This is a genomic window from Limnothrix sp. CMB-01 (assembly GCF_055193175.1).
Genome location: NZ_CM143720.1, coordinates 3748773 through 3979458, shown reverse-complemented (window position 1 = coordinate 3979458; position 230686 = coordinate 3748773). Strand labels below are relative to the sequence as shown.

At 55.3% G+C, this 230686-nt stretch carries 196 protein-coding genes, 4 tRNA genes, 2 other RNA genes, 7 pseudogenes and 1 CRISPR repeat array (2 of these 210 only partly in view); of the genes and pseudogenes, 92 read left to right on the top strand and 117 right to left on the bottom strand.

Translation table 11 applies throughout. From position 1 onward, the window contains the following. The 3 genes from ACZA91_RS16430 to ACZA91_RS16420 all read right to left on the bottom strand — a co-directional run. A protein-coding gene (locus tag ACZA91_RS16430) for a bifunctional folylpolyglutamate synthase/dihydrofolate synthase (RefSeq protein WP_463186464.1) crosses the window boundary here: on the bottom strand, positions 1-1193 show its 5' portion. Its footprint begins 31 nt before the window's first position; 1193 of the gene's 1224 nt are visible here — the first part of the coding sequence; the start codon lies at positions 1191-1193; its stop codon lies beyond the left edge, outside the window. A 375-nt stretch (positions 1194-1568) separates the two neighbouring features. Then, positions 1569-1682 (bottom strand): photosystem II protein Y, encoded by a 114-nt coding sequence (locus ACZA91_RS16425; protein WP_099533248.1) that lies wholly within the window; start codon positions 1680-1682, stop codon positions 1569-1571. 147 nt (positions 1683-1829) lie between these two features. Then, positions 1830-2384, bottom strand: a complete 555-nt coding sequence (locus ACZA91_RS16420) for a gamma carbonic anhydrase family protein (RefSeq protein ID WP_190355003.1) — start codon at positions 2382-2384, stop codon at positions 1830-1832. A 139-nt stretch (positions 2385-2523) separates the two neighbouring features. Here ACZA91_RS16420 and ACZA91_RS16415 point away from each other — a divergent pair, with 139 nt between their 5' ends. Both ACZA91_RS16415 and ACZA91_RS16410 read left to right on the top strand, forming a co-directional pair. Next, the gene (locus tag ACZA91_RS16415) at positions 2524-3030 is read left to right on the top strand and encodes a TIGR02652 family protein (RefSeq protein ID WP_099533247.1); all 507 of its coding nucleotides are present in this window, start codon (positions 2524-2526) and stop codon (positions 3028-3030) included. Between the two features lie 25 nt (positions 3031-3055). Beyond that, positions 3056-3511 (top strand): VOC family protein, encoded by a 456-nt coding sequence (locus tag ACZA91_RS16410; protein ID WP_463186463.1) that lies wholly within the window; start codon positions 3056-3058, stop codon positions 3509-3511. Between the two features lie 92 nt (positions 3512-3603). Here the strand turns inward: ACZA91_RS16410 and ACZA91_RS16405 are convergent, their stop codons facing one another. Then, entirely contained in the window at positions 3604-3975 is a 372-nt protein-coding gene (locus tag ACZA91_RS16405; protein ID WP_463183461.1) for a DUF1818 family protein, read from the bottom strand. Positions 3976-4153: 178 nt separating this feature from the next. Here ACZA91_RS16405 and ACZA91_RS16400 point away from each other — a divergent pair, with 178 nt between their 5' ends. The 3 genes from ACZA91_RS16400 to ACZA91_RS16390 all read left to right on the top strand — a co-directional run bounded on the left by ACZA91_RS16400 (position 4154) and on the right by ACZA91_RS16390 (position 7015). Continuing rightward, positions 4154-4798, top strand: a complete 645-nt coding sequence (locus ACZA91_RS16400; protein WP_099533244.1) for a histidine phosphatase family protein — start codon at positions 4154-4156, stop codon at positions 4796-4798. Between the two features lie 221 nt (positions 4799-5019). Beyond that, positions 5020-5991: a 2OG-Fe(II) oxygenase gene (locus ACZA91_RS16395; RefSeq protein WP_463183458.1), complete on the top strand. Its 972-nt coding sequence runs from the start codon at positions 5020-5022 to the stop codon at positions 5989-5991. Beyond that, positions 5969-7015: a hypothetical protein gene (locus ACZA91_RS16390; RefSeq protein ID WP_463183456.1), complete on the top strand. Its 1047-nt coding sequence runs from the start codon at positions 5969-5971 to the stop codon at positions 7013-7015. The genes ACZA91_RS16395 and ACZA91_RS16390 overlap by 23 nt, the downstream gene beginning before the upstream one ends. 78 nt (positions 7016-7093) lie before the next feature. On the opposite strand, the gene ruvX is transcribed toward ACZA91_RS16390, so the two are convergent. Then, positions 7094-7567, bottom strand: coding sequence for a Holliday junction resolvase RuvX (ruvX, locus tag ACZA91_RS16385; RefSeq protein ID WP_463183454.1), 474 nt, complete (start codon positions 7565-7567; stop codon positions 7094-7096). Positions 7568-7609: 42 nt separating this feature from the next. Beyond that, the gene (locus ACZA91_RS16380) at positions 7610-8386 is read right to left on the bottom strand and encodes a hypothetical protein (protein ID WP_190534131.1); all 777 of its coding nucleotides are present in this window, start codon (positions 8384-8386) and stop codon (positions 7610-7612) included. A 438-nt stretch (positions 8387-8824) separates the two neighbouring features. On the opposite strand from ACZA91_RS16380, the gene ACZA91_RS16375 reads away from it, so the two are divergent. Next, on the top strand, positions 8825-9196 hold the full coding sequence (locus ACZA91_RS16375; protein ID WP_099533239.1) for a hypothetical protein: 372 nt from the start codon (positions 8825-8827) through the stop codon (positions 9194-9196). A gap of 69 nt (positions 9197-9265) precedes the next feature. Here ACZA91_RS16375 and ACZA91_RS16370 read toward each other — a convergent pair whose 3' ends face one another. Further along, a complete protein-coding gene (locus tag ACZA91_RS16370) occupies positions 9266-9781 on the bottom strand; it encodes a hypothetical protein (protein ID WP_099533238.1) in 516 nt (171 codons plus the stop codon). Between the two features lie 151 nt (positions 9782-9932). On the opposite strand from ACZA91_RS16370, the gene ACZA91_RS16365 reads away from it, so the two are divergent. Together ACZA91_RS16365 and ACZA91_RS16360 are read left to right on the top strand one after the other, a co-directional pair. Further along, on the top strand, positions 9933-11174 hold the full coding sequence (locus ACZA91_RS16365; RefSeq protein ID WP_190355005.1) for an FtsX-like permease family protein: 1242 nt from the start codon (positions 9933-9935) through the stop codon (positions 11172-11174). Positions 11175-12139: 965 nt separating this feature from the next. Then, a complete protein-coding gene (locus ACZA91_RS16360; RefSeq protein WP_463186462.1) occupies positions 12140-12781 on the top strand; it encodes an ABC transporter ATP-binding protein in 642 nt (213 codons plus the stop codon). A gap of 75 nt (positions 12782-12856) precedes the next feature. Here the strand turns inward: ACZA91_RS16360 and ACZA91_RS16355 are convergent, their stop codons facing one another. The 3 genes from ACZA91_RS16355 to sipA all read right to left on the bottom strand — a co-directional run bounded on the left by ACZA91_RS16355 (position 12857) and on the right by sipA (position 14344). Further along, positions 12857-13552 carry an ATP synthase subunit B family protein gene (locus ACZA91_RS16355; protein WP_190534140.1) on the bottom strand — a complete coding sequence of 232 codons (696 nt, stop codon included), beginning with the start codon at positions 13550-13552 and terminating at the stop codon, positions 12857-12859. Next, positions 13510-14019, bottom strand: a complete 510-nt coding sequence (coaD, locus tag ACZA91_RS16350) for a pantetheine-phosphate adenylyltransferase (protein WP_099533235.1) — start codon at positions 14017-14019, stop codon at positions 13510-13512. Before coaD ends, ACZA91_RS16355 begins: the two co-directional genes overlap by 43 nt. Positions 14020-14098: 79 nt before the next feature. Beyond that, complete coding sequence (gene sipA / locus ACZA91_RS16345) at positions 14099-14344, bottom strand: regulatory protein SipA (RefSeq protein WP_099533234.1); 246 nt, start codon at positions 14342-14344, stop codon at positions 14099-14101. Between the two features lie 297 nt (positions 14345-14641). Here sipA and ACZA91_RS16340 point away from each other — a divergent pair, with 297 nt between their 5' ends. Further along, positions 14642-15838 (top strand): acyltransferase family protein, encoded by a 1197-nt coding sequence (locus ACZA91_RS16340; protein WP_199309266.1) that lies wholly within the window; start codon positions 14642-14644, stop codon positions 15836-15838. A gap of 293 nt (positions 15839-16131) precedes the next feature. Then, positions 16132-16593: a DM13 domain-containing protein gene (locus tag ACZA91_RS16335; protein ID WP_099533232.1), complete on the top strand. Its 462-nt coding sequence runs from the start codon at positions 16132-16134 to the stop codon at positions 16591-16593. Positions 16594-16683: 90 nt separating this feature from the next. Here ACZA91_RS16335 and ACZA91_RS16330 read toward each other — a convergent pair whose 3' ends face one another. After that, positions 16684-16773 (bottom strand): 4-Cys prefix domain-containing protein, encoded by a 90-nt coding sequence (locus ACZA91_RS16330; protein ID WP_463183447.1) that lies wholly within the window; start codon positions 16771-16773, stop codon positions 16684-16686. Continuing rightward, entirely contained in the window at positions 16770-18482 is a 1713-nt protein-coding gene (locus ACZA91_RS16325; RefSeq protein ID WP_463183445.1) for an adenylate/guanylate cyclase domain-containing protein, read from the bottom strand. Before ACZA91_RS16325 ends, ACZA91_RS16330 begins: the two co-directional genes overlap by 4 nt. A gap of 519 nt (positions 18483-19001) precedes the next feature. Here ACZA91_RS16325 and rplU point away from each other — a divergent pair. Next, on the top strand, positions 19002-19340 hold the full coding sequence (gene rplU / locus ACZA91_RS16320; protein WP_099533282.1) for a 50S ribosomal protein L21: 339 nt from the start codon (positions 19002-19004) through the stop codon (positions 19338-19340). Between the two features lie 124 nt (positions 19341-19464). After that, on the top strand, positions 19465-19737 hold the full coding sequence (gene rpmA / locus ACZA91_RS16315) for a 50S ribosomal protein L27 (protein ID WP_099533229.1): 273 nt from the start codon (positions 19465-19467) through the stop codon (positions 19735-19737). Positions 19738-19943: 206 nt separating this feature from the next. Here the strand turns inward: rpmA and ACZA91_RS16310 are convergent, their stop codons facing one another. The 4 genes and pseudogenes from ACZA91_RS16310 to ACZA91_RS16295 all read right to left on the bottom strand — a co-directional run. Next, positions 19944-21371, bottom strand: a complete 1428-nt coding sequence (locus ACZA91_RS16310) for a WGR domain-containing protein (RefSeq protein WP_463183441.1) — start codon at positions 21369-21371, stop codon at positions 19944-19946. Positions 21372-21552: 181 nt separating this feature from the next. After that, on the bottom strand, positions 21553-22182 hold the full coding sequence (gene ruvA / locus ACZA91_RS16305; RefSeq protein WP_463183439.1) for a Holliday junction branch migration protein RuvA: 630 nt from the start codon (positions 22180-22182) through the stop codon (positions 21553-21555). Between the two features lie 17 nt (positions 22183-22199). Beyond that, positions 22200-22445: a hypothetical protein gene (locus tag ACZA91_RS16300; RefSeq protein ID WP_190355013.1), complete on the bottom strand. Its 246-nt coding sequence runs from the start codon at positions 22443-22445 to the stop codon at positions 22200-22202. Between the two features lie 370 nt (positions 22446-22815). Continuing rightward, a pseudogene (locus ACZA91_RS16295) lies at positions 22816-23640 on the bottom strand (Npun_R2479 family HD domain-containing metalloprotein); the annotation flags it as partial. A 264-nt stretch (positions 23641-23904) separates the two neighbouring features. Between ACZA91_RS16295 and rnpB the strand changes: the two are divergent. Continuing rightward, an RNA gene (gene rnpB, locus ACZA91_RS16290) (RNase P RNA component class A) lies at positions 23905-24425 on the top strand. A 24-nt stretch (positions 24426-24449) separates the two neighbouring features. Beyond that, a complete protein-coding gene (gene rnc / locus ACZA91_RS16285) occupies positions 24450-25298 on the top strand; it encodes a ribonuclease III (protein ID WP_463183436.1) in 849 nt (282 codons plus the stop codon). Positions 25299-25307: 9 nt separating this feature from the next. Here the strand turns inward: rnc and ACZA91_RS16280 are convergent, their stop codons facing one another. Next, positions 25308-26342 (bottom strand): Npun_R2821/Npun_R2822 family protein, encoded by a 1035-nt coding sequence (locus ACZA91_RS16280; RefSeq protein WP_190355015.1) that lies wholly within the window; start codon positions 26340-26342, stop codon positions 25308-25310. Positions 26343-26855: 513 nt separating this feature from the next. Between ACZA91_RS16280 and ACZA91_RS16275 the strand changes: the two genes are divergently transcribed. Then, entirely contained in the window at positions 26856-27419 is a 564-nt protein-coding gene (locus ACZA91_RS16275) for a hypothetical protein (RefSeq protein WP_463183433.1), read from the top strand. A gap of 218 nt (positions 27420-27637) precedes the next feature. Next, positions 27638-28246: a hypothetical protein gene (locus ACZA91_RS16270; protein WP_463183431.1), complete on the top strand. Its 609-nt coding sequence runs from the start codon at positions 27638-27640 to the stop codon at positions 28244-28246. A 118-nt stretch (positions 28247-28364) separates the two neighbouring features. Here ACZA91_RS16270 and ACZA91_RS16265 read toward each other — a convergent pair whose 3' ends face one another. The 3 genes from ACZA91_RS16265 to ACZA91_RS16255 form a co-directional block, all read right to left on the bottom strand. Beyond that, complete coding sequence (locus ACZA91_RS16265) at positions 28365-28706, bottom strand: DUF5615 family PIN-like protein (protein WP_463183429.1); 342 nt, start codon at positions 28704-28706, stop codon at positions 28365-28367. Then, on the bottom strand, positions 28703-28927 hold the full coding sequence (locus tag ACZA91_RS16260; protein WP_190529402.1) for a DUF433 domain-containing protein: 225 nt from the start codon (positions 28925-28927) through the stop codon (positions 28703-28705). Before ACZA91_RS16260 ends, ACZA91_RS16265 begins: the two co-directional genes overlap by 4 nt. Positions 28928-29028: 101 nt before the next feature. Then, positions 29029-29328, bottom strand: a complete 300-nt coding sequence (locus tag ACZA91_RS16255; protein WP_463186489.1) for a hypothetical protein — start codon at positions 29326-29328, stop codon at positions 29029-29031. Between ACZA91_RS16255 and dnaG the strand changes: the two genes are divergently transcribed. From dnaG to ACZA91_RS16240, 3 genes are all read left to right on the top strand, one after another. Continuing rightward, a complete protein-coding gene (dnaG, locus tag ACZA91_RS16250) occupies positions 29314-31425 on the top strand; it encodes a DNA primase (RefSeq protein WP_463186461.1) in 2112 nt (703 codons plus the stop codon). The genes ACZA91_RS16255 and dnaG overlap by 15 nt on opposite strands. Positions 31426-31867: 442 nt before the next feature. Then, a complete protein-coding gene (locus tag ACZA91_RS16245; protein WP_255509001.1) occupies positions 31868-31999 on the top strand; it encodes a hypothetical protein in 132 nt (43 codons plus the stop codon). 33 nt (positions 32000-32032) lie between these two features. Next, entirely contained in the window at positions 32033-33649 is a 1617-nt protein-coding gene (locus ACZA91_RS16240) for an ATP-binding protein (RefSeq protein ID WP_199858137.1), read from the top strand. Between the two features lie 95 nt (positions 33650-33744). On the opposite strand, the gene ACZA91_RS16235 is transcribed toward ACZA91_RS16240, so the two are convergent. Next, a complete protein-coding gene (locus tag ACZA91_RS16235) occupies positions 33745-35952 on the bottom strand; it encodes a GAF domain-containing sensor histidine kinase (protein WP_463183425.1) in 2208 nt (735 codons plus the stop codon). An 829-nt stretch (positions 35953-36781) separates the two neighbouring features. Between ACZA91_RS16235 and ACZA91_RS16230 the strand changes: the two genes are divergently transcribed. Both ACZA91_RS16230 and ACZA91_RS16225 read left to right on the top strand, forming a co-directional pair. Further along, positions 36782-38083, top strand: a complete 1302-nt coding sequence (locus tag ACZA91_RS16230; RefSeq protein ID WP_463183423.1) for an AAA-like domain-containing protein — start codon at positions 36782-36784, stop codon at positions 38081-38083. Between the two features lies 1 nt (position 38084). Further along, on the top strand, positions 38085-41768 hold the full coding sequence (locus ACZA91_RS16225; protein ID WP_463183421.1) for a WD40 domain-containing protein: 3684 nt from the start codon (positions 38085-38087) through the stop codon (positions 41766-41768). A gap of 116 nt (positions 41769-41884) precedes the next feature. Here ACZA91_RS16225 and ACZA91_RS16220 read toward each other — a convergent pair whose 3' ends face one another. Together ACZA91_RS16220 and ACZA91_RS16215 are read right to left on the bottom strand one after the other, a co-directional pair. Further along, positions 41885-42883: a DUF2927 domain-containing protein gene (locus ACZA91_RS16220; RefSeq protein ID WP_463183419.1), complete on the bottom strand. Its 999-nt coding sequence runs from the start codon at positions 42881-42883 to the stop codon at positions 41885-41887. A 305-nt stretch (positions 42884-43188) separates the two neighbouring features. Next, positions 43189-43779 (bottom strand): thioredoxin family protein, encoded by a 591-nt coding sequence (locus tag ACZA91_RS16215; RefSeq protein WP_463183416.1) that lies wholly within the window; start codon positions 43777-43779, stop codon positions 43189-43191. A 229-nt stretch (positions 43780-44008) separates the two neighbouring features. On the opposite strand from ACZA91_RS16215, the gene ACZA91_RS16210 reads away from it, so the two are divergent. After that, on the top strand, positions 44009-46594 hold the full coding sequence (locus tag ACZA91_RS16210; protein ID WP_463183414.1) for a CHAT domain-containing protein: 2586 nt from the start codon (positions 44009-44011) through the stop codon (positions 46592-46594). Positions 46595-47016: 422 nt separating this feature from the next. Here the strand turns inward: ACZA91_RS16210 and ACZA91_RS16205 are convergent, their stop codons facing one another. Beyond that, positions 47017-47301 (bottom strand): DUF1816 domain-containing protein, encoded by a 285-nt coding sequence (locus ACZA91_RS16205; RefSeq protein WP_099533216.1) that lies wholly within the window; start codon positions 47299-47301, stop codon positions 47017-47019. Positions 47302-47818: 517 nt separating this feature from the next. Continuing rightward, on the bottom strand, positions 47819-49288 hold the full coding sequence (locus ACZA91_RS16200) for an isochorismate synthase (RefSeq protein WP_099533214.1): 1470 nt from the start codon (positions 49286-49288) through the stop codon (positions 47819-47821). A 289-nt stretch (positions 49289-49577) separates the two neighbouring features. Here ACZA91_RS16200 and menA point away from each other — a divergent pair, with 289 nt between their 5' ends. From menA to ACZA91_RS16180, 4 genes are all read left to right on the top strand, one after another. Beyond that, positions 49578-50516, top strand: a complete 939-nt coding sequence (gene menA / locus ACZA91_RS16195; protein WP_463183411.1) for a 2-carboxy-1,4-naphthoquinone phytyltransferase — start codon at positions 49578-49580, stop codon at positions 50514-50516. A gap of 36 nt (positions 50517-50552) precedes the next feature. After that, a complete protein-coding gene (locus ACZA91_RS16190) occupies positions 50553-51530 on the top strand; it encodes an o-succinylbenzoate synthase (protein ID WP_463183409.1) in 978 nt (325 codons plus the stop codon). Further along, positions 51512-52945 (top strand): AMP-binding protein, encoded by a 1434-nt coding sequence (locus ACZA91_RS16185; protein ID WP_463183408.1) that lies wholly within the window; start codon positions 51512-51514, stop codon positions 52943-52945. The genes ACZA91_RS16190 and ACZA91_RS16185 overlap by 19 nt, the downstream gene beginning before the upstream one ends. A gap of 118 nt (positions 52946-53063) precedes the next feature. Next, on the top strand, positions 53064-53843 hold the full coding sequence (locus ACZA91_RS16180; RefSeq protein ID WP_463183406.1) for a DUF928 domain-containing protein: 780 nt from the start codon (positions 53064-53066) through the stop codon (positions 53841-53843). Here ACZA91_RS16180 and ACZA91_RS16175 read toward each other — a convergent pair. The 7 genes from ACZA91_RS16175 to ACZA91_RS16145 form a co-directional block, all read right to left on the bottom strand. After that, the gene (locus tag ACZA91_RS16175; protein WP_463183405.1) at positions 53823-56426 is read right to left on the bottom strand and encodes a CHAT domain-containing protein; all 2604 of its coding nucleotides are present in this window, start codon (positions 56424-56426) and stop codon (positions 53823-53825) included. The two genes, ACZA91_RS16180 and ACZA91_RS16175, sit on opposite strands and share 21 nt — an antisense overlap. After that, positions 56423-59305 (bottom strand): two-partner secretion domain-containing protein, encoded by a 2883-nt coding sequence (locus ACZA91_RS16170; protein ID WP_463186458.1) that lies wholly within the window; start codon positions 59303-59305, stop codon positions 56423-56425. Before ACZA91_RS16170 ends, ACZA91_RS16175 begins: the two co-directional genes overlap by 4 nt. 121 nt (positions 59306-59426) lie before the next feature. Beyond that, positions 59427-60620, bottom strand: a complete 1194-nt coding sequence (locus tag ACZA91_RS16165) for a DUF1822 family protein (protein WP_463183403.1) — start codon at positions 60618-60620, stop codon at positions 59427-59429. Positions 60621-61039: 419 nt separating this feature from the next. Beyond that, a complete protein-coding gene (locus ACZA91_RS16160; protein WP_463183401.1) occupies positions 61040-61801 on the bottom strand; it encodes a hypothetical protein in 762 nt (253 codons plus the stop codon). A gap of 89 nt (positions 61802-61890) precedes the next feature. Then, the gene (locus ACZA91_RS16155; protein ID WP_190535084.1) at positions 61891-62826 is read right to left on the bottom strand and encodes an S-layer homology domain-containing protein; all 936 of its coding nucleotides are present in this window, start codon (positions 62824-62826) and stop codon (positions 61891-61893) included. Positions 62827-62911: 85 nt separating this feature from the next. After that, positions 62912-64012, bottom strand: coding sequence for a chorismate synthase (aroC, locus tag ACZA91_RS16150; RefSeq protein WP_190529435.1), 1101 nt, complete (start codon positions 64010-64012; stop codon positions 62912-62914). 353 nt (positions 64013-64365) lie between these two features. Continuing rightward, positions 64366-65238 carry an alpha/beta fold hydrolase gene (locus ACZA91_RS16145; protein WP_463183397.1) on the bottom strand — a complete coding sequence of 291 codons (873 nt, stop codon included), beginning with the start codon at positions 65236-65238 and terminating at the stop codon, positions 64366-64368. A gap of 192 nt (positions 65239-65430) precedes the next feature. On the opposite strand from ACZA91_RS16145, the gene ACZA91_RS16140 reads away from it, so the two are divergent. Next, a complete protein-coding gene (locus ACZA91_RS16140) occupies positions 65431-65946 on the top strand; it encodes a 2TM domain-containing protein (RefSeq protein ID WP_099535604.1) in 516 nt (171 codons plus the stop codon). A 60-nt stretch (positions 65947-66006) separates the two neighbouring features. Here the strand turns inward: ACZA91_RS16140 and ACZA91_RS16135 are convergent, their stop codons facing one another. Next, positions 66007-66846, bottom strand: coding sequence for an ABC transporter ATP-binding protein (locus ACZA91_RS16135; protein WP_463183394.1), 840 nt, complete (start codon positions 66844-66846; stop codon positions 66007-66009). A 186-nt stretch (positions 66847-67032) separates the two neighbouring features. After that, on the bottom strand, positions 67033-67203 hold the full coding sequence (locus ACZA91_RS16130; protein ID WP_190529439.1) for a hypothetical protein: 171 nt from the start codon (positions 67201-67203) through the stop codon (positions 67033-67035). A 272-nt stretch (positions 67204-67475) separates the two neighbouring features. Between ACZA91_RS16130 and ACZA91_RS16125 the strand changes: the two genes are divergently transcribed. The 3 genes from ACZA91_RS16125 (at position 67476) to ACZA91_RS16115 (ending at position 70988) form a co-directional block, all read left to right on the top strand. Beyond that, complete coding sequence (locus tag ACZA91_RS16125; protein WP_234406959.1) at positions 67476-68813, top strand: gluconeogenesis factor YvcK family protein; 1338 nt, start codon at positions 67476-67478, stop codon at positions 68811-68813. A gap of 6 nt (positions 68814-68819) precedes the next feature. Next, positions 68820-69014 carry a hypothetical protein gene (locus ACZA91_RS16120; RefSeq protein WP_463183392.1) on the top strand — a complete coding sequence of 65 codons (195 nt, stop codon included), beginning with the start codon at positions 68820-68822 and terminating at the stop codon, positions 69012-69014. Between the two features lie 306 nt (positions 69015-69320). Beyond that, positions 69321-70988: an iron uptake porin gene (locus ACZA91_RS16115; RefSeq protein ID WP_463183390.1), complete on the top strand. Its 1668-nt coding sequence runs from the start codon at positions 69321-69323 to the stop codon at positions 70986-70988. A gap of 587 nt (positions 70989-71575) precedes the next feature. Here the strand turns inward: ACZA91_RS16115 and ACZA91_RS16110 are convergent. From ACZA91_RS16110 to dapB, 3 genes are all read right to left on the bottom strand, one after another. Further along, the gene (locus ACZA91_RS16110) at positions 71576-73027 is read right to left on the bottom strand and encodes a tetratricopeptide repeat protein (protein ID WP_099533584.1); all 1452 of its coding nucleotides are present in this window, start codon (positions 73025-73027) and stop codon (positions 71576-71578) included. A 300-nt stretch (positions 73028-73327) separates the two neighbouring features. Then, positions 73328-74191, bottom strand: a complete 864-nt coding sequence (locus ACZA91_RS16105; protein ID WP_463183388.1) for a phosphate ABC transporter permease — start codon at positions 74189-74191, stop codon at positions 73328-73330. A gap of 181 nt (positions 74192-74372) precedes the next feature. After that, positions 74373-75200, bottom strand: coding sequence for a 4-hydroxy-tetrahydrodipicolinate reductase (dapB, locus tag ACZA91_RS16100; RefSeq protein ID WP_463183386.1), 828 nt, complete (start codon positions 75198-75200; stop codon positions 74373-74375). A gap of 515 nt (positions 75201-75715) precedes the next feature. Here dapB and ACZA91_RS16095 point away from each other — a divergent pair. The 6 genes from ACZA91_RS16095 to ACZA91_RS16070 all read left to right on the top strand — a co-directional run bounded on the left by ACZA91_RS16095 (position 75716) and on the right by ACZA91_RS16070 (position 85644). Further along, positions 75716-77971, top strand: a complete 2256-nt coding sequence (locus ACZA91_RS16095) for an adenylate/guanylate cyclase domain-containing protein (protein WP_463183384.1) — start codon at positions 75716-75718, stop codon at positions 77969-77971. Further along, on the top strand, positions 77958-79202 hold the full coding sequence (gene bioF / locus ACZA91_RS16090; RefSeq protein ID WP_463186457.1) for an 8-amino-7-oxononanoate synthase: 1245 nt from the start codon (positions 77958-77960) through the stop codon (positions 79200-79202). Before ACZA91_RS16095 ends, bioF begins: the two co-directional genes overlap by 14 nt. A gap of 227 nt (positions 79203-79429) precedes the next feature. Beyond that, positions 79430-81367, top strand: a complete 1938-nt coding sequence (gyrB, locus tag ACZA91_RS16085; RefSeq protein WP_463183382.1) for a DNA topoisomerase (ATP-hydrolyzing) subunit B — start codon at positions 79430-79432, stop codon at positions 81365-81367. 64 nt (positions 81368-81431) lie between these two features. Then, entirely contained in the window at positions 81432-81695 is a 264-nt protein-coding gene (locus tag ACZA91_RS16080) for a HepT-like ribonuclease domain-containing protein (protein WP_190535104.1), read from the top strand. 276 nt (positions 81696-81971) lie between these two features. Continuing rightward, positions 81972-83018: an ATP-binding protein gene (locus ACZA91_RS16075; protein ID WP_190535062.1), complete on the top strand. Its 1047-nt coding sequence runs from the start codon at positions 81972-81974 to the stop codon at positions 83016-83018. After that, a complete protein-coding gene (locus tag ACZA91_RS16070) occupies positions 83011-85644 on the top strand; it encodes a S8 family peptidase (RefSeq protein ID WP_190535060.1) in 2634 nt (877 codons plus the stop codon). The genes ACZA91_RS16075 and ACZA91_RS16070 overlap by 8 nt, the downstream gene beginning before the upstream one ends. A 214-nt stretch (positions 85645-85858) precedes the next feature. Here the strand turns inward: ACZA91_RS16070 and ACZA91_RS16065 are convergent. Next, a pseudogene (locus tag ACZA91_RS16065) lies at positions 85859-86008 on the bottom strand (IS982 family transposase); the annotation flags it as partial. Between the two features lie 221 nt (positions 86009-86229). Then, positions 86230-87060 (bottom strand): 5'/3'-nucleotidase SurE, encoded by an 831-nt coding sequence (gene surE / locus ACZA91_RS16060; RefSeq protein WP_099533571.1) that lies wholly within the window; start codon positions 87058-87060, stop codon positions 86230-86232. A gap of 229 nt (positions 87061-87289) precedes the next feature. On the opposite strand from surE, the gene ACZA91_RS16055 reads away from it, so the two are divergent. Further along, entirely contained in the window at positions 87290-87928 is a 639-nt protein-coding gene (locus ACZA91_RS16055) for a hypothetical protein (protein ID WP_190535055.1), read from the top strand. Here ACZA91_RS16055 and ACZA91_RS16050 read toward each other — a convergent pair. From ACZA91_RS16050 to ACZA91_RS16030, 5 genes and pseudogenes are all read right to left on the bottom strand, one after another. After that, complete coding sequence (locus ACZA91_RS16050; protein WP_190529780.1) at positions 87925-88368, bottom strand: L,D-transpeptidase; 444 nt, start codon at positions 88366-88368, stop codon at positions 87925-87927. The genes ACZA91_RS16055 and ACZA91_RS16050 overlap by 4 nt on opposite strands. A gap of 528 nt (positions 88369-88896) precedes the next feature. After that, positions 88897-89688: a bifunctional 4-hydroxy-2-oxoglutarate aldolase/2-dehydro-3-deoxy-phosphogluconate aldolase gene (locus tag ACZA91_RS16045; protein WP_347278353.1), complete on the bottom strand. Its 792-nt coding sequence runs from the start codon at positions 89686-89688 to the stop codon at positions 88897-88899. A 145-nt stretch (positions 89689-89833) separates the two neighbouring features. Continuing rightward, a pseudogene (gene minE, locus ACZA91_RS16040) lies at positions 89834-90091 on the bottom strand (cell division topological specificity factor MinE); the annotation flags it as partial. Positions 90092-90344: 253 nt separating this feature from the next. Next, positions 90345-91154 (bottom strand): septum site-determining protein MinD, encoded by an 810-nt coding sequence (minD, locus tag ACZA91_RS16035; RefSeq protein WP_099533566.1) that lies wholly within the window; start codon positions 91152-91154, stop codon positions 90345-90347. Between the two features lie 161 nt (positions 91155-91315). After that, positions 91316-93004: a septum site-determining protein MinC gene (locus ACZA91_RS16030; RefSeq protein WP_463183374.1), complete on the bottom strand. Its 1689-nt coding sequence runs from the start codon at positions 93002-93004 to the stop codon at positions 91316-91318. A gap of 61 nt (positions 93005-93065) precedes the next feature. On the opposite strand from ACZA91_RS16030, the gene tftA reads away from it, so the two are divergent. After that, positions 93066-94397: a hormogonium tapered terminus morphoprotein TftA gene (gene tftA, locus ACZA91_RS16025; RefSeq protein WP_463183370.1), complete on the top strand. Its 1332-nt coding sequence runs from the start codon at positions 93066-93068 to the stop codon at positions 94395-94397. A gap of 85 nt (positions 94398-94482) precedes the next feature. Here the strand turns inward: tftA and ACZA91_RS16020 are convergent, their stop codons facing one another. Next, positions 94483-95160, bottom strand: coding sequence for a Uma2 family endonuclease (locus ACZA91_RS16020; protein ID WP_463183369.1), 678 nt, complete (start codon positions 95158-95160; stop codon positions 94483-94485). Positions 95161-95425: 265 nt separating this feature from the next. Here ACZA91_RS16020 and lysS point away from each other — a divergent pair, with 265 nt between their 5' ends. The 5 genes from lysS (at position 95426) to ACZA91_RS15995 (ending at position 102361) form a co-directional block, all read left to right on the top strand. Further along, on the top strand, positions 95426-97039 hold the full coding sequence (gene lysS, locus ACZA91_RS16015) for a lysine--tRNA ligase (protein ID WP_463183366.1): 1614 nt from the start codon (positions 95426-95428) through the stop codon (positions 97037-97039). An 88-nt stretch (positions 97040-97127) separates the two neighbouring features. Further along, positions 97128-98198, top strand: a complete 1071-nt coding sequence (locus ACZA91_RS16010) for an RsmB/NOP family class I SAM-dependent RNA methyltransferase (RefSeq protein ID WP_463183363.1) — start codon at positions 97128-97130, stop codon at positions 98196-98198. 90 nt (positions 98199-98288) lie between these two features. Then, positions 98289-99038, top strand: a complete 750-nt coding sequence (locus ACZA91_RS16005; protein ID WP_190355941.1) for a hypothetical protein — start codon at positions 98289-98291, stop codon at positions 99036-99038. Positions 99039-99394: 356 nt separating this feature from the next. Beyond that, the gene (locus ACZA91_RS16000; protein WP_463183359.1) at positions 99395-101467 is read left to right on the top strand and encodes a HEAT repeat domain-containing protein; all 2073 of its coding nucleotides are present in this window, start codon (positions 99395-99397) and stop codon (positions 101465-101467) included. Positions 101468-101680: 213 nt separating this feature from the next. Continuing rightward, positions 101681-102361, top strand: coding sequence for a DUF1361 domain-containing protein (locus ACZA91_RS15995; protein WP_099532209.1), 681 nt, complete (start codon positions 101681-101683; stop codon positions 102359-102361). 24 nt (positions 102362-102385) lie between these two features. Here the strand turns inward: ACZA91_RS15995 and ACZA91_RS15990 are convergent, their stop codons facing one another. Next, positions 102386-102661: a YggT family protein gene (locus tag ACZA91_RS15990; protein WP_099532210.1), complete on the bottom strand. Its 276-nt coding sequence runs from the start codon at positions 102659-102661 to the stop codon at positions 102386-102388. A 326-nt stretch (positions 102662-102987) separates the two neighbouring features. On the opposite strand from ACZA91_RS15990, the gene ACZA91_RS15985 reads away from it, so the two are divergent. Beyond that, on the top strand, positions 102988-103608 hold the full coding sequence (locus tag ACZA91_RS15985) for a hypothetical protein (protein WP_463186488.1): 621 nt from the start codon (positions 102988-102990) through the stop codon (positions 103606-103608). Positions 103609-103645: 37 nt separating this feature from the next. On the opposite strand, the gene ACZA91_RS15980 is transcribed toward ACZA91_RS15985, so the two are convergent. From ACZA91_RS15980 to ACZA91_RS15970, 3 genes are all read right to left on the bottom strand, one after another. Next, the gene (locus ACZA91_RS15980; RefSeq protein ID WP_463183355.1) at positions 103646-104731 is read right to left on the bottom strand and encodes a pentapeptide repeat-containing protein; all 1086 of its coding nucleotides are present in this window, start codon (positions 104729-104731) and stop codon (positions 103646-103648) included. Positions 104732-104924: 193 nt separating this feature from the next. After that, on the bottom strand, positions 104925-106097 hold the full coding sequence (locus ACZA91_RS15975) for an AI-2E family transporter (protein ID WP_099532213.1): 1173 nt from the start codon (positions 106095-106097) through the stop codon (positions 104925-104927). Positions 106098-106262: 165 nt separating this feature from the next. Beyond that, positions 106263-106463, bottom strand: coding sequence for a hypothetical protein (locus ACZA91_RS15970; RefSeq protein WP_463183353.1), 201 nt, complete (start codon positions 106461-106463; stop codon positions 106263-106265). A 352-nt stretch (positions 106464-106815) separates the two neighbouring features. On the opposite strand from ACZA91_RS15970, the gene ACZA91_RS15965 reads away from it, so the two are divergent. Next, positions 106816-107748, top strand: coding sequence for a class I SAM-dependent methyltransferase (locus ACZA91_RS15965; protein WP_463183350.1), 933 nt, complete (start codon positions 106816-106818; stop codon positions 107746-107748). Here ACZA91_RS15965 and ACZA91_RS15960 read toward each other — a convergent pair. Continuing rightward, on the bottom strand, positions 107745-108935 hold the full coding sequence (locus tag ACZA91_RS15960) for a glycosyltransferase family 4 protein (RefSeq protein ID WP_463183348.1): 1191 nt from the start codon (positions 108933-108935) through the stop codon (positions 107745-107747). The genes ACZA91_RS15965 and ACZA91_RS15960 overlap by 4 nt on opposite strands. 194 nt (positions 108936-109129) lie before the next feature. Between ACZA91_RS15960 and ACZA91_RS15955 the strand changes: the two genes are divergently transcribed. Continuing rightward, a complete protein-coding gene (locus ACZA91_RS15955; RefSeq protein ID WP_158234344.1) occupies positions 109130-109543 on the top strand; it encodes a YbjN domain-containing protein in 414 nt (137 codons plus the stop codon). Between the two features lie 12 nt (positions 109544-109555). On the opposite strand, the gene ACZA91_RS15950 is transcribed toward ACZA91_RS15955, so the two are convergent. From ACZA91_RS15950 to ACZA91_RS15925, 6 genes are all read right to left on the bottom strand, one after another. Then, positions 109556-110278 (bottom strand): prepilin-type N-terminal cleavage/methylation domain-containing protein, encoded by a 723-nt coding sequence (locus tag ACZA91_RS15950; RefSeq protein ID WP_463183345.1) that lies wholly within the window; start codon positions 110276-110278, stop codon positions 109556-109558. Positions 110279-110342: 64 nt separating this feature from the next. After that, positions 110343-111083: a RibD family protein gene (locus ACZA91_RS15945; RefSeq protein WP_463183343.1), complete on the bottom strand. Its 741-nt coding sequence runs from the start codon at positions 111081-111083 to the stop codon at positions 110343-110345. 459 nt (positions 111084-111542) lie between these two features. Next, entirely contained in the window at positions 111543-113423 is a 1881-nt protein-coding gene (locus ACZA91_RS15940) for a glycosyltransferase family 2 protein (RefSeq protein ID WP_463183341.1), read from the bottom strand. 101 nt (positions 113424-113524) lie between these two features. Then, positions 113525-113905 carry a YccF domain-containing protein gene (locus ACZA91_RS15935; RefSeq protein WP_099532221.1) on the bottom strand — a complete coding sequence of 127 codons (381 nt, stop codon included), beginning with the start codon at positions 113903-113905 and terminating at the stop codon, positions 113525-113527. A gap of 86 nt (positions 113906-113991) precedes the next feature. Next, positions 113992-114195 carry a hypothetical protein gene (locus ACZA91_RS15930; protein WP_199291641.1) on the bottom strand — a complete coding sequence of 68 codons (204 nt, stop codon included), beginning with the start codon at positions 114193-114195 and terminating at the stop codon, positions 113992-113994. Positions 114196-114271: 76 nt separating this feature from the next. Next, positions 114272-118219 (bottom strand): glycosyltransferase, encoded by a 3948-nt coding sequence (locus tag ACZA91_RS15925; RefSeq protein ID WP_463183338.1) that lies wholly within the window; start codon positions 118217-118219, stop codon positions 114272-114274. A gap of 9 nt (positions 118220-118228) precedes the next feature. Between ACZA91_RS15925 and ACZA91_RS15920 the strand changes: the two genes are divergently transcribed. From ACZA91_RS15920 to ACZA91_RS15875, 10 genes are all read left to right on the top strand, one after another. Then, the gene (locus ACZA91_RS15920) at positions 118229-119323 is read left to right on the top strand and encodes an inositol monophosphatase family protein (protein ID WP_463183335.1); all 1095 of its coding nucleotides are present in this window, start codon (positions 118229-118231) and stop codon (positions 119321-119323) included. A 275-nt stretch (positions 119324-119598) separates the two neighbouring features. Continuing rightward, complete coding sequence (locus tag ACZA91_RS15915; RefSeq protein WP_099534531.1) at positions 119599-119976, top strand: STAS domain-containing protein; 378 nt, start codon at positions 119599-119601, stop codon at positions 119974-119976. 77 nt (positions 119977-120053) lie between these two features. After that, entirely contained in the window at positions 120054-120497 is a 444-nt protein-coding gene (locus ACZA91_RS15910; protein WP_199291639.1) for a Mini-ribonuclease 3, read from the top strand. Then, positions 120494-122257: a 23S rRNA (guanosine(2251)-2'-O)-methyltransferase RlmB gene (gene rlmB, locus ACZA91_RS15905; protein ID WP_190529722.1), complete on the top strand. Its 1764-nt coding sequence runs from the start codon at positions 120494-120496 to the stop codon at positions 122255-122257. Before ACZA91_RS15910 ends, rlmB begins: the two co-directional genes overlap by 4 nt. Before the next feature lie 179 nt (positions 122258-122436). Further along, on the top strand, positions 122437-123447 hold the full coding sequence (locus ACZA91_RS15900) for an S-layer homology domain-containing protein (protein WP_463183332.1): 1011 nt from the start codon (positions 122437-122439) through the stop codon (positions 123445-123447). 187 nt (positions 123448-123634) lie between these two features. Beyond that, positions 123635-124318, top strand: a complete 684-nt coding sequence (locus tag ACZA91_RS15895; protein WP_463183329.1) for a hypothetical protein — start codon at positions 123635-123637, stop codon at positions 124316-124318. A 271-nt stretch (positions 124319-124589) separates the two neighbouring features. Continuing rightward, positions 124590-125174: a vWA domain-containing protein gene (locus ACZA91_RS15890; RefSeq protein WP_463183327.1), complete on the top strand. Its 585-nt coding sequence runs from the start codon at positions 124590-124592 to the stop codon at positions 125172-125174. 163 nt (positions 125175-125337) lie between these two features. After that, positions 125338-125922 (top strand): vWA domain-containing protein, encoded by a 585-nt coding sequence (locus ACZA91_RS15885; protein ID WP_463183324.1) that lies wholly within the window; start codon positions 125338-125340, stop codon positions 125920-125922. Positions 125923-126017: 95 nt separating this feature from the next. Then, positions 126018-126377, top strand: a complete 360-nt coding sequence (locus ACZA91_RS15880) for a hypothetical protein (RefSeq protein WP_463183322.1) — start codon at positions 126018-126020, stop codon at positions 126375-126377. 197 nt (positions 126378-126574) lie between these two features. Further along, positions 126575-127180 (top strand): sugar O-acetyltransferase, encoded by a 606-nt coding sequence (locus ACZA91_RS15875; protein ID WP_463183320.1) that lies wholly within the window; start codon positions 126575-126577, stop codon positions 127178-127180. A gap of 121 nt (positions 127181-127301) precedes the next feature. On the opposite strand, the gene ACZA91_RS15870 is transcribed toward ACZA91_RS15875, so the two are convergent. Further along, entirely contained in the window at positions 127302-127751 is a 450-nt protein-coding gene (locus ACZA91_RS15870; protein ID WP_463183318.1) for a hypothetical protein, read from the bottom strand. Between the two features lie 63 nt (positions 127752-127814). Here ACZA91_RS15870 and ACZA91_RS15865 point away from each other — a divergent pair, with 63 nt between their 5' ends. Further along, positions 127815-128042: a hypothetical protein gene (locus ACZA91_RS15865; RefSeq protein ID WP_463183315.1), complete on the top strand. Its 228-nt coding sequence runs from the start codon at positions 127815-127817 to the stop codon at positions 128040-128042. Positions 128043-128160: 118 nt separating this feature from the next. Here ACZA91_RS15865 and ACZA91_RS15860 read toward each other — a convergent pair whose 3' ends face one another. The 3 genes and pseudogenes from ACZA91_RS15860 to ACZA91_RS15850 all read right to left on the bottom strand — a co-directional run. Further along, entirely contained in the window at positions 128161-128472 is a 312-nt protein-coding gene (locus ACZA91_RS15860) for a hypothetical protein (protein WP_463183314.1), read from the bottom strand. Between the two features lie 104 nt (positions 128473-128576). Next, positions 128577-129311: an alpha/beta fold hydrolase gene (locus ACZA91_RS15855; RefSeq protein ID WP_190530970.1), complete on the bottom strand. Its 735-nt coding sequence runs from the start codon at positions 129309-129311 to the stop codon at positions 128577-128579. Between the two features lie 109 nt (positions 129312-129420). After that, a pseudogene (locus ACZA91_RS15850) lies at positions 129421-129686 on the bottom strand (GNAT family N-acetyltransferase); the annotation flags it as partial. 21 nt (positions 129687-129707) lie between these two features. Between ACZA91_RS15850 and ACZA91_RS15845 the strand changes: the two are divergent. The 5 genes and pseudogenes from ACZA91_RS15845 to ACZA91_RS15825 form a co-directional block, all read left to right on the top strand. Further along, a pseudogene (locus ACZA91_RS15845) lies at positions 129708-130004 on the top strand (transposase); the annotation flags it as partial. Continuing rightward, positions 129997-130476, top strand: coding sequence for a Uma2 family endonuclease (locus ACZA91_RS15840; RefSeq protein WP_255512338.1), 480 nt, complete (start codon positions 129997-129999; stop codon positions 130474-130476). The pseudogene ACZA91_RS15845 and the gene ACZA91_RS15840, both read left to right, overlap by 8 nt. Before the next feature lie 27 nt (positions 130477-130503). Continuing rightward, positions 130504-131397, top strand: a complete 894-nt coding sequence (locus ACZA91_RS15835) for a PD-(D/E)XK nuclease family protein (protein ID WP_463183312.1) — start codon at positions 130504-130506, stop codon at positions 131395-131397. Between the two features lie 318 nt (positions 131398-131715). Continuing rightward, positions 131716-131838 carry a hypothetical protein gene (locus tag ACZA91_RS15830; protein ID WP_099533167.1) on the top strand — a complete coding sequence of 41 codons (123 nt, stop codon included), beginning with the start codon at positions 131716-131718 and terminating at the stop codon, positions 131836-131838. Between the two features lie 50 nt (positions 131839-131888). Further along, on the top strand, positions 131889-133589 hold the full coding sequence (locus ACZA91_RS15825; RefSeq protein WP_463183310.1) for an MBL fold metallo-hydrolase: 1701 nt from the start codon (positions 131889-131891) through the stop codon (positions 133587-133589). A 106-nt stretch (positions 133590-133695) separates the two neighbouring features. Here ACZA91_RS15825 and ACZA91_RS15820 read toward each other — a convergent pair. From ACZA91_RS15820 to ACZA91_RS15810, 3 genes and pseudogenes are all read right to left on the bottom strand, one after another. Next, positions 133696-133987: pseudogene (locus tag ACZA91_RS15820) on the bottom strand (transposase); the annotation flags it as partial. Between the two features lie 186 nt (positions 133988-134173). After that, a complete protein-coding gene (locus tag ACZA91_RS15815; RefSeq protein WP_190354753.1) occupies positions 134174-134932 on the bottom strand; it encodes a HEAT repeat domain-containing protein in 759 nt (252 codons plus the stop codon). 11 nt (positions 134933-134943) lie between these two features. Continuing rightward, the gene (locus tag ACZA91_RS15810; RefSeq protein ID WP_190528874.1) at positions 134944-135594 is read right to left on the bottom strand and encodes a thylakoid membrane photosystem I accumulation factor; all 651 of its coding nucleotides are present in this window, start codon (positions 135592-135594) and stop codon (positions 134944-134946) included. Between the two features lie 462 nt (positions 135595-136056). Between ACZA91_RS15810 and ACZA91_RS15805 the strand changes: the two genes are divergently transcribed. Continuing rightward, a complete protein-coding gene (locus ACZA91_RS15805; RefSeq protein ID WP_099532097.1) occupies positions 136057-137040 on the top strand; it encodes a GntR family transcriptional regulator in 984 nt (327 codons plus the stop codon). 83 nt (positions 137041-137123) lie between these two features. On the opposite strand, the gene ACZA91_RS15800 is transcribed toward ACZA91_RS15805, so the two are convergent. Continuing rightward, a complete protein-coding gene (locus ACZA91_RS15800; RefSeq protein WP_190530975.1) occupies positions 137124-137588 on the bottom strand; it encodes a thioredoxin domain-containing protein in 465 nt (154 codons plus the stop codon). A 211-nt stretch (positions 137589-137799) separates the two neighbouring features. Here ACZA91_RS15800 and psb28 point away from each other — a divergent pair, with 211 nt between their 5' ends. Together psb28 and ACZA91_RS15790 are read left to right on the top strand one after the other, a co-directional pair. Beyond that, entirely contained in the window at positions 137800-138141 is a 342-nt protein-coding gene (psb28, locus tag ACZA91_RS15795) for a photosystem II reaction center protein Psb28 (protein ID WP_099532117.1), read from the top strand. 99 nt (positions 138142-138240) lie between these two features. Next, entirely contained in the window at positions 138241-138759 is a 519-nt protein-coding gene (locus tag ACZA91_RS15790) for a MogA/MoaB family molybdenum cofactor biosynthesis protein (RefSeq protein WP_190354756.1), read from the top strand. A gap of 335 nt (positions 138760-139094) precedes the next feature. On the opposite strand, the gene ACZA91_RS15785 is transcribed toward ACZA91_RS15790, so the two are convergent. The 3 genes from ACZA91_RS15785 to murA form a co-directional block, all read right to left on the bottom strand. Further along, a tRNA-Leu gene (locus ACZA91_RS15785) sits at positions 139095-139175 on the bottom strand. A 14-nt stretch (positions 139176-139189) separates the two neighbouring features. Next, the gene (locus ACZA91_RS15780) at positions 139190-140053 is read right to left on the bottom strand and encodes a M48 family metallopeptidase (RefSeq protein ID WP_463183306.1); all 864 of its coding nucleotides are present in this window, start codon (positions 140051-140053) and stop codon (positions 139190-139192) included. Positions 140054-140112: 59 nt separating this feature from the next. Beyond that, positions 140113-141459, bottom strand: coding sequence for a UDP-N-acetylglucosamine 1-carboxyvinyltransferase (gene murA / locus ACZA91_RS15775; RefSeq protein WP_463186456.1), 1347 nt, complete (start codon positions 141457-141459; stop codon positions 140113-140115). A gap of 398 nt (positions 141460-141857) precedes the next feature. Here murA and ACZA91_RS15770 point away from each other — a divergent pair. Both ACZA91_RS15770 and ACZA91_RS15765 read left to right on the top strand, forming a co-directional pair. Beyond that, a tRNA-Leu gene (locus tag ACZA91_RS15770) sits at positions 141858-141941 on the top strand. Between the two features lie 14 nt (positions 141942-141955). Further along, positions 141956-142732: a TrmH family RNA methyltransferase gene (locus ACZA91_RS15765; RefSeq protein WP_463183303.1), complete on the top strand. Its 777-nt coding sequence runs from the start codon at positions 141956-141958 to the stop codon at positions 142730-142732. A 188-nt stretch (positions 142733-142920) separates the two neighbouring features. Here ACZA91_RS15765 and ACZA91_RS15760 read toward each other — a convergent pair whose 3' ends face one another. The 3 genes and pseudogenes from ACZA91_RS15760 to psbX form a co-directional block, all read right to left on the bottom strand. After that, positions 142921-143490 carry a TolB family protein gene (locus ACZA91_RS15760; RefSeq protein ID WP_463183300.1) on the bottom strand — a complete coding sequence of 190 codons (570 nt, stop codon included), beginning with the start codon at positions 143488-143490 and terminating at the stop codon, positions 142921-142923. A 646-nt stretch (positions 143491-144136) separates the two neighbouring features. Next, a pseudogene (locus tag ACZA91_RS15755) lies at positions 144137-144727 on the bottom strand (Ycf66 family protein); the annotation flags it as partial. Between the two features lie 136 nt (positions 144728-144863). Next, positions 144864-144986 carry a photosystem II reaction center X protein gene (psbX, locus tag ACZA91_RS15750; protein ID WP_099533165.1) on the bottom strand — a complete coding sequence of 41 codons (123 nt, stop codon included), beginning with the start codon at positions 144984-144986 and terminating at the stop codon, positions 144864-144866. Positions 144987-145244: 258 nt separating this feature from the next. Here psbX and ACZA91_RS15745 point away from each other — a divergent pair, with 258 nt between their 5' ends. Further along, positions 145245-145532: a YggT family protein gene (locus ACZA91_RS15745; RefSeq protein WP_099533166.1), complete on the top strand. Its 288-nt coding sequence runs from the start codon at positions 145245-145247 to the stop codon at positions 145530-145532. A 110-nt stretch (positions 145533-145642) separates the two neighbouring features. Further along, positions 145643-147784: direct repeats of the CRISPR family, unit length 37 nt; unit sequence GTTTCAATCCTCGCCCAGCCCGGGGGCCGGGCGCTGC. Positions 147785-147794: 10 nt separating this feature from the next. Here ACZA91_RS15745 and cas7c read toward each other — a convergent pair. The 5 genes from cas7c to ACZA91_RS15720 form a co-directional block, all read right to left on the bottom strand. After that, on the bottom strand, positions 147795-148946 hold the full coding sequence (gene cas7c / locus ACZA91_RS15740; protein WP_463183296.1) for a type I-C CRISPR-associated protein Cas7/Csd2: 1152 nt from the start codon (positions 148944-148946) through the stop codon (positions 147795-147797). A gap of 70 nt (positions 148947-149016) precedes the next feature. After that, complete coding sequence (cas8c, locus tag ACZA91_RS15735) at positions 149017-150831, bottom strand: type I-C CRISPR-associated protein Cas8c/Csd1 (protein WP_463183294.1); 1815 nt, start codon at positions 150829-150831, stop codon at positions 149017-149019. Positions 150832-150840: 9 nt separating this feature from the next. Then, positions 150841-151545, bottom strand: coding sequence for a type I-C CRISPR-associated protein Cas5c (gene cas5c, locus ACZA91_RS15730; protein WP_463183293.1), 705 nt, complete (start codon positions 151543-151545; stop codon positions 150841-150843). 87 nt (positions 151546-151632) lie between these two features. After that, a complete protein-coding gene (locus ACZA91_RS15725; protein WP_190528861.1) occupies positions 151633-151833 on the bottom strand; it encodes a hypothetical protein in 201 nt (66 codons plus the stop codon). 187 nt (positions 151834-152020) lie between these two features. Beyond that, positions 152021-154390: a CRISPR-associated endonuclease Cas3'' gene (locus tag ACZA91_RS15720; protein WP_463183290.1), complete on the bottom strand. Its 2370-nt coding sequence runs from the start codon at positions 154388-154390 to the stop codon at positions 152021-152023. A gap of 480 nt (positions 154391-154870) precedes the next feature. Between ACZA91_RS15720 and ACZA91_RS15715 the strand changes: the two genes are divergently transcribed. Then, a complete protein-coding gene (locus tag ACZA91_RS15715; RefSeq protein ID WP_190530218.1) occupies positions 154871-155836 on the top strand; it encodes a PRC-barrel domain-containing protein in 966 nt (321 codons plus the stop codon). Positions 155837-155994: 158 nt separating this feature from the next. Further along, entirely contained in the window at positions 155995-157830 is a 1836-nt protein-coding gene (locus ACZA91_RS15710; protein WP_463183288.1) for a hypothetical protein, read from the top strand. Here the strand turns inward: ACZA91_RS15710 and ACZA91_RS15705 are convergent. Next, positions 157793-158017: a hypothetical protein gene (locus ACZA91_RS15705; RefSeq protein ID WP_463183286.1), complete on the bottom strand. Its 225-nt coding sequence runs from the start codon at positions 158015-158017 to the stop codon at positions 157793-157795. The two genes, ACZA91_RS15710 and ACZA91_RS15705, sit on opposite strands and share 38 nt — an antisense overlap. On the opposite strand from ACZA91_RS15705, the gene ACZA91_RS15700 reads away from it, so the two are divergent. Continuing rightward, positions 158016-158351 carry a hypothetical protein gene (locus ACZA91_RS15700; RefSeq protein WP_463183285.1) on the top strand — a complete coding sequence of 112 codons (336 nt, stop codon included), beginning with the start codon at positions 158016-158018 and terminating at the stop codon, positions 158349-158351. The two genes, ACZA91_RS15705 and ACZA91_RS15700, sit on opposite strands and share 2 nt — an antisense overlap. Before the next feature lie 19 nt (positions 158352-158370). Beyond that, entirely contained in the window at positions 158371-158742 is a 372-nt protein-coding gene (locus ACZA91_RS15695) for a type II toxin-antitoxin system RelE family toxin (protein WP_463183283.1), read from the top strand. A 19-nt stretch (positions 158743-158761) separates the two neighbouring features. Here ACZA91_RS15695 and ACZA91_RS15690 read toward each other — a convergent pair whose 3' ends face one another. The 3 genes from ACZA91_RS15690 to ACZA91_RS15680 all read right to left on the bottom strand — a co-directional run bounded on the left by ACZA91_RS15690 (position 158762) and on the right by ACZA91_RS15680 (position 161225). Further along, complete coding sequence (locus tag ACZA91_RS15690) at positions 158762-158926, bottom strand: hypothetical protein (protein WP_463183282.1); 165 nt, start codon at positions 158924-158926, stop codon at positions 158762-158764. A 195-nt stretch (positions 158927-159121) separates the two neighbouring features. Continuing rightward, positions 159122-159327, bottom strand: a non-coding RNA gene (gene ssrS, locus ACZA91_RS15685) — 6S RNA. A gap of 95 nt (positions 159328-159422) precedes the next feature. Further along, positions 159423-161225, bottom strand: a complete 1803-nt coding sequence (locus tag ACZA91_RS15680; protein ID WP_234406733.1) for an adenylate/guanylate cyclase domain-containing protein — start codon at positions 161223-161225, stop codon at positions 159423-159425. A 1244-nt stretch (positions 161226-162469) separates the two neighbouring features. Between ACZA91_RS15680 and gndA the strand changes: the two genes are divergently transcribed. Next, entirely contained in the window at positions 162470-163891 is a 1422-nt protein-coding gene (gndA, locus tag ACZA91_RS15675) for an NADP-dependent phosphogluconate dehydrogenase (RefSeq protein ID WP_190530990.1), read from the top strand. A gap of 45 nt (positions 163892-163936) precedes the next feature. Here the strand turns inward: gndA and ACZA91_RS15670 are convergent, their stop codons facing one another. After that, positions 163937-164611 (bottom strand): Uma2 family endonuclease, encoded by a 675-nt coding sequence (locus ACZA91_RS15670; RefSeq protein ID WP_463183279.1) that lies wholly within the window; start codon positions 164609-164611, stop codon positions 163937-163939. Between the two features lie 353 nt (positions 164612-164964). On the opposite strand from ACZA91_RS15670, the gene ACZA91_RS15665 reads away from it, so the two are divergent. Both ACZA91_RS15665 and ACZA91_RS15660 read left to right on the top strand, forming a co-directional pair. After that, entirely contained in the window at positions 164965-165570 is a 606-nt protein-coding gene (locus tag ACZA91_RS15665) for a tetratricopeptide repeat protein (RefSeq protein WP_463183277.1), read from the top strand. Positions 165571-165708: 138 nt separating this feature from the next. Continuing rightward, complete coding sequence (locus ACZA91_RS15660; protein WP_463183274.1) at positions 165709-166077, top strand: hypothetical protein; 369 nt, start codon at positions 165709-165711, stop codon at positions 166075-166077. A 275-nt stretch (positions 166078-166352) separates the two neighbouring features. On the opposite strand, the gene ACZA91_RS15655 is transcribed toward ACZA91_RS15660, so the two are convergent. The 6 genes from ACZA91_RS15655 to ACZA91_RS15630 form a co-directional block, all read right to left on the bottom strand. Continuing rightward, complete coding sequence (locus tag ACZA91_RS15655) at positions 166353-167315, bottom strand: alpha-E domain-containing protein (protein WP_463183272.1); 963 nt, start codon at positions 167313-167315, stop codon at positions 166353-166355. Positions 167316-167497: 182 nt separating this feature from the next. Then, on the bottom strand, positions 167498-168895 hold the full coding sequence (locus tag ACZA91_RS15650) for a malic enzyme-like NAD(P)-binding protein (RefSeq protein WP_463183269.1): 1398 nt from the start codon (positions 168893-168895) through the stop codon (positions 167498-167500). 272 nt (positions 168896-169167) lie between these two features. After that, positions 169168-169518, bottom strand: a complete 351-nt coding sequence (locus ACZA91_RS15645; RefSeq protein ID WP_099532732.1) for a HepT-like ribonuclease domain-containing protein — start codon at positions 169516-169518, stop codon at positions 169168-169170. 21 nt (positions 169519-169539) lie between these two features. After that, the gene (locus ACZA91_RS15640) at positions 169540-169941 is read right to left on the bottom strand and encodes a nucleotidyltransferase family protein (protein ID WP_242030732.1); all 402 of its coding nucleotides are present in this window, start codon (positions 169939-169941) and stop codon (positions 169540-169542) included. A gap of 36 nt (positions 169942-169977) precedes the next feature. Continuing rightward, complete coding sequence (locus tag ACZA91_RS15635; protein ID WP_099532733.1) at positions 169978-170697, bottom strand: class I SAM-dependent methyltransferase; 720 nt, start codon at positions 170695-170697, stop codon at positions 169978-169980. A 57-nt stretch (positions 170698-170754) separates the two neighbouring features. Then, a complete protein-coding gene (locus ACZA91_RS15630; protein ID WP_099532734.1) occupies positions 170755-170934 on the bottom strand; it encodes a hypothetical protein in 180 nt (59 codons plus the stop codon). A gap of 187 nt (positions 170935-171121) precedes the next feature. Between ACZA91_RS15630 and ACZA91_RS15625 the strand changes: the two genes are divergently transcribed. Both ACZA91_RS15625 and ACZA91_RS15620 read left to right on the top strand, forming a co-directional pair. Continuing rightward, positions 171122-172627: a leucyl aminopeptidase gene (locus tag ACZA91_RS15625; protein WP_190808208.1), complete on the top strand. Its 1506-nt coding sequence runs from the start codon at positions 171122-171124 to the stop codon at positions 172625-172627. A gap of 381 nt (positions 172628-173008) precedes the next feature. After that, the gene (locus tag ACZA91_RS15620) at positions 173009-174082 is read left to right on the top strand and encodes a hypothetical protein (RefSeq protein WP_463183263.1); all 1074 of its coding nucleotides are present in this window, start codon (positions 173009-173011) and stop codon (positions 174080-174082) included. Positions 174083-174171: 89 nt separating this feature from the next. Here ACZA91_RS15620 and ACZA91_RS15615 read toward each other — a convergent pair whose 3' ends face one another. The 4 genes from ACZA91_RS15615 to ACZA91_RS15600 are packed head-to-tail and all read right to left on the bottom strand — an operon-like array spanning position 174172 to position 177328. After that, complete coding sequence (locus ACZA91_RS15615) at positions 174172-174978, bottom strand: hypothetical protein (RefSeq protein WP_463183262.1); 807 nt, start codon at positions 174976-174978, stop codon at positions 174172-174174. 58 nt (positions 174979-175036) lie between these two features. Then, on the bottom strand, positions 175037-175462 hold the full coding sequence (locus ACZA91_RS15610) for a DUF29 family protein (protein ID WP_463183260.1): 426 nt from the start codon (positions 175460-175462) through the stop codon (positions 175037-175039). Positions 175463-175467: 5 nt separating this feature from the next. Continuing rightward, the gene (locus ACZA91_RS15605) at positions 175468-175908 is read right to left on the bottom strand and encodes a DUF29 family protein (RefSeq protein WP_463183258.1); all 441 of its coding nucleotides are present in this window, start codon (positions 175906-175908) and stop codon (positions 175468-175470) included. A 7-nt stretch (positions 175909-175915) separates the two neighbouring features. Then, a complete protein-coding gene (locus tag ACZA91_RS15600) occupies positions 175916-177328 on the bottom strand; it encodes a hypothetical protein (protein WP_463183257.1) in 1413 nt (470 codons plus the stop codon). A gap of 18 nt (positions 177329-177346) precedes the next feature. Between ACZA91_RS15600 and acs the strand changes: the two genes are divergently transcribed. From acs to ACZA91_RS15585, 3 genes are all read left to right on the top strand, one after another. Then, positions 177347-179317 carry an acetate--CoA ligase gene (gene acs, locus ACZA91_RS15595; protein ID WP_463183256.1) on the top strand — a complete coding sequence of 657 codons (1971 nt, stop codon included), beginning with the start codon at positions 177347-177349 and terminating at the stop codon, positions 179315-179317. 85 nt (positions 179318-179402) lie between these two features. Continuing rightward, positions 179403-180002, top strand: coding sequence for a hypothetical protein (locus tag ACZA91_RS15590; protein WP_463183254.1), 600 nt, complete (start codon positions 179403-179405; stop codon positions 180000-180002). Between the two features lie 45 nt (positions 180003-180047). Beyond that, positions 180048-180536, top strand: coding sequence for a type II toxin-antitoxin system VapC family toxin (locus tag ACZA91_RS15585; RefSeq protein ID WP_190529912.1), 489 nt, complete (start codon positions 180048-180050; stop codon positions 180534-180536). A gap of 105 nt (positions 180537-180641) precedes the next feature. Here ACZA91_RS15585 and ACZA91_RS15580 read toward each other — a convergent pair whose 3' ends face one another. Beyond that, a complete protein-coding gene (locus tag ACZA91_RS15580; RefSeq protein WP_463183253.1) occupies positions 180642-181190 on the bottom strand; it encodes a DUF1003 domain-containing protein in 549 nt (182 codons plus the stop codon). A 193-nt stretch (positions 181191-181383) separates the two neighbouring features. Between ACZA91_RS15580 and ACZA91_RS15575 the strand changes: the two genes are divergently transcribed. Beyond that, a complete protein-coding gene (locus tag ACZA91_RS15575) occupies positions 181384-182658 on the top strand; it encodes an AmpG family muropeptide MFS transporter (RefSeq protein ID WP_463183252.1) in 1275 nt (424 codons plus the stop codon). Between the two features lie 47 nt (positions 182659-182705). On the opposite strand, the gene ACZA91_RS15570 is transcribed toward ACZA91_RS15575, so the two are convergent. The 4 genes from ACZA91_RS15570 to ACZA91_RS15555 all read right to left on the bottom strand — a co-directional run bounded on the left by ACZA91_RS15570 (position 182706) and on the right by ACZA91_RS15555 (position 186470). After that, positions 182706-184520 (bottom strand): M3 family oligoendopeptidase, encoded by a 1815-nt coding sequence (locus ACZA91_RS15570; RefSeq protein WP_463183250.1) that lies wholly within the window; start codon positions 184518-184520, stop codon positions 182706-182708. A gap of 32 nt (positions 184521-184552) precedes the next feature. After that, positions 184553-185731 (bottom strand): RNA-guided endonuclease InsQ/TnpB family protein, encoded by a 1179-nt coding sequence (locus tag ACZA91_RS15565; protein WP_463186455.1) that lies wholly within the window; start codon positions 185729-185731, stop codon positions 184553-184555. Further along, positions 185634-186209, bottom strand: coding sequence for an IS607 family transposase (locus tag ACZA91_RS15560; RefSeq protein WP_463183248.1), 576 nt, complete (start codon positions 186207-186209; stop codon positions 185634-185636). The genes ACZA91_RS15565 and ACZA91_RS15560 overlap by 98 nt, the downstream gene beginning before the upstream one ends. A gap of 188 nt (positions 186210-186397) precedes the next feature. Next, positions 186398-186470, bottom strand: a tRNA-Ile gene (locus ACZA91_RS15555). A gap of 211 nt (positions 186471-186681) precedes the next feature. Here ACZA91_RS15555 and ACZA91_RS15550 point away from each other — a divergent pair. Beyond that, positions 186682-187353: a hypothetical protein gene (locus tag ACZA91_RS15550; protein ID WP_463183247.1), complete on the top strand. Its 672-nt coding sequence runs from the start codon at positions 186682-186684 to the stop codon at positions 187351-187353. A gap of 212 nt (positions 187354-187565) precedes the next feature. Next, positions 187566-188876 carry a hemolysin family protein gene (locus ACZA91_RS15545; RefSeq protein WP_099534137.1) on the top strand — a complete coding sequence of 437 codons (1311 nt, stop codon included), beginning with the start codon at positions 187566-187568 and terminating at the stop codon, positions 188874-188876. A gap of 84 nt (positions 188877-188960) precedes the next feature. Here the strand turns inward: ACZA91_RS15545 and ACZA91_RS15540 are convergent, their stop codons facing one another. Continuing rightward, positions 188961-190145: a transaldolase gene (locus tag ACZA91_RS15540; RefSeq protein ID WP_099534136.1), complete on the bottom strand. Its 1185-nt coding sequence runs from the start codon at positions 190143-190145 to the stop codon at positions 188961-188963. A 292-nt stretch (positions 190146-190437) separates the two neighbouring features. Between ACZA91_RS15540 and ACZA91_RS15535 the strand changes: the two genes are divergently transcribed. Then, on the top strand, positions 190438-191331 hold the full coding sequence (locus tag ACZA91_RS15535) for a glutaminase (RefSeq protein ID WP_158234477.1): 894 nt from the start codon (positions 190438-190440) through the stop codon (positions 191329-191331). Positions 191332-191471: 140 nt separating this feature from the next. Here ACZA91_RS15535 and ACZA91_RS15530 read toward each other — a convergent pair whose 3' ends face one another. From ACZA91_RS15530 to ACZA91_RS15475, 12 genes are all read right to left on the bottom strand, one after another. After that, positions 191472-191642, bottom strand: a complete 171-nt coding sequence (locus ACZA91_RS15530) for a DUF2256 domain-containing protein (RefSeq protein ID WP_099534134.1) — start codon at positions 191640-191642, stop codon at positions 191472-191474. Positions 191643-191779: 137 nt separating this feature from the next. Then, positions 191780-192439: a Crp/Fnr family transcriptional regulator gene (locus ACZA91_RS15525; RefSeq protein ID WP_463183245.1), complete on the bottom strand. Its 660-nt coding sequence runs from the start codon at positions 192437-192439 to the stop codon at positions 191780-191782. Positions 192440-192922: 483 nt separating this feature from the next. Next, positions 192923-193762, bottom strand: a complete 840-nt coding sequence (locus ACZA91_RS15520) for a 3'(2'),5'-bisphosphate nucleotidase CysQ family protein (RefSeq protein ID WP_463183244.1) — start codon at positions 193760-193762, stop codon at positions 192923-192925. Between the two features lie 59 nt (positions 193763-193821). Next, positions 193822-194748 carry a glycerate kinase gene (locus ACZA91_RS15515; protein WP_463183242.1) on the bottom strand — a complete coding sequence of 309 codons (927 nt, stop codon included), beginning with the start codon at positions 194746-194748 and terminating at the stop codon, positions 193822-193824. 254 nt (positions 194749-195002) lie between these two features. Further along, positions 195003-196763, bottom strand: a complete 1761-nt coding sequence (locus ACZA91_RS15510; protein WP_463183241.1) for an ABC transporter ATP-binding protein — start codon at positions 196761-196763, stop codon at positions 195003-195005. 375 nt (positions 196764-197138) lie between these two features. Beyond that, positions 197139-197810, bottom strand: coding sequence for an RNA polymerase subunit sigma-70 (locus ACZA91_RS15505; protein ID WP_099534129.1), 672 nt, complete (start codon positions 197808-197810; stop codon positions 197139-197141). Between the two features lie 110 nt (positions 197811-197920). Then, complete coding sequence (locus ACZA91_RS15500) at positions 197921-198262, bottom strand: DUF760 domain-containing protein (RefSeq protein ID WP_099534128.1); 342 nt, start codon at positions 198260-198262, stop codon at positions 197921-197923. 386 nt (positions 198263-198648) lie between these two features. Further along, positions 198649-200010 carry an MDR family MFS transporter gene (locus ACZA91_RS15495; RefSeq protein ID WP_463183239.1) on the bottom strand — a complete coding sequence of 454 codons (1362 nt, stop codon included), beginning with the start codon at positions 200008-200010 and terminating at the stop codon, positions 198649-198651. Positions 200011-200034: 24 nt separating this feature from the next. Continuing rightward, positions 200035-202743: a DEAD/DEAH box helicase gene (locus tag ACZA91_RS15490; protein ID WP_463183237.1), complete on the bottom strand. Its 2709-nt coding sequence runs from the start codon at positions 202741-202743 to the stop codon at positions 200035-200037. Positions 202744-202893: 150 nt separating this feature from the next. Beyond that, positions 202894-204282, bottom strand: a complete 1389-nt coding sequence (locus ACZA91_RS15485) for a hypothetical protein (protein ID WP_099534125.1) — start codon at positions 204280-204282, stop codon at positions 202894-202896. A gap of 380 nt (positions 204283-204662) precedes the next feature. Next, complete coding sequence (locus ACZA91_RS15480) at positions 204663-205199, bottom strand: pentapeptide repeat-containing protein (RefSeq protein ID WP_463183236.1); 537 nt, start codon at positions 205197-205199, stop codon at positions 204663-204665. Between the two features lie 320 nt (positions 205200-205519). Then, positions 205520-207919: a glycosyltransferase family 2 protein gene (locus ACZA91_RS15475; RefSeq protein WP_190531007.1), complete on the bottom strand. Its 2400-nt coding sequence runs from the start codon at positions 207917-207919 to the stop codon at positions 205520-205522. Positions 207920-208453: 534 nt separating this feature from the next. Between ACZA91_RS15475 and ACZA91_RS15470 the strand changes: the two genes are divergently transcribed. Further along, entirely contained in the window at positions 208454-209176 is a 723-nt protein-coding gene (locus tag ACZA91_RS15470) for a DUF4079 domain-containing protein (RefSeq protein ID WP_190529928.1), read from the top strand. Positions 209177-209298: 122 nt separating this feature from the next. Here ACZA91_RS15470 and folB read toward each other — a convergent pair whose 3' ends face one another. Both folB and ACZA91_RS15460 read right to left on the bottom strand, forming a co-directional pair. Beyond that, entirely contained in the window at positions 209299-209658 is a 360-nt protein-coding gene (gene folB / locus ACZA91_RS15465) for a dihydroneopterin aldolase (RefSeq protein ID WP_099534150.1), read from the bottom strand. Between the two features lie 191 nt (positions 209659-209849). Beyond that, complete coding sequence (locus ACZA91_RS15460) at positions 209850-210233, bottom strand: histidine kinase (protein ID WP_190354795.1); 384 nt, start codon at positions 210231-210233, stop codon at positions 209850-209852. Between the two features lie 459 nt (positions 210234-210692). On the opposite strand from ACZA91_RS15460, the gene ACZA91_RS15455 reads away from it, so the two are divergent. Next, the gene (locus ACZA91_RS15455; RefSeq protein ID WP_463183234.1) at positions 210693-211847 is read left to right on the top strand and encodes a hypothetical protein; all 1155 of its coding nucleotides are present in this window, start codon (positions 210693-210695) and stop codon (positions 211845-211847) included. A 150-nt stretch (positions 211848-211997) separates the two neighbouring features. Here the strand turns inward: ACZA91_RS15455 and cobA are convergent, their stop codons facing one another. Further along, complete coding sequence (gene cobA / locus ACZA91_RS15450; protein ID WP_463183232.1) at positions 211998-213695, bottom strand: uroporphyrinogen-III C-methyltransferase; 1698 nt, start codon at positions 213693-213695, stop codon at positions 211998-212000. Between the two features lie 203 nt (positions 213696-213898). Here cobA and ACZA91_RS15445 point away from each other — a divergent pair, with 203 nt between their 5' ends. The 3 genes from ACZA91_RS15445 to ACZA91_RS15435 all read left to right on the top strand — a co-directional run bounded on the left by ACZA91_RS15445 (position 213899) and on the right by ACZA91_RS15435 (position 217502). Further along, positions 213899-215314 carry a hypothetical protein gene (locus ACZA91_RS15445; protein ID WP_190354792.1) on the top strand — a complete coding sequence of 472 codons (1416 nt, stop codon included), beginning with the start codon at positions 213899-213901 and terminating at the stop codon, positions 215312-215314. Positions 215315-215395: 81 nt separating this feature from the next. Further along, positions 215396-216487, top strand: coding sequence for a redox-regulated ATPase YchF (ychF, locus tag ACZA91_RS15440; RefSeq protein ID WP_463183230.1), 1092 nt, complete (start codon positions 215396-215398; stop codon positions 216485-216487). 100 nt (positions 216488-216587) lie between these two features. After that, the gene (locus ACZA91_RS15435) at positions 216588-217502 is read left to right on the top strand and encodes a branched-chain amino acid transaminase (protein ID WP_190354790.1); all 915 of its coding nucleotides are present in this window, start codon (positions 216588-216590) and stop codon (positions 217500-217502) included. A gap of 88 nt (positions 217503-217590) precedes the next feature. Here the strand turns inward: ACZA91_RS15435 and prfB are convergent. Then, a protein-coding gene (gene prfB, locus ACZA91_RS15430) for a peptide chain release factor 2 (protein ID WP_143473080.1) occupies positions 217591-218716 on the bottom strand; the annotation gives its coding sequence in 2 pieces (ribosomal slippage) (positions 217591-218640 and positions 218642-218716; 1125 coding nt in all). Positions 218717-219774: 1058 nt separating this feature from the next. Here prfB and ACZA91_RS15425 point away from each other — a divergent pair. After that, complete coding sequence (locus ACZA91_RS15425) at positions 219775-220881, top strand: tetratricopeptide repeat protein (protein WP_158234476.1); 1107 nt, start codon at positions 219775-219777, stop codon at positions 220879-220881. Positions 220882-221178: 297 nt separating this feature from the next. Here ACZA91_RS15425 and ACZA91_RS15420 read toward each other — a convergent pair whose 3' ends face one another. Further along, entirely contained in the window at positions 221179-221544 is a 366-nt protein-coding gene (locus tag ACZA91_RS15420) for an IS630 transposase-related protein (RefSeq protein ID WP_190526237.1), read from the bottom strand. Between the two features lie 39 nt (positions 221545-221583). Next, complete coding sequence (gene topA / locus ACZA91_RS15415) at positions 221584-224400, bottom strand: type I DNA topoisomerase (protein ID WP_463183226.1); 2817 nt, start codon at positions 224398-224400, stop codon at positions 221584-221586. A 468-nt stretch (positions 224401-224868) separates the two neighbouring features. Here topA and ACZA91_RS15410 point away from each other — a divergent pair, with 468 nt between their 5' ends. Continuing rightward, entirely contained in the window at positions 224869-225612 is a 744-nt protein-coding gene (locus tag ACZA91_RS15410) for a phosphoadenylyl-sulfate reductase (RefSeq protein WP_099532702.1), read from the top strand. 188 nt (positions 225613-225800) lie between these two features. On the opposite strand, the gene ACZA91_RS15405 is transcribed toward ACZA91_RS15410, so the two are convergent. After that, positions 225801-227522, bottom strand: a complete 1722-nt coding sequence (locus ACZA91_RS15405) for an ABC1 kinase family protein (RefSeq protein WP_099532741.1) — start codon at positions 227520-227522, stop codon at positions 225801-225803. Between the two features lie 513 nt (positions 227523-228035). On the opposite strand from ACZA91_RS15405, the gene ACZA91_RS15400 reads away from it, so the two are divergent. Further along, positions 228036-228107: transfer RNA gene (locus tag ACZA91_RS15400), tRNA-Val, on the top strand. 409 nt (positions 228108-228516) lie between these two features. On the opposite strand, the gene ACZA91_RS15395 is transcribed toward ACZA91_RS15400, so the two are convergent. Then, the gene (locus ACZA91_RS15395; RefSeq protein ID WP_190529944.1) at positions 228517-230145 is read right to left on the bottom strand and encodes an alpha-D-glucose phosphate-specific phosphoglucomutase; all 1629 of its coding nucleotides are present in this window, start codon (positions 230143-230145) and stop codon (positions 228517-228519) included. Between the two features lie 220 nt (positions 230146-230365). Next, positions 230366-230686, bottom strand: partial view of a DUF4330 domain-containing protein gene (locus ACZA91_RS15390; protein WP_099532700.1) — the 3' portion only. It continues 210 nt past the right edge of the window; only the last 321 of its 531 coding nucleotides appear in the window; its start codon lies beyond the right edge, outside the window — the gene reads right to left on this strand; the stop codon is at positions 230366-230368.

Sequence of the window (230686 nt, the reverse complement as noted above, 5' to 3'; positions counted from 1 at the left end):
GTGGGGGTGCTGATCCGGAAGAATTGCCCCAAAAGATACAGGGAACCACAGAGCACCACGGGCCGATCGCCCGCCAGGGCCGCCTCCAAAGCTGGCAACAGATCCGTAAAGGGGCGACCCTCTGCCAGGGCGATCGCCTCGGGAACCAGATGCACCAATGCTTCGGGGGCGATCGACTGGGGATCTGGAACAGGCACGGTGTAGAGCCGATCGCCCGATCTCAACAGGATCCGCAACACGGCGGCCGCGTCCTTGGTGCTCAACATACCCATCACCCAGGTCACGGGCCCCAAATTTTGCTGATCCACATAGTCCCGCAGCACTTGGGCCGAGTCATGGTTGTGGGCCCCATCCACCAGCAGCGATCGCCCTTGATGGGTTGTCCACTGCAACCGGCCCGGCCAGCGGGCGTTGGCCATGCCGGTTTGAATGGCTGGGTTGGAAATGGCCCAACCGGCCGCTCGCAACTGTTGCACCAGCCCGATCGCGACGGCCGCATTGGTGCGCTGAACAGTTCCGGCCAGGGGCAGCGGATAGGCTAAATTGCCCGATCGCACCCAAGGTAAGTGGGGCCAAGATTCGGCCGGCGGGGCGATCGGCTCGGCCGGCTCCACCCAATCGATCGGGCAGGCCAGTTGGGCCGCGCGATCGGCCACCACGGCCCGGGCTTCGGGCGGCAGGGGAGCCACCACCAGCGGCCGCCCCGGCTTCAGGATGCCGGCCTTTTCTCCGGCAATTTGTCCCAAGCTGTCGCCCAAAACCTGCCAATGATCCCGCCCGATCGAGGTGATGGCACAGGCGATCGGCCCGTCCACCACATTGGTCGCATCCAACCGCCCCCCTAGCCCCACTTCCATCACCGCCAAATCCACCCGCTGGCGCGCAAAATACAGCCAAGCGGCCACGGTCACCAGCTCAAATTGGGTCAGGGAAATGCCGGTTTGGGCGATCGCCTGTTCCCCTTCACGCAGCAACTCAGCCAGAACTTGCGGTTCGATCGGGACTTGATCCACCGTGATTCGCTCCGTCCAATCCACCAGGTGCGGTGAAGTGTAGCGCCCGGTGCGATAGCCCGCCGCCGTCAGAATGCTGGACAGGTAAGCACAAACGGAACCTTTGCCATTGGTTCCCGCCACATGGACGATCGACACCTGTTGCTGAGGATTCCCCAAAGCCGCCAGCACCCCTAGCATCCGCTCTAAACCCAACTGCACGCCGAAGGGTTGAAAACTGGCTAATTGCTGGTCTAGTTGGTCTACCTGATCTACCTGATCTACCTGATTGGTCTGATGATCCTGATTGGCGTGATTGCCCTGATGATCCTGGGTTACCGGGTGAGCTGCACTGACGGAATTTGCTGAATCTAGCGGCTCTGGGTTGGATGGTTCGATCGCCGGGGTCATGGTGTTGTTCCTTAGCCTATTGCGCCTTGCGGGAGCCTATTGCGCCTTGCGGGGGGCAAAAATGCCCAAAAACAAGTAGGAGCGCCATCAAAGCGCCCCTACTATTCTGCGATTGGGTATCGATTGTGGGCGATCGCGACAAAACCGCCAGAGTTTACTACGAACCTAGCTGTCTAGCTGACGACGCAATTGCTCGAGAGCTGCCTTACCAATGTTGAAAACAGCCCAGCCAGCAGCCAGCAGCAGCGGAGACACCACAACCAAAACGCGCCAATCCATATCTTGATCTCCCGTAACAGTTCTAAAAACAGGCGAGCCAATTTAATTAAATGCCATTGTCGGGCATTTGGGGCCTCCCGAACGCGACCAGTCGATCGGAATCCTGGGAACTGGGTCACTGGCGGGCATTGGGGTAGGCCGAGTTACCTAGTGCGCCCCGTGAAAACCCAGATCCGTGCCCTGGCCGCCATGCACCAGGGCCAACTTTACGTAGCGGGCCGCATGTTCAATTTGTTCCGCCACTTCCTGATCGCTGAGCGATCGGACGACCTTGCCCGGAATTCCCACCACGAGCGATCGGGGTGGTACCTCTTTGGTCACCACGGCCCCAGCCCCCACGATGCTACCCGCACCCACGCGCACGCCGTTGAGAATGATGGCTCCCATCCCGATCGTGCAGCCCCGTTCAATGTGAGCGGAGTGGATGATGGCCCGGTGGCCCACGGTCACATCGGCCTCAAGAATTGTGGGCTGGCCCGGGTCGCCATGGATCACTGCGCCATCTTGAACATTGGTGTTTTCGCCAATGTCAATTCGCTCCACATCCCCCCGCAGCACCGCGCCATACCAAATGTTGGCTCCGGCGGCCAGGGTGACCCGGCCGATAATGGTGGCGTTGGGAGCGACAAAGGCCGCAGCCGCGATGTCCGGTGTGCCCAAAATGGGATGGGCGATCGCCCCTGTTGCCTCTAGACGTGACATAAACGTGACAAATATTTCAAGAAGCGTTGGTTTTGCCCAGACCGCCAAAATGCCATCGCTATAATAGGGTAGCGAGGCGACGGCCCGCGATCGAACCCCCGCTCCCACCGCCGTCCTGCACGAGGTTTCGATCGAACCCATGCTGAATCCGACGTTGCAATATCCCATCTTTGGCCCAGAAATTTTGTGTCCCCATTGTCGGCAGCCGATCCCGGCCCTGACCCTTACGGACACGTACCTTTGCCCTCGGCATGGGGCCTTTGAAGCCGACCCCAACACTAAAGAACTGGTGCATTTGCAATCCAGTCGCCATTGGCGGCAGTGGGAAGGTGAATGGTATCGCCAGCACACGCACCCCGACGGCATTCGCTTTGAAATTCATGAAGCGCTCGATCGGCTCTATACCCAAGGCTTCCGGGCCACGAAGGTAACCGTTGCCCATCGTTACCAAACCCTCATTGCGTCCTATCTCGATCGGGCAAACCCGCGCAATCCCAGTTCCGACGGTCGGCCGCGGCTTTATGGCTTGCCGGTGGAGTTCAGCGCCACGGAAGCGGCGGATCCCTGTTGGGATGTGATTAATTTTGTGTTGGACAAGGAACCGGGTGTGCCGGTGCGCTATCCCTATTTCCGGCTGTTTGAGTAGCCCAAGGGGGGGCGGTAGCGGCGCAATGCACCATGTTTCCTTAAAAACGGCGGATATTCACCGGGCGATCGCGTTTTATGAGGCGATCGGGTTTGGGATGGTCGAACGGTTCACGGCGGGTATGACTCTGGCCTGTTGGATGGAAGGTTGGGGGGGACGGATTGAGCTGCTGCAAGTGCCGGAACCCCAATCGCCGCCCGATCCCTTTGGCAATGAGCATTATGTGGGCTACTACCATTTGTCGCTAGATTTGGCCCAATCGCCCGATCGCCCAGAAACGCTGCCAGATTGGTTGCGTCTGATGGGCGATCGCTTGGCTCCGCAGCCCTTGCCCCTGTTGTTGGCCCCTTGCCAGCAAATGATTGGCGATCAGGTCTATGAGGTGGCATTCATCGCAGATCCGGATGGAATGCCGATCGAACTGTTGCGCCTTCAATCTCAACTCCCGCCACCCAAGGGCGCGATCGACGCTGAACATTGAGCCACCGTTCAGCGTCGTGGCGTTCTGGTGAGGCATGATGCTCGGGAATCGCGTTGAGAGATGGCGTTGAGAGATAGCCTTGAGAAAGGGCGCTAAAACAGCCTGATCGTGCGGGCCGCCTGCACCAACCCATCCACCGCTTCCGGCGGCCATCCCCCTTCAGCGCCCCGCCCCGACAGCAACACAAACCGCACCCCAAAAGCATCTGCGTAGCCCTCGGCCCCCAGCCAGAGCCGATCGCTCTCCACCTCGCAAGCAATTTTTTCCTCGGGCATCAACTCATCGGCGATCGCCCGCACTGAATCCACCAGGCGATCGAGCAGTCGGCAAAAGTCGGTTAACTCCGGCTCCGTCAGCTCCACAGCCCAATCATCACTGCCCACCAATCCCGAAAATTTCGTGGCCGAAGGCTGCCAGCCCAATCGCCATCCTGGGCCAGACTTCAAGATTCGATCGTTAGCCATAGCGCTGTTGATTGGCCCTAAATTGCCGGATTTAGCTTATCTCCGGATTGAACTGCTCCGAGCAGATGTCTGACAAGTGCCTTCATGGAGACCGTCTAATTTTTCCACTACTCCTTTTCAGTCCTAGGATTGAATCTAGGATTGAACCATTGAAGCTCCATGTCGATCGAACTCCACCATGGCTCTTAAGCTCTTCTTCTTGCGTCATGCTCAGACGGCCTACAGTGCATCCGGTGGTTATTGCGGCACGCCTGAAAATGATCCCGGCCTCACGCCCGAGGGGCATGAAATGGCTGAGAAGTTCGCGATCGCCTATGCCTCCCTTGAGTGGACAGCCATCTACACCAGTCCGCTGCGCCGCGCGATCCAGACTGCAACGCCTCTGTGCGAAATGACGGGGCTGAATATGCAGTTGCGAGATGGGCTAAGGGAAATTGCCTACGGGAAGTGGGAAGGGTTGCACCCCCGCGAGGTCGATCGAATCTATCACGATGACTATGTGCGGTGGCTGACGGATCCGGCTTGGAATGCGCCCACGGGAGGCGAGCGGGGTGTGGACATTGCCCGCCGAGCTTCATTGGTCTTGGACGAAATTGAGCGTCGTCACCCCACAGGTTCAGTGCTGTTGGTGTCCCATAAGGCAACGATTCGGATTTTGCTTTGTGTGCTGATGGGCATTGATGTGGGTCGCTATCGCGATCGCTTCTCGTTGCCGGTGGCGGGGTTGAATGTGGTGGAAATGAGCGATCGGGGGCCCCTGTTTCACAGCGTGGCCGATCGTAGTTATTTGGATGAACGATTGCGGGCCCTTCCTTCTACTTAGGAGCATGGCGAGAAACCTGGGCCAGAAATCTGGCTAGAAATTTGGTTAGAAATTTGGACAAGATTGATCGTCAGGGCTTTTCCTCCAGGGAATCAAGATGGCCGCCGCAATCAGTTCTCAGATTCCCGATCGATCTGATAAGACGGAAGGAATCCACAGGAATCAACGCCGATGGTTGATTCCTGGATAAACCTCTGGCAACCTAACGCCCCCCATAAACGGTGACTCAATCAGACGAAATGCAGGGCCTGCTCGATCGAGCAGTGAGCACCCTCAATGAAGCGCTGGACTCTCCTGAACTGTCATTGCGCGATCGAACCTTGGTGGCCCTGCGTGTTTTGGAATTGGCCCATGGAACCGACCCGATCGAAGGTCTCAACACCAATGGTTGGGAATTGCCGCAACTGACCCAACGCCTGACGAACCCGGGCCCGGAATCGCGGTCAGCATCGCCACTGGACGCAAGATTGCGATCCGCTGCCAAGGGCCAGCCCGCCATCGGCCTCGATCGCCCCCATTCAGACAGCACCGCCACCACCCAATATCAGTCCCTGGCTTACCCCGTTGCGACTGCTCCTTCAGCGGCTCGCAATGACCAAATTTTGGAGCCAACGGTTTTAGAAATTGACAACTTTCTAAGTCATGAAGAGCATCAATTTGCCCTCAGCACGGCCTTGAATAAGGCCGATCAATTCGTTGGTTCCAAAACCACAACCAACGCCAGCGATTACCGTCGCTCCAGTATTTTGTATGCCACGCTCTATCCAGATCTCTACGAACTCTTGCGCCAACGGTTAATTGGTCTATTGCCAACGGTTGTGCAGCAATTGGGAATGCCTGGCTTTGAGCCGGGACAAGTTGAGATGCAGCTAACGGCTCACAATGATGGCTGTTTTTATAAAATTCACAACGATTCAGGCAGTCCAGAAACGGCCACGCGCGTCCTGACCTATGTTTACTATTTCTATCAGGAACCGAAGCGATTTTCGGGTGGTGAATTGCGAATGTATGAAACGGATATCAGCGGGCCCATGGTAACCGCGTCCGATCGCTTCGAGACCATTGAACCGCTGAATAATCGGATTGTCTTTTTTGATAGTCGCTGTAAACATGAAGTGCTGCCCGTTGTTTGTCCGTCGCGCCAATTTGACCATGGCCGGTTCACGCTCAATGGCTGGATTCGGCGGGCTTAGTCCTCGGCGGGGATCAGTCCGGCGGGTTTGGTTGGGTTGTCTGGGGGCGGGGTTGCTGTGGTTGGCGGCCGGGGCGGCCGGGGCGATCGAGCCATCCCAACCGGCCCGGCCGGCTCCCATTCCCTACGTGGCGTTTGATCGAACCGAGTTGCAGTTATATCCCTATCGCGGCCGCAATTTGGTGTGGCTGTTGCCGGAGGGAACTTGGGAGCCGGAACGATTGCAACCCCTGATTGAACTGGTTGATCGCGCCTATGATTTCTATGCCGAAGCCGTGGCCGGCAAACCCACCCCCTACAGCCCCACCATTCGCGATCAATTGGGAACGGTGGCCATTGTTCCCAAAACCTGTGGTGGTGGCTGTGGCTACATCTCCAGCACCGGCATTGAGGTGAAGGCTCCTTATTTCCAAGATCTTTACAGAAACTATCAGAAAACCGGCGAGTTTGAGACCCTGCCCATTTATGAATTGGGGCGCAATTTTTGGCTGAAATCCTATGCCAAAAAACTGGAATATCAGGGAGCTGATGCCAGCGTTACAGTACGCACCGGGTTTGCAGCTTTTATGCGTTTGGAAGTGTTGGACGTGCTGCAAATTGAGCCGGGATCGGTGTATGGCACGCCGTTTGAAATTTATCGTCAGGATTTGCGATCGCTCCTATGGCGCTATCAAGCCGATCGCACTTTGAATTGGCACAACACCCTGCGATCGGGTCAAGCTCCCAAAAACCCCCTCTGTTCCGAGCGGGGAATTTGCATTGGTGCGCCGGAATTGTGGGCGGCCATGCTGCTGGAAGTGCGCGATCGCTACAGTCCCAACGATCCCACCTTTGCTAAGCGGTTGTGGGCCGCCGTGCGCGATCGCCCCGATGCCACCAGCACCCAAGCAGCCGTGGACAACTGGATCATTGCCCTCAGCGAAACCACCCAGCACAATTTGGTTTGGCTCTTTGAAGATGTGTGGCGTTGGCCCGTGTCCGATCGCGCCAAGCGTGCCGTCCGACATCTGCCGCGCGGGATTTAGCCCAGAGCTTTGAGCAGGCTGAATGCACCCGGCGGAATTTCTCTGCGAAATTTTCTCTGTGAAATTTCTCTGCGAAATTCAGTTCTTGGGAGAGCTATTCGCTAAAAACCGCTCCACCAAAACGATTGCCGCAATATCATCCACCGGGCGGGGCGGCTGGCGCAGGCCCCGAGGCAGCAACTTTCGCCAACCCCGAGGCGGATAGAGTTCCCAGTAGCGATCGCGCGCGGCTAGGGTGCTGTAGCGTTCATCGACCCGTTGGATCGGGGGGGCATCGGGCCAACCCTGTTCCAGACGGCTGACCCAGGCCTTGGAAGTGGTTTGGTCACCCATAATGATGGCCGTGGCTTGGTATTGTTGCTGCCATTGGCGCAATTGCTCGATCGCCCTGTCCGATCGCACCACCTCATGGGCCAAAATCTCGCCACTCGATCGCAGCACCGCCAATCCACATTTGGCGCTGCCTGGATCAAACCCCAAATAAACCGCTCCCGATTCAACCGCCCTCAAATCAGCCGCCCTCAAATCAGCCGCCCCTAAATCAACCGCCATAGACTCTCATCGGTTGCGCAGAATCAAAATACAGCAACCCGCCTACTTAGCCGCACCGGCCGCACGCCGCGTCTTGAGGGTAACATTCATGCCCTCGCCGGACTGCTCCAACACCAGCAGCGGCGTGGGTTTGGCCTTTTGATCCCAACTGATGGTGACGATGCGCCCCTGGATCGTCGGTTGCCACCGATCGTCATCATCATCCGCCAAACTGAGGTAGCGCTCCAGGCAGTTGATGATTTCCTCGATCGTCCGAGAAGTGGGCTGGGTGGGCAATTTGGTGATGCGCACCTGCACTCGAAACAACACCCGCTTCACCCGCTTCACGCCGTCTGTGCAAGTTTCATACTCCACATCAAAGAGCTGATCCACTTGGCGGCCTTGGTTGGTCTGCGCGTTGTTTTGAGTGCCAGCCTGTTGTTGGGTCGGCCGCAGGGCCACGGACACCATGGTTTTGATCTTCATCTTGATCTGATTCACGATCGCGAAGTGGAAGATCTCCTCCTGCATCCGCATTCGCAAGTAATCCAAGTTGAACTCACGAGAATTCACAAGATCGGGATTTGCTTCCATCTTGTGAATGCTTTTGAGGGCTAAGTCAAGGCGTTTTTTGAGTTCACGAACTCGGAATTCTTCTGCACGAATTCTCTTTTGGAGCTTGTCTGTTTCTAGCTTGAAATAAACACCACCAGCGACCAGTAACACTGCCAAAGCGCCACTGCTCATGAGCCACAAATTATTAGCAGGAGCCGGGGTGGTTGGGGCCTGGGCCAGGGGCCCGGCGGGCAAGCTAATGACCGGAATAATGGAGGTCGTCATGACAGGCAATGTTGTCATTGAATGACTCATTGGGCAACTCACAGATACGAATCCTCACGGGCGATCGGTGAATTTGTTGAATTCGATGAATTTTTCGATGAATTTAGAAAATTTCCCGTTTCCCCCCTGTTAGTCAACGGTAACTTTCTTTTGATTAACCCCCTGGAGCCAATCACCGTAGCTGCGGTGCGATCGGGTGGGGGCCAAAACTTCCTAGACGCAGACAAGCACAAAGTTACCCCCCACCGCGACCACTGGCAACGTTGAGAATTGCGAGAATTGTGGTCTGTGGGGCCATGCTGGTTGGGTTGGGTTCCGTGAGCCTGAACCCGTTCGGTTGGAGATAACACCCATCGTTCACATCTAGTCTACATTGGCAATAGAGACGATAGAATAAACGCCTTGGAATATAAGCTTTGAACGTCATTAATAGAAACAATGGATTACACCAGCGGCGGATCGCCCTACGTGTTGTTGGCGGCCGGGGTTGCGGCGGGAGCGCTGTCGGGGTTGGCCTTTGCGAAAAGTTTGCGCGAACAGGGGCGAGTTTGGCTCAAGTCACCCGATCGGGATCCAGCGGCCATGAAAGGGCCTGAGTTGTGGCTCCCCTTTGTGGGGATGGCCGGCGGGGCTGGCTTTTTTTTGGCGGCCACGTTGCAGTGCTTCGCGTTCCCGATCGACCTGTCCTATAAACTTTCCGTGCCGGTGGCGGTGGGTGGAGCGCTGACGGTTTGGTGGCAGTTTGGAATTATTTTGCGCCAAATTCAACGGGGCGGCGTGGGGGCGATCGACCTCAATTCGTTGCGCTAGGGCCAGCGGAACCTGCCACCCCATTCAGCCCACGAACAAGGTATTAGCGGAGGGTGCTAGTGGAGAGCGCTAGTTGATGATGTTTGCTAGGCGATCGAACACTTGCGCTACCACCCGCTGGGCTTTTTCATCCAGCCGATGCCAGTCCACATCCCCATCCTCCCCAATCAAATCCAAATCAATGGTGACCATCACCTCATCGCCCGCACTGAGGGTGCTGAGGGCTTGGTAGTCGCGGAAGCAAATGCTGTAGCACAGTTCCCACACGTCAACGCGCGTGGACTGGCCATCGTGCTCCAGGGTGAACCAATAGCCCGGATAGGGTTGCGGCAAGTCATCCAACGCCGCCGTAATTTCCGCCGCCCGTTCGCCGCTGGCGGTGGTTAGTTCCTGCTGCAAGAGGGTGACACGGGTTTGGATTTCTTCAGACGTGCCGTAGGGAAAGACGGGAAATTCTTCGTAGGTTCCTTTCCAGCCGGAAGATTCCAGTTGCTTGCGAATGTTGTCGATCGTTCGCAGGAAGGCTGGCTGCATCAGTAACTCAGCCCGATACCAATCGTTTAAATCTGTTAATTTGGGACGCATCTGCTGTCGATGAACCGTCAAAACTGCAATACAAAAAACTGACTAGAACACCTAGCTTATCCGCTCTGGTCATTGGCGTGCATCTCTCGATTCTGACGGCACTGATTGCTCGGTCTGATGAACTGCTTGGCGATTCTTTTTTAGGTGGTCTATGCCCTCGATCGCCCGTAAAAATCTATTTGAAGATATTCCGCGCCTGTTGGTGGCCCAAGCGGGAATTCTGTTTGCCGTGAGCCTGGTGACGATCCAAACGGGCGTGTTTCGCGGCTTCACAGAATCCACATCGCTGCTGGTCGATCGCTCCAAGGCCGATATTTGGGTCACGTCCAAGGACTTGGTGCATCTGGAACTGACCCTGCCCCTGTCCTTCGACCACCTGAGCCGTGTCCAGCGGTTGGCGGGGGTGGAACGGGCGGAGCCGCTGATTTTTGGCAAAGTGCTGTGGCGTGCTCCCAACAATCGGATTGAGTCGGTGATTACCTTGGGCTATCAGCCGGATGGGGTGTTATTTCAACCTTGGAACCTGACCCAAGGCCGAGCAACCGAAGTTCAACAACCTTACCGGGCGATCACCGACGTGACGAATCTTCGGAAGTTGGGGCTGTCGCGGGTGGGCGATCGGGGCACGGTGGGTTCCACCCCATTGCAAGTGGGCGCGGTGGGCCAGGGGCTGCAATCGATCGTGTTCAGCCCGTTTTTGTTTATGTCTGCCGTTTCGGCCAACAGCCTGCTGAGTGCTGGGCGAGAATCGCGGTTGACCTGTAGTGTGCAGCCCGATGGGGGACTGGATTGTGTGAATCGGGTCAGCCCCAAGCCCACCGGAGCCGATCGCCCCGTGCCACCTCGATCGCTCAATGCATCCGACCCGGTTAACTTTATTTTGGTGCGGGCCAAGCCGGGCAGCTCGATTCCAGACCTCCAGCGCCGCATTGAGGCGGCCTTGCCAGACTCCCGAGCCTTCACCCGCGCGGAGTTGTCCCGCCTCTCGCAAACCTACTGGCGCGATCGAACGGGGGTGGGGTTTATCTTGACCCTTGGGGCGATCGTCGGGGCGATCGTGGGCATCGCGATCGTGGGCCAAATTCTTTACGCCTCCGCCAGCGAGCGCGTCCGCGAATTCGCCACCCTCAAGGCCATGGGCGCTTCCAGTTGGGTTTTGCGCGGCATTATTGTTGAGCAGTCCCTTTGGATGGCCGTCTTGGGATATTTACCCGGCATGGGCCTTTGTTTGGGCGTGGCGCAATTTGCCACCACAGCCGGTGTCGTCATTGCCATTACGCCCCTCAGCGCCTTTTTGACCTTTGGCGTGACGGTGGTGATGTGTGTCAGCTCGGCCCTGTTTGCCATTCAAAAGGTTAATCGCATTGACCCCGCCGTGGTTTTCAAGGCCTAGAAAGAGCCATCATGACCCGGCGATTGCGCTAAGATGCGATCAATCAGTGTGTGCCCCAGTGTGCCCCATCCTTAGCCGTTCATGAGTGATTCATTAATCATGAATCAGTTTTGCATGAGTTACTGATCGGTCATTCGTGGTTGTTTTCGGTTTTAATGATTCGCAATTCATATCAATCAGCATTCTTGAGTCAATCAAGACAAATGAATTGAAAAATCAAAAAATTAATTGGAAACTAATCGATCGCCCCATTACCCAATCTTTGCTTCATTATCGTTTTCTCATTTCTTGAAAATCAGCTTAAGATTGCTTTAATATTACTTCTATATTTTCTCGTTTCTTTCTTGCAATAAAATGCTTTCTCTGATTGCTTTGTTGATCATCATCTTAGTCATTTATTTCATATCTTCCGGCAATTGAGGATCACTCTATGTTTTGATTAACGTTGCTTTTGAGTCGCCTGTGAGTGATTTTTGACCTGTTTTCGGCTTGCTTTTCTCGCTGGGCTATTTTTGTGGCCGCTTCTGAAATTGTCTGTCATGGACGGAAATAAATGAATCCCCGTGGCTGAAACTGGAGATATCGATCGCCTGGAGTCGCGAATTCCCAAAATTTCCCCCAATCCTGGGCAACCTTGAAAATAGACAATTCTAAAATGGAGAGCTATAGACAATTAATGAAGTGGTTAACGGGCCTCCTGTTCCCGATCGCCAAGAACTGATCGATTAGTCACCTCGGCCAGGTCGGTTAACCGCTTACACTAAGCTCTACCCCCACCACCCACCTCGATCGAATCGGTATCATCTCCCATCCTTAAACCAGCCGTTTCCCCCATGACCGCGTCTACCAATTTCACGACTGCGCCCGCTTTAACCGCTCCGGTGTCGCCACCCCTGATCCGTCGCGATCGCTGCCATGAGGGCAAAGGCGATTGTACTTGGGCGATCGACGCGCGGCATGTTGACATGCGCTACAGCAGCGGCGATGAAGCCATCCATGTGCTGAAGGATGTGAGCCTGCGGGTGAAGCGGGGAGACATTCAATTGCTGATGGGGCCGTCGGGGTCGGGCAAAACCACGCTGCTGTCAATTTTGGCGGGCATTTTGACCCCCACTAGCGGCCATGTGGATCTGCTGGGCCAGGCAATTACCCAGTTGGCTCCAAAGCAGTTGGCTAATTTCCGGCTCCAAAATATTGGATTTGTGTTTCAGGGGTTCAATCTGTTCCCGGCTCTGTCGGCGGCGGAAAACGTGGAAGTAGCCCTGAATTTAAAGGGCATTCGCGGCCCCCAGGCTAAGAAGATGGCGCGAAAGTTGCTCGATCGCGTGGCCTTGAGCCATCGAGCGGATCATCTGCCCAAGGTGATGTCGGGTGGGGAAAAACAACGGGTGGCGATCGCCCGGGCCTTGGCGGGCCATCCACCGCTGATTTTGGCCGATGAACCAACGGCCGCGTTGGACTCCCGCAATGGTCATGGGGTGATGGAACTGTTGCGGAGTTTGGCCAAGGAAGATGGCAGCACGATCGTGATTGTGACCCACGATCCCCGAATTATGGATATTGCCGATCGGGTGGCCCACTTGGAAGATGGCGAATTGAGCAATTGAACTGAGCAATTAAGCTGAGTAATTGAGCTGAGTAATTGAGCTGAGCAATTAGGGGCAACTCCGCACGGGTTTTGACTATTTGCCCAACTTGCCCATGGCGCGATCGGCTTCTTGCTGTAACTGTTGGCGACCGTTGCGAATGACCCGCAGCATGTCGCCCAGTTGCCGCTCAATGCTGCCCAAGACCCGATCGGCATAATCATCGGCCCCATCTTGGATGGCTTCGCATTCCGAAATGGCGGCCCGCCGCATTTCTTCCAACTCAGCGGCGGCGGCCTGGCGCGTTTGGTCTAATTCATTCAGCAGCCGATCGCGTGCGGCCTGGCATTCTTCTTCCACTTGCTGCCGAATGGAGTCTGCTTCTAGTTGGGCATGGCGCACCAGCTCCGTTTCGGAAATGGCGCGGGCGGCCTGCTGTTTGGCCCCTTCGATGATGTCTTTGGCCTGCTGCTGGGCTTCAAAGAGAATTTGCTCCCGTTGCCGCACGATCGCCTCGGCCTCCCGGAAGGCGGCGGGCAAATTCAGCCGCACCGAATCCAGTTGATCCAGCAACACTTCCTCATCCACCAAGGTGCGTCGCCCGAAGGGAATGCGGGGACTGTCCAGCACAATTTCTTCGAGCCGATCGAGGGCCCGTTGCACATCAAAACCGCTCGATCGCCCCTGGGGACTCGCCGCCGATTGCGTCTCATTCGCTGCTGGTTCCGCCGCCGAAGCTGCCGAATCCGCTACGGGCTGGGGGGCGAAACCAGAGGCATCTGAGGAAAACATCGCTGAATCTCCGCAACAACAGGATCGGGAACGAGGCGATCGACCGGGCCACCAAAGCGGGCGATCTCTTTCACCAGGCTACTACTCAAAAAACTATACTCATTGCGCGTTGCCAAAAAGACGGTCTCGATCGCCTCGGAGAGCGTCTTGTTGGTATGGGCCATTTGCAGCTCGTACTCAAAATCCGACAACACGCGCAATCCCCGTAATAATACGGTTGCCTTTTGTTGTCGAGCGTACTCCACCGTCAAACCATTGAAGGTATCGACCTTAACATTGCTTAAATGGCTGGTCGATCGCTCAATCAGTTCAATCCGTTGGGCAACCTCGAACAGGGGTTGTTTATTGGGATTGCGCAACACCGCCACAATCACCTGATCGAACAGTTGGCAGCCTCGCTCAATGATATCCAAATGCCCCAAGGTGATGGGGTCAAAACTCCCCGGATAGATCGCCCTGACACCCATATGGTCTCTGCTCTAGCTCAATTGGATCAGAAAATTCAGAGGACTTAGCAAATTTACTTCAGGAATTGGGGTTCAGCATTCACGGAGTCTGCACCCGTTCTAGATATTGCGCCGTCAGCAGATAAGCCCCATTGGCAAACCGAATGGCCCAACAGTTCCCGGGCCGGCAACCCAATACCGTTCCCAAGTCCCCGATCGTCAAAACCGACGGCGGACGCAACATGGGCATGGGTTCCGCCGTTTTGACGTAGGGCGGCAGGGCCACAAGCCGCACCCGATCGCCCGCGGCCAGGGTGAAACGGTCAGAGTCTTGCAATTCGCTCATAGGTCAGGAATCAGGTTAGGACACGGGTTTGCACGCGGGTCGGGACTGGAGTTGAGGTCTGAATCGGGATGTAAATCGGGATTGGAATCGAGAGCTGGCAAATTGGGATGGCTGAATGAAAACTCAACCGAACCCGATCGCCCCTTCCCCCCGTCCAGACTAGCACCCGGCTTTCAGTGGCTGACCCGTCGCAAACGAATCGCCCCTAGCGCCTATCGCAAGCCGTTATCGCAAGCCAGTATCGCAAGCTGGCATCGCAAATTTGTATTCTTGCTTTCAGTTGTTTGCGCCGGTTGATTGCCCACCGGTTTTGCCATGATGGTCGATCGCCCTTTGCCCGCCGAACCTACCAAGCTCCCAAGGTTTCGGTGCTTAGACCTGCTGCGGGGTCTGGCGATCGCAGCCATGATCTTGGTGAACAATCCGGGCAGTTGGGCCCAGGTTTATCCCCCCCTGCTCCACGCCGAGTGGCACGGCTTCACGCCCACAGATTTGGTCTTTCCGCTGTTTTTGTTCGTGGTTGGGGGAGCCATGGCCTTCTCCTTGGGGCGCGTGGCGGAAAAGGCCCCACTCGATCGCCCCCAACAGCGGCAAATCCATCGCAAATTGCTGCAACGGGTGCTGATTTTATTTGGCTTAGGCTTAGCCCTGAATGCCTCCACCCTGTTGATGCGGACTTGGTTTGAAGGGGCCCCGCTCCTCTGGGAAAAATGGCGAATTTTGGGTGTTTTGCAGCGGATTGCCTTGGCCTATGGTGCTTCGGCGCTCCTGGTTTTGCACTGCTCTCGGCGGGCCCAAGCGATCGCCGTGGCGGGCCTGTGGTTGGGCTATTGGGCCCTGTTGAGCACCACGCCGCTTACGCCTGATGGTTCGATCGTCGGTTGGGTCGATCGAACCCTGCTCGGCGCAAGTCATCTCTACCAACTCACCCTGAATCAACAAACCGTGGCCTTTGACCCGGAAGGACTGTTGAGCACCCTTCCCGCGATCGGGTCTACCCTAGCGGGCTATTGGGCGGTGCAGTGGCTGAAAACCCAGCCCATCAAAGCCCTCACCGCCTGGCGCTTGACGGGGGCCGGCGTAGGGGCGATCGCCCTGGGTCGCCTCTGGGATTTGGCGCTACCGCTGAATAAGCAACTTTGGACCAGTTCCTATGCGCTCTATGCCGCCGGTTGGTCGATCGTCTTGCTCGCAGGGTGCTATGCCCTCACGGAAATCCGGCGCGCCCACGGCATTAGCCGCCCCTTTGAAATTTTTGGGATGAACGCAATCACGGCTTTTGTGGGTTCCGGGTTGGTGGGTCGGCTGCTGAATCGCACCCACATTGGCAGCGGCCCCGATGCCCCCAGCACCTACCAATGGCTCTATCAAACCCTGTTCGCTTCCTGGGCGGGCCCCATGAGCGGCTCGCTGCTGTTTGCGATCGCGATGGTGCTGCTGTGGTGGTTGGCCATGTATGGGTTCTATCGCCGGGGCTGGTTTCTGAAGGTTTGAGGCTTGAGACCGCGACGAGTATGGGCTGGCAACGTTGAGAATTGGGGAATTTGCAGAGCAATTAGCAACCCGATCGACCCGATCGTCGCGCCTCATTTCCCACTCATCTGGGACTCATCTTGCCCGCCTACCTTGGTAAATGTGGACAGGCAACCCAGCAACTCCAACCAGCGCGATCGCCTCAAACCTTGTTGTGTAGAGACCCTGTGGATTCCTCAGGGGTGCTGCCTTGCCGTCGCCACGCCAGGTTTCTCAGTGTCACCCAATCTTTAGGTTCCAAGGACTGAATGGTTATGAAACGGACTGTTGTAGCGTTGGTTTTGGCTATGAGCGCGATCGCCCCGGTTGCTGCCATGGCCGTTGCACAAACCCCCTCTGCCACCCTAGCCCAGCAAAGCCGCGTCACCCTGCCCAAACAGTCAACCAGGGTGCTCAAGTCCGGAAACTTCATGGCCCTGGAGCATCCCACCCAAGGCACAGCCCGAATCGTGATGGAAGGCTCTCAGAAAATTCTGGAATTTGGCAACAACTTCCGCAGTGACAGTGGCCCAGCTCTGAGGGTGGTGTTGCATCGATCTGCCCGACCGGGAATGCAACTAACGGAAGGCCAATACGTGGTGTTGAGTGCGTTGCAAAAAACCTCCGGTTCCCAACGTTACGTGATCCCCAACAATCTCAATTTGGCGCAATACCAATCCGTGGCCATTTGGTGCCAACAGTTCAATGCCACCTTTGGGGCCGCAACGTTGAACTAGAATTCCGTAGCAGGGCTGCGACTTTGCTGGCTGACCAAGGGCCGCCCAGGGCTTCGCGATTCAGGGTGGGCCCTTCGATCGATTCCTGAATTAAATAATCGATTGGCCACAGGCAGCACAGTTCGCTGCATGATCGTCATTTTCGGGGGCCGTGCAACGGGAGTTTAAGCAGTAGCTCATGACGGGGGATGTAGATGCAAACCAGGATCTGAATCTTGGTGGCTGCTGAGTTCACCGATTAACCAATAGGTGATCATTTCGCCTTTGCCCTTCACAGCAATTGTGCCCCGTTGCTCCAAGTGGAAATAGCTGTGCAGGCGATCGAAGGCCGCTTGACTGACTTGAATTCGTCCCGGCTGCCCCAGGGTTTCCATCCGACTGGCCACATTCACCGTGTCGCCCCAGAGGTCATAGACCAGCTTTTTCATCCCAATCACCCCGGCTACGGCGCTGCCGCTGTGGATGCCGATTCGCAACCTAAAGGGACTTCCATCGGGCTTGCGATATTGCCCGATCGCCTGTTGCATGGCCAGGGCTAAATGGGCGATCGCAAAGGCGCTGTTCGATCGGGGCTTGGGCACACCGCCCACCACCATGTAGGCATCCCCGATCGTCTTGATTTTTTCCAGGCCGTATTGCTCCACCAGATCATCAAAGGTGCAAAACACATCATTCAGGAATTGCACCACCACCGTAGGCGGATGCTGGGCGGCAAAGCTGGTGAAATCTACGAGATCCGCAAACAAAACGGTCACATCGTTGAAGGTTTCCGCCACGGTTTGGGAGCCGCTGGCCAGTTGTTCCGCCACGCCAGCGGGCAAGATGTTGTGTAATAGGTCGTTGATGCGATCGGTCTGGGCCGCCAGTTCAGCCGTGCGGCGGGCCACGCGCTGCTCTAGTTCACGGTTGAGGGCCGCGAGCGATCGCGCCGATCGGGAGCGCTCGGATTCCGCCGCCGACAGCACCATCGAAGTAATCGTGATTACGCCCAAAAAGGCCTGCAAAAACAGCACCGCCTGTTGGGTGCTGCTGGCTTTGGCCACAAAGGGGCCCATCCCAAAGGCCGTGCCCCCGATCGCGATCGCTGAAATCAGAAATGACCCCACCGCTGCGGCCCTTGGCCCAAACTGCATCCCCGCCCACACCACCAGGGGAAAGGGCAAATATTCCAAAGGATAGCGAGCAATATCCGCCTCCGTTTGGGCCCAAAAGACAATGCCGCTACTGCCGAGTAATAGCCCGAGCCAAAGGGTGCGCAGGAGCGATCGGCGCGTGCTTTTGTGTCGGCGCAGGCGGGTGATCCGTTGCCAATCTTGTTGCTGGAGTTGGGCCACCATCAAAATCAGCGGCACAAAGACCAATATCCCCATGGCATCGCCCAAAAACCAGCCCCAACGCACCGTCGCAAACTCCGACCAAGGCAAGTTGCCGGTTAAGCACAGGGCCAGCACACCGCAGGTGCAATTAATTTGGGGGGCAATCAGCACGCCGCTGACCAAAAACTTCAGCACATTCGACACGCGATCGAACACATTGCTGCCCCCCAGCCGCCGAAACAGCCACACCCCAAGGACAGCCTGAACCGTTGCGCCCGTGCAGCCAAACAGTCCCAACAGGGGAATGGTGATCCCCGGATGGATCAGGTCATAGAAATTGATGCCGAGGGCGATCGCTGGCCACAGCCGAAAGCCGCCCAACATCAGGGCCGCTTGGGCAATGCCGGCCGAGGGCCAAACCGCCGTGCCAATTTGGTGCAACCCCGGCAGGGACACGGCCACGTAGGCCGCGAGTCCGTAGGCGATCGCCACCACAATAATTGACCCGACCAGTTCTCCTCGGGAGCCGGGTTGCGCAAGTTTCCCAAATTTAACCAGCCAGCGATGATTCAAAATCCGTTGGGCGCTTGCTTGGGGAGCCTAGTGGGGAGGGAGCGATCGGGGGTGGATCGGACGCAATGCTAATGGAGATCCTAATGCGAGAAACGCTGAAGCATCGATCAAGGCCGGCGCTGGAAAATCGGGATAAGGACGATGAGTTCCTGGATTAGTTCATGAGCGGGGCATTTTCAATCATGAATTAGGTCTCATGAGTGGGGTCACGAGTTGAGTAATTGGATTGGGTGATTGGGTTGGGTAATTGAGATTGGCCGATCGCCCAAAATGGCCATCACCAAACGGCCACAATCAAGATGGCTATCAGATTCAATAGCAGTTGACAGAACACCAAGCCTTGGGGATGATGGTAAATCGGCGCTTAGTCAGCCAACGACGACCTAGCGACCCCCGATCGCCCCGCTTGTTTGAAACGGCTGCGATCGCGTCGCGTTGCAATCTTGCTCGGATCGGGTCGAGCAAAAGCCAGCCTCCGCGCCAGCTACCCGTACGGCAACCCTCATTTTCGGAACTTTCATGGCCTACGCAATTGTTGAAACCAGCGGCACACAACTTTGTGTCGAACCGGGTCGTTTCTATGACGTGAACCGCGTGTTCGCAGAAGTAGACGAAACCGTTACGCTCGATCGCGTTCTGTTGGTTCGCGACGGCGAAACGATCGACATCGGCGCACCCACCCTCGAAGGGGCCACCGTCACCGCCAAAGTGCTGCGCCACTTCCGCGGCCGGAAGATTATTGTTTATAAGATGCGCCCCAAAAAGAAAACCCGCAAAAAGCAAGGTCATCGCCAAGAATTGACCCGTTTGGTGATTGAGTCGATCACCTACGGTGGCAAGACCGTTGCGGCGGAATAAATCGATCAGGAATTGCTTTGGTTCATCTCCATCAGCCCGCTGGTGGTTGCATGGGCCAAGGCGCGATCGAGTGGCAGCCCCCACAGTAGCGAAATTCAACCGAAGTTTTTAGAGGTAGCTCGTCATGGCTCATAAAAAAGGGACAGGTAGTACTCGTAACGGTCGCGACTCTAATTCCAAGCGCTTGGGTGTGAAGCGCTACGGCGGTCAAATCGTCCGCGCTGGAAACATCCTGGTGCGTCAACGGGGCACTCAGTTCCACCCCGGCAACAATGTGGGTCGCGGCAACGATGACACCCTGTTCGCCTTAGTGGATGGTGTGGTGACCTTCGAGCGTCGCGGCAAGAGCGGCAAAAAGGTCAGCGTTTATCCCGCTGCTGCTGCTGTCGAAGCCTAGGGACTTTTTCCGTCTCTCAGCATCGCTCATTAGATTGACCTTTGAGGGGCGATCGAGCGATCCAAGATCAGAACATTCAGCCATCATTGGGCGAATTTTTTGAACTCTGGATCTAAGGCTCGATCGCCCCTTAAGTTATGGCTGGATCGATTGCGGATCCAATTTGCAGCGATAGAGCAGGAACTTGGGGCATGGGGCCACGGCTCCTAGTCCACCAGCCGCTTAATTTCCCCGCAAACGCGATAAAACTGTCCCCGAGCCGATTCCCGCAACTCGCTCACCACATACTTAGCGCCCTCTTCGCGCACATTGCGGGGAAACTGCACATTCCAATCGGCATGGTAACCAGGGGACAAAACTCGCACTCGCAACTTGTCCCGATCGCGCACACATTGCACCACGATGCCTTCGCCGGGACTGCTGACCCGTTCCACCACATCCGAAACCGCCGTGCCTTCCCCTTGGGGTGCAAAAATTTCAGCCGGTGCGGGAATTTGTCCCTGCTGGGCCGCCTCGATCGCCTCGGGACTCACATCCAAGCAAGCCAAATAGCCATTGGTCGTCACCAAATACAACCGGCGATCGTGCCATTGCATGGACAGGGCCGATCCACAGCCACTCGCTAACTTCCAAAGCCGCGTTCCGGTGCGATCGAAACAATAAATTGACGAGCAATTATCCCCCGCAAAAATATATTGCCCCGCCGCATCAGCCGCACAAGAATAAACCGCTGAATCGCACTGGCATTGGGTTAATAATTCGCCCTGCTTGCTAAATTCATAAACCAATTTACTGCTCGTGCCTGCATAAACCGTGGAGCACCCTTGCCAACCAAATAGCACAGAGCCTTTGGTGGGTTGTTGCCATTGCACGCGCCCTTCCAAAAAGTCATAGCAGGTGATGCCATTGCTGTGACCGTGGTAGATTCCTTGGTCATCACAACGCACCATCCAACCGGCTTGGCCCGTGGAAAGCCTAGTCCAATTGCGCTCTTCATCTTCCGGGTGAAACAGCGCCACCTGACCATTTTGATCGGAAACGCCTAGCCATCCGTCATAAATATCGAGCCAATAAATGTCGATGTTTTCTTCAATTTCATAGGCCAGTCGTGGCAGTTTTCCCGACAAGTCATAGACATTGCCGTCATCGCAACCGGCATAGAACCATAAATCATCGGCTACCAAACATTTCACACCGTCGGGTAGCTGAAATTGATTGAGAACTTGGCCTTCCAAGTCAAGAGCAAACACTTGGCCCGATTGATTGCCTACCCAACAGGCGGTGGGGCCGATGAAAATGCCAAAGGCGGCGGCTCCGGAGTTGAATTGCCACAGCACGGGGGCCGATCGGGCGGTGGAGCGACTGCTGGTGACCTGGCGGCGCGTGACGGAACGCTTGGGCCGGCCCCCTTGCACGGCGGGTTCATAGCCCTTGCGCAGTTTTTCTTGAATCTTTTTTTGGGCAGCGGCCTGGGCTTTTTCGGGGGTGGGATAGTCCTGGGTTTGCAGCCGTCCAGAATCCCCGATTCGGCCGTAGCGGATGCTGACGGTGGAGTCTTGCACCGTGACTTCATAGAACTTGTGGGATCCGCCGTCGGCTTCTGACAGCTCCAGGTAGGTAACGGAATGGCTCATGGGGGGCTGAGGGAGAGTTGAAATCTGCCCGATCGGGGAGACTTGCTCCAACCTAGCTTCTGTGGATGGGTTGATCAACTGATTGCCAGTGGGGGCAATTTGGACGGCAGGATGACTGAATTCCCTGATCGCGCCACCCGATCGCGCCACCCGATCGCGTCACCCGATCGCCTCAAATACCTCAAAGGGCCGATTGACTCAGCCAGGCGATCGCCTCGCGAATCCACTGCTCTGGATCGCCTTCCTTGCTGAGGGCGGTTTGCTGGCCCACGGCCTCCAGGGCTTGGGTCACTTCCCGATCGCTGTAGCCCAAAGCCAGAAGGGTCATTTCCACATCTTCCCGCACCAGCCCCACCGGCCCGGCCGCGGGCGTGGTGGACAGCCCCGACTGATCGCGCCATTCCGCCAACTTGGTCTTTAGTTCTAGGGCAATTCGGCCGGCGGTTTTGGGGCCAATGCCGGGGGTTTTTGCCAGCAGGTTGGCGTTGCCGCTGACAATCGCTTGGATCAGCACCGGTAATTCCAGGCGATCGAGCAGGGCGATCGCCAACTGTGGCCCCACACCATTCACGGCAATCAGTTGACGAAACAGATCCCGCTCCACCACCGTGGCAAACCCAAATAGCAACCATCGATCGTCTCGCAGTTGCAAATGGGTGAAAACCTGTACCGTTTCGCCAATCATCCATTCCATGGTCGATCGGGGCAACAGTTGCACTTCATAGCCCACCTGAGCCACATCCAACAGCCCGATCGCCCGATTGCCCTGCACCTGAAGGGCCAAAACCTGACCACGCAACGATCCAATCATTCGCGCCTCATTCGCGCCTATTTACCCACCATCACCGGCCGCACCGATCGGGGCCGCTCCGTCACCGTCGTGGGGCCGCAGCTCCGGTATTCATAGGCATCGCAGGGCGCATAGCAATTGTTGGGCCGCCAGCATTCAGAAGCCCACAGCAGCGGCCGCCACAGGCAGGAGCCATCTGGGCATTCCTGCAAAGCCGGTGACAACAACTGCAACACGATGAGATAGGACACCACACCCATGAATATGCGCGTACCGACAAACATTGCAATTCACCTCCTCTGTTAGGGCTATTGCTAGGGCGATCGATTGGGGCCATCCTACCCTAATCGTCCTAGCGGATTCGAGGGAGTTTCGCCACCCATTGGGGCCAGAACTCCCGGATGGTCTCAGGCTTGAGCTTAGGCAGGCTTAAGCTTAGGTTTGAATCACCGGAATTTTTGCAGCACTATTCAACGCCTCTAGGGCTTCTTCAGTGCGTTCTTCTCGTTTCAGCTCGGTGAGATCGCCATTCAGGGCATGATCTAAATTTTGATTTAAATCATCATTACGGTCAGGGGTTCGATCGCCACTGCGCTGACTGCTTGGATCCTCTTTGCGATCGCCGGAATCGGGCGGAACCACCGAATCTTCTGGTTCATGCTCCACCACAAACACATTGGAATAAAGATTTGCAATCACTTGCTTGCCCTGCTGAGTCAGGCGCAAATATTCCAATGCATCTTTCACATAGGGAAAAACACCATTCCAATAGAATTTGGGATAGTTTTTGCGCAGATCACCCGGGTGGGCATAGCCTAAATATTGATTGGTGCCAGTTTCTTCAAATTCGTAATAAAGTGCGCTGATTTTATTCAGATAGCGCGGATCGGACAATTGACCAATTAAATCTGAAGCCCGCACCATGCCTGGATAGTTCAGGGTGTCTTGGTGATCTTCTTCCTTGGGAACCGGGAAGCGGGTGAGTTCAATGTTGCGCTCGATCGCCTCAGAGTCAATTAATTTGTGACCCCCAAAGCGTTCCTTTATAAACATTTTGGCGCGATCGACATGGTAGGGCGTGAGGCTGGCATCGGAGGCCCCCGGCCGCAGCTTCACCAACTCATCTCCGCGGCCGGTGGCGTAGTAGCGGCCATTGTCTAGGCGACAAACCCCTTTGACATAGCCAATGTCGTGACAGAGCAGGGAGATGATGAAATGCAGCCAATCTTCTGGCGACACGCCCCCTTCGCGAATATGTTTGCCCCGGATCACTTCCTGGCCCACCAGGGTGACCAGGATGGTGTGTTCCACATCGTGGTAAAGCGCGTCACTGTTGGCAATATTTTCGAGGGCCATGTTGCCGGCCCAGCCAATGATGTCTTCGTACTCCGGTTTCCAGCCGCCGTAGGTACGCCGATAGCCCTCTTTGAGGCGATCGACAAATGCATCAATCAGAATTTCCGTGGCGTTAAACAACATAGGCGAGGGGGTCGCGGGAGGCGATCGCAGCGCATCCGTTGGAATCCGAGTCGATTGTAACTGAGTCTGAGAGTGGCTTGTCGTTGTTGAGTAACGGTTTGCCCATCAGCGCGGCCCTAGCCTAAGGCTTTGGGAACCGGTTTGGGGGCAACGGCGATCGCCCTGGGGGGTGCGAGATCCATGGGGGACGGGCATTCATCCGGGGGCCACGAGTCAGGGTCACGAGTCAGTTTTGCAACCAAGCGATAAACTGGATGGACGGAGAGTGTAGGCGAGGCGGTTGCGGATGATGAGCCTGTGCTTGCTTGGGCTGGCTGTGGCCGGTTCAAGGGGCGATCAGTCGTCATCTGAGGAAAGTCCGGGCTTCCGAAAGACCAGGCTTGCTGGGTAACGCCCAGTGCGAGCGATCGTGAGGATAGTGCCACAGAAAAATACCGCCGAGCCACCGAGCCGCTTAAAAATTCCCCACCCAAACTGTCCCACTTTGCTGCGGCAGAAGATTGTTTTCGGTGACTGAATTGTTAACGGCTCTGGCTCGGTAAGGGTGCAAAGGTGCGGTAAGAGCGCACCAGCAGCATCGAGAGGTGCTGGCTCGGTAAACCCCGGCCGGAAGCAAGGTGAGGGGCAAGGGTTGGTCTTTTTCCTGTCCCGCTTTGAGAACCGCTTGAGGCGATCGGTAACGATCGTCCCAGATAGATAACCGCCCATTGATTGGCCCTTGGTGTGGCTTGCTGTGCTCCGAGGCCAATTGAGGACAGAACCCGGCTTACGTCCTGCCTCTCCTTTTAATTTGTTGTCCAGAAGCGTTCATGGGTTCGTTGGCATCAACCGTATTAAGCTATCCCCGCCGACAACGGGATCTCGAAGCCCTGTTATCGCGCATGGGGTTGGATGAGGGTGCAACTGTCGATTGGGTGTTGCTCGATCGGGCCCTGACTCACCCCACGGCGGATTCCCAAACCAACTACGAACAGTTGGAATTCGTGGGGGATGCGATCGTGCGGACGGCAGCGGCCGAATTGCTGTGGGAAACCTATCCCGATTGGCCCGTGGGCGAAATGGCGGCGGCGCGGGCCATTTTGGTGAGCGATCGGATGTTGGCGCGAATTGCCGACACCTATAATCTGGAGCGCTACCTGATCATGGGCGGCAGCGCGGCTCGGGATTTGGAAGGGCGGCAATCGCGCTTGGCCGATGCCCTGGAAGCAACCATCGGAGCCTTATATCTTTCGGTGCGATCGCTGGATTTGGTGCGGCCTTGGCTCGATGACCATTTTCGAGCGATCGCCCACCAGGTGCGCAACGACCCGGCCCGCCAAAACTACAAAGCAGCCCTTCAGGAATGGACCCAAGGGCGCTACAAATCCTTGCCGGAATATCGAGTGCGGGAACTGAGCGCCGTCCATGGGGATGTGCAGCGCTTTGAGGCCCAGGTTTGGTTCCATGGCCGTTGTTTGGGCCAAGGCCGCGGTCGATCGCGCAAGTTGGCGGAACAGGCCGCGGCCCAAGAAGCCTTTTTATGGCTGTGCGATCGGGATGATTTGCCCAGTGATTTACCCGGTGACTTACCCGGTGATTTACCCAGCAATTTACCAGGCCCTTTACCGGGCGATCAATCAAGCAATTCACCTGGTGATGCGCCCGGCGATCGCGAATGATCGCGAACATTAGGCTGACTTGCGCATCCATTGTTTAAATTTCTGCTTGAATTTCCGCTGGGCCCGCTCCCACAAACTCGGAGGCGCATTATGGGCCCGGGGGCGACCGACCAAGCGGGGGCGCTGCTGCGGATGCTTGAGGTAGCGGTAGTGCAAGAAGGTGTCGCGATAGGGAAAGGTGATGTTTTCGCCCGCGCAAACCCTGGAAAATAGGGACGACGATAGACCGATGTAGTGCAAATAAAGCAGGGGGCGATCGCGATCGAACACTTGCCCCGATCGCTCCACAAAATGTTTTGAAGTGACGCTATTGCCCGTGACCTGTTCTTTGGGCCAATGGTGCGCACAGTTATGAACCTTGAGGTTCGATCGCATCACCAAATAGTTCAACAGTGCCTGATCGGCCGATCGGGGATAGAGCACATCTGACTCGCCGGCCTGAAGCTGTTTCAACAATTCATCGCAGCGATCGAGGGTCAGCACGCCTCGCTTGGTGGCATACAGCCCCGAACAAAATAGCGATTGCTGCATTTGCTCCGGGGAAAACAGCGATTGCAACAGAGGACTCGCCACCCGATACACATGGGCGGGGTCTTTGTACTGAAAATCGTAGGTGACCCAATCGGCGGTTTCCAAGGCCGCAAACAGGGGCGCGAGGGGCTGGAGCACTAAGGTATCCGCATCCAGATAAATGAATCGATCGAACGGGCCATCGAAGGCCGCTAACCGCCGTCGCCCGCCCATGGTGCGCCCATAAAGATTCGGTTCTTGTTCATAAAGCTGCAAGGCCAGGGGGGTGGCTTCAATCACGGATTTGGAAAATTGATCCCAGCGGGCGATTAAGTCCCAATCTTCCAAAATTTGCACATGGGGCCAGTCGGCCAAGACGGTTTTCAGGCGATCGATCCGATGGTCATAGGGACAAACCAGCACCGGATAAGGACTGCCATCGGCCAAGCGGCCGCCGTTGGCTTCAACGCTGTTCAAAAAGGCAATGAGCTGATCCAGAACCACATCGTTGGCTAATGTGTAGAGACCATCCATAAAAATTCCCCCCCGGGTCTTTGTGAATTCGATCGCGGTTGGGATCGCTACTCTGTGGAAGCCACCCGATCGCGACTTATTCAGGTTTAACCGATCGCCCCTGGGATCACCGCGCTGGCCATTCGGGGGCTGTGGCCCCACAAGGTGATGTGAGGTGATGATTGATCGATCGACTGAGACCGAGAGCAGCAGCACTCTAGAATTGATTACAATTGATAGAGAGTTGTTGGGAAGTCGCTGATGACGCTACTAGAATTGCAAAATCAGGCGTTACAGCAAGTAGGGCAGGCATTAGCCACTGCTATTGCTATCTAGTCCAATGGCATCCATGCTCAAAACAATAATCGCCGCTTCCCATAGCGTGATCAGATTGCTTTAGCGATCAGGTTGAGTTTGCCCATCCTACCAACTCCTAATTCGGTGTTTGCTCTTGGTCTGATATCGTACTTGGTAGGGCTAAAAAGTAAATAGAAGGAACTGATTCAATCTAGCAGAAGAGGCTATGAAGCAGTAATGATGTCATCAACTAAGTCATGGGCAGTTTTTATTGGAGTAGCTATAGTTGACGCAGTTTTACTCGTCAAGCTACTAACCACCCAATTTGCTACAGGTCTCCTGCTCGCTATTATTGCCATCACAACCCTCTTAATCTTTTCTTTTCGGCTTGAGGACGTAACAAAATCTAATTTCAGTAGAGATGAACAACAGATTGCGCTGAGCGATATCAGTTCGAGGTTAAAGACAACTGAGGATAATTTGACAGAGGCCCAAGCCAAGATTGAGTCTAATGAGGACAAGATCGACAATCTACTATTACTCTCAATGGGTTCTGGCACGTACACAAGCTTAAAGAAAATAGCTTCAGGTGATTTTGGCAAATATCATAAAAAGCCTAATGGAATTCTAGATCGCGAACTTCGTTATCTTCGTGTCATTGGTTATATAGAGGTGAAAGACAATGTTATGGGCAGAATTCCTGAGCACGGTGAAAATTTGTCAGAGTACGTGTGGACAACTGAAACGGGCAGAGACTTTGTTAATTTGCGCGAGTCAGTAAAACAGCGCAAGAGCGAATAAGGCGAGCACTGCTCACTGCTATCTAGCCCAATGCTACCCATGCTCAAAACAATGATCGCCACTTCCCAAGGTGTGATCGAATTGCTTTAGCGATGGGTTATTAGGTGTAGGTGGGTAATACTCACCCGATTGACTGTCTAATAATCCACATTTGCTTGCGGCCTAAGGCGGTCTTCTGATTAAAATTCAGTGCAGATAAGATTTATTGGAGATCTGATATGAACCCGGTTCAAGCATTTTCGGCTGTGAGTGGTAGCAGCGGTATGCTAGGTGGAATTATTGGGTTACTACATCAGAAAAAGCAGCAGTCCCATGAGCGAAAGATCATGAAATTTCGTAAGGAGATGATGGAGCTTCAAATCATTGATAACTCTAATTTACGAGATCAGTTTGTTGAGCAGTTATTGCTTGATCGCTTCCTTGCCCCCATCGAGAAAGCCCAATTCAAGATTCAGGAAACTGCGAAACAATCCCAATCTTTGGCAAGATTATTGGGAATTTACTATAAAGATCATGGAATTCCTAAAGAAAAAGCACCAGAAATTTGTTCTGAATTTCGTTCGCTTGCAATTCGCTTAACCAAAGTTGAGTCTTTAGAAGATCTCAAAATTTTGTATGAAGCAATTACAATTTTTGTTCAAGAAATTTCAATTTACAAACATCGTGAAAATAAATATTCGATTGAATATTTCGTGGAATCTAAAATTCTTCATAAGTTGAATGACTGCATTGCAGACTATAACAATTTTCAGCGCAGGCTTGAGATGTATAGCAGTATTGACTTTCAAGTTGCCGCTCAGAAAGCCTTGCCCGAAAGGAGTAGTTAGCAGCGCATTGCTATCTAGCCAAACGGTATCCATGCTCAAAATAATGATCACTGTTTACCACAATGTGATCAAATTGCTTTAGCGATCAGCTATTGGGTGTAAGTGGGTATTGCTCGCTCTACTGGCTACTACTGACCTCTACAATCATTTCGCCTTCTTGCAATTTTTCTAAAGCCCTTGGCAAGGTAATTGAGAGAATTCGATGTAGATTTCGGTTTGTCACATTGCCACAAGTTAACCAAATAATTTGAGGAGGTATTCCCAATCGACAGACAAGATCAACAAAATCACTGTCTTTTGTCATGATGATCGCATTGGCAAGCCGTGCCGCCTCAAAAATTTCCAAGTCTTTCGCATCGCGTAATCCAAGATCTCGCAAGGCCGAAGCTTCCACTGCAAAATTGCTCGACAGCCAGCTTGCCAAGGTTGGGGGCAATTGAGCATCAACCCAGATCTTCATGCAGTCAACCGAGAAAAATCAGTACGCCGTGCCGCAAACAATAGGCAAGCTTGAATATCGGCCATTTCTAAATCTGGAAAATCTTCTAAAATCTCAGAGAGATTAACATTTTCCGCCAACATTTCTAAGATATCGCTCACCCGAATTCTCATGCCTCGGATGCAAGGACGGCCACCACATTGACCAGGGGTTTGGGTAATGCGAGACAGTAAATTATTCATTGAGTTCACGGAATAGATAGTGTATGAGCAATATCTGTCTATACAATATCTATATATAATCTATATATAGTAGAAAAATTTACGCCGCTGCGATCGCCCTATTACAAACGAAAATCATCCATTCTCAAAAGCTGCTGGTAAATCGCGTCATTTGCGTTCATTACGACGTAGAAGACCTTGAGCAAGATGTTCAAGATCTGCGCAATCGGGGCTGGCGATAATTTTTGCCCGTGATCCTGTTGTTTTTTAAAATCTCGCCCTTGGCCTATTCGATCTGCCATGAGTGAGATCCACAAAAATTCAGCTTTCGCGATCGCCCTTGGCCATGTCCATCGCCCGATCGGGTCGCGATAATAGGACAATAGCCGTTCGACTTGCCCCGCCCGATCGTGCGTCTTCATCCCGACACCGTAGAAACCGTCAAACAACGAGCCGACATCGTAGATGTGGTCTCGGAACGGGTCGTGCTGAAAAAAAACGGCAAAGACTTCAAAGGCCTCTGTCCCTTCCACGACGACAAATCCCCCAGCTTCACCGTCAGCGCCACCAAAGGGTTCTATTACTGCTTCTCCTGTGGGGCTGGGGGCAACGCCATCAAGTTTTTGATGGAGCTGGACAAGCGATCGTTTGGTGACGTGGTGTTGGATTTGGCGCGGCGCTACCAAGTGCCCGTGCAAACCCTGGAACCGGAACAACGCCAGGAAATTCAGCGGCAAATCACCGAGCGCGAACAGCTCTATGAAGTGCTGGCCGTGGCGGCCGGGTTCTATGCCCATGCCCTGACCCAACCTGTGGGGGCGCGGGCCATGGATTACTTGCTGGAAGAACGGCAACTGCGCCAGGACACGATTCAGGCGTTTAATTTGGGCTATTCGCCGGCCGGCTGGGATGCCCTCTATCGGTACTTGGTGGATCAAAAACGCTATGCCGTTTCGCTGGTGGAAAAGGCGGGGTTGATTGTGCCCCGGAAGGCGGGCGGCGGCTATTACGATCGATTCCGCGATCGGCTGATGGTGCCCATTCGCGATCCCCAGGGCCGGACGATCGGCTTTGGGGGGCGGACGCTGAACGGCGACGAGCCAAAGTATCTGAACTCGCCGGAAACGGAGCTATTTGACAAGGGCAAGACGCTTTTTGGGCTGGATCAGGCGAAAACGGCGATCGCCAAAACCGACGCGGCGATCGTCGTGGAAGGCTATTTCGATGTGATTGCGCTCTATGCGGCGGGCATTGAAAACGCTGTGGCAGCTTTGGGCACGGCCCTGAGCTTGGCCCAGGTGAAGCTGCTGACACGGTTCACGGAATCGAAGCAAATTATCCTGAACTTCGATGCGGACTCGGCGGGCCAAAAAGCCACGGAACGGGCGATCGGGGAGGTGGAAGGGCTGGCTTATCGGGGCGAAATTCAACTGCGGGTGTTGAATTTGCCGGGGGGCAAGGATGCCGATGAGTTCCTGAAAACCTACAGCCCGGATCATTACCGCACCCTGATCGCCGATGCGCCCCTCTGGCTCGATTGGCAGCTCGATCGGGCGATCGGTTCCCGGGATTTGCGCTTAGCCGACCAATTCCAGGCGGCCGTGGGCGATGCGGTGAAGCTCCTGAGCCAACTGCCCAATCCCGCCACCCGCAGCCACTACATCCGCCGCTGTGCCGACCTGCTGGGCCAAAAGGACAGCTACTTCACGCTGCAATTGGAGCAGGACTTGCGATCGCAGGTGCAGGGCCAGCGCTGGCACGGGCGATCGGCCAAGTGGCAACGATCGGGCGATAGCAGCCTGCGGGAGTCGGCGGAGGGACAACTCTTGCGGATTTATTTGCACCGCCCCGATCGTCGCCAGCAAATCTTGGCCATTTTGGAGGAGCGGGAGTTGGAGTTTGGCCTGTCACACCATCGTTTTTTGTGGCGGCAGATTTTGCAGCTCCAGGATCAATGGGGTCAGGAGGCGACTGAATTGGCGATCGAGTTGCGATCGAATCCAGACCTTTCCCATGAGGATTTGGCCATGGTCGATCGGCTTTTGAGCTTAGATGAACGTACCCTTTTGGATCTCGATCGCCCCGGCCTGACCATCCGCGCCGCGATCGCCACCCTCGAAAGCCTGCAATGTGCCAAGCGTTGCCGCCACTTGCTGGATGCTTGGCTCTCCCATTACCTGCAAGCGGAAGTGGCTGCCGAAGCGTTGCGGCGGGTCTTTGCCGGTGAACCCCCGATCGGCTCCGGAAACGATAAGGTGATTAGTCTGCGGAGTGGCGGCGGTGGCGGCGGCGGCGGCGGTGTGGCCGGCAATTTGGCCCTGGCTCCCGACCCGATCGACCTGGAACGCCTTGAAGAAAATCTCAATCGTGCCTACGAACAGCAACAAACCTTCCACGATCTTTATTATCAAGAACGCCGCTACTTACAACAACTGCAACAGGAACGATTCACCACCTTTGAAGATTTGGCGCAAAATCCTAGTGATGGGTCAATTTCGCCACTTAATCAATTGTTTTGAGTGGAAATCAAGCAATTTTAGAAAATCACGAGTGAAAGCTATATCTTAAAAAAATGTCTGAATCGCCAAAACCAATGCACGGCTAGCCCAAGCGATCAACAGAGACAAGTGCATAAAAACAAGGGAGTTTAGACCCTTGACCCTATAACGATTGGCGCTTTGGTAATCTTCGCAAGCTGCTGCTTAAAGATCCTGACCGATTGGGTTTCCTGAAACCAGCCCCTCTGGCATGAACATTGATTGAATATTCAATGAATTCAGGAAACATTTCAGGGGGTTAAGTTGTGTTCCTGGCTCTGCTAAATTGTGATGTCAGTACATCATCTCTTCCCGAGTTTTACCATCTTGCGACGTTAGAGTAACCTGGGAAGACACCTCCGCGATCGACAGTCAGTAGGTCAGTGAACCTAGCAGGCCAATCAGCAGGTCAATCAAACGCCCAATGATGCGCATCTTCAAAGCGTGGTTTCAGTGGCTTCAGCGCCGCTTGCTCTTTAAGCGTCAATCGGGCGCGATCGCCCAGGCTAAGGCAGTTTTGGGCTATGATTCAACCTCCATGGCTCCAGAAACCTAGGCCGCGCGATCGACCGCTCTGTTGGGTTCTCCTTTGTCAGAAAACTCCGCCTTTGCCAGCTATCCTGACCTAATCCACACCACTCCTAAGCAACCAACTTTGAAGCTGAATTCATCTGATCACGCTGATCACAATCTCAATCCCGATCGCGTTCCATCCCCGGAGTTGGACATGGATTTGCCAGCCAGTGACGTAGCCCATGATGGTCATGGGCTGTTTCCCCTTCCCACTGATGAAGAGGAACGATTACAAGACCTGCTCGACTATCAAATTTTGGACACGGTTCCCGAGCGTCAATACGATGATTTGACCAAGATTGCAGCCCAAATTTGCGGCACTCCCATTTCGCTCATTAGCTTGCTGGATGGCGAGCGGCAATGGTTTAAGTCTCGTCATGGAATTGATGCCACACAAACTCCACGCAGCCAGGCTTTTTGTGCCCATGCGATTTGCCAGCCCGATGAAGTTTTGATTGTGGAAGATGCCCTGGAGGATGGACGTTTTGCCAATAATCCCCTAGTGCTGAACGAGCCAAAAATTCGATTCTATGCCGGTACACCTTTGGTTACGACCAATGGCCATGCGATCGGGACATTGTGCGTGATTGACAAAATGCCCCGACAGCTAACAACCCAGCAAATGGAAGCCCTAGACGCGCTGGGTCGTCAGGTCATTGCCCAATTGGAGCTGCGGCGAAAAGCAATTCAACTGGAAGCGGAGGTGAAGCGTCGCCAGGAAATTGCCCAAGTCGCCACCGAAAAAAGCAAAAAATTAGCCCAAGCCCTTGAGAATTTACAAAAGGCGCAAATTACCTTAGTTCATGCAGAAAAAATGTCAGCCTTAGGGCGTTTAGTGGCGGGCGTGGCCCATGAAATTAATAATCCCATTAACTTTATTCACGGCAATCTTCATCACTGCCAAACCTATCTAGAGGAACTATTAAACTTAGTGAGCCTCTATAAAAAACATTATCCCAATCCCCACGAGGACATTACCACAGTCCTTGCGGAGTTGGATTTGGAATATATTACTGAAGATTTTTCGCCCCTTTTTAGCTCTATGTTTGTGGGAGCTAATCGCATTAAAACCGTCGTGAATCTCTTGCGCATGTTTTCGCGCTTGGATGAATCAACGATTAAGTTTACTGATTTGCATGAAAACCTTGACGCGACTATTAGTCTGATGGGGGTTCACTTAGCCGGAAATGGCAAACGTCCATCCATTCAAGTGGTGCGCGATTATGGGGATTTGCCCTTGGTTGATTGTGCGATCGGGCAGTTAAACCAATGCTTTATGCAAGTGCTTTTAAACGCGATCGAAGCGTTGGATCAGGGTGTGGGCGACAGCTACCCACCGGATACCCTGCCAACCATCACCGTGCGCACTGAAACCGTTGAGCCAGACCGCGTGCGAATTGCGATTTCAGACAATGGCTTGGGGATGAGTGACGAATTACGCCGCCAAGCTTTCGACCCGTTTTACACCACAAAATCAGTGGGTAAAGGAATCGGTATGGGGCTAGCCATTAGTCATCAAATTATTGTGAACTTGCACGGGGGAATGTTGTCCTGCTTGTCGGAGCCAGGCAAGGGAACAGCCTTTATTATGGAAATTTATCGATCGTTTCCGGCTCGTGAATCAGAGTCCTAAAACTTCGAGCTAGCTGCTCTTTTGCCAATCATTTGATCATTTTAGACAAATTTTTCTAGAAATATTCTGGGGTTCGAGTGCTTGAGCATTAACTCCTAGATCCGGGGTGCAAAATTGCTCAAGGAATCGATCGTCATGGCCGGTGAAACCGATCGCTCGGTGGCAGCAGGACTGGAAAAATATTGCTCGATCGGGATTTTCACCACAAATTGGGTTTGTCCCTGCTCATTCACCTGATACCAAAGTTCCCCGTGATGTCGTTTCACAATGATTTGGTAGGCATTCGCCAAGCCCATTCCAGTTCCCTGCCCGATCGGTTTGGTGGTGAAAAAGGGATCAAAAATCTTATCTGCCAACGCTGGGTCAATCCCGGAACCATTGTCAGTAATTTGAATTTGTGCAAACCGTTGCAAGGTCAAACCATTGGCATGTTGCTGACAAATCAGGCGTGTTTCCACCTTCACCATGGGCACAAACATTTCTTGCAATCGACAGCGTTCCTCAATGGCATCCAACGCATTGCTAAACAGATTAAACAGCGCTTGATTCAGCAAACCGGGATAGCATTCCACCGTGGGAATATCGTGATCGTAGGCGCAATGAGACTGGATCACTTGACCGCAAGTGGACTCTAGAAATCGCTCAGTTAAAATGCTGAGTGTGCTATTAATTCCGTCGTGAATGTCAACGGATTTGAGTTCTGATTCATCCAATCGCGAAAAATTGCGCAACAACAACACAATTTCACGAATTCGATCGGCTCCGTTTTTCATAGAGGTCAGAAGCTTAGGAAAATCAGTTTTTAGAAATTCAAATTCCACTTCCGAGAGCCACTGGGCGATCGGATTCACTGGATTAGGATAATGCTGTTGATAGAGGTCAAGTCCTTGAAATACTTGATGACTATATTCTCGGGCATGGGTTAAGTTGCCATAAATAAAGCTCAAGGGATTATTAATTTCATGGGCAATGCCGCCAACCATTTTGCCCAAAGAAGCCAACTTTTCGGACTGCACCAACTGAGCTTGGGTTGCTTGCAGTTGATTTAATGTTGTGGCTAATGATGCGGCCTGCTGTCGTGCTTCTTGTTCAGAAGCTTGTAGGGCCAAAGCAGTTTGTTGTTTTTCTTGCAATTCTTCCTGCAAGCGGTTCATCAACTTACTTTGACGCAGGGCAATTCCCAATTGCAAACTCAACTGTTGCAATGCTTCCACTTCCAAATTGTCCCAAGATCGTGCTCCCTGACAGGATTGGGCAATCAATAATCCCCAAAGGTAAAACGTAGCCGAAGTAATTGCTTGATCACCAAGGTTTTCCTGCCAATCTAAATCACTAGATCCTGATTTCCATAAAATTGGAATTACTAAGTTGCTGCGCACTCGCAAACTACGCAAAAATTCTCGATGACATTCTTGCAAGGAGCTGGTTTCAATGTCTTCAATCATGCAAATGCGTCCTGCTTGATATAGAGGAGCATGTTTTTCTTGAAAACAAGGATCTGTGAAGGATTGTCCTAACAGGCTCAAACTAGGATCCGAAACAGATTCCGTTGAAATTGCACCGCTGAAGTCCCCATTGAGCTGAAAAATCAGCACCCGATCGACCTGCAAAAATTCTCGAACATCTTGCACTAGGGTTTGAAACAGGGGTTCAAAATCCGCCGTTGTCCAAACACGCTGCAAGGTTTTAGAAAAAATTTGTTCACAGGCCAACCGCCGCGCCAAAGACTGTTCAATCGATTGGCGTTCCTGAATCTCTCGCATCAGTTGAGTATTTTTGGTTTGTAACTCAACGGTGCGATCGGCAATTCGGGCCTCCAAATTCTGATTGATTTGGGCTAATTCTTGGGCAATAAGCTCCCGACTGCTAACCTCCTGTTGCAATTGTTGATTAATTCGCTCCAGTTCGTCCGGACTGCGCAATGACAAAAACTGAGGCAATAAATTCACCAGGGAAACGGCCGTGTAACAAGAAATTAAAGCTGTTAAAGCTTTTTCAATTCCCGCTAGCCAATAGGCCCCATACCACAGAGTCCAAACTTCCAGCAAATGACCTAAGCCACATAGGATAATAAATGCCCCGAACATCAGAAAAATACTGATAGGCAAAAATTTCCGACGCTGATAAGCAAAGTACATCAGCATGGCGGGAATCGAGAAATAGGCGATCGCAATTAGTGAATCACTAACCACATGCAGCCCCACTAAGGGCGTTTGCCACAAATAACAATGACCATGGGGCATATAAGATTGGCTGCCCAAAACGATCGCTTCAAAAATTTCCTTGATTTTTTGCAAATCCATTGAAGGTACTCGCTGTAGCGGGAGATGGTCACTATGAGCAGGAGATGAAGTTTCTGGTTTCGAGAATTAGCAACACTTGAGCTGCTTGATCCATTTAAGCATCCTAACAAAAAATGAAGTTTAAATAATTATTAGCTCATTGCTTGTTAGCCCCCCATCTTAGCTCAGTCCTCAGAAAATGAGAGGAATAACGGGAGCAAGGTCAAGATTACCAAAAACCTATGTTGTATCAAAATATGCAAAGCGTCAAAATCATGGGCAGCCAAAACCTAGGTTGGCCTTTGCCATGGTGATTTGTTATGGTGAATCCTGCAAAGCGTCTTCATGATTTTAAGAGGATGTCTGGGAAGTCAAAATTGATACATTATGGGTCTTCCCAAGCAGCAAAGATCAGGAGTCTAAGTTTCTTGATCCCATGCCTGTTACTGCTTAGTTAGCGCTCCAATTCACTGCTCAGACATCCTCTAAAAACACAATTTTGTGCATCATCGTTCGTTGAAATTAAGTAGCTAAAACAGATGAAAACTGCTCAAGAACAAATTCAATCATTTGCAAGATTGGATATTTATGATCAGAATTAATTCTAGACAAGTTCAGCTTGCTTGACATCTAAACATCGCAACTTAAGGTCACAACTTAAGCTCAAAGGAGCTGAAATGGACAAATTCTATAGTATTTTCGACTTAAGTATCCATTGAGATCATCTATTTTCACAGGCGATCGCCCTGTTTCAAGGCAGCGATCGCAGCAGAATTCCCCGAAGTTAGTTGTAAGGTTTGGGGGCTGAATGGCCGAAATTCCAAAAGTCTGTAAACGATATCGCGGCGTTATGTTAAGTCCTCAAGGTTGGCAACGCTTGCAGTCCGCAGAGCAAATTTCTGCAACCCAACAAAACCAGGGAAAGCCCTACACCTTAGAACAGCTCAGTTGCTTCACTCAATTGAGTCCTAATACCTTAACGAAGGTGCGCCGTCGCGAAAAATTAGTGGATTTTCAATCACTCCTTCTCTATTTTCAGGCTTTTGGTTTAGATCTCAGCGAGGGAGACTATTTAACTTCTATGCAAGTTCGCAATCTTGAACGCACCAAAAAATCAACTGATTGGGCAACGCAAGTGGCTCCACCCCGGGGGCAGTTACCGATCGACTCTCCGTTTTATATTCATCGACCCCCCCTCGAAAGTCTTTGTATTGAAGAGGTGGTTCAGCCGGGATCACTGGTGCGAATCAAGGCTCCTCGGCAATATGGCAAAACATCCCTAATAGCACGTACCCTGAGCGAAGTTCAGCAGCGAGGATTTCGGACAGCAGTTGTGAATTTACAGGGAGCCGATCGGCAAGTTTTAGGAGACTTAGACTGGTTTTTAAAGTGGTTTTGCGCCAGTGCAGCCAAAAGCTTAGGGCTAGCCGATCGCCTGGCGGATCAGTGGGATCCGATGTTTGGGGTGAGTTATGCTTGCTCAGAATATTTTGAAAACTATCTATTGGCGGAATCGGATGCGCCATTACTCTTAGTTTTAGACGAGCTAGATCGGCTTTTTGGGTATCCCGAATTAGCGACGGATTTTTTCGGGTTATTGCGATCTTGGTATGAGCAGGGGCGCTATGGTTTGGAAAATCGAACTATTTGGCATAAATTACACATTGCAATTATCCACTCCACGGAAGTTTGGTTGCCCTTAAGTCTCAATCAATCGCCGTTTAATGTGGGACTGTTGTTGGAGCTGCCCGCATTCACCTGTGAACAGGTGGTGACCCTTGCCCAAAGATATCAACTAACAGCGGCCAAAGAATATGGCCATGCCATTTTTACGTTTTTAGGGGGGAATCCTTTCCTATCTCAAATTGGCTTATTTTATTTGGCGCATCAAAAACTTTCCCTGGCGGATTTGCCGCAACAGGCAACGAATCCCGATAGCGTTTTTAGTAGTTACTTGCGCCGCTTGCTGAAGCTGCTGGAACAACAGGAACTCCTAGAAACTATTCAGCAGGTGGTGCGATCGCCCAAGGGGTTAGAGCTGCCCCACACGCAGGCCTTTCGACTCCAGGGATTAGGGTTGGTTACTTTTGATCAGCGCTTGGCGTTTCCCAGTTGTGAACTGTTTCGACAGTTTTTCCTGACTCTTTCATGACATGATCAACCCCGCCTCTCCTTCGGATTTTGTCTACCAGGTGGGGGGCAGTGTACCGCCCCGATCGCAGGCTTACGTGAAGCGCCAAGCGGACGACTACCTCTTGCAAGCCCTGCTGGCGGGCGAGTTTTGCTATGTGTTCAATGCGCGGCAGATGGGCAAGTCGAGCCTGCGGTTGCGCACCATGATGCAACTGCAACAACAGGGCGTTAGTTGCGCGGCGATCGACCTGACGGCGATCGGGTCGCAAAAAATTGAAATTGAACAGTGGTACGCGGCGATCGCAGCCATGCTGAGTAAACCCCTGCCGTTGCCCTTTGATTTGCGGTCTTGGTGGAAGGAATATGCCTATTTACCTCCGGCGGCTCGTTTGGGGGAATTTATTGATGCAATTTTGCGATCGGGCATTACAAACCGCCTAGTTATTTTAATTGATGAAATTGATACGATTCTGAATTTAAAATTTCCCACGGATGATTTTTTTGCCCTAATTCGCACCTGCTACAACCGCCGCGCGGAGTTGGATCTTTATCAAGGATTAACCTTTGCCCTGTTTGGAGTCACCACCCCCGGCGAGCTAATTTCTGATAAAAGTCGAACACCCTTTAACATTGGCCAAGCAATTCAATTAACAGGGTTTCAGCACTCAGAAGTTAGCAGTTTGGCGGCGGGGTTGGTGAATGTGGTTCCGCAGCCAGAGCGGGTACTTTGGGAAATTTTGCGTTGGACCAATGGGCAACCATTTTTGGTGCAAAAAATTTGTGCGTTGGTGTTGCGATCGCGCCAATTATCAGCGGCCATGCCCACCGCAGCGGTTGACCAAACTACCGATCGCGCGGCCGATCGCACGGCCGATCGCGTGGCTGACCTATCCGCCGATGCCAATCTGCCTGCCCAGTTTTCGCCCAGGGCTTTTGTTGATCGGCTGATTCAAAGCCAAATCCTGAACCATTGGGAAGCCTCCGATGAACCGGAGCACTTGAAAACCATCCGCGATCGACTGCTGTATGACGAGCGATCGGCCGGGCGACGGCTGATGCTCTATCGCCAAATTTGCCGTGCCGAACTGAGCGCCGATCCACCGCCCCACCCACCGGGCCAAGCCACCGTGCCCCTGGTGCAGGCGGATGGGTCTGCGGCCCAAACGGAATTGCTGTTGGCGGGAATTGTGGAAAAACGGGATGGCTACCTGCGGGTTAAATGTCGCATTTACCGGGAAGTCTTTAACCTGGCCTGGGTCGATCGACAGTTAGACGACCTGCGCCCCTATGCCGCTTGGCTGAATGCTTGGGTGGAATCCAACTACCGCGATGCGTCCTATCTGTTGCGGGGCAATCCGTTGCGGGAAGCCTTGGATTGGATGCAAAAGCGCAGTCTCGATGATTTGGACTATCGCTACTTGGCCGCTAGCCAGGAACTGGAGCAACTGGAAATTCAGCGACAACTGGAACTCGATCGCCTGCGGGAGGCCGAAGCCCGTTTGGAAATTGAGCAACGCAGCGTCCAGCGCCAACGCCAACTGCTCGTGGCCCTGAGCATTACCCTCGCCGCTTCCTTGGTTTCCGGTGGCATCACCCTGTACGCCTACCAGCAGGCCGCCATCAGCGACGTGCGATCGACCATTGCCGCCTCCCGAGGGAGTTTTGCCTCTGATCAACGACTGGATGCCCTGTTGCAAGCTTTGCAAGCACGCGATCGCTTCCAACAATTGCGCCTTGTGCCGGCCCAAACTCGTCAAGAACTGAAGCAACGCACCCAAAGCGTTTTGGAGCAGGCGGTTTATGGCGAAAACGAGAAAAATCAGCGCTTTGCTCACCCCGGCGGTGCATTGGCCGCGGAATTTAGCCCCGATGGTCAATCGATCGTGACCACTGGCACCGATCGCACCGCCAAGGTGTGGCGCTCAAACGGCTCGTTGGTTCATACCTTGGAGCACAGTTCCTTGGTTTACGATGCCACCTTCAGCCCCGACAATCAAAAGCTGCTGACCGCCTCCCTTGACGGCAATTTGCACATTTGGGATCGCAACTCCGGTCGGTTGCTCAAGAAATTCACCGCCCATCAAGGGGGAATCTGGTCCGTGGACTGGAGCCAAGATGGGCAATGGATTGTTTCCGGCAGCAGCGACCTGACCGCCAAAATTTGGTCAGCCACCACAGGCAACCTGAAAACCACCTTGCGGGGCCACAAATCCACCGTTTGGTCCGTGGCCTTTCACCCCAACAGCCAACGGGTAATCTCCACCGGCATTGATGGGCAAATGATCCTTTGGTCGATCGCGGGGCAACGCCAACGCCAATTCAACGCCGGAGCCAGCGCCGTTTGGGATGCCACTTTCAGCCCCGATGGCAACTTGATCCTCTCGGCCCACGCAGACAATCAATTACGGCTGTGGCGGGCCGATGGCACACCGGTACGCACCATTTTGCGCCATGAGGCAGCGGTGATTAATGTGGCATTCAGCGCCGATGGCCAACGGTTTGCCTCCGCTTCGGCCGATCGCACCGTGCGCCTGTGGGAAACAGCCACCGGTCGCCTGCTGCGGATCTATCCGGGTCATGCGGCCACCATCCGCGGCCTTTCCTTCAACAGGGACGGCAAAACCCTGGCCTCCGTCAGCGAAGATGGCTTTTTGCGGTTTTGGGCCACCGAAAACGCCTTTTTTGAGCAATTGCAAGACCACCCCACCACCGTTTGGCGGGTAAATTATGCCGCCAAGTCTTCTCCCCTGTGGCCACAAGTGACCACCATCACCGCCAGCGATGTGCGTTTTTGGCAACGGAACGGGCGGCCGGTGCGGGAGTTCACCAATCTCAGCGAGGGAGAGCTATACAGCCTGGCCCTGCACCCCACTCAGCCGCAGTTTGTGGCGGGGGATGCCAACGGCAAGCTGACTTGGGTGGATGTGACCACCGATCGCCGCCAATCCATGACCGGCAGCCAGTCCCCGATCCATGGCGTGGCCTTCAGTCCCGATGGGCGCTATTTGGCAGCGGTGGGCGACGATTTGCACTTCAACCTTTGGCGGCATGAGAACAATGGGCGCTATGTGCAGTTGCAACGGTTCCCGGCCCACAAAGCCCGCATTTGGGATGTGGCTTTCAGTCCCGATGGTTCCTATGTGGCCACCTCCAGCACCGATAGCACCGTGAAACTTTGGACTTGGGCCGATCGCGCTCGCAGCCGACTTCAGGAACAACCGGCCCAAGTGCTGAAGGGCACGGGCAGCGGCATTTGGGGCTTGGCGATTCGGGCCGACAGTGAACAGATCGCCGCCGCCAGCCGCAACCAAGAGGTGCGGATTTGGAACCGACGGGGCGAGCTGCTGCGCCAAATTCCCACCCAAGGTGATAGTGGTCTGACGCGGGTTGCTTGGAGTCCCGATGGGCAGTTGCTGGCGATCGCGAAAAACAACAGCGCGATCGAACTGCGATCGCCCGAAGGCAAGCTGATCACCACCCTCAGCGGCCATAGCTCGATCGTCAGCAGCGTGTCTTTTAGTCCCGATGGGCAACAGCTCGCTTCCGGTAGCGAAGATCGAACGGCGGCTCTTTGGAATTTGTCCCAAGTGCGATCGCTCAATTTTGTGGAATATGGCTGTCGATGGGTTGCCGATCGCTTGCAACATGGGGCACAGGATTTTGATTTACCCCTATGTCGGCCTTATCTCGACATAAAAAAATGAGAAGCAAACGCAAAAAAGCAAACACAAGAAAGCAAACACAAGAAAGCAAACACAAGAAATCAAACACAAGAAAGCAAACACAAGAAAGCAAACACAAGAAATCAACTAGACCGCCTCTAGCGGAAAAGTTGGCGAATTTGTTCACGGGTTTGACCACTGCGCACCCGGCGATCGTAAAGCATTTGAATTAAATCCCGATCGAGCGGTGAAAAATCCTGTGTTTCCGTCCAACCTTGATAAAACGTACTGTCGCGATAGGTTTCCGCATCGTTCATCAAGCCTAAAGATTGGGTCAGTTCTTCGCGAATCAGGTGCGATCGCTCCCGTTGAGTCACCCCCGTGGTGCTAATTAAAATTTGGGCCCGTTGAATTTCTAAATTGCCCGTCCACCAAACCCGAAAAAATCCTAAATTGCGGGGCACATAGTGGGGATCGTATTTTGGGAAATTCGCTTCTGGTACAAAGTAAATGACAACATTGGGATTTTGGGTGGTGAAGCGAATCCGAATTGCACTGCCCAATAATTGATTGAGATCACTCACAATTTGATCGAGCGTTTCCCGATCGGTCGCCGTCGGTTCACCTCGCACCGCCAACCGCAGATCGCTCGCCCACTTGCGAATGTAGTTTGTATCAGGATTATTGGAAAATTCGTTTCCAAATGCCACTTCCATGAAGTAGTCCAAAGCGGCCCGAGAATAGCGCCGATCGCTCGATCGGCGCGTGCTCATGAGCCACTGAGCAAGCGGTTGATGGGGTTGGTTCTTGAGATATTGCTGATTGTTGGGTTGATTATTGGGTCGATTGTTGGGTTGATCATTAATTTGATCGCCCAATCGGCCAATAAATCGGCCAATAAACTGATCAGCAAACTGGTCATTAAGCGGATTACCAATGAGCTGATTACTCGCCAAGGCCGATCGCCCCGAAACCGGATCGACGGTTGTGCGGCCCCAAGAACCCACCCCCCACAACAACATCACCAACCCGATCGCCCCCCATAGGGTATTTCGGGGGATTGATCGACTCGTTGATCGACGCTTGGGTTGAATCTTGGATCGACTCTTGGATCCACTCTTGGATTGACTCTTGCGAGAACGGGGACGATCGCTCATAGCTGTTGGCTAACTTCTTGTGCCCATTATTGAGACCTAGATTGCAACCCAGGCCGAGACCCAAACGCATGGCGGCGGCAGCATCCACTGGCTTCAACTTAACGAAATTGTCGTTCTAGCGACTCTCGGGTTGCCCTCACCCCAACCCCTCTCCCAGAGCGGGAGAGGGGCTATTCTGACTCCCCTTCTCCCGACTTGGGAGAAGGGGCTGGGGGATGAGGGAATCAGCCATTTTCGCGGTTAAAACAGCTTAAGTTGAAGCGAATGGCAGCATCCGACCAACCGGCAATCCCCAAAACCGCCCCCTAAACTGCACTGAGACCAAAATAGGTCGGCTCATTGCCGGGTTTCCACTTGATGTTGCAACCCAAGCTGGGAATTTGGGGTTCCGGAACCGGTTCCCCCGCCCAAACGGCCGCCAACGCAGCCCGCAAATCTGCCCCATCATTGGGTTCTGGGTTGCCGGGACGGCTGCGATCGAGCTGGCCACGATAGACCAAAGCGCGATCGCGATTAAACACAAAGAAATCTGGGGTGCAGGCGGCCGAGTAGGCCTGGGCCACCGCCTGAGTTTCGTCATAGCACAGGGGGAAGTTGAATCCGCAGTCCCGGGCCCAGTCCGCCAGCCGATCGGGCGCATCATCGGGATAGGCCACCGCATCGTTAGCGCTGATGGCAATGATCCCGGCGCGATCGCCCCAATCTCGACCCAACCGGGCCAACTCCGCCTGAATATGCTTGACATAGGGACAATGGCGGCAAAGAAACATCACCAACAGCAACGGGCGATCGGCCACCGTTGCCAGGGAAATGGTCTCGCCCGTGGTCACCTCCGGCAGGGCAAAATCTGGAGCCAGAGTACCCAATTCCAACATCATTGAAGCGGTTAGCACCATAACGGCTTAGTCTCCTGAAATAGGCAATTGATTAACCAGCTTGGGTTAACCCGCTTGGGTTAACCAGCTTGGGTTAACCGGCTTGAGTTAACCGGCTTGGGTTAACCGGCTTTGGTCAACCAGCGAACGAAGAGGGGACGAAGCCTAGAATAATAGGCGCTTCATCCAGTCCCAAGAAATTGCCCGATCGCCAACCATCATTTCCACTCCCCTACCTCAGGATCGCCTCATGTCCTTTCGCGTGCTCTCGCAAGTTTGGCCCTGGTTGAGAGTTTGGTTGGGATTCACGATCGCCCTCGGCCCAGTCTGGATCGGCGGCCCAGCGCTGACCGACGTGGTTCCGGCTGATGACGGATTGGGAACCCTTGTGGATCGCCCCAATGATCAACAGTTCAACATCACGGGTGGCAGTCGATCGAGCAGTGGAACCAACCTCTTCCATGGGTTTGAGCAATTTGACCTGGAACCGGGCGACAGAGCCACCTTCATCATCGATCCCAGCATCCAGAACATCTTTGGCCGCATTACCAGTGGCGATCCCTCGGTGATTGATGGTCTGGTGCAAATGAGCGGCGGTTCCGCCAATCTTTATCTTTTGAACCCGGCGGGCATCGTCTTTGGCAGCACGGCCCAAGTGAACGTACCCGGCAGCTTTTATGCCACCAGCGCCAACGCTGTGCAATTTGGTCTCCAGTGGTTCAACGTCTTTGAGAGCAATGACTTGCGGGGATTGAACGGCACGCCCACGGCCTTTGCCTTTTCGCCGTTCCTGGCCGGGTCGATCGTTCACGATGGAACCATTCAAGCGAATCAACAGGTGGCTCTCCTGGGGGGAACCGTGCTTTCTACGGGATCGATCGCCTCAGGGGCCAACGCCGTCACGGTGGCCGCCGTGGAGGGCGATCGGGTGGTGCGCATCCAAGCGATCGGCAACATCCTCAGCTTCGACATTGGCATCCCTGGCCTCAGCAGCCCCAACAACAGCCCCATTCGGCCCGCTGATACGGGATTCTTTGCACCCCTCACCCTACCGGAACTGCTGAGCGGCCCCGCTGAAAACGTCGCCACCAGCATTGCTGTGGGGGACGATGGAACTGTGCAACTCACCCGCACTGGCGCAACGGTGACTCTGGAGCCGGGCGCGGCCTTGGTGACGGGGCCGGTTAATGGCCAAGAGGGGGGCACGGGTTTGCAAGTGTTGCGCGATCAATCGCCGTTCCCTTTGCTGCCAAGCGTTCCCAATCGCCCCGGATCTCTCGAGGAACTGGGCGATCGGCTACCCCCTAACAACGCCCAAGATATTGCCAGCGACTTTGAAACTGGAAAGTTTGACCCGCCCGGCCTGCAAGGGGAGTTTGGCGATCGGGACTTTGGCCCCATTGGCCCGGGGGGAGAGGGAAATCTAGCCTTTGATCCAGGGGAGTTGGGCCCCGATCACCCTCCGGGGCCCGATGGTGAATTTGGCCCAGACCCTAGAGAGTTGGGGCCCGATGGTGAATTTGGCCCCGGTGAACTGGGCCCCGAAAGTCTCGCCATGCTGGCTGACATTGAGGCCAGTGATTTAGCCCTGGATGCCAGCCTAGGCGACACCTTCTTGGAAGGAAACTTTGACCTAGGCCTGGATCAACTGGAAAACACCTGGACGCAGCAAATTGAGACCTATTTGGGTAGTTCAATCTCCAACAACCCCGTCAGCAGTGCCTCTTTACGGGAACTGTTGAGCGACATTCGACAACAGACCAACAGCCAAACTGCCTTGATCTACGTGATGTTGCAGGAACAACAAACGGATCTGGTGGTGATTACCAGCAGCGGGGAACCGATCTACCGACGATCGGGCGTGGGCCGGGCCGAAGTGTTGGCCGCCGCCGATCGCCTGCGCCAAGCGATCACCAATCCTGTGTTGCGCCGGGGCAACGCCTACCGCACGGCAGCAGAACAGCTCGATCGCTGGCTGATCGCCCCGATCGCCCCAGAACTGGCCGCCCAAAAGATCGATACCCTGCTGATCTCCCCCGATGTGGGCCTGCGATCGCTCCCCTGGGCCGCCCTGCATGATGGTCAGCAATTTTTGGTGCAGCGGTTTGCCTTAGGCATGACCCCCAGCGTTAACCTAACCGATGCCCGCTACGTCAGCCTTCGAAATGCGCCCATTTTGGCCATGGGAGCTTCCGAATTTCCAACGGGGTTAAATCCCCTGCCTGCCGTACCCATGGAACTGCAAACCATTGCCCAGGAACGGGCCCAAACCACCACCTTCTTGAACGAAGCCTTCACGATCGCCAACCTGCAAACCCAGCGCCAACGGCAACCGGCCCCCATTTTGCACCTGGCCACCCACGGTGAATTCAAACCCGGCCAACCGGTGAATTCCTACATTCAGTTCTGGAATCAGGAGCGCCTGACGCTCGATCGACTGCGGGAACTGAGTTTGAACAATCCCCCCGTGGAGTTGCTGGTACTGAGTGCCTGTCGCACGGCCGTGGGTGATGCGAATGCGGAGTTGGGGTTTGCAGGGCTAGCCGTACAGGCGGGTGTGAAATCTGCCCTCGCCAGTCTTTGGTATGTGAGTGATGAAGGAACCCTAGCCCTCATGAGCGAGTTTTATCGACAACTCTCGATCGCCCCCACCAAGTCCCAAGCCCTGCGTCAGGCCCAAATGGCCATGATTGAAGGACGAGTCCGCGTTGAAGGGAGCGGCCTCACATCCAGCGCCCGGGGGCCGATCCCGTTGCCGTCGCTGCCCGACAATTCCGGCTCCCTGGCTCATCCCTACTACTGGGCTGCCTTCGTGGCGATCGGCAGTCCTTGGTAAGCCAGATTGGCAAAACAAACTGAATGGAACGAGAAACTTAGGGCTGAAACTTAGGGCTGCAAGGCAGACCACAAGGCAAGTTAACGGAGCAGCAAGCTGACGGGCTTAACGGTCTTCTGGGCAAAAACTCGTCATCGCACTAGTCTATGGATCCAGGTTGCTGGGGATTGAAATTGAAGGGGATTGAAATTGAAAATGAACTCCTAACCCATGGCCCAGGCAAACAACCGAAGCTGTTTGCCTAGAGCCGAAATTCCGCCCATTGATGGCGGGAAGGATGTTAACGTCATCCCTCAATTCAGAGTCAAATTGAGTAGCCAGGTCGCTCGATTCTTCACCTCCCGATCGCCCGTTGGGATCATCCCCATCACCGAGGGCTGCCGGGCGATCGCACGAGGAGTTTTCCGAGAATCGCAGGGGCCCTAAGCCTGGCTACTGACCATCGAGAAAGGGCGATCGCTCGGGGCCGCCTCCTCTGCTTCATCGAAAATGGTCAAATCCGTGGGTTTGCAGCGGGCTACCTTCACCGCAATGCCCTGTGCTCCTTCGATTTCCAAATCTTCCACATAACCGGCCACCGATGCTTTGGCTGTGGACTCCAAGCTAAAGGGACCAAAGTAGTAGGTGCACCGAGGAACCTGGGTCGTGATTTCGACCCAATAGGCTAGGCCCAGGGCATTCATTAAACGGGCAGAGAAGTCTTTCATAGGCGCTGTGGCTTGCGGGCGCTATTCAAAGTCAATTGCTATGGATATACGGGAAAGACGCGGACTGCAACAGACGACACTCCGGTCAGTGTGGAGGAATGTGGCTTTGAGGAAAGCGCAATAGGATACAGAATCACGCTCGATGGGGGCAGTCACATCGAAACGGTTGGTCTCTCGATCGAGATCTTTACACTTCGTTATACTCTGCTTAGCCCATTTTTCCAAGCACTGTCCGAAGGAAAGTTATGGCGATTCGTCAAGGAAATGGGGATCAGTAAGGACTGGAGGGCGATCCCGGCTGATCCGGTGATGACTCCGGTTGCTAAGCTCCTGCAGCGTAGCAAAGATTTTTGGTACTGATCAAAAACTGGGTTTGGCGCTTCGTCCTTCTTGATTAGGTTAAAGGCTGAGTTAGAGGCTGGGTTGAAGCGGGATCCATGGGGGGCGATCGCCCGGATGTCCGGTGGCGCTGGGTAATTGGATCCACAAACTTGCAACCTCTGAGCGTGGCCAATGGTTAAATTAAGGCGGCCCAGAGGGCTTGGAGCTTGAGTTGAATTTCGGCTAGCTCGCGCTCGGGGTCGGATCCGGCCACAATGCCCGCGCCCGCAAACAGCCGGGCCCGATCGCCCTGGATTAGGGCCGATCGAATCCCCACCGCAAATTCCGCATTCCCCATCGGATCGAGCCAACCGATCGCCCCGGTATAGAGCGATCGCTCAAAGGGTTCGTAGCGATCAATGGCGGCAATGGCGGCCGATCGGGACAAACCCGCCACGGCCGGGGTGGGGTGCAAGGCCGCCACCACATCCAATGGATCCACATTGCGCGGCAGCCGGCCACAGATTGGCGTTTGCAGGTGTTGAATATTGCTCAATTTGCGCAGGCCAGGCTTGACGGCCACCTTGGGATGGGCCCCCAACTGGGCGAGGCGATCGGCAATGAAGTCCGCCACCAATCGGTGTTCGTGCAGTTCCTTGGGGTTGTTGAGCAGGCGATCGCCCCAGGCTCGATCGAGTTCCGGCGTGGTGCCGCGCGGAGCCGACCCGGCCAGGGCTTCCGTGGCAATCCGGCCGTGATCAATGGCCACCAAGCATTCAGGGCTGGCTCCCAAGAAGGTTTGCCCCCGATCGTTCCCCACCGCAAAGGTGTAGCAACCGGGGTGACGGTGGCGCAGGTTATGGAGCAACAGGGCCGGATCCAAGGGTTCCGGGGCTTGCCAGTCGATCGCCCGGGCCAGCACCACCTTGCAAAACTGCCGATCAGCAATATCTTTCAGGGCCGATCGAGCCGCCGCCAAAAAGGCCGGATCATCCGGCGCGGCCAGCTCCCACCCACCGGACTGGTAACGGGCTGTCCTGGCAGTCAAGCTGGTGCTGCTGCTGCGCCACTGCAACAGTCGATCGAGTGGTTGCCACAGTTCCCCACAGAGCTGATCCAAATCGGTGCAACCATCCACCCAAGCATTGGCCGTAAATGTGGTGATGGGGCCCTGGGCGGTGGTGCGGCGAACCACTTGCCAGCGGGGTAAAAAAATCAACGCCTCCCCAAAGGGACTGCCCAGGTCGCGCGGTTCATCAAGGAAGGGAAACGCACAAAGCAGCGAGGGAATCGATCGGGTCGAGGCCGGGCGATCGCCCTCGGCCATGCCATAGGCCCGCTCGCTCGCACGCAACAGGCCATGAATCTTTCGAGCAAAGGCCTTGGTTTTTGTGAATCGATCGCTCCCGGCCACCGCCAAGGCCACCGTGCGATCAAAGGCAGCAATTGCCGATCGACGATCGGGTTTTTCAAAATAAAAACTGAGGCAATCCGCCTGGGAAAACTCAGCAAAAACTTCCAGGGGATCGAGCGCCGGAATTTCAAAAGTTAAACGCACAATTTGCGATCGAAACGATCGCAAGAACTCGTCCCGAGCTGCCTCAAGTATGCAATAGAGGCGCGTTGGTGAGAGCAAATCTGTTTGCTGACCCAGTGCGCTTAACATTAGAATTCAGATTTGATTAAAGGCTGTAAAAAAAATTAATTATCGTCCGAACTGCCGCAATGCTTCGACTACTGGTTATCTTAATCGAGTTTCCTCAATAATACCCGCCCCCTAAGGCGCATCTGGTAAATTTGGCATGATTCAGCAGTCACCCGATCGCTCTGCCTGATCGCTCTGCCTGAACCACGCCTGAATCCTGCCTGAACCCCCTTGGGCATTGGTGAGGCCGCTCTGGGCCTGTCGGCTGCCCAAGCCACCATCTACCACCGTTGACTGTCGTGATCGCCCTATGACTGCTCCCAGTCTTTCTGCCCCACCCAACAGCCCGCCCGAAGCGCCCTCCCGCCGTCAACTTTGGAAGGCGGCGATTAAACTGCCCATGTATACCGTGGCAGTGATGCCGATTCTGTTGGGATCCGCCATCGCCGCCTTTGAAACCAAACGGCTGAATGGGGGAATTTTGGCCCTGTTTTTAGGGGCGGCCATTGCCATTATTGCTTGGTTGAATCTAACCAATGATGTGTTTGATTCTGATACGGGCATTGATGTGAATAAAGCCCATTCCGTGGTGAATTTAACCGGTAACCGATCGCTGGTTTTTGCGATCGCCAATCTATTTCTAGTGGCCGGAATTGCATCCATTGGGACGATCGCTTGGCTCCAACAGGATTGGACGGTTTTGGCAATCATTTTAGCCAGTTGTGTTTTGGGCTATAGCTATCAAGGGCCGCCCTTTCGCTTTGGCTATTTAGGGTTGGGAGAACCCATCTGTTTTGTCACCTTTGGGCCCATGGCCCTGGCCGCTGCTTACTATAGCCAAACCCAAAGTTGGTCGCTGTTGAATTGGGGCGCGTCCGTCTTTATGGGCATCACCACCAGCCTCATTTTGTTCTGTTCCCATTTCCATCAGGTGGCGGATGATTTGCGGGCGGGCAAACGATCGCCCGTGGCCCGGCTGGGCACGGCTCGATCAGCCGCCCTGCTGCCCTGGTTTTGTGGCACAGCCTTTGGAGTGGTGGTGGCGGGAGTTCTGTGGGGGGCTTTCCCCCTTTGGACGTTGCTCACGGGTTTGAGCCTGCCGATCGCCCTGCATTTGTGTCGGCATGTGGGGCAACACCACGACCAGCCCGATCGGGTCAGCAACAGCAAATTCATCGCCGTCAAATTTCATTTTTGGAGCGGTTTAGCCCTCAGTGGCGGTTTTCTGTTGGGGGCTTGGTTACAGTAGTGGCCAACCCCCCGGCCTAAAATCAGGAGGAAACTGGTGCGATCGAATCGCTTGAATGTGCAATTTCGATACTACGAACGCAACTTTGTGCGTCCGTTACAAACCAGCTATGGCAGTTGGGCCAAGCGCGAAGGAATTGTGGTGCGGCTGCGAGATGAAGCCGATCGATTCGGTTGGGGAGAAATCGCACCCTTGCCTTGGTTTGGCACTGAAACCCTGGAGCAGGCGATCGCCTTTTTACGATCGCTGGATGGGGAAATTTCACCGGCTCAACTGTGGCAAATTCCAGACACTTTGCCCTGTTGTCAATTTGCCCTGGAATCGGCCTTCAAAAGCCTGGCTAACGATCGGGAACCGGCCCCCTTTACCCTCCCGCCCGATCGCTTGGCGGCCCTGTTACCGGCCGGTGAACGGGTGTTGAGCAGTTGGCAAACTCCCTGGACAGCCGGCCATCGCACCTTCAAGTGGAAAATTGGCGTTTTTGCCAGCGAATTGGAATGGGGCTGGTTTGCGCAATTGTTGGGGAACCTGCCGCCGGAGGGCCGGTTGCGACTGGATGCCAACGGGGCACTCACGGAGGCCGCCTGTCGCGGCTGGCTGGAACGGTGCGACGGAGCGGGCGATCGGGTGGAATTTTTGGAACAGCCCCTGGCCCAGGTGGCTCCCATGCAGGCGATCGCCCCCCACTTCCGCACCCCGATCGCCCTTGATGAATCGGTGACCCAGTTCAAACACCTGCAAGCCGCCGTCCAAGGGGGCTGGCGCGGTTTGTTTGTCCTGAAACCCAGCATTGCCGGATTTCCCAGCCGCCTCCAGGCCACCATTCAAACCCGCGGCCTCGATTGCGTATTTTCTTCGGTGTTTGAAAGTTTTGTGGGCCAAGGGGCTGCGCTGCGGTTGGCGGAAGTGGGGGCGCGGCCTGGGGGCGCAAGGGCCTTGGGCTTTGGGGTGGGCAGTTGGCTGGATCCCTTGCCCCCTCGCTGGTTGGAAGGCCTATGGAACCGGCGATCCTAACGCCCGATTTGGCCTGGGCCGTGCCCGATCGCTGGCTGGCCACATTGCGCGATCGAACGGCGGCCGGCTGGCTGTGGGGCATTGAGGCCGAGGCGCTGCTGTGGGCCACGGAGGAACGAGCGGCGGCCCTGGCGCGATCGGGCTGCGGGGGAACTCAACGGCGAATTTTGCTGTTGGAATCGGAGCCATTGCCCTTTTTGGCGGGATTTTTCGCGGCCGTTGCCCAAGGCTGCTCCGTTTTTTTAGGTAATGCCCAATGGAGCGCCGCTGAACGAACCCAAGTGCTGACTTGGTTGCAGCCCGATCGACTCTGGGAAAACCAAGGCGAAACCATCCTAGACAAGCCCCCGGGCGGTCGTGCTCCCTTGCCCCCGACGGCGGAACCTTGGATTGGGCTACCCACGGGCGGCACATCGGGCCAAATCCGCTTTGCACTGCACCAACCCCGATCGCTGGCCGCTTCCGTGGCCGGCTTTTGCGCTTATTTTGCGGAAGATTGGCCCGGCCCCCAAACCCACAGCACCCTTTGCACCTTGCCCCTGTGCCATGCCAGCGGGTTAATGCAGGTCTTGCGTTGCTTTTGGGGCGGCGGCCGGCTAGCCCTGGCCCCGATCGCCCAAGGATTGCGTTTGAGGTCGATCGGGTTTTTGTCCCTGGTTCCCACCCAGCTCCTGCGGCTGCTGGGGCCAGAAACCCCGTGGCTCCAGCAATTTCGCGTGATTCTGTTGGGGGGCGCGCCCGCTTGGCCGGCCCTGTTGGATCAAGCCCAAGCGGTGGGGGTGCGGCTGGCTCCCACCTATGGCTCCACGGAAACCGCCTCCCAGGTAGCCACCCTGCGGCCCGCTGAATTTCTGGCCGGGGCCCGAGGGGCGGGACAGGTGTTGCCCCATGCGACAGTGGCGATCGAGTCAGACTGGGCCCACGATTCCCTTGGGAACAGCTCAACCCTTGGCCGAGTGGCAATCGCGGGGAATTCCTTGGCGGCCGGCTATCTGAGCGCCCCAGGGTTTACCCCTCTGGACACCACCGCCACGGGGCAATTCCTGACGGATGATCTGGGCTATTTTGACGGGGCCCAACGGCTGCATTTGGTGGGCCGCGCCAGCCACAAAATTATCACCGGGGGCGAAAATGTCTATCCCGCTGAGGTGGAAGCGGCCCTTTGGGAGACGGGATGGGTGGTTGATGTGGTGGTGGTGGGGTTGCCCGATCGGGAATGGGGACAGGCGATCGGGGCGGCCTATGTGCCGGTGAGCGCCATGATCACGCCCGACCAACTGCGATCGGCCTTGGGCGATCGGCTCAGTCGCTACAAAATTCCCAAACGCTGGCTACCCCTAACCCAGATTCCCCGCAACGCCCAAGGCAAGGTCGATCGGCTGGCCTTAGCCGCACAGTTTCGCCCATTCGGTTAAACCAAACCGGTGGACTCGCCTGCTCGCCACAGCCAAGGACAACCACGGGATTCAGGCGAATCAGAGAAATTTCGAGGAAGATGATTAATGAGCACTTAATCTTCCCCTTCTCCTGGTCATGATTCATGTTCAGTCTCGTTGTGCTGGGTTTGGACTAACCCACATGGGTCTTGTTTTGGGTGGTTTGTTGGCAGGGGTGACGCTCGGCGCTTTTCCGGGCTGGGCGATCGAGCCGCTTCAGCCGATCGCTCGCCGGGCCAACCCAATCCTGAACCAAACCCAGCGGCAACCCAAACAAACCAGACCCCCCGTGCGGGGCGATCGACCGATCAATGGCCGCGGGCGTGGGGCCGGAAGCTATAGCGGTTGCACCATGGAGGGGGCGGCGGATCCGGCCAAGCTGTTGGTGGCGCTGGTTCCACAGGTTGTTTGGGAAAATGGGGAAACGGTGGTTTTGGGCGAAACCCGCCATGCTCAGGCTGGGTTGTGGTTTTATGTGGGCTATCCAGCGGGCACGGTGTTGGAATGGGAATTGCAAGATGCGGACGGTTATGCCCTGGATCAGCAACGCCTGGTGATGGGTTCCCAAGCGGGGCTGTTGCGATTGCCCCTATCGCCCAACGGCCCGGGCCTTGCGCCTAATCGTTTCTATTCCTGGTATTTGCGGGTGAACTGTGCCAATCGGCCCGAGGAATCGGTGGACTTTGTGGCGGGCACGATCGTCCATGCGGCCAATGCCAAAACGGAATATTGGTTGGATCAGCTCGATCGGCTCTTGAGTCCCGGCGGCCAAGGGCGATCGCCCCAATTGATAGAACTCTTGGATCAGGAGGGCTTTAGCGATTTACGCGAGGCCCCCTTGGCCGCGCCGCCCCAGCTAGCGCCAGTCACCAATTAGGACAAAGGCGGCCCAATAGTGGGGATCGGCGGCGAGGTCGCCTTGATTATTCAGCAGCTTCAACTTGGCTTGCTGGAGGGCGCGGGCTTTGGACAGTCCAGCCAGCCACCCCCTGTAAAACTCGCTAAAAAGCCGATTGGCCGCATCATCGGCGGGAATATTCCACAGGGAAGACACCAGACTGCGCGCACCCGATCGCACCGCCAACCCTGCTAAACCCAAGGTTTCGTAGCGATCGCCCGTGGCCGTTTGGCAAGCGGACAGGGTGAGCAAGTCCAGTGGTTCCGATCGTTTGGCCCGGCGCTCCTTCAGCAACTGATCCAAATCCTCCATGTTGAGCTTGCCTTCCCAGGTCAGCAAGAAAGTGTTATCGCGCTGGGAACTGAATCGCCCATGGGTGGCCAAGTGCAACACGGTGATCGGTTGGCTGACCAAGGCTTGGGTCAAGGCCGTGGGCGTAAATTCCTGATTGAGCAAAGTTTGTCCCTTCAGCAGTTTTCCCAACTGGGCAAGCTGTTGGGGCACGGGAGCCAGGGCCGGAAAGTCCTCGCGCGATTCGGACAAGCCAGCCCACAGGGCCGGGCCGCGCCGTCCCCGATCGGAGGCTGGATCCAGTTTCACATCAGGGGCGATCGACAAGGCAAAGGATTCCACCAAATAGCGCTCCCCATCAAACAAGGCATCGATCGGCAAGTTCCGCAGGGAAGGATCCAACACACAAACCAACAGGTTAATGCCCGCCGCCGTCAGGATGGGGCGATGGGGTTCCAAAATCCAGCGATAGAGCTGTTGGCTATCCGGTTGTAAGGCGCGGCCCCTGCCCATTGTTCTGAAGTTGCGGTTGAGGCGCTGAAGGAGCTTGTCCAAGTCGGATTGGTTGATTGGCTGGCGGTGCAGGTTTTGGCGTTCTTGGCCCGTTTGGGGATCCTTCCAACGCACCAGGGTATCGATCGACCGGTTGGCCGATCCCGAGGCCAAATCCGGCGGCAATTCCGTGATGGCCACCACCACCACCGCCGCCCGTTCATCGGTAGTTGAGTCAGCCAACTGGAGCAAGTCCGATGGGGCGGGATTGTCGAGGCGACATTGCAGAAAATTCTCAATCCGTTGCAGTTGCAGATTTTGGAGCTGTTGGCTGGCTTCAATCCGATCGCTGGTTTCAGCCGAAGCGAACAACAGCCCCATTTGTTGGCGATAGAGCGGCTCGGCGCGATCGAGCCAGCCTTGCACCCCTTCCGTGTGCAATCCCGGCAGCCGCACACTCAGGCCCGCCAAACTGGAGCGGGCCGCTTGGGCAGCTTCAGCGGCCAAGCGGTAAGCAGCCAAGGCCTCGCGGGCTTGGCCCAAATGGTAAGCCATCCGCCCCAACAGCCACAGGGCCTCATAGTTCCATTCGGGCCGATCGAGCGGTTCCCATTGCTCAAGGGCCGATCGGGCCGCTTGGGCCGCCCCTGCCCGATCGCCCCCTTGCGCCAACACCTGACCGCGCAATTGCCAAGCCCAACCCAACAGGGCCCGATCGCCCAAGGATGTCGCCTGTTGTTGGGCCCGTTGCACCAGGGACAACACCTGCGCCATGGGCATCGGTTGGTTTAATTGGCTTAAGGCCCGGGCCGCCGCCAACTGCAACGCCACCGTCGATCGTCCCCCTGTCCAGCGCTGGGCCGCCAGTCGCAATTGTTCCGCCCACTCCGACGACTCTGGCCGCCCGCGTTCTGTGGCCAATTCCAATCGCCCAACCATGGCCGATCTCCACAGGGTTGGATCGGGCCCCAAAATCACCGCGTGATAGTGCTCGATCGCGGTTTCAGCCCAAGTGGCCTGCTCGGTGGCGGATTCGCCCAGGGTCGCCCGCCGACTAGCGATTTGGGCCAAAGTCAGTTCCGCCACCGCGCCCAAAACCGGTTTCGCCTCGATCGCCGCCTGCCAAGCCTGTTCAAAATCCTCCGCCAACAGCAACGCCAGGGCCAAACGATGTAGCCCCCGGGCCCGAACGGCGATCGCTTCCGGTTCCCGGGGTGGCTCCTGTTGCCAGTGGCGCTGCAAATCCCACAGCCGCACCAAGGCCCGGCGCTGGTTGCCGGCCCCCTGCCAAACGGCGGCCTCGTCAATTTGGCTGTTCAGGGTTCCCACGGGGTCGCCGGCCGCTTGGTATTGCTGGGCGGCCATTTGAAAAGCCTGTTCCGCCACACTCCACTGCTGTTGGAGGGCGGCGGTGGCTCCGGCCGCTCCCCACAGCCGAGCGGCCACGGCCGCCGACAGACCCCCCGCAAGGGCCGATCGCCCCCGATCGACCCAAGCTTGGGCCGCCGTGGTTTCACTGAATTGCAAGTGGGCCCAAGCCAGATAGCTCGCCACCAGCCCCAGGGTTTCCCGATCGCCCCGTTGCGTTGCTGGCTCCAGTACCGATTGCCAAAGGGCGATCGCTTCCCGGTAGCGACCCTCGTGATAGGCTTGCCGGCCCGCTTCGAGCAAATCATCCAGCGCTTGAGCTTGGGCCCGCTCTCCGAGACCCGACAGGGCGATCGCCCCGCCCCAACCCAACAAACCCAACAGTGATCGCCGAGACCAGGATCGATTCATGGTTCAGCTCCCCAACGGCAACTCGATTCACCCCCCGCCCATTGCACCGGAGCGCCGGCCATTAACTGAATTTGTTCGGCTTCTGTCCTTTGCCAATGGGTGGCTTCCAAGATCGGCTCCCGCAGCGGAGGGGTGGCTTCGGCTTTGGCGGTGGTCGTTGGGGCGATCGGGCGCAAGTCCGCCGTAAAGGGCATGGCTTCCAGGGTGGCCGCCTCGATCGGGTTTGGTGCTTGGCCGGCCCGCCCCAAGGCAAAAAACTCGATCGCCCTCGGATCCGATCGGGGGCCGCAGGGACTGGTAGGCTCCGGCGGCACACCCACATCACTGGGCAGGGCGATCGCCCCTCGGGCCGGGTCGGGATTCAGCACCTCCAGTTGCACCGTGCCGCTAAATTCTGGCCCCCGCGCCGAGCTAGCCGTAATATCACTGCGATCGGTCAATGCCTCTTGAAAAGCCGTCCCAAACACCCCTTGGGCCCGCAAGTTCACCCGTCCGCCAAAGTTGGTGACGGCATTGGCGGAAATGTCGCTATTGCCGAGGGCCACCAGAGTATCAGTATCAATCTCGATGTTGCCGCCGGTTGAGGTAAAGAATGCATCGGTGGTGATTGCGCCGCCATCACGCAGTTCGATTTCATTAGCTTGAATGCGAATGTTTCCCGCATCACCCGCGCCGGAGAGCGATCGAATCACGCTGTTTTCACCAATCACCCGAATTCGATTTGCCTGAATATCAATATTTCCTGCGCCACCTGTGCCCAAGCTAGTAGCAGTAATTCGCGCTCCATTTCGCAAAATCAATTCGGGAGTGACAATGCGGATATTTCCCGCACGCCCTGATGGAAAAGGAGTACTAGGATCAATGGAAATATTATCGACTGTGTTGAAATTTGTACTAGTGAAAAGTCCTGTTGACCTTTGTGGATTAGGACGTAAATTATCTAATTCGATCCTTTCACCAGCAAAAATATTAATTCTTCCACCATTACCTGCTACTTGTACTTGACCAGTTGTAGGATTAAGGATACTAACAGTAGCACTTTGAATTTGTGATCCTCCAACAACTCGGAGGACTTTAGTATAAATTTCAACTGTTCCTGATTCAGAAAACTTGCTGGAATCGAGAACTAACCTGTCACCGCTATGACTAGGATTTACATCGGCATTAGTAGATAAGATCGAATTATCCATTTCGACTAATTCTGTTGCATCAATAATAATCCTCCCATTGTTTGTAGACTTATCCATACTAGGAAGTGGTGATTGCGTGTAACGGTTGGTTGTAAGGGCTGCTCTATTTTTTAAGATTACTTGACTTGATTGGATCCTAATTTCACCAGGATCGCTAGAGTTTGAACTATTTGAAGAGACTAATCTAGCTTCTTCGTCTAATAACGAAAAGAAACCACTCAGTCTAGCTTGTCCTGCAGAACTCATATCTGAAAATGAAGAGGCTTCAATACCACCTCCAGTCATCGATTGAACATTACCAATGTTAATCGGTATAAATTCGCCGCCGATTAATGTTACAGAGTCCAGTGCTGTTATATCAATATTTCCTGCTGTGCCACTCGATAAGGTCAATGAGGAAACAGCCCCAGTATTTATAATTTCAAAGTTTCTAGATTGACTAACTAAATCTCCAGCTTTTCCCGATCCAGCCGTCCCTGAAAACAGACCTGATCGATTGAGTCTCACCATTCCCGTGGCATCAATCAACACATCACCACCCCGCCCCGCGCCGAAAGTGGATGTTAAAATCACCGACCCTTCACTCAAATCAATATTCTCTGCACCCAATACAATTCGGCCAGCATTGCCCGCCCCCAAGCTGACAGAAAACAAACCTCCAGCTACATCACTAGGCGCAAACTGACCAGCTAGTAATTGATTGATGAAACCAGCAAAATCCCGACCACTGGATAAGTTGATTGATCGCTGGGCCGTGAGGCTTAAATCACCACCCCGACCACTGCCCAACGTAATCGTAGAAACCGCCGATCGATCCGTTAGCCCAAACTCACCCGATCGCACCCACAACCCACGACCATCCCCCGTCCCCAACGTGTTCGCCGCCAACAACGCCCCCTGGCCCAGTTGCACCCGATCGCCAATTGCTACCAACTCCCCGCCACCATTGCCGCTGACCTCTAGCCCGCCCCCTTGGAAGGTCAGGTTTGCTCCTGGGGCGATCGGCGTATCCAGCAAGCGGTTGAAATTCACCACCGTTCCCGGCCCCGCCGCCACTGCCCAAATCCGACCCTCCGGCGCGATCGCCCAACCCTGCTCAAATTCCAATGACCCACCAAACAGGCCGATCGCCTGACCCGGTTTAACTTCTAACCCCGTAGGAACTGGGTTAGTTGATCGCGCCTCCACCCGAATTACTCCCGGCGCAGACCCATATTGCAACCCCACCGGCACGCTCATCGACAGCAACGGACGACCCGCCGGATCGTTGACCCCAAAACTCAGCCCATCGGCAAACACCAGGCGATCGGCTGTGCTGGCAAAAAACGATCCGCCCAGATCTAGGCGGGCATTGGGCCCCAACAAAATGCCCGCTGGATTGAGTAGGAAAAGATTAGCTGCCCCATTGGCCCTCAGTGTCCCATCCAGAAGCGATTGCTGGCCGCCAGTCACTCGGGCAAAAATATTAGCCACGTCGGCGGCGTTGTTGAAGTGAGCCAGCCCGCCCGTGGGAATCGAAAACTGCTGAAAACTATGAAACAGGTTGCTCCCGGCCCGATCGCCCCCCTCGATCGTCCATTGGTTGGGTTCTCGTTGCTGCACCGTGGTTGAAAGTTGACCATCCGGGGCGATCGACTCAGCAACCGCAGCAGTGGCCAAAAAACCTGCCATCAACCCATGGGTTACCATAACCCCCACTCCAACCAGGGAGATGGTGCGGCAGTTTAGCGCTTGTAAACCCCAAATGTGTGCCATGGAAGCCCTGACGAAACCAGACACATTTTATCGAACCCTAGCGAGCGGGCACGAATTACAACGACGGTGCAGTTAAAGTTTCAATAACTTTAAAATCCCCCAGCACCACTTGCGCCATGAAGGTTTCCCCAGGGTTTGCAATGAAATCAATTGTTAGACTTGTGTGGATCTCTGGGGTGGTCTGCTCCAGAGCTTGTCCCAAATGATCCAAAAGCGTGAGTTGCAAGTCGTTGGGTAAAAGCATTTCCACATCCGGATTTTGCAGCCGAATGGTGATGTCCCACAGCCGGAGACTCTCAGGCAAGTTCTCGGGACTGCTTGCTTCTTCCTCGGTGAGTTCATGGTGGCCAATGGCCACACTCAGAAGAATTGGCTTTTCCAAAGTCTCGATCACCAGGAGTTTCGCCCCTGTGATTTTCGGCTGTTTTCGGTAACCAACTCTAAAAGAATCTGGCTCTAGGATCTCTTGTAATAAACTGCTTAGGCTCTGCCAACCATGTTCGAATTGATTTTCGAGCCAAGGCATCATGGAAACGGCCGGTTTGGCTCCCGTTGGTTGGACTTCTGGATAGGTTTCTGGATCCGGCTCTGGGTTCGTTCTAGGATTAATTGCTGGGTTAATCTCTGGATTGATCTTGGAATCAATTTCTGAGCTGACTACTGGATTGCTAGTTGAAACACGCTGTTGACTAGTTTCAGAATTTACAGCGCGAGTTTCTGCAACCTTTGCATCCCACCACTCTAGGAAATCATCTAAAGATTGGAGTTCTGATAGCCAAATCTGTTCTCGATCGAACAAGGCCGATGTGGGTATAAAACCAATCAAAGTGGCTTCGGGGCGATCGCCTGTCTGCAAATCCAAGCCAATGGCAAAGTAGCCTACTCGATCGGCTTGGGATTCCAGTACAATCTCCAAGGAATCAGCCCCCGGAAAAACCGGCCGGCATTCTACTCGACCGACTTCCTCGATCGCCAAATCTGCCACATCATCAAATCCTCTAATTACAGGATCCCAGCTCTCGCAATTCTGATGGGAATGGGGAATTTGCAGCCAGTGCAACCAATCGCTGAGGGCTAGGATTGCCAACGTGTTGTGATAGATCACATCACGCTGGTCTGGATGCATTGCGGCCTTGGCAAATTGTTCAGCGGTGGCTCGGTGTTTGGCGCGCAAGGGAATTGTAATCGTTTCGTGAAACTGGTTGGTTTCTGTGGTTTGAGGATTGGGTGAAGTGGGGTCAAGGGTCATGATCTATTTGTCCGTCATTGGAGGATTGACCAACTCAATTTTGATTGAAATTCAAGTTTGTTTCAGGTTGATTTCAAGTGATCTTCAATGGCTAATGCTGATTGACAATACCAATTTTGAAAAACCAAAGACTAGGGATGGTAGTCCCCGATTTGAGTTGATCAATGCTTGGTCAATCGCCAATTAGAAGAGGCAATTGAAAGAAGCAACTAAAAATCTAAAGCCACCTGAATCGAGAATACTGTCTCCTCTTAGAGGGTTTTTGCTAAAGAATGGGTTTGACACTGAAAGAGTGACAAGAATGATAACAATGAAGAGAGTGGGTGTATTAGGAAATGAATGTCTAGATTTAATGAACCAATTCACGAGAAGAATTTTCTTGAAAAACCAAGTTCAAGGAAATTTTTGTGTAAATTAGGCTATTCATCGGGCGGTTGGAGCGACTGCTTAAAGCGCCGAACCGACTCAAAGAACTGGTCTTTATGGCGAGTATAGATGGAGCTGAGTGTATTGGCATTGACGGATAGCTCAATTGCCAATTTCCGCATACTCTTTCCTTGGTTTTTAGCATCAATCAGTTGTTCAAGGCGGATTGATCCGAGAACCACTTTTTGGAGCAACCCATCGGGATCTTGGGCTTTGTAAAGTCGCCAAACTTCCGATGGATCCAGCTCTTCTTGGGCCATGAGTGCTGACCAAGGGTTCATATCGGCGGGTAGCTCACCCTGCTCATCCAGGTTTTCCAGATCTACACCGACTGCAAAGGGTGTGCGCACGCCGGTTAAATCTCGAACAGCATCCTTGAACAAATACTGAAGTTTGTTGTTAAGCCAGGTCATGACTTCACCCCGATCGGGATCGTACTGTTTCTTTTGAATGACTGTGGGTAGCCAATCGAGCAAGCGACAGAATGCCTCGTGATAAAACTCCCCATAACGGGGGTGATCTCGATAAACCTTCTGGGTGCTTAGAGAACGCCGAAGCCGGTTCGATTCACAAACAAGTTTCACCACCTGTTGGATCGCTTTTTTGAACTCTAGACTTTGGGGCGGTAGACTTTGGGCCCGCAGCACCAAGGCCTGGAGGGTTTGATTTAATTGGCGATCGCGATCGGGATCGGGGGATCCTGGCGGTGGAGGCTGAAAGGTGAATCGCACCACAGACGAAGACCTGATAGACATCGATGTTGAGGCCGGCAATCATCTTTCTATCGCAGCGGTCACCAAAATTTGTGCAAAGCGTTGGTGCAAAGCGTTGAAATCAGTTGCGCTTAGTTTACGGCCGGGGAAGCTGGCGGGGCGATCGGGGACGGTGCAGTACTGAGCAAATCCTTGGCGGTGATGCCTTGGCCTTCGGGGCCGAAGTACCAGAGAGCGGCGGCGGCTTCCCCTTGGGTGATCGGTTTTTTAGGTTGCAGAAGGGTGGTGAACCCAAAGACCCGGCGAATGTTGGAGAGTTCGCCGTTCTCGCGATCGGCCGCGATCGCCCGGAGGGTCTGGGCATCTACCTTGGTTGCGTCCAAAAATCCCCAAGCCTTTTGCACGGTTTCCACGGTGGCCGGCGGCAAGGGACGACGCAAATCGAGGGGCACTTTCCACAGCACCATGGTTTCTCGCGTGAGGGGCCCATCGGGGCTGAAGGTGGGGCTGTTGTTGCCGGTTAAGCGACTGGGAATAATGCCCGCTTCGGCTAAGCCTTGGATGGCGGCGAAGTCTGGATCCGTGGTGGGCACATCGGTAAAGAGGGGCTGGCTGGTGGCACTGGCCGATCGCACCTGCCAGGCCGGGCGGTTTTGGAACAGTTGGTTATTGGCGCTCACGAGCCAGCGGGCAAATTGCCGCCGGGTCACGATTTGGTTCGGATCTTGGAGACCCTGAAGGCTGTCGAGTTTGCGCCAATCTTGCCAGTAGGGTTGCAATTCCTGAGAGAGGCTAGCGATCGGGCTGGGTTGAACGGCGGGGCTGGGGCTGGGGGCGATCGGGCTGGCGATCGGGTCAGGAGTCGGAGCGGTCAAGCTCGGACTCGGGCTGGGTTGAACGGCGGGGCTGGGACTCGCTTGCAAGGCCGGGTCGGGCGCGAGGGATTGCTCCAAGGCGCGGCTGGCTGCACCATCGTCGGCACAGCCGCCCAAACCCAAGGGCACTAGGCCGCACAGCAACCCCACCATGCCCGCCATGCCGAATCTCGACTTGGCCGATCCTGACATCCTCAATCTCGACATACCCGATCTCGACTTGGCTGATCTCGACTTGGCTGATCTCGATTTGGCTGATCTCAACGCAATCTCTACGCTATGCCAAATCTTCGAGGGTGTGGCACTGGGCCCGATCGCGCAGCAAATGATCGCAAACCACCAACGCCACCATCGCCTCCACCATCGGCACGGCCCGGGGCAGCACACAGGGATCGTGGCGACCCTTGCCCGCCAGCACCTTGGCTTCCCCGGTTTGATCGACGGTGTTTTGGGCCTTGCGGATCGTGGCCGTGGGCTTGAAGGCAATCCGGATCACGACCGGTTCGCCGTTGCTGATGCCGCCTTGGACTCCGCCCGATCGGTTCGTCGTCGTTCGCAGTTTGCCCGCTTCGTCCGTGTAAAACTCGTCGTTGTGTTCGCTGCCCTTCAGCAACGTGCCCGCAAAACCCGACCCCACCTCAAACCCTTTGGTGGCGGGCAGGGACATCACCGCCTTGGCCAGATCGGCTTCCAGGCGATCGAACACGGGCGACCCCAAGCCCATCGGCACATTCCGCACAACGCATTCCACCACGCCGCCGACGGAATCACCCTCATCGCGGATTGATTCAATCAGGGCGATCGCCCGTTCCGCAAAGTCCCCATCGGGCGATCGCAGAATGTTGCTTTCCACCTGTTCTGTGGTCACGGCCAGCGGGTCGATCGCCGCTTCGAGATCCTTAATCCGCTTCACGTAGCCGACGATTTCGATGTTGCCAAACTCCCGCAGGATCTTCTTAGCGATCGCTCCGGCGGCCACCCGCCCGATCGTTTCCCGCGCGGACGATCGACCGCCCCCTTGCCAGTTGCGAAACCCATATTTCGCGTCGTAGGTCGCATCGGCGTGGGACGGGCGATAGGTCTTGGCCATCTCGTCGTAGTCCTGGGGCCGGGTATCCTTGTTGCGCACCAAAATCGCGATCGGCGTGCCCAGGGTTTTGCCCTCAAACACGCCCGAAAGGATTTCGCACTGGTCGGTTTCCTTGCGGGGCGTGGTGATTTTGCTTTGGCCGGGCCGGCGGCGATCAAGTTCCACTTGAATTTCTTCGGCCGTTAGGGGCAACCGGGGCGGGCAACCATCGATCACAACGCCCACCCCACCACCGTGGGACTCGCCAAAGGTGGTGATCCGAAACAGATGTCCAAACGTGTTGCCCATGGTGACTTTGTGTGGTGCGGCGGTGCGATCGGCCTGTGGAGTGGCGCTGATTAGTCGAATTTGTATCCTATCACTCGCCTCCGCGTTCCCAGACTGTGGGCCGGAGAGGATAGACCTCTTGCACGAATTAACCCTCTCTGATCAAGATAGGCTAATTAACGATCATTTCGTAGGTTGGGTTGAGGTACGAAACCCAACAGCAGCAAGGCTTGCAGTGATTGAGTTGGGTTTCGCAAAGCTCAACCCAACCTACGGAACTAGCTGGTGGGCCTCATCGATCGGCACAGACAAGAAGCCCCATCGATTAGCACAGACAAGGGGCTTAAGCCCCTTGCCCCCCACGACGACTACCATTACTGGGGTGGATCAAGTGGTCCAAAACCCTGTTCCTGAAGCCAGCGATCGATGTCTGTCAAAACCCGATCGGGAATTTCCCAAGGAAACAGGTGTGCCACGCCGTCATAACAGTGCCACTGGCTGTGGGGTAAGCCGGTGGCGGTTTCCAGGCTGGCGATCGGGGTGATGTGGCGATCGCCCGCTCCGGCCATCACCAGTGCGGGGCAGCGAATTTTGGCCAAATCCGCCCGGCGATCATATCCAGCCTGAAGCGCCTGACGCAGCGATCGGGTGGCCGCCCCTGAGGTTTGCAACACATCCCACACCGCCGATTCAGCCAAGTAGCGATAGGTTTCAGGGGTGTGGCGTTGAATCAGGTAGCGCAAGAGCGATCGCTCGCCAAATTGCCGAATATTCCAAGCCCAACCGGGCCATACCCCATTCAACAAAGCTGCAATCAGGGTGTAGGCCAAGTCCCATCGTTGGCTGGGCATGGGGGCGCTGCGGGGACGGGCCGCCGTGGCAATCAGAATCAGCCCTTGCACTCGATCGGGATGTCGCAGGGCCAACTCCAGGGCCAAAATTCCCCCCAAAGACCAACCCAAGACAAGGGCTTGGTCAATTTGGAGTCGATCGAGCAGGGCCACCAAATCCGCAATGTGGGCTTCCATGGCAAAGTCACCCCCCGATCGACTGCGGCCATATCCCCGCAAATCCGGCGCGATCGTCCAGAATCGATCGGCCCAATGGCGCGTAAACACTCGCATACTGCGCCCAGAGCCGGGGTGACCATGCAAACACAACAGCGGCAGCCCCCGGCCGCGGGTTTCCACATGGAGTGCTTGCGGGATGGTTTGAGGAATTGCTGGGGCCTGTTCAGAAGCAGCCAACGGTTGATCAACCTCATTACCATAGGAACATCGATATTATGATTCGTAGTTCGATGGCCGAGTTAGATCGTCTAGTTCGGTTGAGATCGCCGAGTGAGATTGCTGAAGTTTTGGATCGCCGAGTTCATCGCCCGATCGCAGGCGGCCCCGCCTGTTCAATAAACAACGGCCAAGACCAGATATGACCCACCTATGACTAACGCTGATCGATCGCCCTTAGCCAATCCTGATGCACGCGGTTCCGACTCCCGCTTCATCGATGTGCCCACCCGCGATAATTACGATCGGGATGCGGTGCAGGAAATTTTGCAACTCGCGATCGCCCGTCGCCAAGATATTGAGCAATATTCCCGCAGTCAGCTTCTGGAATTGGCCGATGAAATTGGGATCGATCGCACTGATTTGTATGCAGCCGAACAGCGTTGGTTGGCTCAAAATGGGGATCGATCGCAACGCCAACAATTCGTGGCCGCCCAACGGCAGCGCCTCAAGTTAAACCTCGGTAAATTTGGCATTGTCAACGGTTTTTTATTACTGATTGACTTGGTTTCCTCGGGCCATTTGGGCTGGTCGCTCACCTTGGGTTTGGGGTGGGGAATGTTCATTGCCCTGGATGCTTGGAAGTCCTTGCAACCGGATACGGAAGACTTTGAAAAACGATTCCAAAAATGGCAACTTCAGCAAAAAACCGTGGATGACTGGGATTAAAGCGACTCCAAATTCTGGCTGAATTTTGGATCAATTGGAGCTACTGAACCCAAGTCTTAACTAGGCGGTGACCACCTGAATGGGCCCCTCGATCGCGCTGTTGAAAAACTGGCGCACGTAGGGATTATCAGTGGTGTCAATTTCCTGGATTTTCCCTTGCCAGCGAATGCGCCCATCATATAAAAACACCACCCGATCGGCTGTGCGACGAATGGTGCTGTCCTGGTGGGTCACGACCACATAGGTTGAGCAAAAATTGACCTTTTGGCTCAGTTCCCGCATCAGGTCTTCCACAATTGTGGAGGCGATCGGGTCAAGGCCAGCTGTTGGCTCGTCATAGAGCAACACTTCAGGAATGGGTGTGCCATCGGGAGCAGGATTTTCAATGATGGCGCGGGCAAAACTGACCCGTTTTTTCATGCCGCCCGACAACTCCGCCGGGTAGCGATCGGCAATGGCCGGCAACCCCACCCGCTCCAGGGCGCGATCGACCAATTTTTGAATTTCGCGCGGGGGCAACTGACCCGCCTCCAGCAAGGAAAACCCCACATTTTCGCCCACCGTCAGGGAATCAAACAGGGCGGCTTGCTGAAACACCAACTTGATTTCTACCCCCTCTGGTTTGTGGCTGTCGCCCAGCAGGCCTTGGCGGGGTTCTCCTAACAAATAAACCTCGCCTTCGTCGGGTTCCAACAGGCCGCTAATCACCCGTAAGATGGTTGATTTTCCCGTGCCGGAGGGGCCAATAATCGCGATCGCCTCGTTGGGATAAATGGCGAAATCCACTCGATCGAGAATTTTGCGATCGCCCAGCGTTTTGCTGACCCCGCGCAGTTCCACCAAGGGGCGATCAAGGGGCAGCGGGTTCGCCGATCCACCACAAACCAGGGATTGAGACATGGCTGGAATGATTGGGTGATTGCTTGCTGTGATTGCTTGCTGTTTTGGATCCGATCGCGGCAAATTTGGCGGTTGATGGGTTGCGACCAATGGGTTGCGATCGATGGGTTGAACTGGTCTTGCCGCACGAACCAGACCGACTGACCAGCAGCCAGCATTCCCAGCCATGCCAGCCCACCGAGCGGGCTACTCATCCCGGGATCCAATCCGCAACGCGCTATCCTCATGGAAATTACGACGGTTGGAAACGGTTAATTCCGTTGCTCGCCATTTTAGCCCGCCCGTTTGCGGATCCAGGCTGGGGCGATCGGGATTCAGGATTAGCGGATTAATCACCGGCTCAATCACCGCCAACAACGGGGATCCATGGGTGTTAAGCCTACGTCCTTAAAGATGTTCTTGAATACGTGCTTGAAGGAGACGGTAGCCATTGGCCAGAACCCGATCCCCCACCAATGGTTTAATTCCCCTGCGTCCCGGTAACTGCTGCCGTTGCCGCCGTTGTGGCCCCAGTGCTTGTTGTTGATTCTGCTTGCCTTGGCTTCGTTTGTCCGTTTTTCCCCACCTTTCCCTTGAAGAATCGACTGTCCTACTCAACCGTTCACTGGCTCAGCAACCTACCGCGAGCCATTTTGCAGCGTCGCGCTCCCAAACGGGTTAACCAATGGGTGAAGTGGCTTGCGCCGGGTTTGTTGGTCAAGCGCTGGCTGTTGACCAGTGCGAGCGGGGCGGTGTTGGTGTGGTTTGGGGCGGCCATTTGGACAAAGCAAACCCCGGTGTTTTACACCACTCAGTTTTTGCAAGAGTTTGTGGGGCGCTTGGCCACCCTAATTCCCAATAATGTTTCTGGGCCGCTGGTGTTGGCGGGGGGGTTGGGGCTGGTGTTGTGGGGACAAACGCGCACCCTGGGAACGATCGCGGAAGTGCTGATGCCCGATGGGGATGAGGAGTTGATCGATCGCCTCTTGACCCATCGGCGGCTGAATCGGGGGCCGCGCATTGTGGCGATCGGGGGTGGCACGGGTCTCTCAACCCTGTTGCGAGGCCTCAAGCAATACAGCGCCAACATCACGGCCATTGTGACGGTGGCGGATGATGGCGGATCTTCAGGACGGCTGCGGCGCGATTTTGGGGTGCTGCCACCGGGGGATATTCGCAATTGCTTGGCGGCCCTGTCGGCGGAAGAGCGGCTGATGACGGCGTTGTTTCAATATCGCTTCACCACCGGCAGCGGGTTGGCGGGCCACAGCTTTGGCAATTTGTTTTTGACGGCCATGAGCGACATCACGGGAGACTTGGAACAGGCGATCGATGCCAGTTCCCAAGTCCTGGCGGTGCAGGGGCGGGTGTTGCCGGCCACGCTGGAGGATGTGGTGCTCTGGGCTGAGCTAACCGATGGCCGTTACGTGGAGGGCGAGTCGAACATCAGCGAGGCCCATGGGCAAATTGCCCGCATTGGTTGCACGCCGTCTAATCCTCGGGCCGTGCCTCGGGCGATCGAGGCGATCGAGTCGGCGGACTACATCATCATTGGCCCCGGCAGCCTCTACACCAGCGTGATCCCCAATCTGTTGGTTCCAGAAATTACTGAGGCGATCGCCCGTTGTCCGGCTCCTCGGATCTATGTGTGCAACGTGATGAGCCAGCCGGGAGAAACGGAGGGCTACACCGTTTCGGATCATATCCGGGCGATCGACCAGGCCTGTGGTCACAAATTGTTTGATGCGGTGTTGGTGCAAAAAAATCCCCCATCCCCCAAAACCCTCGATCGCTACGCCCGCGAACATAGCCACCCCATTCAGCTCGATCGGGAAGCGGTGGCGCGTCTGGGTCGCCGGATTGTGATTGCCAACGTCATTGACGAAGATCCCCACACAGGCCTGATTCGCCACCACTCGGGCAAGTTAGCCCGCGTGCTGCTCCGTTGGTTTGATCGCGCTGCTGCTCACAATCTCGAGAATTCTTAGGGCCAATTGCGCCGTTGCCCTGGGGCCAAAATCGCTGATCGGCTGGATCGGGTTGAGCGGCGCGAAGGAGTCGATCGCTTGAAACGGTTCGATCGGCTCCATATCCAATCAGAATTCATGCCCTGGAACCTGCTGCACCTGTCGGCTGGGGACTTGCTGTTGGGGGGGTGTTTTGTAATTTTGAACGATTTATTTCAGTAATTTCACGCAAAATTGATGTTATACTATTGAGATCTAAAATCAATAATATTTTGTCTTTGTTCTGCCTTAGATCGATCTAGAATTCGCTAGAATGACGATCAAAACTGATTCATCGCCGCTTAATTATCTTTTCATAAATCAGATTGAGAATCATTATCTTTTTGATGGATGCGAAGGGATTTGGCTCTGGGCTGGCGACCTTGGGAGGGCAGTGATTTTGAGGAATTGCTGCCAGCTTTTGATGGTTAAAGGCTGGGGATGAATTCAGTTTGCAATGGACTCAGATTTTTCGTGTGAGGTTTGCATATGTCTCGGTTCCATTGGCGATCGCGCTTAACCCCGATCGCTGCCCTGGCCCTGTTGGCGGCGGCTCCCGCTGCACCGGCCTTAGCCCAATCCGTTAATTCCACTAGCCCTGACTTGGCCAATCCCGACTCGATCGGGGCCGTGGCCGACACCAGCGAGCTGATCAACGACCTCAACCAATACGGCCAAGAGGGACGCAACCGCCGCGCCAGCAGCGCCGATCAGGTCACCTCCGTCTCGCAACTGTCGGACGTGCAACCCACCGATTGGGCCTTCCAAGCCCTGCAATCGCTGGTTGAGCGCTACGGTTGCATCGCCGGTTATCCCGACGGAACCTACAAGGGCAACCGGGCCATGACCCGCTACGAGTTCGCGGCCGGTTTGAATGCTTGCCTCGATCGAATCCAAGAATTACTCGTGACCAACGTGGCCGACTACGCCACCAAGGCCGATCTAGAAGTCCTGAAGAAATTGCAGGACATGTTCAAGACCGAGCTGGCTGCCCTGCGGGGTCGCGTAGATACCCTGGAAGGTCGGATTTCTTACCTGGAGAAAACCCAATTCTCCACCACCACCAAGTTGACCGGGAACGCCATCCTTGGTTTGCAAGGGGGAACCCTCACGGGCGATGACGACGACAGCAACGCTGAAAACGTCACCTTCAGCAATCGGGTGCGACTGGTGTTCAACACCAGCTTCACGGGCAAAGACACCCTGACCACCCGTTTGGAAACCAACAATGTTCAGAATCCGCTGAACGATGTGACGGGCTTGGGTTCCCTGAGCTACGGCGACGGCAATAGCAACCAAATCAGCCTGACCTATTTGGGCTATCGCTTCCCGATCGGGGAAAAAGTGGAAGCCCTGGTGGGAACCACCGGGTTGGATTTGGATGACATCCACGACACCCACAACCCCTTCCTCTATGGCGATGGTTCCGGGGCCCTGTCGCGATTTGGCGATCGGCCGCCCGTGTTGCGTCAACCGGCTGATGCTGGGGTGGGCTTGGTTTGGAGTCCCAGCGATCAATGGTCGATCGGGGCCGCCTACATGGCCGGCAACGCCGCCAGCCCCAGTGATGGCAGCGGTCTTTTCGGCGGTAGCTACAGCGCCAGCGCCAGCTTGAACTACAAGAGCAGTGACAGCCGCTTCAGCGCTGGCCTGTTCTTTGCCCACAGCTACTACTCCAACGACGATTACCAATACGCCGACGAAGACTTGGGCCTATTGGGTCGCACCGGCACGCGCCGCACGATCAACCCCTTTGGCGACCATTCCGCGATCAGCAACAGTGTTGGCCTGCAAGCTAACTATCTGTTCTCGCCCAAGGTGGGCTTGAACGGTTGGGTTGGTTACACCAAGGCGGAAGATGCCCAAAGCGACGACAGCATCGACGTGCTGAACTGGGCTGTGGGTTTGGTCTTCCCTGACTTGGGCAAAGAAGGCAACCTGGGATCCTTGTTGGTGGGTCAGCCGCCGACGGTGATCAGTGCGGATGGCGTGGAAGAGGACGATGAAACGCCGATCCACGTGGAAGCGCTCTACCGCTGGGCCGTGAACGACTTCATTTCGATCACTCCGGGGGTGATTGCGGTGTTCAATGCGGACACGGGCAACGACAACAACACGGCCATCTTGGGCGTGGTGCGCACCGAGTTCAGTTTCTAGGTTCCTGGTGCTCCTGACCCAAAATCAGGGTTTGAACGATCAATTGGGGCGAATGGTTCGATCGTTAAACTTGAGCACAAAACTTGAGCACAAACCGGATGATGACCCAAATTACGGGGGAGAAGCGATTGAGGTGATTGGTGTTGTGGAAACTGCTGAAATCGGCTGAAGCCGGATCAATGGCGGTTGCTGAATATCCAGTGGCTCGATCAACTCACGACCCGTGATTTTGTCCAAATTCCCAATCATTCATGGAATCATCGTTGCCCAATTCTTGAATGATTTTCTCGTTCTTTTATCCTCACCTTTTTGACGAACTGCGATCGCTCGATCGCAGTTTTTTTGTTGAAGAACTCAGTCGTAGCAACAAGGGGATTAAGCCCCTCGCTGCCTAACGATCTGGTAACAGCAACAGTCATCTAATTTGACCTATCAAAATAAGCTTGACGCGCTAGTAGGGTGGGCACTGCCCACCTCATAACTGCTTTATGGCATCTGTAATATGACGTACCAATCGTTCTAGGTAAAGGCTGTAACTACAGATAATAATTATTGACTAAGGGATTCATCATTCCAACGACCAATCGCTACGATCGCCCGTTTTGGTAGAAGCTAGCCAGCTTGTTCGCGAGGGCCATTTTTTGGCTGGTGCAGTCCGTTTCGCGCATTCGACGGCGCAGCAGTTCCGTGGCGCTATACATCAGGGCTTGAGCTTGGTCTGCATTACCCAGGGCCCGATACGTGTCGATCGCCCCTTGGGCCGCTTCTAAATACCAATCTGGATGGCGATCGGGCGTGAGGAAATTGAGGGCTTGCTCAAAACAGAGTCGCGCCTCTTGCAAGTAGGGGAAGGCATCGGAGTGGCGCTGGCCTTCGTCCACATGGGCCCGACCCTTGTGATAGTGCAAAATGCCGCAACCGAGGGCATAGTCTGGGGCTTGACGATCGAGGGAGTCGATGCCCTGATTCCAGTTTTTGAGGGCGGCCGCATAGCCGTGGAGCCGCCAAAGGACACAGCCCCGATTTGCCCAAGATTTCCAGTGACTGTTTTGGGTGAGGGCCAAGGCGCGATCGAACGCGGTCACCGCCTCGCCTAATTGCCCCAGACTGTCCAAGGTGAGGCCACAGTTATTCCACACATCGGGATTATTCGGATCGCTGGCCAAAGACTGGTGAAAGGCTTCCAGGGCTTCCTGGTGGGCCTGTTGGCTATCGAGGGCAATGCCTAGGTTATTCCAAGCTTCGGCATATTGAGGATCCAGGTCGATCGCCCGTTGATAGGCCTCGCGGGCTTCCTGGGTGCGGCCCAAATCTTCGAGCAAGTTGCCACGATAGTTCCAGGCTTCCTTGCAATGGGGATCGATCGACAGGGTGCGTTCAAAGGACTCCAGGGCTTGGGCCCGTTGACCGAGCTTTTTCTGAAGCATTCCCCGGGCGAACCAGGCCGTGCTGGCGGTGGGTTGCAACTCCAAAGCCCGTTCATAGGCGGCGGCAGCCTCGCCCCAGCGGTCTAGGGTTTGCAGCAACCGTCCACAATCGAGCCAGGCATTGACAACGTTGGGATCAATGGCCAGGATGTGGCGATAGGCGGCGAGGGCTTCCTCGTGGCGCTCCATGGCAGCGAGGGCATGGCCATAGTTCCCCCAAAGATCCATTTGGTGCGGAATTCGTTGCAGGAGTGCCTCCAGTTCCGGGAGAGCTTCGGCATAGGCCTGGGCCCCCACAAGGGCGATCGCCCGGCCGTGGCGAGCAACGGTTAAGTCAGATTGGATATCGAGGGCCCGTTCAAAGGCTTCGATCGCCCCAGGATAATTGCTGGCTTCGAGCTGCTGAAGCCCCAGATCCAACCACTGTTGCAACAACCAGTCCGCAGAATGCTCGGGCATGACGGTTACTTCGCTAACCATCTCCTCTGGGGGCACTGGGGGCAACCAATCCGCTCCCCCAATTGCCCCGGGCGCAAGATGTGGCGGCCCAAATAGGGTCACCCCGGGCGACGACGCACCATTAAACGGATCGGAAAAGGATAGGGGTTCCACAGGCTGATCGACGAGCTAACGCGCGATAGGGATCCAAAAGACGGAATTCAGCGAGGTTAGGCGATCGAGCGGTTTCGGGTGACAAGGGGCGATCGGGGATCGTTAGGGTCAGTCAAGCACGCTCATGTTGACATCAGGAATACCAAGCTCAACCCATTCCGTCAATTCCCTAACCGACAAATTGACCCAACTGTCAGCAGTTCCTGGGATTTAGCGAGCATTCTGGGCAGCAGGGTCTGTTTTGATCGACTTTGATCGACGGTTAGGGCTTTTTTGTGTTGTTGGGGCCGTTTTCAGGTTCTAGCGGCGGCGACGGGGACGATCGCCGCGATCGTCCTCAAAGTTCTCGAAATCGTTGTTCTCAAAGTCATCTTCAAGATCATCAAACCGCCCGCGCCCCTCGGAGGCATCACGCCGATCATAACGGGCCAGGGCCCGATCGCGCGGATCCGGGCGGCGGGCTAAGCCGGTCTCCTGGCTCGGGGCCGGACGGCTGGGCCGACGCGATCGACGATTTGGCGGTGGGTCGCTCAGCTCCCGGCTCACCTCCTCAAAGGCTTCCCGTTGCAACAGGGGATAGTCACTGATCCAAACTTGGCGATCAGGAATATAAAAATCAGCCACTTGGGCCACTCGTCCCAAATCGGGGCGATCAGACAAAATCAGGGTTTGCGCCCGCATTCCCGGCTTAATGCCCTTGTGCTCGCGACGCAGCGGAGCCTGCAAACGGGTTTCAAATCCCGTCTCATCGCCCACTTCCAAGTTGAGGCAACGCTCCCGGTTTTCCACAATCACCAACTCGCCCTGGCGGTTCACCGTTTCCTCTTGACCCACCAGCTCTTCGGTCACATAAACATCCAGAATTTCACCTTCCCAAAAACCGCAATAGCCGAATTTGCGCACCTTGCCATTGCGGAGGCTGGCCCAATAGATGGGGGCCCAAAACCAATAGAGCGCTGCCGCAAAGCCCAGCACAAACCAAATGGGCCCCGTCGCATCGCCCGTGGCTAGGCTGCCCAGCCAGGTCACCACCATGCCCACCACGGAAATGGCCAGGCGGCGAATGAAGTCCGCCGGCCGCCCCCAATAGAATTGGTATTGCGGATAGGTGGCGATCGAGGGAATCAGTCGATCGAAAGCGTCACGGGTCAGCGGAACCAGCATAGGTTGTTCGGAGGCGGTTCTGAGGAAGTTTCTGAGGAAGTCACTGAGGCGAGTGGACAAGGTTAAGCCATCGGAGGGCAGCCAGTCGCCCTCACAAGGGGCTGAAGCCCCTTGCTGCCTAGTGATCAGGTAACGGCAACGGCCATTGGCCTTGACCGATCGACATCAGGTTGTCGCGCTGCTACAGCAGTTTTTCAAGACCATAAACCAAGCACTTCAGGTCAATCAGCTTCCGAATCGTCAGCAACACACCGGGCATATAACAGGCCCGATCGCTCGTGTCGTGGCGCAGCGTGTAGATTTGGCCCGGCGCACCAAAGATCACCTCCTGGTGAGCAATGAGACCCGGCAAGCGAACGCTGTGAACATTGATATTGTCGCCGGCCAAGCTGCCCCGCGCACCGGGAATCAACTCCTTTTCTTCCACCTGTGCCGGATTGAAGGTTTTGCCCAATCCAGACATCAGTTGCACCGTTTGCAGGGCCGTGCCGCTGGGTGCGTCGGCCTTTTGGTTGTGGTGCAGCTCAATGATTTCCACATGATCGAAATATTGGGAGGCTTGAACCGCAGCCTGCTGAAGCAACACCATCCCGATCGAGAAGTTGGGAATGATGGCGCAACCGGTGCTGGCCTTGTCGGCAAATTCCGCCAACTCGCGCACCTGTTGCTCACTCAGCCCCGTTGTGCCGATCGCGGGTCGAATGCCATAGGCGATCGCCGATCGCGCATTTTCATAGACCGAACTGGGGTGCGTGAAATCCACCATCACGCCTAACTGTCGCTCTTGGGCCGCCATGGCCAAAGTCGCCTCTAGCTGATCCAAAATCGGCACTTCCAAGGGGCCGCAGCCGACCACTTCGCCCACATCCTGGCCCACTAGCTCCGGCGCGCGATCGACTGCCCCAATGAGGGTCATATCGGGCGCAGCCGCCACCGCCTTCACCACCTCACGGCCCATCTTGCCAGCCGCACCAACCACCACTACTGGAATTGGGGAATTTTGAGTCATGCCCATTCACCGCCGCGTTAAAGACAAACAGAATCGGTCAACCAAATCAAACCAACCAAGACCAACAACCTAAAACAAATAGGCAACCTAAAACAAACTCCTGCCATAAACCAACCCCTGAAATTCGTCAGCCCCCGAAAATCAGCCAGCAAAGACCGGCAAGCCACCCCGAACCCGCCCAAAACTGCCGCCCGGGCCAGGGCCAATGTTCACGCTTCGCTCACAGTCGATCGAGTATTTTCAAAGCACCGTATTAATTGCTACTTGGCTGACTTTGGGGTCTGAAGATGCTGTGGAGCGCTCTTTGCGTTGCAATTTGGTCATATTAGACCCGAAAATATCTATTCTTCGCAAGAATAACGACTAGGGGCAAGCATAATCAGCCAAACCATAACCGTGATTATGCGGAAAATGATCCAAGAATGCTTCCTCGCCAGAAGCTGGGTCAGCGATAAGATATTGGTAGTTTGCCGTGATGCGGCTTCGTTTGCGCCTCAGCTTTTGAGGAGAGCCTTGTGACTTTCTCGATCGACCCGTCTGCCGAGAGTTTGCCCGACGGTGCAGAGAGACCCGTTCTGCGTCCTGATTGGTCGGTGGCCCGCTCCAGTCTGTTGATCGTGGACGATCGAACGGACGATCGCACTCTTTTACATCGACTTCTAGCGCGTGAGGGCTATCACATCCTGCTGGCGGATAATGCCCATCAGGCTTGGCAGCAACTGAAGCACCATACCTTTGACCTCATCCTATTGGATGTGTATCTGCCCGATCGCAGTGGCTTTGCCCTTTGCGAGGAGCTGAAAGCCAACCCAAAAACTGCCGATATTCCGATTATTTTTACTGGCAGCTCTGATGGCGGCTCCAATGGCAGCTTAGATAAAATTCAAGCCTTCAAGGTGGGTGGCGTTGACTATTTAATCAAGCCCTTTGCCCTTGAAGAAGTTTTGGTTCGAGTCAATACACACCTGAAAATTCAGCGAGCTGCCAAGCTGGTTGCCGAACAAAACCAGCGGCTAATAGCGGAAGTGGCGGAACATGAAAAAACCGCCGCCATTCTGCAAGAACAAAAGCAATATTTACGCATTATTTTAGACAACATTCCTCAGCAAATTTTTTGGAAAAATGCTGACTTGGTTTTCTTGGGTTGCAATCGAAGTTGGGCAGAAGCATCCGGTTTAGGGGATCCCGAAAGTGTGATTGGCAAAACCGATCAGGACTTAATTGAAGATCCAGCCATTGCCGAACAATTTCGGGCCCAAGATCGCCGCGTGATTGAAACTAATCAACCCATTTCCCATCAACTATTACGAAAATATCGTCACGCTGAAGGGGGTCAGCCCATCTGGCTAGATTGCTACCGTGTACCGATTCGCGACGAAGCGGGGCAAGTGATTGGGGTTTTAGGGGTTTTGGATGACATCACCGATCGCAAGTTGGCGGCCGATGCCCTGCAACAGGCGGAGGAAAACTATCGCAGTATTTTTGAAAATGCCCTAGAAGGGATCTTTCAAGCCACTTGGGAAGGGCGATTTATGAGTGTAAATCCAACCTTGGCCCGCATTTGTGGCTATGGATCGCCTCAGGAAATGATGGAATTAATCACCAATGTGGGTCAGCAGCTTTACGTGCGATCGCACCGGCGCGAAGAGTTTTTGGCTTACATGGCTCAATACGGAGAAGTATCCAATTTTGAGTCGGAAGTTTACCGGAAAGATGGCCGGCGAATTTGGATTTCCGAAACCGTTCGTAGTGTTTATGACGCTGGGGGCAAGTTTCTTTACTTTGAAGGCATGGTGCAAGAGATTACCGAACGTCGCAAAACAGAGCTGGAATTGCGACAACAACGGCAACAATCGGAGCAATTATTGCTGAATATTTTGCCCCAGAAAATTGCTCAGCGCCTGAAAATGCAACAGACGGCCATGGCCGATCGCTTCGAGTCGGCAACGGTGCTGTTTGCGGACATTGTGGGGTTTACGGAATGGGCTTCCCAAATTCAAGCGGCGGAGTTGGTGTCCTGTTTGAATGACATTTTTTCGGAGTTCGATCGCATTGCTGAACGCTATGGGGTTGAAAAAATCAAGACGATCGGGGATGCCTACATGGCCGTGGGGGGCGTACCTTCGGCGCATCCTAACCATGCCATCAACACGGCGCGGATGGCGTTGGAAATGCAGCAGGCGATCGGGCAGTTTCAACGCAAAAATGGGCAAACCTTTCAGTTGCGAATTGGGCTGAATACGGGCCCCTTGGTGGCGGGGGTCATTGGCATTCGCAAGTTTATCTATGATCTCTGGGGCGACACGGTGAATATTGCCAGCCGGATGGAGTCCCAGGGGGAAGCAGCCAAAATTCAGGTGACGGCTTCCACGGCGGCCCTGTTGGGCGATCAATTTGTTCTAGAGCCGCGTGGCCCCTGGCAAGTGCGAGGACGCGGGGAAATGCTCACCTACTGGCTGGTGGGCGAGCGACCGCCAGCGCCGGATCCCGATTTTGCCGAAAGAGCCGGTGAAATAGCTGATGACCCCAGGATGAATCATCTGAATAATTTTCGTGATTCTAATCCGGGTGATTTTGACCCCGATCGTGCGGCGGGGAGTGATCATCCAGCCGGCGATCGGCCAGTGGCGGGCAGTCAGCGCGGGGACTTTGATCCGGAGGTTGATCCCAAGGATTTGAATTCGATCGATCATAATGGGCAGACCCCTACCCATCCGGCCCGTTCTGGGGCTGGCCATGCCGTCGATCGCGCCACCGATGCCCATTCCTAAGACCGCCCCCAGTCCTTCCTCAACCGAGTCCCCCTACGACTGGATGGCCCAGGCCCTCCAGACGATTCACCGGGCCCATTGGCATCGATCGCCCCAGATCCTGAGCGGCCGGCCGGGGGCCGTGGTGGAGCGCGACGGCCGCACCCTGATTAACTTCGCCAGTAATGACTACTTGGGGTTGGCGGGCGATGACCGGTTAATGGCCGCCGCGATCGAGGCGATTCAAACCAATGGAACCGGCAGCACTGGCTCACGGCTGATTACCGGCCAGCGAGCGTTGCACCGAGAGCTAGAACAGGCGATCGCCCAACTAAAACAGACCGAAGACGCGATCGTCTTCAGTTCCGGGTATTTAGCCAATTTGGGCACGATCGCCGCCTTGGTGGGCCCGCGAGATTTGATTTTGAACGATGCCTATAACCATTCCAGCCTGCTAGCGGGAGCCAAACTCAGTGGAGCCACGGTGGTGGACTATCGGCATGGCGACTTGCAGGATTTGGGCGATCGGCTCCAAAGCCACCGTTCCCACTATCGCCGCTGCCTGATCCTCACGGACACGGTGTTTAGTATGGATGGGGACTTGGCTCCCCTGCCGGAAATTCTGGACTTGGCGGAGGACTTTTCCGCCATGGTGTTGGTGGATGAGGCCCATGGGACGGGGGTTTTCGGGGCCACGGGGGCCGGCTGCGTGGAGGCCCTGGGGTGTAGCGGGCGATCGCTGATTCAGATGGGAACCCTCAGCAAGGCCCTGGGCAGCTTGGGGGGCTATGTGGCCGGCTCGGCCACCCTCGTCGATTTTTTGCGCAACCGCGCCGCCAGTTGGATTTACACCACGGGCCTGTCACCCGCCGACACGGCCGCCGCCCTGGCTGCCATTCGGATTGTGAACCAAGAACCTGATCGACGGGCCGCCCTTTGGCACAATACCCGATCGCTCCGTCAAGCCCTTCAGGATTGGTTAGCCACCCAGCCCGCCGAACTCACCCAGGGCGATCGCGCCTATCGCCTACTGCCCAGCGAATCGCCTATTCTCTGTTTGCAAGTGCCCAACCCAGCCACCGTCAGCCAATTGGGGCGATCGCTCACGGAAGCCGGCCTGTGGGTCGGAGCCATTCGACCGCCCACCGTGCCCACCAGCCGCCTGCGCCTGACCCTGATGGCCACCCACCAGCCCGAACATTTAGCTCAACTCATGGCCGCCCTGAGATCGGCCATTCCCCCAAGAGCCTAAGGGGGAAGTGGCTCCCCGCTGCAACCTTAGGAAGGCAAATTTCTAGGGCTGTTAGTGACCTTTCCAGGCATTTTTCAAGGTCAATCAATCCCAAGCCCAAATTCATAACAAGCGTACCCTGGCAACTCCTAGAACCCGTTTGTGCTAAAATCTTGGAATGTTTTGAAGTTATAGGGCTTTAGGCAAATTTAACCTGCCTAAGATGTCCAATCTGGAGCGGAGTGAGCATGACCAGCAACTATGGGGCAGATCAAATTCAGGTTCTTGAAGGGCTTGAACCTGTCCGCAAGCGACCGGGAATGTACATCGGCTCCACTGGGCCGCGCGGTCTCCATCATCTAGTTTACGAGGTGGTGGACAACTCGATCGATGAAGCCCTTGCTGGTTATTGCACCCACATTGAAGTGGATCTGAATGCCAACGGCTCCGTCACCGTCACCGACGACGGCCGCGGCATCCCCGTTGACATTCACCCCCAAACCGGCAAATCCGCCCTCGAAACCGTGATGACCGTGCTGCACGCGGGCGGCAAATTCGGCGGCGGTGGCTACAAAGTATCCGGCGGTCTCCATGGCGTGGGCGTGTCCGTGGTGAATGCCCTCTCGGAAGAAGTGATTGTTGAAGTCAAGCGCCTGAGCCAACGGCACGTTCAACGCTACAGCCGAGGCATCCCCCAAGGGCCCCTGACCAGCGAACCCAGCGACGATTCCCAAACGGGCACGCGGGTCACCTTTTTGCCCGATCGCGAAATTTTCATCACCGGCACAGAATTTGACTACGCCACCCTCGCCAGTCGGCTGCGGGAGCTGGCCTATCTGAATGCGGGCGTAAAAATCACCTTCAGCGATCACCGGCTGGAGCTGTTGCGCACCGAGCAACCCAAGGTTGAAACCTACTGCTACGAAGGCGGCATTCGGGAATATGTAGCCTACATCAACCGCGATCGCCTGCCCCTCCACGAGGAAATTCTCTACGTGCAAGGGGAGCGCGACGGGGTGCATGTGGAAGTGGCCATGCAATGGTCGATCGATGCCTACACAGACAACCTATTCGGGTTTGCCAACAACATCCGCACCGTGGATGGCGGAACCCACCTGGAAGGGTTGAAGGCCGTTTTGACCCGCACCATGAACGCGATCGCCCGCAAGCGCAACAAGCTGAAAGATGGCGATGCCAACCTGGGCGGCGAACATATTCGGGAAGGCTTGACGGCGATTATTTCCGTGAAAGTGCCCGATCCAGAATTTGAAGGACAAACCAAAACCAAACTCGGCAACCCCGAGGTACGCGGCATTGTGGATTCCCTGGTGGGGGAAGTTTTCACGGAATATTTGGAGTTCCGGCCCGGCGTGGCGGACTCCATTTTGGAAAAGGCAATTCAGGCCTTTAATGCGGCCGAAGCGGCCCGCCGGGCCCGGGAATTGGTGCGCCGCAAGTCGGTTTTGGAATCGTCGCCCTTGCCGGGTAAATTAGCCGATTGCAGCTCGAAGGATCCGTCCGAATCAGAAATTTTTATTGTGGAAGGAGACTCGGCAGGCGGTTCCGCCAAGCAAGGGCGAAACCGTCGATTCCAAGCCATTTTGCCCCTGCGTGGGAAGATCCTAAACATCGAAAAAACCGACGATGCCAAGATCTATAAAAACACCGAAATTCAGTCGCTAATTTCTGCCCTGGGATTAGGCATCAAAGGCGAGGAATTTGATGTTTCCCAACTGCGTTATCACCGGGTGGTGTTAATGACCGATGCGGACGTGGACGGGGCCCACATTCGCACCCTGCTGCTCACCTTTTTCTATCGCTATCAACGGGAATTGGTGGAGCAAGGTCACATCTGCATTGCCTGCCCGCCCCTATACAAAGTGGAACGCGGCAGGAATCATCAATATTGCTACAGCGATCGGGAATTGCAGCAGATTTTGGCGGGCTTCCCGGCCAATGCCAACTACAACATTCAGCGGTTCAAAGGTTTGGGTGAAATGATGCCCGATCAGCTTTGGGACACCACCATGAACCCGGAAACCCGCACGATGAAACGGGTGGAAATCGATGATGCGGCCGAGGCCGATCGAATCTTCACAATCTTGATGGGCGATCGGGTGGCTCCCCGCCGGGAATTTATCGAAACCTACGGGGCCAAGCTGAACCTCACCGACCTGGATATTTAGCCTGCATCTCTAGGATTCGTGGGAGCAAGGGTAGTGCCTGTGCAGTGATGATTTTCAGTGAAAGATTGCTTGCTCAAAGACGCTCTCACCTGCTCATCATGATTACGGCACTATCCAGTTTACAGCGGGCATTCTGGCTGAAGTCTTCTCACAAAATTTGGAGAAGGTACTTGCGGTTTCAAGGGCGACCAAAGCTATTGGCGAAGCTGTGAAGTACATTCCAGATTCAGCAAGAAGCCACTATCCTGATGTTCCCTGGCGAGATGTTGCCGAGATGCGAGATCAGTTGGTTCATGATTATTTCAATACAGATATAGAAATCGCCTAGAAAGCGGCTTAAGAAGATATTCCTCAGTTAGAAGTAATAACTTCTAGGGTGCTAGCTGATTCGGAAAGCCAGATTTAGTGAAAATGGACTAGGTAGTACTTGTGGATGACTGCTGTGCAATTAGTATCATTACTTCGCAGACGCTACTTAGTCAGACATCGTTGTCAACCCAATTTATAAGAGAGCATATTTTAATTTTGTAAAGTTTTCATAAGATTTCAAGAGATTTAGGTATTGTAAAAGTGGGATATTTGGCTGTAGGCAACAGGTTCAAGAATGAAAGGAGAAGTGCTAAAGCGATTATTCCGTGCTGTTGCCAGTGATGACTCACAGGCGATACAAAGCATGTTGTCCATCGTGGTAGAGGAAGAACGCAAGCTAGGGCATACCACCCTTGCTAATCAACTCGAAAGCATTCTGCGGAAAAGCGCCCATCTTGTCAAACCCGAAAATTCATCATCAGATTCTGTACGAGAAAGCCCTGCAACTTCTTCAGAGAGAGCCACGCCTAAAGCATCCGAAACACATACTCTCACCCTCTTATCGAGTAAACATAGATTCAATCATCCGTTTATTGTTACGATTCCTCGTGACAGTTTGAGGCATCATATGATCCTTGCCGATGCCATAGAAACACGATTTCGCCGTATTGAACGGGAATATGCTGCTCGTGATCGACTTGCCCATCATGGGTTGCGCTATCGCCAAAAGATTTTGCTTTATGGTTCTCCAGGGTGCGGTAAAACGATGGGAGCCGAACGTATTGCTTGGAATACCGGCTTAGCCTTAGTTAAAGTTCGCTTTGATGCAATGGTTTCCTCGTATTTAGGAGAAACCGCTACCAATTTGCGTGAAGTATTTGAAGCTGCTGTTGCTTCTCCTTGTTTACTTTTTATTGACGAATGTGACGCACTGGCTAAATCGCGTGAGGATAGCCAAGAGGTTGGTGAAATTAAGCGTGTAGTCAATACATTCCTCCAACTACTTGATGAGTACGAAGTCTCAAACGGCTTACTTGTGGCTGCAACTAATTTGACCAAGTTTCTTGATGAAGCTGTTTGGCGAAGATTTGATGATGCTATTGAAGTGCCAAAGCCAACAGAACCAGAAATTGAAGCTATTCTTAAACAGACCCTCTCTTCAGTTGAAGTTGGCTCAATCGATTGGAATTTAGTTGTGCATAAAATGGTGAATTTTTCGGCTGCACAAGTTACGAGGGTTGCTCAGGATGCCGCAAAACGAGCCATTCTAGATCGTGAAGAGCTAGTCATTCAAGAACATTTAGAAGAGTCAATCCAAGACATTTTAGTTTCTCATGCCTGATAGCTCCGAAAATTTTCCTCACATTTCACTTCACCTTGTTAAAGAAGGGATAGCCTCTGCTCCACCAGGAGGTGGTGGCAGAGTTTCAGCAACTACCTTGGCTAACAGGGGAGATGCATGTGGACATGGTAACAAGCTGAAATCTTCAGTTGATCTCATCACTACAAATTGGCAAGAGGAGAAGAAAAGACGAGAGGAAGAGGGCAAACCTGAATTGCCAGATGCAGTATCCTTTATCCTACAAGTAGATCCTGATTTATTTGATGCAGATGATCTCAAGAGCTTTGGTATTGAGGTTGTTGCTGATCTTGAGCAGGGATATATCATTGGAGCTTCATCTGATACAGGGCTATCAGAACTTAAGAAAAAGATTGAAAAGCTGATTCAGGAAGGTAAGGGGAAGACAAAGATTCCTGCAATTTGGGAAATTCTAGAAGGAACTCAACGCCCAGAATATATTCTTTCTGAAAGTCTTAAAACAGAATGGGAACGGATTCTAGAGCAACAGGAGTATATAGTAGACATCGGCATTGCTTGTATCAATATACAAGAGCAATATTCAAGATGCCCTAAACGTAAGAAAAATGAAGGAAATGAAAAATATCAGCAACGAGTAAATAAATGGTTAGACAAGCACAATTTGTCTCCTGAAGAATGGGATGACTTATATTCAGAACGAACGGATCAACTTCAAAAATTCATTAACCAATACAATGGTGAAATTCTTAGAAATATAGCTGGTGAAGAAATAGGAATTTCACGTTTACCAGATAGCTTTTCTTGTCGTATTCGGATTCTTGGAAAAGGGTTGAAAGATCTTGTCCTCAACTTTCCGTATATTTTTGATGTCAGTGAACCTGATGAATTTAATCCTCTTTTAGTGACACCCAATGGATCTGAATCCGACCGGGAACTGTTTACGCTAGAACCTCCCGATCCTAATGCGCCTAAGGTCTGTGTGATCGATAGTGGTATTCAAGAACTTCACCCCAAATTACGGGTTGCGATTGATTCACAGTATTCCAAATCATGGGTGCCTGGAGAACTTGATATGACTGCTGACTATGTTCGAGGAGGTGGACATGGTACCAGAGTTTCTGGTGCTGTTCTTTATCCTCGCGGTATTCCTACTACAGGTCGTCAGCAAGCAATATGTTGGATTCAGAACGCTAGAATTCTTGATGGTAGCAATCAGCTACCTAAAAAACTATTTCCACCTGAAGTGCTGGAAGAAATTGTAGAATTTTACCATCACCGTACCAGAACTCGAATTTTCAATCATTCAGTTGCAGGAATCGCTCCCTGTCGAACCCAATCTATGACTCCTTGGGCAGCCGCAATAGATAAGTTGACTTGGGAAAAAGATATTTTATTTATTGTCGCTGCGGGAAATATTGAAGCGAATTCGAGCTTTGTCACTCGGCTATCTATATATGCACATATGAAGGCTGGGCGGCCTTATCCACAGTATTTATTAACTCCCTCTGCACGAGTTGCAAATCCTGCCCAAAGTTTTCAAGCATTGACGGTAGGTTCAGTTGCTCATACTACTTATCAAAATCCTCCACTTAAATCAGTGGCAGAAGTAGATTATCCTTCTTCCTTTTCTTGTTCAGGGTTAGGGATTTGGGACACTATCAAACCAGAAGTAGTAGAGTACGGAGGAGATTATGTAATTGACTCACCTACTTCGCCAAGCTTCACTAAACCAGAGCCAGTTTGTCCTGAGCTAGTAAGATCTACGCTTTACGGTGGTAAAGTTATCAGTTCTGATGCTGTCGGCACTTCTTTTGCTGCCCCGAAAGTAACTCATATTGCAGCCACTTTAGCGACAATATTTCCCCAAGAAAGTACTTTATTGTATCGTGCACTTATTGTTCAGTCAGCACGCTTACCCAATTGGACAAATGAGTCCGCCGCAAAACTGTATCAAGGAATTAGAACAATGGGCTATGGAATTCCCAATCTTGATAGAGCGTTGGGTAATTCTCCCAATCGTGTAACTTTGACAACTCAAGGCAATGAAGTTATCCGCGCTCGGCAAGCCAAAATTTATCAAGTACAAATACCAGAAAGTCTTTTAAGGGAAGGTGAAGGTTTTGAGATTTTGATTGAAATTACTTTGTCCTATGTTGCTGAACCTCGCCGTACTCGTCGACATCGGAGGAAATATCTATCAACATGGCTTGATTGGACATGCAGTAAAAAAGGAGAAGATCCTCAAAAGTTTTTAGACAGGGTACTCAAGGAACACAATGAAGCTCCAGAAGATGCTGATGAAGGTGAAGGTTTATTTCGTTGGACTCTTGGCAAGAGACAGTTCAGATCTAATGGTGATGATCAGCGAAAACCCAAAGGAATTGATGGAATCGTGAAAAAGGTTTCTAGAAGTGCAGGAACCGTCCAGAAAGACTGGGCATTAGTTCAATCTTATGATTTGCGTGAGGGGTTCTGTGTCGCTGTAGTAGGGCATGAAGGGTGGAATCAGAATTCAGAGGCCACTGTTCCTTACTCTTTAGTTGTCAGTTTTGAAGCTATCAACTCGAAAATTGCAATTTATGATGCGTTTGTTCAGGTTCAGCAACCTCTACAAGTGCAGCAAGAGGTGCGTTTGAGTATCTCCTAAGGTAATATTAATCCCCCTACTATAATCACAGTCAAACCGATGTCTAACAACCATATTACAGCGGATGGAAAAGAGGCTATCGGCAGATGAGAAGGTGACTGGCCTCCGCTGACTAGAGGCGTTATACGGCTGAGTTATGAGGGGAGGCGATCGCGCAAATTCAAGGAAAATCTACAGCTTTTGCCTTGCCGAATTCAGTACACGTCAGTTCGGGTTAATCGTGTAGCTCAATTCCCAACACAGCCAAATCGAGGGACGGTTTCTGGGGTTGATGACAGTAGGCAATCAGTTCACTGGGCAGATACACACAACAATTGACCGGACTGCAGTGACGAGAGTGTTCAATCTGGTAACGGTTCTTGAGATTGAAACTCATGGAGTGCTCACGCTGGTGTTGCTTGAAACCATCCTTGAGCAAGTGTCGCATCCATTACGTTTCAAAATCTTGGCAGAAGTCGTCGATTTTGCAGAACAGAGCTTCTAACCTGAGCACGACGGGGTTGGGTTAAGGCTGGTTTGGATTAACACCTCAGCTTAACCAGTCCCGTCTTTCTGCTGCTTCCCCTATTCCGAACTGACGTTGGCTTAGGCTGCGGGATTGGGGGCTGGCCCATAGCTCTCGGCCAGTCGATCGATCCAAGGTTGCCAGGGGGTCATCTCCGCCCAATCGGTCAAGTTGAAATGTAAGGGAGTGAGGGTGATGTAGTTTTGCCGAATTCCTTGCACATCGGTGATCAGGGGCGAAGTTTGGCCCCCGGGCATGGTTTCCGGGTCAATTTCTTCAAGCACTTCTCCCGACAGCCAATAGTAGGTGCGGCCACGGGGATCCACCCGCTTTTCAAACAGGTCGTGATAGCGCCGGAAGCCGAGTTTGGTGAGCTGCACACCCGCGATCGGGCCGTCGGGCGCTGGGATATTCACATTCAGCAGCATTGGCCGGGCGGGCGGCTGGGCAATGAGTTGGGCCACCGCTTGCACGGCAAACTCGGCGGCGGCGCTGAAGTCAAGATGACCAAACTTGGCCAGGCTGAAGGCAAAGCTGGGAATATCCTCCAGCAGGCCTTCCATGGCCGCCGAAACAGTTCCCGAGTAGAGCACATCGGTTCCCAGGTTGGGGCCGTGGTTAATGCCCGACAGCACCACATCGGGCTTGCGATCGAGCAGGGCCCCCAGGGCCAGCTTGACGCAATCGGCGGGCGTTCCAGAACAGGCCCAAGCGGTGACGCTGGGGTGAAACAGGTTAGGAACCAGTTCCGTGCGAATTGGATCCTGAAGCGTCAGGCCGTGCCCTGTGGCGGAACGCTCCCGATCGGGACAAACGATCGTCACTTGGTGACCCGCTTCAGCGCAGGCATTGGCAAGGGCGCGAATGCCCAGGGCAAAAATCCCGTCATCGTTGCTAATCAAAATATTCATGGCGAGATATGCATGGCGGATCGAGAAGGAATAGCCGATCGAGGAGGGGTGGCCGGGAGCCGTTGGAATCCCGAAGCGCAGAACGATAGGGCAGAACTATTATTGACTATGGCTATCGACTGTGACCCATTGAGTGATCTTCATGGGTTGCAGCCATCGTTGAAGCCAAATATTGGAGCCATTGAGGTTTCCGGCTTCCCAAACGCTCCATCCGTTGATTGGCACCATCATGGCAACCGAAATCGCAATGCAACCGGCCGCTGCGCAACTGCTGGAACAGACGGCGCGATCGATCCAAAATCCCCAGACCGAGCCTGAGCGTCCGCGACCCGCTGCCGTGGTGACCGCGATGAAAACCGTGGAAACCCAAACCCGCCGCGATCGGGTGCAGCTCTCGGAAGGGTCGCTGGTGGGTCGCTGGCGTTTGGGGGTGGTGTCGCCCAAAAAGTCGGCCCAGCGCGATCGGGGGTTTTATTTTCCGGCTTTTGCCCCGGCCTATCTGACCTTTTTGGCCAACGAAGCCACGGGGGCGATCGCCCGAATCAAGAACCGAGTGCAGGTGGGGCCGATTTTTATGGAGTTTTCTGGCCCGGCCCGGTGGGTGGGCCAGCGGAATTTGCTGGCTTTTGATTTTTTGGAACTGGCGATCGGGATTGGCGATCGGGTGGTTTATCGCGGCCCGGTTCGGGGCGAGCGGCCGGCCACAAAGGCCCTAACCCAGGAGCCATTTAACCGCCGGGCGATCGGCTATTTGCCCTTTTTTGCGTTCTGCTGGGCCGGTGAATCGGGGCTGGCGGCTCGGGGGCGCAGTGGCGGCCTGGCCCTGTGGGTACGGGATCCAGAGCCAACCAGCCCCGATCGGCCCTAGCGATGGGCCACCACGGGCGTGCCCACTTCTGCCCAGTTGAAATACCAGCGGGAGGTGGATACCGGGAGATTGGTGCAACCGTGGCTCATGGGTGTGCCGAAGTTGTTGTGCCAGTAGGCTCCATGGATGCCATAGCCCCCGTCGTAATACATCGTGTAGGGCACATTGGGCACGTCATAGCCGGGGCCACGCATCCGGGTTGATCGCAGCTTGGTGTAAATCGTCCAAGTGCCGGGCAGGGTGGGTGTGCGGGCTTTGCCGGTGGAAACCGCATCCGTGCGGACTTGGCGATTTCCTTCCCAGGCGGTTAAGCGTTGGTTGCCGATATCGACTTGGAGCCAACGAACATTATCCAGCCGCTTCAGAATCGCCATCGATGCCTTGGGATTAAAGGGCAGCTCTTTGAAATTCACCAGGCCGGTGCTGGCGGCTTGGGCCATGGCCCGGGTCGATCGCTCCAAAAAGCTCCAGCGTTGATCGGTGATGGCAGCCCAGCGGGGTTGTTGGTCGGGCGTGGGCTGGTTCAAAACGGCCAGGGTTTTGGTCAGTTGTGCCCGCTCCCACTGATCGAAGTAGTAGTGAGCGGCACTGGATTGGGCCCCGGCCCAGGAGGCGGCAAAGGTCACCAGTGCCCCCGCAATCAAAAACTTGGGCCGACGTAACCACTGGGGCGGCCGTTGTCTGAGTTCTCGGGTACGATCGACCACTCGATCGCGGGTGTCATCGAGTTTTGCCAGCAGCCCTGTCATGGAGGTTCCTAAAAAAAATTTGCAAAATCTGCCAAGTCTGCAAAAAATCTGCCAAGTCCGCAGCACAGCGATCGAGCAGGCAGATTGTTTCGCATTTTAACCGGGCAATTTTCGTGGGGCCAATGATTGGGGCCACGAAGTGCTTGAAAGATAATCGGTTTCCCAGTTGATTTTCTGCTGTATCCGGTTAATTGGCCAGACTGTCGCCGGGCGGTTGGTCTAGGGGCGGAGATCTTCGAGCGGCGGGGTCGTCTCTGGAAGACAGTGGGGGGCCACCTGTTCAGCCAAGCGACGGGCCCGATCGCGCACTTGATCCCAACGACCAGCGGCCACGGCTTCCGCTGGAAACAGTTCCCCCGACAGGCCGATCGCGATCGCCCCGGCCGCCAAAAATTCCGCCGCATTGGCCAAAGTGACCCCCCCGGTGGGAATCAGCGGCATGGGCAACACGGGCACGAGTGATCGCACGTAGGCTGCTCCGCCGACCGCCGAAATGGGAAACACCTTAACGCTGCTGGCTCCGGCCCGCCAAGCCTGGGCAATTTCCGTGGGGGTCAAGGCTCCCGGCACGATCGGAATGCCGGCCGCCACCGCCGCCGCGATCGCCCCCGAGTCGCCAAAGGGCGCAAAACCAAATTGGGCCCCCGCCGCCACCGCTTCCCGCACCATGGCCGCATCCAGCAGCGTGCCGGCCCCAATTTGACAGTGGGGCAAGCGATCGCGCAGTTCGGCCACCAATTCCGCCGGCCGAACACTGTTCCAAGTAATTTCAATGAGTCGCAGGCCCCCTTCGGCGGCCGCCTGGGCCATGGCCAGCCCCTGAAGCCAGTTGTGCGATCGAATCACGGCGATCGCGCGATCGTGCCGCAGCCGCTGCACCCAGCGCGATCGCACCGTTGCCAAGGTCGTTGTCTCCCCCTTGTCCAATGGCTCCCCCGATTGGAACTGACTGCCTTCCTGCGGTTTCAGGGGGTCTGCCGCATCGCCATTACCCAACACTGGCTGATTCACCTTGCTAGGGGGTAATTTCCGTGGGCCCATCAAGGGGCAAGGATTCCAAATCGATGATTTCGTCCGTTTCGGAAGGGGCTTCCGGGATCACACTCTCGATCGGGGTTTCCATGGCTGCGGCCGCTTCCTCCGAGGGTTCATTGTCCGGGCGCACCCGCCGAATGGGCACATTGGCAATCAACGCCGTGGTGCGAAGGTCGTTTTCCAGCATGAATTGCAATCCCTCGCTATCAATTTCTACATAGCGAGAAATCACATCCAAAATCTCTTGGCGCATTCGATCGAGCGACTGCGGCGAAAGATCAGTTCGGTCATGGGCTAACAGCAATTGCAACCGCTGTTTCACCACGCTGCGGCTGTCGGGATCGCGGGCAAAAAGTTTATCGAGAAGTTCGCTTAACATGACGCAGATAACGCAGCGCGCTGGATCGAAGGGCGATCTGAGGGAAAAAACGAGTTGTGGGTTGAGGGCTGGTTGCCAACGGAGCCAAAACCGCCCGGTTGCTTGGTTTTGTGCCGGTCATGGGCCCCGGGCGATCGCAACAGCCCTTGCAGTCAAGACACACCACCCAAGGGATGAGACCAGCTTGGCCAAGGTTGAGCCAGCGGTCAGGGAAGCTTCCAGCGGCCGATCGGGAGCGGCTCGCCCATCCAGGCTAACCGCGAGGGCTACCCTTCAGCCAGCGCTTCAGCCGCTTCAGCAAGGAATCGTGGCTGGCGGTGAGATCTAAAAATTCCACGTTTTGACCCTCCAGACGGCGGGCAATGTTACTAAACGCCATCTTGGGCACGGAGACTTGCTCCGACAGCACCAGCGGTTCCCCTCGGTTGGTGGAGGTGATCACCCGTTCATCGTCGGGCAAAATTCCCACCAACGGAATCGCTAAAATTTCGCGCACATCGTCCACGGACATCATGTCGTTGGCTTGCACCATTTGCGGCCGCAGCCGGTTCACCACCAACCGAACGTTTTTGATGCCCTCGGCCTCCAGCAGACCCACCACCCGATCGGCATCGCGCACGGCGGCAATTTCGGGAGTGGTGACGATGATGGCTTCGCGGGCGGCGGCGATCGCGTTGCGAAAGCCCATTTCAATGCCCGCTGGACAGTCCACCAACACATAGTCAAAACTTTTGGCCAGGGTCAAAACCAACGCTTTCATTTGGTCGGGGGTGACCGATTCTTTGGTGCGGTTTTGGGCGGCGGGCATCAGCACCAATCGGGGCTGTCGTTTGTCGCGCACGAGGGCCTGCTCCAGGCGGCACTCACCGGCCAGGTATTCCACGGCGGTGTAGACCACGCGATTTTCCAGACCCAACAACAGGTCTAGGTTACGCAGGCCAAAGTCGGCATCCACTAGCGCCACTTTTCGCCCCAGTTGCGCCAGGGCCATGCCCAAGTTGGCGGTGCAGGTGGTTTTGCCTACGCCACCTTTGCCGGAGGTGATTACGATGATGCGGCTCATGGGATTGCCTGATAGTTGACAACGGCTGAAGGGTCGATCGAGAAGGGTGGATTCAGAACGGCCAAGGGCGGTGCGATCGGGCGGAACCCGAAAAGACACCTCAATTTAGCATGGCGATCAAAGGGCGATTTGACTATCTGTCGGGGGGTGGAGGCAAGCGTTTAGGCGGGTGGTTCCCCCAGGCGCGATCGCACTTCATTTTTGGCAAAGTCGGCGGCCGGTGAGATTCGGATCCCTTTTCCGGAAATGTAAGCCACTTCCGGACAGGGCACATCGAGCTTGGACTCGGGAACCCGGGCCGTGCGGCTGGCAATGCGCACCTGATTGGTCGCCAGGTTCAGGGCCATGATGATGGCGCTTTCGTTGCCATTAATGCCCGCGTGGGCCACGCCACAGAGCCGCCCCCAAACGAGAATGTCGCCCCCGGCCACGATCGCGCTGCCGGGGTTGGCATCGCCGCGAATCACCACCGTGCCCGGATAACGAATTTCCACCCCCGATCGCAAGGTTTTGTCCAAATACAAACAATCGGGCGCAAGGTCGAGGTCAGGATCGGCCGCGATCGGTTCCTGGGTGGGTTCGGGCGGTGTGAACTGAAGGGCATAGCCCATTTCGATCGCCAGGGCTGCGGTGGCGGGATGGTTGGTTTCCACCCGGGTCAGCCGCAATTGCACCTCCTGAAGGGCATCGGCGATCGCCTTCAGTTGCCTGGCTTCCAAGGTGCGATCGATCGCTTGCAGCGTGACGGGCCCGTCGGGTGTCCAGCCCCGCTCCCCCCCATACAGCCGATGCATCAATTGCTGCCACAAATCGGTCCAGGCCAAGCCCCGATCGGGCTGTTCGGCCACAAAGTCCGGCGGCAGCACCAGGCGCACCGGTTGGGTTCGATCGGCGCTTTCTTTGCTTTCTTGGCTGTCTTTGGTGTTGCTGGTTTTAATCTCGGAGGGTTTGGCCTCGGAGAGCGTTTGGGCAGAAGAATTGATCTCGGCAGCCGGGATAGGTTCGATCGCCTCAGGAGCCGCCGCTTCTGGCTGGGATTCGGCTGGGGATTCTGGCGGCGATTCCCGACCCGTCGCGGGTTCTGTCTCCGCAGATTCGAGAGATCCAATAGATCCAGTAGATCCAGTCAATTCAGCCCAGCCCGGAATCCAAAGGCGCACTTGGGGCCCCCGTTCCCCAGTCAGATCCGCCACGGGGCGATCGGCTCCCGTCAGCAATTCTCGCGCCAGCTTGGCCGCTTCTGGCGACAGGGGCGGCAACTCGGCCACAGGAACTTCGCTGCCGGTTTCCGAGCCGGTTTCGGTGGGCGATTCAGCCGGGTCATGCGCAGTTGAAGGCTGTTCGGCCGGCTGCTGGGTGGTTGCGGATGTGGAGGGCAATTTGGCTCCCCGCAAGGGCATCGCCAAGGCCGACACCAAATCATCGGGCAAGTCATCGCCGTGGGCCACCGGCCGATCGGGTAATTCCTCCGGCTCTGGCAAATCTTCTAAGGCTTCCAGGTTTTCTCCTGCAAGGGTTTCTAAACTTTCTAAATTCTCTAAACTTTCTAAATTCTCTAAATTCTCTGATTCTTCAGGATGTGGGTGCTCAGAAAATGCAGCAGCTTCAACCATGATCAGCAAACCGGGCGATCGACCCGACAACGGATCTATGCAGTGTACCGGACGGCCGCCGGCTCCGTTGCTTGCGGCTCCAAAACGGCAAATTTCGAGCGCGGGGTGGACAATCCCAAATTCCAACTCAAATCGCAACTCAAATTGCAACCCAAATCCCAAGTCGGTGACCCCATAGACCTCTTGCGCGAATCCGCCGCGCGATCGCCCTCGGGATGATTCTGAACAGCACCGCATCCTAGTGATTTTTTGGAATCGGGTGATCTAGCATTGGTCGAAGTTCGATCGAGAGTAATTCATGGGGCGGGTTCTCCTTTCAGCGGGCCATGGGGGCTATGAAAACGGGGTTTTGGATCCTGGCATTATGGCGGCAGGAACCACCGAAGCCCGGGAAATGATTTGGCTGCGGGAAGCCACGGCCCAAACCCTGCAACGGCGGGGCATTGAAGTGCTGACGGTTCCCGATGACTTGAGCCTGCAACAGACGATCGCTTGGATCAATGCCCGAGGACGCGCCGGGGATGTGGCCTTGGAAATTCACCTGGATGGTTCCAGCAACCCCGCCACCCGAGGCACGACAGTCTATTTCATTGCGAATAATCAGGTGCGCCAAACCCAGGCAGAAATCCTGTTGCGATCGACCCTGGCGCGGGTTCCCCAACTCCTTTCGCGGGGGGCATTGCCCGACACGGCCACGGGGTTGGGGAATCGGCTGTTTTGTCGTCAACTCACGGTTCCTTCGCTGTTGGTGGAAGTGGGCTTTTTAACCAACGAGACCGATCGCACGATTCTCAAAAATCAAGGTTGGGGCATCGCCACCGGCCTCAGCGATGGCCTGCAACAAATTCTGCTGGAATTCCCCGCCCAGCCCTACAGCAGCATTCAAATCGAGGTGAATAATCAGCGCTATCCCGAGCGGGGCGTGCTGATCAATGGCAATTCCTACATCCCGATCGACCTGGCCGATCGCCTGGGCATCAAAGTGGCCACCAACCCGCAAATCGTCCGAGTGCGCTACCAAAACATCGTTTACTTCAAGGCGATCGACCTGCGGCAATACAACATCTCTGTGGGTTGGAACAGCCAAACCCGCGCCGTCACCCTCCGCACCAACCTCTTGGTTTCCAACACCTTGAAGGGGCAAATTATGGGACTGGGCAGCACCGTTGATGCCCAAATGCTGACCTTTCTGAGGGCCTTTAACCCCAATGCGGGTAGCCAGTTTCCCGATTTACCGCGCCTTTACCGCGAAGAGGCGATCGCCGAGGGGGTCAATTTTGATCTAGCCTTTGCCCAAATGTGCGTGGAAACGGACTTTCTGCAATTTCCGGGCCCCACCAAGTCCAGCCAAAACAACTTTGGGGGGCTGGGGGCCTTAGGGGGCAATCCCGAGGGGGCTTCCTTTGCCAGTGCGCGGCTGGGGGTGCGGGCCCACATCCAACACCTCAAGGCCTACGCCAGCACGGAACCCTTGGCGAATGCGGTGGTGGATCCTCGGTTTAGCTTTGTGCCGCGCGGCGTGGCTCCCACGGTGGCGCTGCTGAGTGGGCGTTGGGAGGCGGATCTGAACTATGGCGATAAGATTTTGTCCCGCACGCGCCAGCTCTACGAGGTGTCTGGGCTGCTGTAGAGGTGATGCTGTAGGGGTGATATTGGCCACAATCTCGATGGCTGCGATCGCTGATGGTGGTTACTCGGGCTGGTAGCTCAGGGTTCTAGGGAGCGATCGCGTCGGGATCCAAACCCAGTTCCCGCAACCGGGCCGCCAGCCGATCGGCCCGCTCCCGTTCCCGATCGGCCCGTTGCCGCTCTTGCAGCAAGGTGGAAAAGGGCCGGCCATCGGGCCCAAACAAGGTGAGAGTTTCTTCATCCAGTTGGCAGCGAATGCCCAGCCGAGGACTGACCCAGTTTTGGGGATTCTCAACGGGTTCCAGATCGCCCCTGTCTCCCCGCGTCAAAATGTTCAATTCATTGCGATCGGGGTCATAGATGTAATATTCCTCAACGCCATAGCGGTTATAAAACATCTGCTTTTTCAGCATTTCCCCAAAGCGATTGCCCGGCGACCAAATTTCAAACACCACTTGAGGGGCGATGTTGTGTTCGCGCCACTGCATATAGGAACCCCGATCTCCCTTGGGAACCCCAAAGACAACCATCACATCGGGCGCTTGGCGAATGGTGTTGCTGCCTTCCAGGGGATACCAAAGCAAATCACCGGCCACAAACACCTGCGGATCGTCACTGAAAATGGTGGCGAGGTTGCTTTGAATAGTTTGGATCCAGTGAAATTGCTTTGTGTTGTCTGCCATCGGCTGGCCGTCACTGTCGGGATATTCGATCGGCTTGGGCTGGACTTTTCCCGGCTCACTGGGGGGAATTTGAGCAACCATCGGTTTTTCCTCAAGATTGCGATTGGTCTCATTATGCCAATGGCCGATCGGCTGGTTTGGACTGGGGGTATTGAAGGGGCGGGGTTAACTGGTTCAACCTGATCAATTTCTAGATAAAGCTTTTTCAGCATCCGTTGATTAACCTTTCGGGGCGATCGCGCGTAAAAGGCCCCAAGTCCCTAAAATGAATAGGCATTTTGCAACCTTGGCATTCTGCACCCATCTTTTTCTGTAACCATTACCTCGTCATCACCGCCCCACCGCCATGAGTTTCTGGGCAGATAAAATCGCCGCCGACGCACAGGGTCCACAGATCGTTAACGATTCCAAAACGCCATCGGGGCGTGTTCACGTTGGCTCCTTACGGGGAGTCGTGATTCACGACACGATCTATCGCGCTCTGAAACAGGCCGGCAAGCCCGTGAAATTCATCTACGGCGTGGATGATTACGACGCGCTGGACACCGTGCCGCGCTATTTGGATCGGGAAAAATTTGAGCGCTATTTGGGCTGGCCCCTCTGCAATGTGCCCTCGCCCGATGAAACTGCGCCGGGCGATCGCGCCAGTGATTACGCCAAATATTTCATGGGCGAATTTCTGGATGTGTTTGAGTATTTGGGTGTGCGGCCCGAGATTTATTACCTGCGGGATTTGTATCGATCGGGCAAGTTGAATCCCGCGATCGATCGCTTCCTCAAAAACGCCCAGTTGGTGCGCGAAGCCTATAAGGAAGTCAGCAAGGCTGATCGGCCCAGCAACTGGTATCCCTTCCAGGTGATTTGCGAACATTGCGGCAAAATCGCCACTACCCAAGTCACCGACTATCAAGACGGTAAGGTGTTCTACACCTGTGATCCCAACGCCACGGACTACACCCAAGGCTGTGGCCATTCCGGTTGGGTTTCGCCCTTCGATGGCAACGGCAAACTGCCCTGGAAAGTCGAGTGGGTGGCCAAGTGGGAATTGCTGGGCGTGACGATCGAACTAGCCGGTAAAGACCACTCCCAAAAGGGCGGCTCCCGCGACGTAGCCAACGCCATTTCTCGCAAGGTTTTGGGTCAACAACCGCCCTTCCATTCGCCCTACGAATTCATTTTGGTCAATGGCACGAAAATGAGTTCTTCCAAGGGCATCGGCTCCAGCGCTCGCGAAATTGCCGATTTGTTGCCACCGCAGTTGTTGCGCTTTTTGATGTTGCGCACGCCGCCCCGCACGGCCATTAACTTTGCGCCCAACTACGAAAGCATTACGCGCGTGTTCCGGGATTACGACAATTTGATCGACAAATATCGTCGGGAAACGATCGCCAATGGGGGCAACCCGCCAGAACTGAATGAAGACTGGATGGCGCTGTTTTATGCCCAGTTGGATGGGGAAATTCAGCCCTACCAACCCTTTGAATTGAGCACGGCAATTTCGCTGTTGCAAGTGCCCCATTTGGATGTGGAAAAGGAAGTGGCCGATCGCGCCGCCGAACCGATGACGGATTACGATTGGCACATTGCTCGCGAACGGATTTCGGCCGCTCAAAAGTGGCTGAATGACTACGCCGACGAAGAAGAAAAGTTGGTGCTTTATCTGGATACGATTCCGGAGCGGGCCAACCAACTTTCGCCGGAACAAATCGGCTACGTGGAAGCTTTGCTGAAGACCTTGGCAACGGTGGAAAGCTGGGACGGCGAATCCCTGCAAACGGCGCTGTTTGCCACAACGCGGGAGCTGGATTTGAAAATGCCGGTGGCCTTTTCGGCGATTTATCTGGCGTTTTTGAACAAGGAACGGGGCCCGAAGGCGGGGCCGCTGCTGTCCTATTTGGATCGGCAACTGGTGCTCGATCGCCTGCAAGCGGTGTTGGATCTGAATCGCGCGGCGGTTTAAGGAACCATTGGAGCACTGATCCGGGCTGTGATCCTGGGGGGCAAGGGGCTTAAGCCCCTTGTCTACTCATCTTTGGGGGCGAGTGGAGATGGGCAAATCGAAGAAACGATCGGCTAAACCAGCGGACTCGGAAGCGATCGCAACGGAGCCGTCGCGCCTGTTGCTGAAGCTAGCCGATCGCCTGTTTGGGGAGCCGGCCGATCGCGCGGCCTTTGTCCAGAGCCTCGGCCAAGCCCAGCGGTTTGCGCCCTGTTTGTTGTGGCTGGCCGATCGCCCCGATCCGTTTCCCTTCGCGGCCCTGCCTCCCTTGGCGATGCAGCCGGCCTGGGTCGATCGGCTAGATTTGACCGCCGACCAACCGGCCAATCGGCGACCCGGCAAGCATCCCCTGCACGAGGCGGGGGTGTTCTATTGTCTGGATTTTTCCTCGGTGTTTGCGGCTTCGGCCCTGCTGGCGATTCCCGATCGGGTCGATCGGCTGGTGGATCTGTGTGCCGCGCCGGGGGGCAAGAGTGTCTTTGCCTGGCGGGCGCTGCAACCGTCGCTGCTGGTGGCCAATGAGGCGATCGGCAAACGGATCGGCATGTTGGTCAGCAACCTGAAGCGCTGCGGCCTCAGCCCGGCGATCACCACCTGCGCCGACCCGGAAACCTTGGCCCAGGCGATTCCCGGCTGGGCGGATTTGGTGATTGTGGATGCGCCCTGCTCGGGTCAATCCCTGCTGGCGAAGGGGGAGAAAAATCCCGGTTGTTTCCATCCCCTGACGATCGGGAAAAATGCCAATCGCCAAAAACGGATTTTAGCCAACGCGGCGGCCCTGGTGGCTCCTGGTGGTTGGCTGGCCTACATGACCTGCACCTACGCGATCGAGGAAAACGAAGGGGCCACCCAATGGCTACTCGATCGTTTTCCCCACCTGGAGCCGTACCCCGTCGCGGCCCTGGAGCCTTGGCGATCGACCCACGGGGCTTTTCCCTGCTATCGGATGTTTCCCCAGGAAGGCTTGGGGGCCGGTTCCTTTGTGGTGTTGCTGCGGGATGAGCGAAATGGGCCAGCCAATCCAGAGCCAGCCAATCCAGGGCGATCGAGCTTATGCGGTGATCACGAAGCCTTGCAGTCCCTAATTCGTTGGCGATCAGACCGATCTAAGCCGATCTAAACCGATCCAATTAGCAGCAGGGCAATCAGCAACGCATAATGGAGGGCGTTTCGGGCCCAAGCCTTTTTGCTGTTTCACTGTCGGCGTTCCATGCTCGATCGCATTCTTCCGTTGTCCGTTCACTGGTTTCGCCCGATCGGGCCGATCCTGCTCAGTTTGGGTCTGGGTAGCCTCTCGATCGGCTGCACCAACCAAGTCACCACCTCCCAGCCCGCTGCCCAACCGGGAGGCATCACACTACCGGACATGGCCCCAGCGGCCCTGTTGCCCAGCCCTTCCGCCACCCCCAACACGATCGCCGGATTACTGAAAACCTGGCCACGCTACCAATCACCCCAGGCCGGCTTTTCCGTGGCGTTTCCCGCCAAGCCCCAGGAAGAAACCAGCCGCGTCCCCACCGAAGTGGGCCCGGCGGAAGTGATTATGCTCCGTTACCAAGACCGACCGGCCAAGCGGTTTTATCTGTTTGCGCACAATCGCTTTCCGGTTCCGGCGGGCACGGGGGTGGATGTGGCCAAGGCTCTGGATGCCAGTCGCGACAGCATCGCCAAGGGCATTTCCGCCAAGGTGGTTTCCGAAAAGCCCTTGCAACAAAGTGGTTTTCAGGGGCGCGATCTGGAATTGTCGCGATCGGGCGGTTTCGCGGCCCGGGTGCGAATTTTCTATGCCAACGGAATTTGGTATCGGGCCATTGTGGCGGCCGAAGACGGCAAACTCAAGGTTCCCCAGGTGCAGGCTTTTTTTGACTCAATTCAACTGATGTCGCCCACGGAGCCACGTAAACCTAATGCAGCGCCCGCCCAAAGCAATCCCAGCCCCACCGGCACACCGCGACCCTAGGGGGATGGAGAGCGAGCACCAATGCCACAAGCACCAATGCCACAATGGAGATATCAACGGAAGTCTCGACAGGAGATGTATTGCTAGACGTATCGATCGCGGCCGCAAGCCAACGTCAGCCAACGGATCGGCAAACGGATCCGCTCCCATGGGTCTAGAAGATGCAAACCTGTTTGGATGGGTGCATTCAGGAAATCAGCAAAGAATCTGAAACTCCTGGCCTACGATTGTCTTGCTTGTGGCATCTCAGGGAATGATGAATAGGAGCCTTGGCCTTTAGGCTCTTGCAAGCGTCTGTTCCAGGCGTTTTCCGCAAGTTTTCTGCAAATTTCGCGCCCCCTTTCGATCGGTTGTTTATGAAGCGAGCTAGTTGGACAGGAGCCAAATCCCGCACCCGCGATCGCGCAGCCCGGGCCATGGCGATCGTGATGTTGGGCAGTTTGGCCACCCCCGGCGGTGGACTGGCGGCCACGGAAACGGTGGCCCAAGCCTTGCTCCAAGTTCAACCGGCCATCAGCGGCCCCAACCGCAGCGCTAGCCAGTCTTCGCCATCCTCCGCATCGATGCCCCTGGCCCAAGCAGCTCCCAATGAATCTCAACCGGCGGATGCTGGGCAAAATTCTGGGCAAAACAATTCGGGCAATCAAGGCAATTCCAACAACGGTTCAAATAATAATTCCGATAGTAATAATTCCAATAGCCAGAATAATCAAAATAATCAGCCTAATAATTCAGGCAATTCAGGCAATACTCAAAACAATAATCAGAATAATAATCAAAACCAACAGAATAAAAAGCCCAAGAAACCCAAAAACGATCAACGGGCATTCCAACGCCGAATTGTGTTGTTGGGGGCGGCGGGAATTGGGGGGCTTGGTTTGTTGGGGGGCTTGGTTTGGTTTGTTCGCCAAGTTCGGAATAATGAGCATTTTGGTTGGGATGAAGCGGATGCGGAGTCAGAGGCGGATTTTGATCCTTTGGCGGATCCAGATGCCGTAGAGGGTTTGGAGGCGATCGACCCTTGGGGTGCTCCGTTGGCTCCGGCGGCGCGATCGACCCGGCCCCGGGATGTGGGCCCCACCCTCGATGCCCACAGTGCGGCAGCCCACAATGGTCAAAATGCCATGGCGCTGGAAACGGCCGCCCCGATCGACTCCAAGCCAGGATCCAAGTCGGAATCCAAGCCAGAGTCAAAACCCCGTCGCCGGTTGTTTCCCTGGCAAAAACCAACCCCGGCAGCCGATTCCGAACTCTCTGGCGACCCTTCAGAGGCGGCGGATCCGGCTCCTGCGGAATCCAAAGCGCCTGAACCGGCCACGCCTGCGCCCTTGCCCAATCCGGCGGCTAATGCGGCTGCGCCGAAAGCCGCACCCAATGCCGCACCCAATGCCGCACCCAACCCGACGGCTCCTTTGCCCAGCCCAACGGCCCTTGCGCCTACTCGGGTGGTGCAACCGAGCCTGATTGAGCGGGCAATTCAAAATCTCCGCAGCGACAACGCGGCCGATCGCCGCAAGGCCATTTGGGAATTGGGACAACGGGGCGACTCTCGGGCCCTGCGTCCCCTGATGGATGTGTTGCTGAATGGGGATTCCAAGCAACGAAGCCTGTCGATCGCGGCTTTAACCTCGATCGGGTCGCGGGTGTTGGAACCCACCCTGGAGGCGATGGCCCTGGCCCTGCGGGATCCGAATCCGGAAGTGCGCACCAATGCGATTCGGGATTTAACGCAGGTTTATGAACAAGTGACTCGCCTCAGCCAAATGATGGGCATGGCGGCCCGCGACCCGGATCAACAGGTGCAACAGACTGCGAGTTGGGCCCTGGGCAAGTTGGAGCAAGTACGGGCGATCGCGGAAACGGTTCAAACCGGCGGCAGCAGTGCGTTTAATGCTTCATCTTTGACGGAATCGCCTCTGATGGCGGGCATTGCGCTGCTGGACAATGACCAACCGGCGGAAGCGGCTCCCCTGCTGGAGGCGGCGATTCGGCAACATCCCAGCGATCCCGATGCCCATTTGGCTCTGGCGAAGGCCCTGGAGGCCCACGGCGCACAGGCTCAGGCCCTGCAAGCGGCGATCGCGGCGAGAGATCTTTACGCCTATCAAGGCCGTGGCGAAGCGGCTAAGGCGATTGAACAGACTTGGCAAGCAAGGGGGCTTGACCCGGATCAGGCGGCCTATCGGGTGGCCTGGGCTGGGGTGCTGATCCAACAGGAACAGTGGGACGAGGCAACGAAGGAACTGGAGCAGGCGATCGCCCATAATCCTCACGACCCGGAGCCACACCTGGTGCTTGCCCGTCTACGTCGATCTCAACACCGTTCTGCTGAGGCGATCGAGCATCTGAAACAGGCCCGAGATCTTTACTTGGCCTTGGGAGACCAACCGGCGGCTGATCGATTACAAACCCTGATTCAGTCTTCTTGATCGGTCTTCCTGAGAGGATTTGGGTCGGGTTTTGCTCGATTGAATTTGCCCGGTTTAGCTTGCCTGGTTGAATCTATCTGATTAAATTTGCCCGGCTTAACTTGCCTGATTGAATTTGCCCGGTTGAATCTGCCTGATGCAATCTGCCTGACTCAATCTGATCCGTTTTTAAACGCTTCTGATCTCACACGCTTCTGATCAAGGCGATCGGCTATGGAACCCCTTCTCAAAACATTGGCGCAGTGGCTGCGGATTACGATCGCACTCTGGGCCGATAACAGCTATTGGATGGCTTGGAATTTATTTTTGGCCATCGTCCCTTTGGGAATTGCCGCTTGGCTCTTTCGACACCGCCCCGCTCGATCGCCCCGATCGCCCCTGTGGTGGGGGCTGGCGATCGTGTTCATTTTGTTCTTACCCAATGCGCCCTATGTCTTGACCGATTTGATTCATTTGGTCAATGACATTCGCTATCGCTACACGTCCCTTTGGGCCACAGTGATGATCGTGATTCCGCAATACGTTCTGTTTGTGGCCGTGGGCTTTGGGGCCTATGTTTGGTCGCTGGTGTGGCTGGATGGATGGCTCCGGGCGATCGGGCGCAGCCGCTGGATTCCGCCCATGGAACAGTTGCTCCATGGCCTGTCGGCGGTGGGGGTGTTTGTGGGTCGGTTTTGGCGCTTTAACAGTTGGGACTTGTTCACCCAGCCCCATACCCTGCTGGAGCGGATGGCCAACGACTTGGCGGCCCATCGTCCGGCCCTGGTGATTGGGTTGATTTGGGGCGTGTTGGCTGGTTTGTATGGGCTGCTGAAACCCTTCGCCATTGGCTATGGTCTCTATCGCCAGCAACAACACCAGCCCGATCGCCCCTCGTCTCCGGGCCAGCTTTGAGCCATTGGTGACCGGGCCCTTTGGCTACAAGGCCATCACAGCGCTGCTGACTAATTGGGACAGCAATTGCAGCGCCAAAATGGCCAGCATGGGCGAAAAATCTAAGCCACCCAGGGGCGGGATGATCGATCGAAACAGGTTCAGGTAAGGATCGGTTAACTGCCCCACCGTGGCAAAGGGCTGGGAGAACCAATCGATGTTCGGAAACCAACTCAGCAGAATCCGAATGAAGATCACCAGCGTATAGATATTGACGAATTGCAGGATGGTGTTGGCCAGCAGGTTGATTGAAGTATCCATGGGCAAGTACCGGAAAAAAATCGCGCCTTCAAAGGCAGCAGCGCAAAAGTGCAACGCACATCATAGTAGGCATCATAGGCGCAAACACCCGTGGCGGGGCGATCGGGATCCTGTCCCGCTGTGAGGAGATAACCGATCGTCTCTCGGAATTGCCCCCAGGAATTACCCCCAAGAATTACCCCCAGGAATTTAGAGGGCCCCCCTTGGCAGTGATCGGGATCCAGCTCTTAAGCTGGGAATAGCCCCTCAAGTTGGCCCCTCGATCGCATCACCGAGGTGGCGGCAGTTGGTGACATGGGGCCCCAAGCGGAAACGCGGAGATATGAATGGACGATTGGAAAGATGATTGGGCCGGGAACTGGGCTAAGAATCTTGAACAGTGGTTGACTCCCATCGCCCGGGATTGGGAGCCGATCGCCCGGGAAGTGGAAGCCACGTTGGATGCAGTGATCACCACCATGGCCGAGTCGGTGGAATCAACCGTGACCCAGGTGGATCAATGGCTGACGGATTCGGCCCGGGAACTGGAGCAAACGGCCCTTGACCTTCAGGAGCAAGTGGAAACCCATTTGGCTGAACAGTGGGGAATTGAGGTCGATCGACTGTGCCAGGAGGTGGACGGGGCGATCGAACAGTGGGCCACCGAGGTGAACGATTGGTTAGCGCCCCTGTGGTCAGACTGGGCGGAAACCGGTTTTCCGGCCAATCCTTTCACCACCGAAGAACCGGAATCGGAGGGCGATCGGGCAGCGTTGGCCCCGCCGACCCTGAACCAATACGATGCGCTTTACGACCAACTCAACCCCAAAGTGCCGCCGGTTGACCGCCATGCCGCCTGTGTGGGCTGTCGTCACTACCATGGCCGGGTCTACAACGGCACGCTGCTGATCTGCGGAATGTATCCCTTTGGTTGGACGGAGGGTGCTTGTCCGGATTGGGAAGCTTAGGTGCAATTCCAGGACTGGGGGCAATCCTGACCGATCGCTAGGGCGATCGCCTCAGATCCGCCGGAACGATCGCCCCATCCAGCTTGGCTCCCGTTAACCGCACCATCAGCCGCCCACCGACGGTCATCTTGGCATTGGTCAAATTGGCTCCCCGGAGGTCAGCCCCACTCAGGTCAGCCCCGATCAAGTCCGTGCCGCTCAGGTCGGCCCCGCTCAGGTTCGCTTGCAGCAGATTGGCCCGAAACAACCGGGCCCCGCTCAGGTTGGCCCCGCTCAGGTTCACGCGGTGCATAAAGGCATCCGTCAAATCAGCTCCCGCGAGGTCAGCCCCGCTCAGGTTTCGGCTCGCAAAATCCCGTTCCCGCAGGTTGGCCCCGCGCATCTTGGCTCCGCTCAAATCGGCAGCAGGACGAGGCGGCGGTTGATCTTGCCATTGGGGCGGCACGATCGGGGGGCGAGGTCGTCGTGGGGGCGGTTCGGGCGATCGATTGGCGGTCGTTTCCGCCGTGGGGTCACCGGGGGGATGGCTATTAAAGGGCGATCGGCGTGGTGTTTTCCAAGCGAACGGCTCCGGTTCGGAATGAATGCCTTGGCCAGGAACCGAACCCGTTGATGGGCCTTGGGCGCTGTATCCATAGGTGCTGTATCCACCGGCCCCATTGGCACTGGATCCATAGGCCCCCGCCTTGGGGGTTGATTGCCCATTGACCCCAAATCCTTGAGCGGAGCCGTTATGGTTCGTGCCGTGGTTTGTACCGTGGTTTGCGCTGTGATTCGCACCGGGGCTGGCACTATGGCTAGCCCCTTGGTGATGCACACCGGCATGGTATGGATTTTTGTGGTGATGGGCCGTCGATCGCCCGTGGGGTTGGGCGGTGGTTCGTTCCGTTGGGGCCCCGCTGTTGGGTCGCTGCCGAAAATGGGCCCGAAAAAAGCCCCGCGCTTCATTGAGCTGCTTCAGCTTCTCTTGGGCCTTGGCTTTCAAACGGGGATTGTCGTCTGGGATCCGATCAGGATGCCAAACGAAAGCCAGGTCTTTGTAAGCCTGGTTCACTTCCTCGGCTGAAGCGCCAGGTTCCAGTTCCAAAATTTGATAGTAGCGCCGACTGTCGCTAAAGGCCATGTAGCGCAAGCACTTGCCCCAACCATGAGCAAGTGGTGAGTTGTTGCCATTTTAGCCGGGTGGCTGCCATCGCGCGATCTGGGTTTCGCGGCGGTGGGGGATGATGGGCTGTTCTGATCAAAAATTCAACTCAACAATCCAAGGTGCTGTATGGGTCGCGATCGCCAATCATGTCGCTCAGGAGTCTGATGGCTCAGGAGTCTGATGGCTCAGGAGTCTGAGAATCATCGCCGCCCACAGCCACGGCCGCCGGTAGCGCCTGTTCAGGGTCGGGGTCGATCGCCCCTTCGCGGCTCGATCGCAGCCAACGCGGCCCCTGATCCCAATGATCCAGCACATCCTCAACCAACAATGCCTGGAACCAAACTTGGGCCACCACGGTCAGCGGCAACGCCAACACCAGCCCCGTGAACCCAAAAAAGGTCGCAAAAAAGATTTGGGCAATCAGCGTCACGGCCGGTAACAGGGACACCTGTTTGGACATCACCATCGGCGTGAGCAAATTGGTTTCCAACTGCTGCACAATCACGTACCAACCCAGCACCAACAGGGACTTGAGCGGATCATCCAACAGCGCCACCAACATTGGCGGCAACACGCTCAACACCGGCCCCACATTGGGAATGAACGTCAACAAACCCGCCAAAACCCCGTGGGCCAGGGCCAGCTTCACCCCCATCAAGGCCAACCCCGTGCCGCTGAGGACACCGATGATCGACATGTTCAACAAAATGCCCAACAGCCAAGCATCGAGAGAATTGCGGCAGCGATCGAGAATCGTGATCACCCGCCGCCGATAGAAGGAGGGAAAGAGCTGCACGAAGGCATTGCGATAGGGCAATGGATCGAACAGCATCATCAAGGCCAAGATGGTCACCAACAGCAGGTTGAAGAACCCGCCCAGGGTGCTGGCAAACAGGGCAAACCCACCCCGAAAGAGCGGATTAATGGCCGGTTGGGCCTGGGTGAGCAAACTGCGGAAGTCGGGGTTGGGGAGAACCGTTTGTAACCACTGGCCCAAGGGTTGTTGGGAAAGGTTGCTGAACCAGGTATCGAGGCGATCGAGCGCCACGGGAACCAACTCGGTCAGCTCCCGAAACTGAGCCGCAAAGGGGGGCACAACCAACAACATGGCCCCCAAGAAAAAAGCCACCAACAGCCCGATCGCCCCAAAAATTGCCTTTGTTCGATCCTGGAGCAGGTTGCGCCCCCGAAACTGGAGGGTGAGCAGGGCGCGGGCCAACCGGTCGATCGCGACGGCAATGGCGATCGCCCCAAAAATCATCAGCACTAACTGCCGCACAGCCCACAGCACATACAGGGCCGCAATAAAAACCAGTAAGCCTAACCAGCGTCCGAGGGTCATGAACCGAGCGTCCTGTGCGATTTCTTGTGCAATTTCCTGTGCAATTTCCCGTGTAACTGTCTGGGCGATTTGCGGGGTGATTTACGGGGCAATTGCTTGGAGTGATCTTGGGGTGATCTGGTGATCTATGGATGTTGGGGTGATTTACGGATGCTTACGGGCGATCTACGGGCGATCGGGTTTGCGCTGCTGCCACATCCAACCCGCCAAAATCAGCGATGGCAACAGGATCATGACCCAAGCCACCCAGTCTGGCGGCGTGCCGATCGATCCATAGGCAGTTAGCTTGATGGCCACCGACAGCACCACGGACAAGACCGCGACTTTCAGCACCATGCTCAAGGTTTCTGGGTTGGGCGATCGCATCAAGATTCAGGGTTTCTTCCCTGGGCGGCGGTTTTCGCAAATTCAGGCAGCATCATAGCTCACGGCTTGGGAAGCGACCAACTGCGCGATCGCCCTGCGCGATTCAGTTGTCCTGGTGGTGGGGCGATCGAACCGCAACCGTGAGGACTGATACAATATCCAAAAAATCCAAATCCAACCCTCAAAACTCAATCTTCAAAATTCAAAGAAATTCAAAAAACTTCCAAAAACTCAATTAGCCCCAAAGATTCCATCCCAAAGATTCCATCCCAAAGATTTCACCCTAAAAATTCCATCCCAAAGCTTTAACTCAAAAAAGCTTTAACCCAAACAACTATTGCCTGACCTTTCCATGACCGCCACTGCCTTTGTGAAACCCGGCCCCGCCTCGCGTTTGGTGAATGGGCTGCTGTCCATCAAACCCCTGGCTAATTTTGCTCGTAGCCGCGCCCGCAAGATGATGATTGAGCGGGCCGAAAGCATGGGCATTCCCTGGCGCAAGACGGCCGCTGAGTTGCAAAGTCGGGATTGGTCAGCGGAACTGGCCCAGGTCAGCAACCCCAACCTCACCTATCCAGACTATTACCTCAATCCTTTCCACGCCTATCCTGAGGGGAATTTGGGCTGGGAGCCGGCCAGCGAGGTGGAAGTGGCGGCCTATTCGGTGCATTCCACCATTTTTGGCGAAAAAACCCCGGAAGGGGACGCAAAATTGCGGGCCGCTTACCATGACGTGCTGAAGGCCACGGTGGCGATCGAGCCTCGGGAGATTGTGGACTTGGGATGCAGCGTGGGGATGAGCACCTTTGCCTTGCAGCGAATTTATCCCCAAGCCCAACTGACGGGGGTGGATCTGTCGCCGAATTTCCTGGCGGTGGCCGCCTACAACACTCACCATTCCCCCATGAATCCCGATCGGGACCAGCCCCGTTGGGTTCATGCGGCAGCGGAAAACACCGGCTTACCGGCCGCGAGCTATGACTTAGTTTCGGCTTGCCTGCTATACCATGAGCTGCCCCAGACGGCGGCGATCGCGATTTTGCAAGAGGCCCGGCGGTTGCTGAAGCCCGGCGGCTATCTGGGCATTATGGACATGAACCCCAAATCCCAGATTTACGCCCAAATGCCGCCCTATATCCTGACCCTGCTCAAGAGTACGGAGCCGTTTTTGGATCAGTACTTTGCGCTGGATTTGGGCGAGGCGATCGAGCAAGCGGGCTTTGAGTTGATCACTGTCCAATCCACTACGGTGCGTCACCGGGCTTTGGTGGCTCGGGCGCACTAGGGTTGCTGGGCCACCAGGCTCAGGAGTTTATCCACGGCGTGATCCCAGGTGAACCGGCTTTGCACCCAAGCGGGGCCGGCCGCCCGGGTCGCCGTTTGCCATTGGGGGCGATCGAGCCAGGTTTCGAGACAATCAACCAGGGCATCGCAATCCGGCTCCCACATCCAAACGGTTTCGGAAACGCCATCCGGGTATTGAACGGGTTTCTCAATCAGTTGACTGGTGATCGGGAGGGTGAAGGCGGGGTTGGTGAATTCATCGGTGGGCCCACCTTGGGTGCAAATGACCGGTAACCCACAGCCGATCGCTTCCAACACGGGCAGGTTAAACCCCTCCGCGCGGTAGGGCGACACATAGCCATCGGCCGCTTGATAGAGCTTGGCCATGTCTTGGTAGGACAAAAATTTGTTGAGATAAATCGTTCGATCGAGCAACCGTTGGGCCCGATCGGCCGGCAATAGCGATCGCACCTGATTCACCCAGGCGGCTCGCCCCCGATCGCGTCCATAAACCGCGTCATTGGCCTTCAAAACCCAGCGCAATTGGGGCGATCGCTCCATCACTGCCCCCAACGCCAAAATCAATAAATCGCCACCCTTGCGGGGAATCGTGCCCCCCACGTTCAGCAGGACTTGGCAACCCTCCCAACCCCAGGCCCGCCGCAGATCCGCCCGATCAACCACGGCCAATGGGTGATAAATCTGGGGATCGACCCCATGGGGCAACACCACGACCCGATCGGGCGCTGCGCCGCTGTGGATTAGCCCCTGCCGTGACCAGGCCGAAGGGGTGAGCACCACGGCTCCCCGATCGCCCCCGACCGCCGCCCATTTGCCCGTTTTTTGGGCGCACCCCATCCATTGCCAATATTCATGGTGCAGCTTGCCAAATTCCGCCGTGGCAAACACAAACGATCGACGGGCGATCGGGTCTGGCTCCAATCGGTAGGGCGAATCGATCCGCAACAGTCCATCCACCGGGTCGCCATCGGGGGCCGGAATTTGGGCCAATCGACGCGATCGCTCCGGATCCAATTGCCCCGCGATCGGCTGCCAACCATGGGCCAAGGGTTGCTCGCGATGAAACAGTTGCAGCCCCGATCGCTCCAGCAGCGCCAAGCATTGGAACTGATTCACCGTTGTGTAGGAGTGGGGAGCCGACAGCCAACCTTCCACTAAAAACCGCATTGCCGATCTGCCCGCCACCACAACGCCATCAGTCCCCACTTTCGCTTGTTAAGATTAGGCCGAAACAAGAACGGACTCAACATCCTGTTGGCCACAGTCCTCAATTAATCCTTCTGAATTGATCTTGCTGAATGACTTTTAACCACCACTCGGCCAACAACAATCATCACATCCATTCATCGCAGGCCAAAATCATGAATGAAGAGCTAGTCACACCTGATAATGCTTCAAAAGCCCTGTTGCAATCCATCTTTGATGAAGCGCTGATGGATGTTTCGATCGATGACGATGGCGACATTCTGATTCAGGAAGAAATCAAGTGCTATGTGTTCCTGAGCGAGAACAAGGATCGGGTGCGATTGCTGACTCTTTTTGGCATTGCGGAAACGGCCACCCGCGCCCAATGTTTGGAGTGCGTGAATGCCATTAACAGTGAATATATTATGGTCAAGGCCTATATTGCTTCCGAAAAAACCTTGGCCATGGAATATGACATTTATCTCAAAGGCGGCGTTCCTAAAAAGACAATTGCCCTGACGGTCAAGCGTTTTTGCACCATTCCCCGCCGGGCTGTGAATGAAGAATATGCCCGTGATGTGGTTGAGTAGCTGAGTGGTTGCTTAGTCGTCACAACGATCGTTGCGCCCGGCTCGCAGGGAACCCAGCAAGGTTTCCACATAAACACAGCTTCGATCGGTCAAATCAGGACGGCCCGCCATCTGGAAGGTAATGCGATTCCCAGCATTGTCGTCATTGCCTTTGTATTCCGCGCCGTCCTGAGAAGAAGCTAGCCAGCCGCGACCATTAAACTGCACCACATAACTCCCGCCGTCGCGAGTGAAGTCTGATTTCCCGCCGTCGATCGCGGCATAGGTCGATGCTTCGGCTCCCAGGGGCCGCCAAACGGCTTTGCTGCATTTTGCGCCCACGGCGGGATGCACAGAATATTGAATGGCACGCTTGTCCTCTGGGTTGGTGCGAAAACAGGCTTCCCAGGGTCGTCGTTGCTGTCTGGCTTTGGATTGGGCCGATCGCAGGGCCCGAAACGCATCGTCTTGGGCGGCTCCGAGCCGTTGGCCATCCACCATCGACAGCCAAACGGGCGCGCTAATGGCCATCAGAATGGTCACCATCAACAGCACCACCAACAGTTCCAGCAAGGTAAAGCCCGATCGCGCGGTTGGTTGCGGGGTTGCCTGGCGATGGCGCAGGGTTTGGGCCAACAGCCAATGGATTGTTTGGCTCCGAGATTGGCTCCGAGATTGACTCAGAAATTGACTCCGAGATTGACTCAGAAATTGCAATAAACGATCGGGACGGGGGAAACGGCGAGAGGCAAGCATAGGAAACCTCGGGTTCGGGGAAGGGCAACAAACAGCAGAACAAGAAGCAGAAACCCACCGGGCGCTAAGGTTCGGTGTCGCGCCGCTGGTAATGCAAGAACACTTCTTGGCCTTGGGCTTCGGCACTGACCAAATTGAGCCACTGGGCCCCGTGAAGCGGCAAACCCACACCATCCATGGGCGTGGGGGCGGCGGCTCCACCCACCAACAGGGGGCAAACCGTCAGCCACAGGTGATCGATCGCTCTCATTGACAACAGGGAGCCGACCAAGTTCCCACCACCCAAGACGGCGAGCTGTTGGATTCCTTCCTGGGCCAGTTGGGCGAGAATTTCGGGCCATTGAAAATCCCGATCGCCCAACGGGCCGAGCAAGATTCGATCGAATCCATTGGCTGCTTTTGAATGGGGGGATGGATCCTCGGAATCTCCTGAGGCAGACCAGCGATCGAGCCATTGCCGAGATCCGGCTTCCGTGGTCAACAGCCATCGGGGCACGGCCTGGCGAAAGAAGCCATAGCCAGGGTCGATCGCCCCGGAGGCAGAACAGATAATTTGGGTGGGTTGCGGAGGTTTGCCCTGGCCAACTCGCCCCTGAATGAGTTCTGGACTCAGAACCGGCATGGCCAACCCTTCCGAGCGGAGGGTTCCGGCTCCCATCAACACCGCATCGGCTTGGGCCACTTGTTTTTCCAAATGCGCGCGATCGGCCGGACTGCCAAAGCGTCCCGGCGACCCATGCGCATCACTGATTTTGCCGTCAGCGGTGATGGCAAACACCACCGTAATTTGGGGTCGATCGTTCACCCGCGTTCACCCAATGCCACAAAACAACCAATGCCACAAGACGGCCGCGATCGGGGCAGCCGCGATCGGGAGCCTGTCTGCAACCCTGTCTTCAGACCCTCATCGGCCACCGGGGCTTCGGGGCTGGCCCCTTTGAAGTGGAATTGAGGGGGCTGAGTCAGATCTCGCTGATCAGATTTTGCTGGTCAGATTTTGCTGGTCAGATCTCTGTAGATCTCTCAGATCGGTCAGATCTCTAGGTACACCTTGCCCAAAATTACCCCGATCGGGATCAGATTGAGGGAAATTCTCCCGGCGATCGCCCCCATGGCTATCCTAGTAGCATGGCTGCCTTAATTCGCTGGGCTGAAAGACGTGGCTGCTACCGTCACCTGATCGTTAAGCAGCAAGGGGCTTAAGCCCCTTGTTACCACGACTGGCTCCGGGACTTTGACCCAATGTGTTAAGCCTGTCATGCTACTAGAGCGATCGGAACTGGTGGGTTTGGGTGTCGTAACAGCGCGATCGGGGTTTTTCGGGAATTTCCAACTCCTTCATGGCCCAATCTTGGCGCGTAATATCCAAATTGGGATTGAAGTAGGGATCGGTTGCTTGAATCATCGATTTCCAGCGTTTAAAAAACTTGGCGGAATCTTCCGGGTGCGGATCCCCTTCAAAGGTTTTGCCCCTTGTGTAGGATTCGTGGTGAACCAAGGTGGCATCGGCGCAAAAAACCGCCCGATAACCCACTTCTCGGGCCCGCAAACACAAATCCACATCCCCAAACCCAACGGCCAAAGACTCGTCATAGCCACCAATTTTGGCGAAGGTATCGGCCCGCATTAGCAAACAAGCGGCCGTGACCGAGGACATTTCGCGACAGGAAATTAGAGCGCCAATGTAGCCCGGTTCTGCCTCTCCAGAGGGCAAGGAATCCCGCATGAATTTGCCGAAATGTTCCGCCATCCCATGCATTCCCACGCAAACGCCCGCATGTTGGATGTAGCAGCGATCAGGATAGAGCAACTTAGCGCCCACGATGCCAATGTCTGGTTTTTGGGCAAATTCTGCCATTCGCTCCAACCACCCATCTTCGATCGCCTCAATATCGTTATTGCAAAAGAGATAGTGGGTAAAATGCCCGGGCGGCAACTGGGCAACGGCCCAATTATTAATCGCTGAAAAATTAAAAGGGCCAGAATAATTTAAAACGCGATGTTGATCCTTAAGGGATCGAAAATAGCGAATGGATTTCGGATCATTGGAATCGTGATCGATCAAAACAATTTCGTAGGCGACCTGATGCACGGTTTTAGCAATGCTATCAATGCATTGTTTAACCAACTCTCCGCAATTTTTAGTCGGGATCACAATCGCGATGCGGATGGGGCCCTGGAGAGGATAGCGCACTCGGAAATAATTAAACCGAAATCCCGTTTGCACTTCACCCGGATCGCCCGATCGATCTAAATGTTCGCTTAAAACAGCCCGTGAAATCTCCAACACATCCGATCGGCGCTGATTGCCGGTGCTGGTCAGGTGTTGTCGCCACAGGTAAAGAATTTCGGGAATGTGGCTAATTCGTTTGGCCCGCTCACAGGCCCGCAAAATGAGGTCGTAGTCCTGGGAAACGGTCAAAAACTCCCGAAATCCACCAATTTCCTGCAAGAGAGATCGCCGAAACCCCACCAAATGCACGATGTAGGGGTGCGATCGCAGCAACTCCAGCGAAAAGGCCGGCCGAAAGGCAAACTCGATCGGCTCGCCTTCGGGAGTCACCAGCACTTCATCGGAATAAAACAAGTCTGGATCATCGGCCAAGATGGTTTCCGCCACCCGCAGCAGGGCATGTTCCGGCAGTTGATCATCATGATCCATCAGCACCACAAAATCGCTGGTGGCCAAGGCCAAGGCCGAATTGGAGGCGGCGGAAATTCCCCCATTGAGATCGCGGTAGGTCACTTTGATTCGGGAATCCTCGGCCGCGAGTCGATCGAGCGTGGCCTTCACCTGGGGATCGGGCGATCGATCATCGGCAATGCACAGCTCCCAATGGGGATAAATTTGGGCCCGCACAGACTCGATCGCTTCCGTCAGCCAACGCTCTGGCGTGTTGTAAACGGGCATGATAATCGAGATTTGGGGCGGATTTTCCAGGGCCGCCGCTCGATCAGCAAATCGCCGTCGATTCTCGGGCGACAGACCCCGGCGATATTGATCCCAAGCGGCCAGTTGGGCCCGTTCTCCCAACAGTCGCCGCCGGAGTTTGGTGCGCAATTTTTGGGCGATCGCCCCCAGGCCGCCTCGTTGCCACAACCGCCAAGCTCGTCCGGGCCAACTGGCCAACCGCGCAATCGCCATACCTGTTGATTAGCCCTATGCCGTGAGCAGTATATCGCTTCAGGGCCCGCCCAGAATGATGCCCCAAGGATTCACCATTCTTGCCTTGCGGTGTTTCTGAATTAACGCCCCACTTCCTTGAGTTCTCGGCCAAAGGGCAGCAGCGCCATCACCAACAGCTTGAAATGTTGTTTAGCAAAGGGCAACCCAATGATTGTGATCGCCAAAATCACGCCATGGATCAGATGCGAAAGGGCGATCGCCCAACCAAAGAAAAACACCCAAATCACATTCAAAATCACCCGCAAAGGGCTATCGGCATTTTCCACCGCCACCACTTCTTTACCGAAGGGAGTCATGGTTGCCAAACCAACCTTAACCTGTTGAAGACCAAAGGGGATTCCCACAATCGTTAAACACATGCTGAGGCCGCCGATGATGTAGCCCAACCCACTGATGAGGCCACCGAAAATCAGCCAGATGATGTTACCTAATAAGCTCATAGTTCCAAATGTCTAAATCTTTGGTGTATCGAGGGTGTCCATGGAATGCTACGGCATAGCCACCCACAACGAGATAGCGAACTTGGTTAGCGTTTAAGCACTCGATAAACTCTCTGAAATCGGGGTTCAAAACCATAGGCCCATTGATGATATTCGCGGCGAATTTCTTCGAGGGCGGCCAAACGGGCCTCGGCGGGTTGACTGCGCCAATAGGCTAGGTCGCTTGCTTTGGCTGCCTGATCATCTTTCATGTTGAGAATGCGGCAGCTCATCACCATTTTACGAACCATTTTGGACTCCTATTTGGACTCCTGATTGAGCAAAATTGTCCCAATGGCCCCAGGATAGCGAAATTTCAGCGATTGCCTACTCTAAAAACAGCAGACGACGCAGCAGTTGTTCCAGTTCGTTGGCAGTGCGATCGATGCCGAGGGTTTCCACGGTGGCTCGTCCCGTTTGGGCCAGGTTCACCCGCGACACTGCGTCGGTGGTCAGTTGCAGCAGGGTTTGGGCGATCGACTCGGCCACGGGCAGCACAGTGCCGTAGTGAATCCCGGCGGAAAGGGTGGGATGCAGGGGCAAATCTTCGCCCACCAGCAGGGCCGCACAACCGCAGCCGATCGCTTGCAGAGTGGGGAGGGCGCTGTTGGCGGCTGAGGGGGCCAAGTGCAGTTGGGCCGTTTGCAACGCGGCGGCCAAGGTGGCCCGATCGGGCCAGCCCAGTTCCTCGCAAGCAAAGGGCAGTGGCTCCGGCGCGTGGGAACCGTAGCGGCGAATTTGGAGATCCGGTTGCTGGGCGGCCAGGAGGCTTAACCCGGCAATGGTGGCCGATCGCTGGTCGGCATCGGCGGCGCGATCGTCTAACCAAAGGATCGATCGGGCGGGGCCGCTGTGGCGCACCCAATTGGGCGTGGCGGGCAAAAAGTCTGCCGTTAATCCGCCTTCTAACCACAGGGGCGGCACTCGCAGGGCCTGGGCCGTTTCCCAGCGATCGGCGAGGGCCTGGCCGAGGGCGATCGGCCGCAACGGCAACCCACAGGAACCGAGGGCCGTTTCGCGCTCAAGAGTGCCCGGGGCTTCGCAATCCACTTCCCAGGTTTGAACCAAACGCACCCGCAACCGCACGTTGGCCCAATCGGCCACCGCACAGGCCGATCGCCAATCGGTGGCCAGGGCCACATCCAAGGCCGGCAGCCCCGTTTGGCCTTCTAACACCTGCACACCGCTGCCTTGCAACTGGGTTTCCCAAGCACGACAGGCCTGATGGACTTGGCCGCTGCTGCTGGCTCCGAAGGGTTGCACCACGAGCCGCACCTCATGGCCTTGGGCATCCAGGGCCCGGGCCAGGGCGGCGATTCGATCGACCTCCACGCTGTCGCTGGCTGCGAGGGAGACCACCACGGCCACGGTCAGCGCAATGGGTTCCGGGATCGATCGGGCTAACAGGTGATGCCAGCCGGTCCAGGTTTCTCCCAAGGCGGCGCGGGTGAGGTAGCGCTGGCGGGCCGCTTGGTTGGCCGCTTGCCCCAAGCGATCGCGCAAATCCCGATCCTCAATTAACTGGCCCAAGGTGGCGATCCAGTCTTCCGAATCACCACACAGGAACCCCGTAACTCCCGGTTGAATGGCTTCCGCATAGGTTCCCCAATGGGAGGCCACCGTGGGCACGGCCAACAGGGCCGCTTCAAAATATTTCAGCTCGCTCTTCCCGGCGGTGAATTCCCGATCGCGCTCTAGGGGAGCCAAGTTGATATCCAAACGGGCATACACTTCCGGCAGTTTTTCCCAGGGCAAAATCGGCAACCGCTCTAGTCGATCGCCCCAGGTTGCCGCAAAGTCCGCCGATAGTTCCAAATGCCCCACCACCAACAGTCGCGCTTGGGGATAGCGGGTGGCAATGACCTGCAAGGCGGCCTCACATTCTGCAAAGTCCCGCTGATGGGTTTTGGTGCCGCTGAGATAGCCCAGGCGCACCACGGAGCGATCGCGCTCATCGGTTCTGGCCGCCAGGGTTTCGGCCGCTTGCCGTTCCATTTCGGCGCTGGCTCGGTTGGGCAACAGCGCCACGGGAGTGCCGGGGAATCGCTGTTCGATCGACCGTTTCAAGTTGGCAGTGCTGGTGCTGACCCCATCCACCCGGGCGATCGCCCGTTGGTATTGGTGCATCATCTCCTTGTAAACCTGCCGCAGTTCCTCTTCGCCGCTGTTGGCATCTTCCAACTGGTAGAGCAGATCTGGATCAAAGACTAAATCATCGGTTTCAAACACAAACCGCACGCCCTGTTTTCGCCCTTCCTCGATCGCTGACTCCAGGTTGGGATGGAAGGTGGGCCGGTGCATCACCACCACTCGGTATTGATCCAACAATTCCCGGTAAGGATATTGGGCAATGTCGTAGACCTCAACGCTGTAGCCCAAATAGCGCAGGGCCTCCGCCTGGTGCAGGCAACGGTAGCGGTAAGGCGCACCGCCGCAGCCGCTGATGAAGGCAAACATCCCGATCGGGCGATCGTCCGCCTTTTGCACCTTCACTGGAGCTGCTAAACGCCCTTCGCGCACCCCCACCAACAGGAAATGCTCAAAGGCGCTGCGATATTGCCCCAGTTCCACCGCCAAGGCCGCGTCGCCATAGGTTTGCAAATAAAATTCGCTGTCAAAGTTGGGATTGGGATTCAGCCCCTCCGCCATTCCCACTTCAAGGAAATGTTCGATCGCGCTGTTGAAGTCCTTGGCCGCCAATCGCGCTTTCACCTGGGGATAGGTTTCCAGGTAGTAGCGGGTTTTGAAGAGGGGGCTGGGGTCGCGCCCTTCCGTCGCCCCGTTGGCCACAAAGTGGGTAAAGGCCTGGCTATAGGTGGCATTGGGCAGACAGTTGGCCACATCCGGCTGGGTTTCCAGATAGTAGGCCGCATCAAACAGTCGCAGGAGAGCGTGGGGCTTGCGCAAGTCCAGGCTGGGCAACTCTCGCTTAATGGCCTCATAGATCGCAGACTGTTGGGCCGCCGGATCGGGGGCGATCGCCAGTTCCGGGGGAATTTGCGACAGGGCCACCAGCGTGCGCGCAAACAGCTCCGGATCAAAGTGATCGGCCGCTGGCGGCCGCAGTTTGTATTTCAGCTTGATCCAAAAATTCCGCAGGGCCCAAAACTTGCTACTGCGAATGATGTCCAGCAGGCGACGGGTTTCCTCAAGGCGCGATCGCAACTCCCGAAACTGATCTTGGGCGGCGGCGATTTGGGCCTTGGCGTGATCCCGCAGTTCGTTGGCCCGGGCGATCGCCTGGCGACCGTGCTTCACTTCCAACTCCGCCAGTTCCAATTCCTCGTGGAGGTCGGCGATTTGATCCCGCAGGCTTTCTAGGTCTTGATTGGCCGCTTGCAACAGGTCTTCTGTGCATTGCAGCCGACTGTCATAGGTTCCAATCAGGGCTTGGTACTGATCCACTTGCAATCGCCCCTCGATCGCCCCCTGTTCGGCGGTCAGGACGCGGGCCTGATAGCGACTGAGATCCGCGCGGGTTTGCTCCAGTTGAAATTGGCTTTGGGCCAAGGCCGGTTGCAGTTGGGCCAGTTGTTGTTGCAGTTGCCGAAACTGCCCTTGGCGATCGCGGGTCTGTTCAGCCAAGGCCCAATCCTGCAACCAGGTGAGGGCATCGGTGGGCGCGCTGGGGTCGATCGGCAATTGCGGGTGTGGAGCCAGGGCCCGGGCGTTGAGCTGCTGATAAAGGGCGGTGGCCGTGGGATAAAAATGCTGGAAAAGGGCTTGGCGTTCATCGGCGATCGCCTCCCAGTCGGGCAAAATCAGGGTTTCGGGCCCCCATTCCACCGCCCCGGCTGCCAAGTCCACCAAAATGGCGCGATCGCCCAATTGCTCAAGGGCCACCAACAGCGCCTCGTGGTAGGTTTGCCAAACCCGCAGGGCCCATTCTGGATCTTCGAGGGCCCGATCGCCCGCCGCCCGAAACAGGGCCGAAACGCCCACCCAAGGGGCACAGGACACCAACACAAACCGAGCGGTGGGGAACTGGGTTTGCCAATCACTCAAAAACAAGGTGGCCAAAGCGTCCGCCACCACCACCGGGCCCGTGGGCCAGCGGCGACAAAGCTGCCCCAGGCGATCGATCCAAAGGGCTGAAACCGGCTCCGGTTGCCGCGTCACCCAACCGGACTCTTGGAAACCTTGGGCCCGCAATACGGCCTGATGCCAGGGTTCCACGGAAACCGGTCGCCAGCCCAACTCTTCGAGGGCCGCCGCCACCCGATCGCATCCCACCGGCAACAGTCCAGCAACGATCGCAATAGTCGGCTCAGTCATAGGAGGGGGTTGCAAGATCGACAACGGGTGCGTGGCAATGGGTGTGCATCTGGGCGTGCATCTGGGAACCGGTGGGGTTCTCAGGAAAAATACCACACCGGCCCGGCCCTCCAATGGCTGGCCCTCCGAATGCCCAGCTCGCCCGCCAATGGCCATCGCATTCCTTGGCCAGTGTTGGCCATTGGACGATCGCCCGCCGGTCGCTATCCTGTCTGTGTGTTGCTCGTGCCCCGAGCAATTATCGTTCCTACGTCTTCTGCCCTTGCCCTCCGCTGCCTAATTCTTGCCATGACCGCCATCGATCGCGCCTTTTGGACTGATGTTTTAACCTTCACCGCCGACCTGGCCCAGCGCACGGGTCAGCAACTGCTGAAGGACTTTGCGGGCGATCGAGCCACCACCGAAAAAGACGACGGAACCTTGCTGACCCAATCGGACACCTGGGCCGATGCCACCCTGCGCCAGGCGATCGCCGATCGATTTCCCGATCACGGCTTGCTCAGCGAAGAGGGCAACCATGATTTGCCCGATCGGGATTGGTGTTGGATCATTGACCCGATCGATGGAACCACCAATTTCAGCCACGGCATCCCTGTTTGGGGCATTTCGATCGGGCTGCTCTATCGCGGCTGGCCCGTCTTTGGCTACTTGTACTATCCCCCCACCCAAGAAGCTTGTTATGGCTTTTGGCCCGGTGAAACGGGATTGGATCTCGAATCAGGAGCCTTTCGCAACGGCCGCCCGATCCGAACCACCAGCGCCGACCCGGGCCCCAACCAAACCTTCAGTTTTTGCACCCGCAGCATTGAGCGGGCCCCACGCCCCTTCTGTTGCAAAATCCGGGCGATCGGGTCGGCTAGCTACAACTTGCTCACCGTCGCCACCGGTAGCATGGTGGGAGCCTACGAGCTAACGCCCAAAGCCTGGGATATTGCCGCCGTTTGGCCCATCCTGCAAGCGGCCGGAGCCACCTGGATTTCCCTAGAAGCCTATCCACCCTTTCCGCTCACCCCTGGCGACAGTTATGGCAAACGTTCTAATGCCTGTCTGGTGGTGGCTCGGGCTGATTTGGGCGATTTTTTCCGCCGGGCGATCGGGATTTAGGGGCCTCTGATTTGGCAGCGGTTGGGGGCAGTTGGGTCATGAGATCCCCAGGTCTCCGATCTCCGATCCCCTCTTCGATCCCCAAGTTTTAGATTCCCTGGAAATCTAAAATAAAAATTCCCATAATCTGCAAAACCCCTCCCCAAAACTTTTCCGCACGAACCCAAGGCCCGGAAGCCGGGCGGCTACCCGCACAAAATTCAGTGGACAACCAGGCTCGGAATCCTTATATTGGGATGTTGTCTAGATTGCGACGGTGTTCTTAGGAGGTCATTATTCCCGAGCAACTTACCCTAACCGTCAGCTTACGAGGCACGCGCGAAGTTAAGGGAGATTGTCAACTGTTCCGCCTCACAGGGCTGCTCGATGCATTTTCGGAACCCACGTTCCGCAAAAAGCTGGGGCAGTATGTTGAAGACGGCCCGCCCCATGTGGTGCTGGATCTAGCGCATATCGATTTTGTAGATAGTTCTGGGCTAGGCGCTCTGGTGCAACTGGCGAAAAAGGCCCAGAGTGCAGGTGGTAGTTTCCAGATTGTGACGAATCCCCGCGTCACCCAGACCGTTAAACTCGTGCGTCTCGAAAGCTTCCTATCGCTCCAGGATTCGGTTGAAGTGGCGATTAAGCGCGTTTCTGAATCGAATCAAGGCTAAGATTGGCTGTGGAGTTACAACCGGCGATCGCGACGGATTCTCCGAGTGTCGAAGCAGGCTGGCTAGCCGCCGCGGCCTTGCGATCGCCCCTCCCCCTCAGTTCGTCAATTCCCGCAGCCGAAATTCAACGTCTGTCGCCGGCTGCCTTGGCCTATTTAGGCGACTCCGTTTACGAACTTTACATCCGCTGCTATTACCTCTTGCCGCAATCACGCACCCGCACCTATCACGATCGCGTGGTTGCCCAAGTTCGCGCTGAAACCCAAGCCCGCCATCTAGAGGCGCTGCTGCCCCACCTGACCGAGGCTGAACGTGAGATAGTTCGGCGCGGTCGCAATGCCACTGATAAGCGTCCAAAACGGCTCGCGGGTGGAATATACCAGGCCGCCACGGCCTTTGAAACCTTGGTGGGTTATCTCTACCTAACCCAGCCGTCCCGACTGACCGAGTTGTTGGCCCGGTTGGATTTGTCGCCGTCTGTTTCCTCTCATGCGACTTTAGATCGCAACTCTTCATCATGACTGATTTTTCGTATCGTAAGGGTCGTACCGGTAATTCAGCAGGCCAAGCCGGTCAATCCAGCAAGTTTGAGCGTCCGGGGAAACCGGTTAAGGGCGGACAGTTTCAGGGCAAGGGACGGTATCAAGGTTCCCAAGGGGGAGAAGGCTCGAAGGGGCGCTACGAGGGACGGCGCGATCGCACGGATGATTTTGGGTTCTCCGGGGAAGACCGGGAACGCCGCAACTATGACGGGGGCGAGCGCCGGGATTTTGGCAAAGACCGGGACTTTGGCAAGGAAAAGAAGGACTACGGCGGCCAACGATCGGGCTATGGCTCCCAAGGTCGATCGGGTTATGGTTCCCAGGGTCGATCGGGCTATGGCTCTCAGGGATCGCAGGGATCCCAGGATCGATCGCAAGGATCGCGGGGCTATGGCTCCGGCCAGCGTGATGGCGAGTCCCGGGACTTTGGCGGTAAATCCTTTGGCCGCAAGCCTTTTGGTGGCGGTCAGGGCGGCCAGTCCTTTGAGCGCCGTGGCCGGGATGGCGATCGCCCGAACCGTGGGGGCGATCGACCCTTTAGCCCTCGGGGCGATTGGAACCGGGAAGAGAACCGGGACTCGCGCGGTGGCGAGGGTTCAGACTTCCGGGGCAAGAAATTTGGCAAGGGTCAAGGCAAGTTCAGCCGGCCCTTTGGCGATCGACCCGATCGCCCTGACCGGCCGGAGCGGAACCGGGATGAGCGTCGGGATGGTGACTATGGCTCACCCCGGGGCGATCGTGGTGAACGGAGCGATCGCGGTGAACGGGGGGATCGGTCTCCTCGGTTCGATCGCGGGGGCGATCGCCCGGCCTTCAGTCGCCGTCCCGAAGGGGGCAAGTTTGGCGGCCGCCGGGATGGGTTCCGCGAGCAACACCGGGACGGCCAAGGTCGGGACTTCGGCGGGCGCGATCGCGCTGCCCATGCCTTTGATGGCAATACCCAAAATGGCAACCCAACCACGGGCGAAGCCGAAACCAACAATGACATCATCTACGGCCGTCATTCGGTGTTGGCAGCCCTAGAGAGCGAGCGCACCCTGCACAAACTCTGGATCGTGCCCCAGTTGCGCTACGATTCCCGGTTCATGGGGCTGCTGCAAACGGCTAAGACCAACGGCACAATCATCGATGAAGCCACCTACAGCCAACTGGCGCGGCTGACGGATGGGGGCAATCACCAAGGTGTGGCAGCCCAGGCGGCGGCCTACGATTACTTGGACTTGGCGGATGTGATTGAAAAGGCCAAGGCGGCCACCGATCGCGCCGTGTTGGTGGCAGTCGATGGGGTGACGGATCCGCACAATTTGGGTGCGATCGCCCGCAGTGCCGAAGCCTTGGGCGCAAAGGGTATCATCATTCCCCAACGGCGGGCCGTGGGCGTAACTTCCACGGTGGTGAAGGTGGCGGCCGGCGCGATCGAGCACCTGAACATCGCGCGGGTGGGCAACCTGGTTCAAGCCCTGGAAACCCTGAAGGCCGCTGGCTTCTGGATCCATGGCTTGGCCGCTGAGGGCAGCGAACCGATCGACAAGGTAGACCTCACGGGCCCGATCGTGCTGGTGATTGGCGCAGAGGGCGATGGCCTGAGCCTGTTGGTGCAAAAAACCTGCGATGTGTTGATGTCCATTCCCATGAGCGGCCACACGCCCAGCCTGAATGCTTCGGTGGCGGCGGGCATGGCGCTCTATGAAATGAGCCGTCAGCGTCGTCATCAGTCCTTGGACTTGCGGGACTCCTAGGAGCGCGGCTGCGATCGCGCCCTGATTTTGCCTCCCAGCGGGCCATTTGCTAGGCTGTCCGGAGACTTAGCCGCCACCGAACCTCAAGGGGCCGGGAACGGTTAAGCCCCGGGGTTACCTCGTGCCTCCGGTGCGAGTTGATGACAACCCCGGCCATGGCCTGAGTTTGGAGGTGGTGCGTGTCTCAATTGCCGGATGGGCCCTTGCCCGAGGATCGATCGCGATCGGCCCGCGAGACTAATGACGAATGGATTGCGGTCTTAGTGGCCCTGCTAATCTTTGGGGGATTGTTCTGGTGGTTTGCCAGTCGCCAATCGACCCCAGTGGGTTGGCAGGGCTTGCTGCGATCGCGCCCCGTTGCCCCTGAAGCGCCTAAGGGCACAGGCAAAGAACCCACGAGGGCGATCGCCCCGAAGCCCCAACCCGACGCGCCCGCCAAGGCCCCAGCCGCCTCCCCCACGGCTCCCCCGGTGGCTAGCCAAACTCTGGCTCCTGCGGCTCCTGCGCCCATCCCCGCCGCCCCTGCCCAGCCGATCGCCCCTGCGCCGTCTGTTGCCCCAGCCCTTGCGCCAGCCGCCTCGGAGCCAGTGGCCGCGCCCTTTAAGGATGTGGACGGGCAACATTGGGCCTATCCTTTCATTGAAAAACTGCGGAAAGACAAAATTATTGCCGGGTTTGAGGATGGTTCCTTCAAGCCCGATCAACCGGTGACCCGGGCTGAATTGGCGGCCATTTTGCGAGATGCCTGGGCGGGGCCCACGGTGCGATCGCCCCTATCCTTCCCGGATTTGGCTGCCGACCATTGGGCAAAATCCGCTGTCGATCGAACCGTTGTGTTAGGGCTGATGCGCGGTTATCCCAATGGACAATTCGCCCCCGACCAACCCATTTCTCGCCTTGAACTCTATATCACCCTCGCCTCTGGGCTGAATTTGCCGCTGCCGGAGCCGCCCGATCGCCAACGGCAACTGGAGCGTTACGGCGACGGCTTGGCCCTGGCCCGCTGGGCCCAGCCCAAGGTGGCCGCCGCCAGCCAAAGCAACCTCGTCACTTACTATCCCTTGCGCGATCGCCTGGATGCCCAGCGGCCAGCAACCCGCGCGGATGTGGCCGTGGCGCTCTATCAAGCCTTGGTTTGGCAAAAACGCCAAGCCCCGATCGCCTCGCCCTATCTGTCGCCCCAACCCTAGGGAGGCGATCGGGCAGTTTGTTCAGGGCAAAATCAACCCCCCAGCGGATTTCCGATGAATGCGGTACGGGTTCCCGGTGTGGATGCTGCCTAGGGCGATCGCGCTAGGTTGGGAACCGAACAGGCTGATCAACAGCCATTCTTCAGCATTCCGCACCGCAACCAGCCCAGAGGGAGGGGCGATCGCCGTGAATCGATCGGCTAGGCAATCTCGATTATCGCAAGTCCGTTTCCAGCCACGGCCCGGCGTTCCCACCCTCGGGGCGATCGCCCTGCTGTTGCCCTTGGTGGGCTGTGGATTCAGCTTCAAAGCCGACATCCAAAACGGCAACTTGGTGGTTAACAGCGGCTACGAAATTTCCGAAACCCTGCTGAACCAAAGCCCCATCAGCTTCAAAGGCGATCCCGCTTCCTTTGTGGAAACCATCGATCGCTTTGAAATTCAAGAGGGACAGGTGCGCGCCTTTGGCAAATTCGTTTGTCCCGACAAGCGCCTAGAACCGGGGAGCCTCGATTTTGTGTTGCAAGCCAGCTCCCGGCAACTGCTTGAAGCCAAAATTGCCCGTGTGGATTCCCCCTGCATCACCTTGGCTGACCCTCGAATCATCACTGTGAATCAGCTTTTGGCGGATAGTTTTCAGCGCCTGGCCGCCGGAACCCGAGAAATTGAAGTGACCCAAGTGAAGGTGGGTGACCAAAAAATCGCGATCGACTTCCAATGGGTCACACCGCTGGAGTCACCCAGCCCCGCCGCCAGCCCCGCCGCGCCCGATCGCCCCGCCAATTCACCATCCACCCCCAACAATCCAGCCCCTAGCGATTCATTGCCCAACAATTCGCTACCTAACAATCAACCTGGCACAGATATCTAGCTAGCATTGAGCCACCAGAGATGGGGTTAATCCAAATCTTGCCAAATCTCGCCCAATTTCGCCGTTAGCCAGCATTGATACCTAGGATGCAATCTGAGGTTGATCCAAAAGATCGATTCAAGAGGTTGATCCAAAAGATTGATTCAAGAGGTTGATCCAAAAGATTGATCCAAAAAATTCAAGCAGCATTAATTCAATAGGGCAAATTGGGATCAATGAGGGTGAATTAGCGGTATCTAGGATATTGGAAAGTAATTGCCTGTGTGAAACCATGACTGACCTAACCCGAGACTATATTTTGGCCGTGGACGCTTCCAGCTCCATGGGTATTCAGATGCCGAACGGTCAAACCCGTTGGGCCGCCGTTGCCGAAGCAGCCTTTGGACTGGCCCAGGCGATCGAGCAATTTGATCCCGATGGCATCCAGGTTTATACCTTTGCCTCTGGGGTCAAGGAACATGGCAACGCTAACGCTCAAACCGTTGCCAATTTGTTTAGCCAAAATCGCCCATTTGGGTCAACTAACTTGGCTGGACTGTTGAACTTGGTGTTGCTGCAAAAGTGGGTTCCCGAAGTGCCCACCACCTTGATTATCGTCACGGACGGGCAACCAGACGACAAAGCCGCCGCCGCCCAATCCCTGGTAACCGCCACCAAAAAAATGCAATCGGACGAGCAACTAGCGATTACCTTTGTCCAAATTGGCGATGATCCGGGTGCGACCAATTTCTTGAAATTCCTGGATGACGAGTTAATGGGATTGGGCGCTAAATTCGATGTGGTCGATACCTTTTCCGCTAGTGAATTTGGCAATCGATCAATTGAAGAAATTCTGCTTGCCGCCATCCAAGATTAAGAGAAATCAATGGGCGCAATGTTCAAACATCAACGATCAGTGAAAACGATCAGCGAATGGGTCATGATTCAGCGACCAATTTCCTGAAAACCATGGGTATTAGTTGCATCAATTCTCTAGATGCTCTGATCGTTTAACCACCTTTTTTCTATCAAATTGAGACATGATTAGCCTCAAGCGTGATTACATTTTGGCGATTGACGCTTCCAGCTCCATGGGCATGACCCTTCCCAATGGGCAAACCCGCTGGGCCGCCGTTGCGGAAGCGGCTTTTGGGCTGGCCCAAGCGGTGGAAAAACTAGATCCAGATGGAATTGAGGTCTACACCTTTGCCAGCAAAATTCGTGAATTTGGCAATGCAACGGCGGTGACGGTGGCCGAAATTTTTAGCCAAAATGAACCCTTTGGTTCCACCAACTTAGCAGGGCTTTTGAATGAAGTTTTGCTAAAGAAATGGCAAGCGGAAGTCCCCTTAACCCTGCTGGTGATTACCGATGGTCAGCCCGATGACAAAGCCGCCGCAGCCCAAGCGATCGTCGCGGCCACCAAAAAGATGTCCGTTGATGAACAATTAGGCATTAGCTTTGTGCAAGTGGGGAACGATCCGAGCGCAACCAACTTCTTAAAGTTTTTGGATGATGAATTAATGGGGTTGGGAGCCAAATTCGATGTGGTTGATACGTTCCCTGCCAGTACCTTTGGCGATCGCCCGATCGAGGAATTGCTGCTGGCTGCGATTCAAGACTAAAATCGTTGGCTGAGAAATGTTTTCTAGCCAATGTTTTTTAACCTCGGTTTTTGACCATTTCTCCACATCACCTCTGAGAACTTGAGAGATTTTATATGACTCAATGGACAATGCGATCGACCTTGAAATCGGTCTTGGCGGCCACTATTGCAGTGCCGATGGTGGCCCTGTCGGCAGCCATGGCCAAAGCGGACACAGAGTCAGTAACTTTCACGTTGGTGAATGGCACTAGCTCAACCATGACGCATTTCTATGCTTCGCCCCCCAGCACCAGTTCTTGGGAAGAGGACATTTTGGGGGTTGATGTATTGAACCCTGGCGAGTCCGTTGACATCACTATTGATGATGGCCGTGAAGATTGTACCTATGACTTCATGGCTCGCTTTGCTGATGGCTCAGATTCGGTCAGTTCAGGCACAATTTGCGGTGGGGAAACCTATACGTACACCGATTAAGCCCAGGTTTCTCGATCGATTCAACACTGAAATGGGCAAAACTCGATCGAATCAAAAGACATTTCAGAGCGAGCCGATCGGCTTGTTTTGATTAATCCCACCACTGTACAGATTGTATAGAACCCCAGGAGATGATCAATGACTCGTGAATCGCTCCTGGGATTTTGATTTTGATGAAGGTCGATTCTGGGAGGCTGATGATGGCTAATTTTGCCGAAGAACATAGCGAAAAAAGCAAAATGATCGCAGGGCAACTATACCTAGCCTCCGATTCCCAACTCATCCAAGAACGGGCCCGGGCCCGCCAACTTTGCCGTCGCTATAATGCCACCACCGAGGAAGAACCCAACCTAAGGTTCAGCATTTTGCGCGATCTTTTAGGCACAGCGCCACCGGAAATTTATATTGAACCGAATTTTAAATGTGACTACGGCTATAACATCCATTTGGGCAATCATTTCTATGCCAATTTTGATCTCATCATTCTGGATGTTTGTGAAGTGCGAATTGGCGATTATTGCCTAATTGGCCCTCGGGTCAGCATTTTAACGGCAACCCACCCGATCGACCCAGATTTGCGGCGATCGGGTCAGGAATTTGGCAAGCCGATCTCGATCGGCAATAACGTTTGGATTGGTGGTGGCGCGATTATCAACCCCGGCGTAGCGATCGGTGACAACGTGGTGGTTGCTTCCGGTGCAGTGGTCACCAAAGATGTGCCCGATGGTTACATTGTGGGCGGTGTCCCCGCCAAAATCATTCGACATTGCACCGAAAATTCGCGTGAAAGTCAGATTTCATGAATCAAAATTTCGGTTTTGGTGCTCAATCGAGATCGCCCATTCTGTCGGTTTTTTCGCTGCTGTGATACCGGATCAACTTTTTCAGTTTGCTCTAACAGGTTTGTTCCACTGCTGGTACTTATCAACTAGTTTCCTCTTCTTGAAATGGGTTTGCGTACCATTGTACGTACCACAGTTCTAAATCCTCATCATCTGGATAGTCCTCATACTTTGGAATATGAATCTGGTAAGAATCATGAAAAAACAAGTTGAGACTGCTATCTTCCAAAAATTCATATCCTGTGAATACGCTTTGATTTAACGGATGAAATAGATTGCACCATTCTTTGAATCTTGGATTGTAATCAATATCTTCATGATGTGGGCAGAAGGAGGCATCTGTAATCAGTTCTCCATGCTGCATGAATGACCAAGGTGGGTCAATCCAAATGTAACCTTGCCTCTTTAACTGGCCTTTTTCTTCAAACCTGATTTTGATTGAATTACAAGCGATCGAGTGGGAGCAAGTTTTCCCAACAAAATCTCTCAGAATTGGTTCATACTGCTGTCGGTCACTAACGGTGTAATCCAATTTTCTGCCTCATTCCCAGTGCTACAGATATGCTAACAACCTTCCATCTTCGAGCTATTAACCTTGACGACTGACAAGGGGTCTGCCAGACACGTCTATAACCTTACCGATCGCCCTGAAAACGCCACAGCCCCAGCCCAATGGCGCGATCGCCCGTTTCGCCAGGTTCTCAGCCGCCAGACCGTTGAGGCTCATCAGACGATCGGCTCCCGCATGGCACTCGCGCCACCGGTCACGATCAACAACGCATCACCACCAAAGGGGCGATCGAACGCTGTGCATCATCCATAGCAAGATAACGACCCAGGCTCAGCGACCCGGCGCACGGGGCGTAACGATTGCAAACTAGGTGTCATGGTTTGTAACTTCCTCACTTCGGCCTCCAACTCTCCGGTAAGAATCGCCCTAACTACGCGAAAACGTCTTCACCGTAGGCTCTCGCAATCGCGGTGTCGAAACGGCTGGCAACCTCGCAGAACTCCTGCCCCCAACCACTGCTCACACTGACCTCCTGGATTGGGCCGGTGGGAAGAAACAAAAGCTCAATGTCGGAACGCTTGGGTATGTCACCAGACTCAATGCGAGCAACAATGCTGTCAATCTCTCGAAGTGCTGCCGGTGCATCCTTCCATGAAGACCAATCAAAGTTATTGTCGGGCCGCGAAAGGAACTGGCGCGCCTCTCGGAGAACCTCAACCAACTGTTGGTGCTTGGAATTCATAGAGACGTGCGAATGACACCTAACGACCCAAGCTCAGCGACCCGGCTCGCGGGACGCCACGATTGCAACCGGAGCGCGATGGCCGGGGTCGCTGCAGCGCATGGTTAGGCGGCATGGGTGATGACCTCATCGGCTACCTCATTTAGTGTGGTCGCCACCTGCTCCGGCCGCTCCAGCATCGGATAGTGGCAGGTGTCCAGCGATACGACTCGGACATCCGCGCCCAGATTGGCCGCCATGCGTTCCTGAAACTGCGGAGATAATGCTCCCCGGTCACGCAGGCACTGGATATAAGTGCAAGGTGCCGGAGGCCGTCCGTTCCAACGCAGCGGCTCAAGCACCAGTGACCTCGACTCCGCCGTGAACCGGGTGCACGCCGCCTGCACCCGCCGCGCATCCAGACCGTTGAGCATCGTCCGCTCCGCCATCCGTGGTGACTGGGTAAATACCGGACCGCTGCGCCACAAAACAACGCGGCTGGCCACGCGCATCAGGAACGGAAACGAACCAGTAATCGAAACACCCGGTTGTGGCACCGGCCCGGCGATGATCACGAGGCCAGCCACTCGCTCTGCCAAACTCTCCGCCAGCGCCAGTACCACCGCCGCGCCCAACGAATGCCCGACGAGAATAAGCCTCGGTTGCTCCGGCAACTCTGCCCGGATGCTGCGGACACACTCAGCAAAACTCAATGAGCACAAGTCACCAGGTCGCTCCCCGTGCCCAGGCAAATCAACCGCCAACGCAGGCCGACGCAGGTGCGGCCTGACCTCATCCCATACCCACGATCCCGCATGTCCCCCATGCACCAGAACAAATATGACCTGCGATGAACTCATGGTGTTGAAAGTGTGATGCGCGTAATGCCGCCTAACGACCAAGATAAGCGGCAGCAGATAACTTGCGCAACTCTACCAAAATCTCTCAAGTGTCCGCTTCATCGACTTGTTATGCAGTTGCCCACGGAACCCATCTCAAAAACATCGATTACCATGCTGATCTACAATTTCTGCGCCTAGCCGATTATAAAAATGAAGCCCACGGGTATTCCGGGCATCAGCATTCCAAGCAAGATGGGTACAGTCATTTTCCTTAGCAATTTGAGCTAATTGAACCATTAATGCTGCTCCTGCACCCTGACTTCTCATCTTGTCATCCACATACAGATCATCAAGCCAAATACTTGGCTGACCGGCAAATGATGAGTACCTGAATCTGTCATTCAACACTTCTGAGAGAAGCTATCTCGGCTAGAGGTTATTTGGGTTGATCAGGGGTATTCCGGGAAAAAGTTTGCGGATGCTGTGAAGCGTGTGTGTGGCGAGAGTGTGCGAGTGGAGGTGATCAGCCGAATCGGTAAAGGGTTTGAGAGGTTGCCCAAGCGGTGGATTGTCGAGCGGACGTTTGGCTGGCTAAACCGATTTCGGCGATTGAGCAAGGACTATGAGTTGTATTCGGAGACGAGTGAAGGGATGATCTATGGCTGCTTAATGCATTTGATGGTGAAACGATTAGCGGGGATGGCTGATTAATATTGTCTTTATAAATCAGCTCTTACATGGCCACATTTGTAGCACCCTGATGATTTTATTGGGGAGTTATATTCGGAGCCAAAAACTGGGATTGCTCTTTGACCCCAGCACTGGCTTCAAGATGCAAAATGGCAACAGACGATCGCCCGATTTAGCCTTTTTTGCCAAAAACCAACTTCAAGGACTCACCACCCTACCCACCGGTTTTCTCGAAGTCGCACCCGACTTAGCCGTTGAGGTATTATCGCCAGGAAACACCGTCGAAGAAATTGACGGGAAAATCACGGAATATTTTGCTAACGGTACAAGCTTAATGTGGGTGATTAATCCACAGCAGCGCTATATTTTGGTTTATCGATCGCCCCAAGAACCCGATCGCCTTCTTAAAACAGCCGATCGCCTCGATGGTGAAGCGATCATTCCAGATTTCAGCCTCCCGATCGCTGAACTATTTCAAGAACTTGATTTTTAATGGCTTTGGATAGCCACATTGTTTTGCATGATGCAGCATTTGTCCCAAGGGGTTTTGAATGCTTGGATGACCTGTCCGCGACAGTTTCAACATCTCTATTTGGATTGTTTACTGTTGCCGGCCAATCCCCACCAACAGGAACGAATGGTTTGGGGAAGTCGATTCCATTGGCTGATGCAACAATCCATTCAGAGCCGTGGAACGGACTGCAAACTCACTGAATTGGGGGCTGAATCGGCGGCCAAGATGTCCTTGGTTTTGCAGGCAGAAGAGGATGCGGAAGCCCAAGCGCTCCATCAAGCGGTCGATCGCACTTGGGATAGCCTGCGCCAGTGGTGGGATCAATCGGGAGCCAGCGATTGGGAACTGGATGCGGAACATCGCCGCACTTGGGTGATGGGCGATCGCCTACTCACTGTGGTGTATGACCTATTGGCAACCCGGCCCACGGAAGCGCAGATTTTTGATTGGAAAACTCACGCCCAACCCCTGTCGCGCGATCGACTGCAAGAGGATTGGCAAACTCGTTTGTATCTTTTTGTGTTGGCGGAAACGAGCCATTTACCGCCCGATCGCCTGGCCATGAGCTATTGGTTTGTCCGATCGCCGGCCGCTTCGACCGCCGCCAACGGGCCGGAGTTGGCTTGCGAAACGTTTGCATACAGCGCCGATTGGCACCAATCAACCCAAGCACAATTGCTGGAGATGGGCCAAGCGATTGATCAGGCGATCGCTGCCTATCACGGGGGGCAGGCGCTGCCACAATTGCCGGCCCACAGCCCCGCCTGTCGATCGTGTTCCTTTGCCAGCCGTTGCGGCCGATCGCCCTCGGTGGCGGAATCGGCCGTGGCGGCTTTGCCTTGGACGTTGGCGGAACCGCTCGATCGCCTGTGGGACGCGATCGAGGAAATTCCGATTTGAATTGGGCTTTTGAATTGGATTTTAGAATTAACTTTTGAAATTTTTTGGAATTTGATGCCAACTGATCGGGCCTGAGTTGGGTCTCAGTTGGGTCTGATCTGTCCTGGCCCCAATCTGCTCAGGGCCGTTGGCTGCATCCCGATTTGACAGCCCGGGAGCCGCTCGATACGGTAGAAGAAAGGCTCGAAGCCTCAAACCCGCCGCCGGATCCTTGGTTTCGGCCCGGGGCATCAATGAAATTTGGGAAAACTTGGGAATTTAACATTTCCCCAAGCTTCTCCCCCTACTTCCTTTAGCTGGTGTGAGTGGTTGCGTCCCATGGATGTGAAATTGATTTTGGCGGTGTTGACCGGTTTGTTTACGGTGGCTTGCCTGTTTTTTGGCACGCGCAACGGGTTTTACGACACGGATAACTATCACGGCAACGGTTCGGCTCACTAACGAAGGGCGATCGGCCCAGTGGCGGCCGATCGATCAAGGAACCCAAACCTGTGACCGAGCTAGAGTGCTTGCCCTATGCCGTGGGCCATGGGGGCGAAGGGATGTGTCTGGTGGTGCGATTGGGAACCCATCGCGTCATGTTGGACTGTGGCTTGCGGAGCCTGTCGCCCCTCCTGGGTGAAGCGTGGGATCATCCAAACCCCATCCGACCGCGATCGGGCATGGTGGGTTGGGGCCGAATGCCGGCCGATTGGGTGGTTTGCAGCCATGCCCACCGCGACCATGCACGCGGGTTGCTGAAGCTCCATGAGCAGTTTCCCCATTTGCCGATTTTTGCCAGCGGTGAAACGGCCCAACTGTTGCCCACCAATTGGCTCGATCGCCCTCTGGAGTCGATTCCGCTGTTTTGCCAGGCCCTTCCTTGGCGATCGCCCGTGGCCTTGGCTGATGATTTGACGGTGGAGCTGTTGCCTGCTGGTCATTTGCCGGGAGCGGCCCTCACTCTGTTGCGATACCAGTCCCGAACCGAATCCCGTAGCAATCGATCGCGCGAATATTGCGTGGCTTACAGCGGGGATTTTTTCCTGTCTAATGGCCGGTTGGTGGAAGGAATGCCCCTCACGGAGGTGCGCGGCCTTGCACCGGATGTGCTGATCGTGGAGGGATCCTACGGGGTGGCCCGCCGATCGCGTCGTCGCCGCCAGGAAAATGACCTCGCGGATCAGGTCAGCCAAGCCCTGGCCCAGGGGCGATCGGTGCTGTTGCCCGTGCCGCTGTTGGGTCTGGGCCAAGAACTATTGATGCTGTTGCGCAGCCACCACTACTTCACGGGGCGCGAGTTCACCATTTGGGTCGATCGCCAGGTGGCGGCCGGCTGTGATGCCTATTTAGCAATTCTCGATCGATTGCCGGAGTCGGTGCAGAATTTTGCCCGCCATCAAAACCTGTTTTGGGATGATCGGGTGCGGCCGCTGGTGCGGCGGCTGTCGAGCGATCAAAACGGGCCCGATTTGGCCCTGGAAGGCCCCTGCCTGCTGTTGGTGGATGATGATTTGCCTGTGGCCCAACTGTGCGATCGCTTCTGTCAGACGGGGCGTTGGTTGGTGTCTGTGCAGGCGGCCGCGGGTGGCCGGTTGGAAGCCGAGCCTCTCCGCAGCCCCCATGAGGGCGATCGAATTCTTTACAGCACCTATGAACTGTCGGAACATTCGGACGGCTTGGGCACGCTGCAACTGATCCACAACATGCGCCCTCAGCATGTAGTGTTTGTCCATGGGGGCATTGATCATTTGTCGGGTTTGGCGGCCCTGGATGAACTCAACAGCCGCTACCAAATCCATTGCCCCAGTGCGGGTGCTGCTTTGGAGTTGCCGATCGGGGAAAGCTTTGCCCAACCGGCCGCCCCGATCGAGCGATATGAAGGGGAAATTAGCACCGGAGAGGGAGCCGCCACGGTGCATCTGCCTGATGCGATCGTCCATAGTCCCCGCTGGAAAGCCTTTGCGGAAACGGGGCTGGTGGAAGTGCGCTGGCAGGGATCGGATTTGGTGTTGCGAGGCATGTCCCCTCGGGAAGTGCTCGATCGCAACACCGCCTGGCCCGACACACCGGACTTGATCTGTTGCCAAACTTGCCAATTTTATCGGGGGCAACATTGCCGCAATCCCGCCTCTCCCCTGGCCGATCGGCGTGTGGCTCCCGATGGTTGTTGTCCGGTTTATGCCAGCAACAGCGATCGCCAGCCCACCTAAACAGCAAATGTTGTTGCAGATGTTGTTTAGAGCTAATTCATAAAGAGAACCTAAAGCCGACTTGGCAGCTCCAAATGAGGATTGAAACAAACTACGCGGGATGCCGCATCAAGGAATTCTTCATGTTGCGGCGAGGCTTGACCAGAAATTGCAAGCCATAGTCCTGCCACAACTGATGAGCTAACGCTTTTGAGACATAGTTTCAGTCAGCAAACACTTTGCCCCAACAGTCTTTACAGTAAGTTGCGTACCGGTTTGCGGCCATCGGTATTGCCAGAAGTTAAGCAGCAGTTGAGCAGTTCACCTTGGTCATTGACCACCAGATGCAGCTTGAGACCAAAGAACCAACCCATAGAGGTTTTGCCCCAGGCCGCTAACTCCTGAAACACCTGATGCTGGTGAGCACGTTGGGGGCGACAAATCAGAAGTCATCGATTTTGCAGAACAGAGCTTCTAGACTAAGCATGACGGGGTTGTGCTGAGTGTTGTTTTGGTTAATGCCTCAGCTTAACCAGTCCCGTCTTTCCTTTGCTTCCCTTATCCCGAATTCACGTTCGGATTAGGGGTGGAGTTTGACGGCTCGGTTATAACCAGCCTTCCTGCTCCAGTTCCGCAATGATTTGCAGGGCGCGGGAATCTCCCAGCTTCAAGAGGGCCGATCGCGCGTCTTCCTTGATGCCGAGTTCGCGATCTTCCACCAGGGCTTCAATCAACCCATCCACGGCTCCCGCATAGATCGCATTGGAGGGCAAGTCGCGGCATAGTTGCCCCAGGGCCCAAGCACAGTTACTGCGCACGGCCGGAACAGGATCTTGGCGCAGGGCCACAATCAGCGGTGGCACGGCCCCCACGATCGCCTCATAACCCACGGCTCCCATTTGCCCCAGGGAACTGGCCGCCCACAGGCGCACGGCCGCAATGTCCCGTTGCAGGGTTTGCACCAACGGAGCCAGGGCCCGGCGATCGCGCCCATTGCCCAGGGCCCAAACGATGCCTTTGCGCACGTAGCCATTCCAATCCCGTTGGAGTTGGCCAATCAAGGGGTCGATCGCCTCTGGATCTGGGTTGCGGCCCAAGGCATAGGCGGCGCTCATCCGCACCAACGGACAAACATCGTTAATGAGTAAAATCAGCCGTTCGCTGGCTCTGGGGTCTTGCAGCTCACAAAACGCCCTGGCTCCCACCGCACGCTGGGCCGGATCCGGATCTTGCAACAGTTGCAACATCACGTCTGGATCGGGGAGCGGCGCGGCTTCGCTCGGGGGCGGAGTTTCGAGAATATTCAGATGATCTGACTCTGCTGAATCTAAGTCGAGTAACCCGAGGTCATCATTCACCGGCATAGCAGTCCTCCTTAGCGATCGCGGTTGGTCGATTGCGCCTTGGAGGCCGGCTTGGCCGGTTCTGGAACCAATTCCACATTCACCTCATTCACTTCCCGGCGGCGCAGTTCCACGGACTCCGAGCGCGGCAACAGGTTAAACACTGCTCGGAACCGATCGTCCAGTTCCTCGAAGGACACTTGACCGGCGCGATCGAGCAATACTTTCCCCGATTGATCAATTAAAACCGTTTGGGGCACAACGCCACGGTAGTAATGCGCCGGTTGCAGTGGATCCGCTACTGGCTCCAGGGGCAGAGAATCGGCCACAATGGGCAAAAAGTCCGCCGCTTTGCCATAAAACGCCTGCAATTGGGAGATTGTGGAGGAAAATCGCTTGCAATCGCGGCTATCGTCCACAAAAAACACCAACAGGGTGGGTCGCTGCCGTTCCCGCGATTGGGCCAAGGTCACCCGAGGCGGCACCAAAGAACCGTTGCCCGCATAGAGCGCAAAAATATTGCCATCAAAATTATCGTCATTCAATGTGGCCTGGGCTGGCAGGGCCCCCAAGGCCCAACCCCCGATCGTTAACGACAGCAGCAGGGCGATCGCCCGAGCTAGCCCCTGTCGTCCCCACCAGCGAGCAATAGCGCTGCCCAGTGCCAAACCCCGAACCCACATGACTATCCGTGACATTGAAACCGTGACATTTAAATCGTTAAAAAACGCAAGACAAAAACGCGAAATAGACAGCGTATAAGCCCCTTGCAGAGCCTATCCTATCGCGAACCGCGAAACCCCCCACGTCTGAATTGTGGCCCAATGCCCCGATCGGTCGCCGCAACTCTGGGACAATTGCGCCGGTCTGCTGGGGTCTCTCCGGGCGATCGCGCCAGGCTTCCTTGGCGGAAGATGTGCCACCCAACGGGCCGATTGGAATTTCCATGGGTATGATGGGGGGCAAGATCAGCCCAAAACCAGCCCTGCTCCGGTCAGTTCTCCGCTTTTTCGCTGAAAGGATCCTGGTCGGCACGCTGGGTCAAGGGCTTCAGTGACCACTCCTCTTCAGCGCCTCTCTCCCCTACGCTTACCGTTGTCTGTTCTATTCATTAACCCATTGAGCGAGCGGCTCTAGCTTTAGCTATGGTTCGGTTCCGTATTCAAGCTGACAGTGATATTCCGGCATCCACGCAGTTGTTTAACCAAATTCGGTTTGCGATCGCTTCGCGGCAGTTTCCGCCGGGGCACCGTTTGCCCAGCACCCGCCAACTGGCCATGGAAACGGGCTTGCATCGCAACACCATCAGCAAGGTCTATCGCCAGCTTGAAGATAACGGCCTAGTGGAAGCCCAGCCCGGCTCTGGCATTTACGTGCGGGCCTTGGGTCATGAAGGCGGGGCCCAACTCCGATCGCCCGTTTTTGACAAAAACCCCGAAGCCTATCAACTGGTGAAGCAAAGCCTCGATCGGCTAATCGAAGCCGGTTGCAGCCTCAGCACCGCTCGGGAACTGTTTTTGGGGGAAGTGGATTGGCGGTTACGATGCAGCGCCCGCGTGATTGTCACCGCCCCTCAACAGGACTTGGGGGTGGGCGAAATTATGGCCGGTGAAATTGAGCAATCGCTGCAAATTCCCGTGCAATTGGTGGCCATGGAAGATTTGCCAGCCGCGCTCGATCGCACCGCTTCTGCCACCGTGGTCACCAGCCGCTACTTCATTGGCGATGCGGAAAAAATTGCCGCCCCCAAATCGGCCCGCGTCATCCCCGTGGATATTTATGACTATGCCGAAGAAATTGAATTCGTGAAGAATCTCCCGGCCGGTACGCGGATCGGTCTGGTCAGCATCAGTCCCGGTTGGCTGCGGGCTTCGGAAGTGATTGTCCATAGCTTCCGGGGCGAAGAAATTTTGGTGATGACCACCCTCCCCAGCGACACCTACAAGCTCGGGGCATTGGTCAAAACCGTGCGCTATATCGGGTGCGATCGGGACAGCTTCCCCAAGGTCAAGGCCGCCGTTTCCGCGCACCGAGAAGACATCATCCGCCCCCCGCAGGTGATCTGTTGCGAAAACTACATCGGCAGCCAATCCATGAACCATCTCCAACGGGAGTTAGGCCTGGCCTAGGAACGGCCAAATCCAAGCATTGACCAGGCGATTATTGGCCGTAGTAAACATTGGCCGCGGCAAAATCACTGGCCATAGCAAAGTTACTGACCACGATAGTTGGACAGTCGCGCCAGGGTTGCCAAGGGTTGGACACCCGGATATTTTCGCCCCCGAATTTCCCAGGTAGGATAACCCTCGATCCCCGCCTGTGCGCACAGTTGCGGCTGCGGGTTGCGGCCTCGGGGGTCGCACTCAATGTAGCGAATTTGGTTGAACGCCTGACCAAATAATTCCTTTTGATTTTGGCAATGGCCGCACCAGTAGGCTCCATACATTTTTGCGCCAATTTGCCGCAGGTGTTGGGCCAAGCCTCGGGGGGAAACCGCCAGCATCCCTTCCCAGGATTGTTCGATCGCCCCTTGAATGGCGGGAGCTGCGGCCCTGGCCGGGTTCGCTGGGGTGGCTGCTTCTGCCAGAGTCGCCACCAGGCCCGCTCCGGCCAGGGCGGCGGCACAGCTCAGAGCAATCCAAGCTTGATTCGTTAGCAAGTTGCGGTTAGGTTTCATAACCAGTCCTGTTGTGCTCGTTGGAGTGCGGGTTTGTAGGCGCGGGTTGCTAGGCGCAGGTTGCTAGGCTCGGGTCGTTAGGCGCGGGTTTGTAGGCATTGATGCACGGCGATCGGCGGCGGTTGCCCATTTGGTGGGGTGGAGGTTTTGTGCGATGATCGAACGACGCTTTTTGGCGGTTCATCACGCTTCAACTACCAGTTTTAACAATATGGCAGTCATTCAATTCATCCGAGGCATTAACGAAGAGGTGGTACCTGATGTCCGCTTGACGCGATCGCGTGATGGGAGCAACGGCCGCGCCATCTTTATCTTTGATAACCCTAAAACGTTGGCTGCATCCGCCGATCAAGAAATCACCGGCATGTACCTGATCGACGAAGAGGGTGAGTTGATGACCCGTGATGTGAAAGGCAAGTTTGTTAACGGTCAGCCGTCGGGCATTGAAGCCTACTACGTCATGACCTCGGAGAACGATTGGGAACGGTTTATGCGGTTTATGAATCGCTACGCTGAAGCGAACGGCTTGGGCTTCACGAAAGCTGACAGCTAGCGATCGCCCAACTACTCAATTAGCTACTCAATTACGCCTAGCCACTCAGCGCCCGACCATTCCACCATCTCAGAACCATGCCCGAGGGGGTGATCGCCCATGAGTCAGCCACAGTCCCTGGAGGGGCCCCATCCCGATCGCGAGTCTCTTCAGGTGCGTTGTGCGGTAATCACCGTCAGTGATACGCGCAATTTTGAGACCGATCGCAGTGGGCAACTGATTCGCGATCGCCTGACCTGGGCGGGCCACTCGATCGTGACCTACCAGATTTTGAAGGATGAACCGGCGCTGATTGCGGAAACAGTATTGCAACTGTGCCAAAACCCGGATATTGATGCCCTGTTGCTGAATGGGGGCACGGGCATTGCGCCTCGGGACACAACCTACGACGCGATCGCCCGGTTGCTCGACAAGACTTTGCCCGGATTTGGTGAGCTGCTCCGGCAACTGAGCTTTGCAGAGGTTGGCTCACGGGCCATGGCTTCCCGGGCGATCGCTGGGGTTTGCCAAGGAAAGTTGGTGTTTTCGATGCCCGGATCGAGCAATGCGGTTAGCCTTGCCTTAGATTCTCTGATTCTGCCGGAGCTAATCCACTTGGTGACTCAGCTTCAGAAATAGCGGATAGAGATTCTGGGTTACAGATCGAAGTTAAAGATCAAAAATACAGCCCTTACCTCGATTACTAAGCACAGTAGCCCGTAGGGTGGGCACTGCCCACCGAGCCGTTGCTTCATGGTATCTGTGATGTAGCGTGCCAATCATTTTAGGTAAAGGCTGTGTGGATCGAAATGTTGATTTAGGAAGCTTCCTGGGTTAATTCAACCCGAGCTTAATTCAATATTAATTAATCACGAATCGGCTGATCAGTTGGGTGATCTGATCACCTGATCAATCGAGCGATTTAGTTTGATTGACTTCCAACCTGATTGATTTCTAATTTGATCAATCAAAAGTGGGCAAGGAGAGATTCGAACTCTCATGGATTTCTCCGCCGCATTTTGAGTGCGGTGCGTCTACCGTTCCGCCACTTGCCCGTAGCGCTCTGCAATTATAGCGGATTTTTTGAAAAATGGTGCAACAAATCTCGATATTCTCGGCTGTGGGCCCAACGATCAATTTCACGGGCCCGTAACACGGGAACAGGATGGGTCAAAGTTGCGGTGCGAGCGCGTTTGAGGGCAGCTCCCAGTTGGGATTGGTCGATCGCGTCATAGGCCCGAGCCTGGGCCAGGAATGCTTCGACATTCAACAGGGGCGCAAGATTCGGTGAGCCACCCGCCAATTTCATCAACACCGAAGCCACCACCGTAGGATCTTGCACGGCCAACAAAGCCGCTCGATCGCAGGTGAATTCTGCACAACGAGACCACTCCAGCAGCCGTTCTTGCAAGCCCTGGGCGAACCACCGTCCCCACTCGGGCACTTGTCCCGCCGCCAACACCAACAGGTTGGCCAGGGTCAGATAGAGGCTATGTTCACACTTGAGATGGCCCAGCTCGTGGGCAATCACCGCCTGGGTTTCCAGGGGGGTGAGCAAGTCCAACAGGGCCGAGTGAATGACCACGAAGGGCCGCCGCCCTCGCATGGCAAAGGTGTAGGCGTTGGGAACCGGGTGTTGGCGCACGTAAAGCTGCGGTGCTTCCAGATCTAGCCGCTGGGCTGCCTCTTGCAACAGGTGGTGCAGATGGGGCAGTTGGTGAGGCCCCACTAACAGGCTGGCGGCAATGTTTTCGAGATACATCACCTCTTCCGCGATCGGGCCCACCAAATTACGCACCAGCAAATCCAAACCCGGCCAGCGATCGAGCGATTGGGTCGCTGCCAAATCGAGGGGGTGTCGAAATTGGTTGGCACGCAGCCCCAACAACCGCAGGGGCGCTGGGGAGGTGGAATGCTCGGAACCGTCAGCCATGGTGTTGGAAAAAGGAAGATTTAGAGGATGGGCCGCGGGGCCCTGACTCTGGCTTGAGTTTAGCTCACGGCTGCGGGCACTGCGCCCTCTGCGAAACCATTCAGGCGCTGGATGTTGGCCCCGATCAAGCGGAGTTTGTTCTCAATGTTTTCATAGCCCCGATCGAGGTGATGCAGGCCGCGGATCGTGGTTTTGCCCCGGGCCGCCAAGCCCGCCACCACCAAGGCTGCCCCCGCCCGCAAATCCGAAGCGGTGACCGGCGCACCGGACAGGAACGGCACACCCTTGACGATCGCCACCCGATCTTTGACCCGAATGTTGGCCCCCATGCGATTCAGCTCTGCCACATGGCGCAGACGGTTTTCAAATACCGTTTCGGTAATGGTGCTGCTGCCTTCGCAGAGGGTGAGCAGGGCCATGAATTGGGCTTGCATATCCGTGGGGAAACCGGGGAACGGCAAGGTTTCCAAATCCGTGGCCAACAGGCCATGGCCGGGGAAAACGCGAATGTTGGTTCCCTCGATCGCCGTTTGCACCCCGATCGCCTCCAACTTGGCCAAAGTGGCGCTCATGTGGTCGGGAATCACTGGCCCCACCAACAGGTCTGATCCTGTGGCCGCTGCCGCCACCAAAAACGTTCCCGCTTCGATGCGATCGGGAATCACGGAATGTTCAGTGGAATGGAGCTTTTCCACGCCCTCAATCACTACCGTGTCCGTTCCTGCGCCGCGAACCTTCGCCCCCATCGCGTTGCAGAAATTCGCCAAATCAATAATTTCCGGCTCCCGTGCGGCGTTTTCCAGGATGGTTTCCCCTTCCGCGAGGGTGGCCGCCATCATCAAGGTTTCCGTGGCTCCCACGCTGGGATAGTCCAGATAAATGCGGGCCCCCGTCAGGCGCGACTTGCCGCGAATGCTGGCGAATACAATCCCGCTGTCGATATGCACATCGGCCCCCATGGCCTGGAGACCCCGCACATGGAGTTCCACGGGCCGCGCCCCGATCGCGCAGCCGCCGGGCAGGGGGAACCGGGCCTCGCCCATCCGGGCCAACAGGGCCCCAATGGCAAAGAAGCTAGCCCGCAGTTGGCTCACCAACTCATAGGGAGCTTCGGCGCGGTTGATGTGGCGTGCGTCAATTTCCCATGTGTCGCCCAGGCAGCGGGTTTTCAGCCCCAGCGCTTCCAACACCTGCCCCATCCGCGCCACATCCACCAGCAAGGGCACGTTACGGATTCGGCATTCTCCAGAGCACAGCACCGTAGCCGCCAACAGCACGAGGGCGGAGTTTTTGGCTCCACTGACTGAGGCATGGCCGCTGAGTGGCTGACCACCCACGATTTCGAGGATGGGTTCATCCGCTTCGCGGGAAGCAGAGAGGGGGGAAGTGCTAGACGGGGAAACTATGGCCGTGGTCCTCCAAAAACGCGCGCCAAGCTGAAATGTTGCGAGAATGCAAATTTCGTTTAGATTCTACACAACTCAACTTCCCTGGCAATGTTCTCCAGATCCCGAAACCCACGCATGGGGGGCGATCAGCCAATTCCGGTTTTGGCACTTTCCCGGCAAGCTGCACCCCCGTCAGGGCGATCGGACGGGGCGGGTCGATTACCTGAGCCAATGCTCCTCGGAGGGGGTTAACTAGCGTCTGAGGGGTACTGGAGCGGGAGCAAAGATCATGGGCGATCGCTGGCGATCCGATCGCCATGGAACCCACTTTTTCAATGCTGCTCAAAAAAATCCAAAAAAAACTTCTAAAAGGGGTTGCGCTCCAGACTGAAAGTGCTAATATTAATTCCGCGCAAGCGGAACTGGCGGAATTGGTAGACGCGCAAGATTCAGGTTCTTGTGTTCGCAAGGACTTCCGGGTTCAAGTCCCGGGTTCCGCATCTTAAACGCCAACATGATTACAAGCGTCAAAAACCCACTAGTTAAGCAGCTTAAAAAGCTTCATCAAGCCAAGGGAAGACGCGAAGAAAATCAATTCTTAATCGAGGGAACTCATCTGTTGCAAGAAGCAATTGCAGTGGATTATTCCCTCGATTTTGTTTGTTGCACACCCACTTGGCAAGAGAAATATCCGGCGGATTTTGCGCGGGCGGCGGCCCATGCCCCGATCGAGCTGGTGGCCGAGCCAGTGCTCCAAGCGATTGCCACCACAGTGAACCCGGACGGGGTGGTGGCGGTGGCCCAACGTTGCCCGATCGCCCCTCAGCGATCGCTCCAAATTGCCTTGGGCTTGGAACGGCTTCAGGATCCGGGGAACCTGGGCACGATCGTGCGGGCGGCGGCGGCGGCCAGTTGTGACCAAATTTGGTTAAGTGACGACAGCGTTGATCTGGATCATCCCAAGGTGTTGCGCTCCACGGCGGGTCAGTGGTTCCGAATGCCGATGCAGGTGGCGGAAGATTTGCGATCGACTGTGCGTGACCTGAAGCAACAGGGCTTCAAGATTGTGGCCACAGTACCCACAGCCAACCTCAGCTATTGGGAGGCGGATTTGCGATCGCCTGTGATGGTGCTGTTGGGCAACGAGGGCGCGGGTCTTTCTCCGGAGCTAATTGCTGAGGCGGATACGGCTGTGCGCATTCCCCTTGCGCCGGGGGTTGAGTCCCTGAATGTGTCAGTGACGGCGGCGCTCCTGTTGTACGAAATTCAACGCCAGCAAACCCGGGCCTAGAAACCCATTTCAGCCCAGAGCTTCACCCAAGCGTTTCTCTCCAAATTTTCAACCAGAATCTTCAATCCAACTCTTCAACCAGGATCTTCAATCCAAAACTTTGACCAGAATCTTTAGCCAGAATCTTTAGCCAAAATCTTTAGCCAGAATCTCAGCCCCCAGCCTGTAGGGTTGAGAACTGAGAAGTGCTAGGGTTCCGTGCTGGGTTGGGGTTGTCCTTCTGGCAAATCCAGTTCGATGTTGGTTCCCCGATCGAGCACTTCAATATCCCACTGGCCCCGAGCCCCGCTTTCAAACACAATAAAGCGACCATCGGGACTGATGCGGGGCGATCGCACCCAACCGCGATAGCCCTGGGTGAGCACTTGAACCTGGCCCGTTGCCCGATCGTATAGCTCAACTTCTGGGCGGGCGTAGTCGCTGGCCAGGTAAACCAAATAGCGGCCGGTTTGGCTGAGGCTGGGTTGCTCGGCGATCGCGTCTCGGCGGTTTAACCGAGGCAGCTCAATGAAGCGGCGCTGCTGCAAGTCAAATAGCAAAATCTGGCGGTTGCCCCCTCGGTTGGAAACAAAGGCCAACATCCGCCCATCGCCGCTAAGACTGGGCTGCTCATCGGCATGGCGGGAATTGAGGGTGAGGGGAATGTTGAGGTTGGCTCCGTTGCCACAAGCAACCAGGAGCGCGGCTGTGCTGAGAACAACCGCGCTCCGGCTTAGGGCCCGTTGACCCAATCTGAGGGACGATCGCAAAACGGACAAGGGCGTTTAGGGGAAGTTTCGCTGGAGGTTAGCGTTCAAACTTAACGGGGCGATCGAAGTCGTCTTCGTAGCGATCGCTGCCATTACCGTCGGAAAAACGGGCTTCCGAGTCACGGCTGCTGCCCAGGGAGCCATCACCTTCTTCGTCCTTGGGACTCAAATCCAGGGGCGGACGACTGCTTGCCTGGTCGGCGTAGCGATCCCAATCTTCTTCGGTGGGTTCCGGGTCGATCGGTTGATAGGACACGTAGCTATCGGCGGGTTCCACCTCTGCGGCATAGCCATCGCTGTAGCTGCTTTTGCGGGCGGGCGGCTCGTCAACGTAGTTGGTGCGGCTGACCGGTGGCTCATCGGCCAAGGGAGCCGTGCCAGAACGACGCTTGCGCGTGGGAGCGCGATTCTCGGGGCCGCTGGGTCGATCGCGCCGACTGCGAGGGGATCGATCGGGCTGCTCCCAGCGATCTTCCCCCCAAGATTCCTCCGATCGGGTGGGGTCAACTCTTGTGGAGTCAACTCGCGTGGAGTCAGCAGCGGGGCGACGGCTCGATCGGCTCACGGGCGGCTCGCTCCAATCGGCTCCCGTTTCGGGGCGGTTGGGCGGGCGCTGGGCGGGCCGACGCTTGCGAGGAACACCACCACCATCGGGGCTGGCTCCGGCACTGGGGCCGCCAAAGGAATCGCGGTCATCGCGCGGGGGGCGTTGGGTCGGCGGTCGGCGGCGCGGCGGCGCATCATACCCACCATCGCGACTATCGCGGCTGTCGCGGACTTCACGGCCATCGCGCGGTCGGCTGCCATATTCCTTGCCATATTCCTCGGCGGCGCGGCTGTCGCGGCTGTCGTCGCTGCCCCGAATCCGGCGATTGTAGGGCTGGCGCTCGATCGGCTCCATGTCATCCAGCTCCGCCCGATACACCCGACTCACGGGCCGATCGTCATCCACCAGGGGCGCAGTGCGCTTGGCCTGCTCCGTGGTCACGTTCCGCAGCCGAATACTTTCGTAAGCGAAAAAGATGGCTGACCCTGCCAAGAGGAATTGGCTGAATTGCAGAATCGGATCCAGCCGCCAGCTATTAAAAAACAGAATGCCACCGCACAGCAGACCCACCGCCGCGAAAAAGATGTCGTAATCGCGGGCCAGTCCTGGCTTGTACGATCGAATGAAATAGAGTGCAGCGCCCGCCACCGCGAGGATGATGCCGATGAGGCTGCCCCAGCTAAAGCCAACGTTAACCATCGTCCCTCAAGAACGTTACGGGTTTATTCTAACGACGAACGGCGGCTCCGATGGGGTTACCGGAACCGCCGTCCTTTGCGGGCGATCGCGCCGAGGCTATCCCAACCGCAGGGGCTGAGCGGCACGACAAGCAACCTTAGAAAGTGCGTTTTACCTTGTCGTTCTGGCTGATGACGATCAAGCCAACGGTAATCGGCAGCACCACAATTACGGCTCCCAAGAGCAGGCTCCACAGGAAATTCGCCAAAGAAGCAGTCATAGTTATCCTCGGATTGAAAACGCACAATTGGCTCTAGGGTTGTATTTTATCGCCCGATCGACGCTCTGTCGCCCCAGCGGAATTGAGAATTTCCCAGAATGATCCGTCAAGCTTTACGATCATCCGTGCTGCGGCTGATATCTCCGAGCGGGGTTGGGTGGCATCTGGGCCGGGCGCTGCCCTCTGAGCCAGATTTTGCGCTAGCCATCCCCCCGAGGCCGATCGCTCGCCCTTCTCAATTTCTACCCTAAGTTCGGCATGAGTACCGTTGTGATTGGATCGTGGGCCCTGAGCCTGCTGTTGGGTCTGTTCATTTTGTTGTTCATTGTCCGAATCGTGCTGACTTGGTATCCCCAGGTGGATGCCCAAAAGTTGCCCTTTAAGTTGGCAGTGGCTCCGACGGAACCCTTTTTGAAGGTGACCCGCGCGATCGTCCCCCCGATCGGCGGCGTGGACATCAGCCCGATCATTTGGGTTGGGTTGGTGAGCCTGTTGCGTGAAGTGCTGCTGGGGCAACAGGGGCTGATCACCATGAGCTTGAACTAATCGAAATGCCGGTTTTTAGCCCAGTTCAAACCTAGGAGCTAACTCATAAAGAGAATCTAAAGCCGACTTTGCAGCTCTAAATCCGGTTTTAGAGCTGATTAATAGAGCGACTATTAATCCTCGCCCAGCCCGGGGGCCGGGCGCTGCCCGTCTGTCAGCAGGTAGCCCTCCAGCAACTCACGCACTGTTTCAATCCTCGCCCAGCCCGGGGGCCGGGCGCTGCGTACTAGAACCCGAAGAATGCAATACAAACGACGACGTTTCAATCCTCGCCCAGCCCGGGGGCCGGGCGCTGCAATTCGTCGATAATGAAAATCACGGGTGGCTGATTCGAGTTTCAATCCTCGCCCAGCCCGGGGGCCGGGCGCTGCGAGGGCAATGACATCGCTTCGGTTGCGGCCGAGCTGTTTCAATCCTCGCCCAGCCCGGGGGCCGGGCGCTGCTATCCTGGCGAGCGGATGGGTGGATCAAACCCTGGTGGTTTCAATCCTCGCCCAGCCCGGGGGCCGGGCGCTGCACGACGGCAAAATGCCTGAAATTCCGGGCTAATCCTGTTTCAATCCTCGCCCAGCCCGGGGGCCGGGCGCTGCGGTTGACCATCCAAGGCGCGATCGAGGGTATCAAGTTTCAATCCTCGCCCAGCCCGGGGGCCGGGCGCTGCGTTGATCAGGATCCGGGAGTCAGAGGGGGACGTTGCCGGTTTCAATCCTCGCCCAGCCCGGGGGCCGGGCGCTGCTATCGCTCCACCTCTTGGCGATGCGACTCCTTGCCGAGTTTCAATCCTCGCCCAGCCCGGGGGCCGGGCGCTGCGATGGTTCGCGTCTACAGCCTTGAGGTCAGGAAGGAGTTTCAATCCTCGCCCAGCCCGGGGGCCGGGCGCTGCCCTGATTTCGACGCAGAAGCGCCATGCTGAACCAAGTTTCAATCCTCGCCCAGCCCGGGGGCCGGGCGCTGCACCGGGTTTACATGGGTGGAGAACAGATCTACTACGGGTTTCAATCCTCGCCCAGCCCGGGGGCCGGGCGCTGCCTAATCTATTGGCCTGAGAGATGGTTGATAAATGTTTCAATCCTCGCCCAGCCCGGGGGCCGGGCGCTGCATCGAGCAATCCAATCAGCAAAAGTTAGCCGATCGGGTGTTTCAATCCTCGCCCAGCCCGGGGGCCGGGCGCTGCGATTGAGTTATCGCGAGCGATCGATTTGAGCTATGTTTCAATCCTCGCCCAGCCCGGGGGCCGGGCGCTGCAGCAAAGGCGGAGATCCTCGTCCCGACGGCGTTTGTTTCAATCCTCGCCCAGCCCGGGGGCCGGGCGCTGCACCCGGATCCTCAATGGGGCCCTAGGGCGGAAACTGTTTCAATCCTCGCCCAGCCCGGGGGCCGGGCGCTGCCTCGCATCGATGAGGCCTGGTGGGATTCGATTGATCGTTTCAATCCTCGCCCAGCCCGGGGGCCGGGCGCTGCTGGTAATTATGCAATCAGCAAGCAACGTGCTCGTGTTTCAATCCTCGCCCAGCCCGGGGGCCGGGCGCTGCTTGGAAGGCGTTGGTGTCGTAGTCACGGGTGCTGTTTCAATCCTCGCCCAGCCCGGGGGCCGGGCGCTGCGTGATGTCTCTCGGTTGGTTGGCGTTCGCCTGGGTGTTTCAATCCTCGCCCAGCCCGGGGGCCGGGCGCTGCCGGACGATCGCGGATCTCATCTACCAATTGATCATGTTTCAATCCTCGCCCAGCCCGGGGGCCGGGCGCTGCGATTTATCACACTGGAAAACGTGCCGGGGTATCTGTTTCAATCCTCGCCCAGCCCGGGGGCCGGGCGCTGCGCCAGCGGTTGGGGATTTGGAGCCGGGGAACCAAGATCGTTTCAACCCTCGCCCAGCCCGGGGGCCGGGCGCTGCCTACCGTTGGGGAACGACGGTTTTGGTTTACCGGCGTTTCAATCCTCGCCCAGCCCGGGGGCCGGGCGCTGCAGGCGTAGTATCCAACCCAAAGTGCGCTACGAATTGTTTCAATCCTCGCCCAGCCCGGGGGCCGGGCGCTGCGGTTCGAGCTGCCCGAAGTCGCCTATGTGGCCGGGTTTCAATCCTCGCCCAGCCCGGGGGCCGGGCGCTGCGCTTCAAAGATGTCTTGGAATACGATGCAGCACTGTTTCAATCCTCGCCCAGCCCGGGGGCCGGGCGCTGCCATTCGCAATATCCCGAATCCCCCAAAGATTCGATTGGTTTCAATCCTCGCCCAGCCCGGGGGCCGGGCGCTGCGGAGGCCCAACTAGCCTTCAATCAACTTGGTTAGGATGACTCCTTGGGGCCAATTTGTTTCGTCTAGTTCAATGACGTAGTGATCGAACGATCGCGGTGTATCGACCTCAGGACGCTTTTGCACCGAAATGCGATCGAACAATTTGTGGGCTGGTGCATTACCCAATGGATTTTCATGGGAAAAGATATATAACCCACGCACAGCCATTAGCCCGCGACTAGCCGATCGATCCACCACTTCAAACATTCCTTGAACCGCTTCCCAAAACAGTTCCAAGTCCCGATCGGTCACACCGGTTTGCTTGGCCAAAGGAGCCGAAAAGAAGCCATAGCCTCGATATAGACCGTAAGAGATTTTGGTTTTGCGCCCGATCGTTTGTAGCTTTTCACGATCTTTGGCATTGGTAACTGCCATTCGCGTGATTGCCAAATCTTCTGGAAAAACTGGATCAATTGACCGAGAAAAAGTTAATTGCATGGGACCACGAACCTGACCAGCATTCAGTCCGCTGCTCATCACTGCTCCAAACATTCGCACATCAAAGAAGTTGGCGCACATCCAATCTCTAGCTTGTTTGGCATGATCTCGGTTCTTGTTAGGTTCCCCTGCTTGCTTCACCAAAGCCTCTAGAAGAGGACTGATTTTATTCCAGCCAGCCAAGGAATCCTTGAGGAGTTGTTTCTGATCATTCCACTCTTTTTTGAGCAAGGTTCCATCATACTTCAACACAGAAGTGATGTTTTCGGGGTTATCGTCATCGGAATCTTCAAAGTGAAACTCATCTGGCAATGGTGACTCAAGATTGCGCAGAATTTGGAGTTGTTCCAAATTTTTCACAGGACAAGAGACTGAGTTCCCTACTGACAACCCCAGCTCTTGATAAGCTTCGCGAATTTGGTCATTCAAAACGCTATGATGCTTGACAAAAAGCTTAAGCCGCCTTGCTTCTTCACTATTTTCTGCCATCAGATCGCCATAGGTAGCAATCCAGTTGCGAATCTTGCGTTTTAAGCAAACATCCGTCACCAAACCATGCATGGTTTCCATATCAACCCGTGGAAGATTGCCACCATCTGGATCGCCGTTGGGATTTCCATCCAACACATCAAACAACAGCACAAAATCATGACGACGCTGAGCATTAGTGTGAATTGCAGACATGATTAAGCTCCAGAAAATTAATTCAAGTGATCAAGCAAACAGCATGACTGGGCGCTAGCAATAGGCTTGGCTAAGAGAAATTAGCAGCCCGATCGCGAATTTGCTGGCGGTTGTGTGCTTGTTGGTGGTAATAGCCAATGGCGAAAATAGCTTGCTGCTGCATTGAAAGACGACTGGGCAAGTTGGGCAGGTCGCGATCGGGAATTTTGCTAAGAATTTCCTCCAACTCCTCTTGAAACCGGTTGTGCTGACCTGGTTTTTCCTTGCGAAGTTTGGATAGATTGGCTTGAGCTTTGCCAATAATTTTTCCCAGAAGATAGCAAGGGCTGATGGACATGGAGCCATAGTATCGATCGGCGATCGGGGCATTAACTTTGCCCAAGGCGGCATACTGAATCCTGTCAACTTGCGCCAACAGACGACCAGCATGGTAGGCGAGGCGATCGCCCAATTGCTCATCTTGAAATTGCGGATTGCGAGTTAGGCTTTCCATCGCATTTTGAGGCTCATTCATGTTGATTTTTCCTTCCAAGGTCAGAATTAGCTTGAGCAAAGCAGCCCTTGTGTGGGTGATGCTGCCCCCTTCGACTCGGATTCGACGCAGGAGGCGATCGAGCAAGTCAGCAGGCAATGGCCGCCCTTCAATAGCTGCCAAAAACAGCGCTGTTGGAGTTCGGGACAACATGTCCTTTGGCTCGCGATAAGCACAAGCAGCTAATTCATAGAGTCCAAAGAATTCGCGATTTTCCTCATAGAGTGAGTCAATTTTTTGCCCCTGAAACCAAATTTTCAGGTTGTGATTGACTGACTCGATCGTCACATCAATCCAGCTACGAATGACCGCTCTGGCATTGTTGGCAGTGAGCGCAATTGCGAAAAAACGTTGAGCGAGGGCTGCACTTGTCTTCTCGCTGGTTTTCTGAGCAGTTATTGGTGATTTCAGTAGATTCTGAATTCTTTTTGAATTCAATGGATCACGCGGCTTGCCCAAGATCTTCAAATCAACTGCTTCAGCACCCTGTTGCACCCACCAAACATAGACACTATCCCCAATGCGAAGACTGTCGTTTTCACTGGCAATAAGGGCATTCAGCGCCTTAGCAAATCCTTCCGCTGCTGGCCGTGAAATGGGAGAAGTCAGGGAATTTGCCAGCCCGAAGGATTCAAAGGCAACGGAATTTGCAGAAACCAAAGCTGTTCCTGAAGGTTGTCCATTGGGAAGACCTTTAATGAAAAAAGGTAATCGTTGTTCCAATGGGCCATAGGTTCCGGTTACCAAACACCAACCCATGGGACGTTCTTGTCTATCTGATGCTGTTTCACCAGATGTGTAAGCAGCCCAAAATTGTTGAACTTTTTCTAGATTCGCCTTGTTCTCTGCGGGAATGAGTGCGGGGGCATCGGAAAAATGAACTCGAAAGGTGACAACTTCACTGGCATCAAACTCAGAAGGAAGCTGCAAATTGGGTGCAAATTGCGATCGCTGTTGAACGGGATCCCAACTTTCCAAAAATTTCAAAATGGCTTCTACAGCGGGTTCTTGAGTTGCACTAAAACAGTTGGCAACTAGATCTTTGAACTGTTGATGGCATTCGGCAACACGCTCTGGCTTAGAGGTCGATCGGGCGGCTCCCAGGACATACTCCCCCGTATCTGCCAACAGCTTTGGCTGAATGCCTACTGTGCGGCCAATGTGGGGAACAATAATTTTCTTGCCTCGTTTTTTCCCCTTTCGTGACTCCTCGACCATTGGAGTCATCAGGCTTGTTCCGATCGGTCTTCCTTGTTGATCAATTTCAATCAGCCAACTGACTGGCGAAAAACCATACATTGATGGTGTTTCATCAATTCGGGTTGCCAGCTTGGCCAACTCGCTCAGAAGCATAAGCGCCTCCTAGGATAAGGGTTGTTCAGGAATGGTCAGTACACCTCGTGTTAAGGAAGCCCGAAAAAAACGAGGACGAGCCTGAGCCGTAACGATTCGATCGCCCGATTGATCTCGTTTGCGATAGCTAACCGGCCCCTTCGGCTGCTCTTGGAATTCCACGTCATACAACATCAAACCCAGTTCACGATTGAGACTGGGATCTGCACAATCAGCAGGGTGATCGGGATTTGGCTTCTCAAAGAATGCTGAAAATTCCCTCGTTCCCAAATAGGGTTGATGGTGACACTGGCCTCGTTCAATTCGCCTCTGGAACTGATCGCGATATTTGGCCACATCAGCGGCCGCATGGGGCAAAACTTCAATATCCAAATCAACCACATAGGCCACATCTTGCAAACAAAGGGTGTGCCTTTGGGCCCGATCGTCATCGGCAAAATAGGATCCTTCGCCTTTTTTGGCCCAACCTTGGGCAGTGGCAAATACTTGGCGACTATTCACCTCATTGCGCCAGATTGAAAAGTATTTGATGGGCTTCAAAACATGAATTTCGCGAATTTTGTAGCGCATTTCTGGCTTCCAGAAAATGGCTTCGCAGGCTCCCCGCATTGCACTTGGGGTGGGCACATCATAGGAAATGCGTTCTACTTTGAACTCAGGGCGTGTAAAGCAAGCATAGGGCGCGGTAAATTTCACCCTCAATGAATTTCCCATGGATTTTGTCTCAGTAAAAATACTGAACTAACGGCTTGAGTTGCCCTGTAATCCAATTGATTGCGAAGGCAACTCACCACTTCCGAATCACCAAATTCGCCGTAACTCTTCGGCTGAGTCGCGGATGGTTGCACATTCCGACTTGGCCGCCATTTGCAAAGTTGACTCCAAGCACTGCACACCGGTTTTGATTGCGAATCGCAGGGCTGGGCTTCTGCTGGTTTTGTAAATCTCGTGAAGGATCGTGCTGAGGGGGCGAACTTCTAAGATGTTGAGCTGTTGGTTCACGGCATAGCACTCCTGTGCTGATCGAGTACGATCACACAGTAGCACATTTAAACAGAACACAGTAAGAATGAATGCTGAGGGGCGGATGAACCGCCCGCAAAATCCTAAACGGAACAGAGTAAGTTTCAATCCTCGCCAGATAAAGCTTCTGACGCTTCGACTTATACATTACGCTATTCCTCCGGCTCTACTGATTAGAAATTTCGGGAATGAGATCGGCTGGGTCGTATTGGATAGGTTGGCCATTGATCTCAATTCCGTAAAGTTGCCGATCGTAGCCCCCTTTCCAAAACCACAGCCCAGGAACAACCTCACGGCGGCAATGGGCTGATTGGTTGAACTCGTAGAAGCGCAGGTTCACCATGTAGGGCTGGAGCGCATCGCGATCGCCCCTGTTTAGGGAACCGGAGCGCTCAATTTTTTGAATCAGGTTGTTGGCGCGATCATCGTACTGAACCACCACGGGCACGGTCTCATCTTTCATCAACGAAAATTGCTCGGCTACTTCGGCATAGCTCCAACTTTCTCGGCTGTTCTGGATCTTTTGACCCCGATCGCGCCCAACCGTTTGGTACAACTCCTGAAAGTACTGCTCAAAGGTTTTGGGGTCGTGTAAGGTTTGATTCACGCGATCAGTCTGAAGATAGAGATTAGCCGTACCAACGGCGGTTTCGTAGCTGCCACTAGGTAACCGGCCCTCTTGGGGAGAGAAAATCACCACTTGTCCCAAAATTGGCTCGCCTGACTGATCACAAAGATTGCCCTCTCGGTTGCAGCGGCCGGCCGCTTGCACAACGCGATCGAGCGGCCCCTCAGCCCGATAGACCAGCGGAAAATCAATATCCACCCCCGCCTCCACCACTTGAGTAGCCACCAGCAAGCAAGGCAGCCCTGCCCGCAGGCGATCGCGCACTTGGGCTAACACCTGGCGACGATGGGCCCCACAAAGCAAGGTGGAGAGGTGAAAGAGCGCCTCGCGGGGCCAGCCAGCGCCTTGCAACGCAGCCACGACATCCAAAGCGTTGCGGCGCGTATTCAAAATGATGAGTGCTTGGTTTGCCCGCCGGTTTTGCAAATCCGTCACCAAATCCGCCCAAGACCAAGATTTCGGCGGCACAACATAGTTCACCCGTTGCAACTGTTGAAAATGAGCTTTGGCCAGTTCCGGGGGCACAATATCCCGCACTTGGTCGGTGGCAAATCCTTGAAGATAGCCATTTTGACCGGCGAGGGCGGGTTGGGTGGCCGTGCAAAGCACCACCGTCACGCCATAGCGGGTGACCAACTCACGCAGCACACAAAGAATCGGATCCAACAGCCCGATCGGGAGGGTTTGCACCTCATCCAGCACAATCACGCTGTTGATTAGGTTGTGTAATTTGCGGCAACGACTCGGCCGATTGGCAAACAAACTATCGAACAGTTGCACCGTTGTGGTCACAACCAAGGGAGCATCCCAGTTTTGGGCAATTAACCGGGCCCGAGCAAAGGCCTGGCGAGCATCCTCGGCGCGATCGTCACCACGCATTACGGATTCGTTTTCGTTTTTGGAAGGTGCTTCTTGCCAAACAGCGCTGTGGTGTTCCAAAACCGCCTCGGGGCCCAGTTCAGCTTGAAACAAATCGCGATAGACATTAACGGTCTGTTCAATGATGCTGGTGTAGGGCACAGCAAAGATGACACGCGATCGCCCATGGGCCACCGCATGGTCAAGGGCAAACCGCAGGCCGCTCAGAGTCTTGCCGCCACCCGTAGGGACACAGAGCCGAAACACACCCGGCGGTTGTTTCGCCGCTTGCTGACAAAGTTGATAGATTTCAGCTCGAAGGCAATTGAGGGGAGATTGGGGATTTTTTAAGGGTTTCAGGACTTTTTGGGCATAGGCACGCTCAAAGGTCGATTGCAATTGGGCGATTGTGATTCCCAAGTGGCGCTGGCTCGATTCTGTGGGCTTAAAGTGCTGCTCCGTATCCAAATAGTCCGCATCAACCAAGCAAGAAAACAGAAACCGCCAAAAAACTTCCTGTTGGTAACAATCATCGGTTTCTGCCGGAGCATAATCAGTTAAGTCCTGATCTGGCTCCAATTCAATATCGGTTTTTTCCGCTTCCCGCAAGACCGCTTGATAGGCCTGTTCAGTTTTGGCTCTATGGTTACCGGCTAGCTTGCTATCCATATCCGCCAAGTTAGGAATACCGGCATGATGACCAAAAATGATCATGGCCAGTTTGCAGCCCAGCTCGCCGGGAAGTTGCTGCTCTGCTAACTTTGCGCCGTGGACTGCGTGAGGAACAGACTTGGGCGCTGGGCTATTTTGTCCGTGCCGGGTTGCCTGGTGACAGTGGTAGAGATAGTCCTGAAACTTAGGGTTATATTTGCCCAGGTCATGCCAAAGACCAGCGTAGTAACCTAAGCGATCGGCTCCCAGGGGGGCGGCAAATTGTGCGGTTAGGCGAGCCACTTGCTGCAAATGGTCGCGCAGGCTATGCCATCGATCGGAATCTTGGGGCGGCGTATGGGATACCGGTTCCTGGGGACGGGGGTATGGATCACTCATGATCAGCGTGATGCCCTAGGGATATGATCAGCAATGATTGATCATTATGTCCCTAGAAATTTGAGTTTTAGTGAAATTAGTACAATTATTAATTTCTATACATAAAACATCTGCCAAATATTGACCAGATACAGCCTTTACATATTCACCAGATACAGCCTTTACCTAAAATAATTGGCACGCCATATCGCAAATGCCATGAAGCAACGGTTCGGTGGGCAGTGCCCACCCTACGAGCGACTCAGCCCCTTGTTGTCAGCCCCCTATTACCTGACGATCGGGTCACGGTAACAGTCATTTGACTTGACCCACGGATGACGTGACCCACGGAAATAGACTTGCCGAGCTAGTTAGGTCTAAATCAATCGCGTTCGGCAATCGACACCACCAGCCGCCCGCCCTCAATCCGTCAACCTATGCTTTACTATCGACAAGCATCCCGACTTCGGATCTATTGCAATCCATCCCCCTTTGCAGTCAATGACCTCTGAATCGATTCGCCAGCGCTCTGACCTGCTTGGAACGCAAATCATTACCCGAAACACCGGCAAGCGCCTGGGCATCATCAGCCAGGTTTGGGTCGATATTGATCGCCAGGAGATTATTGGCTTTGGCGTAAAGGACAATATCCTCGCCGTTTCGGCGATGCCGCGCTTCATGAACCTGGATAGCATCAGCCAAATTGGTGATGTGATTCTGGTGGAGGACGATCGAGCAATCGAGGACTACATTGAAGCGGATGCCTACAACACCTTGATTGGTTGTGAGGTGATCACCGAAACCGGTGAACTGCTGGGGAAGGTGCGCGGGTTCAAGTTTGATGTGGAGGATGGCAAGCTGGTCTCGATCGTCATTGCCTCGATCGGTTTGCCCCAAGTGCCCGAACAGGTGATCAGCACCTATGAACTCCCGATCGAAGAAGTGGTCAGCACGGGCCCCGATCGACTGATTGTGTTTGAAGGGGCCGAAGCCCGCCTGATTCAACTCAGCGTTGGTGTCCTGGAGCGCTTGGGCCTCAGCAGCCCTCCCTGGGAACGGGATGAAGAGGATCTGTACTTTACTCCCACCGCTGCCCCCGGCAACCAGCTAGCCTCCGGGTTGCGCACCGAAGCCCGCCCAGAAATTCGCACCGAAACCCGAGCCGAGCGCCGCTACGAAGAGGAAGCTTGGGAAGAGGAAACCTGGGAAGAGCCGGCCCCGCGCTATGGCCAACAACGCCGCCAGGATTACGACGAGGACGATAACTGGAGCGACCAGCCCCCGCGCCGCGAACGGGATCGCGAGTATGTGCGGGAAGATGAGTATGACTATGAGGAAGTCTACGATCGCTACGATGACAACGTAGATTCCGATGCTTGGACTGATGAGGAACCGGGCTACCGCGCACCCAAGCTGGAGATTCCCGAGAAGGTGCGGCAACGGGAACCGGAATACGAAGATTACTAATGCTGGTGCGGCATGGTTTGAGCGGCTCGATCGCCCCGCTGCCCGGTTGAATTTGCCTCCGATTGTCTCCCATTGCCCCCGCCATTAGCTTGAATTTTGCTCCCGCAATTGGCCCCTGAAATTCAGTATGTTTAGGGTGGCGGCGCAAAACCCAGATCATGCAGCGATCGAACCTAACCAAACGGAGCCGAACCCTTCTGGCCCAACGCGCCATGACGGGCGAGCGGATCACGCTGCGCACCACGGGGAAAGCGGGCGGCGAAGGGGAAATTTATCAGGTTGCGGAAGCATCTAGCCTGCTGGCCAAGATTTATCACCCCGACCAACGATCGCCCGATCGAGTGGCCAAACTGGCCGCCATGTTGAACGATCCGCCGCTGGATCCGTTGGAACCACCGATTACGATCGCCTGGCCCGTGGATGCGGTGGTGGTGGATGGGGCGATTGTTGGGTTTTTGATGCCCAAAGCACCCGAAACCCGCCCCCTACACGAGGTTTACACGCCCAAGATGCGACGGCGCGAGCTGCCGGGTCTCACCTATCGCTACCTGGTGCGGATGGCTCGTAACCTGGCCGCCGCCGTTGATGTGCTCCATGAACGGGGCTACACGATCGGGGATGTGAACGAGTCCAACGTGCTGGCCGCCCCCACCGCCTTGGTCACCCTGGTGGATACGGATTCGTTTCAAGTGGTCGATCGCCAGCAACGGCGCACCTTCCGTTGTCCTGTGGGCAAGCCGGAATATACGCCCCCGGAACTGCAAGGGCGCAACTTTCGAGAGGTCGATCGCACTGCGGCCCAAGACTGTTTTGGGTTGGCGGTGTTGCTCTTTCAATTGTTGATGGAGGGAACCCACCCCTTTGACGGCGCTTTTTTGGGATCCGGCGATCCGCCCCTGATTGACCAACGCATTGCGGCCGGAGAATTTCCCTACAGTGCCCGATCGCCCCGTTGGAAGCCCAAGCCGATCGCGCCGCCCTTTGCAGGCCTCGATCCGCTATTGCAAAACCTCTTTCGCCAGGCCTTTGAAACCCGCCACCCCGCCGATCGGCCCAGCGCCCGTCAGTGGGCCGCCGTTTTGGACAGCGCCGAAAACAACCTTGTGACCTGTAGCGCCAATCCTCAGCATGTCTACTTTGGCCATCAGGGTTCCTGTCCCTGGTGCGATCGGGCGCGACAGTTCCGAGGGCGCGATCCCTTTCCCTCTCCAGCCGCCATCCGGCGCGGCGAGCATATCCAACTGGCGAAAACGCACCGCAAAGCTCCCCGGGTGGTGACCCCGCCGCCCACCGCCGCCAGCATCCAAACGATTCCCCTGCGCCCCCTGCCGCCCACCGTCACCGCCCGCAACTATTGGCTGGCTCCCGGCTATTCCCGATCGAGCGCTTGGGTTTCTGCGATCGGGTTGGGCTGCTGTTTTTTGGTCTCCGCAGCCATCATTGCCAGCCGAGAAGCCCTCGACTTTTCCACCCCCGGAGTCCCCGCTCTCATTCCCCGCGTCCTGACGGCTCGCCCCCCTGTCCTTAGCCCAGAACAGCAGCGCTTGGCCCTGATCCAATTTGACAGCACCCGCAGCCAAATCGAAGGACTTACCAATCAGCTCACCCAAGAAATGGTGACCCTGACGCAGGATCCCGATCGGCCCCTCGTGCGGCTTTCCCGATCGGCCCTCACGGAGCGATCCCAACGGGCGATCGCCGCTGCTCTGGGCAAGCCGGGCCTGTTTTATGGCAATGGAACCATTTCCGGCTCCTTGCCCCCGGGCGGGGAGGCCACCCAAACGGTGCTGCAAATTCAATGGATTGAAGCCATTTCCGAATATCAACGACGGATTTTGGGCGACCAATACGCTTGGGGCTATCTGGATTCCGCCACAGTCCGCCACCTCACGGCCGACTCTCGCCAAATTTTGCTGGACTCGCTTACACCTGTGCCCGTGGCAGTTCCCAGCACGCTCACCCAGCCCGATCGCCCCGCCGCTGATCAACCGTAGGGAGCAAGGCTACAGAGTCGCTAAAGAGAGTCACAAAAAGACTGGATGGGTTCCTCCCACGCACCGAAAATTGAACGCGGCCCAACCGATCGGGGATGGTCGCTGAATGCGAGGTGGGTCGATCGCGCCGTCGCCCATGAATCGATCGACCCATGGCCCCCAAAATCCCGTAGGGGCGCATCGCCATGCGCCCTCCGATAAGCGAGATCTCCGAGGGCCAATTCCTTTCGATCGATAAGGTCGATCGCCCAAAAGCCCGCGCTACCATTGAGACAACGCGATCGCCCCTCCCCAGTTTTACGCAAATCATCATGAATGACCTGACCCTGACCGATGATCGCCTCCGCGATCTGATGCGACCCCTGCTGATTGAACTATTGCGCGATCGTCGCGATCTGTTGCGTGACCTCTTGCTTGAAATTTTGGAAGACTTGGCGTTAGGTTGTGCCATGAACGACTTGGGGCCTGAAGACGAAGAACCTGTCGATCGCGCTGAAATTTTTGCCCTGTTGGATAGTTAAGCGTTGGACTAGATCAACAATGCAGGTTCAATTTCTCAAGCGCTTTCTCAAAGACTTGCAGGCCATTCGCGATCGCCCAGCATTACAAGCCATCAAAACCGCCCTACTGTCGATCGAAGCAGCCGAACATTTAAGCGAGTTGAGTCAAATCAAAGCGATCGAAGGCCACCCCAATACCTATCGACTCCGAGTAGGCAACTATCGCTTTGGCTTTCGATTAGAAGACAACACCATTATTTTGTCCGCGCCCTACATCGTCGCGAGATCTATCGCTATTTTCCTTAAACTCTCAACATTTTGCGCCGCCGACCTCTCCGATCGCCCAATCCATCCTGCAACGACTCACCATCACCGACCCGTAGGGTGTCGTAGGGCAACGGTGGGCGGTTGACGGCGATTGGGTTTGTGCCCTACGCACCGTTGGCATGGGGCGGCCCAACCGATCGGGGATGGTCGTTGAATGCGAGGTGGGTTGATCGCGCCGTGGCCCATGAATCGATCGCCCCATTGCCCCCCAAATCCCGTAGGGGCGCATCGCCATGCGCCCTCCGATAAGCAAGATCTCCAAGGGTCAATCCGTTTCGATCGATCAATGCTGGCGGAGGACATATAACAATATGCGCCCAACAATATGCGCTGACCCATTTGCCACTGGCAAATTCAAATCAAAACACGGGCCACCGTCGCGGAGGCGAGTGGTGGCCCGTGTTATTTACCAAATTGTTGATCAATATTGTTGATCAATTGGTTGAAGCAAATTCTGAGGAGTTGGGTTAACCGCAAATGCCGTCTTGCCTCAGCTTCCGACCTGGAAAAACCAGGTGGGTACTCTTGTCTCCGTTTAAAGTTTCTGAGTTAACAAAGCGCCTAAACGCTCGCTCAGTCTACTGCCACTAAGACGTTCGGTGAGTCCCCGAATTGGAACAAACATAGATCGCAAAACAATTATTGGCAGTCACCAACATTGCAGCAAAACCCAACCGGAATTATAGCAAACAGTTTTAGGATTACGATCGCCCCGAGATCCCTAGTTTTGGCCCTGAGGCGATCGCCCAAATCCGCAGTCAGTTCTCAAGAAGGCTCCGTCAACAGCTTCACCAACTCTAGCTCTTGGGCGCGGTGGCCATCTTGGAAAATGGGTACTGGCCGTTCAATGCCCTTGAACCGAAATTCCCCCATTTGCACCCAATTCATCTTGCGCGACACCAAGTCATAGGTATTGGCGCTGATGATGCACTGGCCCACCGGACAAATCGCCTCCATCCGGGCCGCCAGGTTCACCGCGCCGCCCAAGACTGTGTAATCCATCCGTTGGGAGCTGCCCACATCTCCCACCACGGCCCGACCGCTGTTGATGGCAATCCGTAGTTGCAAATGCTCGCCCAACACGTTCCGTTTGTTCAAATCATCCAAGCGTTCCAGCATTCGCCGGGCAGCAATGACAGCGCGATCGGCATGATCCGGTTGTGGCTCCGGCGCACCAAAAAAGGCCATGATGCAATCGCCAATGAACTTATCGAGGGTTCCGCCTAGGGCAAACACCTCTTGCAGCATTTCTTCAAAAAAGCGGTTCAACAAGTCCGCCACCTCCGCCGGACTCAGGCGCTCCGAAAGGGCCGTGAACCCGACAATATCCGCAAACAGAATGCTGAGTTCCCCATCGGTGGTGGGAATTCGGCCATCCTCGTGGGTGCCAGCGGCGATCATCTGTTGCACCACCGCAGGCGAGTGATAGCGCTCTAGCTTTTGGCACAGGCGCTCTTCTTCCTGGAGTTTGCGGGTGAGCAACCATCGCTGAACACTGGCAGCCACGAGGTTGGCCAATGCGGAAAAGAAACTGAGATCGTCTTCGCCCTCTTGCACCCAACTTTCGGAGGACAGGTTGGCATCGGCATAAAGCACACCAACCACTTTGTCTTCGTTCCAAAGCGGCACGGCCATGGCGCTGCGAATGCCTTTATAGAGAATGCTTTGTTCTGCGCCAAACCGCTCGTCTGCTTGGGCATCGGCCGTTTGCAGGGCAATTTTTTCTTTGAAAACTTTTTGGCAAATGCTTTGGCTGATCCAACCGCTGTTGAGGGTGAGGTCGCGGGCCCGTTCGGTTTCGCGGGCGGCCGCGTTCAGCAGTTGTAGTTGGCCATTGCCTTCCACATCCACCAACAGGGCCAGGCGCTCAATGTTGGTGAGATAGCGAAACACCACTTCTTGCACTTGGGAGAAGATGGCGTTGCTGCTGGCGGCGGAGGTGAGGCCTTTGGCGATTTCTACGAGATCGCGCAAGCGGGCAATGGTGCGATCGCGCTCATAAAGACTGTCGCCGCTGCCTTCGCTGGTGCGGAGCCACTGTTCTTTGAGGTCGCTGGCATCGCGTGAAATTCGCATTTTGCCATCGGCCGTGGCATCAATCAGGGGCAGCTTGACCAAATTGGGCCGCACCACGGAAACGGTGGGCGGCAAAGCCTCGGGGTTTAAGGGAACCTGCACCCGTTGGGAATAGACGGCTTTGGGCCCTTGGGGCGATTGGCGCGATCGGGTGATGGTGGGATTCGCGACTGCGTTGGTCGTGCCCACTCCTGCCAACAGGACGGTGATGCAAACATTTTCGATATAGATCCGATCGCCGTGGGCGATGGGGGTTGGCTGTTGGAGGGGGGTTTGGTTCAGACGTGTGCCGTTTTTGCTTTGCAGGTCTTCAACCATCCAGGGACTAGCCCGATCGGCGCGGCTAATTCGGGCATGGTGTCGCGACACGCCATAGGGAGAAAGGGGCAGCTCGCAATCACTGGCCCGCCCGATCGTCACGGAGTCGGTTTCCACGGGAATCAGTCGATCGGGGCTACCGGGAACCTGAAGGCGTAATTGGATCTCAGCCATGCCATCTACTCTGCTTCACAGCAATCGAATCAATATCGCCAAACCCGCATCGACTGGAACGCTGAGAATAGCACCGGGAACAGCGCCGAGAACGTTAACCGATCGATGCATTACACCCTATTCGACAGCGCTCAGGCTCACAAGCGGTGAGGGGCCAGACCAGTTTTTCAGAACGCCCATGCCCCAGTCCGGTTAACCAATCCCGCTGCGGCCCCATCACTGCCTCGCTGTTTTCGTGTTTAGGCTGTGGTTAAGCCGTCCAACCTTGATTAAAGCCTGGTTTAAGCCCCTTGCCCGATCGCTCTGAACGCAATCGGTTTGTTTGAGATGTCCCCTGCGATCGCCCTCCTCTTGCGACCGGTTGGCCAAGCGTCCCCCGATCGTCCGTTTCCATACCCAAATCCAGAACCGGCACTGCAAAAGCACCGTTCCTTCCCATTTTCCCCGCTAGATGCGAGTTGAGTTGATCTGTGGTGATGCGTTGTTGGTGACCAATTGCAGTGACCAATTACGGTCACGAACTGTAATCAAGAACCGCAATCAAACACTGCAATCGAGAGCTGCGGTCACGAACTGCGATGAGAACAGAATTCCCGCAGAGTTCCCGCAAATCAACAAGCCGGCATCGCACCCGAGACAGCCTGTCAAAATCTCACCTGACCCAACGCTAGCACTTGAACCTAGACAATGGCGCAATTGCCTTCCACGTTGCGTTCCGTGGCATTCTCGATCCTGTCTAAGTTCAGTCCAGATTAGCCCCGATCGCCCCAATTGGGCGACTTCCGGCAACCCCAATCCCATTAGCGATTACAGCGATTAATGAGCTTGAATCTGCCTTGAACCCACCTTTGGCTAGTCTTTAACCAGTTTTCAGTCTTTCAGCAGTCTTTAAATAGTCTTCAATCAATAGTCTTCGATGTTGTCCCGATGGTTCTTGAGCAGACTTTTAACGGAATCTTCCAGTCCGTCCCCAGGGGATCGGGCTAATCTGAGGCAAGTTGTCATCAAGGATGACGGTGCTGAGTGGTTGGCCCCTGTTGTGGCCTCGGGTGTTGCGATTCCGTCCCCCTAATCCGAATAGCCTGCGCTTCCTCGGCCAGCCCATTGCAACATCCACGACAGCGCCCGCAACAGTGCTTGAGCTAAAAACTTTGAACTGCGACTCCCGTGATGTTGGTTGGGGCCTGCATGATTGGCCCGCCAACCACAACTCAGCCGATTGTTAGCCGACCCAGATTTTTCCTATGGCTCAAAGTTTCGGACTCATCGGTCTTGCTGTGATGGGCGAAAATCTTGCCCTGAACATTGAACGGAATGGATTCCCGATCGCGGTGTATAACCGCAGCCGCGATAAAACCGACACATTCATGGCCACCCGGGCCCAGGGCAAGCAGGTGCAACCCACCTACAGCTTGGAAGAATTTGTGGCTGCCCTTGAACCGCCGCGCAAAATTTTGATTATGGTCAAGGCCGGCGGGCCCGTGGATGCGGTGATTGAACAGCTCAAGCCCCTGCTGGCTCCGGGCGATATTTTGATTGACGGTGGCAACTCGCTTTATGAGGACACAGAACGCCGCACCCAAGATCTGGAAGCCTTGGGCCTAACCTACATTGGCATGGGCGTGAGCGGCGGCGAAGAAGGGGCGCTGAATGGCCCTAGCTTGATGCCCGGTGGCACACGATCGGCCTATGAAAAAATTGAGCCGATCGTCACCAAAATTGCCGCCCAGGTGGATAACGGCCCCTGCGTCACCTATATCGGCCCCGGCGGATCTGGACATTACGTCAAGATGGTTCACAACGGCATTGAGTATGGCGATATGCAGCTCATTGCCGAAGCCTACGACTTGCTGAAAACCGTGGGCGGCCTGAACCAAGCCCAGTTGCAAGCCACCTTTGCGGCTTGGAACCAAACGGACGAACTCAACTCCTTTTTGATTGAAATTACCGCTGAAATCTTTAAGGTCAGTGATCCCGACACTCAAGCGCCGTTGGTGGAACTGATTCAAGACGCAGCGGGGCAAAAAGGAACCGGCCGGTGGACGGTGATGAGCGCCCTGGAATTGGGGGTTTCGATCCCAACCATCATCGCGGCGGTGAATGCCCGGATTATGTCATCCATCAAGGCCGAGCGGACGGCGGCGGCCCAAGAGCTGAGCGGCCCCGGCCCGATCGCCCCGGTGGATCAAGCCACGTTCATTGACCAAGTGCGGGATGCGCTCTACTGTTCCAAAATCTGTTCCTATGCCCAAGGGATGGCCCTGTTGGCAAAGGCTTCCGCTGAGTTTGGCTATGGCTTAAATTTGGCGGAAATGGCCAGAATTTGGAAAGGCGGCTGCATCATTCGTGCGGGCTTCCTGAGCAAGATTGAGCGAGCTTTTACGGATAATCCACAGTTGCCGAATTTGCTGCTGGCTCCGGAGTTTAAGCAAACCATTCTTGATCGCCAGGCCGCTTGGCGATCGGTGGTGGCAACGGCGGCCCAAACGGGGATCGCGGTTCCGGCCTTCAGCGCCTCCCTGGACTATTTCGATAGCTACCGGCGCGATCGATTGCCCCAAAACCTCACCCAAGCCCAGCGCGACTTCTTCGGCGCACATACCTACGAGCGGATCGACAAACCGGGCACGTTCCACACGGAATGGGCCGCATTGGCAAACGGTTAGTTAGGCCGCGATCGCCCAAGGCTGTTGAGCGGTGGCAAGGGAAGGTTAGGGCGCATTTGGTGAGATTCCTGTGGACTCGGGAGGCCAAATGGCTCGTAAATCTAACCGAAATTCCGGCATCACCGGATCGCCGCTCAACTCCAGGGGGCGATCGAGCTGGATCGGTGCTTGGTCGGGTTGATAGATCCAAACTTGTTGCTGAATCGGATCGATCAGCCAACCCAGTTGCAGTCCAGCCGCCAAATACTCTTGCAGTTTGGCTTGCAGCAGTTCCAGCCGATCGGTGCGCGATCGCAGCTCGATCAGCCAGTCGGGGCAGGCGGGCACATAGCCTGATCGCTCCTCCGCATCTAACAAATCCCACCGGTCAGCGCGCATCCAAGAGACATCAGGCGATCGAATTGCGCCCGTCGCCAGCCGAAACCCGGTGGAGGAGTCAAACGCGATCCCCAGACGGGTGCGACGGTTCCAAGCCTGGACTTGATAGGCTAGCTCGATGTTGCGGGCCCCGGTTTCTCCACCCGTGGGCGGCATGATGATTAGTTCTCCTTGGGCGTTGCACTCGAGGCGGCGATCGCGGTTGCAGGCGGCGAGGGCGCGGAATTGGGCTTCGGTGATTGGCCAGCGATCGGGAATCCAGAGCGATCGCGCTTCGTCTGTGGCAGGTGGTTGGGGGCGATCGGCGTTGGGGGGCGGACTGGTGGTGGGTTGAGCGGTCATGGGTGAGTCCTGATGATCGCAGTTGCTCCCATTATGGCAAGGGGCGATCGCCTAAAATCGGTGGCAGGTGGCGCGGGAGCTTTGGTGATGCAACGTAGGGTGCATGGGAGCAATTCGCAAGTGTTACGAAACGGTTGATTTGCTCTCCCATGCACCGTGGATTGATCGCCCCCAACCGATCATCGTCGTTCCCTCTGTCACGGGTGGCGGTGCATGGGAGATGAATAGCGATCATCATTGGCTCCCAACCGTTCTCCCATGCACCCTACAAAAAATTCGACTCGTAACACTTCTCTCATTCGCGTCCTATCTCTTTAAAATTGAGGGCAGATAGCGCAAAAAATGGAGTCAGCATGACCAAATTTTTGGGGAAATCAAGTTGGGCAATGGCGGTAATGATCGCGGCGCTGTTGATATCAGATGGGGCTGTAGCACAAAATTCACCCCAAACGCCCTCACCGCCTACTGCTGACGAGCAAGTAGTTGGTGATTTGTTTCGGCAAGCACATACAACATGGCTCGAGGGAAATTTTGCAGAAAGTGAGAGAATTTCTCGAGAAATTCTTCGTCGCGACCCCCAAAACGCCCTAGCCCATAACAATCTAGGATTGGCATTGTCTCGACGAGGCAAACTGGAAGAAGCAATCGAGCAGTTTCGTCGATCAATTGCACTCAACCCCCAATCTGTCCATCCTTACAATGGATGGGGAAACGTGCTGCATAAGCAAGGAAAATTGCAAGAGGCGATTGCCCTATACCGCCAAGCGATCATCCTCGCTCCCAGGGATTACTATCCTCACAACGGTCTTGCAACTGCGCTACATCAACAGGGGAAATTAGAGGAGGCAATTGCTGCCTATCAGACGACTATTTCTCTTAATCCAAGCCTAACGAGCGCTCAAAATAATCTCCGGGTAGCTCAGGAAGCGTTGGCAGTTCTTCGCAATCAATCTCGCTAGTCAAGTTTCCGACTCGCCTCACCCACCTGGCTCTCGATCGGCGTTCCTGACCTCAAGCAAGTCCTCGATCCCGAAACCGGCGATAGCCCCCCTTGGGTTGCCCAAGAACTAACTGTTGCCGATCTGAAGTTAAACCGATTGCTGATCACCGGTCGCCCCAATGAAGAACTGGAACTCTCCAGCCTGTTGGGCGGCAAAGTACGCCTAGACGACAAAACTCTCGAATTCCAGCGCGAGCAATTCTTGGTACTTGCCGATCGCTCACCGGGCTTTCAACGGTTGCGATCGCTCTCGATCGACCCCAAAAAACCGATCGGCTGGTCACTCCTAGCCGGCGGCGAAAGCACCGAAATTCCGGCCGGACTCTCACCCCGCTTCCCCGTGCAATCCATCAAATCGCCCACGGTCTTGGCAACCTGGCTCAACTCCGAAGCCTTCGCAGCCGTTTTGGGTTTTTTGGGCGCTTTCACCGCGATTTTTATCCCGCGCTTGTTTCCCGAAAAGTAGCCAGAATCAGCACTTTCGCCCTTTGAAATCGATGACCTCTCGTAGGGGCGCATCGCCATGCGCCCTCCGATCAGCAAGATTTTCCCCGAAGCAACTCGTTTCGATCCACCCTATCGGAAGACGGACAACCTAGCTCCAAACGTAGGCTTCATGAAAGCATGGCCCAATGGTTATGGAAGGGTTGGCTTGTTCTCCCACACCCCGAGAATTCAGCGCTACTAGGGTCATCCGACCACTCGAAAGCCGAAGTTGAGTCCGAATTCCCAAAAACAGGTCTAAAGCCCCACCGGTCGCAGCGCAAAAAATGTTTCATTCATGCGCTCGCCAATCACATTGAGTTCTTGCTGCAAATTGTCAATGAATTCATGGAGACCCCGATCGATCACTTCATCCACTGAAAAATAGCTGAGTTCTGCCAACAACCGTCCCAAGGGCCGCTCCACAGGATTGCTCCAAGTGCCCGTCGGTGTTCCAGTAATTTCATGCAAGGATTTTTGGGACTGCAACAGGCAAAATTGCACCGCACGGGGAAACTGTCGATCGAGCAATAGAAACTCCACAACTCCCGTGGGCGAAATGCGGTGATTGCGCCACTTTTGATACATTTCATAGGCGCTGGCGGACTTCAGCAACGCAATCCATTGGAGGCGATCGAGCGTTGTGCCCACATCCTGCACCGAAGGCAGCAGAATGTAATATTTCACATCCAAAATTCGTGATGTTTTATCTGCCCGCTCCAGGAATCGCCCCACCTGTCCAAAGTGCCAGCCTTCACCGTGGGTCATGGTGGCATCGGTCACGCCATAGAGCAAATGACTCGCCAGCTTCACTTCATTAAAAAACTTATCTAGATCAACGGCTCCCGCGCTGTAGCTGGCGGCCGCTTCTTTAACCATTAAATAAAATGCATTAATTTGTTCCCAGACTTCCGTAGACAGGATCTCTCGGATCGATCGAGCGTTTTCCCGCGCTGATTTTAAACAAGACAAAATCGAATTGGGATAATTCGCATCAAATGTTAGAAACTGAATCACATTTTCAGCGGAAGCTTCCCCATAATTGGCCTGAAAAAGTGCCAAGTCCCCCGTGGTCATCAACAGGGGTTCCCATTGTTGAGTCACACCCGCAGGAGAATCTAAACTCAGCTTGAGGTTGACATCAACAAATCGGGCCACATTTTCCGCCCGCTCCACGTAGCGATTGAGCCAATAAATCGAGTCCGCAACGCGACTGAGCATGGTGATTTAAAGGATGAATTCCAAGGGGTGATTCAGCAAGAAGCCTTGATCGGGGAAAGTTGCCTAGAGCATACCTTAAACATCCCAGTTGATTCCAGAATTGCTTGAGTTTGAGCTGTGGTCACAATTCCCCAATCAATGCATTCCTGAATCATCAATCATCATCCCCTTGACGATCGGCTCTACAAACGAGCAACACCGTCTAGGCGAGCAGCCGCTTGCACCGCAGCGGCCACCGCTGGAGCCACGCGCGGATCAAACACTGAAGGGACGATTGTTTCGGGGCCCAACTGCTCATCGTCCACCAACGAGGCGATCGCCAAGGCCGCATCCAAGAACATTCGTTGGGTGAGTTTGTTGGCCCGGCTGTCGAGGGCCCCCCGGAACAGGCCCGGAAACGCCAACACGTTGTTGATTTGGTTGGGATAGTCGCTGCGGCCGGTGGCGATGATGGCCGCTTTGCCGATGATCAGTTCCGGTTGAATTTCCGGAATCGGGTTGGCCATGGCAAAGACGATCGGGTCTTTGGCCATGGATTCCACCATGGGCACGGACACCACCCCGGGCGCACTGACCCCCAGGAAAATATCAGCACCGACCATCGCATCAGCCAGGGTGAGCGGCCCGGGGCGATCGACTGCAAAGTCTCGCTTTTGGGGGTTCAAATCGGTGCGATCGATCGTCAGCAGCCCCTTCGAGTCGCAAATGGCAATATCGGTGGCTCCGGCCGTGCGCAGCAGTTGGGCGATCGCGATCCCCGCCGCTCCCGCACCGTTGATTACGATTTTGACCGCCGATAGGGCTTTACCCACGTATTTCAGGGCATTGGTCAGGGCCGCCAAGGAGACGATCGCCGTGCCGTGTTGATCGTCGTGGAACACGGGGATATTCAACTCCTCCTTCAGCCGCTTTTCCACTTCAAAACAGCGCGGCGCGGCGATATCCTCCAGGTTCACTCCCCCAAAAACCGGCGCAATCCGCTTCACGGTTTCCACAATTTCATCGGCATCTTGGGTGGCTAAGCAAATGGGAAAAGCATCCACCCCGCCAAATTCCTTGAACAGCATGGCCTTGCCTTCCATCACGGGCAATGCCCCTTCGGGCCCCAAATTGCCCAACCCCAACACGGCGCTGCCATCGGTGACAATCGCCACCATATTTTGCTTCACCGTTAGCTCATAGACCCGATCGGGCTGGTCAGCAATGGCCCGACAAACGCGACCCACCCCCGGTGTATAAGCCATGGCCAAATCCGCCTGGCGATCGAGCGAAATCTTGCTGTTGACGGTGATTTTGCCGCCCTGGTGCAAGGCAAAGGTGCGATCGGCCGCCGCCAGCACCAACACCTCCGGGATCGCTTTCACGGCTGCCACAATGGCCTCCGCGCCCTCGGTGCTGGCCGCATCCACTGCCAAATCCCGGATGGTCTGTTGGCGATTTTGCTCCACGAGGGTGATATCGCCCAAGTTGCCCCCCGCATCCGCGATCGCCTGAATGACCTGGGACAGCATTCCCACCTGGTTTGGCAACTGAAGACGCAACGAAACACTGAAACTGGGATTTGGCGTTAGTTTAACCACGAACCGATCCTTCCCGAATAGCAGGTTAATGATTTAGAAGCTGACAAGACAGGCATCACTAAAGCTCTATAATCTACCACCCATGAGCCGTTAGCCTTGGTCGATCGGTCAGGAATTGCTGAAGATTTCCGAGCAAACCTGAGAGCATGTCTGAACAATCAAAACTCTTACCTTAGTAAGTTTCATTGCCTGTGGGCCTCATTAATCGACAAGAACAAGATACGCAACCCCCTTGCTACCCAGGACTACTAGCGCTTTGCAAGTACCCCAAGTTACTTCTCAGGCCTCTGCTCAGGAAATTGACTGTCATTTAGCAAAATTAGTAACTCTGGAATGTTGATTTGAATCGCTTGCCAAAGAATCCATAGATCAACTTCTCGATATTCGTGAATAATTCGATTTCGCATTCCTCGAATTGCTGCAATCGGAATTTGGGAATTTTGGGTGATGAAGCTATCTGAAAAGCGGTTCATTGCCTCGCTGAGAACTGTAATTTGGTAAAGAACCGAAGATTGCGTTTTACGATCTTGGAGGAAGGAATCCTCATCCAAGCCTTTTGTAAAATCCAGAATTTGTTGACAAGCATTGATTGCATCCAACCAATATTCTCGATCATGATTCATGGGATTGCGGTAGCCGGATGATCAATCTTGATGATTAATTCGGTAAATAACTTGGGCAGTTCCTAAAATATTGTTACGCCGAATAGAATTATGACTTTTCTCAATGGCGCGTCGAGTCACCAAGTCCACGGGGCGGTTCTGAAAAAGCCTGCTAAATTCACATTCAATTGTGTATAGATCCAGCAGTGTAACCTTAGCGATCGGGGAAAAGCTAATTAATAAATCCACATCGCTATCATCCCGAAATTGATCGCCAAGAATTGATCCGAATAATGCAACTTCAGTGATCTGCCAATCATCACACAACAACATCAATTTTTGACAATCAACGGTGAGGCCTGGCTGAAGCGTAATTGAGCGACACAGAGGCTTCGCTCGATCGCACTCAACACCATCAAGGCAGTTGGTCATGGAGTGAGTCATGGCAGATCGCAATTGAACCGAAGTTTGGATTGCATTTCAACTGAATTTGACGCGATAGAGGGCAAATACATCGCCTTCGCGTGTAGCGGTCACTTTGCCACCGGCTGCCTGAATCAGTTTTTTCCAGGCGATCGGCTCTTCCAAGAAAACCTCTGACCCCAAATAGGTTTCTAAAATTGCCCAATTTTCCGCTAGGGGTAACTCGGGCAAAATGGCATCGAAGACGAATAAACCACCGGGTTTTAGGAGGGGCTTGACTCGATCGACCACAGCAGCCCAATAGTCGATCGGGTAGTAGCAGCTCACCCCCGTGGCAATCACCAAATCAAAGAATCCTGGCTCATAGTTCAGTTCATGGGCCGGTTGGCAATGCACGCCCTTAAACAGTTTGGAGTTCAGTTGTGGGCCCCGCGCTGTTAACAAATCGCAGGCGACGCGGGCCACATCTTGTCCATAGAAAAAGGCTTGCCAATCGCGCCAGGGATAAAACAAAAAGCTACCCCCACAACCCAAATCCAAACAGCGCCAACCTTTTTGGGGCTTTGCTAATTCCCAAAAGGGGGATGTGATGCGGCTGGTGAGGGATCCAGTCACGAATTCAGGATAGAGCGGCAAGGCGGCCACTTCGTCGGGGACTTCAAAGGCTTCACCGCGATATTCTTTGTTATATCGAGCAGCAACGGCTTGGATTTGGGCCTGTAGTTCAGGGGTGTTCCAATCACGAGATTGAAGTTCGGCAATGCTCCAGTTAACCAATGAATGCGCCCTCAAAAATTGGGGTTGAATATTGCTCTAGAAACCGGGGAATGATGGTTAACCTTTGAGAGCTTTTTGGAAGTTTTTGCGATAGGAGCCATTAATTAGCAAAACTGGCCAAAGTAGAGTTAGGAAAATTCGATTTTGCGTGAAGTTGGTTCGCTGAAAGCCGTTCCAAAATTTCACCCCAAAGAAGATGTAAGCCCCAAAAATCACGAGGGTTGCAAGCTGAGCCATCGATCGAGCCTCTAGATACAACGGTTAAATGCGACTGAATGCTTTTGGATGCACTTGGGTGCTAATGATGCCAGTCAACGGCGATGGGAGGGGAGCGACTCCCGGGGCTTCCGGGTTCACCCTGTCTATCAGTGTAGCCAAACCGTTAGAGTAGAAAGCGGCAAAACGCAACCATCACAAGGCAATCATGGAATTTCGAGCAAGTGTCAGCAGCCCGATCGAATGGACGGGCGCTGGTTTGGCGATCGGGCTGTTTGAGTCGGAACTGGAAACCCTGGCGGGTGACTTGGCGGCCTTGAACGATCGACTGGGTGGGGCCCTGCGCGAGGCGATCGATGAGGCCGAATTTAAGGGCAAGCCCGGAAACACTGCAACCCTGCGCGTGGGCAGCAGCACACCCGTTCGCAAATTGATCTTGATTGGGTTGGGCAACTCAGAGGATCTGCCGCTCGATCGGCTGCGCCAAGGGGCCGCCGCCGCCGCCAAGGCCGCCCGGGCCCAAAAGTGCGATCGCCTGGCCATTGCGTTTCCGTTGGCCAACCAAGAGGCGGCCGCCGCAGCCCAAGCCATCACCGAAGGGGTGCATTTGTCGCTCTATCGCGATCGCCGCTTCAAGTCCGATAGCGAAGAAAACGGCAAAACCCCCAAGCCCGAGACGATCGAGCTGTTGCCATTCCGGAATGGAACCACAGATTCAGCCGCGATCGCCCAAGGGATCGATCGGGGTGAAAAAATCGCTGCCGGAACGATTTTGGCCCGCGAGTTAGTGGCCGCTCCGGCCAACGTGGTCACCCCCATCACCATGGCCGAAACGGCCCAGGCGATCGCCGCCAACCCCGGCTGGGAACTGACGATTTTGGAAAAGGAAGATTGCGAAAAACTGGGTATGGGCAGTTTTTTGGGAGTTGCCCAAGCGTCTGACCTGCCGCCGAAGTTTATCCACTTGGTTTACAAGCCCCAAGGCACACCCCGCAAAAAGTTGGCGATCGTGGGCAAGGGTCTGACCTTCGACAGCGGCGGCTTAAACATCAAGGCCGGCGCAGGCAGCAGCATTGAGATGATGAAAACTGACATGGGTGGCGCGGGCGCAACCTTTGGCGCGGCCCAGGCGATCGCCCTGTTGCAACCGGATGTGGAAGTGCATTTCATTTCCGCCGTCACTGAAAACATGATCAGCGGGCGAGCCATGCACCCGGGCGACATCCTCACCGCCTCCAATGGCAAAACGATCGAGGTGGGCAACACCGACGCAGAAGGCCGCCTGACCCTGGCCGATGCGCTCGTCTATGCGGACAAGCTGGGCGTGGAGGCGATCGTGGACTTGGCCACCCTCACGGGCGCTTGCGTGGTGGCACTGGGCGATGAGATTGCTGGTCTGTGGGCCACCGATGAAACCCTGGCCAACGGCTTGAAAGCCGCCGCCGCCAAGGCCGGTGAAAAGCTGTGGCAAATGCCCCTCGAAGAACCCTACTTCGACAAGATGAAATCCGTGGTGGCTGACATGAAAAACATCGGCGGCCGCGCGGGTGGTTCAATCACCGCCGCCCTGTTCCTGAAGCAGTTTGTGAAAGACACGCCTTGGGCGCACTTGGATGTGGCGGGGCCCGTTTGGAGCGACAAGGATTCAGGACTGAATCCCGCCGGGGCCACCGGTTACGGGGTTCGTACCTTGGTGGAGTGGATTTTGGCTTAATAACTAGCTCACTGAGCGGCTGAATCGCTGGTTCAAGGGCTGGCTCAGTCTGGGCTGGCTCAGTCTGGATCAGTAACGGCCTTTCCCGGTCAGGGCGCTGCGAGGATGTATGAGGCCCGCAGCGCCGACCAGCGGCGAATCCATCAATCCATCAGATCCCCTAGCATTCAGATTCCCTAGCGTTTGACGAACTGGCGACGATTCAATAGAATCGGCCCCAACTCCGTAGCCTTGCCCAGGGTCAATCTTTCGGTGGTTCAGCCGGGTTGAAAGTCCGGCCGTTGCGAAATTTGCCCCCTTCCAGCAACTCAACGTTCTGTCTGGGCAAGGCGGTGCTTGGGGATGGCGGCTGCGTCCCTTGCCCATATTTGGTGTGGTGGTATGACTTTGTCCATTGAGCCTCGCGAATCCAACCCGACGATCGCCCCCCGATCGACCTCGGCCGCTGACTGGTATGCCGACCAGCTCATGGATGACTTGTTTGGGGATTTGGAGCGATCGCTCGAGGAGGGTGTGGAACTGTTGACCCCACCCCCGGAACCCTCGCCCCCGATCGCCCTGCAATCGATCGCCGTGCCGCCCTTGGTGTTGCCAGCGGAGGTGTTGCCGCCCCCGCCGCCGCCCAAAATTCAAGAGCCAGATCCAGAGCTAATCGAAGCAGTGGCAGACGCGGAACGGGCCCGGCAATCGGTGCGCCTGTTCGATCGCCTAACCATCGGCGCGGCGGCCCTGTCCCTGTTGGCCACCGTGGGCCTCTGGTTCGCCAATCGCAACGAGCCGGCAGCGGTGATGGCCGACGGCTCCCCGGTGGCTCCCGTTGCTTCCGTGGCCAACGACGGCAGCAGCGCCCCCGACGATACGGAATTTGCTGCCTATATTTCCCGTTCCTTGGATGCGATCGAGCGGCGCACCAATGGCGGCCCCGTTGCCCAGTTGCCCCAGCCTCCCGCGATCGCGCCAGTGCCCTCGCAATTGCCCAACGTTGTCACCCTCAATCCTCCGAACCCCAGCCCAGCGCCACCGGCCTCCAGCGCTGCCGTCACGCCTGCGGCCCCGGTTGGGTTTCCCCTGTCCAGCAACTTGGTGGACGCGATCGAGCGCTTAACCCGTTTGCTGGAACGGAATCCCAACTTGTCCGCCAACTTACCCCAACCCAACGGAGCCGCCACCCGCCCCAGCCCCGCGCCGGCCGCTTCCCCTCAACCAACCGCCAGCCCAGCCGCGTCACCGGGGCCCGTTGCGGTTGCTCCCAGCATGACCTACGTTCTGGTGGGGGTTTTGGAATTGGGCGATCGTTCCTCGGCCTTGGTTTCTGTGAACGGCGTGACCAGACGGGTCAGCATGGGCGAGGCGATCGGGGCCAGTGGTTGGACTTTGGTGGAGGTGGCCAACCAAGCCGCGACCCTCCGACGAGATGGCGAAACACGTTCTGTGTTTGTGGGTCAGCAATTTTAGGACACTTTCAAGTCCTGATGACAACGCAAAATCCTGGCAGCAAGGGGTTTAAACCCCTTGTCTGTAGTGATTTAAATTGATCACAGGAACTAATCTGCCAAGGTACTCGGAAAATCAGCAGCGTTATAGCCAGGGATCTCGATCGGGTCGCCCCAGAGCAAGTAATAATCCTCCGCATAAATCGGAAAGCGACAAAGGTCGATCGGGGTTGTTTCCGATGGGTTAACCCCCTGAATTAACCCAGCCGCTTGGAAGGCCGCTGCAATTAATTCAGAGCAGAAAAAACTAGAGTGATCTTCCTGAGCGCAGGTCAATCCCACTTCATCTAAGATATCCAAGCCCGCCAACGCAGCCTGCACAAAATCGTAGGCACGCTTTTCGCTTTGGCGCATGAAATCCGTAAACTTTTGCAGATCCAATCGAGAGCGATGTTGCTCCCCCAACGGTAGCCACCAAATTTGGCCATCATAGCCATCCATCAGGGTGCTTAATTTATTGATTTGTACGCCACTTTTGGCAATTCCCGTGTCTTGGTCAAAGCAAAGGGGATGAGATTCAATAATATAAATTTCCGGTTGATCCGTGGTCAACATATCAATTTCGAGTAGGGAGGAAGCTAGCTCCAAACTGATATGTTCCTGATCCTCCGTTGCGCTTGCACTAGGATTTTGGTCACCTTTGGCATCTGAATCAACCTCGCTATCTGACTTGCCATCAACGTTGATCCTGCTGGGCCCATTGATCATGAATTCTGGCTGAAATACAGCGCCCACATGGGAAACCGTGGATTGGGTTGAAAGGCGCACCGTTCCCGACAGAATATCAGCCCCCGCAAAGGCAATCACATCTCCCGATCGCATCCGATGACAAACTTCGTGATATTGCACAATATTCATGACGTTTCGGGCTGTGGCTGGGTGTGTGTCAGTTATAAACACTGATTGATCAAGAAAATTATTGCTCAGGGGCAATCATCTTCAATGCCTGTTGCAAAATTTCGGGGCGATCGACCATTGCGGCCAATTCTTCGGCCTCATGTCGCCCTTCAAAGGCCTCGATCGCTGCTGCTTTCAGGGCTAGTCCATAAACCTTTTCAAGGATTGCTGTCAGTTCATCCCGTTTGATGTAGTAGCTACCGGACGATCGTTGGTTCGTGTTTAAGATTTCGTCTACAGAATTTTGAATCGAGAGTTCCCAAAAACGGGTCGATCGCTTTTCGGCTGCTTGTTTAATTAAATGAATCAATAAAATTTTGCTGTAACTCCGAATTTTGTTGCGAATAGCAGTTAGTCCCATTTCTTCCATCTCTTCCACAATCGCCAGCGCCCGATTCACATCACCCGCTAGCAATAACTCATGCAACGCTAAGATTTCTTCCACAATGCTTAGGCTCCTGCTTGAGCTTGCGAGTCAATCATAGTTAACGCTTGTTTCAAGATGGCAATGCGATCGACTATGGCCGCTAACTCTTCAGTCTCATAGCGCCCCTCAAAAGCTTCTAGCGCAGCTCGATCGATCGCGCTAGCATAGGCTTCATCGAGAATTTCTTGTAATTCATCAACCGATAAATAATAGCCACCAGATTTTCGGCGTTTGTTTTTTCGCTGAATTTGGTGAACCGCATTCCGTATCGAAACCTCCCAAGAACGAGTCGATCGTTGTTCTGCTTTTTGCTTAATGAGATGAATCAGAAGAACGATCGCATAGCTATAGATCTGATCGACAATCGCGCTACGCCCCATCTCTTCGAGTTCCTCAACAATGGCCAACGCACCAGCTACATCGCCAGCCAGCAATAGCTCATGCAATGTCAAAATTTCTTCCATTTCTGCATTACCAATCAGGTAGTCTTCGTGTTAGATCGTATCGATAATTAGTAGCACTTGGCTTATCAAGTAATTCTTGACGATTTAGATATTTTCCACTGTAGCCGAGTCGCCAAAGTATTACTTCCTCAGCCCATTGAATACCTCGCCACAGAATTTTCGCTTGTTCTGTTAGACTAAATAGTGTTCTCTCAATCGATAGTGTTCTCTCAATCGGGTGTGTTGAATTATTTCTTAAGTTAACAAAATCTCTGATTTCATCGTCATTTAATTCGATACCTATTCGACCCATAAGGACTTTTACTCTATCTCTGCTTCTCCCAGAATTCATCAGTCTTCTGTTTTCTTCCCGTTGGGTCTGGTTTATTTCATCTACTACTAATATCAAGTAGGCTAGAATTTCAATCAAACACCCAAGAGAGTTAAAACACACTTTAATAGTTCGTGCGAATGAGCGCCCTTCTACGATGGGCAGAGATTGAAAATACCACTCCAAAATCAAGTTCCATTTTTCATGCCACTCTGAACCTTCTTGAGTTTTTTGGAATGTACTAAAACAGCCTAGAAATAGCTCTAAGTCGCTGGCATGACAATTATGCAACCATGAGACTCCTAAATTCTCAATCGGCGTTTGTAAGGAGTCAGTCCTGATTTCAGTATAGATATTTCTGGGAACTCTCCATGATTTTCCTGGCTCTATTTCGTCTTCAACAAGGGCAGAAAGCCGAAAAATACAGGGAGCAATATAACCAGCATTTGCAAAGGAAAGCATTGAGCACAGATGAGATAGCATTTTCTTGCTTTCCTCACTTGTAAAGCTTTTCAGTTTTGAAAAATTTCTAATTCGCGGTGAAATTTCAAACTTGGCTGTAATTCGACAACCCAGATTGAATGATTTAGGTTGCATCCAGTCAAGTTGATCTTTATAGGGCGTGATCACAAAACATAAGTCTTGCGTAAGATCTACTATCATGGTTTTATCGAGAGCAAGAATTCTGAGGAATTCAGTATTTAATAAAAATGTTTCAATATGATGAAATTCTTGATCCTGATTGCCTTCAATAACGACTCTTGCTGATCCTTTGAGACTCGAAGTGCTTATATTAAAATTTGATGATTTTCCAATTTCAGTAATCATTAAAGCTGGATCAGGCAGATCCCATGAACACAGCCGAGTTGGCGGATTATTCGTATATTCAAATAAGCTAATCGCAGAAGATTCCTTCGCAAGCCTTGCAACTTGAAACTCCCAAGAAAGCTGTGGGCGAGGAAATAATTTAAGCGTAAGAGTTAATCTACCTTCGTGCTCATCAAGATAGCCAATGTTGTTAAATAGCTCTAAAGATTCAGGGTTCTTGAGAAAATTTGAATAATTTAACAACATTTGAGTGTAATTTTTGTATTGCGTCGTTCTTATCATACTAAATTCGCTTCTGTCATGTCACAACCGACGATCGAATCGATCCTTCAAGAAAATCGCACCTTTGCGCCGCCTGCGGATTTGGCGGCCAATGCCGAAATTAAAAGCCTGGACGACTATCAAGCCCTGTACGATCGCGCCGCCGCCGACCCCACCGCCTTTTGGGCAGAACTCGCTGAAAAAGAACTCGACTGGTTCCAAAAATGGGACACCGCCCTTGATTGGCAGCCCCCCGTTGCCAAATGGTTTGGCGGCGGGAAAATCAATATTTCCCATAACTGTCTTGATCGCCACTTAACCACCTGGCGGAAAAACAAAGCCGCTTTAATTTGGGAAGGCGAACCCGGCGACTCGCGCACCCTCACCTATGCCCAACTGCATCGGGAAGTTTGCCAGTTTGCCAACGTCCTGAAATCCCTCGGCGCGCAAAAAGGCGACATCATTGGCATCTACATGCCGATGATCCCAGAAGCCGCGATCGCCATGTTGGCCTGTGCCCGGATTGGCGCGGCCCACAGCGTCGTGTTTGGTGGGTTCAGCGCCGAAGCCCTGCGCGATCGCCTCAACGATGCCAAGGCCAAACTGGTGATCACCGCCGATGGGGGCTTCCGCAAAGATACCGCCGTGCCCCTGAAAGTGCAGGTCGATCGCGCCCTGGAAAACAACGCCGCCCCCAGCGTCGAAAACGTGCTGGTCGTGAAGCGCACGGGCCAAGAAGTCCACATGGAGCCGGGCCGCGACCATTGGTGGCACGACCTGCAACAAAATGCCAGCGCCGATTGCCCCGCCGAGCCGATGGACAGCGAAGACCTGCTGTTTGTGCTCTACACCTCCGGCAGCACCGGCAAACCCAAGGGAGTCGTCCACACCACAGCGGGCTACAACCTCTACACCCACATGACGTTCAAATGGACGTTCGACATCAAAGACACCGATGTCTATTGGTGTACCGCCGATGTGGGCTGGATTACGGGCCACAGCTACATCGTCTACGGCCCCCTCTCGAACGGAGCCACAACGCTGATGTATGAAGGTGCGCCCCGATCGTCCAATCCCGGCTGCTTCTGGGACGTGATCGAAAAATACGGCGTAACGATTTTCTACACCGCCCCCACCGCGATCCGCGCCTTCATCAAAATGGGCGAGCACCTGCCCAAGGCCCGCAACCTCAGTTCCCTACGGCTGTTGGGAACTGTCGGTGAACCGATTAACCCGGAAGCCTGGATGTGGTACTACCGGGTGATTGGCGGTGAGCGCTGCCCGATCGTCGATACCTGGTGGCAAACGGAAACTGGCGGATTCATGATCACGCCGCTGCCGGGCGCGATTCCGACTAAGCCCGGTTCCGCCTCCAAGCCCTTCCCCGGCATTTTGGCGGATGTGGTGGATCTTGATGGCAACCCCGTGGGCGACAACGAGGGCGGCTATCTGGTCGTGAAGCATCCCTGGCCGAGCATGATGCGAACGGTGTTTGGCGATGACCAACGGTTCCGCAGCACCTACTGGGAACACATCGCGCCCAAGGACGGCCAGCATTTCTACTTTGCGGGGGATGGCGCGCGCCGCGATGCCGATGGTTACTACTGGATCATGGGCCGCGTCGATGACGTGGTGAACGTGTCGGGTCACCGGCTGGGGACGATGGAGGTGGAATCGGCGCTGGTGTCGCACCCGGCAGTGGCGGAGGCGGCCGTGGTGGGCAAGCCGGACGACCTGAAGGGCGAAGACATTGTGGCCTTTGTCACCCTGGAAGGGACGGCGACGGCTAGCGAGGAGCTGATCAAGGAACTGAAACAGCACGTGGTGAAGGAAATCGGGGCGATCGCCCGGCCCGGTGAAATTCGCTTTACGGATGCGCTGCCGAAGACCCGATCGGGCAAAATCATGCGCCGCCTGTTGCGATCGCTCGCCTCGGGTCAAGAGGTTTCTGGGGACACTTCCACCCTCGAAGATCGCTCCGTCCTCGACAAACTCCGCGAAGGATCGTAATTGCTAGACTATGGGCAGGACAGAGAGTCTATCTATCCTGCCCATAATGCTAACCACACTCCATAACATTAATCAGAGAAATTCTATGTCAACTCATCCAATGATGCTTTCTATTGGCGCGATTACAGTGGAAGAAGTCTTACTTCCAGCCTATCAATTTTCACAAACTGACTATGCATTTCCTTTAAGCACTGTTTTACAGTTTTTGGCGCTTGAAAATCACCATCTCTCACCGAAATTAAAATTTTTGGTTGCAATTAACACACAAACAAAATTACCTGAAAGATTCATCATTATTGATGAAAATTTTGTGAATTTTTTAATTGAATTATCCCAAAGAAAACATCATATTCAGGCGACAGCCATGTTGCAGAGCCTTGCAATGTCTGGGCTAGAACTTTGTCTACAGCATCAAAATGGTTCTGTAGATGAAAATCGAAATTTGTTAACCTCTGATTCTGAATTACAAGTACAGTCTGTGTACCAAATTTCAGACCCTAGCAGATTTAGTATTGAACTCAAATTGGATCCTAGCTTAGTACCTGATGCTGAATCACTCCATGCAGATCGTCTTCAGAAAATCAAAACACGAAATCAAGAACTCTTGAATTTACTCGATGAGTGGAATAACAACCCTGATCATGAATTAGATCACACCTGGGACGAAGTAATGGCAAATTTATGAGATTTTTGCTTTGTCATGCCAATCTATTATTCTTAATTTAATGAAATGAAAATCATTAATAAGCTTGCTCTTGATACGAATATTTTAGGTCAATTACTAAACCCTAGTCCTACAAAATTCATTGAATTGAAAGCATGGTTTCGGGCAATATTGCTCTCTGATGCTGAAGTTTTTCTACCAGGAATTGTTGACTATGAAATGCGGCGATCTTTAGAATTACAGCGCCTTAAAGACCCAAACTATCGAGGGGTTGAGCGATTAAACCGATTTTTACAATCAGTTCGATACTTACCCATCACGATTACTGATCTGAATCTCGCAGCAACTCTTTGGGCCGAAGCGCGCTACCGGGGCCAAAAAACAGAAGGCGATCGTGACTTGGGCGGCGATCCCATTTTGGCGGCTCAGGTTCGATCGCTCTTTTCACCCTGGGTCAATGTGGTTTTGGTCACTGAAAATCGCAAGCACCTAACACGCTACGGCATTGATGCTCGATCGTTCCAAGAAATCCTATTCCCAGGAATGGAGTCATGAGCGATCGCCCCATACTTGAGCACTCAGAAAAATCCTGAATTGTCTAGCTGCGATGAGCTGTGATCCTCTGAACTTACCTGAAATTCAAAAAAAGGATCCTGGCCTTCACGCTGAATCGGATTTGATGGAAGCGGCTTTCAGTTGCTTTTGGAGTTCATCAATCTGTTTTTGTTGCTCACGCAGCAGGTGCAGAATTTCGCTCAACTCCGCCTCGCGCAGAAGATTGATTTTGTCATGCAGCAGCTCAATTTCCAGCTCTGATTTCAGATTCACTTCATGATCATGCTTAGCCTCTTGGCGATCAATTTCATTTTGCCGATTTTGGCTCATCATGATGATTGGTGCTGTGTATGCTGCTTGGAATGACAACATCAAATTCAGCAAAATGAATGGATAGGAATCCCAATGGATAGTCTTGTTGCTGACATTGCAAAAAATCCAAAAACCTAAACAAATGGACTGGATGATAACAAATTTCCAAGAGCCAACCGTTGAAGCCACCAAGTCAGCAAGATGTGAACCCAAATCCGCTTTTTCTTTGGGTGGGTTCTCAGCGGGATTTCGTTCCCGTAGGCGCTGAATCAGCCGATACTGCTCGGGGGTGATATTGGCGCGGCTGGGGCGACGAGGATAGCCAGGAGAATTGACGGGCATAACGCGATCTCGTGGGAGAAAGTTAGCACTAGGATATGGAGGCTCAAGGGGTTGTGGCTAAAAATAGCCGCAGCGAAAGGGAGGAGTCTCTGGTATTCACACCACTGTTGCACCACTCCCGCCGGATCGCTCTCGGTTGGTTAACAGCAGTAAACTCAACCCAATGTTTTTCTATGCCGGTTGCCCAACACCCGTGAAAGTTCCTCTTCCGTCCCCCCTCGCCTCGATCGCCCGGTTGTTTCAACAGCCCAAGATGGCGGCTCTGCTGCTCTTGGGGTTTAGCTCGGGGTTGCCCTTGCTGTTAACCAGCCGTACCCTCCAGGCTTGGATGACGATGGAGCAGGTGAACCTGAGCGCGATCGGGGCCTTTAGCCTGGTGGGATTGCCTTACTCCCTCAAGTTTTTGTGGGCCCCCTTGCTCGATCGATTTGTGCCGCCGTTTTTTGGGCGACGGCGGGGTTGGTTGGCCCTCAGCCAAGGGGCGATCGCCCTGGCCCTGTTGGCATTAGGGTTGCAAAATCCCCAGCAGGGGCTACAGGGGGTGGCGATCGCGGCGGTGTTGGTGGCCCTGCTCAGCGCCACCCAGGACATTGCCGCCGATGCCTATCGCACAGATGTGTTGACTCCTCGGGAAATGGGAGCTGGAGCGGCCATCTTCGTGTTGGGCTATCGCGGGGCACTGCTCATTGCAGGCGGAGCAGCGCTGGTGCTGGCTGATCGCTTCACCTGGCCGGTCACCTACAGCATGATGGCGGTCTTGATGGCGGGCTGCATTCTGTTGAGTTGGCTGGCCCCAGAACCCACAGCCCCCCAACAACCACCCGCCAGCCTATCAGAGGCCGTTTGGTTACCTTTTAAGGATTTCCTCGATCGCTACCATTGGCAACGGGGCCTGGCCATTTTGGCCTTCATTGTGCTCTATCGCTTGGGCGATTCGATGGTGAACAATATGGCCCTGCCCTTTTTGTTGCAAACGGGCTTTAGCCAAACGGAAGTGGGCGCTATTCAAGGGGTGATGGGCTTGATTGCCACCATTGTCGGCTCCTTAACGGGCGGTGCAATTCTCAGCCAAATTGGCATTGGGCGATCGCTCTGGGTCTTTGGGGGATTACAAGCCCTGAGCAATGTTGCCTATTTAATTTTGGCTTGGGTGGGGAAAAATGCTACCGCCATGGTGTTAGCAATTAATGTGGAAAATTTCTGTGGTGGATTAGCAACAGCAGGATTTACGGCATTTTTGATGAGTCTTTGTAATGCTCGTTTTTCCGCCACCCAATATGCTTTGCTGTCCAGTTTGATGGCTGTGAGTCGTGATTTGTTTTCGGCTCCTTCCGGTGCTTTAGCCCAACAGTTGGGTTGGCCCGGCTTCTTTTTGCTCACGATCGGGGCGGCGCTGCCGGGGTTGGCATTGTTGCCCTGGTTTGCTCCTTGGCATCAATCGAATTCTCCATCGGGGCTTAACCAATAGAATGCAACCCCGGTCAACTCCAGCCTGAATGATTGGGCAGCCTTCTGCTAGGGCACGGTGCTGGCCAGGCGATCGACCAAATTCGCCACATAATCTAGCGCTTGGGAAATGGTTGCTGGGTCTTCCAAATCCACACCCACATAATGCTTGAGGGCGGCCATTTGGTTTTCGCTGCCCCCACTGGCCAGCAGTTGTAAATAGCCGGGTACAAAATCTCGGCCTCGCTGGCGATATTGTTGATAGCAAGCCAGGCTCACGATGTCCGAAGCGGCATATTGATAGCAGTAAAAGGGCTTGAAGAAAATGTGACCAATTCGGGCCCAGTCGTATTGGTGCTCTGGCAGAATTTCAACCGCATCGCCACACAAATCTCGGTAGAGACTATCCCAAACTTCATTCAAAAATTCAGCATCAAATCGCCCCTTTGCGGCTCGATCGTGCAGGGCCAATTCCAAGCGGCTGATGGTGGTTTGTCGGAAGAGCAAACTCAATTGATCTTCTAGCTGGCGCGTAATTAAACTGCGCTGCATATTCGGATCGGAATGGCGATCGAGCAAATAATCCAACAGCAGCAGTTCATTAAAGGTGGAAGCCACTTCCGCCAACACCAAAGGCGGATTGCTATTGAAATAGCGTTGATGATCGTCAATCCAGGCAAAGTGCAAGCCATGACCCATCTCATGGGCCAAGGTAAATAGAGAGCTGTAATCGTCGGTGTAGGACAAAAACAAATAGCTATGTTTGCCGTGGGTGTAGTTGCAAAATGCGCCGCCTCGTTTGCCCGGCCGCACGGCAGCATCAACCCAACGGTTTAGGAAAAACTCTTCGGCCCGGCGGGCATAGGTGGTGTCGAATTGTTCCAGGGCCGCCAGCAGGATTTGAATGCCTTCTGAGAACGGGAGCGGGGCGATCGGTTCAGTGCTCCAGGGAGCATAAACATCACAGGTGCGAATGGCGGCTCCGGTGGCTTTTGCTTTGATGCGGTAATAGTTTTGCCAAATTTCGGTGCGATCGCGCGTGCCATTCATCACGGCCCAAAACACCCCTTCGGGCACTTCGTCGCTAATTAACTGTTTTTCCAGGGTCGATCGATAGCCGCGCATTTGGTTTTCGAGCGCGTGATCCTGGGCGATCGTGCTCAGGATGTAGGCATAGAGGGTGTTGTGCTGTTGGCTGACGACTCGCACCGAGTGATAGGCCTGTTCGCGCACGGTGCGATCGCCCTGAAACAACAGAGCCGAAAGTTCGGCTTCCGTGGTGGCGGTTTTGCCATCGGCCGTGGTGACGGGGGTGTAGGTCTGTTCGCCCAAGTGGATCGATCGCAACTGAATAAAGGCCTGCCGCCCGGTCAGGCTGTCTCGGTTGCGCGTTTGTTCCACCACTTCCGGCAACCGAAACGGCGCAAATCGCCCCACGGATTCCAGGTAATGGGCATAGAGCCGCAGTTCTGGGGCCTGTCGCAACTCCGCCAAGTGGTCGGCACCCATGGCCTGAAGTTCCAAGTCAAAAAAGACCAGCTCGTTATTCACGGTGGTCAAGGCCGTTTGGATTCGATCGACCTCCCCTTGGGCGGTGGTGTCTCGGGTGTTGGCCGCAAAGGTGAGCGAGGGAAAGCTCCAAAGATAGCCCACCGCTTGGTAGATGCCTTCTAGCTCTTCCAAAGCCTGGGCCAACTCCTGCGCCGTCAGCAGGGCCACGCGATCGCGGTAGGTGATCCGAAAATTCTCTGCTCGATCGCTCACCCAGTGCAAATCAGCCTCATAGCGGGGATCATCAAATCCCGCGTATAAATCGGCTAAATTCCAGGTTAATGGGTCGTTTTTGTCGGTGGTTTGGGCCGTCCCGATCGCACTTGCTACCATAGCTCCAACCGATACTTTTTTGCTAACGGATGCTAACAAATGAATAAGTTGAGATGGTCTCTCAACCAAGGCGTATCAACCAATGCCCGTAGGAAGATCCCACGAGCACCATTGAGATCCCGATTCATTGATCGCCCATCAACCTTCGACTTGATGACCCGAGAGCCGCCAATCTTCACGATTTCACCTGTCCACGAAACGGTTTTAGAGGTGTAGGCTTCGTTGATGTCGGTCAAGGCAATCTTGCCCAACTCCCAAGCTTTCCACTCCAGATGTTTCTTGAACTGGTAATGCGATAGGGTCAACATCTGCCGCACGGTTTTTGACTTAATCTTTCGACGTGATTTGCTCACCATTTGAGAGGATTCAAAGCTGGGCAGCAAAATCACATCAAAGTTTTCAGTCAGGAACCGTGCGGTTTTGTGGTGAAGTTCTTTCACCAGGTGTCGCACCTTGGAACGCAGGCGATCGGCGGCTTTCTTGAAGCGGCGCTTCTGGGCTGATTGAGCCTTGGTAATTTTGGAAGTCAGGCGATCCAGCTTGAAGCACAGCTTTTGAATCAACAAGTTCGAGTCATTGCCAATCCATCCATAGGATGACTCAGCAAAGAAGGTCATGAATGTGCGCACACCGGGATCTAAGGCAACCACTCGCCCTTGGTTTTCGGACTGAATGGGTTGCACTTCTGTTGAGGTAATCAGGTAATACTCACCATAGGCAAGTGTCAACCGACCATCACTGAAGCCATCAGGAATTGATTCTTTTAGGGCTGCTTTTCCCAAGATGGTGTAATAGACACCGTTTTCACTGATGGCCGATTTGGGGATGTAGATCGTTTGTTGTCGATCTTTGCGACTACGGAAGCGACATTTGCGAATTTGTCCGTCTTTTTTGAAGCTTTTCTTGGCTTCTCGAACGGCAGTGCAAGCATCTTTGACCGCAATCTTTTTGATCTGATAGGGAACTGACTTAGCCCACTCCGGTAGCGCACCCAAGATGATGGGCGCAACTGCCATCCAATTGGCTTTGGTTCCCGGTTCCTGAAGATGTTTGATTGTGGTGTTGTAGACGTATCTCGAAACACCAAACCATTGCTTCAGGAGCGCTTTTTGATCAGGGGTTAGGAAGACTCGGATCTTCCTGGATCGCCTTGCGGTAGCTTCTGAGTCCGGGCATTCGACGAGAGAAGAGGTGAAGGATGGCGAGCAGATCCGCTGTGAGTTCGGATTCTGGGCAGTGAACAGATGGGTCGAGAACCATGAGTTCGCCACCGTTTTGTTGAACCATGAACTCGAACAACTCGAATCCGAATCGGCAGAGCCGATCGCGGCAGGCAACCACAATTTGGAGCTGATCGCCGCGCATGAGTCTGACCAGTAGGGATTGCAATCCTTTCCGCTTGAAGTTGAGACCTGATCCGATGTCTTGGATGATTTCGGCATCGGGGTAGCGATCGCGCATGAACTGGACTTGTCTTGCGAGATCGTCTCGTTGCTTGGCTGAACTGACGCGGCAGTAGCAAACGACAGTAGATCGAGTTGCCTTGCGTCCATATGACTCGACGTTATAAAGCCGCTGGCCCGCCTCGTTTCGGATGGTCTCGATCTTTCCTTCATCTGCGTACTTTCTTAGCGTATTTGGATGCAATCCCAGAAATTCGACCGCTTTTCTGAGAGGAATATATGCCATGGTTAAATATTGGCATACGTTAGCGAATGTTAGTAAATTAATTACTGTTGATCAACCTTCGCCTCAACCTTGGGTTCACGCAGCAATTTCAGACAGTCACATTCAATTCAAGCCGGTTCAATCAAGCCGGTTCGAGTGAGCCAGCTCGATCGATTTGGCTTGATCAAGTCGGTTCGATCGTAAAACAATCCAGGGTACAGGAGTTGAACCTGTCTGAGGCGAATTATGAGTTCGCTGCCTAAACCGCTCGGCCAACCCTGGAAAATGTCGGAGACTCAATGATCAGCGATAGGTTGTGGGGGCGGTCTATCGCTTTTGGAGAGTCGTGTGAGTTTACACTCGTCATTAATTTTGCCATTGGCCGCTAGTTTGGGCAATATTCTTGGATAGAGTTTGCATGGCTTGAGTGATCAGCCAGCCGCCATCTGTTCTGGATCTCTCAACCTCTCTCAAGTAATCTTCATCAACTGCCGTGAATCCCAGCGCTGGTTTGACCATTCTGTTGTTGTTGTTGATGGCGGGCACGGGCATCGCCAGCACCTCCTGGGGCTACAACCTCGGACGGGAGGCGCTGAAGGGCATTGTGCAGCCGGACTTTCGCCCCACGGCGGACTCCTCAGGACGAGGCGGCAAGCGACCGGAACCGGCTCCCCTAAAACTGCTGAATGAGCAACAGTTGCTGACCAAAACCAAGGCCATCACCCAAACGGCTCCCGTGGGCAATGCGCCGCCCAAGCCGGTGGATCCGGCCTTGACCCAAACTCAACCTCAGGCCAAGCCTTTGTCACAAACGGCGGTGGCTAAGTTACCCATTTCAGCCAAGGCGGAAGGCGTGACCCTGACGGTGGTGGGAGCCAGCCGGGTGGGCGATTCGTTGGTGCTGGAGTTGACGCTGCGCAATCAGGGCGATCGGGCGGTGCAGTTTCTCTATAGCTTTTTGGAAATGGCGGACGATCGGGGCGATCCCCTGAGTGCGATCGTGGAAGATTTGCCCAGTGAGCTACCGGCCGACGGAGCCACCGTTCGGGGCAAGGCGATCGTGCCGACGGTGTTGCTGGATGGCGTGAAGTCGTTGCAACTGTCTCTGACCGATTATCCCGATCAGCAATTACAGCTTCAAATTCAGGGCATTCCCGTGCGTTAGGGCCGATCGCCCTTGGCCACAGCTCCATCAGCCATTGATTTCAAGATCGGATTGATAGATTTGATTGAGAAATTCCTTTTGAAAAATCCCCGCCAGCAAGATGGCCGAGTCTTGGTTTCTGAATAGAACCCAGCGAAATTCCGCAAAATCCAGCAAACTTAACCAGGATCAAGCAAACTCAATCAAACTCAATTAAACGGAATCTAGTAGCGGTGGATAGTCAAGGCTGGACGTTGAGCTTGTGGGTGCTGCTGTTGCCCATCACGCTGAATGCGTTCTTTGTGGCGGCAGAGTTTTCCATGGTGGCTGTGCGGCGATCGCGCATTGATCAACTCGTTGCGGGTGGAGATCCAGCGGCTCGCAGCGTCCAGTATTTGCAACAACATGTCGATCGGTTGCTGTCCACAACCCAGTTGGGGATCACCCTGGCGGCCCTCACCCTGGGTTGGTTGGGTCAGTCGGTTTTGGCCGCGCCCCTGGTCAGCGGCGCAATTCACTACTGGCCCGCTGCGGCCGATCGCCCCTTGGTGCAGGCGGTGGCCGTGGGAACCGCGTTCCTGTTGGTGGCCTATCTGCAAATCGTGTTTGGGGAATTGGGCCCCAAGTCGATCGCCCTGCGCCATGCGGAACAGGTGGCCTTGGTGTTGGGGCCGCCCAGCGTCACGATTGGGCGATTTTTACAGCCGATCGTTTGGTTTTTGGAGCGCTCCACACGGTGGGTGTTGCGGGCCTTGGGGTTGCGGCCCAGCGATCGCCATTGGGCCAGCCCGATCGCCCTTTCGGAGTTGCAACAAATTGTTGGGAATTCTACAGAGTCCCCGGACTTGGAAGCCGATGAGCGCCGCCTGCTGCAAAATGTTCTGACCTTTCGAGCCGTGACGGCCCGGGATGTGATGATTCCCCGCACCCAGATGGTGGTGCTGGAGCAGTCGGATTCCGTGACGGACTTGCTGGCGGCCGTGGGCCAAACAGGCCACCTGCGTTACCCGGTGATGGGTGACTCGATCGATGACATTGTGGGGATGGTGCGGTTTAAAGATTTAGCCACGCCCCTGGCCGCTGGGGAATTGAGCCTGGATACGCCCCTGAGCGCTTGGATTCAGCCCGCCTGTTTTGTGCCGGAATTTGCCAATACGGCGGACTTGCTGCGATCGCTCCGGCGATCAGGACAACCCATGGCGATCGTGGTGGATGAATTTGGCAACACGGCGGGCTTGGTCACGCTCACCGATGTGGCGGAGGAAATTGTGGGGCCCCTGGCCGCCGACGACAGCTCGATCGAGGCGATCGACGAACAAACCGCCTGCGTGCCCGCCCAAATCACGATCGACGAGGTGAATGGCCGTCTGGGGCTAACCCTGCCGGAAGCCGACGATTACCAAACCTTGGCCGGGTTTGTGCTCTGCCACCTGCAACGAATTCCCCAAGTGGGCGAAAGCTTTCGTTACAACGGTTTGGAATTTGAAATTGAAGCGGCCAATGGGGCCCGACTCGATCGGATCCGCATTCGCCGCCTTCACTAGATCCTGACTAGATCCTTAAAAATCCTTCGTCAGCTCCTCAGATTCCCCACTGGAGAATCTTGAGGCCGTGACCCAAATCAGGCCCTAAACACCTACCAAATGGTGGTGATAGGCTGCCCCAAGGCCGGCCGCCATTTCAGCGGGGGTGATTTTGCCATCTCGGTTGGAATCTAGGGCATCAAAAACCGCATCGCTCCCAGCCCATTCTTCACGGGTAATGAAGCCATCCCCATCCAAGTCGTAGACATGGAAAATGTCATCGGCCGCATGGCTGAGGGCTTCTTGACCTTCCAGTTGAGCCAGACGATTTTTTAACAGCAACTCCAGAGATTCCAGCGCTTTCGAGAAGCCTTCAATCCCCTCCGTGAGCTTTTCGGAAGCCATTGGATCGTCTTGGTGCATTTGATCGAAAACTTCGCGATTCATCTCGATTTTTTCGATCGGCTCTGCACCGGCCAAGTCAGGACTCAGCTTGCGCACCAGCTCGCCCTGATTGCTTTCCAGCTCGTCCAAAAGGGCCGGCGAAATCGTCAGCAAATCACAACCGGCCAGTTCCACAATTTCGCCCATGTTGCGGAAACTCGCCCCCATCACCTCCGTTTTGTGGCCGAAGGTTTTGTAGTAGTTGTAAATCCGCGTGACGGACAACACACCGGGATCCTCTGGGGCTGGAAATGAATCACGACCGGTCTTTTTCTTGTACCAATCCAAAATTCGACCCACGAAGGGCGAAATGAGGGTCACGCCCGCCTCTGCACAGGCGATCGCCTGGTGCAACCCAAACAACAGGGTGAGATTACAGTGAATGCCTTCCTTTTCCAACACTTCGGCGGCGCGAATGCCTTCCCAAGTGGCGGCAATTTTGATCAAAATTCGATCGCGTGAAACACCGGCTTTTTCGTACTCCGAAATCAGATAGCGACCCTTGGCGATCGTTGCTTCCGTGTCATAGGACAGGCGCGCATCGACCTCCGTGGAGACCCGACCGGGAATAATTTGCAAAATCTTTTTACCAAAGGCCACCGCCAAGCGCTCAAAGGCCAGGGAAGCCACCTCCTCCGCGCTGGCTTGCTTGCCCTTTTCGGTGCGGGCCTCCAGCAGGGTTTGATCCACAATTTCCTGGTATTGCGGCATTTGGGCCGCGGCGGTGATCAATGAAGGGTTCGTTGTGGCATCGCGGGGCTTGAGTCGTTCGATCGCCTGAATGTCGCCGGTATCGGCCACCACGATCGTCATTGTGCGTAATTGTTCAAGCAAGGTCTGAGCCATGATCACTTCTCGCTGAGAGCGTTGCGAGTGTCCCGCCCTCTCGGTTGGGCCGGGAAATGTGCTTCCAGTGTGGCCGATCCCACCGGGAATGGTGACGCTCCCGATGAGAACTTCAACAAAATCACAGAAAAGTTCAAAGAGAGCGGGAGTTCCCGGTAAGTGTTCAATCAGCGATCGATAAGAAACCTCATCACTTGATCACAATTGCTTATCAGGCTCCCTGGCCTTCTCTAGAGTATTAGCAGGGCTGGTGGCTGCTTCCTGTATGCCGGCCCAAGGCGATGCAGGCGACATGACTGGACTAATCGCAACATCTCGGTTGTTGTTGGATGATCTGGCTCGACAAGGAGCGCGATCGGGCATCAGTGGCTACTTGCCAGACTACGTGCCCGCTCTGGCCAAGGCCAATCCGCAAGAGTTTGCGGCCGCCGTGCAGGCCGTGGATGGCCGCAGTTGGGATCGATCGCCCCCGGGGCGGCGGGTGGTGTTGATGAGTGTGATGAAACCCCTGCTGTTGTTTTATGCCCTTGCGCTTCTGGGCCCCGAGGTTGTGAGCGGCTTGGTGGGCTGTCAACCATCCGCCAAGGCCTATAACGACTTGGATCAACTGCTGGAAGATGCGGGCCATCCCCGCAATCCCATGCTCAACAGTGGGGCCCTGGCCCTGGCGGGGGCCCTGCCTGGAACCACCGCACGCGATCGGGTGCGGCGGTTCCAAGCTTGGTTATATCGGGAAACGGGCTGCCTCATGCCCGTGAATGAAACGGTGCTAGCTTCGGTGCAAAGCCTGCCCAACGGCCGCAATCGTGCTTTGGTGCAAACCTTGGTGGATTCTGGCCGGGTGGCAGAGCCGGAAATTGCCCTGGAGATTTACAACCGGCTTTGTTGCTTGGGGATCACGATGCCTGAGTTGGCGGCTTTGGGCTGTTGGTTTGCCAACCCGCCGTCCCAATGGGCTGAATTGGTGCAGCAAACCCTAGCGGCGATCGCTGTGGGGGGTCTCTACCAAGATTCGGAAACCTGGATGGCGCACGTGGGCTGGCCCACCAAGTCCGGCGTGAGCGGTGTGGTTTGGTCAATCCAGCCCGGCCAAGGATCGATCGCCTGTTACAGTCCTCTGCTGAATCCCCAAGGCCATTCGATTTTGGGGTTGGACTTTGTGGAAGGGGCTATTCGCTGGTTTTGATTTACCCTGAACCCAATAGCCTGAATTCAATCAATCACTTCAAATGATCAAATAATCACTTCAAATTCCGTTGAAAGGTTGTTGAAGGGTTGTTGATTGTCAAGGTTGTTGATTGTCAAGATTATTGATTGGGCAACGGTTCAGGAGGCAGACTCGGGGCGATCGGCTTGATTTTTGCGGCGACGACAGCGATCGGAGCAGTATTTCACTTCGTCCCAGCAGTCTGCCCATTTTTTGCGCCAGGTGAACGACAAACCACAAACGACACAAACTTTGGTGGGAAAGTCGGCTTTCTTGCGTTGTTTGGGCATGGAATCTTCAGGCGGATGGAGCGCACAATTCAACATTCAATTGGCGCAAGCATTCTAACGAATTTTCACCCCGAATTTTTGGCAGGTTCCCAAAGGCCTTTGGTCTCCAAGACCTCTGGCATCAAAGGCTTCTGGTATCAAAGGCCGCGGGCATCAGGCGAATTCTTGCCTCCGGCGGGAAACCAAAGGTGTCGATCGGCATCAATCTCGATTCGGCCTTGGGCTTGGAACAGTTGCAACAGCCGAGTCACGGTGACCCGGGTGGTTTGGGCGGCGCTGGCCAATTGCCGATGGGTGAGGCGCAAGTTCAAACGACGCGCTGAGCCAAGGGGCTGCCCAAATTCCCGATCGAGCAGTTGCAGCAATTGCCAAAGACGCTCATCGGCGCGCTTCAGGGTGAGCAAGGATTTCAAGTCGCTGGCCTGATCCAAACGGCGCAGGGCATGGAACAGCAGGTTACGGGCCAGGATCGGGGATCGTTGCACCTGGTCGATCGAGAGGGGCAACAGATCCGTGGGAGCCAAGGCCGAGGCCCGGTAAGGATTCACCGCGCTCAGAACCTGTCCAAAAAATGTCCCCGTGCTCGCAAAGCCCAAAATTGCTTCAGAGCCGTCCGGCAGCAGGGTTTCGAGGGCCACGGCCCCGCGATAGACAACCCAGAGGCGATCGGGCTGGAGGGGAATGGTTTGGTTGGTGCGAAAAGATTCGAGGTTTTGGCTGCGGTATTGGGCTTCGAGCAACCGGCGCAGTTCCAGGTCGGTGCTACTGGCCAGGGTCGATCGCATCATTTTTGGCATGGGAGGGGAAGCAGAGGGCGATGGAGTGCGATCCCAGGACGCAAATTGCGGGTGCTGAGTCTTGGGAGTTGGGACTTGAATGATCTGTGCTCGATGACTGCCAATTGAGATCGTATCAGTTTTTGATCAATTGACAGTAATTTTCAATAAGCGACAGCCAAATCATCGGCAAAACCCTATTGATTGCGAGGCTGGAGGTCTCAGCTTGTCAATAGCCTCTGCAATAACTGGGTCAAAACTGTAGTGCCCCACACCAACTCAGGCTAACGGCGACCGTTTAACCCCTTGCCAAGGGAATGTTAACGATCCATGAAGATTGCGCCGCAGCGCTTAGGGATGATCCCCTCTCTCTGAGGATGTCTGGGCAGCATCTTTCAGTATGGGCCAAGCATCAATTGCCGTGGGGGCAAGGGGCTTAAGCCCCTTGTCTGCGTCGATCGCTGGAGCTTACAGGGTGGCAATTTTGGCTTTTCAGACACTCTCTCAAGGCAGGCGGGCCAGTTCCGTTTGCAGGATTTGGCAGAGTTCCCGATGGTTGGGGCCGTTGCTGGCAATACGGCCGCCCCACTGGTTCAGATCGCCCGTGGCATAGCGCAGGGGTTGGCCGTCAAAGTGGGTGAACTGGCCGCCCGCTTCCGTCAAGATCAATTCCGGGGCCGCCATGTCCCAATCCTTGGGGGCCGATTTGCCCGAAAGGGAGAGGTACAAATCTGCTTTTTGCTCCACGATCGCGGCAATTTTGCCACCAACGCTGCCCACGGCGTGCTGATTTTGGCAGGGCAGGGCGGCCAGCAATTGGTTAAACCGCTGGTCTCGGTGCGATCGACTGACCACCACGGTCAGCTCCGACAGTTGGGCACAGGCCGACACCCGGGGCGATCGGGTTTGGCCAGCGCGATCGAACGCCACCGTTCCCGACCCTTTCACGGCCGCATACAACCGTTCCATCTCCGGACAAGCCACGATCGCCAGTTCCGGCCGTCCTTGGTAAACCAGCGCCAGGTGAATGGCATATTCGCCGGTTTTTTGAATAAAGTCCTTGGTTCCATCCAGGGGATCGATGATCCAAATCCAATCCCGATCGGCTGGAATGCCTTCTGATTTATAGGTTTCTTCGCTGAGGTAGCCAAACTCGGCGTTCCCCAATTCCTGCTGCAAATGACTGAGGATGGTTTGATTGGCGGCCAGGTCGGCGGCCGTGACGGGCCCGTCGCCTTGGTCTTCAATCGCCAACTGATCGCCTCGGTAATAGGCCCGCAGCACGTCGCTGGCGGCCCAGGCGGCTTGACGGGCGATCGCGCACAAATCCTCAAGGGGTCGCATGGTGGCTTAAATGCAGGATGGGAGCCTTGATGGTATCAGTTGATTAGGTTCTTGGGGGATTAGGTTCTTGGGGGACTAAAATTCAGGTAGCTTCCGGGCGATCGGGTAACTCGGGTTAACTGTCGATCGATTCCAAATTCAAACACCCAGTCGGCAGCCCCGGCGGCTAGCAACGGATCAACAAATAGCTTCGGGTGCAAAGCTTTCCAAAAGTAATCCACAAAATCAGAAATTTCCGCCTCACTCAGCCCCTGCCCTCCGGCGGCAATTCGATCGCGCTCGGCTTGCTGTCGCCACTGTTTTGAAAAGTGGTAATCGGTGGGTTTCAAAATCAAAAGCCGATCGCACCATTCCCAAAGGGGTAAATAGTCCCGCAATCGTTGATTGCAATCCTGGGCAAAGGCGCGATCGGCTTCCGAAAAAATGGGTGCTGGCCAATCAACAAGGGTTGTGAAATCAATTGGCTTCACGCCCACAAACCACCCTTCAAACAACACAATATCGACCGGCTGAATCATCTCCGCCGCCACGCGATCGCCCTGTCCCCCATGGCAGGATTTATCGAATCGCGGAATGGCTATGGTAGAAGACTGGGGCGATCGTAAGGCCCGCAACGTTTCTAGCCCCAGATCAACATCATGGGTTCCCGGCGGCCCCCGCCAAATGAGCCGAGGATCCTGTGCTTGCAACCGTTGCCGATCGGCATAGGTTTTGTAGAGGTCATCGATCGACCAACTGAGGGTTCGCCACCCCAACAGCTCCAAAGCCACCGCCATCGCTTCACAAAGGGTGGTCTTTCCTGCGCCCTGCACACCCAAAATTCCCAACACGATCGGGCGATCGCTCTGGGCGCGTAATTGCCCTAACTCCAAGGCCAGAGGCCACCAAGCTTGCTCAATCATGGCCCGATTGCTGGGGTGATTAAGCAAAAAGGCCAAGCGCGATCGCTGGCCCAAGGCGACATAAAATGCTTCAAAATTCGGCATGAATTCCCAATGAATTCCCAATGAATTCCCAAGTGTTTAGGGGCGGTTTGTTCGCAAGCAAACAGTAGACCTCTTGCATCAATCAATACCCTCACCCTAAATCCCTCTCCCAAGTCGGGAGAGGGACTTGAAAAGCAACAACGAAATCGCCGTTATTCTCGATTTCTGGCTCCCCTTCGCCCGCCTTGGGAGAAGGGGTTGGGGGATGAGGGCTGTTAGCTGATTCGCGCAAGAGGTCTAGTTGATAACAGCCCCTAAGCAACCAACATTGTTTCTAGGGTGTGTTGATTCCAAAGGTCACGATATAGCCCCGGACGCGAGAGCAATTCATCGTGGGTTCCCATATCCACAATGGAGCCTTGATCCATTACTAAAATCCGATCGGCAGTGGCGGCGGCGGACATTTGATGGGAAATAAAAATCACGGTTTTCTTAGCGGTTCCGTCCGTCAGATTGCGCAAAATTTCTGTGGCGGTTTTGTTATCCACGCTCGATAGGGCATCATCCAAAATCAAAATTGGGGAACTGATCAACAGGGCGCGGGCCAGGGCGGTGCGCTGGCGTTGGCCGCCGGAAAGGGTGATGCCCCGTTCGCCCACCACCGTTTCGTATTGCTGGGGGAAGGTGAGGATTTCGTTGCGAATTTGGCTGGTGTCGGCGGCGGCTTCCACGGCCCCCAGGTCGATCGCGGGATTGCCGTAGCGAATGTTATTGGCGATCGAGGTGCTGAACAGAAAACTATCTTGGGGCACATAGGCGATCGCCCCGCGCAGGTCTTGGATTCGCAGTTGGGTAATGTCAATTCCATCCAGCCACAGTTGCCCCGGCTTCAGATCCAGCAGGCGCGGCAGAGCATTGGCCAACGTGGATTTGCCGCAACCCACGGGGCCCACGATCGCCACCATTTCCCCCGGTTTAATCTCGAAGTTCAGATCGTTCAAGGCCAGCCGATCGCTCCCCGGATAGCCGTAGCTGAGGTGGGTGGCTTTGAGGTGGCCCACCACTTGCTCCAGCGGCAGGGCGATCGATTCGCTGTTGTCGATAATCTTCGGTTCCGTTTGCAAAATTGCTTCCACACGATTGATGCTGACTTCGCCCCGTTGATAGGTGCTGATCGTGAAACCCAAAAGCGCCGTGGGGAAAACCAATCGCTCCACATAAATCAGCAGCGCCACAAAATTCCCGATCGACAATTCCCCTTGGGCGATCGCATCGGAACCAAACCACAACAGCACCAGCAAGCTGACACTCGCCAGCCCGCCCAGCAATGGAAACAGCACGCTGCGAGTCTTGGCAAAACTCAAATTCACCCGCAGCAACTGATCATTAACCCGCCGAAAAGCTTGCCGCTCATTTTCCTCTTGGGCATAGATTTTGATCGGAGAAATGCCGCTCATATCCTCTTGAATGAGGTCGCTCATTTCCGAGAGCCGTTCTTGTACTTCCAACTGTTGGGTTCGCAACTGATTGGCAAACAACTGCACCAACACCAACATCAAGGGATAAACCAACAGAGCCAACAGCGTTAACCGCACGTTGATGCTGAGCATAATGGGCAGGGTTAACGCATAGGCAAATAGGGTATTGGCCAAGCTTAAAACGGCGAACCCCATTAACCGACGAATGTTGTCCACGTCGCTGGTGGTGCGGTTAATGAGATCTCCGGCCGTGTTCACCGCAAAATAGGCCGGCTCCAGGGTCAATAGATGTTGAAAAATGCGTTGTTTCAGGTCAAATTCCACCTGACGACCCACCCCAAACACCAGCACCCGCGACACCATCCGAATCACCCACATCACCGAGGCCAAAACCATCACGGTCACGGCAAAGGCAAAGACGCGATCGAACGAAAAGCTCGCTTGCAATTCATCAATTCCATTCCGAATCAGCAGGGGAATATAAACCCCCAACACATTCACCAGCAGTAATGTGCCAATCCCGATCGAGGTTTTTTTCCAATAGGGTCGTAAATAATTGCCTAAAATTTTCAGGTTCGATCGATTGGAGCCAGCCATAAATTAGACCATCCTGGTATAGGAATTCTTTGGAGGAATTTGTTGAACCAATCAGCTTCGCCCGCAAATTGTCCCCCAGGTTTTCACCTCGGAGTTTTGGTTCTTTTTGGGCCTTGATTCTTGAATCTTGAGCCTTGAATCTTGAGCTTTGAATTTTGAGCCTTGAGCCTTAGAGGCCGTTTGAACAGCCAAAATTGCTACTCAGTAAACCCTAGCGATCGACACAAACAAGGGGCTTAAGCCCCTTGCCCCCACAACTATCGGTGCTTGACCTATCGGTGCTTGACCCGTGCCACAAGATGCTTGTTAGACACCCTCTTAGGTTTTCAGAATCCTGTGCTTTAGTCTTGAGTTGAGCGCCGTTGGTTCAGAGTCTTAATTTAAGGCCGTTTCCGCTTCTCCTGCGCCGGGCCCATCAAAGGATTCACCCAAATAAATCGCCCGAATATCCGGTGGCAAGGCTGATTCCAAGGCGCGGTAACTTTGGCGCAACTTGGCCCGAACAGCGGCCGGCGACAAGGATTCCCCTTCCGCTTGCAAATAGGCGGCGATCCGTGGCTCGCTCCAATGCAGGGTTTGGGCCATCAACACCATCAGACGTGCCGTGGGATCTTGCCGATCGAGCGCCGATTGCAGGTAGCACCAAAGGGGCGGCGGGGCGGCCGTCAAGGAATAGTGAATGGATTCCACAGGGGGCAATTCCGCCTGATTCACCATCAAAGCGGTCATGTTAATGAGCCAGTTTTGCAAGGTAAATTCATCAGCGCGATCGATGCGAGTTGCCCGGGCCCGCTCCAAATCTAAAGTGGGTAATTCGCGAAAAATTCGGAACCAAATTTGGGCAAATAAATAATCCGCCTGGGCATCAGACGGAGCAGAATGTTGTACCAGGGAATAGACGATCGGGCTATAGCGACAAAACAAGGCTACAAAATAGCGGCCGGAGTCGGGATAGCGTTTAAATAAGTCCAATAATTCTGAATCACTGTATTGATTGAGTGATTGAACGATCGGATGGCGACATTCATGAAAACTGGGTGCATCCATGGGCAATCAAGCAATATCCGTTGCAGTGGCAAAATTCGGCCAAGAGGCTTCATCCCCTCGTTGGGATTAGGCATAGGCACTGGCCGAAACCATCAGCCTACCTTCGGGGGCTAATCATCCCCCAAGGAAGCCACATCATGCAGGGCATCTTCCATCTGCATTCGCTGTTCCATTTGCCGTAAAAAATAGCCCGTCATCATGGCCGAGGCCAACAATCCGGCCAGGTTTTCTCGATCGGTCACGATTTGGATGCTGAAATGTTCACCGGGCAAGGAACCGACCAAGCCTTGAACATTTTGGGAAACAATTTGCTTCACATCAGGGGTCACCGCCCGGGCCACGCGGGCCAACACTTCCGGCGATTGACGCTGGAGGTATTGCAGCAGCGGATTGACGCGATCGTCATTCGATGCGTCATCAAACCAGTCAGCCGTTTCGGGGTTAAAAACCATAGCGTCGATTCAGTCGGAAGGACGATCGGACTCTTGGAGAATCCTACAGAAATGCTGGTTAGCGTTCTGGTTGGCGTTAACGATGTTGTTGAGTTCACCTGCAACCTTATGCAACAACGATCTGCCGCACATTGCAACGGTTGGTGATTCAAGAATTACCCAGAACGGGACTGGAAAGGTGCAAAGGGCAGTTGAGGGGACGGTGAATGAATTTGCACGCATTCCCGATCGAGTGGGATAGCACCAACGGAAGCACAAATAGAAGCACTAACGGAAATTAACGAACATTGCTCAACAATCTGGCCCTATTGTGACATTTTTGTTCAAGTCTGCAACGGAAGTTGATGGGCGGTGATTTTTCTTGCCGAATCCTTTTCCCACTGATCCTAAGTTGAGGATGCCCGGTTCAGGTGTCGATCGAGCAGGCGATCGAGCCAGTGCAACAAGCCCAACACCAGTCCCACACTCAACACGGGCCAAATCCAGAATCCCCGGGCGATCGCTGGGGTGGCATCCAGGGCCAACCCACCCAACGGCGGCCCCACCGCATAGCCCACGGCCCAACAGAGGGAATTAATCGAAAGGTAAGTGCCGCGCAGGGATTCCGGAGCCAAATCCACCACCAGGGCCGAGCCAGAGGGCGTATAGGCCACCATGGCCAGGGACAACAGGGCCAAGGCCCCGATCGCCCCGGCCAAGGCCCAGGCTCCGGGCTGGATCCACCAAACGGCGACAAAGCCCGCCCCAAATAGCCCAGCAGCGATCGCCAGCGATCGGGCATGGCCATAGGGGCGCAGCAGCCGGGACATGGGCAGTTGGGTCACGGCGGCCAAAATAATATGCCCCGAGAACAGCACGCCAATTTGCGCGGGAGCCAAGCCCACAATCCGTTTGAGATAAAGGGGCAAGGTGGCTTCCACCTGGGCCAAATAGGTGGTGAACAAAATATTAGCAATCACAAACAGGCCGAGGAGTCGATCGCTCAGGGTTTTGCGCCAGCCGGCCCAATGGCCGATCGCCGTTTGGACTGCGGGCCGGCGATCGGGAACCAGGGCCACCACCGCCACCGCAAACAGCACAAAAGACAGGGCATCGCCCAAAAACAGCAACCGATAGAGACCCGTTTGGCCCACCAGCAATCCCCCGATCGCCGTGCCCAAGCCCAACCCCACCACATCCGCCAGTCGCGTGACCGCAAAGGCTTCCCGCCGATGCTCTTCCGGGGTAAAGTCCGCCACCAACGCTTCCATAGCCGGCCAATATAGCCCCACGCCCAAGCCCATCAGCAGATTGCCCACAATCAGCAACGGAAACCCCGCCGCAAACCCCAACACCCCATCCCCCAGGGCCGAAGCCACCGCCGACAACAGCAACACATTGCGTCGGCCCACCCGGGGCGAATCAGACCAAGAACCGCTGGCCACCCGGCCCAGCACCCCCGACAACTGACCCAACCCCAGTGCCGTGCCCACGGCGGTGGCCGACAGACCCACCTGTTCCACAAAGTAGATTGCTCCGTAGAACATGACCAAGCCAGTGCCCAGGTGCAGCAAAACGCGCCCCAGGGTCAAAATCCAAACCACGCCGGACAAGGGGGGTAACCATTGTTGGCCAGTGGATTGAGTTGTGACTTGATTTGTGGATTGAACTGTGGCTTGAATCGTGGATTGGACTGTGGAACGGAGCGATCGGCCTTTGGGAAACAGCCACTGTTTCAGTCGTTTTTTGGTGTGACGCAACGCGGCCATGAACAAACCCCACCCCGCAAGGATTTAATCGACCGTTTCCGAAACCGGGAAACGATCGAGCAGGGCCCGCGCTTCGCTGGCCCGATCCTTCAAGTCTCCCGCCAAATAGGGCACATGAATCACCTGGGAGAGCAAATCCAGCGTTCGGCGCACCATCCGCACCACATCCCCATCATCCAAGCTGGTGCGGGCCGACAAGTCCGACCATTCCGCCCCCAAGGCCCACTGCTCCACCAAACCGATCAGCTCGTCTTCCAGCAAAATCGGCAACATTACCCGATAGCGCCGCTGAATCTTGAACAGTTCCCGCCGCTGATCGCTCAGATCTTCCAGGGTGGCCAACACGCCATCCGTGGGGAGTGCGTCCGTCCAAGTGTCCGGGCGGGGTTCTTCAATCAGCAGGGCAGCACAGGCAGCGGCCAGTTGCGGCGGCTCCAGGCGATCGAACTCGCCAGACATCAGAGCCAACCCCAACCACAGTTCATTTTCTCCGCGCAACGTGGCGATCGCCTGGCCCAATTCCGTGGGCTTGTGGTTTTCGTCCAAACACTCGAAATATTGCAGGATTTCAATCAAATTCACGAACTCCTGCCAATAGCGCTCAGACATGCGCCCCAACTGGCCGCGTTTTTCCGCCAGGGTGGCCGCCAACGCATCCAAGTTGTGCAACGCCTTGAACAGGTACTTGCGATTAGTCCATTGGGAAACGGGATGTTCTTCCAACTGGGCCGCCACCGCTTCCACCCGTTCTCGCTGCTCAATCACTTCCGGCGCATCCTCCGGATCGGGCAGCACAGGAATTCGATGGATGATGGCCAGGGTTTCTTCGTCGCCGGCCAGGTGCTGGCCGGGTCGCAGGGGCAAAGCCACCGGGGGTTCCAGGCGATCGACCGCTGAAATGCGCGGAAATTCACCGTAAAGGCCCGCCACATCCTCGGTTTTCACCACATGCCAAGCATTGTCAATCCCCAAACAAACCAGATAGGGGAATCGCCCGGAGCCAGCCACCTTCAGCACCAACACCGCTGGCAAAGGTTCCTTCACCGGCATTGACGGCCCCTTGAGGGCCAGGACAGTCCCCGCCACGGCAAATTGCAAAGCGGGAGCCAAGTCCTTGCCGCGCACCACCTCCGCTTGTTCTTGCAAGGTTCGCAGCAACCGTTCTTCGGCCTTGAGGCGCTGATTGAGCTTTTCGTACTGGGCCACTTGGGCCAAGTCCACCTCGGCTGTTTGGGCCTGCAGTTGCTCCAGCTCGGTCGCCAGTTCCTCCACTTCCTCTTGGTAGGGAATCAGATGAATGGTGGAGAGATATTGGCCAAAGCTGCGTTCCACCAGGCTGCGTGCTTCCTCTAGGGAGTGGGTTTGCAGCAGGTTCAGCACCATGCCATAGGTGGGGGTGAACTGGCTAACGAGGGGATCCGGTTGGGAGGTGGCCAGGTGGGCCGCTTCCTTGGCTCCTTCGAAGGGCGTTTGCAGGGTGACCACATAGCCCTGAATGTCTTTGCCCCGGCGACCGGCTCGGCCAGCCATTTGCAAAAACTCGGAGGCGTTTAACAGGCGATGTCCCCGATCAGTTCGCTTAGACAGGCTGGAAATGACCGTGGTGCGGGCGGGCATGTTGATGCCAGCGGCCAGGGTTTCCGTGGCAAACACCACCTTAATCAGGCCGTCTTGGAACAGTTCTTCAACGAGGCTTTTCCAGGCGGGCAAAATTCCCGCATGGTGAGCGGCAATCCCCCGATAGAGGGCGGCCAGTTGGCCATCGCGGGCCGCGCCGGGATTTTTGACCAAAAAACTATCGATGCGGGTTTTCAGCAGCGCGGCTTCGCGATCGGACACCAAGGAGAGGCCGGCCGCATTGGCCACGGCTCGATCGCACCCTCGGCGGCTAAAAATGAAATAAATGGCCGGGAGCATGTCCCGCTGCTGGAGTTGGGCCAGCACAAAGGCAATATCCGGCGTTTCGGCCCGCAGATCCCGCTTCACCTGGTCACGGGGCTTGCGACGGTTGCGGCGCTCCGACTTGAACTGAGGATGCAGCCGTTTGCCTTCGTCATCCAGCAGTGGAAACAGTCCTTTGTAGTTGCCAAAGCTGAACCGCAAGGGCACTGGGCGGAAGTCAGAATAAATTAACTCTGTGGGCCCATGGACATAATTCAGCCAATCCGTGAGCTGTTGGCTGTTGGCCACGGTGGCCGACAGGGCCACCAGTTGAATTTCAAAGGGGCAATAGATGATCGACTCTTCCCAAACGGTTCCCCGCTGGGAGTCGTTCATGTAGTGACATTCATCGAGCACCACCGTTTGCACATCGGTCATGGAAGTGCCGATTTGCCCGATCGGGGTGCCATAGAGCATGTTGCGAAAAATCTCCGTGGTCATCACCACCACAGGGGCATCGCGGTTAATAGACACATCCCCGGTCAATAACCCCGCTCGATCTTCGCCAAACTGCTCTTTAAAGTCGCGGAATTTCTGATTGGAAAGGGCCTTGAGGGGCGTGGTGTAAAACACCCGTTTGCCTTGGCTGAGGGCGCGATAGATCGCATATTCACCCACCAGGGTTTTGCCGGAACCGGTGGGGGCACAAACCACCACGGACTTGTTGGCATTCAACGCCTCGATCGCTTCCAATTGAAAGCGATCGAGGTCAAAGGCAAAAACATCGGCAGGAGGCGGCCCTTGAGCGATCGAAACTGAGCCGGCCTGGGGCGAAATGGGGGAAACAGTCACGCGCGGCAGTTACTCAAACGGGGTGAAGGGGCGATCGACCCTAACCTGTTGGATGGGTGATGCACAGGCTAGAACCGTCTTCAATAGTAGAGCGAATTGGAAAACCCGTGCCACCACGCCCCCATCCCCCAACCGGCTCCACGGTCATTCCTAGGCGGGTACTTCCGCCACCAACTTGTGGCCACTGAGGGCAGACTTGCGGCTGTCAAAGAGCTTGCCCAGCCCTTCCGTCACGTCCGCCACAATCTTTTGGGGACATTCCGCAATGAAGGCCTCGGCGGATAGTTCACCGGCAAAGAAGGCCTTGCCCCGATCGCGCAGTCGTGACATTTCGTCATAGCCCATGGCCTTCACCATGTAGGTCGTGAGGGGCGAGTTTTTGATGTCGTAGTCAAAATCCTGCAACCGGCCCACTTCCACCAGGGTCAACACCTCCTCTTCAATGGTGTTGCGGGGGTAATAGACATGATCCAGCGCGGGCAAAAAGTCCGCCAAGGAGGAAACATTGAACCCTTCGCTTGGCATTTCACCCATCAACATTGACAGGGGAATATCCTTGCCAAAGCGCATGGATAGGGCTTCTAGAAAGGCGATCGTAAATAATTTTGTGCCCAGATAAAGGCGACCAATTTCCAAGTTGCTGCGGGCCTGTTCCACCAGAGCATTAAAGGTGGCATCATCTGGCTCATCGCGAAACTGGTGAAAAATGCGCTCCGGTTGCAGGGAATTCATGAAGCCTTCCATTTTTTGGAGGGCAACTCGGTATTGATAGACCGTGTAGGAGGTGGAAAACTTCAGATTGTGGTTGGTTTCCGGCAACAGGCTCCAGGTGTTGTCCAAGAACCGAGCGGCGCTGGGGTTGGCAAAGCTGCCCACATCCCGATTGGCCAAGCGCACCGATCGCTTGACGGTTTTTTCAATTAACGCCTCATCTAGCCCCAAATCATATTTTTCATTGACCGAGTTCAGGCGCTGATACAGAACATCACAGTTACTGAACCCCTCGGCACTCTTGGGCCGAAATGGAATTGTTCCCTCAATGCAGGCGGTGATTTGGGCAATCAGGGCAGCGGGGGCATAGTCTTCTAAAATTTTGCCGGCGGCCAGGGCACTGAGATACTCATTCATCCCGGCATAGGGAGAGAGGGTTTGCCCCGGTTCAAAGCCAAAAATATCGGTGACCAACGCAAAGGTTTGGTCTTTTTCCAAGAGTTCAGATTGATCGCGAATAATTAAAGCTTCGCCCTCTTCGCGCACAAAGGGGGTGATGAAGTAGCTGAGGTTGAAGTTAACGCTGCGATCGACCTGGACATAAACCAAGTCATGGAACAGGGCCGAGAGCACCTCGATCGGGTCTTCATGGCCCCCCACTTCAAAGATGTGCTCCGGCGTGTGGAAATAGCGCCACGGGCCGGTCATGGTTTGCACGATCGTGGCGGCAATCTTATCGAGCGGGGCCCGATCAATCGACAGCCCCGATGCCTGAGTCGCCCACACAAGCTTCTCAAGGCATTCTTCTCGATCGCGTTCTCGGCTCATCGCGTTGCCCCCGATAGGTTTGCCTGATGGTGATTAGACAGCCTCCCCACCGTTGGCGGTTGGGAATCTCAATGTCTAGGTTGGTTGAGGTTGAATCTTCCGAATCTTAACCGACATTCTGAGCGAGGCGGTCGGAATCATCACTTTTGAGCTGTTTGGCTCCCCGCCCAGCGGTCTGGCTCTGTCCGATGAGCTAAACACCAGTCAATGGCATCCAGTCAATGGCATCTAGCGACATTCCTCTCAATGGCATTTATAGCGCATGGGATAGGGTCTAGGCGTGATTTTTGACACCAGTACCCATGAGGTCGATCGGTCAGAAGTGACGCTTCGGGGCCAGCGCTGGGGGAAATTGGCGGGGAAAACCAATGATATTTGCCCTAGGGGCATTCTAGCGATTCTCGAGTATCTGCGCCGGTTTGGGGATTGGTGCCGGCCGCATATTCACAGAGCCGGGCCGCTTGCAGGCGATCGAGCGCTGCGTAGGTAAAATCGGCCCCCTGTACCTTGGCCCCTTTGAAGGTCGATCGCAGCAACATCGCATCGGACAGCACCGCATCGGTTAAATCTGCGCCGTTGAAATTGCTCAGGTAGCCAATTCCGTTGCTGAAATCCACGCCTTGCAGATTTGCGCCGCTGAGATTGCTGCCATTGAAAACGGCTCCTCGCAAATTGGCCCCATGGAAGTCGGCTTGCTCCAGGTTTTCGCTGGCAAATTCAGCCCGCTCCAGGTTTTGGCCGGCGAAGTTGCGGTTGCTCACTTCCGCATCGTCAATGGCCCGGATGGCGGCAGAGCTGGCAGCCCAAGCGGGAGCAGCGATCCCCAGCCCACTCACCATTAGCAGGGCCGTGAGCGCGATCGCCCCCACGGCGGCCCGTAGTCGGGAACAACCGAAACCACGAGGCAAAAAACCCAAAGACAGAAAACCGCAGGACAGGATCGATCGAGCTGATCGTGAGAGTTGGGAAGAATGGTGGGAAAAAACGATCATGACGGCGATCCCCGAAAGACAGCTTGAGAAACGGCTTGAGGCTATAGGCATTTTGCCATGAGCCTTTTCGAGCCGATCCGTCGGTGGTGATTTTTCCGGTGGTGATTTTTCCGGTGGTGATTTTTTCGGTGGTAATTGTCCAAGAAGGACTTTAGGGAAAAAATTCTTGGGGAATGACTCTTGGGGAATGATTCTTGGAGAGTGATGCTTGAGGAAATTTTGAGAATCATCACTGTTGATTACCCCTAGGGCAGCACGATCGCCTCACGGGCCCGGCGATCGCGCTGTCGTCGGTAAGCCCACAGGCTCGATCGCAACAGTAACCCCAAGGAAGCCAACTCCCCGGGCGATTCCCGAGACTGCCACTGGCCCGGCTGGCAATAGAGCCATTCCACCAGTTGCCGTTGTTGGGTCGGGGTCAGAGGTTCCCAGGCCACTTCCAAAAGTGCTTCCCCGGTTTGGGGATCGCGATCGGGCTGCTGGAGCAATCGCACCGGCAAAACCAAGGGCTGACCAAAGGCGCGATCGATGAGGTGTAATTGCCCCTGCTCCGGGTTCTCGGGGGTGACACTCAGCGGCGAGCAATCCGCAAGCATCGAAGCGGTCTGGGTCACTGGCGATGGTTGCGCTTCTCCCAACAGGATCCGGCGCACCGTTGCCCAACGGGCCCCAAGTCCCGATTTCGGCGTGGGTTGGGGCGATCGAGTGAGGGCCACAATGGCTCCCGATTCGGAAGCCAGACGCAGCGTCACTCCCATGGGCCAGGGGAGATCGGCTAGTTGCAGCAACCCCGGGCGATCGCGCCGGAACCACTCATGCCGATTTGGCTTCGGAGCATCCACGGAAGCCAACACCGCCGCCCCCACCAACAGCAAGTTATAGGTCAACCAAGCCAAATTCAGCTCACCGCCGCTTTGGCCCGCTGGCAAGGGCAACCACCCCAACACCTGCGCCAAAGACCAGCCCCAAGCCATGGCCGTCAATCCCCAAATGCCAAGCAGCGGCAGCCCCGGCATGGGGTTGAACACCGCCCGATCGCGGGCAATGCCCTTGGGAGTGACCCGAAAGGCGCGGCCAAAGGGCCGCCAAAGCGTGTGCAACACCGTGAGGGCGATCGGGAAGCAATTCACAATCGCATAGACATCGCCCAAGGTGGCCGAACACGATCGCCGGTTCAACCAATTGCAGGTGGCCAAATGGGCCACATAAAGCGGCAAAAACCACAGCAACCACTCCATCACATCCGCTTGCATTGGTGAAATGCCCAGCAGGGCGATCGGCAACGGAGCCACCAAAAACAACAGCCGGATCAGCGACAAGCCCCAGTAAAACCAACCTTGGGCATAGTGCAACCGCTGCACCAACGTCAGCCCCCGAATGGTCAGCGGATTTTCCGGAATGAAAAAGCCCTGCATGGTTCCCGCCGCCCAGCGCTGCTGTTGGGCAATGTAAGCCGACATGCTCTCAGGCGACAGCCCCGCACTCAAGGCCTCATTCAAGTAGCGAATTTGGTAGCCACTGGACATCAAGGCAATCCCCGTGAAGTAGTCTTCGCAAAGACTGCTGGTGACAAAGCCGCCCACCTGCTCCAGGGCACTGCGACGCACCACAAAGGACGAGCCATAGCAAATGCTTGCGCCCACGCCGTCCCGCACCGATTGGATATAGCGGCTGAACACGTCACGGTTTGTGGTGAAGCGATCGCCCAGCCCCAGGTTATAAACAATCGGATCTGGGTTAAAGAAATGCTGGCGAGTTTGCACCAGACCCACCGAGGGATCATGGAAAAACCCTACCGTTCGCTGCAAAAAGTTGCGAGTGGGTACAAAGTCCGCATCAAAACAAACAATTAATTCCCCCTGGGTGCAACCCAAGGCATGGTTTAAATTACCAGCCTTGGCATGGGTGTTATTCGCCCGCGTCAGGTAATGACAGCCTAGGGCTTGGGCCAAGTCACGCACTTCAGACCGTCGGCCATCATCTAATAAATAGATTTGCTTGGGGCCGTAGTTCAGCGCTTGGCAGCCAATGACCGTGCGGCGCAACACGTCCACCGGCTCGCCATAGGTGGGGATCCAAATATCCACGGTGGGTTGATAGCCCGTGGCGACCAACGCGGCGGCTCGGGCCGCTTCGGCCCGGCGATCGCCCGATCGCAGCATCAGCGCCAAATCCAAACCACTATTCACCCAAAGGGCAATTTCACAAACCAACAGCAAGCCACTGGCCAGCCCATCGGCCACCGTGCTGAAATTCAGCGTCATGGTGACCCGCCAAACGATGTAGCGCAGGGTCAAAGCACCCACGATCGCCACCACCAAGGCGCGCGATCGTTGGCTGGGCATTCGTCGCCAGCGAGGTACGAGGGCCACCGTTGCCACCAACCCCACCACCATCGCCACTAACCAACTGCGATATTCGGGCTGGTCGGGCGTTTGTCCCAACAGTTCCAACCCCCAAAGGGGCAACATCAAAGACGACTGGGCAAATTCCGTCAGGCCAGTGCAACGAGCCAGGGATTCTGCCAACAGCAGCATTAGTCCGATCGCCCCAGCCAAAATGCCCAGCCAACGCCCCGTCAATCGCCGTGGTTTTGAACCATGCGCCCGGGCCGGCGAGGTACGACGTAACCAAGAAAGAGTCATAGGTTCAGAATCGTTACAACCGTCAAAACGCCATTCCGTTTCGCTATTTCATGTCACCGTCAGGACTCGATCGGATCTAACTCGATCTCTGGTCACTTGGTCGCCTCTGCCGTGCTCATCCCCAAGTCCAAGCTCACTCAACCATTCCAGCCTAGGGACTCCGGATTGATTCGGCGGTGACCCCCGATCGAGCAAGATGCGTCGTTCATCACTCCCTCTGCCAGAGTAACAATTCTTTGTAAAAATATCTTTACAAAATAACGGGCACTAATGGGCGCTATCAGCAAGGGCGATCGCCATCTTCAGCAGGGTTGAAATATGGGGTTACAACGGCGATCGCCCCGATCCATCACAATTCACCAACGGCATCGGGGCGATCAAGCTATATTCTGATCAGAATTTTGATCAGGGGTTGCGGGGCTTGAATCAGTGCTTAGATCGGCCACCTAAAGGCGATCTAAAAGCCGCCCAAAATCGGACTTCCTCGATCGTGCTTGAGCATCCTTCAATCAGCCCGAATACCTAGAGAGACCCATGACAGCCGTAGACATTTTGGGGATTTTGCATCCAGGGCTAGCCGTTGTCCTTGTCTTCCCAATGATTGGCATTGTGTCGCGGGCCGCTTGGCAGGTTCGCCAACGTCGGCTTGCCAGCGCCGCCGGTCAAAAATCAAAGATCCCGCCCAGCGTTGGCCTCGAACATGTGGAGATTGGGCGCTGGCTGACGGGATCCATTGTTGGCATTATTTTGGTTGCATTTGCCTACATTTTATTTGCAGACAAAACCAACCTGTTGGATGCGGCTAATTGGAGCCAAAAGGGTGGGCTATTGGCAACCCAATTAGCATTTTTTGGCGTAACGATCGGCTCATTAATTTGTTTATATCGCTCCAGCAGCAAACAGTGGCGAGCCACATTTGCCACCCTGTCCGGCATGGGTCTAACCATCATTGCAGCCCAAGAAGGAATCTATCGCCGCGATCATGAATGGTGGGTTTCCCATTTTTACTATGGAACCCTGGCTGGCCTATTAATGATTTTTGCCCTGGCAATTTTGCCGGAAATTTACCGCAACAAGACCTGGCGCAAAGCCCATATTGTGGCCAATGTGGTTGCCCTGTTGCTGTTCTTAGGTCTGGGATTTACCGGCGCAAGGGATTTGTTGGAGTTGCCCCTCAGTTGGCAGAAGAGCTTTGTTTATGGTGGCTGCAATGCCGAGACTCAAACCTGCCAAGCGCCTGCCCCGCCAGCTCCATAGTTTGTAAGGGTGATCGTCCAAGCGATCGAGCCGAGGTCAGATATTGGCTACAACCCAATCGACTGTATCCAAATCCAAATCGACTGCAACCGAATCCACCGCAAGGAACTAGCCGCAAGGAATCAGCCGCGCGATCGGGTAATTTCCACCGCAATTGTGCCTGCAAATTCTGGAATCGGCGCGGCTGGCTTCGTTACCCGCACCACCACCCGCTCCACCCCCTTCAGGGTCAACAGCCCATCAGCAATGTTTTGGGCCACCCGTTCAATCAAATCCACCTTGGATTGGGAAACGGTTTGGCGGATATGCTCGATCGCTGCGCGGTAGTCCAACGTATCTTCAATGCGATCACTCTGGCCCGATGGAGCCAAGTCAATATCCAGCGTCGCATCCACTTCAAACCATTGCCCCAGAACTTTTTCCTCTGGCAAAAGTCCCGTGTAACCGTAGCATCGCACTTGCGAGATATAGATCCGATCCAAACTCTGAGCCAAATTTTTTCTCCCTACCATTTCAATTCAGCAGCAATTCAGCGGCACTGTTGGCAGTTTCAAATTTCCGCAGCTCCGATGTCTACGGCACGGAGACACCAGGGGCTATAACTTTGCCCCTTGCCTAGACCTTCTAGACCTGCCTAGAACTGCGTTGAGTCACTGCGTTGAGTGGCGGAAACTTAGTTGCTGAGGGTGCTGGGTTCCAACCGCTGACAAGCCGATAACCCCAAGCCGGGATCCGCTCGGTAGGCATCCGTTGGCACCCACACTGTCACTGAGCGATCGCCCATCACTTGGTAAAGATATTGCACCGTGGCATCAAACAACGGCCCCACCCGCAAGTTGGAAAAATCATCTTCGGCGCTTTCAAACCCAAACCGCACTACGATTTGTGCCAACAGGCAACCGGGAGTGTCGATCGACTCGCCTGAAATTTCCCGTTCCTGCCAAAACTTGTCTAGAAATGGCTCCAAAACCGGCAAAACCTTTTGAGGTTGACCATTCCGACTGGAATAGACAACTGCGGAATTGCCCTCAACAAGAATGTGACACGCCGTACCCATAACCGCGCCCAAAGACTGGTGAAAAGACCCAAATGCTTGCGACACATCCATCAAACCATCAAAACCGTCTTCATCTCGAAAAATTTTGAGTAGGATAGTCTGCGAGACCGCCCCAGCCCCGATCGCCCCGTGGATGTTGGCTGAAGCTTATGACCGAAGAAGGCCCCTAGCCTCCTTTCCTGAATTTGGCCCTTGGGCTAAACCGTTCAGGAAAGGGCCCGGCAACCCGGTTAGGAGATAACTAAGCGTTGCGGTAACACCATGACCGCCGCCACAATCCCCTAGACTTGGAAGCCAATGGGTTCCTCGCCCCAGCCCCCAGCCACCGTACAGGGTGCAACGGCGCGATGCAGTCCAACCGGCCGCCGATTTTCGTCGGGCCACCCTGGCCGTTGGCACGATCGTCCGTGGGGTGCTGAAGTCGCGCGAACGCAGAGTTAACCTCGTTAGATTTTTTCGATGGCAACGACGAACCCGCAACTGGAACGCGCCAAACAAGGCGACCCGGAGGCGATTGCTGCCTTGATGCGGCGATCGCTGGAACCCAAAGGCATCAACGTCCAAGCCGAAAGTGGTGGCGATGTGCTGCGTGTGGTGTTGGAAGGCTCCCAGCCTGTCAACCGCGAAGCACTGCTGGCCTTCATCCGTAAGGGGATGCTCCAGTTGGGGGTGAAGGGTCTCCGCTCGATCGCCGTGGAATGGCGGCAGCCGGGCAGCTTGCTAACCGATTGGACTGATTCGATTTCCCTCGACGACGACGAACCCTACGGCCTCGATGCGCTGAGCATGTCGCAAATCGAAGCGCCCAACACGCCTCCCGTGGATATGGATGCGCTATCGGATGACGACAGCTACGGCGGCGGCTATGGCGCGCAGTACGGCATGGAAGATGACTCACTGCCCATGGATGATGATGAATCCTTGGAGTCGGAAGACAGTTCCGAGCCGACCAAGCCTGCCAAAAAGGGCGGTGGCGGCGGCCTGATTGGGTTGCTGCTGGGGCTGATTGCCATTGGGGGCGGGTTGTATTACCTCTACACCAAAGGGCATCTCAACGAGGTGGTGGCCAGTTTGCCGCCGGAGGTGCAAGTTTATTTGCCACCCGTCACCCCAGAATCAGCGGAACCGGCGATTACGGCCGATGGCACTGAGGCTCCGGCGACCAGTCCGGCCCCGGCGGCCGAATCTCCCGCCGCCAGCCCGGCCCCGGCGGAAGCGCCCGCTGCTAGCCCTGCGCCGACCAGTCCGGCCCCGGCGGCCGAGTCCCCCGCCGCTGAAGCTCCGGCAGCGGTTCCCGCCAGCCCTGCTCCGGCCAGCCCCGCCGCTGAAGCTCCGGCGGCCAGCCCCGCTCCGGCCGCTTCGCCCGCAGCCAATCAACCGAATCCGGATTTTGCGGAAGCGGTGCGCAAGGCCACCAGCGCGGCCAAGTTAGCCCAAACGGCCAAGACCAAGGCGGAATGGACAACGGTGGCGGCAGAGTGGCAGGCGGCTTCGGCTCTGATGCAGAAAGTGCCGGCCGACAGCCCGAATGCTTCCATTGCTCAAAATCGGGCCCCGCAATATGCCCAAAACGCGGCGATCGCCCGGGCCAATGCCCAGGCAGCACCGCAGTAGCATGGCGGGCTGATTTCGATTCCGAATCAGCTTCAATTCAGAAGCAGCACAACGAATTCCCCCTGCCTAACGATCCTTCCTGGGTCGCTTGGGTGGGGGGAATTGATTTGGAGCCTGTCAATCTTGGGCTTGGGGATTGGGCGGCTGGCGCTAGGGGGTCGATTGTTGCGCAATCGCCCAAGTTTCCAACGCTTCCGCCAATCCATCAAGGGTATATTCCCGCGCTTCCGCATCGACACGATCGAACAGATCACGGCAAGTTTGGGAGGTTTGCGGCCCGATCGAGGCTAAGCAAGCCCCGGCCACCTGATCAATTTCAAAGCCTGCCCGTTGCAGCAGGATCAGGAAGTTTTTGACAGTTTTGGAGCTGGCAAAGGTGATGGCATCCACCCGCTTGGCCCGCAGCAGGGCGATCGCCTCGGGGGTGAGGGCCGCCGGACAACGGGACTCGTAGGCTGGCACTTCCCAGAGAATGGCTCCTTGGTCGCTGAGTTCTTTGACCAGCACATCGCGCCCGCCGGTTTCCACGCGCGGAAACAGCACGGTGCGATCGCGCAGGGATTCGGGAAAATGGCTCACCAGCGCATCGGCGATGAAATCCGGGGGGATGAAATCCGGCACGATGCCGAACTGCTGAAGACATTGGGCGGTTTTTTGACCCACCACGGCCACTTTGCAATGGGCCAGGGCGCGGCTGTCTTTGCCAGCGGACTGGAGGCGGCTAAAAAATGCCTCGACACCGTTGGTGGAGGTCAAAATTAGCCAATGACAACGCTGGAGATCGGCAATGGCCCGATCGAGCGGTTCCCAGGTGCTGGGTGGGCCAATTTCCAGGGCGGGCACTTCCAGCACTTGGGCCCCGGCGGCCTGAAGCCGGCCGGTGAAACTGCCTGCCTGATTGAGCGATCGGGTCACGAGCACGGTTTTGCCCGCTAAGGGTTGGGCGATCGAGGGTCGGGGCATCGAGGGTTGAACCATTAACGGTTGAACCATTAACGGTTGAACCAAGGAAGGATGATCCACCGGGTCGATCGCCCCGGCTGGCCCCAACTCACGCAGCTCAGGCAGTTGGGGCAGCACAAACCCTTGGCCCCAAGGAGCCAGAAAATCCCGCAGTCGCACCACTTCCCCCACCACCACCACGGCCGGCGAGAGGGAAATGCGCTCCGTTTGCAGGGCGATCGATTCCAGCGTGCCCGTCCAAACCTGCTGTTGGGGAGTGGCAGCGGCGCGAATGACGGCCACGGGAGTGACGGACGATCGACCGTGGCGAATCAGTTGGCGGGTAATTTCCGGGAGCGATCGGCCCGCCATCAAAAACACGAGGGTTTCCAGTTGGGCCAAGGCTTCCCAGTGCAACTCATCGGGTTCATGGGCACTGGCCACCGCGAAGCAACGACTCAGCACCGCATCGGTGAGGGGAATGCCCGCCAGCAGCGGCCCCGCCAGGGCACTGGACAGACCGGGAATCAGTTCAAAGGTTGCCCCCGCCGCTTGCAGGGCTTGGATTTCGCTGCTGGCACGCCCAAACACAAAGGGATCGCCCGCCTTGAGACGCACCACCCGCTTTCCCGATCGCCACTGCGCCACCAGCAAGCGATCGATCTCCGGTTGACTGGGGGAGGGCTGGCCGCCCCGTTTGCCCACGTCGATTCGTTCACAGGTGGCGGGAATCCAGTCCAACAGCGCCCGATCGACTAGGGCATCATGCACCAACACTTCCGCTTGGCGCAGCACCTGAGCTGCTTGCAAGGTGAGATAGGCCCCATGGCCGGGCCCGGCTCCCACCAAGGCCACGGGCGGGTTCACAACGGACGGGTCGATCGGGTTGGGCAAGGCGGTGGCCATGGTTGGCTCCTATACGCAACGGTTATTTCCAACTTCGCATATCTGCGGCCCGAGGCCGCCGACCCCCAGGGCTGCACCACTGCCTCCCGCCGAGTAGCCCAACCGATCGCCCCACCGATCCGGGTTGAGATACCTTTTGAGCGATCAATGGAGTGAATCGATCGGTTAGATTGATTCAACCTGCTGCATCCCCGGTCTTGGTTATGGCCAAAGTTCGCCACACAGTTTCGCCCTCTGCACCCTGGAAACGGGCGGCTTCCCTGTCCCTGTCTGTGGCGGCGCTGTTGACCCTGGGCGGGGCGATCGCCCTGGTAACGACGGGCTTTGCGGTGGGAGTTCGCTCAATTGTTGATCCCGAGGCGGCTGCTTGGTTGGATCAATGGTTGCCCGCCACCGGAGGCATCACGCCCCGCGACCTGAAAACCGTGGCCCAACTGCGGGCGGAATTGACCAAGGGCAACCAACGGATGGGGGAAATTGTGCCGCTGGGCCGTCAATGGTTGGTGGCCACCGTGCGGCAACAGCAACCCAACTGCACGGCGGGGCCCCAATGTTGGCCGATCGTCCAGTTGCGGGCCTACCAGGCCCCGAACCCGGAACCCCAGGGCGATCGCCCCTTGGCCTATCGGCTCACCACGACGCTCGATTTGGAGGGGCCGCCGGAATCCTTGGTGCTGGCTCCCCTGGTCAAGGCCGGCGTGGCCACCAGCGGTTCCACGGATCCCTTGCCGCTCATGGCGGTGCAAGGCCTGAAGGGTGGCCCAGCGGGCGGCGGTTGGTTAACGGTGAGCGGGCAATTGCCCCGATCAAACCAGCAACTGCGCTATGGCGTGATTGTGCATTTGAACATTAGCCGTTTGGGGCGACCGGGCCACCTGAGCGTCCAAGGCCAGTGGAGCAGCCCCAAGGATCGATCGCCCGTTTGGGAATCGATCACCGGCAATCGGGAACCGGAATTAATCGTCGATCAATCGGCCACCGATGCACCGGACTTGGCAATTTACCGAGCGATCCCCTCCGGGTTTGCGCCAGATCCCGTTTCCTTGGAACCGATCGTGCTGACGGAACCGTTGCTGCGATCGACCGATTTAACCGACTTAGCCCAATACCAAGAGGCCCTGAAGCTGGTCAAGCTGGAACTTTGGTCGCCGGCCTTAACCAAATTGCAGCCCCTGCGCGATCGGCTGGTGAATCGATCGCTGGTTTGGGACGATCGGGTACAGGCCCAATACGATGCCCTGCGCTACCACGCGGATCTGGCCCGGGTGCGAGCCGACTCACCCCAAAAAGATATCCCCAGCCAGATTTTGGCCGACCTAGGCGACAGCCGTTGGCAACGGGCACTCGATCGCTTTGCACAAGCCTCCCTGGGGGATCAGGCAACGGTGGTGCGGTGGTTGCGTTCCGCTGAAGGGGAAAAACTGGAGCGACAGGTTAATTTGGTGCTGCAATTTGCCCCAAACCAAGCCTCTGTGATGTTTTGGAAAGCTACCACCCTGGCGGCGCGGCAAGGTCGTCCGGCGGCGATCGCCTGGTATCGCTCCCAGCCGGGCCAGTCCGTGGAGTGGGATCAACGGATCGATCGCTGGTTAGCCCAGGTTGCCACCGTCCCGCGTTAGGGCCACGGCCAGCCGGCCGCCCCCATTTCCGATAAGCTAGTAGACTGCAATTCAGTCCCAGCCACCCCGCCCGATCGACCCATGCTCCGAGCCGGAATCGTCGGACTGCCCAACGTGGGCAAGTCCACCCTGTTTAATGCCCTGGTTGCCAACGCCAAAGCGGAAGCCGCCAACTTTCCCTTCTGCACCATTGAACCCAACGTCGGCGTGGTTTCCGTGCCCGATGAACGGTTGCAAGTGCTCAGTGATTTGGCCAAGTCCAAGCAAATCGTCCCCACGCGGGTGGAATTTGTGGACATTGCTGGCCTGGTGAAGGGAGCCAGCAAGGGCGAAGGGCTGGGGAACCAGTTTTTGGCCAACATCCGGGAAGTGGATGCGATCGTCCATGTGGTGCGCTGTTTCGAGAATGACGACATCATCCACGTGTCCGGCTCGATCGACCCGATCCGCGACATTGAAATCATCAATCTGGAGTTGATCCTCTCGGACTTGGCCCAGGTGGAGCGCCGAGCTGATCGCGTCCGCAAGCAAGCCCGCGCCAACAAAGAGGCCCAAGCGGAGCTAGCCGTGCTTGAAAAAATTCTCGCCGTCCTAGAAGATGGTCGCCCCGCCCGCCAAGTCAGCCTGACCGAAGAAGAGGAACCCCTGATCGCCACCTTGGGCCTGCTGACCCGCAAGCGGATGATCTACGCCACCAACGTTTCGGAAGATGACCTGGCCACTGGCAACCAATGGGTGGAGCAGGTGCGGGAGCTGGCCAAGACCGAAAGCGCCCAAACGGTGATTATTTCCGCCCAAGTGGAAGCGGAACTGATTGAACTATCCGATGAAGAACGGGCGGACTTCCTCGATTCATTGGGCGTGACCGAAGGGGGGCTGAAGTCCCTAATTCGCGCCACCTACGACCTGTTAGGCCTGCGCACCTACTTCACTTCCGGCGAAAAGGAAACCCGCGCCTGGACGATCCATGCGGGCATGACGGCTCCCCAAGCGGCTGGCGTGATTCACTCGGACTTTGAGCGGGGCTTCATTCGCGCCGAAACCGTGGCCTACGCGGATTTGGTGGCGACCGGCTCGCTTTCTTCCGCCAAAGAAAAGGGCCTCGTCCGCAGTGAAGGCAAAGAATATGTGGTGCAAGAGGGCGATGTTATGCTGTTTAGATTTAACGTCTAGCCCTGCCCCGAATCGCCGTAGCGCGGGCATCTTGCCCGCCGGTCGCCCGGTTATTTGGCCCGTTTGATCCCATCGAATCGCAATTCCGCAGCAACCCGCCATGCACCAAAATTTCATGCCGATCGCCTACTACAAAGGCGAATTTATTCCCTTCGAGAATGCCAACCTGTCGATCGCAACCCACGCGCTGCACTACGGCACGGGGGCCTTTGGCGGGTTGCGCGGGATTCCTGACCCGGCGGATCCGAACACGATTTTGCTGTTCCGGCTCGATCGCCACAGCAAGCGCCTCAGCCAAAGCGCCAAATTTCTGCATTACGATTTGCCCGCCGACAAAATTCTTTGGGCGATCGAAGAATTTGTTCGCCAAAACAAACCCACTAAATCGTTTTATATCCGCCCCTTTGTTTACACCTCTGACTTAGGGATTGCGCCCCGTTTGCACAGCGTGGAAAAGAGCTTCTTTATCTACGGTTTGGAAATGGGCGATTACCTGTCCCAAGAAGGGGTGGCTTGCCGGATTAGCTCCTGGGTGCGCCAAGAAGATCGCAGCCTGCCGTTGCGCGGCAAAATCGCGGGTGCTTACATCACCTCATCCCTAGCCAAAACCGAAGCGGTGGAGTCGGGTTTTGATGAGGCAATCATGATGAATTCCCAGGGCAAGGTGAGCGAAGCCTCGGGGATGAACGTGTTTTTGGTGCGCAATGGCACGTTGATTACACCTGGTTTTGAGCAAGATATCCTGGAAGGGATCACCCGCGACAGCATTTTGACGATCGCCCGCGATCGGGGGATTCCCGTCGAAATTCGTCCGGTGGATAAAACCGAATTGTTCATCGCGGATGAGGTGTTTCTCAGCGGCACGGCGGCCAAAATCGCCCCGGTGAGCAAGATCGAAAACTACACCTTGGGGAGCGATCGCCCCGTCACGAATCTGTTGCGAGACACCCTCACGGCGATCGTCGAAAATCGCGAACCAGCCTACGCCGATTGGGTTCACAAAATCGCGCTGTAATTTCCCACAATCTCGACAGAATTGGTCAATCTCGTAAGGGCGTACGGCCGTACGCCCCTACCTGGAATCTCGACTATAAACCACTGGACTACAAGCCAACGGCATCGGCGGCTTGACTTTCTTGGCGCAAATAGCTTTCGATAAATTGCCCCAAATCACCATTCATCACCGACTGAATATCGGTGGTTTCTAATTCCGTGCGTAGGTCTTTCACCAACTGATAGGGGTGAAACACATAGTTACGGATTTGGGTTCCCCAGGCCGCTTCCACCATGTCGCCGCGAATATCTGCGATTTCTTTGGCCCGCTGTTCTTGGGCAATCACCAACAGTTTGGCCTTCAACAGAACCATCGCTTTTTCTTTATTTTGCAGTTGCGATCGCTCCTCGGTACAACGCACGGCCAACCCCGTGGGTAAGTGGGTAATCCGCACGGCCGTTTCCACTTTGTTCACGTTCTGGCCGCCTTTGCCGCCGGCCCTCGAAGTGGTAATTTCTAAATCTTTGTCTGGGATATCCAGTTGAATGGAATGATCCAAAATTGGCATCACTTCCACGCCCGCAAAGCTGGTTTGGCGCTTGCCATTGGCATTAAAGGGCGAAATTCGTACGAGACGATGGGTACCCTTTTCCGATCGCAAATAGCCATAGGCGTAGCGACCTTGAATTTCTAAGGTGACGGATTTAATCCCCGCTTCGTCACCTTCAGAAAGCTCGCTGATCGCTACTTTATATTGTTGTTTTTCTGCCCAGCGGGTATACATCCGCATCAACTGCTCGGCCCAATCTTGGGCATCGGTTCCCCCAGCCCCAGCGTTAATGCTTAAAACGGCTCCTTTGCTGTCGTAGGGGCCAGATAATAAGCGTTGCAGTTCCCAGGCATCCAGTTCCGCCGCCAATTGATTTAAGGAGGTGAAAGCTTCCTGGAGGAGACCATCATCGGGTTCTAATTCCAGTAGCTCCAGGGCGGCGCGGCTGTCGTTGAGGGTGTTTTGCCAGCGATCGATCTGTTGTAGATCTCCCTTGGCATCATTTAAATCTTGCAAAACTTGCTGGGCCTGGCTTTGGTCGTCCCAAAAGTCTGGCTGGGCGGCTAGGTTTTCCAAGTCGGCCACTTTGGCGTTCAAAGCAGCTTGGTCAAAGACAGTCCTGAGCGTTGCCCAGGCGATCGCACAGCAAATCAATTTGGCGTTTCAGGTCTGAGGCATCAAGCATAGGGTCAAATTAGCAATTAAGGCGATGAAACAAGGTAATGAAACGGGCTAAGCGCTGGGATTTGCGCTACTCATTTCTGTACATTTTCGTACAGGTTTGTGCGTTTTCGTTGGTCTTGGATCGGTTTTGGATCGGTCTTTGTGCGTGCTTACACATCTTGTTTTGCATGTCTTTGCAGGCCGCTGTCATTAGCACGATCAGCAAAGGGCGATTAGCAAATAGGATCAGTAAACAGTTGGCAAGGTCACAGCCTAAAGACTACAGCAATCCTGTGGCATTCTGCCTGCCTGCTTTTGCTGATGCGGAAGTGGAATTGCGATCGAATTGCGATCGACCGTTCTGGGCTGGGCTGTAGCGACAATCGAGCCGCCCCTGTAAGTTCTAGGCGAGCTGTGGGCACAATAAGGCTGGGTCGTGGCCGTTTCAGAGGAGATGATCTCCAAAATTGATGCAGCGCCGCGACCGATTGCAGGGACTCTATAACCACCGAGCGATCGCTCACTGATGGGTTTCATCCCCTGTGGGGTGCTTGGGTGTTTCTGATAAGCTATCTGCCCAAATGGGTTTGTTTCTGAATGGCGATCTTTTTGAGTTCCATGCTTCAGAAAGGTGGCAGACTCGATCGCCAAATCTTAGAGGATGTCTGAACAGCGCCCTTAGGGACTTGCCGAATCCCGATGAGGACGAGGGTAAGGGGCTTAAACCTCTGATTTCGTTGATCGGCAGGGCAAGGATCGTCTCAATTCTGGCTTTTCAGACATCCTCTCAGGAGACAGCGACAGGTTCAAAGTTGCAATTCAGTGTGGTTGGTGCGCGATCGCTCCTAGGAGCTTGCAAACGCACTTTTCTGACCCAACGTATAATGAAACCGTTTAGGAATCATCAGTGGGCGTTGGCCAAACTTGCTCCTGATATGGCCTAATGGGTGGGCTGATTAATGGTTCAAGGGTAACGACCGAGCGGTTATTCCTAACGAGGCGATCGGGAACTTGAGAGATATGGAAGTGCAAATCCAAGATCGTGGTTGGTTTGCTAACCGTCATTTCTCGACATCGCCTATGTCGAATCCTGCCGGAGACTCTGGGGACGATATGGATTCGGATGAAACAATCACGACCAATGCCGACTTGCGAGAAGCGGAAACCACCATGGCCAAGCTGCTCCATGACGGTTTTGAGGCCTATCGAGAACGGCAGTTCAATCAGGCAGAACAGTTATTTGAGGCGTTGTTGACCTTGGCGATCTCGGTGAAGGATCACCATCGCGAGGAACGGGCCTATAACGGCCTGTTTTTGGGCTACTATGCCCGCCATCAGTATGAGCAAGCCCTGGACTGTGCGCGTCGCTGGCTGGCCACCACCCGGGCCCATGGCAATTGGCAAGGCCAAACCCACGCCTTGGCCCATTGGGGCAATGCTTGCCGTCACTTGGGCCAGTTCGATCGCGCCATTGTGTATCAACAGGAGGCCCTGGCGATCGCCCGAGATATGGGGGAGCTAGATAGCCAAATTGCCATCCTGAATAATTTAGGTTTGACCTACAAAGCCGCCGGGGACTATCCCAACGCGATCGTTTATCAGCGCCAAAGCCTGGATGCAGTGCGACAGGTGGGCGATCGGGAAGCCGAGCGGCAAGTGCTCAAGAATTTGGGCAATAGTTACTATGCCTGCGGCGATTACATCAGCGCGGTGGAATATTATGACCAACTGCTGCGGCTGTCCTACGCCAATGATGACTATGCAACGGCGAACCAGGTTTTACGCAGTTTGGCGAGTGCCTGTCGGCATCTGGGCAATATGCAACAGGCCATTAATTACTGCAAGCAGCGGCTAACGGTGACGCGGGCCCTCAAGGATTTGCGAGGTGAAGAGCAAACCCTAGGAGCGTTGGGTGTGGCCTACGATGCCCAGGCTGACTATGGCACGGCGATCGAGTATTACCAGCAACGGTTGACCGTTTCGCGCCTGATTCCTGACTTGGATGTGGAGTTACAGGCGCTAGCGAGTTTGCGAGTGGCCTACTACTCCTTGGGGAATTATGCCAAAGCCAATGAGTATGCTCGGCAGCGGGAGGCGCTGGTGGGTCACTCGCCCGATGACTCGGAGGTGGATAGCAGTGCGGTGGAAACCACGATCGGGATGCTGAGTGATGAGGCAAAGAGCTAGGGTCGATCGTCGTTTCCCGGAATCAAGCGAAAACGGTTGATTTTTCATGCCCTCAATCATCGTGACAAGGGGCCTAGGGTCTGTCGTCAAATCGCCTGGCCCCCTGATGGCCTTGTTCTTCAAACCGATCAGTTCCGGGCCGCTAGCAAATTTTCTCTTGGACGGCGCTCGTTACTCCGCTCTTCATAGACGGGAACCCCTCGGGGTGACCAGCCGTACAAACCCAGCCGTACAAACAAGGGGCATCTGGCTCAAATCCGCTTTCGTCGCAGTAGACAATCGACCAGCCGGCCTGTTTCAGCGCCCGCAACTGACGGAGGTAGAGCTGGCGTTGGTGCGGGCAGCGTTGTCGATAGCGAAGCTGTTTTTTTTACAAGTCACCTTCAGTTGCTTGAGTCGATAGCTGATCGCGCTGGGACAAACCCCAAATTCAGCAGCTCGGTCTCGCAGGCGGGCATCAGGGTAACGTCGCACATGGTCGAGGAGCTTTTTGGGATCGAGTTTTCGAGTCCGAATCTTGGGTAGGGGCTTGGGGGTTGGATTCTCTAACCAGCGGTACAGAGTGGCTCGACTCACCTGGAAGGTGCGACTAGCGGTTGTGGGAGGCATTCCCTGCGCAACCGCAGCCAAGACTCGTTGTCTGAGGTCTTTGCTGTAGGTCATGCTGTCTCATTCCTAATTGAATGTACTATAAAGCGCGATTTAGGAAGCCTTGCGGCGAGTGCTGCTCGATCGGGTCGATCGGGTGGTTTCGCCTTCTGGGGCCTTATCCTCGGTGGTTTTGGCTTTGCGGGTGCGAGTGGTCTTGGGAGCTGCTTCTGAGGCTGCTTCTGCGTCTGCGGTTTTGGCCTTGGTGGTTTTGCTGGTGGTTTTACCCGTCGTCTTGCTAGCGGTCTTGCTAGTGGTTTTCGTGGTTTTACCCGTGGTTTTTGTGGTTTTGCTAGCGGTCTTACGGGCGGTCTTTTTCTTGCTGCCCGCTTTGGCCGCCAACAATTCCAACGCCTCCGCCAAGGTCAGGCTCTCCACAGTTTGCCCTTCTGCCAAGCCCGCATTCACCTTGCCATGTTGGACATAAATGCCATAGGGCCCCTGATACAGGTTCACCGGTTCGTTATCGTCCGGGTGGGGGCCCAACTCGCGAAGCGGGGTTTTCTGTTTGCGGCTGCGGCTGGCCTTCGGTTGGGCCAATAGCTCCAGGGCCCGTTCCAGGGTGATGGTGGTGACATCATCATCGGCCTTGAGCGATCGGTAATCTTGGCCCCCGTCCTTGCCCATGTCGTGAACAATGTAGGGGCCAAAACGCCCAAGACTAGCCTTGACGGGGCGGCCGGTTTCCGGGTGCTGCCCCAACAAGCGCGGCAAAGAAAGCAGACCTAAAGCCAGCTCAAGGGTCAGGTTTTCGGGGGTCACGCCTCGGGGCAAGGAGGTGCGTTTGGGTTTGGGATTTTCGTCAGTCACCTCGCCCAACTGCACGTAGGGCCCGTAGGCTCCCGTCAGCACGTAGATGGATTCGCCGGTTTCGGGATGGTTGCCGATCGAGGCGGGGCCTTCGGTCTTTTGGCGAATCAGGGTGGCAATTTGCTCCGCGTCTAGATCGGCCGGAGTCAAATCCTTGGGCAAGGAGGCTTTGACCGTTGCGCCCTGGTCGTCCACGACTTCTACATAGGCTCCGTAGCGCCCAATCCGAATATCGGCGTTCAAATCTTCCAAAACGATCGTGCGGGCTTCGGCCGGGTCGATCGCGCTTTCGCGCACCTTCACCTGAGTATCCAGCCCACCATCGCCCAAGTAGAACTGACGCAGATAGGGCAGCCAAGAGGTTTTGCCCGTGGAAATTTCGTCCAAGGTGCGTTCCATTTGGGCCGTGAACCCAAAGTCCACCAGGTCAGGAAAATGATTTTCCAGAAGCCCCGTCACCGCAAAGGCCGTGAAGGTGGGAACCAGGGCATTGCCGAGCTGTTGGGCATAGCCCCGATCGACGATCGTGCCGATGATGCTGGCGTAGGTGCTGGGGCGGCCGATGCCTTCGCTTTCCAGCATTTTCACCAAGGCCGCTTCCGTGTAGCGGGCGGGGGGTTGGGTGTCGTGGCGCAGGGCCTCCAGGTCTTGGCAATTGACCCGATCGCCCTTGGTCAGGGGCGGCAACAGCACTTCCCGATCCTCGATCGCCGCATCGGGATCGTCTGACCCTTCCACATAGGCTCGGAAAAAGCCGGGAAAGTCAATCCGCTTGCCGCTGGCCCGAAACTCAGCGTTTTCCACCCGAATTTGGGCTGAAACGAAGGTTTGGCGTGCATCGGCCATTTGGCAGGCCACCGTTCTTTTCCAGATCAAATCGTATAGTTGCAGTTCCCGTCCGCTGAGGCCCGTTTGTTGCGGTGTGCGGAACGTGCTGCCGGCTGGGCGGATTGCTTCGTGGGCTTCTTGGGCCCCCTTGGCCTTGGTGGCATATTGACGCGGTTGGGGACTCAGGTAATTCGCGCCGTAGAGTTCCGTCACGCAAGCACGGGCCGCCTCGATCGCCTGTTGAGACAGGTGTACCGAGTCGGTTCGCATATAGGTGATATAGCCCTGCTCGTAGAGACTTTGGGCCGTGCGCATGGTGTCCCGGGCCGAGAGCCGCAGTTTGCGGTTCGCCTCCTGTTGCAAGGTGGAGGTGGTGAAGGGAGGCGATGGCTTGCGGGTGTTGGGTCGCTCCTCAATGTCCGCCACCGTCCAATCGCCCGATCGCAGGCGATCGCGGAGGGTTTGGGCCTGCTCTTCGTTGAGCAAAACAACCTTTTTGCCCGCCGCAATTTGCCCGGTGGCTTCGTCAAAATCCGCCCCCGTGGCCAATTTTTTGCCGTCCAGGGCCACCAACTTGGCTTCAAAGGGGCGATCGTCCAAGCTGGTCAACGCCGCCTTCAAGTCCCAATAGGTTCCGGTTTTGAATGCTCGCCGGGCCCGTTCCCGAATCACCAGCATCCGCACCGCCACGGACTGCACCCGCCCTGCCGACAGGCCCGCCGCGATTTTTTTCCACAGCAAAGGCGACAGGGTGTAACCCACCAAGCGATCGAGAATTCGGCGGGTTTCTTGGGCATGAACGAGGTTATCGTTCACCTGGCGACAGTTTTGAATGGCCGATCGAATAGCCTCTTCCGTAATTTCATGGAAGACCATTCGTTTCACGGGCACTTTCGGTTTCAAAACCTGCAATAAATGCCAGCTAATGCTTTCCCCTTCCCGGTCTTCGTCAGTGGCTAAGACCAATTCATCGGCCAGCTTCAAAGAGTCTTGTAACTCTTTAACGACCTTTTTTTTGTCCTTGGGAATGACGTAAAGGGGTTCAAAGTTCTTTTCAATGTTGACCCCTAATTGGGCCCACTGTTCGCCCTTAACCGCCGCCGGAATCTCACTTGCCGATTGGGGCAAGTCGCGAATATGACCCATCGAAGCCGTTACCTGATAGCCAGACGGCAGAAAGTTACGAATGGTTTTCGCTTTGGTCGGGGACTCGACAATAACAAGGGTTGTCATGGATGGCGGAGGGCTGACCCAGTATTCCTAATATATAGATAGATCGAAACTTGGATAGATGACAGTGCGATCGCGGTCACAGGCTGAGGCGGACGACGCGATCGGGACAAAACGGGCGATCGAAGTGGCTGCAAAGACTAGCCGTAAAGACTAATTGGACAGAGTGGAAGAAATTTCGGGAAATGTCAAGTCGCGATCGCTTCGGTGACAAGATTGGCCGGCTTGGATGCATGGGCGCTGCCATTGACCCGGCTTTTGCCAACAGACGGCCGTTTGCTCACGATTGACGGTGGATCCCCTTCGGGGCAGGCCGCAACGCCAACCCTGAATCCCTGAATGGTCGTCGCCATCATAGAATGGATCCCTTGGACTTCAGCATTTCAGCAAATTGGGGTGGGATTGCCTCGCCGTTCGCTTCCCACTCAATTGCGCTCAATTTTCATCACGATCCAAGGGAGAACACCAACCGTGACATCCTTAGCTGCCCCCGCCATTGACATTAACAGCTTGGCTCAGGAATTAGAGAATGAAAGCCCCCAAAAAATTCTCGATCGGGCCCTGAGTTTGTATGACAATCTGGCCATTTCCTTCAGCGGCGCTGAGGATGTGGTTTTGATTGATATGGCCCATCGATTGGGCAAGCCCTTTAAAGTCTTTACCCTGGACACGGGGCGGTTACATGCGGAAACCTATCAACTGCTCGATCGCGTTCGTCAACGCTACAACATCTCGATCGATGTGATGTTTCCCGATGCAGCGGCCGTGGAAGCATTGGTGAACGCCAAGGGGCTATTTAGCTTCTATGAAGATGGCCATAAAGAGTGCTGTGGCATCCGTAAGGTTGCCCCCCTGCGCCGTAAATTAGCCACTCTGGATGCTTGGATTACGGGTCAACGGAAAGATCAAAATCCTGCCACTCGGGATAGTGTCCCGATCGTGCAAGTGGATGGTGGATTTTCCACACCCGACCATCAATTGGTGAAGTTTAATCCGCTGGCTAATTGGTCTTCCAGCGATGTTTGGATGTACATTCGCGCCTACGAAGTGCCCTATAACGCACTTCATGAAAAGGGCTTTATCAGCATTGGTTGTGAACCTTGCACCCGGCCCGTATTACCCAACCAACATGAGCGGGAAGGTCGTTGGTGGTGGGAAGATGCGGGCAAAAAAGAATGCGGTCTCCATGCGGTGAACTTGAACGAGCAAAAGTAGGCTAGTAGCTCCAACGATCAGCGCAACCAAAACGGATGCAACCATAACAGACAAGGGGCTTAAGCCCCTTGTTCCATAGCTTAAGCCCCTGATCTAATTGGTTAAGTTTTCGTTGGTTTTCGTCAGTTTGCGTTGGTTGGTGTGAATTAGTTGGCGTTAATTAACCACAATTAACCGTGGGTTGCAGGCTAACTTTTAAAGGCGGCAGCCGGTGCGCCCCAAGTGGGCAACAATTGAGCAGCCCGATCGCGCGAAAACTCAGTGATCGCATCCCAAGCAGTGTCCAACGCCACTTGCATCAGGCGGCTGGGTTCCAAATCATCTTTCACCAAATCCCACAGGCGTTGCAATTCAGCCCCATGGAGGCGATCGTCTTCCACCAGGGCTAGCAACAACCGTTGACGCAGCAATTGCCCCTCTTCGGACATCAAATAGCGCAATCCCAAACCGGCGGTGGGAACCAGGTCAAACCCGGAATCTGAACGGGCGATCGCCAGCATATTTTCCAGGCGCGTCCATTGAAATTTGCCATCTTCAAACAGCACTTCAATCAGACGGCGACGCAGTTGGGGCGATTCCCCCATCAACAATCGTCGCGCCACGTAAGGATAGGCAATTTCCAGAATCTTGAACTGGGGGTTCAAACTCAGGGCCAAGCCCTCTTGGGTGACGAGCGATCGAATAATCAAGGCAAATTTGGCCGGCACTCGGAACGGATAGTCATACATCAATTCCGAGAACCGATCGGTGACGGTTTTGAAGTTGAAGCTACCCACATTCCGCCCGATCGCCTCGCCCAAAACCGACTCCAGCGCCGGAATGATGGGACGAATATTCGTATTCGGAGCCAGGAAGCCGAGGCGCACAAAATCCCCCGCCAGTTCCTCATACTTCCGGTTCAACAAATGCACCACCGAATCCACGATCGTTTCCTTGGTGGATTCGTTTAACTGATCCATCATCCCAAAATCAATGTAAGCCATTCGACCATCGCGCAGGGCAAACAGATTTCCCGGGTGGGGATCCGCATGGAAAAAGCCAAACTCTAGGAGCTGTCGCAGACCAGAAGTGACCCCAATTCCGATCAAAGAATCCCGATCGAGACCCGCTTCCCGCACCGAGTCCGTGTTGGTCAGCTTGAGTCCATCAATCCATTCCAACGTCAGCACCCGATGGCTGCTGTAGTCCCAGTAAATGACCGGCACTTTGACCGTGGGATCATCACGGAAATTTTCACCAAATCGCTCGGCGTTGCGCCCTTCGTTTTGGTAATCAATTTCTTCAAAAAGTTTGCTGCCAAATTCATCCACAATCAGGGTCAAATCATGGCCCAAATTGAGCGGCAACCAGGGAGCGGCCCAACTGGCGCACCAGCGAATTAAATACAAATCAAGGGTCAAGGTTGGCAGCAGATTCGGCCGCTGCACTTTCACGGCCACGTCCTCGCCGCTGTAGAGCTTGGCGCGGTAGACCTGTCCCAAGCTGGCCGCCGCGATCGGTTCGGGGGAAATGTCGCGGAAGATGTCCCGCAGGGGGCGATCCAAGTCCGCTTCAATGATGCTGAAAGCCAGTTCCGTCGAAAACGGCGGGAGCTGATCCTGAAGTTTCTCGAGTTCCGCTAAATAATCCACCCGCACCAGATCGGGCCGAGTGGACAGGGCTTGCCCAACTTTGATGAACGTGGGGCCCAAGTGGATCAAAATTTGACGCAGTTGCTCGGCTCGCTGGCCCACTTGGTCAGACCGCTCGCCCCACAATTGATCGCTCAACCAGCCAAACACGAATGCAGCACTGAACCAAGCAATTTGCAACAGTCGCAAGATGCCAATCCAAGGTCGCCGGCCGTAAAATCGGGCAATTTCCTTGGGATCGTAGCGACGGGCGCGATTGCTGGTTGTGCCAGCGCGCAAATCTTCCAAAAGAACCGAAGTGGCGTTCACGCTAGCAGCCTCAACCAACCTAAAGCCGGTATTTATTTTAGCTGTAGCACCCGTATAGGAAACTACAAAAATCGAAAAACAATCAAAGCTTTTCGTTACAACCAGCTTGGGGGGTCGTCAAATCGCCTGAAACCCTGATGCTGCCGTTGCCGGATCGCAGGAAGCAAGGGGATACAGCCCTTGGTTACAACCAGCCGATCGCCTTGCCCCGCTCGATCGCCCTTATTTGATCGCCCTTATTTGATCGCCCGTGGAATTGGTGTTCCACTGGAGCGGCTCTGGGAATGATTACGCCCGATCGCTCGAAAAATTGGGTGTTTCAGCTCCTGCACCGCTGCCTGATCGTGGCTGATGCGCGAGCATTGGCAAACAAGTTCCCAATGGAAGTTCAGAAAATGTTCAAAAAATTTTGCCAAATGACTTGAGCAATTGCGGTCACCATGCTAATCTTTGATTCTGCAAAGGCGGAAACGCACTAAGCGCGGGCGATTAGCACAGTGGTAGCGCACTTCCTTCACACGGAAGGGGTCACTGGTTCAAATCCAGTATCGCCCATCTAAACAGGTTCAACACAAGCTCAACGGGCCTTGATGAGCCAATTCACCAATTCAATCGAGAGTTTCGATCGAGGCTGTCGAGGCCAAGCCGGAAAACTCAGGGTTGATCAGCCAAGTATCCGGTAACTGGATCCAGATCCAGGATCGGTGAAAATGCGACCACGAAAGCCGCTCGCTGGGTGCAGAACTCGCCTCACCCTCAATAAGCCGCTCGCATCAATCCAGGCCCTCACCCTAAATCCCTCTCCCAAGTCGGGAGAGGGACTTGAAAATCAACAACGAAATCGCCGTTATTCCTGATTTCTGGCTCCCCTTCGCCCGCCTTGGGAGAAGGGGTTGGGGGATGAGGGCTGTTAGCTGATTCGCGCAAGAAGTCTAATCAGCAATCAGATCGCAGCAAGTGATCGTTAGGTGATCACCGTGGGGCGATCGCGCCCGGTCAGGGACTTGATTTGGGCCACTTCCTCCGCGATCGCGATCAAATCCCCGAGGGCCACTTGGGTGTCTTGATCATGCTTGGCGGAATCGGGTTCGTAGCTTTCCAAATACAACCGCAGCGTGGCTCCTTGGGTTCCCGTGCCCGACAGGCGGAACACAATCCGGGAGCCATCCGTGAACCCGATCCGAATCCCTTGTTTTTGGCTGAGGCTGCCGTCCACAGGATCGGTGTAGGCAAAATCATCGGCGTAGTCCACCTCGTAGGAGCCGAATTTCTGGCCCTTCAGGTCGCCCAGCTTGGCCCGCAGGTTATCAACCAGGGTATTAGCCCGATCGCTCTCCACCTCTTCATAGTCATGGCGGGAGTAGTAGTTGCGGCCGTAGGTTTGCCAATGTTCCCGCACGATCGCCTCCACAGACTGACCCCGCACCGCCAGCAAGTTCAACCAGAACAGCACCGCCCAAAGACCGTCTTTTTCGCGCACATGGTTCGACCCCGTGCCGAAACTTTCTTCGCCGCAGAGGGTGGCCTTACCCGCATCCAGCAAATTACCGAAGAACTTCCAGCCGGTGGGGGTTTCATAGCAATCAATGCCCAGCTTGGCCGCCACTCGATCGACTGCGGCGCTGGTGGGCATCGATCGCGCCACACCGGCCAAGCCTTCGCGATAGCCCGGAATGAGGGTGGCGTTGGCGGCCAACACGGCCAAGCTGTCGCTGGGGGTGACAAAGAAGTTACGCCCCAAAATCATGTTGCGATCGCCATCCCCATCGGAAGCGGCCCCAAAGTCCGGCGCACCGTCGCCAAACAGAATTTCCACCAAGTCATGGGCATAAACCAGGTTGGGATCCGGATGCCCCCCGCCAAAGTCCTCCAGGGGCACACCGTTCATCACCGTGCCGGCCGGCGCACCCAACAGCCCTTGCAAAATTGCCTGGGCATAGGGGCCAGTCACGGCGTGCATGGAATCCACACAGGCGCGGCCGGTTTTGAACCAATCCCGCAGGCGATCGAAGTCAAATAACGACTGCATCAGAGCCGCGTAGTCGCTGACGGAATCGATCACCTCAACGGTCATGTCGCCCAGTTGGCTCGTGCCGGGGCGATCAAGATCCAAATCCGTCGCCTCCAGAATTCGATAGCCGTCCAGGGTTTTGGTGCGGTGATAAATCGCATCCGTCACCTTTTCGGGAGCCGGGCCGCCGTTGGCCGTGTTGAACTTAATGCCAAAGTCCGCATCGGGGCCGCCGGGGTTGTGGCTGGCCGAGAGGATGATGCCGCCAAAGGCTTCGTTTTTGCGAATCACACAGGAGGCCGCCGGAGTGGACAAAATTCCCCCCTGACCCACCAACACGCGCCCCACCCCATTGGCCGCGGCCATTTTCAAGATTGTTTGGATCGCGGTGCGGTTGTAGTAGCGCCCATCGCCACCCAGGACTAGGGTTTGGCCGGCAAAATTTTCGAGGCTATCAAAGATGGATTGAACAAAGTTTTCTAAATAATGCCGCTGCTGAAAAACGGGCACGCGCTTCCGCAGACCGGAAGTGCCGGGTTTTTGATCTAAAAAAGGCTGACTGGCGACGTGGTGAATATTCATAGGGTAATAGGGCGAAATTTTATGGGGTCATGGGGGCGATCGCCTCGATCGCGCTGATTGCCGAGATCGGCTCGATCGATGACTCAAAAGTCGATCATGCAAACAAACAGCGAGCAATCACACAGAAATCAATCACACAGAAATCAATCACACCAAAGTAAAAATCTGCCCAAAAGAGATGTGCTGGGAACCCGCACTAGCAGAAACCAAAAGACCAGTCCTATTTCTTCAGCAACCGCACATCAATCACGCTGGCATTGAAGTTATAGGCCTTTCCTTCTAATTCCACGGGAATGCCAATTTTGAGCTTGTTATTCCCCAGAACGGGCCCATTTTCCGTCATGGTGGCCTCGCCGCTGAGGGTCAAATACAGGTCACTGTTATATAAATCAGGGCGGGGATCTGGCAGGGCCTTCACCGTGCCATCGGGTTGAGGAACCAGGGTGGTGCGGGTGAGGGTTTGCACCGATTTCACGGTGATGCTGCCGTAGGGTTGGTTCCGAATAATCACGTTGGTTTTGCCGGAACTGGTCATTTCTTG

Excerpts from the sequence above, each read along its gene's own strand:
- ACZA91_RS16255 (WP_463186489.1), bottom strand. The coding sequence starts at position 29,328 with ATGAAGACGCACGATCGGGCGGGGCAAGTCGAACGGCTATTGTCCTAT.
- ACZA91_RS16380 (WP_190534131.1), bottom strand. The coding sequence starts at position 8,386 with ATGACGACCTCCATTATTCCGGTCATTAGCTTGCCCGCCGGGCCCCTG.
- ACZA91_RS15765 (WP_463183303.1), top strand. The coding sequence starts at position 141,956 with ATGATTACAAGCGTCAAAAACCCACTAGTTAAGCAGCTTAAAAAGCTT.
- lysS (WP_463183366.1), top strand. The coding sequence starts at position 95,426 with ATGAGTTTCTGGGCAGATAAAATCGCCGCCGACGCACAGGGTCCACAG.
- ACZA91_RS15875 (WP_463183320.1), top strand. The coding sequence starts at position 126,575 with ATGATGGCTAATTTTGCCGAAGAACATAGCGAAAAAAGCAAAATGATC.
- ACZA91_RS15720 (WP_463183290.1), bottom strand. The coding sequence starts at position 154,390 with ATGAGTGATCCATACCCCCGTCCCCAGGAACCGGTATCCCATACGCCG.
- ACZA91_RS15995 (WP_099532209.1), top strand. The coding sequence starts at position 101,681 with ATGGAACCCCTTCTCAAAACATTGGCGCAGTGGCTGCGGATTACGATC.
- ACZA91_RS15505 (WP_099534129.1), bottom strand. The coding sequence starts at position 197,810 with ATGGATGCACCCAGTTTTCATGAATGTCGCCATCCGATCGTTCAATCA.
- ACZA91_RS15885 (WP_463183324.1), top strand. The coding sequence starts at position 125,338 with ATGATTAGCCTCAAGCGTGATTACATTTTGGCGATTGACGCTTCCAGC.
- ACZA91_RS15600 (WP_463183257.1), bottom strand. The coding sequence starts at position 177,328 with ATGATAAGAACGACGCAATACAAAAATTACACTCAAATGTTGTTAAAT.
- ACZA91_RS16235 (WP_463183425.1), bottom strand. The coding sequence starts at position 35,952 with ATGGATTTGCAAAAAATCAAGGAAATTTTTGAAGCGATCGTTTTGGGC.
- ACZA91_RS15695 (WP_463183283.1), top strand. The coding sequence starts at position 158,371 with ATGCAGGTTCAATTTCTCAAGCGCTTTCTCAAAGACTTGCAGGCCATT.
- ACZA91_RS16140 (WP_099535604.1), top strand. The coding sequence starts at position 65,431 with ATGACTAACGCTGATCGATCGCCCTTAGCCAATCCTGATGCACGCGGT.
- ruvX (WP_463183454.1), bottom strand. The coding sequence starts at position 7,567 with ATGGCGGTTGATTTAGGGGCGGCTGATTTGAGGGCGGCTGATTTGAGG.
- ACZA91_RS15970 (WP_463183353.1), bottom strand. The coding sequence starts at position 106,463 with ATGCGATCGCCCAACCCAGAAACCTTGAGCATGGTGCTGAAAGTCGCG.
- ACZA91_RS15705 (WP_463183286.1), bottom strand. The coding sequence starts at position 158,017 with ATGGCGATGCGCCCCTACGGGATTTTGGGGGCCATGGGTCGATCGATT.
- ACZA91_RS15835 (WP_463183312.1), top strand. The coding sequence starts at position 130,504 with ATGATGCAGCATTTGTCCCAAGGGGTTTTGAATGCTTGGATGACCTGT.
- ACZA91_RS16210 (WP_463183414.1), top strand. The coding sequence starts at position 44,009 with ATGTCCTTTCGCGTGCTCTCGCAAGTTTGGCCCTGGTTGAGAGTTTGG.
- ACZA91_RS15965 (WP_463183350.1), top strand. The coding sequence starts at position 106,816 with ATGACCGCCACTGCCTTTGTGAAACCCGGCCCCGCCTCGCGTTTGGTG.
- ACZA91_RS15680 (WP_234406733.1), bottom strand. The coding sequence starts at position 161,225 with ATGGCTGAGATCCAATTACGCCTTCAGGTTCCCGGTAGCCCCGATCGA.
- ACZA91_RS16270 (WP_463183431.1), top strand. The coding sequence starts at position 27,638 with ATGAACCCGGTTCAAGCATTTTCGGCTGTGAGTGGTAGCAGCGGTATG.
- coaD (WP_099533235.1), bottom strand. The coding sequence starts at position 14,019 with ATGGGTGTCAGGGCGATCTATCCGGGGAGTTTTGACCCCATCACCTTG.
- ACZA91_RS15790 (WP_190354756.1), top strand. The coding sequence starts at position 138,241 with ATGAGTCAGCCACAGTCCCTGGAGGGGCCCCATCCCGATCGCGAGTCT.
- ACZA91_RS15640 (WP_242030732.1), bottom strand. The coding sequence starts at position 169,941 with ATGACTCACTCCATGACCAACTGCCTTGATGGTGTTGAGTGCGATCGA.
- ACZA91_RS16220 (WP_463183419.1), bottom strand. The coding sequence starts at position 42,883 with ATGAGCGATCGTCCCCGTTCTCGCAAGAGTCAATCCAAGAGTGGATCC.
- ACZA91_RS16115 (WP_463183390.1), top strand. The coding sequence starts at position 69,321 with ATGTCTCGGTTCCATTGGCGATCGCGCTTAACCCCGATCGCTGCCCTG.
- ACZA91_RS16390 (WP_463183456.1), top strand. The coding sequence starts at position 5,969 with ATGGCTGGATTCGGCGGGCTTAGTCCTCGGCGGGGATCAGTCCGGCGG.
- ACZA91_RS15455 (WP_463183234.1), top strand. The coding sequence starts at position 210,693 with ATGGCAACGACGAACCCGCAACTGGAACGCGCCAAACAAGGCGACCCG.
- ACZA91_RS15780 (WP_463183306.1), bottom strand. The coding sequence starts at position 140,053 with ATGGCTGACGGTTCCGAGCATTCCACCTCCCCAGCGCCCCTGCGGTTG.
- ACZA91_RS16075 (WP_190535062.1), top strand. The coding sequence starts at position 81,972 with ATGAAAGGAGAAGTGCTAAAGCGATTATTCCGTGCTGTTGCCAGTGAT.
- rplU (WP_099533282.1), top strand. The coding sequence starts at position 19,002 with ATGGCCTACGCAATTGTTGAAACCAGCGGCACACAACTTTGTGTCGAA.
- ACZA91_RS15990 (WP_099532210.1), bottom strand. The coding sequence starts at position 102,661 with ATGGATACTTCAATCAACCTGCTGGCCAACACCATCCTGCAATTCGTC.
- cas8c (WP_463183294.1), bottom strand. The coding sequence starts at position 150,831 with ATGCTTCTGAGCGAGTTGGCCAAGCTGGCAACCCGAATTGATGAAACA.
- ACZA91_RS15655 (WP_463183272.1), bottom strand. The coding sequence starts at position 167,315 with ATGCTCAGTCGCGTTGCGGACTCGATTTATTGGCTCAATCGCTACGTG.
- ACZA91_RS16030 (WP_463183374.1), bottom strand. The coding sequence starts at position 93,004 with ATGCGGTGCTGTTCAGAATCATCCCGAGGGCGATCGCGCGGCGGATTC.
- minD (WP_099533566.1), bottom strand. The coding sequence starts at position 91,154 with ATGAGCCGCATCATCGTAATCACCTCCGGCAAAGGTGGCGTAGGCAAA.
- psb28 (WP_099532117.1), top strand. The coding sequence starts at position 137,800 with ATGGCAGTCATTCAATTCATCCGAGGCATTAACGAAGAGGTGGTACCT.
- ACZA91_RS16365 (WP_190355005.1), top strand. The coding sequence starts at position 9,933 with ATGCCCTCGATCGCCCGTAAAAATCTATTTGAAGATATTCCGCGCCTG.
- surE (WP_099533571.1), bottom strand. The coding sequence starts at position 87,060 with ATGAATATTTTGATTAGCAACGATGACGGGATTTTTGCCCTGGGCATT.
- ACZA91_RS15570 (WP_463183250.1), bottom strand. The coding sequence starts at position 184,520 with ATGGTAGCAAGTGCGATCGGGACGGCCCAAACCACCGACAAAAACGAC.
- ACZA91_RS15585 (WP_190529912.1), top strand. The coding sequence starts at position 180,048 with ATGAAAATCATTAATAAGCTTGCTCTTGATACGAATATTTTAGGTCAA.
- ACZA91_RS16265 (WP_463183429.1), bottom strand. The coding sequence starts at position 28,706 with ATGAAGATCTGGGTTGATGCTCAATTGCCCCCAACCTTGGCAAGCTGG.
- ACZA91_RS15630 (WP_099532734.1), bottom strand. The coding sequence starts at position 170,934 with ATGGCTCAGCTTGCAACCCTCGTGATTTTTGGGGCTTACATCTTCTTT.
- ACZA91_RS15860 (WP_463183314.1), bottom strand. The coding sequence starts at position 128,472 with ATGAATTCCAAGCACCAACAGTTGGTTGAGGTTCTCCGAGAGGCGCGC.
- ACZA91_RS15425 (WP_158234476.1), top strand. The coding sequence starts at position 219,775 with ATGTCGAATCCTGCCGGAGACTCTGGGGACGATATGGATTCGGATGAA.
- ACZA91_RS15935 (WP_099532221.1), bottom strand. The coding sequence starts at position 113,905 with ATGAGCTTATTAGGTAACATCATCTGGCTGATTTTCGGTGGCCTCATC.
- rpmA (WP_099533229.1), top strand. The coding sequence starts at position 19,465 with ATGGCTCATAAAAAAGGGACAGGTAGTACTCGTAACGGTCGCGACTCT.
- ACZA91_RS16105 (WP_463183388.1), bottom strand. The coding sequence starts at position 74,191 with ATGCTGGTTCCGCTGACCCGTGACGCTTTCGATCGACTGATTCCCTCG.
- aroC (WP_190529435.1), bottom strand. The coding sequence starts at position 64,012 with ATGGGCAACACGTTTGGACATCTGTTTCGGATCACCACCTTTGGCGAG.
- menA (WP_463183411.1), top strand. The coding sequence starts at position 49,578 with ATGACTGCTCCCAGTCTTTCTGCCCCACCCAACAGCCCGCCCGAAGCG.
- ACZA91_RS16215 (WP_463183416.1), bottom strand. The coding sequence starts at position 43,779 with ATGGTGCTAACCGCTTCAATGATGTTGGAATTGGGTACTCTGGCTCCA.
- ACZA91_RS15955 (WP_158234344.1), top strand. The coding sequence starts at position 109,130 with ATGAATGAAGAGCTAGTCACACCTGATAATGCTTCAAAAGCCCTGTTG.
- ACZA91_RS16185 (WP_463183408.1), top strand. The coding sequence starts at position 51,512 with ATGGAACCGGCGATCCTAACGCCCGATTTGGCCTGGGCCGTGCCCGAT.
- ACZA91_RS15880 (WP_463183322.1), top strand. The coding sequence starts at position 126,018 with ATGACTCAATGGACAATGCGATCGACCTTGAAATCGGTCTTGGCGGCC.
- ACZA91_RS15950 (WP_463183345.1), bottom strand. The coding sequence starts at position 110,278 with ATGCTTGCCTCTCGCCGTTTCCCCCGTCCCGATCGTTTATTGCAATTT.
- ACZA91_RS15700 (WP_463183285.1), top strand. The coding sequence starts at position 158,016 with ATGCGCCCTCCGATAAGCGAGATCTCCGAGGGCCAATTCCTTTCGATC.
- ACZA91_RS16335 (WP_099533232.1), top strand. The coding sequence starts at position 16,132 with ATGAAACGGACTGTTGTAGCGTTGGTTTTGGCTATGAGCGCGATCGCC.
- ACZA91_RS15420 (WP_190526237.1), bottom strand. The coding sequence starts at position 221,544 with ATGACCTACAGCAAAGACCTCAGACAACGAGTCTTGGCTGCGGTTGCG.
- cas7c (WP_463183296.1), bottom strand. The coding sequence starts at position 148,946 with ATGTCTGCAATTCACACTAATGCTCAGCGTCGTCATGATTTTGTGCTG.
- ACZA91_RS16205 (WP_099533216.1), bottom strand. The coding sequence starts at position 47,301 with ATGAAAGACTTCTCTGCCCGTTTAATGAATGCCCTGGGCCTAGCCTAT.
- ACZA91_RS15395 (WP_190529944.1), bottom strand. The coding sequence starts at position 230,145 with ATGAATATTCACCACGTCGCCAGTCAGCCTTTTTTAGATCAAAAACCC.
- ACZA91_RS16300 (WP_190355013.1), bottom strand. The coding sequence starts at position 22,445 with ATGTTTGTCGGTACGCGCATATTCATGGGTGTGGTGTCCTATCTCATC.
- ACZA91_RS16180 (WP_463183406.1), top strand. The coding sequence starts at position 53,064 with ATGATTCATGTTCAGTCTCGTTGTGCTGGGTTTGGACTAACCCACATG.
- bioF (WP_463186457.1), top strand. The coding sequence starts at position 77,958 with ATGCCCATTCCTAAGACCGCCCCCAGTCCTTCCTCAACCGAGTCCCCC.
- topA (WP_463183226.1), bottom strand. The coding sequence starts at position 224,400 with ATGACAACCCTTGTTATTGTCGAGTCCCCGACCAAAGCGAAAACCATT.
- ACZA91_RS15615 (WP_463183262.1), bottom strand. The coding sequence starts at position 174,978 with ATGAATATTGTGCAATATCACGAAGTTTGTCATCGGATGCGATCGGGA.
- ACZA91_RS16010 (WP_463183363.1), top strand. The coding sequence starts at position 97,128 with ATGGGCAAATCGAAGAAACGATCGGCTAAACCAGCGGACTCGGAAGCG.
- ACZA91_RS15745 (WP_099533166.1), top strand. The coding sequence starts at position 145,245 with ATGAGTACCGTTGTGATTGGATCGTGGGCCCTGAGCCTGCTGTTGGGT.
- gndA (WP_190530990.1), top strand. The coding sequence starts at position 162,470 with ATGGCTCAAAGTTTCGGACTCATCGGTCTTGCTGTGATGGGCGAAAAT.
- ACZA91_RS16165 (WP_463183403.1), bottom strand. The coding sequence starts at position 60,620 with ATGACCCTTGACCCCACTTCACCCAATCCTCAAACCACAGAAACCAAC.
- ACZA91_RS16175 (WP_463183405.1), bottom strand. The coding sequence starts at position 56,426 with ATGAATCGATCCTGGTCTCGGCGATCACTGTTGGGTTTGTTGGGTTGG.
- ACZA91_RS16020 (WP_463183369.1), bottom strand. The coding sequence starts at position 95,160 with ATGGTTGCTCAAATTCCCCCCAGTGAGCCGGGAAAAGTCCAGCCCAAG.
- ACZA91_RS15525 (WP_463183245.1), bottom strand. The coding sequence starts at position 192,439 with ATGCCAAAAATGATGCGATCGACCCTGGCCAGTAGCACCGACCTGGAA.
- ACZA91_RS16050 (WP_190529780.1), bottom strand. The coding sequence starts at position 88,368 with ATGGCCCAAGCCGCCAGCACCGGCCTGGTGAATTTCAAAGAGCTGCCC.
- ACZA91_RS16135 (WP_463183394.1), bottom strand. The coding sequence starts at position 66,846 with ATGTCTCAATCCCTGGTTTGTGGTGGATCGGCGAACCCGCTGCCCCTT.
- cas5c (WP_463183293.1), bottom strand. The coding sequence starts at position 151,545 with ATGGGAAATTCATTGAGGGTGAAATTTACCGCGCCCTATGCTTGCTTT.
- ACZA91_RS16405 (WP_463183461.1), bottom strand. The coding sequence starts at position 3,975 with ATGGCTAACGATCGAATCTTGAAGTCTGGCCCAGGATGGCGATTGGGC.
- ACZA91_RS16375 (WP_099533239.1), top strand. The coding sequence starts at position 8,825 with ATGGATTACACCAGCGGCGGATCGCCCTACGTGTTGTTGGCGGCCGGG.
- tftA (WP_463183370.1), top strand. The coding sequence starts at position 93,066 with ATGGGGCGGGTTCTCCTTTCAGCGGGCCATGGGGGCTATGAAAACGGG.
- ACZA91_RS16225 (WP_463183421.1), top strand. The coding sequence starts at position 38,085 with ATGATCAACCCCGCCTCTCCTTCGGATTTTGTCTACCAGGTGGGGGGC.
- ACZA91_RS15855 (WP_190530970.1), bottom strand. The coding sequence starts at position 129,311 with ATGAGTTCATCGCAGGTCATATTTGTTCTGGTGCATGGGGGACATGCG.
- ACZA91_RS16310 (WP_463183441.1), bottom strand. The coding sequence starts at position 21,371 with ATGAGCCATTCCGTTACCTACCTGGAGCTGTCAGAAGCCGACGGCGGA.
- ACZA91_RS15515 (WP_463183242.1), bottom strand. The coding sequence starts at position 194,748 with ATGCCGAATTTTGAAGCATTTTATGTCGCCTTGGGCCAGCGATCGCGC.
- ACZA91_RS15940 (WP_463183341.1), bottom strand. The coding sequence starts at position 113,423 with ATGGCGATTGCGCGGTTGGCCAGTTGGCCCGGACGAGCTTGGCGGTTG.
- ACZA91_RS15830 (WP_099533167.1), top strand. The coding sequence starts at position 131,716 with ATGGATGTGAAATTGATTTTGGCGGTGTTGACCGGTTTGTTTACGGTG.
- sipA (WP_099533234.1), bottom strand. The coding sequence starts at position 14,344 with ATGAGCGAATTGCAAGACTCTGACCGTTTCACCCTGGCCGCGGGCGAT.
- gyrB (WP_463183382.1), top strand. The coding sequence starts at position 79,430 with ATGACCAGCAACTATGGGGCAGATCAAATTCAGGTTCTTGAAGGGCTT.
- ACZA91_RS15445 (WP_190354792.1), top strand. The coding sequence starts at position 213,899 with ATGGCCAAAGTTCGCCACACAGTTTCGCCCTCTGCACCCTGGAAACGG.
- ACZA91_RS16170 (WP_463186458.1), bottom strand. The coding sequence starts at position 59,305 with ATGGTAACCCATGGGTTGATGGCAGGTTTTTTGGCCACTGCTGCGGTT.
- ACZA91_RS15590 (WP_463183254.1), top strand. The coding sequence starts at position 179,403 with ATGTCAACTCATCCAATGATGCTTTCTATTGGCGCGATTACAGTGGAA.
- ACZA91_RS15985 (WP_463186488.1), top strand. The coding sequence starts at position 102,988 with ATGGACGATTGGAAAGATGATTGGGCCGGGAACTGGGCTAAGAATCTT.
- ACZA91_RS15485 (WP_099534125.1), bottom strand. The coding sequence starts at position 204,282 with ATGAGCCGAGAACGCGATCGAGAAGAATGCCTTGAGAAGCTTGTGTGG.
- ACZA91_RS15580 (WP_463183253.1), bottom strand. The coding sequence starts at position 181,190 with ATGCCCGTCAATTCTCCTGGCTATCCTCGTCGCCCCAGCCGCGCCAAT.
- ACZA91_RS15715 (WP_190530218.1), top strand. The coding sequence starts at position 154,871 with ATGACCTCTGAATCGATTCGCCAGCGCTCTGACCTGCTTGGAACGCAA.
- ACZA91_RS16155 (WP_190535084.1), bottom strand. The coding sequence starts at position 62,826 with ATGTCAGGATCGGCCAAGTCGAGATTCGGCATGGCGGGCATGGTGGGG.
- ACZA91_RS16425 (WP_099533248.1), bottom strand. The coding sequence starts at position 1,682 with ATGGATTGGCGCGTTTTGGTTGTGGTGTCTCCGCTGCTGCTGGCTGCT.
- ACZA91_RS15800 (WP_190530975.1), bottom strand. The coding sequence starts at position 137,588 with ATGAAACCTAACCGCAACTTGCTAACGAATCAAGCTTGGATTGCTCTG.
- ACZA91_RS15890 (WP_463183327.1), top strand. The coding sequence starts at position 124,590 with ATGACTGACCTAACCCGAGACTATATTTTGGCCGTGGACGCTTCCAGC.
- psbX (WP_099533165.1), bottom strand. The coding sequence starts at position 144,986 with ATGACTGCTTCTTTGGCGAATTTCCTGTGGAGCCTGCTCTTGGGAGCC.
- ACZA91_RS15815 (WP_190354753.1), bottom strand. The coding sequence starts at position 134,932 with ATGCCGGTGAATGATGACCTCGGGTTACTCGACTTAGATTCAGCAGAG.
- ACZA91_RS15665 (WP_463183277.1), top strand. The coding sequence starts at position 164,965 with ATGACCAAATTTTTGGGGAAATCAAGTTGGGCAATGGCGGTAATGATC.
- ACZA91_RS15805 (WP_099532097.1), top strand. The coding sequence starts at position 136,057 with ATGGTTCGGTTCCGTATTCAAGCTGACAGTGATATTCCGGCATCCACG.
- ACZA91_RS15500 (WP_099534128.1), bottom strand. The coding sequence starts at position 198,262 with ATGGTTTTTAACCCCGAAACGGCTGACTGGTTTGATGACGCATCGAAT.
- ACZA91_RS16230 (WP_463183423.1), top strand. The coding sequence starts at position 36,782 with ATGTTAAGTCCTCAAGGTTGGCAACGCTTGCAGTCCGCAGAGCAAATT.
- ACZA91_RS16160 (WP_463183401.1), bottom strand. The coding sequence starts at position 61,801 with ATGTCTATCAGGTCTTCGTCTGTGGTGCGATTCACCTTTCAGCCTCCA.
- ACZA91_RS15605 (WP_463183258.1), bottom strand. The coding sequence starts at position 175,908 with ATGGAAGAAATTTTGACATTGCATGAGCTATTGCTGGCTGGCGATGTA.
- ACZA91_RS15520 (WP_463183244.1), bottom strand. The coding sequence starts at position 193,762 with ATGCGACCCCTTGAGGATTTGTGCGCGATCGCCCGTCAAGCCGCCTGG.
- ACZA91_RS15560 (WP_463183248.1), bottom strand. The coding sequence starts at position 186,209 with ATGGCATATATTCCTCTCAGAAAAGCGGTCGAATTTCTGGGATTGCAT.
- ACZA91_RS15980 (WP_463183355.1), bottom strand. The coding sequence starts at position 104,731 with ATGGCCTTTAGCGACAGTCGGCGCTACTATCAAATTTTGGAACTGGAA.
- ACZA91_RS15645 (WP_099532732.1), bottom strand. The coding sequence starts at position 169,518 with ATGAATCATGATCGAGAATATTGGTTGGATGCAATCAATGCTTGTCAA.
- ACZA91_RS15960 (WP_463183348.1), bottom strand. The coding sequence starts at position 108,935 with ATGCGGTTTTTAGTGGAAGGTTGGCTGTCGGCTCCCCACTCCTACACA.
- acs (WP_463183256.1), top strand. The coding sequence starts at position 177,347 with ATGTCACAACCGACGATCGAATCGATCCTTCAAGAAAATCGCACCTTT.
- ACZA91_RS16355 (WP_190534140.1), bottom strand. The coding sequence starts at position 13,552 with ATGTTTTCCTCAGATGCCTCTGGTTTCGCCCCCCAGCCCGTAGCGGAT.
- ACZA91_RS15535 (WP_158234477.1), top strand. The coding sequence starts at position 190,438 with ATGACTGGACTAATCGCAACATCTCGGTTGTTGTTGGATGATCTGGCT.
- ACZA91_RS16280 (WP_190355015.1), bottom strand. The coding sequence starts at position 26,342 with ATGGATGGTCTCTACACATTAGCCAACGATGTGGTTCTGGATCAGCTC.
- ACZA91_RS16200 (WP_099533214.1), bottom strand. The coding sequence starts at position 49,288 with ATGTTAAGCGCACTGGGTCAGCAAACAGATTTGCTCTCACCAACGCGC.
- ACZA91_RS15710 (WP_463183288.1), top strand. The coding sequence starts at position 155,995 with ATGCAGCGATCGAACCTAACCAAACGGAGCCGAACCCTTCTGGCCCAA.
- ACZA91_RS15810 (WP_190528874.1), bottom strand. The coding sequence starts at position 135,594 with ATGTGGGTTCGGGGTTTGGCACTGGGCAGCGCTATTGCTCGCTGGTGG.
- ACZA91_RS15625 (WP_190808208.1), top strand. The coding sequence starts at position 171,122 with ATGGAATTTCGAGCAAGTGTCAGCAGCCCGATCGAATGGACGGGCGCT.
- ACZA91_RS16245 (WP_255509001.1), top strand. The coding sequence starts at position 31,868 with ATGATGCGCATCTTCAAAGCGTGGTTTCAGTGGCTTCAGCGCCGCTTG.
- ACZA91_RS16260 (WP_190529402.1), bottom strand. The coding sequence starts at position 28,927 with ATGAATAATTTACTGTCTCGCATTACCCAAACCCCTGGTCAATGTGGT.
- ychF (WP_463183230.1), top strand. The coding sequence starts at position 215,396 with ATGCTCCGAGCCGGAATCGTCGGACTGCCCAACGTGGGCAAGTCCACC.
- ACZA91_RS16330 (WP_463183447.1), bottom strand. The coding sequence starts at position 16,773 with ATGAGCTACTGCTTAAACTCCCGTTGCACGGCCCCCGAAAATGACGAT.
- ACZA91_RS16400 (WP_099533244.1), top strand. The coding sequence starts at position 4,154 with ATGGCTCTTAAGCTCTTCTTCTTGCGTCATGCTCAGACGGCCTACAGT.
- ACZA91_RS16055 (WP_190535055.1), top strand. The coding sequence starts at position 87,290 with ATGGCAACCGAAATCGCAATGCAACCGGCCGCTGCGCAACTGCTGGAA.
- ACZA91_RS16005 (WP_190355941.1), top strand. The coding sequence starts at position 98,289 with ATGCTCGATCGCATTCTTCCGTTGTCCGTTCACTGGTTTCGCCCGATC.
- cobA (WP_463183232.1), bottom strand. The coding sequence starts at position 213,695 with ATGGCCACCGCCTTGCCCAACCCGATCGACCCGTCCGTTGTGAACCCG.
- ACZA91_RS16070 (WP_190535060.1), top strand. The coding sequence starts at position 83,011 with ATGCCTGATAGCTCCGAAAATTTTCCTCACATTTCACTTCACCTTGTT.
- ACZA91_RS15495 (WP_463183239.1), bottom strand. The coding sequence starts at position 200,010 with ATGGCCGCGTTGCGTCACACCAAAAAACGACTGAAACAGTGGCTGTTT.
- ACZA91_RS16000 (WP_463183359.1), top strand. The coding sequence starts at position 99,395 with ATGAAGCGAGCTAGTTGGACAGGAGCCAAATCCCGCACCCGCGATCGC.
- ACZA91_RS15975 (WP_099532213.1), bottom strand. The coding sequence starts at position 106,097 with ATGACCCTCGGACGCTGGTTAGGCTTACTGGTTTTTATTGCGGCCCTG.
- ACZA91_RS16370 (WP_099533238.1), bottom strand. The coding sequence starts at position 9,781 with ATGCGTCCCAAATTAACAGATTTAAACGATTGGTATCGGGCTGAGTTA.
- ACZA91_RS15930 (WP_199291641.1), bottom strand. The coding sequence starts at position 114,195 with ATGGTTCGTAAAATGGTGATGAGCTGCCGCATTCTCAACATGAAAGAT.
- ACZA91_RS15670 (WP_463183279.1), bottom strand. The coding sequence starts at position 164,611 with ATGACCGCTCAACCCACCACCAGTCCGCCCCCCAACGCCGATCGCCCC.
- rnc (WP_463183436.1), top strand. The coding sequence starts at position 24,450 with ATGGGTTCGTTGGCATCAACCGTATTAAGCTATCCCCGCCGACAACGG.
- ACZA91_RS15460 (WP_190354795.1), bottom strand. The coding sequence starts at position 210,233 with ATGGGTACGGCGTGTCACATTCTTGTTGAGGGCAATTCCGCAGTTGTC.
- ACZA91_RS15470 (WP_190529928.1), top strand. The coding sequence starts at position 208,454 with ATGACAGCCGTAGACATTTTGGGGATTTTGCATCCAGGGCTAGCCGTT.
- ACZA91_RS16275 (WP_463183433.1), top strand. The coding sequence starts at position 26,856 with ATGATGTCATCAACTAAGTCATGGGCAGTTTTTATTGGAGTAGCTATA.
- ACZA91_RS15530 (WP_099534134.1), bottom strand. The coding sequence starts at position 191,642 with ATGCCCAAACAACGCAAGAAAGCCGACTTTCCCACCAAAGTTTGTGTC.
- rlmB (WP_190529722.1), top strand. The coding sequence starts at position 120,494 with ATGACTGATTTTTCGTATCGTAAGGGTCGTACCGGTAATTCAGCAGGC.
- ACZA91_RS15925 (WP_463183338.1), bottom strand. The coding sequence starts at position 118,219 with ATGACTGAGCCGACTATTGCGATCGTTGCTGGACTGTTGCCGGTGGGA.
- ACZA91_RS15435 (WP_190354790.1), top strand. The coding sequence starts at position 216,588 with ATGCACCAAAATTTCATGCCGATCGCCTACTACAAAGGCGAATTTATT.
- ruvA (WP_463183439.1), bottom strand. The coding sequence starts at position 22,182 with ATGATTGGATCGTTGCGTGGTCAGGTTTTGGCCCTTCAGGTGCAGGGC.
- ACZA91_RS15540 (WP_099534136.1), bottom strand. The coding sequence starts at position 190,145 with ATGGCTCAGACCTTGCTTGAACAATTACGCACAATGACGATCGTGGTG.
- dapB (WP_463183386.1), bottom strand. The coding sequence starts at position 75,200 with ATGACTCAAAATTCCCCAATTCCAGTAGTGGTGGTTGGTGCGGCTGGC.
- ACZA91_RS15620 (WP_463183263.1), top strand. The coding sequence starts at position 173,009 with ATGACTTTGTCCATTGAGCCTCGCGAATCCAACCCGACGATCGCCCCC.
- ACZA91_RS15475 (WP_190531007.1), bottom strand. The coding sequence starts at position 207,919 with ATGACTCTTTCTTGGTTACGTCGTACCTCGCCGGCCCGGGCGCATGGT.
- ACZA91_RS16410 (WP_463186463.1), top strand. The coding sequence starts at position 3,056 with ATGCACCATGTTTCCTTAAAAACGGCGGATATTCACCGGGCGATCGCG.
- ACZA91_RS15510 (WP_463183241.1), bottom strand. The coding sequence starts at position 196,763 with ATGGCTGGCTCCAATCGATCGAACCTGAAAATTTTAGGCAATTATTTA.
- ACZA91_RS16415 (WP_099533247.1), top strand. The coding sequence starts at position 2,524 with ATGCTGAATCCGACGTTGCAATATCCCATCTTTGGCCCAGAAATTTTG.
- ACZA91_RS16360 (WP_463186462.1), top strand. The coding sequence starts at position 12,140 with ATGCGCTACAGCAGCGGCGATGAAGCCATCCATGTGCTGAAGGATGTG.
- ACZA91_RS16420 (WP_190355003.1), bottom strand. The coding sequence starts at position 2,384 with ATGTCACGTCTAGAGGCAACAGGGGCGATCGCCCATCCCATTTTGGGC.